This is a genomic window from Arthrobacter sp. zg-Y1171, assembly GCF_025244845.1.
In the GTDB taxonomy this organism is placed as follows: domain Bacteria; phylum Actinomycetota; class Actinomycetes; order Actinomycetales; family Micrococcaceae; genus Arthrobacter_B.
Genome location: NZ_CP104264.1, coordinates 2,504,715 through 2,732,981, shown reverse-complemented (window position 1 = coordinate 2,732,981; position 228,267 = coordinate 2,504,715). Strand labels below are relative to the sequence as shown.

The following is a 228,267-nucleotide window of genomic DNA, read 5'->3' as shown; positions in this document are numbered from 1 at the left end:
TGGTGGATGACCTGCTGGGGGTTTTCGGCACGGAGAGCGCCACGGGCAAGTCCAGTTTTTCGGACCTGCGCGAGGGAAAGCGGACGGTGCTGGTTTCCTATGTGGCACAGAAGCCGGAATGGGCCGAACTCTCGGGCCTGATCGGCAACCCCGAGCTGACCGCCCGTGATGCCGCCCGCGCCCGGGAACTGCTGGTTTCCTCCGGGGCCCGGGACCATGCGCAGCAGCTGGTGCGGGAATATGCAGACCGGGCCCGCCAGCACCTGGACTGCCCTGCGGTCACCCCCGGGCTGCGCGCCGCCCTGTCGACAGTGGTTGACGACGCCGTGAACCGGGGACGGTAGTCCGTGGCAGCTGAGCAGGGCCTGCCCCTTTATAACGCCGTTGCGCGCCGGACTTCGGCCGTGCTGATCCGGTCCTATTCGACGTCCTTCGGGCTGGCCTCCCGGCTGCTGCCGGCCCGGACGCGCCTGCAGATTGAAACCATCTACGCGCTGGTCCGGCTGGCGGACGAGATTGTCGACGGCGTGGCGGCGGCCGCACTGGTGCCCCGTACGGAGATCGGCGGGCTCCTCGATGAGCTGGAGGCGGACACGGAACGTGCCCTGCGCACCGGCTACAGCGTCAATCTGGTGGTCCATGCGTTCGCACTGACGGCGAGGGAAACCGGCATCGGAACGGACCTCACCCGCCCGTTCTTCGCCTCGATGCGCGCGGACCTGGACCAGGTGGAACACACCGAGGCCAGCTTCAACGAGTACGTCTACGGCTCCGCCGAGGTGATCGGGCTGATGTGCCTGCAGTGTTTCCTCGACGGTGTTCCGCTGCCCGATGACCAGGCCAAGCGGCTGCACGAGGGCGCCCAACGGCTGGGGGCAGCCTTCCAGAAGGTCAACTTCCTGCGGGATCTTGCGCAGGACTTCGAGACCCTGGGACGCAGCTATTTCCCGGGCGTCACCGTGGCCGCGTTCAGTGAGGCGGACAAGCACCGGATCCTGGCCGGCATCGATGCTGATCTGCTGGTTTCGGGCGCCGCGGTGGCGGAGCTGCCGGCAAACTGCAGGGCCGCCGTCGCGCTGGCCCAGGACCTGTTCGGTGAATTGGCCCGCAGGCTCCGGAACACTCCCGCCGAACAGCTGCGGACCACCAGGGTGCGCGTCCCGAACCCCGTGAAGGTCCGCATCGCAACGCGTGCGGTTCTGACCCGCCGGGTCGCCGGTCCTGTCGGGCTCCGGCACGACGGCGGAAACCAAGCTGTCCCGGGAAACGAAAGGCAACCATGAGAATGCGTCCGCGCACCGCCGTCGTAATCGGCGGCGGGATCACGGGACTGGCCACCGCGGCACTGCTGTCGCGGGAAGGCCTGGAGGTCACGGTGCTGGAGAAGCAGCCGGAGACCGGGGGACGGGCCGGCAGCTGGGAGACCGGAGGGTTCCGCTTTGACACGGGGCCGTCCTGGTACCTCATGCCCGAGGTCTTCGACCACTTCTTTCGGCTGCTGGGCACCACCGCTGCCGAACAGCTGGAGCTGGTCCGGCTGGATCCGGGGTACCGGGTGCTCTTCGAGGACACCGCAGAACCGGTGGACGTGGCCGCCACCCGGGACGGCAACATTGCGTTGTTCGAGTCGCTGGAACCCGGTGCCGGAGCCCGGCTCGAGGAATACCTGGAGTCCGCCGAAGAGGTCTATGCGATGGCCAAGAAGCGGTTCCTGTATACAACGTTTGCCTCGTTCCTGCCGCTGCTGCGCCCCGATGTCCTGCGCAGCGGCCCCCGGCTGGCCAGGCTGCTGCTGGAACCGCTGAGCACCTTCGTTGCCCGGCGTTTCACGGATCCGCGGATCCGGCAGATCCTGGGCTACCCGGCCGTTTTCCTGGGCTCCTCGCCGTTCACCACGCCCAGCATGTACCACCTGATGAGCCGGCTGGACCTGGCGGACGGGGTGCTTTATCCCATGGGCGGCTTCCACCGGATAGTCTCGGTCATTTCCGACCTGGCGCGTGCAGAGGGCAGCCGGGTCATCACCGGTGCCGAGGTCACCAGGATCCGTACGTCCGCGCAGGACAACCCCACGGGCGGCCGGGCCCGCTTCCCGCGCGGCAAGCCCCGCGCCGTGGGCGTGGAGTACCGGGATGCCGGCGGCTCGCTGGTGTCGCTGGATGCGGACCTGGTGGTTTCAGCAGCGGATCTGCACCACACCGAGACCACCCTCCTGCCCCCGGCACTGCAGACCTATCCGGAGGAATACTGGGAGCACCGGGTCCCCGGCCCCGGCGGGCTGCTGCTGCATCTCGGAGTGGAGGGGAAACTGCCACAGCTGGAACACCACACCCTGCTGTTCACCCGGGACTGGGAAGCCAACTTCGAGAAGATCTTCGGCCAGGAGACCTCCGTGCCGGATCCGGCCTCCCTGTACGTCTGCCGTCCGAGCGCGACAGACCCCGACGCCGCGCCGGAAGGACATGAAAACCTGTTTGTGCTGGTGCCGGTACCTTCGGATCCGTCGCTGGGAGCCGGCGGGATCGACGGCGCAGGGGATCCCCGGATCGAGAAGATGGCCGACGCCGTCATCGAGCAGCTTTCGTCCTGGGCCGGCATTCCCGATTTGGCCGAACGCATCATCATCCGCCGCACGGTGGGACCGCAGGACTTCGTTGCCGACCTCAATTCCTGGCGCGGAACCCTGCTGGGACCGGCGCACATCCTGAAGCAAAGCGCGTTCTTCCGCGGAACGAACGCCAGCCGGAAGGTGGAGGGGCTGCTTTACGCCGGCGGGTCCACCCTGCCGGGCATCGGCCTGCCCATGTGCCTGATCAGTGCGGAGCTCGTGCTCAAGCGGCTGCGCGGGGAAACGGGCACCGAGGCGCTGCCGGAGCCGGCTCCGTGGTCCGCGCAGGTGCCGTCCGGCCAGCTGCCCGAAGAACAGCTCGCGGCCCCGCAGCCGTCCGCTGAGGCGGGAGCGTAATGGGCGTCCTGTACCTGCTTTTCCTGCTGCTGTCCCTGGGCTGCATGGTGCTCCTCGACCACCGGTTCCGGCTGTTCTTCTTCGCCGACGCACGGCGGGCGGCCGCCGTGCTGGCCATCGGAGTGCTGTTCTTCACCGGCTGGGACCTGGCCGGCATCGGCTCCGACATCTTCTACCGCGGCGAGACCCCCTTTATGCTCGGCCTGACCTTGGCACCGCACCTGCCCGTGGAGGAGATATTTTTCCTGGCCTTCCTTTGCTACCTGACCATGGTGCTCTTCGGCCTGGTGCGCCTGGTCGCAGCCCGGGCCGCCGCACGAAACACCGACCGGGCCGGCGGACCCCCGGCCCGCAGGCCGAGCGAGAGGACCCGGCCGTGACCTACTGGACCCTCAATGCGTTCTTCCTCGTGCCGGCAGCCCTGATCTTCGCAGCCGCCCTGCTGGGCCGGAACCGCCCGCGGCACTTCGCAGCCGCGGCGGCCGTCACCGCCGTCGTCCTGTTGGCCCTGACCGCCGTCTTCGACAACCTCATGATCCGCGTGGGCCTGTTTTGGTACAACGAGGACCGCATATCCGGAGCCTTTGCCGGCGCTGCGCCGCTGGAGGATTTCGCCTACCCGCTGGCGGCCGTGCTGCTGCTGCCGGCGCTCTGGGCGCTGCTGCCAGGACGTGCCCCCGCGCCCGGAGGCGCCCAGCCGAACCCGAAGGAAACACCGTGAGCCCCGCCGCCACCTCGACCGCGGGAACCCTGCGGATGCTGCTGGTGTCTTCGCGGCCGCTCTCCTGGGTGAACACCGCGTATCCGTTTGCCGCCGCCTATCTGCTCACCACCGGGCAGATAGACCTGACCTGGGTCATCGGTACGCTGTACTTCCTGGTTCCCTACAACCTGGCGATGTACGGCATCAACGATGTTTTCGACTACGAGTCGGACCTGCATAATCCGCGCAAGGGGGGAGTGGAAGGCGCCGTCCTGGACCGCGGTTTCCACCGCATTACGTTGTGGGCAGCGGCCATCACCAACGTGCCGTTCCTCGGGGCCTTGATCCTGCTGGGAAGCCCGCTGTCCTGGCTGGTGCTGGCAGTCAGCGTCTTTGCAGTGATTGCGTACAGCGCGCCCGGACTGCGGTTCAAGGAACGCCCCTTCCTGGATTCCATGACCTCGAGCACCCACTTTGTCAGCCCTGCAGTGTACGGCCTGGTCCTTGCCGGCGCGGTCTTCACCCCGGGGCTCTGGGCAGTCCTGGGGGCGTTCTTCCTCTGGGGCATGGCCAGCCAGGCCTTCGGTGCGGTGCAGGACGTGGTGCCGGACCGGGAAGGGGGGATCGGATCCATTGCCACGGTGCTGGGGGCGCGGCCGGTGGTATGGCTTGCCGCCGCTGCCTATCTCGCCGCCGGCCTGCTGATGCTGCTGACTCCCTGGCCGGCGATGCTGGGCGGGCTGCTGGCCCTGCCCTACATCCTCAACCTGGTGCCGTTCCTGCGGATCACCGATGCCGGGTCCGGTGCGGCGAATGCCGGCTGGAAACGGTTCCTGAAGCTGAACTTCCTCACCGGTTTCCTGGTGACGCTGCTGATCATCTGGTACTGGCCTACCCGGTAGGAGGCAGGACAGACAGCAGCGGCCGGCCCCCGAAGGGACCGGCCGCTGCTGGTTTAGCGGGTGCTGGAATTACTCAGCAACGCCCACGAACTCGGCCTTTTCGTTGGCCGTGGTTTCGCCCTGTGCCAGGGAAAGGCGCAGCTTCTCGCCCAAGGTCGCGTCAACGTTGGTCCAGTACTGGATCGCAGCTTCGCGGATGTGCGGACGCTTCACGCCGGAGATGGCGCCGGTGATGGTTTCCAGGAAACGCTGCTTGGCGGCGTCGTCGTAAACCTCGCGGTACAGGGTACCGGCCTGGACGAAGTCGCTGTCCTCGGAGTGCAGGGTCGCGGCGGCACGCACCAGGGCGCCGTCGTTCTCCCAGCTGCCCGAACCGGCCAGCGCTGCATCGGCAGCGGGGCCGCCCAGCGTGTTCGGTGCGTAGACCGGAGTCTGCGGGGAGTTGTAGGAGAAGCGCATGGCGCCGTCCTGCGAGTAGTTGTTAACCGGAGCCTTGGGCGCATTGACCGGCAGCTGGTTGTAGTTGGCGCCGATGCGGTAACGCTGGGCGTCCGGGTAGGAGAAGATGCGGGCCATCAGCATCTTGTCCGGGCTGGCATCGATGCCGGGAACCAGGTTCGCGGGAGACAGGGCAACCTGTTCGATCTGCGCGAAGAAGTTTTCCGGGTTGCGGTTCAGGGTGTGGGTACCCACCTTGATCAGCGGGTAGTCCGCGTGCGGCCAGACCTTGGTCAGGTCGAACGGGTTGAACCGGTACGTCTTGGCATCTTCGTACGGCATAACCTGCACGTGCAGGTCCCAGGACGGGAAGTTGCCGGCCTCGATGGCCTCGTACAGGTCGCGGCGGTAGTAGTCGGCGTCGGCGCCGGCAATCTTCTCAGCCTCGGCACCGGTGATTTCATGGTTGCCCTGGTTGGACGTGAAGTGGTACTTCACCCAGAAGCGCTCGCCGGCGGCATTGATCCACTGGTAGGTGTGCGAGCCGAAGCCGGGCATTTCGCGCCACGACGTCGGAAGCCCGCGGTCGCCCATGAGGTACGTGACCTGGTGGGCGGACTCGGGGGAGTTGGTCCAGAAGTCCCACTGCATGTCCGCGTCGCGCAGGCCGGAACCCGGAAGGCGCTTCTGCGAGTGGATGAAGTCCGGGAACTTGATGCCGTCGCGGATGAAGAACACCGGAGTGTTGTTGCCGACGATGTCGTAGTTGCCCTCGCTGCTGTAGAAACGCAGGGCGAAGCCGCGCACGTCGCGCCAGGTGTCGGGCGAACCCATTTCACCGGCAACTGAGGAGAACCGCTGGACGGTTTCGGTGACGGTGCCCGGCTGGAACACAGCGGCACGCGTGTACTTGGAGACATCCTCGGTGACAACGAACTCACCGAATGCGCCGCCGCCCTTGGCGTGCACGATGCGCTCCGGAATACGCTCCCGGTTGAACTGTGCCAGCTTCTCGACCAGGTAACGGTCGTGAAGGGCAATGGCGCCGTCGGCGCCGGTGCTCAGCGAGTGGGCGTCGCTGGCAACCGGGGTGCCGGTCTGCGTGGTGGTGAAGTTGGACATACTTGTTCTTTCTCTGGTGCTGACAAAAGGGAGGAAAGGCTTGGGGCGGGCTACGAGGCTGCGGCGGCGCAGTCGGTGCAGATCCCGCGGTAGAGCACATCCGCAATCTGGATGGTCATACCGTGTGTGTTTCCGGGGGTGAGGCAGGGAGCGTGGCCGACGGCGCAGTCCACGTCCTCGATCCGTCCGCATTCAATGCAGATGGCGTGGTGGTGGTTGTCATTCACGCGGGTCTCGTACCGGGCCGGAGAATCGGGGGTTTCGATTTTCCGCAGCAGGCCTGTTTCGGTGAGGTCGGCCAGGATCACATAGACGGACTGCAGGGAAATATCCGGGAGTTCCCGGCGCACGCCGGCCGCGACGTCGTCCGCCACCGAGTGCGGTGCGGAGTCGACGGCACGGAGTACGGCGAGCCGCTGCTTGGTCACCCGACGGCCGTGGGCGCGCAGCTCATCGGACCACCTGGCGGTGGTTTCCTCTGCAGCTGCGTTTCCGTTCATGTCCAACATCCTATCCTTATTCTGAGTTATTCATAATAAGGATCGCCTAACCTGGTCCGGTCCCGGTACGCTGGCCATAAAGCGTCTCGACGGAACAGGAAGCAGAGGCACAGTGCCTGCAGCAGAAGCTCGAACGGGATTCCAGCGCGTGACGGTAGGGGACACACAGGTGGACATCCGCACCTACCGCCGCTTTGACGACGCCGGGACACCCGACTGGCAGGAGGCCCGCAGCGAGGTGGTCCTGGTGCACGGGATCGGTGCCTCGGAGCGGTACTACCGCCCGCTGATCTGGGAACTGGCGCGCACATCCATCGTCCATACGCTCGAGCTGCCCGGCTTCGGATCCACCCCGAAGCCGCGCAGGCAGCTGCAGATGGAAGACTTCGGGCGCATCGCCGCCGAGGCGCTCGATGCCGCCGGCATCCGGGGTGCCCAGTGGGTGGGCCATTCCATGGGCTGCCAGGTGGTGGTGGAAATGGCGCTCGCCGCCCCGGACGCGGCGTCCTCGGTGGTCCTGCTGGGGCCGACCATTAACGACGCCGAGCGCTTCGCCCCGCTGCAGGCCCTGCGGCTGATGCAGGACTGCCTGGTGGAACCCCCGGCCGTCAACTTCATTCTGGTCACCGACTACCTGCGTGCCGGGCCGCGCTGGTATCTCTCCACGCTGCCCGTGATGATCCACCACCGCCTCGAGGAGCGGATCCGCGAGGTAAAGCCTCCGGTCCTGCTGGTGCGCGGCGGGAAGGATCCCGTGGTGCGCGCCGACTGGCTGGCCCGGCTGGCCCTTGCCCGGCCGGGTGCCGTGACGGCGGAAATCCCCGGCCAGCCGCACGTGATGATGTACACCCGTCCGAAAGAAACCGCCGAGCTGATGCGCACGGCGGCCGCCGTACAGTGACATCCTTCCGCCCCGGGTTCCGTCCGCGCCGGCAGGGGCGGATCTTCCGGTGGGCGCGCCAGGCACGGGGCTGGGCCTCGGACTATGCCTACGTGGCCTACTGGCAGGTGCACGGTTTTATCTTCCGCCGGGACCCGTCGGCGTATCTGCATCCGGAGGGTGAGGTGCGGGCACCGGTAGTGCTGATTCCCGGTGTCTTTGAAAACTGGCAGTTTATGCGGCCGCTGGCGGACTACCTGTATGAGCGGGGACATCCCGTGCATACCGTGGCCCCGCTGGGCTACAACCGCGGAGCCATCGAGGACATGGCCGTACTGGTGGAACGCTATCTGGTGGAACGGAACCTGACGGGCGTGCTGGTACTGGCGCACAGCAAGGGCGGCCTGATCGGCAAGCACCTGATGACCCTGCCGGACGGCGGGTCCCGGGTGGAGCGGATGATCGCCGTCAACACACCTTTCTCGGGCTCCGTCTACGCCAATCTGTTTCCGCTGGCCTCGATCCGGGCCTTTGCCCCGCGGGACCCGTTCCTGCAGAAGCTCCTGCGCAGTGTGGACGTCAACGCACGGATCACTTCGGTGTACAGCAGCTTCGATCCGCACATCCCGGCCGGGAGCCACCTGGCGGGCGCGCGGAACATCCAGCTGGAAACCATGGGGCATTTCCGGCCCATCGGAGATTCCCGGCTGCTGGAGGTCCTGGAACAGGACCTGGCTGCAGCCGAGCGGTAAGGGGAGGCTAGGACGCGCCGCGGGCCAGGGCCTGCTCCACAGCCGCCGCCGAGCCGTCCCGCCACGGCTCTCCGTGCCCGGTGAGCAGCAGGGGAGCATTGGTCTCGGCCAGCAGTGAGAGGGAAGCGAGCGCCTGGGCGCTGTCCGCGGTGGCCGCTCCCGAAACGATCTGCGGTCCCTTCGCGCCGGTGTAGGGATCCAGGGTGACCAGCGAGTCCCCGCTGATCAGGGCGCCGCGGTCCGGATAATGCAGTGCCACGTGCCCGGAGGTATGCCCGGGCGTGTGCAGGATCCGGGGCTTGCCCGACAGGGCGTCGCCGGAATCCGCGGCCAGGCTGTGCACGTCGGTCACGCCGCGCACGTTCAGCGCTCCGGCGAGGGTCATCGCACCCAGGACGGGAACCGACTTGGGATAGCGCAGCGGATACAGGAACCGGTTGGTCTCGTGCCGGTAGCGGTAGGGATGTGCGGCAATGTACCGGTCGGCGTCGTGCACCAGGATCGGTGTGCGGTACTCCTGTCGAAGCCGTGCCGCAGTGCCCACGTGGTCGAAATGCGCATGCGTCAGCACCAGGGCCCGGACATCGCCGGCACCGTAGCCCAGTTCGTCGAGCGCGCCGGTCAGGTGCGGCCACATCCCCGGCAGGCCCGCGTCGATCACTGCGATGCCGTCGTCGTCCTCGACCAGGTAGACATTCACATGGGCATGCTCAATGCGGTGGATCCCATCGGCTACGTTGCGGGTAAACACGGTGGCTACTCCTTCGGCAGGGTGCGGGGCAAGCGGTTCCGTCCCATCCTAAGCATGCTTTCTATTACCGTGCGCGCGTGGTGCGCCGGAACCGGCCCGGCAGGACCCTAGACTGCTCTGGTGCCAAGACTGCTCGCTGACCTCACCCCGCTGCGTGAAAGCCCCGAATTCCGCCGGCTCTGGACCGGAACGGCGCTCTCCGCCGTCGGCACCCAGCTCACCCTCGTGGCGGTGAGCCTGGAGGTCTACGAACTGACGTCGTCGAGCTTCAACGTCGGTCTGCTCGGACTGGTGGGCCTGGTGCCCCTGGTCCTGGCCGGACTGTACGGCGGATCGGTGGTGGACGCGTATGACCGGCGCAAGGTCGCGCTGTTCTCGTCGGGACTCCTCTGGCTCAGCACCATCGGGATAGCCGCCCAGGCCTGGGCCGGAGTCGGCAACGTCTGGCTGCTGTACTTTCTCGTGGCCGTCAACGCAGGTGCCGGCGGGCTGAACCACCCGGCCCGCAGCGCCATCATTCCCCGCCTGGTCCGCCCCGAGCTGCTGCCTGCCGCCAATGCGCTGAGCATGATGACCTTCGGCCTGGCCATGACCGCGGGACCGCTGCTGGCGGGAGTGCTGGTGGCCCGGGTGGGCTACGGCTGGACCTACACCATCGACGTCGTTACCTTCACTGCCGCAATGTGGGCGCTGTACCGGCTGGCGCCCATGCCGCCGGTGGGCAAGGTGCAGAAGGCCGGGCTGGGCTCCGTGCTGGAGGGGTTCCGGTTCCTGGGCACCCGCCCCAATATCCGCATGACCTTCGTGGTGGACCTGTGCGCCATGGTCTTAGCCCAGCCCCGTGCACTGCTCCCGGCCATCGGAGCGCTGATGCTCGGCGGCGGCGCCGCCACCGTGGGGGTGTTGCTGGCAGCCACCGCCGTGGGTGCCTTCCTCGCCGGCCTGTTTTCCGGGCCGCTCGGGCTGGTGCGCCGGCAGGGCCTGGCGGTGCTCTGGTCCGTAGCGGCCTGGGGGCTGTCGGTGACGGCGTTCGGCGTGGTGGTGGTGCTGGCCGGACACAACGACGGCGCGGTCCCCTCCCGGTGGCTCATTCCCGCGGCGCTCGCGATGGCCTGCGCCGGAATAGCCGATTCCATCAGCGGTGTCTTCCGGTCCACCATCCTGCAGTCCGCCACCCCCGACGCCATGCGCGGCCGGCTGCAGGGTGTGTTCGTGGTGGTAGTGGCCGGCGGACCGCGGCTGGGGGACCTGGTGGCGGGAGTGGATGCCTCCCTGGTCGGGGAGGGCTGGGCGGCAGTGCTGGGCGGACTGATCTGCCTGGCCCTGGTGGCGGTGCTGGCCCGCACCCAGCCCCGGTTTGCCCGGTACGACGCACGGCATCCGGAGCCCTGAACCGCTCGTCGGAGCAGGAGCAGGAGCAGGAGCAGGAACAGGAACAGCCCGCCCCGGTTAAACGTTGAAGTATATGGATAAAACCGAGAGTGCGGGCCGAAACGGCCTGCGTGAAAGGACCATGTACCCGTGCACCGACATTTCAACGGCCTCAAGACGGCAGCCCTGTTCGGCGTGCTTTTCGCCGTGCTGCTGGGAATCGGGGCCCTGCTTTCAAGCGGAACCGGAAGCCCGACGTTCATCTGGGTCTTCCTCTTTATCGGCCTGGCCACCACTGCGTACAGCTACTGGAACAGTGACAAGCTCGCCATCCGGGCAATGCGTGCCGTGCCCGTCACCGAGGCGCAGGCTCCGGAAATGTACCGGATTGTCCGCGAGCTTTCGCTGCAGGCCGGGGAGCCCATGCCGCGGCTCTACATTTCGCCCACCATGGCACCCAACGCCTTCGCCACCGGCCGGAACCCGCAGCATGCTGCGGTGTGCTGCACACAGGGCATCCTGGCGCTGCTGAACGAGCGTGAACTGCGAGGCGTGCTCGGCCACGAGCTGATGCACGTCTACAACCGGGATATCCTCACCTCCTCAGTGGCGGCTGCCATTGCCGGCGTCATCACCTCGCTGGGACAGTTCCTGCTGTTCTTCGGGGGCGGGGACCGGCGCAATGCCAACCCGCTGGCCATGATTGCCATGGCTGTCCTCGCGCCGATGGCCGCGTCGCTGATCCAGATGGCTATCGGCAGGACCCGCGAGTACGACGCCGACGAAGACGGCGCGAAGCTCACCAACGATCCGCTGGCACTCGCCTCGGCCCTGCGCAAGCTGGAGAGCGGAACCCAGCGTGCACCGCTGCCGAGCAATGACCAGAAGCTGGTGAACACCTCGCACCTGATGATCGCCAACCCGTTCCGTGCCGGCGTGCGCGGCCTGCTGGCCACCCACCCGCCCATGGCGGACCGCATCCAGCGGCTGGAACGCATGGTCGGGCGCACCCTGGGCGCCTGACGCCGTGCTGATCCGTCTCCTGCTGACGAAGTAGGCTTCGAGCATGCGACTGATACTTGTCCGCCACGGTCAGACCCCCTCCAATGTGGAGCATTTCCTCGACACCGCAGTCCCCGGACCGGGACTGACGGAGCTGGGGAGGGAACAGGCGGCGGCGCTGCCCGAAGCCCTGGGTCACGAACCCATTGACGGGGTCTTTGCCTCCAACCTGGTCCGCACCCAGCTCACCGCCGCGCCCCTGGCCGCCGCCCTGGGCCTGCCGGTCCAGATCCGCGACGGGCTGCGGGAGGTCTTCGCCGGCGACTTGGAAATGCGCAATGACCGGGACGCGATTATTACCTACCTGAAGACCGTTTACCGCTGGGTCTCCGGTGACACAGCCGTCCGGATGCCCGGCGGCCCGGACGGAGCCGAGACGCTGGGCCGCTTTGACGCCGTGGTCGAGGAGCTGGCCGCCGAGGGGTTGAAGTCCCCGGTGATCTTCAGCCACGGGGCGATCATCCGGGCCTGGGCCACGGCCCGCGCCGAAAACGTGGGAGCGGACTTTATTGTCGCGAACGCCCTGAGCAACACCGGCATTGCCGTGCTCGAAGCGGGAGAGCTGCCCGACGGCAGCCTCGGTCCCTGGGAGCTGCTGACCTGGATGGGTGAACCCGTAGGCGGGGAAGAACTGGAAGACTACGGCGACGACGGCCCCGCTGCCGACGACGTCGCGCTCTAGGCGGCGTGCTGCTTAGAACCTTAAAACACCGACGGCGCCGTCCCCGCAGCGGGGACGGCGCCGTCGCAAGTGCTCCGGAGAGACCTAGCGGAAGTTGATGAACTGCAGGTCGACCTCGAGGTCTGCGCCCTTGAGCAGGGCCATGGTGGCCTGCAGGTCATCGCGGGACTTGGAGCTGACCCGCAGCTCGTCGCCCTGGATCTGGGACTTGACGCCCTTGGGGCCTTCGTCGCGGATCAGCTTGTTGATCTTCTTGGCCTGGTCCTGGGCGATGCCCTCCTTCATGGAGGCTTCAATCCGGTATTCCTTGCCGGAAGCGTACGGCTCGCCGGCATCCAGGGACTTCAGGGAGATGCCGCGCTTGACCAGCTTGGACTGCAGCACGTCGAGTACGGCCTTCACCCGGTCTTCCGAGTTGGCCTTCATCAGGATCTTCTCGCCGCTGAAGTCCACCTCGGCGCCGACGCCCTTGAAGTCGTAGCGCTGGACGATTTCCTTCTGCGCCTGGTTCAGCGCGTTGGCCACTTCCTGCTTATCGATCTTGCTGACGACGTCGAACGTGGACTCGCTGGCCATTTCGGGGCTCCTCTAAGTTGGTGACTTTTCCTGGTACTTAGCGTAGTAGGTCCGAGCCCTGATGGCGCCCCGCTCCCAGCCGGTACACAGCAAACACCCGGCGTCGTCCCATCGGGGCGGGGAAGGGTCAGGGGGTGGAAAACAATTCCGGTGCCGTCTCCCGTCCATCCTTCCGCCGTCCCGCAGCTGTCCGGATCCGCACCATGGCCGCCGGTTCCTTCCTGGCGGCAGCGTCCGCCGCGGGGCTTGGTGTCATTGGTGCCGCCCCGGCGAGGGCCGCACTGGTCCCGCCTCCGGTCTTGTCCGCTCTGGAATGCGCGGCGCAGGCAGAAGGCACCGAGTGCGGAAGCCAGGAACGTCTGGCAGGCATCCGCGCCGACCTGGGGAACGCCGTGGCCTGGGGATCGGTGACCCAGGCGCAGGCCGACCGGTTCTACGCGCAGCTCGAAGACCGGATCTCACGGGGGCTGTAGGGCGCCCGGCAGGGGCCGGAGAAGGTCCCGCGGCCCCTGCCGGCAGCGGCCGGAAACGGTCCGGCAGGACCCGGTTTGGAGCTCGATTCGTAACTTCGGAGAATCTTCGGTAAAGTTGTCTTGTCCGCAGCTGCTGCGGACAAGGTCTTCACTTGAAGACACTCGGCAGATTACCCGAGCGGCCAAAGGGGGCTGACTGTAAATCAGCTGGCAACGCCTTCACTGGTTCGAATCCAGTATCTGCCACAGACAAACCCGTCCTCACCATTGGTGAGGGCGGGTTTTTCCTTTGCCGGGGCCCTTGCGCCCAGAACTCCTAGATATTAGGCTCCCTAAATATGACTAGCGATCCCGCCCTGGACGACCTCGCCGAGGAGTTCCGTGAATCCCTCCGGCTGGCACTGTACATTGCCCGCAACATGGACGCGGATACGGACATCAGCGCCACGCAGGTCAGCATCATGAAGATGGCCGCCGGCGAGGGGATGCGGGTGAGCGAGATTGCACGGAACCTCGGAGTGAAGGTCCCCAGCGCCACGGAGCAGATCATCCGCCTCGAGGGTGCGGGCCTCTTGAAGCGCAGCCCCGATCCCCATGATTCCCGCGGTGTCCGGGTGACTCTCACTTCGCAGGGAGGCGAAGTGCTTCAGGAAGCCAACGGCAGCAGGACGGCGCTGATGGCGGCCCTGCTGGAACAGTTGAGCAGCGAGGAGCGGAGCGCCCTGTCGGCAGCGCTGCCCGTCATCCGCCGGCTGACGAAACTGCCCGGGGCCTAGAGGCCTTCACCGGACAGCGAACAGCTACAGACAATGCCACCGGCCCCGGTTAGCGTTGGACCATGGCTACTATCGACATCACCGAAGCAACGTTCCCCGAGACCATCGAGGAAAATGACATAGTCTTCGTGGACTTCTGGGCGGACTGGTGCGGTCCCTGCAAGCAGTTTGCACCCGTGTATGAATCCGTTTCGCAGCAGCACGACGACATTACCTTTGCCAAGGTGGACACCGAGGCTGAGCAGGGCCTGGCAGCTGCCGCCGGCATCACCTCCATCCCCACCCTCATGGCGTTCCGTGAAAAGGTACTGGTGTTCTCCCAGCCCGGAGCCCTGAATGCCAGCCAGTTCAGCGAACTGGTGGAAGCAGTCAAGGGCCTGGACATGGCGGCCGTGCACGAGCAGATCGCCGCGCAGGAGCGCGAGGCAGCAGCAGGCTCAAACGGCCAGGCCAAGCAGGCTTAGCCCCACCCGCTTTTCTTCAGGGAAGCATCCGCTCCAGGATGCTTCCCTGAGTGCGTTAAGGATGCCGTCCGGCCTACGCGGATTCGAAAACGCCACGTCTACCGTCGCCGCAGCGGCCGTTGTACTCTCGCTTCCATAAGGCGCACCGCCTGGGGAGCGCATGGGGGAGCGTACGGGGGAGCGAGCAGCGCGGACGTCAACGACGACGAGACGACAGCGAGGACAACATGAGTTCCAACCGAGGGATTGCCTATCTGGAACCGGGTGTGGTGGAAGTCCAGGACATCGACTACCCCACCTTCGAACTGAAGGACGGGCCGGGCGTTAACCCCGCCAACATCGGGCGCAAACTTCCACACGCCGCCATCCTGAAGGTGGTCACCACCAACATCTGCGGATCCGACCAGCACATGGTCCGCGGGAGGACGACGGCGCCGCCCAACCTGATCCTGGGCCATGAGATTACCGGGGAAGTGGTGGAAACCGGATCGGACGTGGAGTTCATCAAGGTGGGCGACCTGGTTTCGGTGCCGTTCAACATTTCCTGCGGCCGCTGCCGGAACTGCAAGGAACGCAAGACCGGCATCTGCCTGAACGTGAACCCCGACCGCCCCGGCAGCGCCTACGGATACGTCGATATGGGCGGCTGGGTGGGCGGCCAGGCCGAGTATGCCCTGGTGCCGTACGCGGACTGGAACCTGCTGCGGTTCCCGGACAAGGACCAGGCCATGGAGAAGATCCTTGACCTCACCATGCTCTCCGACATCTTCCCCACCGGCTATCACGGCGCAGTCACCGCCGGGGTGGGGGTCGGCTCCACCGTCTACATCGCCGGGGCAGGACCCGTCGGCCTGGCGGCAGCAGTCTCGGCACAGTTGCTGGGGGCCGCCGTGGTGATCGTCGGCGACCTGAATGAGGAGCGGCTGGCCCAGGCGCGCAGCTTCGGCTGCGAAACCGTGGATGTATCGCTGGGTGCTCCGCAGGACCAGATCGAAATGATCCTTGGGGTGCCGGAAGTGGACTGCGCCGTCGACGCCGTCGGGTTCGAGGCCCGCGGCCACGGTGCCGGGTCGAGCAGCGAGGCACCGGCCACTGTGCTGAACTCGCTGATGGACGTCACGGCTGCCGGCGGGGCACTGGGCATCCCGGGACTGTACGTGACCGGAGATCCGGGCGGCGTGGACGAGGCGGCGCAGAAGGGTTCGCTCAGCATCAACCTGGGTACCGGCTGGGCCAAGTCGCTGTCCTTCACCACCGGGCAGTGTCCGGTGATGAAGTACAACCGTGAACTGATGACGGCGATCCTGCATGACAAGGTGCAGATCGCCAAGGCCGTCAGCGCCACTCTGATCAGCCTGGACCAGGCACCGGAGGCCTACCGCGAGTTCGATTCGGGCGTGGCGAAGAAATACGTCATCGACCCGAACGGGATGGTGGGTTCGCACTAGTCAACCGGTCCGTCCGCTAAGCAGGAGGACGGACGAACAGCAGCACGGCCGGCAGGACCGAAACCAAATCGGTCCTGCCGGCCCGTCTTCGTGCCCGCACCCTTCTGATGCCTCCGGGCCCGGCGGTACGCTCAATTGGTCCGGGGTCCCGTCACAGCTTTTCGGGCCTCCGCCACTCGAACGCCCACGGCTTGATAAAAGCGGAGTTGGAAGCGGGGATCGTATGTGCGGCAGCAGCGGAACAATCGGCAAAGCAGGAACCGGAACACCTGACACCCCGGGGAGCCGGGCATGAACGGGGCGGACACCGCGTGGGTGCTGATCTGCGCCGGGCTGGTGCTGTTTATGACCCCGGGCCTGGCACTCTTCTACGGCGGGATGGTTCCCGTCCGCAACGTCCTGACCATGCTGATGCAGAACATCATCCCGCTCGGAATCATCTCGGTGACCTGGATCCTCGTCGGGTACACCCTGGCCTTCAGCAACGGGGGCAACTCCGTGCTCGGCGAATTCGACGCCTTTGCGCTTATCGACGTCGACACTCCGCAGTTCCACACCGTTGCGGCGGGCGTGACCATTCCGACGCTGGCCTTCGTGGCCTACCAGATGATGTTCGCGGTGATCACTCCCGCACTGCTCACCGGTGCGACAGCCGGCAGGCTCCGGTTCGCCGGCTGGGTGGTTTTCCTTGCCGCATTCTCCATCCTGGTTTATCCGCAGGTGGCGCGCTGGCTCTGGCATCCAAAGGGATGGCTGTTCCAGCTTGGCGCCCAGGACTGGGCCGGCGGCATGGTGGTGCACGCCTCCGCGGGTGCCGCCGCCGTGGCGGTGCTGCTGGTGGTGGGCCGGCGGCGCGGGTGGCCAAACCTGCGGACCTCGCCCAACAACCTTCCGCTGATGCTGGTGGGCGGCGGCATTCTCTGGTTCGGGTGGTTCGGATTCAACGCGGGTGACGGGCTGCAGGCCAACGACATTGCCGCGCAGGCACTGATCAATACCCACGTGGCAGGATCGGCCGCGATGCTCACATGGTTGCTCGTGGAGCGGATCACCAGAGGGCACTGCACTCTGGTAGGAGCAATTTCCGGTGCAGTTGCGGGCCTGGCCACCATCACGCCCTGCGCCGGTTATGTCGGCACCGGGGCGGCCCTGCTGATCGGACTGATCGCGGGCTGCGTGTGCGTGGTGGCGGTGCGGCTCAAGAGTGTCCTGCATTACGACGACGCCCTGGACGTCATTGCCGTCCATTTCGTGGGCGGCGTGCTGGGGTCCTTCCTGCTGGGTTTCTTCGGGGACAGCTCAGTGAACCCGGCCGGAGATGACGGCATCTTCTCCGGCGGCGGGGGAATGCTGCTGTGGCACCAGAGTGTTGCCCTCGTTTCCGTGGTGCTCTTCTCCTTCGTGCTCAGCTGGGTCATTGCCGCCGTCATTTCCCGGACCATAGGGCTAAAGGAGCCGGGTCCGGAGCAGGAGGACCTGGACCGCGTCCAGCAGGACTCGTCCGCGTATTCACTCAGCGGAATCAGTGCCCGGCCCACGGCCGCGGGCCGGGCGGCGGTGGACGGAAGCCCGGGCGGCGACGCCCGGCACTCCGCCGCCAGCCATGTCATCAGCGCCTTGGTCAACACCGAGCGCATAGACGGGCTGCGGGACGCGCTGCTGATGGCCGGCGCCCGCTCCCTGGAGCTCTCCGAAACCGCTGTCTACTCCGGGAAGATCCGGAGCGATACTTTCCGCAGCGAAAAGCGGCTGATCGATTTCGATGAGCGGTTCCGGGTGCAGGCAGCAGTGGACCCGGAACACGAGGAAGCGGTGGTCGCGGTGCTGAAACGGTTCGGGGCGGAACCCGAATCCATCTACCGGATGGCAATCGCCCCGAACTGACGCCGGGTTAGACCTGTTCCACCTTGAGCGGTTCGGCCAGCAGGGCACTGAGGGATTCCTGCAGGTCCTGGAGGGCGGCACCGCGGGCATGGCGCTCCAGGTCCGCACGGGAGGCCCACTGCTCCGCCAGCACAATTGCCGACTCCGAGTCCTCGATGATTTCGTAGCGCAGGCAGCCCGGTTCCGTCCGTACCTGCTCAATGGCGATGTCCAGGGCCAGCTTCACGCGCATGTGCTCGCCGGCGTTGGGGACCATGGTGGCGCGGAGATTGATGGGGGTATTGGTTTCCATTCCCCCACCATAGGACTGTCCACGGAAATTGCCGTGCAACCGACCCGGAACCCTGCCGATACCTCAGCGGCGGCGGTGGTCCATCGGGGCGAGCTTCGGTCCGTAGGTGGGTTTGCGGTAACCGCTGAGCATGATCATCCGCACCACCCGCTGGCGGTGTCCCCGCCAGGGTGCGAGCAGCTCCAGCATGCCGGCGTCGTCGGTCCGCTTCCCGGTGAGGGCCGCGCCCACGTAGGCGGCCAGGTGGTAGTCGCCAACGGAGACGGAATCCGGAGCACCGTGGGTCCGCTGGGTGATTTCCGCAGCGCTCCACACGCCGATTCCCGGAACGGAGCAAAGCTTGGCGGTCAGGTCCTCGCCGAGCGGATCCCCGGCCAGCCGCTCCAGCCCCGAGGCGAGCGCACAGGCCCGCAGGATGGTGGTGGAACGGGAAAGGTCCACCCGTGCCCGGTGCCAGTCCCAGCTGGGGATCTTCCGCCAGGTCTCCGGGGCAGGGGAGGCTTTCATGCCCGACGGCGCCGGGCCGGGTGCGTCAACGCCGTAGCGGGTCACCAGGTAGCGCCAGGCGTAGTAGGCCTCCAGCACGGTGACTTTCTGCTCCAGCACCACCGGGATCAGGCTGTCCATGATCCGGCCCGTGCTCGGCAGCCGCAGGGAGAGGTTCCGGCGCCGGGTCTCCGTGACCATCCGGGGCAGGGTCGCGAGGAACTGGTCGTCGTCAAAGCCGGACCAGTCGTCGTGTTCACCCAGCAGGGCGGGTACCGAGTCCAGCGCGCACCGGGCACCCGGCCCCCAGGCCTGGGCGCGGACCCGTGCGCCGGGGGCCGGGACGGGTTCCTCGCGAAGGTGCAGGGTGGCCGGACCTTCCGGGGTGAGGAAGGCCAGCCAGGCAACACCCGGGCCGAGGCGGATGGTCGGATCCTGCTTACCGCGGACCAGGATGCGCAGCGAGGTCTGCAGGCAGTACGGGGCGGGGGACTCCCAGCAGCGCACCAGACCGGAGGGAGCCTGCTGCAGCGCTGGACCAGCGGCAGTGAAGGACATGCAACTATCGTTGCACGTACCACCCCCGCTTCTGCCCGCACTGCCGGCTGCCCGGATGTGGCTTTTGCTACGCCGCGTTCCGCCCCCCATGCCACAGCGGGAAGGAAGAAGTACCGTGGGTCACATGAAGTATGCCAATACCGTCCTGGACCTGATCGGCAACACTCCCTTGGTGAAGCTCCACCACGTGACCGAAGGCATCAGTGCCACCGTCCTGGTGAAGCTGGAGTACCTGAATCCGGGCGGATCCGTAAAGGACCGCATTGCCGTGAAGATGATCGACACGGCCGAGCGTGAGGGGAAGCTGCTGCCCGGCGGCACGGTGGTTGAGCCCACCAGCGGCAACACCGGTGTCGGGCTCGCGTTGGTGGCCCAGCAGAAGGGCTACAAGTGCATCTTCGTTACCCCGGACAAGGTGGGGGTGGAGAAGCGGGACGTACTGCGTGCCTACGGTGCCGAAGTGGTGGTCACCCCGACGGCGGTCGCTCCGGACAGCCCCGACTCCTACTACGGAGTCTCCGACCGGCTGGTGCGCGAGATCGACGGCGCGTACAAGCCGGACCAGTTCTCCAACCCGTCGGCCCCGGCCAGCCACTTCGAATCCACGGGACCGGAAATCTGGGCGGATACAGACGGCCGGGTAACCCACTTCGTGGCAGGCGCCGGCACGGGCGGCACCATTACCGGCACTGGACGCTACCTGAAGGAAGTCTCCGCGGACCGTGCCTCCGGGCCGGTACGGGTGATTGCCGCGGACCCGGACGGCTCGGTGTATTCCGGCGGCACGGGCCGCCCCTATTTCGTGGAAGGCGTGGGGGAGGACATGTGGCCGGACAACTACGATCCGTCCGTGCCTGACGAGGTGATTGCCGTGAAGGATGCGGACTCCTTCGCCATGACCCGCCGCCTCGCCCGGGAGGAAGGCCTGCTGGTAGGCGGGTCCTCCGGCATGGCCGTCACCGCGGCACTTGAGGCTGCGCGCTCGCTGGGGCCCGACGACGTCGTCGTGGTCCTGCTGCCGGACAGCGGCCGCGGATACATGGGCAAGATTTTCAACGACGAGTGGATGCGCTCCTACGGTTTCCTGCAGGACGGCGGAGAGCAGGCCACCGTCCGCGACGTGCTGGCCACCAAGGACGGCTCGCTGCCGGAACTGGTCCACACCCATCCAAACGAAACCGTGCGGGACGTCATCGCCATCCTGAACGAGTACGGCGTCTCGTATCTGCCTGTCCTCTCGCAGGAACCGCCGGTGGTCCTGGGCGAAGTCCTCGGATCGGTGGATGAGCGCTCGCTGACGGAGAAGCTTTTCCGCGGCGAGGCCAAGCCGACGGATCGGATCAGCGAGCACATGGGGCCGCGTCCGGAGCTGGTGGGTACGGGGGACACCGTGGCCGCCGCGCGTTCCAAGCTGCAGGAGGACGACGCCGTCATGGTTACGTCCGATGGCGCAGCCGTTGGCATGCTGACCCGGCACGACCTACTTTCGTACCTGAGCCTGTAACCCCGGCACACCTTCGCAGGGGTGCTGCCTGCACCGATCTGCCGGTCCCGGCCGGCGCTAGGAGAACACCATGAGCAGCTTCAGTACGCGCGCCATCCATGCGGGACAGGAACCGGATCCCACCACGGGCGCAGTCATTCCGCCCCTGTACCAGAGCACCACCTACGCGCAGGACGGCATCGGCGGCCTGCGCAACGGCTATGAGTACGGCCGCGGAACCAACCCCACCCGGGATTCGCTGCAGCAGCAGCTTGCTGCACTGGAAGGCGGCAGGCATGCCTTCTCCTTCAGCTCCGGGCTGGCCGCGGAGGACGCCCTCATCCGGGGGCTGCTGGCTCCCGGGGACCACATCGTCCTGGGCAACGATGCCTACGGCGGAACCTACCGCCTGATCAACAAGGTGCTGGGCAAGTGGGGAATCACCAATGCTGCCGTGGATATGTCCGACGCCGCCGCGGTTGCGGCTGCCATCGCCGCCGGGAACACGAAGATTGTCTGGCTCGAAACACCGTCGAACCCGATGATGAAGATCAGCGACATCGCCGCAACGGCGCAGGCAGCGCACGACGCCGGTGCCCTCCTGGTGGTCGACAACACCTTTGCGTCCCCGTACCTGCAGCAGCCGCTGGCCCTGGGGGCCGACGTCGTCGTCCACTCGACCACCAAGTACATCGGCGGGCACTCCGACGCGGTAGGCGGTGCCGTCATCCTGAACGACGACGCCCTGGCGGAGGAGGTCGGATTCATCCAGTTCGCTGTCGGGGCTGTGTCCGCGCCGATGGAAGCCTGGCTGACCACCCGCGGCCTGAAGACCCTGGCGGTGCGGATGGACCGGCATTCCGCCAGCGCGATGGCCGTGGCGAAGTGGCTGAAGGAGCAGCCTGCAGTGGAGCACGTGCTGTATCCGGGACTGGAAGAGCACCCGGGGCATGACCTGGCCAAAGCGCAGATGAAGGACTTCGGCGGCATGGTTTCCGTGTCCTTCAAGGGCGGCGAGGCAGCGGCCCGGAAGGTGGCCGAATCCACCCGGCTGTTCCTGCTCGCCGAATCCCTGGGCGGGGTGGAGTCCCTGATGAACTACCCCTCGGAAATGACCCACGCCTCGGTCAAGGGCACCGAGCTGGCCGTGCCGGAGAACCTGCTGCGGCTTTCGGTGGGCCTGGAGGATGTCGAGGACCTCATTGCGGACCTCGACCAGGCGCTGGGCCAGCTCTAGGAAGCCGTACCCCTGCGCCCCTTGCGCTTCTTCGGGTCCCGGAGCTGGAAATACCTGCTGCTCTGCGGCAGCCAGAGCAGCGCCGTGCAGGCCAGCAGCACCAGGCCTACGGCCACTAACGCCGGGCCGCGGAAGAGCAGCGGGAACCCGGCAATCACCCCGATACTGCTCAGTGTTTCCCGGGCGCTGCGCTTACCCGACCGCAGGCGCAGCACGCTGTAGGCGCTCAGGGCAGCAAGCACCAAGGCTAGGATCCCCAGCAGGGTCAGCGCAGCGCTGTCCTGATGCTGGGTCCGGGCCGAAATGATGAACGAGACGCCCGCTGTGGCCACCAGCGCGGCTGCCGCGAGCCATGCGGCGGCCGCTGCCCGGATGATGCGGGGCGGGCGGGTGCGAGGCGGGGGAGTGCGCGGCGCGGGAGTGCCGGAACCCGGTCCCATCAGCGGGGCGCCACTATCTGTTCGCGGGCGTCAAGGTCGTAGCGGTAGACCTCCCGGCCGCCGATCCATACCTTCAGCGCCCGCTGCATCACGTCCAGCGGATTGCCGCTCCACAGGACCAGATCCGCGTCCTTGCCGGGTGCCAGGGAACCGAGCCGGTCCGCGAGGCCCAGGACCCGGGCGGGATTGATCGTCACGGCACGCAGTGCCTCCTCGGGGTCCAGTCCCTCCTTCACCGCGAGCGCGGCTTGGTAGATCAGGAAATTGATGGGGACCACCGGATGGTCGGTGATGATGGAGATCTCCACCCCGGCAGCAGCCAGCTTCCCCGGATTGGCCATACTGCGGCCGCGCAGCTCCACCTTCGAGCGGGTGGTGAAGAGCGGACCGATGAGCACCGGGACGCCGCGTTCGGCCAGGACATCGGCCAGCAGATGGGCCTCGGTGCCGTGGTCCAGCACCAGGTCGTAGCCGAACTCGTCCGCCAGCCGCAGGGCGGTGCCGATATCGTCCGCCCGGTGGGCATGCTGCCGCCAGGGGATTTCCCGCTTCAGCACCATGGCCAGGGCTTCAAGGTGCGGGTCGCGGGCGTTCGGGTCCGCCTTGCCCAGATAGTTCTGCGCATCCATAAAGGCCTGCCGGATCACCATCGCCGTACCCAGACGGGTGGAGGGGGTCTGCTTCTTGTCGCTGTAGATCCGCTTCGGGTTCTCTCCGAGAGCGGACTTCAGTCCGCTGGGCGCGCGCAGCACCATTTCCTCCAAGTAGCGCCCGTGCGTGTGCAGCGCCACTGCCTGCCCGCCGATCGGGTTGCCGGAACCGGGGTTGATGTTGGCCGTGGTCACTCCGCCGGCCAGCGCGTCGTCGAACCCTGTGTCAAAGGGGTTGACGGCGTCCAGGGCGCGGACGCCCGCCATCACCGGGTCCGTCATCTCGTTGGAATCGTTGCCGGCCCAGCCTTCACCCTCCTCATGCACGCCGAGGTGGGTGTGCGCATCCACCAGCCCGGGCAGCAGCCACTGGCCTCCGGCATCGAGCACCTGGGCGCCTTCGGGCACAACGACGTCGGGGCCCAGCTCCCGGATCCGCCCGTCCTCGACGAGGACGGTGCCGTCGAAGGGCCTGCCGGTGACCGGAACCACATGGGCATTGGTGATGGCTTGAAGCGCGGGGGACATGGGGACCTTTCGCTTACTGATCTGGTCCGGCCAGCCTATCGCCTGCCTCCGGACGGGGGAGGAGGAGCGGGCTGCCCGGTAGACTTGCGGGTGTCAAGATCGACGAAAAAACGCTATGTAGCGCCACGCGCGCGGCCGGCAGTCTTACAGGGAGAACAATGGGCCAGATCCACCGATCCGCTTTTGTGCGGACCGTTGCGACCCTGGGGGCGCTGGCATTAGCCGGGTTGCTCGTATGGACAGCTTTCGACTTGTCGCCGCGCCACGGCCTCGACTTCAGCGTCTATCTTTCCGGCGGGCAGAGCGTCATCGACGCCGCCGGTGAACTGTATACGAAGTCGGTCCAGTACGACGCCGACAGCAGCCTGCTCTTCACCTACCCGCCTTTTGCCGCGCTGGTCTTTGCCGTGCTGGCGCCGTTCGGCCAGAGCGTGGGGCTGAACATCTTCACCGGCATTTCCATCGCCATTGCCGCAGCCACCGCCGTCTGGGCAGTGCGCTATTTCTTCCGCCGCCGGGGCGCAATGGATGTACTCCGCCACCCCTGGCTCCGGCCGCTGGCGATCGCCGGCACCGGGCTGATCGTGCTGCTCGGCCCGTGGCGCGAAACGCAGGCCTTCGGGCAGATCAACATCCTGCTCTTTGGACTGATCATGGCCGACTTCGTGATCAAGAAGGAAAGCTGGCCCACAGGTCTGCTGACCGGGGTGGCGGCCGGACTGAAACTCACCCCGCTGGTTTTCGGTCTGTACTTCCTGGCGCGGGGCGACTGGCGCGGGCTGCGCAACATGACCTACGGCTTCCTCTCAACCTTCGCCCTGGGCTTCCTGATCCTTCCGCGGGAATCCCGCACGTACTGGCTGGACCTGCTGCCGGACACCTCGAGGATCGGCGGTGCCGGCTACGTGGACAACCTCTCGATCAAGGGCGCGATCCTGCACTTCGGCGGCCCGGATTTCCCCGTCGACCTTCCGTGGCTTCTCCTGTCACTGCTGGCTGTCGCCGCTGCCGCCGTCGTCATCCGCATTGCCGGCAACCGCGGGCAGACCTTCACCGCACTGGCAGTCACCGCGCTGCTGATGCTCTTGATTTCCCCCGTCTCCTGGTCGCACCACTGGGTCTGGGTGGCCCTCTTCATCCCTGTCCTGGCCCGGAACGTGATGGATGTGGAGCCGGAGCGCCGGAGACTGAAGATCACCGGGTTCCTCCTGCTGGCCTCCTCGCTGGTGATCTTCATATACTCGCCCAAGACCATCGGCGAACTGTTCAATGCGCCCAACCTGGACTCCCAGCTGCCCGAGCCGTGGCTGATGGCCTCCAGCGCCGGTGTCTTCTGGGGCATCGGGCTGCTGGCCTGGTGGTACGTCGACTATTGGGGCAGCCGCCCGCGCCAGTGGTGGCGAAACAATCCGCCCGGGTTGCAGCGGGCCACGGAGCCGCAGCCCTAGACTGCTGGCATGAGAACCGGTTCCCTGCTCGCCGTATGCCTGCTGCACGGCCTTCTGCCCACGAAGGACGCCACCGGCGTCACTGCCATCGACAAGCGTGCCGTGGCAGGACCGGTAAAGGTCCATCCCCTGGGGCTGACCGGAGACCTGCAGGCCAGCCGCAAGCATCACGGCGGCGAATCCAAGGCAATCTATGCCTATTCCCAGGACGACGCCGAGTACTGGGCCCGGGAACTGGGACGGGAGATCCCGCCCGGACTGTTCGGCGAAAACCTGCGGCTGGACGGTATTGACGCCACTGCCGCCCTGATCGGCGAGCGGTGGCGGATCGGTGCCGACGTCGAGCTGGAGGTGACCTGCCCCCGCACCCCGTGCCGCAACTTCCAGCGGCGGATGGAGGTGCCGAACTGGCAGCGCCGCTTCGCGGAGGCCGGCCGGGTGGGCACCTATCTGCGGGTCCGCCGCCGCGGCAGCATCGCTGCGGGGGACACGGTGGAAGTGGTGACCGCACCCAGCCATGGCGTGAGTGTCCGCGACGTCTTCCGTGGCCTCGACGCCGATCAGGCGGCGGCGCTGCAGGCGTCCCGGAGCGCCGGCGAGATCACGCTGTCACCGGAAATACTCAAGGTCCTGCGCACCATGTCGGCCAAAGCAGTGCGGTCCACGGCGGCAGTGCCGGCCGCGGGTTAGCCCTGTGCGCAGCCCTGCGCACAGCGCCTGTGCGCAAGCTCACCGGCTCCGACCACGCACCGGGCGCCGGGATGCCGTACACTGGAAAACATCCCCCACTCCGGTATTCCCTTATTTCCTACGGTTCAATCCGTACGGTTCGTTGTGTTGGGGCTCGCATCTAATGCGGGCAGATTCATCTTTCGGGGAGCGCCGGCAAAGAAATCGTCACACCGGTCGTAGGCACAATCCAGTGAAATCGGCCCACAGCTGTGACGGAAAGTCCTGCCTGGGATTGCAACAGCGCCGGACTTACGTCCTGCAGCCTATTGGTTGCCCGGTCCCGATTGAATGAGGATTACCTCTTGTCTGAAGCCACGCTGGAAAACACCAACGTCGAAAATGCCGCTCCCGAAACCGAAGAGAACACCGTGCTGTTCAGTGACTTCGGATTGGACGAGCGCGTCCTGGCAGCCCTGAAGGATGTCGGCTACGTAACGCCGTCTCCCATCCAGGCAGCTACCATCCCCCTGCTGCTCGAAGGCCGCGACGTCGTCGGCCTGGCCCAGACGGGTACCGGCAAGACCGCGGCATTCGCCGTTCCGGCCCTGTCCCTGCTCGCCGGCCGCCCGGCAACCAAGGACACCCAGGTGCTGGTGCTTGCACCCACCCGTGAACTGGCCCTGCAGTCTGCAGAAGCCTTCACTTCCTACGCCGTCCACATGGATGGCATCACCGTGCTTCCCGTCTACGGCGGTTCCGCCTACGGCCCCCAGCTCAACGGCCTTCGCCGCGGCGCCCAGGTTGTTGTGGGCACCCCCGGCCGTGTGATTGACCACATCGCCAAGGGTTCCCTGAACCTGTCCAACCTCGAGTACCTGGTGCTCGATGAGGCTGACGAAATGCTGCGCATGGGCTTCGCCGAAGACGTGGAGCAGATCCTTTCCTCCACTCCGGCGAGCAAGCAGGTTGCACTGTTCTCCGCCACCATGCCGCCGGCCATCCGCAAGATTGCCAAGAAGTACCTGAACAACGCTGCGGAAATCACGGTCAAGTCCAAGACCACCACCGGTGCGAATACCCGCCAGCGCTACGTGCAGGTCATGGGCCCGCACAAGCTGGATGCAATGACCCGCATCCTGGAAACCGAAGAGTTCGACGGCGTTATCGCGTTCGTCCGGACCAAGGCGGCCACCGAAGACCTGGCTGACAAGCTCAAGGACCGCGGCTACAGCGCCGCCGCCATCAACGGCGACATCCCGCAGCAGCAGCGTGAGCGCACGGTCGAGGCCCTCCGCGACGGCAAGATCGACATCCTGGTTGCCACGGATGTTGCCGCCCGCGGCCTCGACGTCGAGCGCATCAGCCACGTCGTCAACTACGACATCCCGCACGACACCGAGTCCTACGTCCACCGCATCGGCCGCACCGGCCGTGCAGGACGCACCGGCGACGCCATCCTGTTCATGACCCCGCGCGAGAAGTACCTGCTGCGGGCCATTGAAAAGGCAACACGCCAGCCGGTTGAGCACATGCAGCTTCCCAGCGTCGACATCGTCAACGAGAAGCGCCTGGCCAAGTTCTCCGAGAAGATCACGGAAACCCGTACTTCCGAAGACATCTCGGTATTCAAGGACCTGGTCACCAAGTACATCGCCGAGCACGACGTGCCCGCCGAAGAGGTTGCCGCAGCCCTTGCCGTCATGGCACAGGCCGGACGCCCGCTGCTGCTGCAGGAAGTCGCACAGGCTCCCGCCCGCCAGCGCGAGCGTTCCGAAGGCCGCAACGACGGCGTCGGCTCACGCGGCCCGACGCGCCCGCTGACCGAAGGCAATGCAACGTACCGCATCGCCGTCGGCCGCCGCCAGCGCGTGCTGCCCGGTTCGATTGTCGGCGCCATCGCCAACGAGGGCGGCCTGTCCTCCGCGCAGATCGGCGGCATCGACATCCGTGCAGACCACACCCTGGTGGAACTGCCTGCAGATCTGTCCAAGGACCAGCTGCGCGCCCTGTCCCGCACCCGGATCGGCGGCGAACTGATCCACCTCGAGCTGGACAAGGGACGCAAGCCGGCCCGCGAGCGTGAAGGCGGCGGCAGCTTCAACGACCGCGCCGACCGTGGCGGATTCAAGAAGGATTTCAAGAAGCGCGACGGCGAGCGTTCCTTCGGGGACCGCGGCAGCGACCGCCCGTTCAAGAAGCGTGAAGGCGGCTTCCGCGACAGCGCCGCTGCCGGTGCCCGCAAGCCCCGCTTCCGCGACTAGGAAGCCTGCGGCGCCGGAACCTAAGGCGCCGCAGCGCAACTCCGTATAACAAGAAGGACGCCTCCCGCTGCGGGAGGCGTCCTTCTTGTTATGCCCTGTGGCGCCGGGTTGCAGCTCCGGCTAGTGGACCGACCCGCCTGCGCGGCGGCTTTCGAGGCGCATTTCCAGGTCATTCATAACAATCGCGGCCAGGTCCGAGAGTGTTGCCGCATCCTCGGGGGAGAAAGTGCGCGTCTTCGTATCCAGGATGCAGAGCGTGCCCAGATTGAACCCGTCACTGGTCTGCAGCGGAACGCCGGCGTAGAACTGCAGGCCGAAGTCTCCGGCCACCAGCGGGTTGGCCAGCGTTCGCGGATCCTGCCGGGCGTCGTCGACCACATACACGCTGTCCTGCAGGATGGCGGAGGCGCACAGGCCGGGATCGCGGCCGATCTCGACGGCGTCGGTGCCGTGGTGGGACTTGAACCAGATCCGGTCGGTGTCCACCACGCTGACGATTGCCACGGGGACGTCGAAGAGGCGGGAGGCCAGGGCCGTGACCCGGTCGAAGGCACCGTCAGGGGGAGTGTCCAGCAGGTCATAGCGGCGGACCGCGTCCATCCGCTGGGCTTCGTCGGCGGGCAGGATCTCCGGGTCAACCCGGTGCCGGCCGCGCGCGGCGATGATCATGTCATACAGGACCTGGGAGACGTCGTGGGCGCTGGGACGCCCTGCAGCGTCCTGAGCGGTCATGGCGCGCAGCAGGGACACCCAGTCCGCTCCCAGCTCTGCGGGGATCTCAGGGTCCCGGAGAAGGCGCGCGAGGGCACTCTCCAGGGCGGGGCCGGGGAAGGCCGGCTCTCCCGTGAGGCACTGCAGCAGTACCAGGCCCAGCGAATACACATCGCTGGACGGTCCGGCCTGTTCGCCGCGGGCCTGCTCGGGGCTCATGAACGCCGCGGTGCCGGAGAAGGTGCCGTGCTGCGACTGCGGGTCGCCGGACACGAAGGCAACGCCGAAGTCGGTGAGCTTGGCCCGGAGCCGGGCATCGGCGCTGCGGTAGTCGAACAGCATGATGTTCGCGGGCTTGACGTCCCGGTGCACCACGCCGTTGTCGTGGATGTACTCCAGTCCGATGGCGAGGTCGTAGCCGAGCATCGCGGCCTGGCGGCGGGGCAGCCGGCCCTCTTTCAGCCGTTCGCGCAGATCGAGGCCCTGGACAAGTTCCATCACGAGGTAGATCAGCGGCGATTCCGGGTTGGACGTGTCCGATCCGGCATCCAGCAGGGTGACCAGGCTGTGGTGGTTCAGGCGCGCCAGGATCTTGGCCTCGGCGTCACTGCGCCGCAGGTCGATCTCACTGGTGGCTGACGGGCGGATGATCTTCACCGCTACGTCCCGGTCCAGGAACTCGTCCTTGGCCCGGTGGACGGTGCCCATGGCACCTGCCCCGATTTGATTCAGGAGCCGGTATCTTCCACCCAGGAAGAGACCTTCTGAAACATGGTTCGGCACTATGCTCACGTGCCCTCGCTTTCTCGTAGCATAAGCATACTGATAAACAGGGCAGGATTTGACCTTTTTTGCCGCACGGAACGGCGTGTCGGGCGGGCAGAAAGTGTCGCTGGTCACCTTGGGCCAAACGGTCCATCTCGATTTCATGTTCCTGAAAAGTGCTGGTAGAGTTTTATGTCGTTGCCCCGATAGCTCAGTGGTAGAGCGCCATCTTGGTAAGATGGAGGTCCCGGGATCGATTCCCGGTCGGGGCTCTCAATGGGAGGGCCCGCGTTGCTAAGGCTGTTTGTTTTTGCAGAGGCCTATGTAGGGCGGGCTTTACTCATTTTGGCGGTGTAGCTCAGTTGGTTAGAGCGCACGACTCATAATCGTGAGGTCGGGAGATCGAGCCTCCCCACCGCTACAAACAGGGCAGGTCCTGGAGATTTCAATCTTCCGGTACCTGCCCTTTTTGTTTGCCCCGGGCCGGTGGCCGCGCACCGCCGCGCCGCTCCGACAGTCCACTAAGGTTGCTTATCATTGCCGGTTCTCCATAGGGTGGGCGTAGCGGGAAACCGAAAGGTTTCCCGATCCAGGCACCACCACCGTAGAAGCATCGCTGCGGCCCGCAGGTTTTCCGGCCGCAGCTGAAACGAACGGAGTCACCATGGCAGAGCACGATATTTCCGGCAAGAAGGTCGCTTTCCTCCTCACCGACGGCGTGGAGCAGATTGAGTTGACCAGCCCCTGGGAAGCAGTCAAGAACGCCGGCGGCGAGCCGGTCCTCGTGTCCCCGAAGAAGGGCACCGTCCAGGGCTTCGATGGCATGGACAAGGGTGAAACCTTCACCGTCGACCTGGACGTGGCCGACGCCGACGCAAGCGACTTCGACGCACTCGTCCTGCCCGGCGGCGTCGTCAACGCAGACTTCCTCCGCGTGGACAAGAACGCCCAGCAGTTTGCCCGTGCCTTCTTCGAGGCGCACAAGCCCGTGGCTTCCATCTGCCACGGCCCGTGGCTGCTGATCGAGGCCGGCGTCGTCAAGGGCCGCGACCTGACGTCCTACCACACGCTGGCAACGGACCTGAAGAACGCCGGCGCGAACTGGACCGACGAGGAAGTGGTGGTGGACCAGGGGTTCGTCACCAGCCGCAACCCGGACGATCTGCCGGCTTTCAACGACAAGCTCGTTGAGGAAATCGCCGAAGGGGAACACGCGGGCCAGCACGCCTGACACCTCCCGAAACACCGCCGAAGGGTGGGGTAACGTGAAAAACGTTATCCCACCCTTTTGGCGTTATCCGGGAGGTCCACCATGCCTGCAGCCGGGGGCACCGCAGCATCCGCCGACGCCGGCAGGTTCCTGTGTTCGGGGACCTCCTGGGACACGTCCGGCCCGAACCTGGCACTGCACCTTCCCAACGGGCAGGCCGAAAAGCAGCCGCTCGCTCCGGGCACCGAACTACGGTTCCGTGTCCTGGCGGACGCCAACGGCAACGAAAAGTTCTGCCTCGGCTCCTGGCAGGTGAACGACGACGGCGTCCAGTCCCACACTCCCTGTCCTGGCCAGGCTCCTGCCGAGCGCGGTTATCAGTGCAGCAGCTGCTTCATCCGGGACGAGGTGCGCGGCATCCACAACAGCCATCGGGTGGACAGCATCCCCGACGCGCTCCGGCGCTACCTGGATCAGCCGCACTGGCTGTACGTGGCCACTTTCGCCGACGGATCCACCAAGGTCGGCACTGCAGCGGACGGGCGCAAGCAGCTCCGCCTGGTTGAGCAGGGGGCCGTCCGTGCCCGATATGTCGCCCGTGCCGGCGACGGACTGGTGGTGCGGGTGCTCGAAGACGCCGTGACGGCCGTGGTCGGCCTGCAGCAGGCAGTCCGGGCGGGAACCAAAACGGCGGCGCTGGCCCGGCCCCTGGCCGCCGCGGAACTGGACGCCCGCAACGCCGAGGCCGCGGAGTCGGTGCGTTCCATGCTGCCGGACGTGGCGGTTACCGGTTTCCGGACGGCCGACGAAGTCTGGGAACCACCGGCCCAGTTCGCCACCGTGCTGGAAACGCCGTGCGAACTGTATCCGTGCGACCCGGCATCCGGAGAGCACGGCATGGTCATCCAGGCCGTCCTGGGCGCAACGGCCCTGGTCCGGGTGGACGGCGAAGAAACCCTGTTTGCAGCGGACCTGTCCCGGCTGAAGGGCCGCCGGCTGCAGTACGGTTCCTTCCGCACAGCCGTCCCTGCACTGCAGGCCGCGCTGTTCTAGCGGGAACCGCGCGCGCACCGTTTCGGGCCCTTCCCGCCCGCCCCTGTATTCTGAAGACATGCTAAATACCCCTTGGGAAACCGGCTCGCCCCTCTACCGGAAACTTGTCGTGAGCGCCCTGGCGCTCAGCGGCCTCGGGGTGCTGCTGGTACTTCTGGGAGCTGTCCTGGACAACCAGGTCCTGATGTACATCGCCCTTCCCCTGATTGTGGTGGGCCTGAGCACGCACCTGAGCGGTATGGTGATCCGCGCCAGGGACACCCGGCGCCGCATCAAGGGCATGGAGGGCAAAAAATGAGCATCAACCCCCAACTACAGGGACGCACGTACCCGGCAGGGGCAGCGTACTCCGTGGGCCGCGAGAAGATCCGCGAATTCGCTGCGGCCGTCAAGGCCACCAACCCGGCCCACTTCGACGTCGCCCGCGCCCAGGACCTGGGCTACGCAGACCTCGTTGCCCCGCCCACCTTCGCCATCATCGTTGCCCAGCGTGCCGACGCGCTGCTGGTTGCCGATCCCGATGCAGGCATCGATTTCTCCCGGGTGGTCCATGCCGATCAGCGCTTCACCCACCACCGTCCCATCGTGGCCGGAGACGAGCTGGTGGCCGAGCTGCACGTGGACTCCGTGCGGGCTATGGGCGACGGCGCCCTGATCACCACCCGCGCGGAAATTTCCACAACCGAGGGCGAGCAGGTAGCCACCACCCTTTCATCCATCCTCGTCCGCGGAGAGGGGCAGTAACCGCTATGTCCATTGCACTGAGTGAACTGTCCAAGGGTGCCGAAATCGGTTCCGCGGCGCTGGAAATCTCCCGCGCCGACCTCGTCCGCTACGCCGGTGCCTCCGGCGACTTCAACCCCATCCATTGGAACGAGCGCTTCGCCCGCGAGGTGGAACTGCCCGGCGTCATAGCGCACGGCATGTTCACCATGGGCACCGCAGTCCAGCTGGTGAGCGACTGGATCGGAGATCCGGGAGCGGTGATCGACTACCAGACGCGGTTCACCCGTCCCGTCTTGGTGGAGGACATCGACGGCGCCCCCGGGGCGGTCGTGGAGGTTGCCGGTGTCATCGGCGCCATCGACGCGGACAACTCGACGGCACGCGTGGATCTCACCGTGACCTTCAACGGACAGAAGGTGCTGGTCAAGGCACAGGCAGTGGTGCGGGTCTGGTGACTGCTTTGACCCGGATGCCGCTGGCATCCCTGACCACCGCACGCGTAGGCGGACCGGCCCGCCGCTACCTGGAAGCAGAAACCGAAGACGAACTCATCATCGCCGTCCGCGCCGCGGATGAGGCCGGGGAGCCGCTGCTCATCATCGGCGGCGGTTCCAACCTGTTGATCTCCGACGAAGGCTTCGACGGCGCCGTCATCCACATTGCCAGCCGCGGGCTGGACATCCGGGAGGCCGGGGACGGAACTGCCGTCCTGCGCGCAGAGGCCGGGCACCCGTGGGACGAGCTGGTGGCGTACACCCTGTCGGAGGGCTACTCCGGCCTGGAGGCGCTTTCCGGTATTCCGGGGCTGGCCGGAGCGACGCCGGTGCAGAACGTGGGTGCCTACGGCGCCGACGTCTCGCAGGCCATCACTTCGGTGCGGGCCTGGGACCGCACCGAGCGCACGGTCGTGGAATTCGCCAACGCCGATCTCGAATTCGGCTACCGGGATTCGGTGCTCAAGCGCAGCACGAAAAACGGCTCTCCCCGCTACGTGGTGCTGACCGTGGAGTTCGCCCTCTCCAAGGGGTCCACCAGCGCTCCGGTCCGCTACGCCGAGCTCGCCCGGGCTCTGCGAGTGGAGATCGGCGAGCGTGCCGACGCCGTGGACGTGCGCCGCGAAGTCCTCCGGCTGCGGGCGGGGAAGGGCATGGTCCTGGACGCCTCGGACCCGGACACCTACAGCACCGGTTCCTTCTTCACCAACCCCATCGTTGATGAGGAAACCGCAGCCGCGCTGCCGGCAGACGCTCCCCGCTACCCGGTGGCGGAACCCGGCAAGGTGAAGCTCAGCGCCGCGTGGCTGATCAGCCACGCCGGTTTCCGCAAGGGTTTCGGGCTGGCCCCCGAGGACGGCACCGGCGGGCGGGCCTCGCTGTCCACCAAGCACACCCTGGCCGTCACCAACCGCGGCGACGCCGCTGCCGAGGACCTGCTGGTGGTGGCCCGTGCGGTTGCTGCCGGCGTGGAGAAGGCTTTTGGTATCCGGCTCCACCCCGAGCCCCTGCTGGTGAACTGCGCGCTGTAGCGGTCTGGGGCACGGGAGGACTCAGCCGCCGGGATTGTCGCCGAGCGCGGGTCCCGGCGGTCCAGGTCCTTCCTCCGCAAGCCCCTTCCGTGCAGGGCCTTTCCGTGCCTCGGCAGCCGCTGCCCGCGCACTCCGGATGGCCGGGCGGTCCCGGCCCGGATCCAGCAGGCAGCTGTTGCACAGCCACTGGATCAGCCGGGGCGTCAGGGCCACCTGGGTGCGCCGGTCCTGCAGATCAGGCAGCAGCCACTCCGGCTCCAGGAAACCGCTGAGGGCATAGGCGAGCTCGTGGGCGCCGAACAGCCGGGCGAAGGCCGCTTCCGGCTCAAGGCTCCGCTCAAGCGCCAGCAGCGCCTGGTCCTCGACGCAGAGGATGCGTGCGCCCTCGGCCTCGAGATACCGGCGCAGCTGGAGCGCCACGCGGAGATAGCGGGCGCGGGTGGGGGTCTGCTTGCCGGCACAGCTGAAGGCGAAGAAAGTGTTAAGGACGAGATCCACGCTTTGCTTCTCCATGCGGACAACATGCCACCCGGCACTGACATTTTTCAGGCACTCCGGTTTCAAGCCGCAAACCGGTCTTGGGAGCCAACGCCCCTTAACGCAGCGCGGGTCCGCTCCACGGGGGAGCGGACCCGGAACGGGAACCGGAAATCAGAGGTTGCCGGTGGCGATGCGCAGCATCCGGCGCAGCGGTTCGGCGGCGCCCCAGAGCAGCTGGTCGCCGATGGTGAAGGCACTGATGTACTCCGGACCCATTTCCAGCTTGCGGATGCGGCCCACCGGGATGTCCAGCGTGCCGGTGACCGCCACCGGAGTCAGCTCGGCCATGGTGGCTTCCTTGGTATTGGGCACCACCTTGGACCATTCATTGTCCGCGTCGATGATCTTCTCGATCTCGGCCACGGAAAGGTCCTCGGTCAGCTTCAGGGTCAGGGCCTGGGAATGGGAACGCATGGCGCCGATCCGAACGCACAGCCCGTCAAACGGTATCCGTCCGTCGGTCCCGCGGCCCAGGATCTTGTTGGTTTCCGCACCGCCCTTCCACTCTTCCTTGGACATGCCGTTACCGAGGTCCGCATCGATCCAGGGGATCACCGAACCGGCCAGCGGCACGCCGAACTGGGAGGAGTCCATGGACGGGTTTTTCTGCTGGGCCAGGACGGCGCGGTCAATCTCCAGGATGGCCGACGCCGGATCGGCGAGGTTGGGCGCCACCGCAGCGTTCAGCGCACCGAACTGGTTCAGCAGTTCACGCATGTGCCGGGCGCCGCCGCCGGAGGCTGCCTGGTAGGTCATGGACGTGCCCCACTCGACCAGGCCGTTGCGGAACAGTCCGCCGAGGCCCATCAGCATGCAGGACACGGTGCAGTTTCCACCCACGAAGTTCTTCACGCCGCGGGCCAGGCCCGCGTCAATCACGTCACGGTTGACCGGATCCAGCACGATGATCGCGTCGTCGTCCATGCGCAGCGTGGAAGCGGCGTCAATCCAGATGCCGTCCCAGCCGGCGGCGCGCAGCTTCGGGAAGATCTCCGCCGTATAGTCGCCGCCCTGGGCGGTGACGATGATCGGCAGCTTGGCCAGCGCGTCGACGTCGTACGCATCCTGCAGCGGTTCAGCTCCGGCCGCGAAGGACGGCGCGTTGCCGCCGGCGTTGGAGGTCGAGAAGAACACCGGGTTGACCAGCTCGAAGTCGCCCTCGTCCTGCATGCGCTGCATCAGGACGGAACCGACCATGCCGCGCCAGCCGACGAAACCTGCACTGGGAAAAGCGGGAATGGAGGAAGAAGTCATGGTTTCCACTCTAGGCCAGCGGGTCCGCCGCGTCTTGGTTGTGTCCGTCACGGTCGTCTTCCCCGCGGTCCCGTGTCCAGAGGGCAATCCGGTAGCGGGTGCCGTTGGAAGACGTGTACCAGTCGGCGGCAGGACTGACACCGCTGAAGGTCCAGTCCTGGCCCAGTGCCGGGGCGAACGTGTCGCCTTCGGTTTCCACGTCGATGACCGTCACCACCGCGGTATTGGCCACGGAAACGGCTGCTTCATACAGCTGTGCACCTCCGATGATCCAGATTTCCGTGCTCCCGGAACTGGTTCGGGCCAGGGTCAGGGCATCCTCGAGGGAGCCGACGACGACGGCGCCGGCCTCCGCGGCTTCGTCCCGCAGTGCGGCACTGGAGGACACGATGATGTTTGTCCGCCCGGGCAGCGGACGGTAGGCAGCAGGGAAGGACTCCCAGGTGCGGCGGCCCATGATGACCGGGTGTCCCGCCGTCGTCGCCTTGAAGTGCGCCATGTCCTCGGGCAGGTGCCACGGCATGCCGCCGTCGCGTCCGATGACGCCGTCAACGGTCTGGGCCCACACCATGCCAATGACGGGTTCACCCTCGGGTACCGTGCCGCGCTCCTGGAGGACCTGGCCCAGGTCCGCGCCCTCACCGGAGCCGCCGCCTACCGGGAAGTAGCGGGTGGGGCCGGCCGGGGCGGCAGTAGTTGTTACGGGAAGGGACTCGGTCATGGTTGTCCTCTCAAACGGCGATCGGAGCTTTGATACCGGGGTGGTGCCGGTAATCGAGGACCTCGAAGTCCTCAAGGGTGTAGTCGAAGATGCTCTCGGGAGTACGGCGGATCCGCAGCTTCGGGTACGGGAAGGGCTCCCGGCTGAGCTGTTCACGGACCTGGTCCACATGGTTGTCGTAAATGTGGACGTCGCCGCCGCTCCAGACAAATTCGCCGGGCTCCAGCCCGGTCTGCTGGGCCACCATCAACGTGAGGAGCGCGTAGGAGGCGATGTTGAACGGGACCCCGAGGAAGGTGTCCGCGGAGCGCTGGTACAGCTGGCAGGACAGCTTCCCGTCCGCCACGTAGAACTGGAACAGGGCGTGGCAGGGCGGCAGGGCCATGTTCTCCACTTCGGCCGGGTTCCAGGCCGTGACGATGTGGCGGCGGGAATCCGGGTTCTTCCGGATGCCTTCGACCAGTTTCGCAATCTGGTCGATATGCCCGCCGTCGGGTGTGGGCCAGGAGCGCCACTGGACGCCGTAGACCGGGCCGAGCTCGCCGTCCTCGTCCGCCCACTCATCCCAGATGCTGACACCTTGTTCCTGCAGCCAGCGCACATTGGAGTCGCCGCGCAGGAACCAGAGCAGCTCAAGGGCCACGGATTTGAAGTGCACCCGCTTGGTGGTGATCAGCGGAAAGGACTCGCTCAGGTCGAAGCGCATCTGGCGGCCGAACACGCTGCGCGTGCCGGTACCGGTGCGGTCCGATTTCTGCGTTCCGTTGGCCATGACGTCGCGCAGCAGGTCTTCATACGGGGTAGGAATGCTCACCCGGCCAGTCTAGTTCAGGTCGGCACGCGGGCAGGGGGAATGCGAGGCGTGCCACAACGGCCCCTGGTCAGCCGGTGCTAGTCGTCGAAGGCCCGGTATTTTTCCAGGGACACAATCCGTCCCTCATCCGCACTGCTCACCTGGCAGATCACGGACTCGCCGGGTGCCAGGTACGGGTCCTTGGCAGGCAGCCCGTCGGCCATGTCCACGGGCATGTGCCCCGCCAGCACGTCGAAGACCAGGGGCAGCACCGGCCGGTGGGTGCACACCGCCACGGGTTTGGCCTTGTCGAAGAGGCCTTCAATGGCGTTCCGGGCCTTGCCCGGCTTGCGCTTGGCACTGTGCTCGGTAAGCGCGTCAACCGTCTTGAACTTGGTGCCTTCCGCCTTCACATACGGGCGGACGGTCTGCACGCAGCGCACCCAGGGACTGGAAACCACGCGTTTGGGCCGCCAGGCCACCAGCAGCCGGGAGACCGCCATGGCCTGCCGCAGGCCCGTAGCTACCAGCGGACGTTCGCCTTCTGCCCGGGTCCACGCGGACCGGGGCTTGGCCTTGGCATGCCGGACAATGATCAGCGGCCAGGTCCTCAGGCGCTGCTCGTTCCAGGCCGCCGCCAGTTCCTTCAACGGCAGTCTGTCCGTGGGGTTGGTGAGTGCCTCGGCGGCTTCCTCCGGGGTGCACCAGCGTGTGCCGTCCACTTCCTTGCCGTCCGGGCGTGCCTTGTCCGAGTCCACGTGGGAAGCCCAGTAGTGCACCATCTTCATGCCCGAAGCCACCGGGTAGAGCGTGGAGGGCAGCGGAATGCCGAGGCTGATCCTCAGGCCCACTTCCTCACGGACCTCCCGCACGGCGCATTCCGGAGTGGTTTCGCCTTCATCGAGCTTGCCCTTGGGCCAGGACCAGTCGTCATACCGGGGACGGTGGATCATGAGGACCTGCAGCTTGCCCTCCCGTTCGCGCCAGCACAGGGCACCCGCAGCCACTACCTTGACAGGGGTGTCTTCCTGGACCGGAGCGGCGGCGGGGGACTGAATTGCTTCCATCAGCGACGAGCCACGGAGCGCTGGCGGGAACGGGACGCCAGCAGCCAGGACTGCACGTCCTGCAGCGGGTTGCCTTCCTCGTCCTTGTGGTGGCGGATCCAGGCGCCCTCCGGATCCAGATGCCAACTTGCCGTGCCGGGATCCATGTACCGGTCCATCAGGCCGATCAGGTCGGCGACGTCGTCGCGGGCCACCAGCTGGACCAGGGCCTCCACGCGGCGGTCCAGGTTGCGGTGCATCATGTCCGCCGATCCGATGAAGACCACCGGGTCACCGCCGTTGGCAAAGGCGAACACCCGGGAGTGCTCCAGGAAGCGGCCCAGCACCGAGCGGACGGTGATGTTCTCGCTCAGGCCGGGTACACCCGGACGGACCGAGCAGATTCCGCGGACAATGACGTCCACCCGGACGCCGGCCTGGGAAGCACGGTAGAGGGAGTCGATGATCGCCTCGTCCACCATGGAGTTGACCTTGATAATCACGCGTGCGCTGAGGCCGGCCTTCTTGTTCGCGATCTCGCGCTCAATCCGGTCAATCAGTCCGGACCGGACCGAGCGCGGAGCCACGAGCAGCCGCTTGAACGTGGACTTCGGCGCGTAGCCGGAGAGCTGGTTGAACAGCTTCGTCAGGTCTTCGCCCACCTGCTCATTGGCGGTCAGCAGGCCCAGGTCCTCGTAGTAGCGGGCGGTGCGCGGATGGTAGTTGCCCGTGCCGATATGGCAGTAGCGGCGCAGCCCGTCCACTTCCTGCCGGACCACCAGGGACAGCTTGCAGTGCGTCTTCAGGCCCACGATGCCGTAGACCACGTGCACACCGGCCTGCTCCAGCTTGCGTGCCCAGGAAATGTTGGCCTGTTCGTCGAACCGGGCCTTGATTTCCACCAGTGCCAGGACCTGCTTGCCGGCCTCGGCGGCGTCGATCAGGGCGTCAACGATGGGCGAATCGCCGGAGGTGCGGTACAGCGTCTGCTTGATGGCCTGCACCCGCGGATCGGCGGCCGCCTGCTCCAGGAATGCCTGGACGGAGGTCGAGAAGGAATCGTACGGATGGTGCAGGAGGATGTCCCGACGTCGCATGGCCGCGAACACGTTCGCCGGCTTCGAAGTCTCGGACTCCTTCAGGTGGCGGTTGGTGTGCGGCACCTGCTTCGGATAGTGCAGGTCCGGCCGGTCGATCCGACTGATCGGGGAAAGGCCGCGGAGGTCCAGCGGCGCGGGCAGGACATAGACCTCGTCCGCTTCCACGCCCAGCTCGCGTTCGAGCAGTTCCCGGATATTCGGGTTCATCTCCGGGGTAACTTCCAGGCGCACGGGCGGCCCGAAGCGGCGCCGCAGCAGTTCCTTTTCCAGGGCCTGCAGGAGGTTCTCGGCGTCGTCCTCTTCCACCTCGAGGTCTTCGTTGCGGGTCACGCGGAACGTGTAGTGCTCAATAACGTCCATGCCCGGGAAGAGCTGGTCCAGATGCTGGGCAATGATGTCTTCAAGCGCGATGAACCGGGCCGTGCGTCCGGCCACGTTGCCCGCGCGGGGCCCGTCCACGGAGATGAGGCGGGGGAGCTGGTCCGGAACCTTCACGCGTGCAAAGAATTCCTTGCCGCTGACCGGGTTGCGGACCACCACGGCCAGGTTCAGGGAGAGGCCGGAAATGTACGGGAAGGGGTGGGCCGGGTCCACGGCAAGGGGAGTCAGGATGGGGAAGACCTTCGAAGCGAACTGCTTGTGCAGGCTCGCCTTGGCGGCGTCGTCCAGTTCGTCCCAGCTGACCAGGTAGATCTGCTCTTCCGCCAGCGCCGGCCGGATCTGGCTGGCGAAGACGTCCGCATGGCGCTGCTGCAGCCGGTAGCCCGCCGCCACGATTTCCTCGAGCTGTTCAATCGGGCTCTGGCCTGCAGCGGAGGGAACCGCCAGTCCGGTGGCGATGCGGCGCTTAAGGCCGGCTACCCGGACCATGAAGAACTCGTCCAGGTTCGAGGCGAAGATGGACAGGAAGTTCACCCGTTCCAGCAGGTACAACTCAGGGTCTTCAGCGAGTTCCAGGACCCTGGCGTTAAAGTGCAGCCAGCTGATCTCCCGGTCCAGGAACCGTTCCGGCGTGATATCTCCGCTGGGAACAAGGGCAGGACCGAAGTCCGGGATGTCGATGCGGTCCTGGGTGGCCCGCGGTGCCGACATCGCCTCTGCGGACCCGAAGGTCGAGCGGGGCTCTGCGTCGGTATCGAAACTCATAGTGTCTCCCTGAGGTGCTGGCGGCGGATCAGGGCAGGCGTTACGGGCGGACCGCCTGGCCCTGCAAACAACATTACAAGCTGCGCACCCTATGCGGGTGCGTACATTACGTCCTGGTCCCAGCGGACGAAGCCGAGCCGGCGGTACAGGGCGACGGCGGCGGTGTTGTCGGCGTCGACGTACAGCATTACGGCGTCCAGTCCCGCAGCGTGCAGGTGCTGGATTCCGGCTACCGTCAGGGCTTTGCCGAGCCCCCGGCCCTGTGCCTCGGGGTTTACGCCGACCACATACACCTCGCCGATGGGCGGGTGGCCTCCGGTGCCGGGGTGGACCTTGGTCCAGTGGAATCCGAGGATCGTGCCTTCCTCGTCCACGGCCAGGAGGAATCCGGCCGGGTCAAACCAGTCCTCGTCCATGCGGGCCTGCAGATCGGCAAGGCTCATGGAGCCCTGCTCCGGGTGGTGGGCAAAGGCCGCGGCGTTGACGTCCAGCCAGGCCCGCTCATCATGGCCGGGTTCGAAGGGGCGCACCGATACCCCGGCGGGGAACTGCGTTTCGGGCAGCGAGGCGTTGGATCGGCTCAGTCGCATCTTCCACAGGTCACGGACGGGACGGTAGCCGAATCGGGCGGCCAGCTCCACGGCCGCCTCGTGGTTTCCGTGCGACCAGGCAGCGGGCCGGGGGTCGCCGTCGCCGGTGGACGGGCTGTTCCGCACCGCATCCTGGACCGCGGCGGCAAGGGCCGTGCCGACGCCCTGGTTACGGTAGTTCGGGTGTACCACCAGTTCCAGCACCCCCGGATCCTTCGGAGTTTCGGATACCAGGACGGCGACGCCGGCCAGCCATTGTCCGCTGCCGGTGTCGGAACCGGAGTCACTGGCATAGGTGGTGAAGACGGAGAGGGTGTCCGGATCGGCGTCGGGGGAGCGCAGGTCCACGAGCGTCTGCTCGGACAGCGGCGGGTTGCCGTCCGAGTCCTGCGCGGCGGACGCCAGTTGCAGGATGTCGGCGAGGGCGGCGGGCTCGGGCGTGCCGCGGGTCTCGACTACGGGCCAGGCTGTCTGCGGTTCTTCACTCATGACGAAAGCCTAGCGCGGCTGGTGCCCCTGCGCAGGGCACCAGCCGCGGGAGCAGGGCTCAGGCGTCCTGGCTGGCGGCTGCCGTGGTTTCGGCCCGCGAGCGGGTGAACCGGTAACCGACGTTGCGCACAGTGCCGATCAGCGTCTCATGGTCCGGTCCCAGCTTGGCCCGCAGCCGCCGTACATGGACGTCGACGGTCCGGGTGCCGCCGTAGTAGTCGTAGCCCCACACCTCGTGGAGCAGTTGGTCGCGGGTGAACACGCGGCCGGGATGCTGCGCCAGGTACTTAAGGAGTTCGAACTCCTTATAGGTCAGGTTCAGGGCCGTGCCGTTCACGCGGGCGGTGTAGCTTGCCTCGTCAATGACGACGCCGGAGGCGCGGATCTCGGTGGAGGGAGCCTCGGCTGTTCCGGCGCCCCGGGCCGCTGCCAGGCGCAGCCGCGCTTCCAGCTCTGCCGGGCCCGCGGAATCGAGGATGACGTCGTCAGCCAGCCAGTTGGGGGCTACGGCAGCCATCCCGCCCTCCGTGAGGATCAGGATGAGCGGGGTGCCCAGGCCCGTGGCTTTCAGCAGCTGGGTCAGGGACCGCGCGCCAACAAGATCCCTGCGGGCATCCACCAGGATGACGTCACTGGGATCGGTGTCCAGAAGGGCCGTAGGTTCCGCCGGCACCACGTGGACCTTGTGGTTCAGGAGTTCCAGCGCAGGCAGGACGTTAACCGAGGAACCCGAGCTGTTGGTAAGAAGCAAAATGTGCGACATAGGTCCTCCGAATGTTGGGCGCACACCATCGGGCAGTTTCCTTCGCCGATCCGCTTGGCTTGAAGTGATCGAAAGTATACCCATCGAGCTAACGGGCCTGTCGTTTTTCTTCTGGACGCCGTAATAAGGCAGGATAACTAGGGTGAAACTTTGGAGCTTAGCGGTGCCGGCGGCGCTTGCCATTATCGGTATCGTGAGCGCTTCCTACCTGTCCGTGCCCGCGGTGGCCGTGATCAGCGGTCTGGCCGCCGTCCTCACAGGTGTCTGCTGGCCGCACCTGATAGGGGTGCCTGCCCGCAAGACACAGGGCGCAACCCTGGGCCTGGTCGGCGCCGGAGCAGTGGCGGCAGCGTACTTCGCGCCCGCCGCGGCCATGCTGACCTGGTTGCCGGCCGCCGTCGCCGTAGGCGTCGGAGCGGTCTTCCTGATCCAGCTGCTCCGCGGCACCGGGCAGGCGCACCGGCTCGAATCCATCGTCGGCATCATCTCAGGCGTGCTGGTTACCGCAATGGGCTCCGGCTGGGTGGCCGCTGACCGTCTGGCCGGCACCGACGGGAATTCCGCGCTCCTGAGCATGGCCGGCAGCGCCGCACTGGCGGCCCTTGCCGTGACGCTTATTCCGCTCCCGGACCGGATGGCCGCCCCGCTGGGCCTGCTCGCCGGCGGACTGACCGCAGCCCTGGTGGCCCTGGCTGTGGCCGGCGTTTCCTGGCCGGCAGCAGCGTTCAGCGGCGTGGTGATCGCCGCCGTCGTGATGGCGTTCCGCCGGCTGGCACTTTCCCGCAACGATGCTTCCAACGCTGCAGGACGACTGGCGCTCGGCCTGGCCCCGGTGGTTACACTCGGATCCGTCGTCTACTTCCTCGGACGGCTCCTGGGCTTCTGACCAGCTGCATTCCCTGACCGGTTGCGCGGGGCGGCGGCGTTCGACCCCTCAACGGGGTTTGGCCCGCAGGTCCCTGTCATGATCGAATGGCGGGAAGGAAACTGTTCCTCCCGCGCGTTAGGATGTAGCCATGGTTGCTCTCGAAATTTTCTTTATTGCCCTGCTGGGCATCACCGGCCTCGCGATGGCCGGATTCGCTGCACTGGTTATCTCCCGCCTGTACAAGGGTCAGAAGTAAGCACCGGCCAGAAGTAAACACCGGCTTCGCCTGCCGGCACCAGCCACCCGTTACATCGAAGGACAGGTTCCACCATGCCAATGGAGATCCCCACCGATCTGACCCCGGAACTGGTACCGCTGTCCTGGCTCCTCGGCACCTGGGAGGGCTCCGGACGGCTGGGCGAAGGCGAGGCTGATTCGGAGCACTTCACACAGAAGGTCACGTTCACCCAGAACGGTCTGCCGTACCTGCAGTACACCGCGGAAAGCTGGCTCACCGATGAGCAGGGCACCCGCCTGCGGCCGCTGGCCGTCGAGACCGGATTCTGGGCCCTCGACCGCCCCCTGAACGACGCCGACGGCGGTCCCGGCCTGGTTCCGGCGGATATCGTGCCGGCCCTCCGCAGCGCTGACGAGGTCGAGGAGCTGCGCAATGACGCCGGTGGTTTCGATATCACCGCCACCATCGTGCACCCCGGAGGCATCGCCGAGCTGTACTACGGGCAGATCAAGGGACCGCAGATCCAGTTGAGCACCGATGTGGTGATGCGCGGCGTGAATTCCAAGGAATACTCGGCAGCCACCCGGATCTACGGGCTGGTCAACGGCGACCTTTATTGGCGCTGGGACGTTGCTTCCGAGGGTGAGGCCCTGAAGGCCCATGCCTCGGCCATCCTGAACAAGACCTCCTAAATAAAACCGGCAAAGCCGGCCGGAGGAATAGGCCCGAGCCGCTAGGACGTTGCACCTGATATGACGTATTCCAGCCCCCTGCTTTCCCGCCACGGCGCCGTTGAAGCCGGCGGACTCGACGCCGGTACGGCCTCGCACTACGGCGATCCGCTCCGCGAACAGCGCGACCTTGCCCGCGGCAGCGCCGTCGTCGACCTTTCCTTCCGCGGCGTGGTCACCGTCTCCGGCCCCGACCGCCTCAGCTGGTTGAACACGCTGTCCTCCCAGCAGGTGGCGGATCTTCAGCCGGGCGTGAGCTCGGAGCTGCTGCTGCTCAGCGTGCAGGGGCGGATTGACTATGACGCGCGGATCATCGACGACGGCGCCACGTCCTGGCTGCTGGTCGAATCCGCTGAAGCGCCGGGCCTGACCGAGTGGCTGCAGCGGATGAAGTTCATGCTCCGGGTCGACATCGCGGACGTCACTGACCAGTGGGCCGTGGCCGGTGCAACGGTTGAGGTGCCGCAGTGGGAGCAGTACCTGCGCTGGACCGATCCCTGGCCGCACATTGGTGCCGGCGGGTTTGCCTACACCGCCGTGCCGGAAGATGCCCACCCCGGGCTTGAGCGGCCCTGGTACGAATACCTGATTCCACGGGCCGGGTTTGATGCCGCCATGGACGCCTCCGGGCGCACCCTGGCCGGCTCCATGGCTTCCGAGGCCCTGCGCATTGCCGCCTGGCGTCCGCGGCTGGGCGCGGAGACGGACGAGAAGACCATCCCGCACGAGCTGGACCTGATCCGCACCGCCGTGCACCTGGCAAAGGGCTGCTACAAAGGCCAGGAAACCGTGGCGCGGGTACACAACCTGGGGCACCCGCCCCGCCGGCTGGTGTTCCTGCAGCTGGACGGATCGCAGCACACCCTTCCGGCCGCCGGCAGCCCCGTAATGCTGGGGGAGCGGCAGGTCGGCACCCTGACCTCGGTCGGCGCCCACTATGAAATGGGCCCCGTGGGCCTGGCAGTGGTGAAGCGGTCCGTGGATCCGTCCGTACAGCTGGTGGTGAACGACGACGGCGAGCTCTACGCCGCCGCGCAGGAACCCATCGTGGCTCCGGACGCGGGCGCCGTGGTGGGACGCGCCTCCGGCTTCCTGAAGGCACCGCGGCGCTGACCGCAAGCTTCCTTTTGCGCAAAAATGACAGCCAGAACATCAATACCCCCAGGAGCGCCATGAGCACCCCCGAATCCCGTCCCCCGATTGACGATGACGTTATCGAGCTCGCAGGCATGGTCTTTGATGCCGCGCGTGCCGGCGACACCGAAGGGATCCGCCGCTACCTTGACGCCGGCGTGCCCGTGAACCTGACGAACGGCTCGGGAGACAACCTGCTGATGCTGGCCTCCTACCACGGCCACGCGGACCTGACCGCGCTGTTGGTGGAACGGGGAGCGGATGTCAACACGCAGAATGACCGCGGCCAGACACCGCTTGCCGGTGCGGCGTTCAAGGGATACGTGGAGATCTTCCGGATCCTGGCGGAAGCGGGTGCGGATCCCGACGCCGGGTCGCCCACCGGGCGGGACACCGCCGGGTTCTTCAAGCGGCAGGAAATGCTGGACCTGCTCGGTTAGTGCGCGTGCGCGGTGCCTAGGCGTTCAGGGCCACGGAGGTGCGGCTTCCGGCGGGGATGAAACCGGATCCCACTGCGGTCCTGGCGGCGCCTACGTTGTCCATCCGGGCCCGCCACTGCGGGATCAAGCCGCCTGCCATGGCGTCCTCAAGGGCCACCGAACTGATGTAGCTGCCCAGCCCGCGCAGCCGGTGGCCCGGGGCGGTCAGCACGCTCATGTCCGCCAGGATTCCGTCGGTGATGCTGTATCCCGCACCTGCCACGGGGCGCGGCTCGTCCTGGGAATCGTCCACCAGGACAAAGACTTCTTCCTTCTCCGCCAGACCGGCCTCCGCCACGTCGTCCGGAGGGCACAGCCGTTCGAGAACGACGGCGAGAGCCGGTTCGTTGCTCACGGCAAGCTCGTCGAGCGGAATGACGCTCGGGAAAACGTCAGCGAAAAACAGCTGCTCGGCGCCCAGGACCCGTCCGCCGTGTTCCATGGACATCTGGATGAGCCCTGAATTGCGGGTCAGCTGCGCAGCGCTTTGGGTCCGGGCGCGGTCGGCAGCCCATTCGGGGCCGCTGAAAACCTCGGCACCGAAAAGGCGCAGGAAGCATGCTGTGTCGGCCTGGTCCTGGACGCTGTAGATGCGTTCGCCGGTGTCCGTCTCCGCCAGGGCATTATCCGCCAGGCCCAGATGGCGGGACCAGGCCAGCTGGATGATCGCGATGGTTCCCGAGTCCAGATTCATGGTTTTCAACCTACACCGCGGCATGCACACGCATGCAAACGCCCTGCCGGAGCATACGGAATCCTCAGCAAATGCACAGGATCGCTGACGGAATCCGTACGCCGGCGGCAGGGCGCGGCCGACGACGGGCCCGGCGAACCCGGCCCCCCGGCCTAGCCGAACAGGATGGCGGCCTCGTCGTAGCGGTGCTCGGGGACCGTCTTGAGATTGCCGAGGGCCTTTTCGAAGCCCACGTGCACAATGTCCGTACCGTGCAGCGACACCATGGTTCCCCACAGGCTGTCCACCACCGAATCCACTGCCGCCATGCCCAGGCGGGTGGCAAGGACCCGGTCGTAGGCGGTCGGTACACCGCCGCGCTGGATGTGGCCAAGAACCGTGGCACGGGTTTCGATGCCGGTCCGCGCTTCGATTTCCGGCGCCAGCAGTTCCCCGATGCCGCCCAGCCGCGGGCGGCCGAAACTGTCGAGGCCCCGTTCCGAGTGCGGCATTTCCATATCGGTGGTGACGAAACCTTCGGCAACAACCACCAGCGGGGCGCGTCCGCGGTCGCGGGCATCACTGACCCACTGGGCGATCTGCTCGATGCTGACCGGGTGCTCGGGAATCAGGATGGCGTGGGCACCGGCGGCCATGCCGGAGTGCAGGGCGATCCAGCCCACGTGCCGGCCCATGACTTCGGCCACCATGCAGCGGTGGTGGGATTCGCCCGTGGTCCGCAGGCGGTCGCAGGCCTCGGTGGCAATTTCCACTGCGGTATCGAAGCCGAAGGTGTAATCGGTGGCATCAAGATCGTTATCCACGGTCTTGGGCACGCCGACGATTTTCAGGCCGGCGTCCGTGAGCCGCTGGGCCGCCGCGAGGGTGCCCTCACCGCCGATGGCGATAACGGCGTCGATCCCGAGGCGTTCCAGCGTGGCCTTGATCTTCTCCGGTCCGCCGTTTGGGCCGTCAAACGGGTTGGTGCGGGACGTCCCGAGGATCGTTCCGCCCTGCTTTGAGATGCCGCGGACGCGGGAGCGGGGCAGGTCTATGATGTCGCCGTCGACCACGCCGCGCCAGCCGTCACGGAAACCGACGAACTCGATGTCCTCGTATTCCTTGATGCCTTTGAGGACGGCACCGCGGATCACGGCGTTCAGCCCGGGGCAGTCCCCTCCGCTGGTGAGGATACCGATCTTCATGTCATTACCCCTGGATCTGCTGGCGGTGGTTAGGTCCTGGCTTTGATTCTAGCCAGCAGACCGGTGGAGGACTAAGCGCGGGGGCTCACGAGGCGCTGGAGGATGATGGTTCCGTCCGTCTTCGGCAGCAGCAGCCATGCCACGACGTACGTGCCCAGGCCTACAAACGGCAGCAGGAAACTGAGGAGGACGCCGATCCGGACCAGGGAAACATCCCACCCGTAGGTTGCCGCGATGCCGGCGCAGACTCCGCCGACCCAGCCTCTCTGCCTTTTGATGGGGGAGGAGCGCACGATGCTGAAGAACTTTTCCATGTACTAAGCCTTATCTGATGGTGTTGAAATAGGGAAATAGGGGTACCGGTCCGCCGAGACGGTGACCGGGATAAGCCTTCAGCGGGAGCGGGTCCGCTGAAGGCCGGAAAGGAACCCGCCCACCAGGAGGGCCAGACCCGCACCAAGGGTGAGGCAGAGAACCAGCAGGACAGGATCCACCGAAAGGTTCACGGTGTTCACCAGCAGCAGGAGGACGGCCAGGACGGTCAGGACCAGGCCCCACACCACCGTGCCTACCTGCAGTGCGCGGGGCGGGACCGCAGCCGGGTTGTCGTCGGTCTCCACCGCCGCTGCAGCGGAGCCGCGGGGCTCCACCTGGTCCGTTTCGGGACTGCCGGGACCCGGGTCCGCGGCTGGTGCCGACGGCATCTCCCGGTTCGGGGCTTCGTAGCTTTCGGGTCCGTACTGGCGTCCCAGATAATCCCTCTCGTTGTCCTGTTCCATGGCTAGAGGTCGCTTTCTTCAGTCGTGACGAGTACGTTGCCCGCGAGTCCGCGGACATCAATGGTGATCCGGTCTCCGTCGGCGCCGTCGTTGAGCGTGCGCTCGTCGGACGGCTGCCACAGCCCGCTGTATTCCTGCCGGTCCGACCCGTCGTTGACCTCGACATTTCCCGCAGCCATGCCGAACCTGATGGTTACCGGCGCGTCGTCGGGCACGAGGATGGCGAGGTTCCCTGCGGCGACGCTGGCCGGGACCTCGAAGTTCCCCGAAGTCTCGGTCTCGCGCAGGTCAACGGTGCCGTTGGCGGCGATCACGGTGTAGCCGCCGCCCGCCTGGGCAGCGTCCCGGGGCACCCAGTCCGCATTGCTGGCCACCAGGAGGTTGGCGTTGACCATGCTGCCCTGGGTCAGGAGGGAAGCGACGAGTGCTGCTACTGCCACCGCGCCGATCCCGCCGGAGTGCCTGCCAACCACGCCCAGGATCACGATGCCGAAGCCCAGGACGGCGGCCGCCGCTGCCAGGGCAACGGATACCGGTGCGCCAAGGGAAAGGAGGTTGAGGTAGTCCAGGGCGAGGACGGTCCCGCCTGCGAGCAGGGCGGCACCGAACAGGGCCGCGGCGAAGGACCCCGGGGCTCCCGGGACGTGCTTTGCCTTACCGGCGGATTCGGCGTTCCGCTTCGATTCGGCCGCCGGGGGCGGCACCGGTCCGGACGGAACGGCAAACCCGCCGAGCGGTGCGGCGGCAAAGGGAGCCGTGCCGCCGGCGGGTGGAGAGCCAACAGGCTCGGTGCCGGCGGCGTCCATGCCGGGTTTCGCAAGCGATACGGGCTTCCCGGGACGGGCTTCCGGCGCGCTGGCCCCGGTACCGGCAGGAGGAGCGAAGGCGACGGTGCTGTCCGGGTCCGCGGACGCATCCGCAGCGGTCCTCTGCCCGGAAAGGTGGAACCGGCCCTTGCCTGTGGAGAACCAGTAAACGGCGGCCACGCCCGCACCGATCCAGAACAGTGTCCAGACGACGGCGCCGAACCAGCTGTCCGCGCCGAGGAAGGAAGCACCGGGCCCGCCCATGCCGAGGATGGTGAAAATGAGTGCTCCGGTCATGCCGGATGCCCAGTCGCCGCGGATCGCCTCTTCGAGATGGATCCTGCCGTCCGGTTCCGGGAGCAGTGCCCAGGCGACGCCGTAAACCAGCAGTCCGATGCCAAAAGCGCCGAGGACTACGAACAGTCCGCGGACAAGCACGGGGTCCAGCCCGGTGCGCGCAGCGATCCCGGTCGCGACGCCGCCGAACCAGCGGTCACCGCCGCGCGGAAGGCCAAGGGAGCGGACCCAGTTAAAGAAACCGCTGTGGAATCCGCCGGATGACTGTGCGCCGGGTCCTCCCGCGGGGGTCGAACCGGTGCTCGTGGAACCGTTGCCTGCCGCGTGGCTGCCTGCAGGGGCCGGACGATGCTCAGCGGAAGGACGCGCTGCGGGGCGTTGGGCCCCGGGATCAGGGGATGGGGAAGGGTTCATGCCTCCAGTCTTCTCCGGCCGCAGCCATACTGCATCAGGGACTACCCTGACCCGCCCCTGAACGGCCCCTGAAGAAAAGGAATTATTGCCGTCAGGGCCGGTGCCCGGCGGCTTCCCCGTGTTTGGATAGGTCCATGAGAGAACCCTTGGTGCGTCCCCGCGAACGGATCATTGCCGGCGTCTGCGCCGGGCTGGCCGCGCACTTGGGCTGGCCCGTGAAGCTGACCCGGATCGTCATGGCCGTGCTGGTGCTTGGCGCTGGAAGCGGGTTCATCCTCTACGGATGGCTGTGGATCATGGTTCCGACCCAGGAGGAGCAGGAGAAGAAGGAACAGGTATCCGCCAACCCGCGCAGCATCGCCGAGAACTATGCGAGGCAGCTTCGCGAAGGGACCGTTCCCGCCCGGCAGCCGGGTAAAACCGGGCAGCGGGAGGTCGCGGCGGGCATTGCCCTGCTCCTGGTGGCAGCTGCCTTTATTGCCCAGCGGTTGGGCGCCGACCTGAACTGGGGCTTGTTTGTTCCGGTCGCCGCCATCGCCGGCGGTGCGGTGTTGGCCTGGACGCAGCTGGACGAGAGCCGGCGGGCGGGGCTGATGAACAGCGCCGGAGCCGACCGGGCCTCGGGCATGATCCGCCTGGCGGCGGGCCTGCTGCTGGTGGTCGCCGGCGTGCTGGTGGTGGTCTCGGGCGCAGTGAGCTGGGATGTCCTGATGTCGGGGCTGTTGGCCTCCGCTGCCGTGCTGGCCGGCGTGGCACTGGTGTTCACACCGTGGGCGATAAAGCACTGGCGGGACCTGGAAGCCGAGCGGTCCGGACGGATTCGGCAGACCGAGCGGGCCGAAATTGCGGCCCACCTGCACGATTCGGTCCTGCAGACCCTGGCCCTGATCCAGAAGCGCGCCGGCTCGGAGCAGGACGTCATCCGCCTCGCCCGCGCCCAGGAACGGGAGCTGAGGCAGTGGTTGTATTCCGACCGTGCCCGGGCCGAAGACCACCTCGTGGAATGCATGCGCCGGATTGCAGCAGAAATCGAGGACGCCTACGGCCACCCGATTGAGCTGGTGGCAGTCTCGGATGCCGCACTGGATGAGCGGACCGAAGCCTTGGCCTCCGCTACGCGGGCTGCCATGCTGAACGCCGCCCAGCATGCCGGCGGCACGGTTTCGGTCTATGTTGAATGCAGGCCGGAGCAGCTTGAAGTCTTCGTGCGGGACCGCGGCGCCGGATTCGACCTGGACGCTGTGCCTGCTGACCGGATCGGCGTGCGGGGATCCATCATCGGACGGATGCAGCGTGCAGGGGGCAGCGCGGCCATCCGCAGCACTGCCGACGGCACCGAGGTTCGGCTGGTGCTGCCGCTGCCGAAAGGCACGGAAAACGGTGCCCGTGACGACGCACCCGGCGCGGCGAACAGCACGGGCAACGGCAGCACGGGCAACGGCAGCACGGCCCATGCCGGTGCAACACAGAAGATTCCCTCGACGGACAACCGCGTATCGAGCAACGGAGCACAACCCCAATGACGGTCCACCCCTCGCCGCCGATCGACGTCGTCGTGGTTGATGACCATGCCATCTTCCGCTCCGGCCTCCGAGCGGACCTCGACGCCCGCATCAACGTGGTGGCCGAAGCGGACAGCGTCGAAACCGCGGTTGCCGCGATCACGGCCCGTCGTCCCGCCGTCGTCCTCCTCGATGTCCACCTGCCCGGCGGCAACGGCGGCGGAGGTGCCGAAGTGCTGGCGGGGTGCGCCGGGCTGCTCGGGGTGACCCGTTTCCTAGCGCTGAGCGTCTCCGATGCCGCCGAAGACGTGGTCACGGTCATCCGGGCCGGTGCGCGCGGCTACGTCACCAAGACCATTTCGGGTCCGGAGATTTCCGACGCCGTCCTGCGGGTGGCCGGCGGCGACGCGGTGTTCTCGCCGCGCCTGGCGGGATTCGTGCTGGACGCCTTCGGCACGGCGAGCGTGGCCGCAGTGGATGACGAACTGGACCGCCTCTCGGCCCGTGAGCTCGAGGTCATGCGGCTGATCGCCCGCGGCTACAGCTACAAGGAGGTGGCCCGCGAGCTGTTCATTTCCGTGAAGACGGTGGAAACCCACGTCTCCTCGGTGCTGCGCAAGCTCCAGCTGTCCTCACGCCACGAGCTCACCCGCTGGGCCGCGGACCGCCGCCTGCTCTAGCAGCCCCTACCGGCCCTTGCCGAGGAAGTCCTGCAGGCGCTCCATCCCGGTGGCGAGGTCTTCGTCGCCCAGGGCGTAGGAGAGGCGGAGGTAGCCCGAGGGGCCGAACGCTTCACCGGGAACCACGGCAACTTCGACGGTGTCGAGGATCAGCGCCGCCAGCTCGGCGGACGTCTGCGGCCGGACCGGGCCTTCCTTGCCCGGGAACTCGCGCCCAAGCAGGCCGCGAACGTCTGCATAGGCGTAGAACGCGCCTTCGGGCATGGGGCATTCGACGCCGTCGATGGCGTTGAGGGCCGACACCATGGCGCGGCGGCGGCGGTCGAAGGCCTGCTTCATTTCATCCACGGCCGTCAGAGGTCCGGACACGGCGGCCAGGGCGGCCATCTGCGACACGTTGGACACGTTGGAGGACAGGTGGGACTGCAGGTTGGTGGCGGCCTTGATGACGTCAGCGGCCGCGATCATCCAGCCGACCCGCCAGCCGGTCATGGCGTAGGTCTTGGCTACGCCGTTCAGCACCACGACCTTGTCGCCCAGCTCCGGGGCCGCGGTGGCGATCGAGGTGAAGGGGACGCCGTCGTAGGTCAGGTGCTCGTAGATTTCATCCGTGATGACCCACAGTCCGTGTTCTGCCGCCCAGCGGCCGATTTCGGCGACCTGTTCCGGAGGATATACGGCGCCGGTGGGGTTGGACGGGGAAACGAAGAGCAGGACCTTGGTGGCCCCGGTGCGGGCTGCCTCAAGCTGCTCGACGCTCACCAGGTAGCCCTGCTCCGGGCCGGCGAACACCTCTACCGGGACACCGCCGGCGAGCCGGATGGCTTCCGGGTACGTGGTCCAGTACGGGGTGGGAACCAGGACTTCGTCGCCCGGGTTCAGCAGCGTAGCGAAGGATTCGTAGACGGCCTGCTTGCCGCCGTTGGTGACCAGGACCTGGGCGGGGTCAACGGCGTAGCCGGAGTCCCGCAGGGTCTTGGCAGCAATCGCCTTCTTGAGCTCAGGGAGCCCGCCGGCGGGGGAGTAGCGGTGGAAACGCGGCTGGCGGGCGGCGTCGACGGCGGCGTCGACGATGTAGCCCGGGGTGGGGAAGTCCGGTTCGCCCGCGCCGAAACCAATCACCGGGCGCCCGGCGGCCTTTAATGCCTTGGCCTTGGCATCCACTGCGAGGGTTGCGGACTCGGCAATGGAAGCGATGCGCTCTGAAATACGGCCGGTGGAAGACATGGGATTCCCGTCTGGTGTGTGGCGGCGGCTAACGTTTGCCGCGTCGGTCCTGCCGGACGACGGCGGCGTTCCCCAGTTTAGGCGCTTGGAATCCCGGCTGCAGGTCGGCACGGCACGGGGCGGACAGGCCCCGGTTCGACGGGACGGAAAAGTTTGCGTAGACTGGTTCTTCGGTGGTTGAGCACACCACGCTGCTTTGTGCCTTTCGGTCGGGGAAATAGTCTTCCGTTCGTTACGGCTACAATGGTGGCGGTAGGGTGAGTTTTCCTCCATAGGGTAGTGGCGCAATTGGTAGCGCAGCGGTCTCCAAAACCGCAGGTTGCAGGTTCGAGTCCTGTCTGCCCTGCGCAGAACTGTCATTTCCGGCAGCTCAGCAGTCCTTCATGGAATGAGCAGTCCCAGCGCTTGCTGCGATTGTGAACCGACACAGATGAGTGAGGCGAAGGTGACCGAGACAGCTGCCAGCAGCTCCAAGGGACACCCCTCCAGCGGGCCCAAGAAGCGCGGGTTCTTCGCCGGTATCGCTCTCTTCCTGCGCCAGGTGATTGACGAGCTGAAAAAGGTGGTCACCCCCACCCGCAAGGAACTGCTGAGGTACACGCTCGTTGTCCTCGCGTTCGTGATGGTGATGATGCTTATCGTTACGGCTCTCGACTTTGCCTTTGGCAGGGGCGCACTGTGGATCTTCGGCTCGGGCGGCGGCGAAAGCTAGCCAGAGACCTAAGGTTCCCCCCGTTGGGCGTGGAACCGGAGACCATGAGCTAGTGACAAACCCGATAGTGCTCTGAAGAAGAAAGCAGGAATCTACGTGTCCGAGCAAGAACTCGAATCACAGATCAATGACAACGCTGATCTGGATACCGAGGATCAGATGACCGCAGCCGACGTCGACGAGGCGCCCGCTGCTGTTGATGCTTCGGCAGACGAAGAAAACGCAGCCGAAGAGGCTGCCGATTCCGCAGAAGACGCTGAGCCCGAGGAAGATCCGGCTGTTGCCTTCAAGGCAAAGCTGCGCCGCCAGGAGGGTGACTGGTACGTCATCCACTCCTACGCCGGCTATGAAAACCGCGTGAAGTCCAACCTTGAGACCCGCATCCAGACGCTGGACATGGAAGAGGACATCTTCGAAATCCAGGTCCCGATGGAAGAAGTCGTCGAGATCAAGAACACCACGCGGAAGATCGTCAACCGCGTCCGCATTCCCGGTTACGTCCTGGTGCGCATGAACCTCACCGACGAGTCTTGGGGCGTTGTCCGGCACACCCCCGGCGTCACCGGCTTCGTGGGCAATGCCCACAACCCGACTCCTCTGAGCCTGTCCGAGGTGTACTCGATGCTCGAGCACACGATCGTTTCCCCGAAGACCGAGGCCGGCAAGCCTGCACAGCAGCAGTCCTCCAACATTGCCGTTGACTTCGAGGTCGGCGAGCCCGTAACGGTCAACGAAGGCCCGTTCGAGACGCTCCAGGCCACCATCTCGGAGATCAAGCCCGAGTCCCAGCAGCTGGTGGTCCTCGTGACCATCTTCGAGCGCGAGACACCTGTGACCCTCGGCTTCGGCCAGGTCACCAAGCTCCAGTAGCTTTCAGATTTCGCTGTCCGCAGGTCCGCTTTAACCTGCAGGCAGCGTCCGGCCGCCAAGCCATGGCGGCCACCGCCCCGGACGGACGCTCCTGTCCTTCGGGAACATAATTTAGAGAAGGACCCTTTCATGGCCCCCAAGAAAAAGGTCACCGGCCTCATCAAGCTGCAGATCAACGCAGGTGCCGCCAACCCGGCTCCTCCGATTGGTCCGGCACTTGGCCAGCACGGTGTCAACATCATGGAATTCTGCAAGGCGTACAACGCTGCAACGGAATCCCAGCGCGGCAACGTTATCCCGGTGGAAATCACCGTCTACGAAGACCGTTCCTTCACCTTCATCACGAAGACTCCTCCGGCTGCACAGCTGATCAAGAAGGCTGCCGGTGTCGCCAAGGGTTCCGCAACCCCGCACACCACCAAGGTTGCCAACCTGACCCAGGCACAGGTCGAAGAGATCGCCACCATGAAGATGGAAGACCTCAACGCCAACGATGTCCAGGCAGCTGCCAAGATCATCGCCGGCACCGCCCGTTCGATGGGCATCACGGTACAGGGCTAAGTCCCCGTACTCGTTTCACATTCACATAACTGCCGCCGCCCCTGACGGGCGACGGCGCGTGGCAGGGCCCGGCGCGGTCCGACAGACCACAACTGCACAAGGAGAAAAAGCAGATGGCAAAGCGCAGCAAAGCATATGAAGCAGCTGCAGCCAAGATCGATGCGGACAAGCTGTACGCACCGGTCGAGGCTGTAGAGCTGGCGAAGGACACCAATCCTTCCAATTTCGACGCAACCGTTGAGGTGGCTTTCCGCCTGGGCGTTGACCCCCGTAAGGCTGACCAGATGGTCCGCGGCACGGTCAACCTGCCCCACGGCACCGGCAAGACGGCCCGCGTCCTCGTTTTCGCGACCGGCGAGAAGGCTGAAGCAGCAATCGCTGCCGGCGCCGACTTCGTTGGTTCCGACGACATGATCGAAAAGGTTGCAGCAGGCTGGACCGACTTCGACGCCGCAGTGGCTACCCCGGACATGATGGGCAAGGTCGGCCGCCTGGGCCGCGTGCTCGGCCCGCGTAACCTCATGCCGAACCCGAAGACCGGTACGGTTACCCCGAACGTGGCCAAGGCCGTCACGGACATCAAGGGTGGCAAGATCGACTTCCGCGTCGACAAGCACTCCAACCTGCACTTCATCATCGGCAAGGTGTCCTTCGACGCCCAGAAGCTGGCTGAGAACTACGCAGCAGCTCTGGAAGAGGTCCTTCGCCTCAAGCCGTCGGCAGCCAAGGGCCGCTACATCTCCAAGGCGACCGTGTCCACCACGTTCGGCCCGAGCATCAGCGTTGACCCCAACGTCACCAAGGTTCTCGCCGACGCATAGTCAGCAGTAGTACCCGGGGATTTTCCCTAAAAGAGCGGCCGCAGCCTTTGCTGCGGCCGCTCTTTTGTGTCCGGCCGGTGTGCATCCCGATTCGGTTTTGGAGCCCGGGGCCGCGTGCGGCAGGATGTGTGCCATGACACAGCCGCCCGTTTCCATCGAACCGATTGCCGTCCCGCCCGCCCTGGACGCACCCGGCGCGGCGGACTTCATTACCGTTGCTGAACTGCTGAATGCCCAGCTTCGCGAGTTCTGGGGCAATGACGACTTTTACGGGCCGCCGCAGGCGCAGCTTGCCGGACGGCGCAGTACTCCCTCGCGCCGGCGGGAGATCCTGGCAGCCCGGGCCGGTGCCGACATCGTGGGTGCAGCCCTGGTCAACCTGCCGCTTACGGACAACCTCCACAGTGGAACGGTCAACGTTGTGGTGGCGCCTTCCGCCCGACGCCGCGGCGTCGGAACGCAGCTCTACGCCGCGGCGGAGCAACTGGCCGCGGCGGACAACCGGCGCATGCTCATGGCGGAGACGGACCATTTGCTCTCCGATGAGACGGGACCGATCGCCGGTACGGCGTCGCTGGTCCCGCAGGACGCCGCCGCCTTGTTCGCTTCCGCGTTGGGCTTCTCGCTGGAACTGGTGGACCGCGTCAGCCGGCTGGAGCTGGGAAGCCCTGCAGATGATGAAGCCGTGCTGGAACAGGCGCGGGCCGCAGCCGGAGCGGACTACGAACTCGTCTTCTGGAGCGGGGCGTGCCCCGCGGACCTGGTGGATGCCTACGCGCTCCTGCGGCAGAAAATGAGCATCGATGCGCCGATGGGGGGACTGGAGCTGGCGGAGGAAGCCTGGAACGAAGCACGGGTGCGGGAGTCCGAAGCGCAGGCCCGCGACATGGACGCGGAAGTCCTGGTCAGTGCCGCACGGAAGGTCGCGACGGGCGAGCTTGCCGGGCATACCGTTCTGGAAATCTTCCGCAACAACCCTGCCGTGGTTTACCAGGATGACACCCTGGTGCTGGAGGGCCACCGGGGGAACCGGCTGGGCATGCTGCTGAAAGCCGCGAACCTGGTCCGGCTCCGGGAGGCGGTGCCCGAAGCACGCCGGGTCTACACCTGGAACGCCGAGGAGAACCGGTACATGCTCTCCATTAATGAGCGGCTTGGCTTCCGGCCCATCGGCTACTCCGGGGAATGGCAAAAGGGGCTGTCCGCCGAGTGACACCCAGGTGCCGGCCGCGTGCGGCATCCGCCTGAAGCTGCCGCCGGCCCCGGGATTTGTTCCACGCCCCGATCTCCCGTACTCTGGAACTACCAAAGACCGTCGGTCGATGTGCATTCAATCCCACCGTAAGGCTGAACCTTCAGCCCGCCACTGTGGAACCCGGTTGGACAAACATCCGAAAGTCCCTTGATAGGGCGGCCTGCGCAGGTGAACGAACTGCACTCCGGAACAACGTGTCCGTAGAGTGAAGCCCCGTGCATCTGCCCGGGGCGTTTTTTATGTTCGGGACCCGATCCACCGGCACTATTTCCCCGGAAGGAGGGTTATGGCAACGCCAACAAAGGTGTCAGCAGTCGAGGAAATCACCACCGATTTCAAGGAATCGACCGCTGCTGTCCTAACCGAATACCGCGGGCTCACCGTTGCACAGCTCAAGGAGCTGCGTCGTTCGCTCGGCCAGGACACCAAGTACTCGGTCGTAAAGAACACCCTGACTGGCATTGCAGCCAAGGAAGCCGGCATCGACGCGTTCGAAGGCCAGCTTGCCGGACCTACTGCAATTGCCTTCATCAAGGGTGACGCAGTTGCAGCTGCAAAGAGCCTGACGGATTTTGCCAAGACCAACCCGCAGCTCATCATCAAGACCGGTGTCTTCGAGGGCAATGCCCTGGATGCCTCCGGTGTAGCCGCACTGGCTGCCCTTGAGTCCCGTGAGTTCCAGCTTGCACGCGTCGCCGGTGTCCTCAAGGCACCGATGTCCATGCTCGCCCGCACGGCTGATGCACTGCGCATGAAGCTTGAAGAGGAAAGCGGCGCCCCCGCTGCCTCCGCTGCAGAAGAGGCTCCGGCCGCTGCAGAAGAAGCTCCGGCAGCAGAAGCAGCCACCGAAGAGTAATTCCTCTTCTCCATCAATCTCCGGTGCCTGCGTGCACCAACTATAGGAAGGACGCCACACCATGGCGAAGCTCACCAACGAAGAGCTCATTGAAGCTTTCAAGGAACTGTCCATCATCGAGCTCTCCGATTTCGTGAAGCTCTTCGAGGAGACGTTCGACGTCACCGCTGCTGCTGTCGCAGTTGCCGGCCCCGCTGCCGGTGCCGCTGAAGCCGCTGAAGAGAAGACCGAATTCGACGTCATCCTCGAAGCTGCCGGCGACAAGAAGATCGCAGTGATCAAGGAAGTTCGCTCCCTGACCTCGCTGGGTCTGAAGGAAGCCAAGGACCTGGTTGACAGCGCTCCGAAGGCCGTCCTCGAAGGCGCCAACAAGGAAGCCGCTGACAAGGCCAAGGAAGCTCTCGAAGCTGCCGGCGCCACCGTCACCGTCAAGTAGTTTTTACTGCCTCACCGCGTAAAAACGCTTAGCAGAAGGCCCCGTTCCGAATGGAACGGGGCCTTCTGTGTTTATCTCGGGGCGGTCGCTCCGGGGCGGTCGCTCCGGGGCGGTTGCTCCGGGGCGGTTACGCCTCTTCGCGGTAAAGCAGCAGCGCCTCACCCTGCCCGCCGCCGCCGCAGAGCGCGACGCCGGCCCGGCCGGATCCGCGCCGGGCAAGCTCATGTGCTGCCGTGAGGGCCAGCCTGGCGCCCGAGGCCCCGATCGGATGCCCGAGCGCGATCGCTCCGCCGTGCAGGTTGCACTGTTCCAGGTCCATCCCCAGTTCGTTGAGGGACTGGACCGCCACGGCGCCGAAGGCCTCGTTGATCTCGATGAAGTCCAGGTCCGAGGTGCTCCAGCCGGCCCGGCCGAGCGCGGCGAAGAGGGCGTTGGAGGGCTGGGAATGCAGCGTGTTGTCCGGTCCCGCGACCTGGCCGGGAAGCCCGACGGCGGCGAGGACAGTCAATCCGTTGGCTTCGGCGTAGTCCCGGGTCGTGATGACCAGGGCTGCCGCGCCGTCGGACAGGGGAGAGGAGTTGCCTGCCGTGATGGTTCCTTCGGAATCGAACGCCGGACGAAGGCCGGCCAGCGTATCCACTGTGGTGTTGGGCCGCACGCCCTCGTCCGAGGTAAGGACCAGGGGCTCTCCGCGGCGCTGCGGCACCGTCACGGGAACGATTTCCGCGTCGAAGACCCCCGACGCCATGGCGGCTGCCGCGCGCTGGTGCGAGGCAGCTGCGACTTCGTCCTGCTCCAGGCGCTTGATGGCCAGCTTTGAATTGCCCCGCTCAGTGGAAATGCCCATGGAATCGTTGTCGAAGGCATCAGTGAGGCCGTCGTGGGCCACCGAATCCAGTGCGGAGATGTTGCCGTAGTTCCAGCCCTGCCGGGAACCGGGAAGCAGGTGCGGTCCGCGGGTCATGGATTCCTGGCCGCCGGCCACCACCACGGTGGCCTCGCCGCCGCGGATCAGCCGGGCGGCATCAATCACCGCAGCCAGGCCGGACAGGCAGACCTTGTTGACGGTGACTGCCGGGACGTCCCAGCCGATGCCGGCCTTGATGGAGGCCTGGCGGGCGGGGTTCTGCCCGCAGCCGGCCTGCACCACATGCCCCATGATGACCGAGTCGACATCCGCGGCATCGACGCCGGCTTTGTCCAGCGCGCCCTTGATGGCAAACGCGCCGAGCTCGACGGCCGTGAAGGCGGACAGCTGGCCGTTCAGGCGGCCCTGGGGCGTACGTGCGCCCCCGACAATAACCACTTCGGGAACGGCGGTGCCCTCGCGGGCTGCGGAGGTGCTTGTGGGTGCGTTAGTCACTCGTGCATCGCTTTCGTCGGTGTGTTCGTCATTGAAGACAGGGATAAGGCTACGCCACCCCGGCGCGCAGGGGGGAGAGCGCCGTCACAGGGGTCCGCGGCACTGCACACCATGCGGGCACGCATAAAACCGCCGTTGTGCGGTAAGGTATCTGTATCCGATGCGTGAACGGTGCGCCGGTGCAGCCTGTAGCTCCCCCTCGATTCCGGGATTAGACAGCCCGGAATTCGATCCCCGGAACATCCTTTCGGAGGGGTTGAGCGAAGCAGGGGTCAGATACCGGCTAGACTTGTCTGCCCATAATGCCCTATAGTGGATATTTGCTTCCTCCTGTTAACCTTCAGCCTTCATATAGCGGTGGGCTTCGTTCCGTGCCGGGCAGTATCCGCAACCTGTGGATAGGCCCCATGCCGGACAATGGGACGCACACGGACTCGGTCCGCATCGTGCAGGGGAGGAGGCGTGAAACACGCCTGAAGGTCTGTGGAAGGATCCCTCTTGGTCGCCTCGAGCACCTCTAATAACGAAACCGCTACTAATCCGGAGAACGCAGCTTCCCGGATTTCATTCGCAAAGATTCACGAACCGCTTGACGTTCCCAATCTTCTTGCCCTGCAGACGGACAGCTTTGACTGGCTCGTCGGCAACGAGCGCTGGAAGGCGCGCGTTGAAAAGGCGCGGGAGACCGGCGAACAGGGTATTGCCACCACTTCCGGCCTGGCTGACATCTTCGAGGAAATCTCCCCGATTGAAGACTTCCAGGGCACCATGTCCCTGAGCTTCTCGGAGCCGGAGTTTGCCGACCCGAAGTACACCATGGCGGAGTGCAAGGACCGGGACGCTACGTACTCGGCCCCGTTGTACGTTAAAGCCGAATTCATGAACAACAACACGGGTGAAATCAAGCAGCAGACCGTGTTCATGGGCGACTTCCCCCTCATGACCGACAAGGGAACGTTCGTCATCAACGGCACCGAGCGTGTTGTTGTTTCCCAGCTGGTCCGTTCCCCGGGCGCATACTTCGAGCGCACCGCGGACAAGACCAGCGACAAGGACATCTACACCGCGAAGATCATTCCTTCCCGCGGTGCGTGGTTTGAACTTGAGATCGACAAGCGTGACCAGGTGGGCGTCCGCCTGGACCGCAAGCGCAAGCAGTCCGTCACCGTGCTGCTGAAGGCACTCGGCTGGACCGAAGGCCAGATCCTCGAGACCTTCGGCGAGTACGACTCCATCCGGGCCACCCTGGAAAAGGACCCCACGGAAACCCGCGAAGATGCCCTGCTGGACATCTACCGCAAGCTCCGTCCGGGCGAGCCGCCCACGGTCGAGGCTGCCCAGACCCTGCTGGACAACCTGTACTTCAACCCGAAGCGCTACGATCTGGCCAAGGTTGGCCGCTACAAGATCAACCGCAAGCTGGGCATCGACAAGCCGCTGACGGATTCCGATGCTTCGGTTCTGAACAATGACGACATCGTCGCCATGATCAAGTTCCTCGTTGCACTGCACGCCGGCGAGAAGACGGTTCCGGGCAAGCGCAACGGCGAGGACGTCGACATCCGCGTTGAGGTCGACGACATCGACCACTTCGGCAACCGCCGCATCCGCGCCGTCGGCGAACTGATCGAAAACCAGATCCGCACGGGCCTGTCCCGTATGGAGCGCGTAGTACGCGAACGGATGACCACCCAGGACGTCGAGGCCATCACGCCGCAGACCCTGATCAACATCCGTCCCGTTGTTGCTGCGATCAAGGAGTTCTTCGGAACCTCCCAGCTCTCGCAGTTCATGGACCAGAACAACCCGCTGGCCGGCCTGACGCACAAGCGCCGCCTGTCCGCGCTGGGCCCGGGCGGTCTGTCCCGTGACCGCGCAGGCATGGAAGTCCGAGATGTGCACCCGTCCCACTACGGACGTATGTGCCCCATCGAAACCCCTGAAGGCCCGAACATCGGCCTGATCGGTTCGCTGGCTTCCTACGGCCGCATCAACGCCTTCGGCTTCATCGAAACCCCGTACCGCAAGGTCGAGGAAGGCGTAGTCACCGACAAGGTCGACTACCTGACCGCCGATGACGAAGTTGAGCGCACCATTGCCCAGGCAAACGCTCCGCTGCGCGCCGACCAGCACTTCGCCGAGGACCTCGTCCTCGTCCGTGCCCGCGGCGGCTCCGGCGAGCCCGTCCTCGTTGAGCCCAACGAGGTCGAGTACATGGACGTCTCCCCGCGCCAGATGGTGTCGGTGGCTACGGCCCTGATTCCGTTCCTCGAGCATGACGATGCCAACCGCGCCCTCATGGGTGCGAACATGCAGCGCCAGGCTGTGCCGCTGCTCCGTTCCGAGCGTCCCGTCGTGGGCACCGGCATGGAGAAGTACACCGCCGTTGACGCCGGCGACTCCGTGACCGCCAAGAAGCCCGGTGTTGTCACCGAGGTTTCCGCTGACCTCGTCACCGTCATGAACGACGACGGCACCGAGACCAGCTACCCGATCATGAAGTTCGAGCGCTCCAACCAGGGCAACGCCTACAACCAGCGCGTGCTGGTCTCCGAAGGCGCCCGGGTTGAGGTCAACAGCATCATCGCCGACGGTCCCGCAACGGACCAGGGTGAACTGGCCCTTGGTAAGAACCTGCTCGTGGCATTCATGTCATGGGAAGGCCACAACTACGAAGATGCCATCATCCTGTCCCAGCGCATGGTCTCCGACGATGTCCTGACCTCAATCCACATTGAGGAGCACGAGGTTGACGCCCGCGACACCAAGCTTGGTGCCGAGGAAATCACCCGCGACATCCCCAACGTCTCCGAAGAGGTGCTCTCGCAGCTCGACGAGCGCGGCATCATCCACATCGGTGCCGAGGTTGAAGCCGGCGACATCCTGGTTGGCCGCGTCACCCCGAAGGGCGAAACGGAACTGACCCCGGAGGAGCGCCTGCTGCGCGCCATCTTCGGCGAGAAGAGCCGCGAAGTCCGCGACACGTCCCTGAAGGTGCCCCACGGCGAGTCCGGCACCGTCATCGGCGTCCGCATCTTCGACCGTGACAACGACGACGAGCTGCCCCCGGGCGTCAACCAGCTGGTCCGCGTCTACGTGGCCCACAAGCGCAAGATCACCGACGGTGACAAGCTGGCCGGCCGCCACGGCAACAAGGGCGTCATCTCCAAGATCCTCCCGATCGAAGACATGCCGTTCATGGAAGACGGAACCCCCGTCGACATCATCCTGAACCCGCTGGGCGTTCCGGGCCGAATGAACGTCGGACAGGTCCTGGAAATCCACCTGGGCTGGGCTGCCAAGCAGGGCTGGAAGATCGAAGGCGAGCCGGACTGGGTCAAGGACCTGCCGAACCTGCCGCGCGAAACCGGCCCCACCACTGTCGCCACCCCGGTGTTCGACGGTGCCAGCGAGGACGAGATCATCAACCTGCTCGACTCCACCAACGTGACCCGTGACGGCAACCGCTTGATCGGTGCATCGGGCAAGGCCCGGATGTACGACGGCCGCTCCGGCCAGCCGTTCCCGGACCCGATCTCGGTCGGCTACATGTACATCCTGAAGCTGCACCACCTGGTGGACGACAAGATCCACGCACGCTCCACCGGTCCGTACTCCATGATCACGCAGCAGCCGCTGGGTGGTAAGGCACAGTTCGGCGGACAGCGCTTCGGTGAAATGGAAGTCTGGGCCCTGGAAGCGTACGGCGCCGCCTACACGCTGCAGGAACTGCTCACGATCAAGTCCGATGACATCCATGGCCGCGTGAAGGTCTACGAAGCCATCGTCAAGGGCGAGAACATCCCGGAGCCCGGTGTTCCGGAATCGTTCAAGGTCCTGATCAAGGAAATGCAGTCGCTCTGCCTGAATGTGGAAGTCCTCTCCACCGAAGGCAACACGATTGAAATGCGTGACTCGGATGAAGAAGTCTTCCGGGCCGCGGAGGAACTGGGTATCGATCTGTCCCGTGCAGAGCCCAGCTCCGTCGAAGAGGTTTAGCTGGTAGATCCGTCCTGGCCGGCGCCAGGACGGTCCGGAACGGCGGCAACGAAATTCCGCGGCTCGCAGAGCTCGCAGCGGAATATTAAAGCCGCCTAACCCGGACCGGCAGGCGCCGGCCCTGATGGTCACCTTCAATCTTTTCCGCACCCGAGACATTCAGATTTAGAGAACAAGAGAGAACAGGGACCCATGTCCAACGATTCCACGTTCGGCCTCATGCGAATCGGCCTTGCCACCGCGGATGAAATCCGCGGCTGGTCATACGGCGAAGTCAAGAAGCCGGAAACCATCAACTACCGAACCCTGAAGCCGGAGAAGGACGGTCTTTTCTGCGAAAAGATCTTCGGTCCTTCCCGCGACTGGGAATGCTACTGCGGTAAGTACAAGCGCGTCCGCTTCAAGGGCATCATCTGTGAGCGCTGCGGCGTCGAGGTCACCCGTGCCAAGGTGCGCCGCGAACGCATGGGCCACATTGAGCTCGCCGCTCCGGTCACCCACATCTGGTACTTCAAGGGTGTTCCGTCCCGCCTGGGCTACCTGCTGGACCTGGCACCGAAGGACCTTGAGAAGGTCATCTACTTCGCTGCCTACATGATCACCTCGGTGGACGAAGAGAACCGCCACGCGGAACTGCCGAACCTGCAGGCCGAGCACGACGTGGAGCGCAAGCACCTCGTCGACCAGCGCGACTCCGACATTGCCGCGATCGCCAAGGACCTGGAAGGCGAGCTTGCCCGCCTCGAGGGCGAAGGCGCCAAGGCTGCCGACAAGAAGAAGGCACGCGACTCCGCCGACCGCCAGATGGCCAAGGTCCGCCGCGACGCCGACAACAACATCGAGCGCCTCGAGCAGGTCTGGGACCGGTTCAAGAACCTCAAGGTCGGCGACCTGGAGGGCGACGAAGGCCTCTACCGCGAACTGCGTGACCGCTACGGTCTGTACTTCGAAGGCTCCATGGGTGCCGAAGCCATCAAGAAGCGTCTTGAAGACTTCGACATGCAGGCCGAGTCTGAGAACCTGCGTGACATCATCCAGAACGGCAAGGGCCAGCGCAAGACGCGTGCCCTGAAGCGCCTGAAGGTTGTCAACGCGTTCCTGACCACCACGAACAGCCCGCTGGGCATGGTCCTGGACGCCGTTCCGGTTATCCCGCCGGAACTGCGCCCGATGGTCCAGCTCGACGGCGGCCGTTTCGCGACGTCGGACCTTAACGACCTGTACCGCCGCGTGATCAACCGCAACAACCGCCTGAAGCGCCTGCTGGATCTCGGTGCCCCCGAGATCATCGTGAACAACGAAAAGCGGATGCTCCAGGAAGCTGTTGACTCCCTGTTCGACAACGGCCGCCGCGGCCGTCCGGTCACCGGACCGGGCAACCGTCCGCTGAAGTCGCTCTCCGACATGCTCAAGGGCAAGCAGGGCCGCTTCCGCCAGAACCTGCTGGGTAAGCGCGTTGACTACTCCGGCCGTTCCGTTATCGTCGTTGGCCCGCAGCTGAAGCTGCACCAGTGCGGCCTGCCGAAGCAGATGGCACTGGAGCTCTTCAAGCCGTTCGTGATGAAGCGCCTGGTTGACCTCAACCACGCCCAGAACATCAAGAGCGCCAAGCGCATGGTCGAGCGTTTCCGTCCGCAGGTCTGGGACGTACTGGAAGAGATCATCACCGAACACCCGGTGCTGCTCAACCGTGCACCCACCCTGCACCGCCTCGGCATCCAGGCCTTCGAGCCGCAGCTCGTTGAAGGTAAGGCCCTTCAGCTGCACCCGCTGGTCTGCGGCGCCTTCAACGCTGACTTCGACGGCGACCAGATGGCAGTCCACCTGCCGCTGAGCCCCGAAGCCCAGGCTGAAGCACGCATCCTGATGCTGTCCTCGAACAACATCCTGAAGCCGTCCGACGGCCGCCCGGTCACCCTGCCCTCGCAGGATATGATCATCGGCCTGCACCACCTCACCACCAAGCGGAACGGTGCTGCCGGTGAAGGCCGCGTGTTCGGTTCCATGGCCGAAGCCATCATGGCCTTCGACATGGGCGAGCTGCACCTGAACGCACTGGTGAAGATGCGCGTGGACGGCTTCGTCCCCAGCGCAGGCCAGCCGGCACCGGAAGGTTGGGAAGAGGGCACTCCGGCCCTCATCGAAACCTCCCTCGGCCAGGTCATCTTCAACCAGACGCTGCCCGCGGACTACCCGTGGGTGAAGGAAGTTGCCGATAAGGGCCAGCTCTCCGCGATCGTCAACGATCTGGCTGAGCGGTACCCGAAGGTCGTCACGGCTGCAACGCTGGACAACCTGAAGGACGCCGGTTTCTACTGGGCCACCCGCTCGGGCGTTACCGTTGCCATCTCCGATATCGCGGCTCCGATCGACAAGCCCGCCATTATGGAAGGCTACGAAGCGCAGGCTGCCAAGGTTGAAAGCCAGTACGGCAAGGGCCTGATCGCTGAAGACGAGCGCCGCCAGGAACTGATCGACATCTGGAACAAGGCCACCAACGAGGTTGCTGCTGCAATGCGGGCGAACATGCCCGAGTTCAACAACATCAACCGCATGGTGTCCTCCGGTGCCCGTGGTAACTGGCTGCAGGTCCGCCAGATTGCCGGTATCCGTGGCCTGGTGGCCAACCCTAAGGGCGAGATCATCCCGCGCCCGATCAAGTCCTCCTACCGCGAGGGCCTGTCGGTGCTGGAATACTTCATCGCCACCCACGGTGCCCGTAAGGGTCTCGCCGATACCGCTCTGCGTACCGCCAACTCGGGTTACCTGACCCGTCGTCTGGTGGACGTTTCCCAGGACGTCATCGTCCGCGAGGAAGACTGCGGCACCGAGCGCGGCCTGAACGTAACCATCGCGGTTCCGGACTCCAACGGCGAACTGCAGCTGCACGAAGAGGTCGAGAACTCGGCGTACGCCCGTACGCTGGCCACCGACGTCACCGATGCACAGGGCAACGTCCTGGCCAAGGGCGGCGACGATGTGGGCGACGTCCTCATCGCCAAGCTGTTCGAAGCCGGCGTCACCGACATCAAGGTCCGCTCCGTACTCACCTGTGAGTCCGCCGTCGGTACCTGTGCGCTTTGCTACGGCCGCTCCCTGGCCACGGGTAAGACCGTGGACATCGGCGAGGCCGTGGGCATCATTGCCGCACAGTCCATTGGTGAGCCGGGTACCCAGCTGACCATGCGTACCTTCCACACCGGTGGTGTTGCTTCCGCTGAGGACATCACCCAGGGTCTGCCCCGTATCCAGGAGCTCTTCGAAGCACGTACGCCTAAGGGTGTTGCTCCGATCTCCGAGACCGCGGGCCGGGTCACGCTGGAAGAGACCGACCGCCAGATGCGTCTGGTTGTCACTCCCGACGACGGCTCCGAGGAAATCGCCTACCCGGTCCTGCGCCGTGCCCGCCTCCTGGTTGCCGACGGCGACCACGTAGAGGTTGGCCAGCAGCTGGTCTTCGGTGCGGTGGATCCCAAGCAGATCCTCCGTATCCTCGGCCCGCGCAAGGCACAGGAATTCCTGGTGGACGAAGTCCAGCGCGTATACCGCAGCCAGGGTGTGGGCATCCACGACAAGCACGTCGAGGTTATTGTCCGCCAGATGCTGCGCCGCGTCACCGTGATCGAGTCCGGCGATTCCGATCTGCTCCCGGGTGAGCTGACTGAACGCCGCCGCTTCGAAAGCGAGAACCGCCGCGTCGTTTCGGAAGGCAAGAAGCCTGCTTCGGGCCGTCCGGAACTCATGGGTATCACCAAGGCCTCCCTGGCCACCGAGTCCTGGCTGTCCGCAGCTTCCTTCCAGGAGACAACCCGCGTCCTGACGCAGGCTGCCATGGAAGGCAAGAGCGATCCGCTGCTCGGCCTCAAGGAGAACGTCATCATCGGTAAGTTGATCCCGGCCGGAACGGGCCTGCCCCGTTACACCGAGGTCACTGTCGAGCCGACCGAAGAAGCAAAGGCCAATCTCTTCACCGGCCCGAGCGCCTTCAGCGACTTCGACTACGCCGGCGTTGACGGCGGCCTGAGCCCTGAGTTCCACGCCATCCCGCTGGATGACTACGACATGGGCAGCGACTTCCGCTAACCAAGGCAACAGGCGCCGCGTGTAGCGCGCAGCGTCAACGGCAGGTCCCGCACCCCAGGGTGCGGGACCTGCCGCGTTTAACGGGCGTGCCGGATAGCTGCTGTGGCAGATAACTGCTGTGCGAAACTTAGACATGGCCAATTCCCCGAGCGGCGAGTCAATGACCAGCCGGATCGTGCGGGTGATCAGTGCCTTCGACGAAACCCACCAGGCCATGCCCATCGCCATGCTGGCCCGCCGTGCCGGGCTGCCGCTGTCCACCGCGCACCGGATCGTGAACGAGCTGATGGGGCACGGCTTCCTGCAGCGGGAAGCCGACGGCGGCGTCCGCCTGGGCCTTCGCCTGTGGGAACTGGCCAACCGCAGCTCCGCCGCGCTCGGCCTCAAGCAGATTGCCATGCCGTTTATGGAAGACATCCAGGCTGTGGTCCGGCAGCACACCCAGCTGTCCGTGCTGCGCTCGGATGAGGTTCTGTTCATCGAACGCCTTTCCAGCCACGGATCGGTGCTGAACCACGCGAAGGTCGCCGGGCGGCTCCCTGTCCACGTGTCCTCATCGGGGATGGTGATGATGGCCCACTCGCCGCGGCACGTACAGGAGGAGTACCTGGCGCAGCAGAACCCGGCTGCCTCCGAAGAAAAGCGGCTGCGTTCGTCCTGGGCAAAGATGCGCCTTGAGGGCAGCGCAAGCCTGCCCGGCGCCGTCGTTCCGGACACCACCGGAATAGCCGTGCCCGTCTTCGGCCCGGGCGGCACGGCCGTGGCTGCCATCGGAGTGGTGGTGCCCACCGGCAGCGAACACATCTCTTCGACCATCCCGGCGCTGATGACTGCTGCCCGCGGAATCTCCCGCGGCCTGGGCGTCCGGGCGGACGCCGCCGGGCCGCACTACCAGCGCTGACCCACCGGCAAGCCGTGGCCGGATCCGGCCGTGCCGCGTGGCGCTGCCGGCCGGCGGCGGACTCCCGGGTAATAGTAGTGCCGGGCCGGCAGCACATCCTGCCGGGACCTTCTCCGGCAATTCCGTGCCGGCACCTAACGGCGCGGCACAACGGGGGACAGAGTGGCAAAATCAGGGGCGGGCGTCTGGTCGCTGCCTGCTTTCCGTGGCCTGTGGCTGGCCACCACTGCGGTGCACGCCGGTCGTGATGTCGCCGTGTTTGCCGTGTCGGTGGGAATGATCTCCGTGCTCGGCGCTACGCCGTTCGAGGCCGGGCTGGCCGCACCCCTGAGCAGTGCCGGGCCGCTGCTTTTCGGGCTGGTGGCGGGGGTGGCTGTTGACCGGTGGGGGCAGCGGCGGACCATGCTCGCCATGACCTGGGTCCGTGCGGGAGCCTATGCCTGGGCCGTTGCCTCGTTCTTCCTGGGCTGGCTGGAGGCATGGCAGCTGCTGCTCGTCATCCTGGTGGTCGGGATTGCCGACGTGTTCTTTATGGCCGCCCATACCTCGGTATTGCCGCGGCTGGTGGGACGGCACCGGATTGCCGATGCTGCGTCTTCGCTGATGGCCTCCGAGCAGGTGGTGTCCCTGGCCGGTCCGGCGGCCGGAGGGATCCTGGTGCGGCTTCTCCCGGCGCCGGCAGTGCTTGCCGTAAGCGCAGCCACACAGCTGGTCGCCGCCGCGGGACTGGCCCGGCTGCCCCCGGACCACCCGGCCCCGCCGAAGACGGACCGGCCGGGCATCCGGGAAGCCGTCGCGACGGGGGTCAGGTTCATCGCCGGCCACCGCGTTCTGCTGGCACTGATCATGACTACCACCACCAACAACTTTGCTGCCGGTCTCTACCAGGCTGCCGAGTCCTGGTTCATCCTTCACGATCTGGCAATGGACCCGGTGCTCTTCGGTGCCATCTGGTCCGTCAGCGCCGTTGGCGGCATCGTCGGCGCGGTGCTGGCCCCGCGTATCGGAAAGGCCATCGGCCCGCTCCGGGCAATGCTGCTGGCAGCGCTGATGATGCCGCTGAACTTCGCGCTCGTCCCGCTCACCGCACTCTGGCCGCATCTCGCAGTGCTGAGCATCGGGGTGTCGTTCACCCTTTTCGGCCTGGCTCTTGGCCTGATGATGGTGAACAGCTCGGCCCTGACCACTGCACTGATCCCGGATGAGCTGCTGGCCCGCGTTTCGTCCACCCGCCGAACCCTCACCCAGGGCTCCGTTGTGCTGGGCGGTGTCCTCGGAGCGGTGCTGCTGGGCTGGATCGGTGCTGTGCCGACCCTCTGGCTGGCAGTGGCAGTGGCACTGGGCCAGTGCGTGTTCCTGCTGCGCATAGGAGTGCCCCGGCGGGGTGCGCTGCTGGCTTCGGAGCTCCCCGCGGAGCCGGAACCATTACCCGCCGGGCCGTGACCAACCCGTGAACCGGACCATGAACCGGACCCGTGAACCGCCGCCCGGACTATCCACGACGCCGGATGCCGGCCGAATTCCCATTCAATGAGAATCACTTTGCTGCTCCCCGTGTGCCGGCAGTCACACTGGGAGGTAGTGTCCGCTACAAAGTTTTCAAGGGAGTAATAGATGGGCGCAGAGCGCACTATCCTCAAGACGCAGGTCGGCATTGTGGGCGGCGGCCCCGCCGGACTGATGCTTTCGCACCTGCTGTCGAAGTCCGGCATCGACAACATCGTTGTGGAGAAGCGGGACCGCGAGACCATCCGCACCACCCACCGGGCCGGCATCCTGGAGCACGGAAGTGTCCGCATGCTGACCGATTCCGGGGTAAGCAACCGGGTGCTTACGGAGGGGTACCGCCACGAGGGAATCGACCTGCGCTTCGGCGGCGAGAGCCACCGGATCGATTTTGAAGACCTGGTGGGGGAGTCCGTGTGGCTGTACCCGCAGAATGAGGTCTTCACGGACCTGGCCGCCGCCCGGGAACGGGACCACGGCGATGTCCGATACGGAGTCAGCGGAACATCCGTCACGGACCTGACGACGAGCACCCCTAAGATCCTGTTCACCGACAGCGACGGCCGGGACTTTGAAGTCCACTGTGAAATCCTGGTGGGCTCCGACGGTTCCGGGGGCATCTGCAAGCGCTCCATCCCCCAGGAAGCGCGCACGGATAACTTCATCGAATACCCCTTCGCCTGGTTCGGCATCCTCACCAAGGCTGCTCCCAGCGCCCCGGAACTGATCTACGCCAACTCCGACCGCGGCTTTGCCCTGATCAGCCAGCGCAATGACTCCGTCCAGCGGATGTACTTCCAGTGTGATCCGAACGAGGATGCGGAGGCGTGGAGCGAGGACCGCATCTGGAACGAACTCCAGGCACGGGTGGACGGCCCGGACGGCTTCGAGCTGACCCGGGGCCCCATCTTCGAAAAGACCGTCCTGAAGTTCCGCAGCTATGTGTGCGAACCCCTGCGCTACGGCAACCTGTTCCTGGCGGGCGACGCCGGGCACACGGTTCCGCCCACCGGCGCCAAGGGCCTCAACCTCGCCCTGGCGGACGTGAAAGTACTGTTCGAGGCCATTGACTCGTTCTACGCCACCAAGTCCACGGACCTGATGGACGGCTACAGCGACAAGGCACTGCAGCGGGTCTGGCGTGCGCAGAACTTCTCCTATTGGATGACGTCGATGCTGCACACCCGGGTGGACGCCAGCCCCTTCGAGCGCAAGCGTGCGCTGGGAGAGCTCAGCGGCGTCGTCTCCTCCCGGCACGGCAGCGCCTACCTGGCCGAGGCCTACACGGGCTGGCCGCACGACTAGCGTTCGCATAACGAACATCTGTACATCCATCGAACAGGCGGTGTAACGTGGTCTCGACCACGTGGATGCTTGGAAAGCCGGAGCGCGAGGGTGCGCTTCATTGAAAGGAAAACCCATGGAAATGGAAGAGAACCTTTTCTCGAACAGCCATGTCATCGAGAAGCTGGACGCGGCCGAGGCCTCGCAGGACCAGATCTCCGCTGAAATCGCCGCGGTCCACGCCGAGTACTCCAAGGGGGTGGACGACGGCGCCGCTGAGGAGACCCAGCCCCGCATCGATTTCTCGCCCTACCGCAGCTCCCTCCTGCGACACCCCACCAAGGATCCGCACCACGTGGACCCCGAAACCATCGAGCTGTGGTCCCCGGCATTCGGGCACCAGGACGTCCACGCGCTCGAGAGCGACCTGACCATCCAGCACAACGGCGAACCGATGGGGGAGCGGATCATCGTCCGCGGACGCATCCTCGACGGCGACGGGCACCCGGTCCGCAACCAGCTGGTGGAAATCTGGCAGGCCAACTCCGCCGGCCGCTACATCCACAAGCGCGACCAGCACCCGGCCCCGCTGGACCCGAACTTCACCGGCGTCGGCCGCTGCATCACCACCGACGACGGTTCCTACGAGTTCACCACCATCAAGCCCGGTCCGTACCCGTGGAAGAACCACTACAACGCCTGGCGCCCGGCGCACATCCACTTCTCGCTCTTCGGCACCGACTTCACCCAGCGCATGATCACCCAGATGTACTTCCCCGGTGATCCGCTTTTCGCGCTGGATCCGATCTACCAGTCGATTACGGACGCCAAGGCCCGCGACCGCCTCGTGGCCACGTACGACCACAACATCACCTCGCATGAGTGGGCCACCGGCTACAACTGGGACATCGTGCTCACCGGCAGCAACCGCACCTGGATGGAAGACGAGGACGCAGAGTAATGAACGAGCAGAAGCTAACCGCCACGCCCGGCCAGACCATCGGCCCGTTCTACGGCTACGCCCTCCCCTTCGAGAAAGACAACCAGCTGCTGCCTCCGGGGATGCCCGGCAGCGTCCGTCTCCAGGGCACCGTGACCGACGGCGCCGGAGAAACCATTCCGGATGCCCTGCTGGAAATCTGGCAGGCCGACGCCGACGGCAATATCCCCCAGCGGACCGGATCCCTGGTCCGTGACGGCTACACGTTCACCGGCTGGGGCCGCACCGCCGTCGACAATGCCGGCAATTACACCTTCACCACGGTCAACCCGGGCCCCACGGAAGAGGGATCGGCCCCCTTCATTTCCGTCGTCATCTTTGCCCGCGGCCTGCTCAACAAGCTGCACACCCGGATGTACCTGCCGGACGACGAAGAGGCCCTGGCCCGCGACGCCCTGCTGTCCTCGCTGCCCGAGGAACGCCGGCGCACCCTGATCGCCACCCGCGAAGCGGACGGCGGACTCCGCTGGAACATCTGCCTGCAGGGCGAAGACGAAACCGTCTTCCTCACCTACCCCGGGGCGTAACCGTGGGTGCAGCGGACAGTGCGGACTACGGACTGCTCTCCCCGGCCTGGGCGGGCACCCGGGTCGCGGAACTGACCGGGGACCGACAGCTGCTCCAGGCCCTCCTGGACGTGGAGCTCGAATGGGTGCGTGTGCTGGCCTCCGCCGGCCTGGCCGATCCGGAAGCTCCGGCCGCGGTGGCCGCCGTCAGCGATGCCTCCCGGTACGACGCCGCGTCCCTGGCCGAGCGGGCGCAGGGCGGCGGCAATCCCGTGATTCCGCTGCTGGCCGACCTCCGGACCCAGGCACGGGAATCTTCGCCGAAGGCCGCGGCCGCCATCCACCGCGGCGCCACCAGCCAGGACATTATGGACACCGCCCTGATGCTGCTGGCCCGCCGCGCCCTGGAAACCATCATCACGGATGCCGACCGGGCCGCCGCTGCCCTGGGAGCCACCGCCCGGCGCCACGCGGCGACCCTGTGCGTGGCACGGACCCTGACCCAGCACTCGCTGCCGTCCACGTTCGGCCTGCGCGCCGCCCAGTGGCTGCACGGGGTGGGCAGCGCGGCGCAGGGGCTGCGTACCGCCGCCGGCAACCTCCAGCTGCAGTGGGGCGGCGCCTCCGGAACCCTTGCCGCAGTTTCCCTGGCCGCCGGCTCCGCTGCCCCCGGGACGGAGCGCACCACCGCCTTCGACCTCACTGCCCGCCTGGCCCGCGGCCTCGGCCTGGCCGAGCCCCTGGCGCCGTGGCAGACCAACCGGCTGCCGGTGACCGCCCTCGGCGCTGCACTGCAGGACTTCACCGCCGCGGCCGGAAAGGTTGCCAACGACGTACTGCTGCTCAGCCGGCCGGAAATCGGCGAGGTCTGCGAACCCCGGGCCGCCGGACGCGGGGGATCCTCCGCCATGCCGCAGAAGCAGAACCCCGTCCTGTCCGTCCTGATCCGCAGTGCGGCCCTGGCGGCACCCGGCTACGGCCTGCAGCTGAACGCCGCTGCCGCGGCCGCGGACGATGAGCGGCCCAGCGGCTCCTGGCACGTGGAATGGCAGGCCCTGCGCTCCCTGCTGCGCCTCGCCGGGGGAGCAGCCGCCAAGCTGGCCGAACTGGCCGAGGGCCTTCAGGTCTCCACGGACGCGCTGGCCCGCAACCTGGAATCCGCCGGGCCGCTTGTGGTCAGCGAGAAAATCATGGCCGTGGCCGCCCCGCTGCTCGACGACGGCGTGCCCGGACGCGGTAAGGAAATCATCGCCGATACAGTGGCCCGCTCGCTGTCCTCCGGCGAGCCCTTCGAAGAGCTGCTGCGCGCAGCCGTCCCCACTGAGGTCCTTTCCGATACGGAACTCAAAAGCATCCTCGACCCCGCCGAATACCTAGGGGAGGCCACCGCCCTCATTGAGCGGATCACCGCGGCCTACCCCGGAAAGTCCCCTGTATGAGCATCCCCGCCATCAAGGCCTCGCGCCTGTCCAACGCCGGCCCCGCGGCCCCCGTCCTGATCGCCGGCCCGTCGCTGGGCACTGCGTCCATGCCGTTGTGGAGCCGGGCCGCTGCCGCCCTGGACACCTTCACCGTCATCGCCTGGGACCTGCCAGGCCACGGTGCCAGCCCCGCTGCAGGGGAGTCCTTCAGCATTGCGGACCTGGCCTCCGCCGTCGCGTCGATGGTCACCGCAGCCCGCAGCGCCGGAGACATTCCCGCAGATGTGCCGGTCTTCTACGCCGGGGTGTCGCTGGGCGGCGCGGTAGGGCTCCAGCTTGGACTGGACCACGGGTCGCTGTTCGACGGCGTGGCCGTCCTCTGCTCCGGTGCCAAGATCGGCGAAACCGGAGCCTGGGAGGAACGCGCGGAAACGGTGCGTGTCCAGGGCACACCCACCCAGGTGGTCGGCTCGGGCCAGCGCTGGTTCGCCCCGGGCTTTATGGACCGGGAACCCGCCGCCGCTGCCGCCCTGCTCCACTCGCTGCAGGACGCGGACCGCTTCTCCTACGCCCTCTGCTGCCGCGCACTGGCGACCTTCGATGTCCGGGGACGGCTGCCGGACATCACTGTCCCCGTGCTTGCCGTAGCCGGTGCCGACGACGTCGTCACCCCGCCGTCGTTCGCGCAGCTCATTGCCGACCGGGTGGCCAACGGAACCGCCGCCGTCGTCGACGACGCCGCGCACCTGGTTCCGGTGGAGCAGCCGGCCGTAACCGCAGAACTGCTGAAGGACTTCTTCGGCGCCCAGTACCTTGAAGGGAAATAACGCTGTGATCGCAGACGCCGACAAGAGCCGGCAGGACGTGTACAACGAGGGCATGGCGGTGCGCCGCGAAGTCCTCGGTGCCGAGCACGTGGACCGCGCCAACGCAGGCAAGGACGAGTTCACCACCGACTTCCAGGACCTGATCACCCAGTACGCCTGGGGCACCATCTGGACCCGTCCGGGCCTGCCGCGCACCATGCGCAGCGCCATCACCCTGACGGCACTGATAGCCCACGGCCACCTGGAGGAGTTCGCCATGCATGTCCGGGCAGCGCTGCGCAACGGCCTGGACCGCGACGAGATCAAGGAAATCGTGCTGCAGTCCGCCATCTACTGCGGCGTGCCCTCCGCCAATTCCGCCTTCAAGGTGGCCCAGGGCGTCTTCCGCGAGATTGACGCCGCGGCCTGAGCAGGGCCTTCGTCCCTTCCAGCACTTCCAGTTTTCGCTTTCCAGTTCAAGGAGCACCGGTGAACCAGGCCTATATCTACGACGCAGTCCGCACCCCCTTCGGCAAATTCGGCGGCGCCCTCGCCGGCGTCCGCCCGGACGACCTGGCCGCCCAGGTCCTGAAGGCCTCCGTGTCCCGGGCGCCCGGCCTTGACCCCGAGCGGATCGACGAAGTGGTCTTCGGCAACGCCAACGGTGCCGGCGAGGAAAACCGCAATGTCGCCCGGATGGCCACGCTGCTGGCAGGCCTGCCCACCTCGATCCCGGGCACCACGGTCAACCGCCTCTGCGGCTCGTCCCTCGACGCGGCACTGATCGCCTCACGGCAGATCAACACCGGTGAAGCGGACCTGATGCTCATTGGCGGTGTCGAGTCCATGAGCCGTGCCCCCTGGGTGCTGCCCAAGAACGAGAAGCCCTATCCGGCCGGAGACCAGAACCTGGCCTCGACCACGCTGGGCTGGCGGCTGGTCAACCCGGCCATGCCGAAGGAATGGACTGTCTCCCTGGGGGAGGCCACCGAGCAGCTGCGCGAGAAGTACGGCATCACCCGGGAACGCCAGGATGAGTTCGCCGCAGCCTCCCACGCCCTCGCCGCCAAGGCGTGGGACGAGGGCAGATACGCGAACCTGACCGTCGCCGTCGACGGCGTGGACCTGGACCGGGATGAAAGCATCCGCGCCGGCTCCACGGTCGAGAAGCTCGCCACGCTGCGCACCGTTTTCCGGCCTGCGTCCGAGGACGTCTCCGGCGGCACCGTCACCGCCGGCAACGCTTCCCCCTTGAACGACGGCGCCTCCGCGGCCTGGCTGGGCAGCGAAAACGCTGCCGGCATCCTCGGCCTGGACCCGCTGGCCCGGATCGCCGGCCGCGGCGCTGCAGCCAACGAGCCGCAGTACTTCGGTTACGCCCCGGTGGAAGCGGCCAACACGGCGCTGAAGCGTGCCGGCATCAGCTGGAGCGACGTCGGTGCCGTTGAACTCAACGAGGCCTTCGCAGCCCAGTCCCTGGCCTGCCTGGACGCCTGGGATGTGGACCCGGCCATCGTCAACGCCTGGGGCGGCGCCGTCGCCATCGGACACCCGCTCGGCGCGTCCGGCACCCGCATCCTCGGCACGCTGGCCCGCCGGCTGCAGGAATCTGGAGAGCGCTGGGGCGTGGCCGCGATCTGCATCGGCGTGGGCCAGGGCCTCGCCGTCGTGCTCGAAAACGCCAACTGAGAATCCAGTTACCGAAGACGTAAGGAAAAACCGTGCTCAACATTGTGCAGGACGTTGATGAGGCCGTTGCGCCCATCCACGACGGCGCCACCGTCATGATCGGCGGGTTCGGCCAGGCCGGACAGCCCGTGGAGCTCATCGAGGCGCTGCTGCGCCAGGGTGCCAGGGACCTGACCGTGGTCAACAACAACGCCGGCAACGGAGAACAGGGCCTGGCCGCCCTGATCGGCGCCGGCCGGGTGAAGAAAATCATCTGCTCCTTCCCCCGCCAGTCCGACTCGCAGATCTTCGACGCGAAGTACCGCGCCGGGGAGATTGAACTGGAACTGGTACCCCAGGGCAACCTCGCCGAACGCATCCGCGCCGCCGGCGCCGGCATCGGAGGGTTCTTTACTCCCACCGCCTACGGCACCCCGCTGGCCGAAGGCAAGGAAACCCGGATGATCGACGGCCGCGGCTACGTCTTCGAAACCCCGCTGCACGCCGACTTCGCACTGGTGAAGGCACTGCGCGCCGATAAGGCAGGGAACCTGGTCTACCGGAAGACCGCCCGGAACTTCGGACCGATCATGGCCGCCGCCGCGAAGACCGCAATCGTGCAGGTCCGCGAGATCGTGGACATAGGAGAAATGGACCCCGAAGTGGTGGTCACCCCGGGAATCTACGTCAACAGCCTGGTCCGCGTGGACCGGGAGAAAGCGCCGGCTGCAGCATGAGCAACCCGACCGAAAAACTGGGCAAGAACGACCTCGCTGCGCTGGTGGCGGCCGATATTGCCCCGGGGTCCTTCGTGAACCTGGGCATCGGCCAGCCCACCCTGGTCTCCAACTACCTGCAGCCGGAACAGCACATCACCCTGCATACCGAAAACGGGATGCTGGGCATGGGGCCCGAGGCCACCGGGGACGAGGTGGATCCGGACCTGATCAATGCCGGGAAGATTCCGGTGACCGAGCTGCCGGGCGCCGCCTACTTCCACCATGCCGATTCCTTCGCGATCATGCGCGGCGGGCACCTGGACGTCTGTGTCCTGGGTGCCTTCCAGGTCTCCGCCTCCGGGGACCTGGCCAACTGGCATACCGGCGCTCCCGACGCCATTCCCGCAGTGGGCGGCGCCATGGACCTGGCCACCGGCGCCAAGGACGTCTACGTCATGATGTCGCTGTTCACCAAGGACGGGCTCAGTAAGCTGGTGAAGGAATGCAGCTACCCGCTGACCGGCGTCGGATGCGTCACCCGCGTCTACACTAATGAAGCGGTCTTCCTGCTGAAGGAGGACGGCGTCCACGTCCGTGACACCTTCGGAACCACGTTCGAGGAACTGGCGGCAAAGATGGACATCCCGCTGATCCGCGCCGCGGCCGACAGCCAGCAGTAACCGACAACATAGGGGACACGTGAGCGAGACGGCATCGGCCAGTGACCAGTTCGTACAGTCGCTGGCCCGCGGCCTCACGGTAATCCGGGCCTTCGACGCCGACCACGTGCAGATGACCCTGAGCGAGGTTTCCCGCCGGACCGGACTGACCCGGGCCACCGCCCGCCGCTTCCTGCTTACCCTCGTGGAACTGGGCTACGTGCGCACCGACGGGCGGACTTTCGAACTGACCGCCCTGGTCCTGCAGCTGGGTTACTCCTACCTCTCCGGCCAGTCCCTTCCCCAGCTTGCGCAGCCGGTACTGGAGGACCTGTCCAGGGAAATCTCGGAGTCGACGTCGGCCTCGGTGCTGGACGGCGACGAGATCGTCTACATTGCCCGGATCCATACCCGGCGGCTGATGACCGTAGGCATCAGCGTGGGGACCCGGTTCCCGGCCTATGCCACCTCCATGGGCAGGGTCCTGCTGGCGGGGCTGCCGGAGGACCGGTTCGACGATTACCTGTCCAAAGCCAGCCTGAGTCCCCTGACGGAGCGCACCGTCACGGACCCGGCCCGCCTGCGCACCCTCGTGGCCCGGGCACGGGAACAGGGCTGGGCCATCGTGGACCAGGAGCTGGAACTCGGGCTGCGTTCCGTGGCCGTTCCCGTCCTGGACCCGCGGGGTAACGTGGTCGCCGCCCTGAACACGTCCATGCAGGCGACCATGGGGCTTACTCTGGAAGAGGCAGCCGCACGCGTGCTGCCGTACCTGCAGCAGGCTTCGGCCACGATTACCGCGGCCCTGAGTGCCCGCAGCTAGTGACGCTGCTCGCACTTTCCGCCGGGGCTCGTTAAGTCTGCTAGACTGAAAACCAATTGTTTGTGTGGCAGTGGATGAAGGCCGCTCGCGTGCCCTCCGTGGTGAGATACTCGGAGGAATGCATTCCGTAAGGAATGGGCGGGCCTGTTTCCGGGTTGCGGGGTCCTTGCGCAACGAATGCCACACTTTTGCACGCCTACGGTCGCTTTCGGCGAGAACATCGGAACTTCTCGGGGCATTGCGGCAACGACTTGAAGCGCGCCGCCCCTTTAGTTGGTTTCAGCCGGCAGCGGGGCGGGGCAACCAGAGAATTATCTCGAGAAAAAACGGAGAACACGAAAGTGCCTACGATTCAGCAGCTGGTCCGCAAGGGCCGCTCACCCAAGGTCTCCAAGACCAAGGCTCCTGCCCTCAAGGGCAGCCCGATGCGCCGTGGTGTCTGCACCCGCGTTTACACCACCACCCCGAAGAAGCCGAACTCGGCTCTGCGTAAGGTTGCACGTGTCCGCCTCAACGGCGGCATCGAAGTAACCGCTTACATCCCCGGTGTGGGTCACAACCTTCAGGAACACTCCATCGTGCTGGTGCGCGGCGGTCGTGTGAAGGACCTTCCCGGTGTCCGCTACAAGATTGTCCGCGGTGCCCTCGATACCCAGGGTGTCAAGAACCGCAAGCAGGCTCGCAGCCGCTACGGCGCGAAGATGGAGAAGAAGTAATATGCCCCGCAAGGGTCCGGCCCCCAAGCGGCCGCTCGTACTGGATCCCGTCTACGGCTCCCCGCTGGTCACTCAGCTGATCAACAAGGTTCTGGTAGACGGCAAGAAGTCCACCGCAGAGCGCATCGTTTACGGTGCACTTGCAGGCGCTCAGGAGAAGACCGGACAGGATCCGGTTGCAGCCCTGAAGAAGGCCATGGACAACATCAAGCCGAGCCTTGAGGTCAAGTCCCGCCGCGTTGGCGGCGCTACTTACCAGGTTCCGGTCGAGGTCAAGCCGGGTCGTGCAACTGCACTGGCCCTGCGCTGGCTGGTCGGCTACTCCAAGGCCCGCCGCGAAAAGACGATGACTGAGCGTCTGCGCAACGAAATCCTGGACGCTTCCAACGGTCTTGGTGCAGCTGTGAAGCGCCGCGAGGACACCCACAAGATGGCCGAGTCCAACAAGGCCTTCGCCCACTACCGCTGGTAATACGCCAAGCTGACGGCAGCCGCTGACGGCCCTGTGGCCCGCATTTGCGGGCCGCAGGGCTTCAGCCGGATAAGCGCCGTTGACGGAAGCAACCAAAAAAGGGAGAAACCGTGGCACTTGACGTGCTTACCGACCTGAATAAGGTCCGCAACATCGGCATCATGGCCCACATTGATGCCGGCAAGACTACTACCACTGAGCGCATCCTGTTCTACACGGGTGTCAACCACAAGATCGGCGAGACCCACGACGGTGCGTCCACGATGGACTGGATGGCACAGGAGCAGGAGCGGGGTATCACCATCACCTCCGCAGCTACCACGTGCTACTGGGACAACAACCAGATCAACATCATCGACACCCCGGGTCACGTTGACTTCACTGTCGAGGTTGAGCGGTCCCTGCGCGTCCTCGACGGCGCCGTTGCTGTCTTCGACGGCAAGGAAGGCGTTGAGCCGCAGTCCGAGACTGTCTGGCGCCAGGCCGACAAGTACGACGTTCCGCGTATCTGCTTCGTCAACAAGATGGACAAGCTGGGCGCTGACTTCTACTTCACCGTAGACACGATCATCAACCGCCTCGGCGCCAAGCCGCTGGTCCTCCAGCTGCCGATCGGCTCCGAAAGCGAATTCGAAGGCGTCGTTGACCTCCTCGAAATGCGTGCACTCACCTGGCGCGGCGACGCCAAGGGTGACGTGACCATGGGCGCCAAGTACGAAATCGAACCGATTCCCGCAGAACTGCAGGAAAAGGCCGAAGAGTACCGCGCACAGCTCGTTGAGACCGTTGCTGAAGCCAGCGACGAACTGATGAACAAGTACCTCGAAGGCGAAGAGATCAGCATTGCCGAGCTGAAGGCCGGCATTCGTAAGCTGACCATCAACTCCGAGGTCTACCCGGTTCTGTGCGGCTCTGCCTTCAAGAACCGCGGTGTGCAGCCGATGCTGGACGCCGTCGTCGACTACCTGCCCAGCCCGCTTGACGTCCCGAACATCAAGGGCCACGACATCCGCGACGAAGAGGTCATCCTCGAACGCGCCGCTGATGCCAACGCTCCGTTCTCGGCTCTGGCATTCAAGGTTGTGACGCACCCGTTCTTCGGCCGTCTGACCTACATCCGCGTGTACTCCGGTCACGCTGCTTCCGGCGCCCAGGTCATGAACGCGACCAAGCAGAAGAAGGAGCGCATCGGAAAGCTCTTCCAGATGCACGCCAACAAGGAAAACCCGGTCGAGGAAATCACGACGGGCCACATTTACGCCGCCATCGGCCTGAAGGACACCACCACGGGCGATACCCTGTGCGACCTTCAGGAACCGATCGTGCTGGAATCCATGAGCTTCCCGGAGCCCGTGATTTCCGTGGCCATCGAGCCGAAGACCAAGGGTGACCAGGAGAAGCTCTCCACGGCCATCCAGAAGCTCTCCGAAGAGGACCCGACCTTCCAGGTCTCCCTCGACGAAGACACCGGCCAGACCATCATCGCCGGCATGGGCGAGCTCCACCTGGACATCCTGGTGGACCGCATGCGCCGCGAGTTCCGCGTCGAGGCAAACGTGGGCAAGCCCCAGGTTGCCTACCGCGAAACGATCCGCCGTGCAGTCGCCAAGCACGACTACACGCACAAGAAGCAGACCGGTGGTTCGGGTCAGTTCGCTAAGATCCAGATCGCCATCGAGCCGCTGGATACGTCCGACGGCACGTTCTACGAATTCGAGAACAAGGTCACCGGTGGTCGCGTTCCGCGCGAATACATCCCCAGCGTTGACCAGGGTATCCAGAGCGCGCTTACTGACGGTGTGCTCGCCGGTTACCCGGTTGTCGGCATCAAGGCTACGCTGCTTGACGGCGCGTACCACGACGTCGACTCCTCGGAAATGGCGTTCAAGATTGCCGGACGGCAGGCTTTCAAGGAAGCCGCACGTATGGCAAGCCCTGTCCTGCTTGAACCGCTGATGGATGTTGAAGTCCGCACCCCTGAGGAATACATGGGTGAAGTTATCGGTGACATCAACTCCCGTCGCGGCCAGATGCAGTCCATGGAAGACGCAGCCGGCGTAAAGGTCATCCGGGCGCACGTCCCGCTGTCCGGCATGTTCGGCTACATCGGCGACCTGCGGTCGAAGACCCAGGGCCGCGCCGTGTACTCCATGTCCTTCAACAGCTACGCCGAGGTCCCGAAGGCAGTTGCCGACGAGATCATCCAGAAGACGCGCGGCGAGTAAAACTTGGAGGGTGGACCGGTTCACGCCGGGCCACCCACCGTGTGCGGCCGGTCCGGGCTTCGGCCCGGACCGGGCGCATAGCCAGACTGAGCGGCCTTGCGAGGCTGCTGCGGAAATCGGCAATTTCATCAAATAAACAGCCCCAAGTAGACTTACATCAGTTTCAGTTGCGAAAAGCGCGGCTGGAGATTGAGTCTTCTAACTCTCTAGGAGGAACCCGTGGCGAAGGCAAAGTTCGAGCGGACTAAGCCGCACGTCAACATCGGCACCATTGGTCACGTTGACCATGGAAAGACGACGTTGACCGCTGCCATTTCGAAGGTGCTTGCTGACAAGTACCCTGATCTGAATGAAAAGCGCGATTTCGCTGCTATCGACTCTGCACCTGAAGAGCGCCAGCGCGGCATCACCATCAACATCTCGCACATCGAGTACCAGACCGAGAAGCGCCACTACGCACACGTAGACGCCCCCGGCCACGCTGACTACATCAAGAACATGATCACTGGTGCAGCTCAGATGGACGGCGCAATCCTCGTGGTTGCCGCTACCGACGGTCCGATGGCACAGACCCGCGAGCACGTCCTGCTCGCCCGCCAGGTTGGTGTTCCCTACCTGCTGGTCGCACTGAACAAGTCCGACATGGTTGACGACGAAGAACTGCTCGACCTCGTGGAAATGGAAGTTCGCGAACTGCTGAGCTCCCAGGACTTCGACGGCGACAACGCTCCCGTCGTCCGCGTTTCCGGCCTGAAGGCTCTCGAAGGCGACCCCAAGTGGGTTGCAGCCGTCGAAGAGCTCATGGAAGCCGTTGACAACAACGTGCCGGACCCCGTTCGCGACAAGGACAAGCCGTTCCTGATGCCGATCGAGGACGTCTTCACGATCACCGGTCGTGGAACCGTTGTCACGGGCCGCGCCGAGCGCGGTACCCTCGCCATCAACTCCGAGGTCGAGATCGTCGGCATCCGTCCGGTCCAGAAGACCACGGTTACCGGTATCGAGATGTTCCACAAGCAGCTTGACGAAGCATGGGCCGGCGAGAACTGTGGCCTGCTGCTCCGCGGTATCAAGCGCGAAGACGTAGAGCGTGGCCAGGTTGTCGTGAAGCCGGGTTCCATTACCCCGCACACCGACTTCGAAGCCAACGTCTACATCCTGTCCAAGGATGAAGGCGGACGCCACAACCCGTTCTACTCGAACTACCGCCCGCAGTTCTACTTCCGTACCACGGACGTAACCGGCGTCATCACCCTCCCCGAGGGCACTGAAATGGTTATGCCCGGCGATAACACTGAGATGACCGTTGAGCTCATCCAGCCGATCGCTATGGAAGAGGGCCTCGGCTTCGCTATCCGCGAAGGCGGCCGCACCGTTGGATCAGGCCGCGTCACCAAGATCATCAAGTAATTTGATGGTTTAGCCTGAACCTCATCGGTTCTTAGCAGGGCCCCGTTGCTTATGGCAGCGGGGCCCTGCTGCTTTTAAGCCGGGGCCCGTCCTCCGGTTTCTGCCGGGCGAGATGGCGCGCCACGGCGGTGCCGGCCGCCAGCCCCTGTTCGAAGGCACGGACCGCGTTGAGGCCCGAGGCGTCCAGCGCGCCGCCGATCACCGTACCGGGCATGCCGCGGGCGTCGCGCTGGAACCGGAGCGGGTTGTACGGCACCTGTCCCGCAGCCAGGACGACGGCGTCAGCCGGCAGGAGCGCCGTCGTGCCGTCAAGGTTCCGGACCCGGAGCCCGAGGGGAGTCACGTCCAGCGGCGTGGTCCCGGCCAGGGTCCGGACGCCGGCAGCCCGGATGTCCTGCAGCACAGCCCACCGTGTGGACGGGCCGATGCCCTGCCCGATTCGGGCTCCCCGGCGCAGTATCGTCACGTCCCGGGGACCGCCCGCGACGCCGGGATCCGCCAGCAGGCGTGCAAGGTCCACGGCAATGCCGCCGGCACCGACAATGACCACACGGCGGCCCAGCGGGGCCGGGTCCGCGAAGGCCTGCCGGTAGTCCAGCACAGGGAGCAGGCCGGTGCCCGGCAGACGGACGGTCCGGGGCCGGACACCGGTGGCCAGCACCAGGTGTGAATAGCCGGCCAACTGCGCGGCTTCGGGGGCGGCGCCGGTCAGGACGCGGACGCCCAGCCGCGCCAGTTCATGGGTGAAGTAGCGGATTGTCTGCAGGAAGTCTGCCTTGCCCGGCACTTTGCCGGCCAGCCGGAACTGCCCGCCGATGTAGCTGTCCTGTTCATAGAGGTCCACGGGATGTCCGGCCAGCGCGAGGGTTGCCGCGGCCTGCATCCCCGCCGGGCCGGCACCCACCACGGCAACCCGTGCGGGGGTGCTCACGGGCCGCCGGGGCGGCTGCAGCGGGAGCGGAAACTCTGTTTCGCGGCCGGCCCGCGGGTTGACCAGGCAGGAGACAGGCTCGGTGCCCAGCGAACGGTCGATGCAGGCCTCGTTGCAGGCTATGCAGGTGTTGACGAGGTTCGACTCTCCGCGCCTGGTCTTGGCCACGATCTCCGGGTCGGCGAGGAAGGGACGGGCCATGGAAACCAGGTCCGCGTGCCCGCCGGCCAGTGCCCGCTCCGCATGCTCCAGCGAATTGATCCGGTTGCCGGCGATGACGGGCACGGGAACTCCCGCAGCCGCCAGGGCCGCACGGATCTCCCCTGCAATGGCCATCCAGCGGCCATGCGGAACCATGCCCTGCACGGACGGGACCCTGGACTCATGCCAGCCGATGCCGATGTTGACGGCATCGGCCCCCTCCCGCGCCAGTGCGACCGCCAGGGCCGCCGATTCCCCCCGGGAGCTCGACCCGGCGACGAAGTCGGCGCCCGACGTCCGGTAGATGACCGGGTAGCCGGGCCCTACGGCGTCCCGGACAGCCTGCAGCACCGCCAGCGGAAAAGCCTGTCTCCTTTGCGGATCCCCGCCCCAGCGGTCCTGTCGCAGGTTGGTCAGGGGCGAGGCGAACTGGTTGATCAGGTAACCCTCGGACCCCATGATTTCCACGGCATCGAAGCCCAGGGCGCGGGCGGCAGCGGCACCCGCGGCGAAGTCCGCAAGCGTGTCTTCGATCTGCTTCGGCGTGAGCGCTCGGGGCAGCGTCCGTGAAAAGCCTGAATACACCTCCGACGGCGCCGCCGGACGCAGCCCGTATGTGCCCTCCCGGGCGTAGCGTCCCGCGTGGAACAGCTGCAGGGCAAGCCTGCCGCCCGCATCGTGCACCGCGCTGAGCATCGGGGAAACCCGAGCGGCGGCTTCGGGCTCATTGATCAGCAGGTAGTTGGGCCCGCCGGCGCCGGCGCGGTTCACTGCCGCTCCGCCCGTGACGATCAGCCCGGCTCCGGCGGCCGCCCGTTCCGCATAGAACGCGGCCAGGGCGAGCGGTTCATCCTCCCGGTTAAGGTGCATTGAGCCCATGATGATCCGGTGGTCCAGATGCAGCGGCCCAAGGGAAACGGGGGAGAAGACCCGGTCCAGCATGCCGGCGTCAGGGACGGGCGGCAGGAGCCGCGGACGGATCGGGAGACGGACCGGGAGACGGACCGGGAACGGGCAGCGCGGCGTCGGCCGGTGTCTGGTCCCGGCGGAAGATACCGCGGGCGATCACGGTTTTCTGGATCTCATTCGTTCCCTCTTCGAAGCGCTGCGCCCGCGCGTCGCGGTACACCCGCTCGATGGGTGCGGACTTCCAGTAGCCGATGCCGCCGTGGACCTGCAGGGCCTTGTCGGTCACACGGGTGAGCATATCGACGGCGGTCAGCTTGGCCATGGAGGACAGCGAACCGGCGTCGGGAGCGCCGTCCTGCCAGGCCGAAGCTGCGTGCAGGGTCAAAGCGCGGGCAGCCTCGATATCAGCGGCGTTTTCCGCCAGCGCAAAGGCGATGGCCTGCCGTGCGGCGAGCGGCTTCCCGAAAGTGGTCCGCTCCAGGGCATGGGCAACTGCGAGCTGCTGGGCACGTTGGGCCAGCCCGACGCAGCTCATCGCCACGGAGATCCGGCTGGGGGTAAGGAAGCCGCCGAGGGCAACGGCGAGTCCGTCTCCCTCCGCTCCGAGTCGGTTGGCGACGGGGACCGGAGTATCCCTGAAAGCAAGGGAGGCATGGTCGGTGCCGCGGACCCCCATGGTCTGCGAGGTGTCTTCCACTTCGACGCCGGGCGCCTGCCGGTCCACCAACAGCGCCACCGTTCCGCCGCTGCCGGAGCTGCCCTCCAGCCGGGCAAAAAGCAGCCAGTAGTCGCAGCGCACACCGAACGTGATCAGATGCTTGCGGCCGGTCAGGTAGTAGGTGTCGCCGACCCGCCGGACACTCGAGGTGATATCCGCTCCCGTGCCGTTGCCCGGTTCCGTGAGCGTGAAGGCGACCAGCAGCTCTCCTGCCACGGAGGGAAGGACAAAGTTCCTTCGCTGCGCCTCGTCGGCATGCGGATTCATGGCCCGCCAGGTGCCGTTGACCACGTGCACGATCATGCGGACCGAAGCGTGTGAACGGGAGAAGACCTCCATCAGCCCCATCCACTGGACAAAGCTCAGCCCCCGGCCGCCCAGTTCCACAGGTGCCGCCAGGGAAAGGAAGCCGGCCTCGCGGAGTTCCTTCCACAGGGCATCGGGTGCGGTGCCGCTGGTTTCAATGCGGTCTGCCCATGACTCGCCGGGGCCCTCGACCCACGCGGTAACGGACGTGAGCAGCTCTCGGTATTCAGGGTCCGGGATACTGCTGCCCCGTCCGTCGGGTGCGATGGCTGCAGTGCTCACAGGCTGCTCCGATCCGGTGTGCCGGGCTTCGGCGGTCCGCCGCCGGCGGGGAAGCTGCGGGCCCTGTCCCGCAGCAGGAACTTCTGCACCTTGCCCACCGCATTGCGGGGGAGGGCATCAACCAGCTCGAGGCGTTCGGGCCAGTAATGCCTGGCGACGCGGTGCCGGTCGAGGAACCCGGTGAGATCACCCAGCTGCGGGCGCATCCCCGCCACGGGAACGACAAAGGCGCAGGCCCGCTCGCCCAGCCGGTCATCGGGCATGGCGGCCACGGCAACGTCCCGTACGGCAGGATGCCGGTAGAGCAGCTGCTCGATCTCGGCCACCGGGATTTTCTCCCCTCCGCGGTTGATGATGTCGCGAACCCGTCCGGTGATGCGCAGGTACCCGGCATCATCGAGGACGGCGGTGTCTCCCGTGCGGTACCAGCCGTCTTCGGTAAAGACTTCCTTGGTCAGGTCCGGACGGTCAAGGTACCCGTCAAAGACGGTGGGACTGAGAAGTTCGAAATTTCCTTCCACGCCGGGCGGCAGGAGGAGGCCGCCGTCGTCGACTATCCGGGCCCGCACACCCTCCAGGGCCCGCCCGTCGGTGCCCCACACTTTTACCGGTTCGTCCCCGGGAGACGCCAGGGTGGCCAGGCAGGTTTCAGTGGTTCCAAACGCACCGCAGATGCCCGCGCCCAGGACGCGTGTGGCGCGCTCGGCGAGGTGCCGGGGGACGGCGGCGCCTGTGGCAACGAAGATTCGCAGGCTGGGCGGAGCGGCGGTACCCGCGTCTACGGCGGCAACCAGGTCGGTGAGGAACGGGGTGGCTGCCTGGACGAAGGTGGCGCGCCACCCGCGCATGAGTTTCACGGCCCGTTCCGGATCCCAGACAGGCTGCAGGATCTGCGGGCAGCCGAGGACGAACGAGAGCCACATTCCGTACAGGAAGCCGGTCTGGTGGGCCAGGGGCGACGGGATGAAGACGGCGTCATCACTGGTGAGGCCCAGGTGCGCCGCTTCCATGGCCGCAGCGCGGCTAAGCGTTCCATGACGGTGCACCACACCCTTGGGTTCCCCGGAGGTGCCGGAGGTGAAAAGCAACTGTGCAGGATCCCCGGCGGTTGGCGCAGCACCGGGACGGAGGACAGCCGCAGGGTTCACGCGGCTCAGCACAGCGTCCCAGTCGTGGAACCGCGGGCCGCCGGCAACAGAGGGGAGGGGACGCCGCGGCGCGGCACTGGACAGCACGAGGACATCCGCCACCTTGGGGGCGGGCACCGCATCGGCTCGGTCCGTGCGCTGCAGGAGCCCGGCCAGTTCCTCCGCAGGCCGGCGTCCGCGGAACTCCTCGACGGCAACGAAGACGCGGGCGCCTGCCCGGTTCAGTGCCAGCGCCACCTCCCGTTCCCGGAAGATCGGCATCACGGGTGCGGCGACCGCGCCGAGGCGGAGGACAGCCACGGTGAGGACAACGAACTCGCTTCGGTTGGGGAGCTGGAAAGCCACCCGGTCGCCCGGCCGCACCCCCAGCTCCAGCAGTGCTGCGGCGACGCGGTCGGCCTGCGTGTCGAGTTCGGACCAGGTGAGGTGCCCGGATACCCGCGGGCCGCCGTCGACCACCGCTGTTTCGTTGGGGCGTTCCGCCGCCCAGCGCCGTACCCAGTCCGGACCGGTGACGGACGCTGCCGCCTCCACTGCGGCCGGTCCGGAAATGCTTCGGGAGCGGCTTCCGCGTGCGGTCCGGGCCGGCCGGCTGCGGCGGGGACGCTGGATCACGCCGTCCTCGACCTTCATGCGCAGCCCGAAAGCGGTCATGGCCGCCAGGTATTCGGGGTAGGAAATGCGGTAGGCGTTTGGGTATGTGAGGGTGCTGCGTCCTTCTGCGGCTGAGGCCGCCACGGCCAGGGACATGAGGACCCGGTGGTCATTAAAAGAGGAGAGATCGGCCCCGTCCAAGCTGCCGACTCCGCGGACCACCAAGGTAGAGCCCTCCACGGTGAGGTCCGCGCCCATGGAGTTCAGCTGCAGCATGGCGGCCACCCGATCGGACTCCTTCATCCGCACATGGTCGATGTTGCGGAAAACGCTCCGCCCCTTGGCGAGGCACGCCATCACGGACAGCACCGGAAGCATGTCCGGGACGCGGCGGCAGTCGACGTCTACGGGTTGCAGGTCCAGGCCCTGATGGCGGACCCTCACCGCGTCGGTTGCCTGGTCGTAGTCCATCGGCACTCCCATCTGTGCCGCCAGGTCAAGGAAGTCAGCCTCGGGATGGTCGGATCCGGTTGAGGAGGTGGCGCTGAGTCCGGTAAGGGAAATATCTGCCGGATGCAGGGCCGCCGCCGCGATTCCGAAGGCCGCCGACCCGATGTCCGGGGGGAGCCGCAGGTCCGCGGGGACGGCCTGCTGGTCCGCCGGAATCCGGAAGCGCCTGAGGTCCTCGGAGGCCTCCACCTGCAATCCGAACCGCGCCATCATGGCGAGGGTCAGTTCCACGTAGCTGGATTCATTCTGCTGGCCCTCCACCACCACGGTGGTTTCGGAGCGGGCAAACGGTGCCAGCAGCAGAAGTCCGGAAATCCACTGCGAGAGGGTCCCGGAGATATGGACTTCACCGCCGCGCGGCCGCCCGTGGGCAACCTGCAGGGGAGGGCAGTCGTCGCTCGAGGCGATGTCGACGCCCATCTCGCGCAGGGCGGCCAGCAATGCGCCGATGGGACGGCGCTGGAAGTATTTCTGCCCGGTGACGACGACGTCGCGTGTCCCCAGCGAGGCGAGTCCGGCCATGAAGTACAACGTGGTTCCGGAGCTGCCGGCGGAGACAACGGCACGCCGTGGACGGTACGGCCCGCCGTGGACGATAAAGGTGTCATCCTGCACCTCTATTCCGGTACCGAGCTGGCGGAGCGCAGCCACCGTGTACTGCACGTGGCGGGCATCGGTCAGGCCGGAAATGCGGCTGGTGCCCGGAGCCAGGGAAGCCAGGATCAGCGCCCGGTGGGCGTGGTATTTGGAGTTGGGAACCTGCACCGTTCCGGTGATGCCGGAGTGCGTTCCGAGGACCGAAAGATACATGGCCGCAAGGCCCTTTCCGTTCGTGTGGGCGCCTTCCCCCTGGCTCCTCGTGCGCCGACGCTACCAGTTCGTTATCCGGGCGGGAACAGCCCTTGGCCCAGATCGTCAGGCGGAGCGCATTTCGGCCGGGGGTCGCCGGGCCGCCTTCCGGGTCCGGACCGGGACCGGCCGGCTGCCCCTTGGCCGCGGGCACGCGGGGACTGTTCCTGCACAGGGCGCCCGGGTGCGCCACGCACGGAAAGATACGCACACCGGATCGAACAGTTGCCGGGATGTGAGGTGCAGCACCCTAGGATGGTCTCCAGTCGAACTCGAACCGGAAGGTAGCAGTTTCATGGGGGTCTTTCTCTTATTCCTGGCCGCAGCCGCAGCCAGTTTCGCCGTAGGGCGGTCGGCAGGCAAAAAAGCCGCCCGACCCCTCGACGGCCAGGGCAGGCCGCTGCCGCCGCCGGCCCAAATCTATGAGGACGGCTACCGGGCGGGATTCAGGGATGCAGCTGCGCGGTTCCGGCCACCGGCGACCATCCACGTTCCGGAGGGTTCGGCTGACTCGGATCCTGCCGCCGTCGCACCGGCTCCTGCTTCACCTGCCCACGGTGCACCTGCTGCTACACCGGCTCCGGCTGCCGCCGCGGCACCTGCCCCCGCTGCAGCCCCGGCACCCACTGCTTCGTATGTCTCTTCCTACACTGTTCCCTCGTCTCCGTTCCATGCTCCGTCAGCGGCTGTGCCCCCTGCCGGGGTGCCGGGCGGCCACCCGCCGACCGTCGCCCCCGTGCCTGCCGCACCGAACCGGAACGTTCCCGTCCAGCCCAGGCCGGTTCCCCCCAAGCCGGCTCCGCCGGTGAAGACGGAAGCCGAGCTGAAGGAAGAAAAACGCCGCCGGGACCTGCGCAACATCAACATCACGCTCTACTCCGCCAGCCTCCTGCTGGTGGCTGCCGCGGCACTGTTCATCGGGCTGGCCATCCCCGCAGAGGCGCGCTTCTTCGGAGTTGTCGCTGTCACGGCTTTGTTCTACGTTTCAGGACTGGTCATCCATGCCAGGAGCGCCCGCCTTCGGCCGGCAGCCGTAGCCTTTACGGGTACTGGCCTGGCCTTGATCCCCGTGGTCGGACTCGCCCTGTTCAATTTCGTGCTTCCGGACGGGCCTGCAGCCTGGCTTGTCACCTCGGTGGTTGGAACCGCGGCGTTCGCCTACGCCGCTGCAAAGATTGAAAGCCGGGTAGTCACCTATCTCGCCTTGACGTTCCTGCTGTCCTCGGGCCTGGCTTCCGGTGCGGCACTGCGCTGGGGAATTGTCTGGTACTTCCTCTTCACCGTCATCATCGCCACCCTGATCAGCCTCGCGGCGGTCCGGCGTCCGGGCTGGCTGAACAACCTCTATGTGGACGCATTTGTCCGCTCCCACCGCTATCTGGTTCCGGCTACGGCCATAGCCACCGTCCAGATCTCCGGCCAGCTGAGCGCGGCGCAGCTGGGAATCCTGTTCCTCACATTCGCCCTCTACTACGCAGTCATGCTTTGGCAGGGACCCGCCCGAAACCAGCTCGTCAACAGCTACGGACTGCGGGCAGCCGGCACCGTGGGACTTACGTCCCTGTTCTATTCCTTTACGGACAGCACCCAGCTGACGTTGCTCGCGTTCGCAGTGCAGGTCGCGGTCCAGACGGCAGGGGTCCTGGCACGCCGCCCCTTGTACGGGGCCGCAGCCCTGCTGCAGGTGGCTGCCAGGAGCACCGGGCTGCCTTTGGACGGGGAGATCGACGAGCGTTCCCGCCACGAGGCCGGTGCCGGATCAACAGGGGGGTCCGCTCCGCTGGCAACGGCGGCGGGACAGGGCGAAAAGCCCGCAGGTGTGTCGGCACCGCCGGCCCCGCCGGCCCCGTCATCTCCCGCCGCGTTCCCGCCGGCCCCGGCAGCCGAATCCGGGCCTGCAGCGGCGGCCATCAGCCTCAAAAAGAAACCGGCGGCTGCCCCCGAAGAGGCTGCACGCAGGTTCTTCCGCGTCGATGTGGCCGCCCTGCTGGTTCTGCAGGCGTGCACCGCACTGGCAGCCGGACTCTGGTACGTGGTTCGCGAATGGGAGTCTTCGGGAAGTTCCGCTGCCTTCACCGGAACCGCCGTCGTGGTCCTGATGACGTATCTGGCCGCTGCCTGGAAGCTGGGCGGACTGCTCGAGTATGCCGTCCTGGTGCCTGCCGCCCTGGCCTTCGTGCCCAACACATTGATGCCCGGTGACGCACTGTGGCCGGGCGTCCTGGCCACCGCAGTCCTCTCTGCCTACCTGGTGGTCCGTGCGGTGCGGGGCGGCGCGGAGGAACGCCTGGTATTCGTCCTCGCCGCACGTGCTGCGGCTGTCCTGCTGGTGGCCCTGACTGTCCTTGCATCCCTTGCCGGAGTACCCGGCGTGAATGCAGGAGCCTGGGGCCTCGTCACCGCGGTGCTCGCACTGACGGCCAACCAGGCGGTTTCCGTTGTCCGTACCCGGCGCGCGAAACCCGAACGCTTCCCGGGTGCCGCCATCACGGCTGCCGCTGCTGCCGCGGCGGTCCTGACCCTGCTGCTCCGCTTCCAGGAATCGCCGGGGCTGGCGTTGACCTTGCTGGGCCTGTGGACCGTTGTGGCCGGAAACGTTTTGACATCCGTGTTGCGGCCCTCCGGAAGGTATCTCCTTGCTGCACCGGCTGGCTTCGCGGCTGCTGCGCTTACGGGTGCAGGCGTCCTTGGCGTCAGGGGCTATGAACTGCTTGCAGCCGCTGCTCTTTGCTACTGTGCCGTCCTGGCCTGGAAGCTGGCACCCAAGACGCACCGAACCTATTACCTGGCGGCAGGACAGACCCAGCTGACTGCTCTGTCTGCCCTGATTGCCGCAGACCTCGGAGCAGGGGTGCACGGGATCTTCATTGCCATGGCGGTCTGCCTGGCTGCCCAGCATCTCCTGCGGGTCCTCCTGGACCGGAAACTCCGGGGGCTCGGACTCTCCCAGACACTCCTGTGGGCAACCGTCAGCGTGCTGGCGGCGCTGCCCCCGCTCTATTACCTCCTTACCTACACGGCGGCACGGTCGGAGACCGGAGTCGTCCTGCTGCTCATCGGTATCGGGTCCGCGGTCCTCACCCAAGGTGCCTACACACTTGGGGCGGCGGGACGGACGCACTTCGGTGAACGCGGCGAGGCCGGTACCGGTTTGCCGGCGCCCGCTGCCGCAGTCTCCCGCGGGACCGCCGGCGGCACCGGCAGTAGGAGTGTCCCCGGCACCAAGGCTTCGGTCGGAGCTGTCGCCGCAGCAGGACTGGTGCTGCTGATGGAGATCGGCGTACGGGCGGCGGAAGGCAACGGAGCAGTTGCCACCGTGGCCGTTCTCGCAACGGCGCTTGGTGTCAACGTGTTTACGGCGCTGCTGCTCCGCCGCAGCTGGCCGGCTCTGACTGCACCCGCCGGCTTCACCGCAGCCGCCGTCGTTGGAGCGGGCGTCCTGGGGGTCAGGGGGTACGAGATCCTCGTGCTGGCAGCCCTTGCCTACTGCACATACCTAGCCCTGGGACGCAGCAACCCCCTCCGTGGTGCCTACCTCCTGGCTGCCCACATCCTGGCGGTTGTCCTGGCCGGGCTGGCGGCGGCCGACCTGACCGGGGACGTGCACCGGGTCTTCGCTGCCGTGGCAGTCGGCATTGCCGTCGGACAGGTGCTGCGGGCCATCTTTGCCGGGATGCTGGAACCCCTGGGGCTTGCAGCATGGGCGCGGTGGGGCGGCCTGGCTGCATCAACAGGAGTTCCGCTGGCATATATCGGACTCCAGGGCCCGGCAGCGCAAAGCGGCATGCTGATGTTCCTTGTCGTCTGCGCCGCCGGCGTGGCAGTGTTCAGCCAATTGGCCGCCGTCGTCCGGGTGCGGAGGGGCAGGCCGCTGAAGTTTGCTGCCGAGTTCCTCGCCGCCGCCGCACTGGTGGCGCTGCTGGCTACTGCCGCATCCCGCGGGGTCGAGGGACACGGGACCGGCTGGACCTTGGCGTTGCTCTGGACCGCGCTGGCCGCAAACGCAGCCACATCGCTGTTGCTTCCCGACCGGTATGAAGCAGCGGCGCTGGCAGGATTCGCCGCTGCCGCGGCCGTAGGTGCCGGAGTACTGGGGCTGCGCGGCTACGAACTACTGGTTCTGGCAGCGCTGGCCTACTCGGCGCACCTCGCACTGAAGCGCTCGGAACCCAACCGCGGTCTATATCTCCTCGGCGTGCAGGGCCTGCTGGTGGTCCAGACGGTGCTCGTAGCCACCGACCTCGGCGTCGGCATGCACGGTCTGTACATTGCGGGGGCAATGGCTCTGGCGATACAGCAGTTGTTCCGCACCCTGCTGCATCGCCGGCTCGACGCCCATGGATACTCGGAAACGTCGCAGTGGCTGAGCATCGCATTGCTGGCCCTGCTTCCGATCACCTACGGATTCCTTGCCGGAACGGCAATCCAACGGGACGTCGTTGCGCTGCACCTGGTCCTGCTCCTCATCACCGCCGCGGCGGTGTTCACGCGGCGCCGCGCGGAAGGCCACCCGAGGTCAGCCTGGGTTGTTTATCCCGCCGCGTACGCTTTGGGTGTGCTGGGGCTGGTCCTCGCCGACCTGCTGGAGTTCAGCAGCCGGGGGCCAATTCCGGAACCGCTGCTCACCACCGGCGCGGCAGGATCGGTTCTGCTCGTCCTCGCAGCGGCGGCATTGTGCGAGGAAGCGGGCCGGTCCCTCGACGAGCCCACCCGTACGGCACTGCTGGTAACTGCCATCGGGTATACCTCTACCGTCCTTGCGATCAGCGCGGCCGCAGACAACCGCTTCCTGACGGCTGCTGCCTTCGTCCTGGGCGCAGTGATCTTCCTGGCGGTCTCCTATACGCGCAGCCTCACCTGGCTGGCCGTTGGGACGCCGGTCCTGCTCACCGTAGGAATGATGGTCCTGTTCCGGGGACTCTTCGACACGATCCTGGCCGGCAGCGGGGACACCGGCTTCGCTTCGCTGCTGCCGTTCTGGGGGACCGCGGCTGTTCTCCAAGCCATCCGCCTCCTTACCCCCGTCCGTCCGGTCGAAGAGTCCCGGACCGGTGGTGCGGCGGGCAGCATTTCGCCCTCGCAGCTCCGCCGGCGCATCCTGGGTTCGGCCTCGGCCCTTATCCCGGCTCTGGCCGCCATACCGGCAATGGCCCCGGATTCGTCCGCCGCAGCCGGTGCACTGACAGTGGTTGCTGCCTTGGCGCTGGCACTCCTGGAGGTTCCGGCCCGGTTCCGCGAGCCGGCAGTGCAGGCTGCCGTGCTGGTGACTGCACTCGCGGTGCAGCGGATGGGCTGGCTCGTCCTGGGCCACGTCAGCGGATTCTGGTCCCTGCAGTACTGGGCCACCGTCCTGGCCGGATTGGCGGCTTACGAGTTCCTTCGCAAACGTGACCGGCGGGGCACTGCGGTCCTGGTGGTTTCGGCCGTCATTCTTTCCGCCAGCGGTCTGTCCACTGTCATCTTCGGTGGAGGTGGAAAACAGCTCTGGGCGCTGGTGGCACATGCCGGGCTCCTGGCCTTCGGCCTCCTGGCCAGCAGACGGCTGTTCACCCTGTGGGGCGCGGCCGGTGTAGCGCTGGCGGTGCTTTGGTACCTGCGGGGCTACACGTTCCTGCTCCTGGCCCTGCTGGGTATCGGGCTGATCGCCCTGGCCGTCTGGCGGCTCACCCGCGTGCGGACCGATGACCCGGGGAATCCAACTGTTCAAACTACGCAGGGGACCCCACCGGCCATTCCGGTGCCGGTGCCCGGGTTCACTCAGCCGGGTTCGGCAACGGCGTTTGCTCCGCCGGCGCCACCGGCAGCGGTGTATCCGGCGCAGGGGAGTGCCTCGGCGGTCTTCGGACCCTCCACCACCGGCGGTGCCGATGGAGTCGGGCCTGCATCCGGGAGCAACGCCGGACCCGGAACGGACGCACACGGTCCGGGCCGTATGCAGGGACCCGAAGAGGACCGCACGCACTGACGGCCCGGCGGATCCTTGGCGCGTGCAGCGCAGGGGAGAGGCTGTTCTCCGGCACCGGCTCCGGCCAACCGGCCCGGGCATCAGCCATCCCGGCACCGGCTCCGGCCGACCTGGCCGGCTCCGGTGCCGGAGGGATCGGGCGAGGGACCAGCAGCGATCCCGTGCAAGGCGCAGACCGCCGCGCGCAGACTAAGGAGGAGCCCCGTGCCGCTGACGCCGGGCAACGGCTCCGCTAGGCTCGGAACATGGAATTCCTTATCCTTCTGGTGATCGTGGCCGCAGTGGCGGCAGGTATCGGGTGGTCCCGTAAGCGGTTCCGCCCCGAAATCGAGCGGGCCAAGCGCATCCGCCGGTCCAACCGGGACGGCAGCTCCTGACTTCCAAGGCGCCGCCGTCGGTGCGTTAGACTGGTGGAAGTTAACACGCCGCCCGTTGAGGGGTTTACCCCGGGAGCAGCGTGAACGGACTTGAGTAGCCCGGCGTCGGGACCCTGGAGGGAGACCTCCGGAGACAGATACCTGATTAGCCATCTGTGCCCGAGTCTGGCAGACTAGAGAAGTTGTTCAAGCGCTTTTGTGCCCACACGCGCCCACGTTCCTGCGAACAGCAGGGGCCAGGCAGTGGTGAGATTTCGTCCCGGTCAGGATAATGCCTGATGCAGGGTCGGATCCTTCAGGGAAAGAGCCCATATATAACCCGCCCCTATTCTTGCTCGGCGTCGTTGGTCTCAACACCGCGACACGCCCGAGCGCGGGGGTCGGAGCCTCGGCAGGGTGAGGAACCCGGAATTATCCGGATTCAGTCTGTTGGAGGGGCGCCAGGCCGTAAGGCAGTTCGGTGCAAAAACTGTACAGAGAGCATTACTCGAAGAAAGAGGCACGACGCCATGGCGGGACAAAAAATCCGCATCCGGCTGAAGTCGTATGACCACGAGGTCATCGACGTATCAGCACGGAAGATCGTTGAGACGGTCACGCGTGCAGGCGCAACGGTAGTAGGCCCCGTGCCGCTGCCCACGGAAAAGAACGTTTACGTTGTTATCCGTTCGCCGCACAAGTACAAGGACAGCCGCGAGCACTTTGAAATGCGCACGCACAAGCGCCTGATCGACATCATTGACCCCACGCCTAAGGCCGTTGACTCGCTCATGCGTCTCGACCTGCCTGCCGACGTGAACATCGAAATCAAGCTGTAGGGGGGGAGCGGATACTTATGTCTACTTCACTTACACGCCAGGTAAAGGGACTGCTGGGCACCAAGCTCGGCATGACCCAGGTTTGGGACGAGAACAACAAGCTCATCCCCGTAACCGTCGTCCAGGCTGACTCCAACGTCATCACGCAGCTGCGCAACGCGGAAAAGGACGGCTACACCGCCGTTCAGATCGGCTACGGCCAGATCGACCCGCGCAAGGTGACCAAGCCGCTGGCCGGCCACTTTGAAAAGGCCGGCGTTACGCCGCGCCGCCACGTAGTTGAACTGCGTACCGCCGATGCCGACACTTACGAGCTGGGCCAGGAACTCTCCGTTGAGATGTTCGCGGCCGGCCAGAAGGTCGACGTCACCGGAACCTCCAAGGGTAAGGGCTTTGCCGGTGTCATGAAGCGTCACGGCTTCCATGGCGTTGGTGCCTCCCACGGTGCACACAAGAACCACCGTAAGCCGGGTTCCATCGGTGGCGCATCCACCCCGGGCCGCGTCTTCAAGGGCGTTCGGATGGCGGGCCGCATGGGCGCCGTCCGTCACACCACCATGAACCTCACGGTTCACGGTGTGGACGCCGAGAAGTCGCTCCTGCTGATCAAGGGTGCCGTTCCCGGCGCCCGCGGCCAGGTCGTCCTCGTACGCTCTGCCGTGAAGGGAGCTTAGTCTCATGGCTAACGAAACCACTGTTGAATTCCCCGCAGAGATCTTCGACGTTCAGACGAACGTACCGCTGCTCCACCAGGTGGTAGTTGCTCAGCTTGCAGCCGCCCGCCAGGGTACGCACAAGACGAAGACGCGCGCCGAGGTAAGCGGCGCAGGCCGCAAGCCGTTCAAGCAGAAGGGCACCGGCCGGGCTCGTCAGGGCTCCATCCGTGCTCCTCACATGACCGGCGGCGGCGTTGTCCACGGACCGACGCCCCGCGATTACAGCCAGCGCACCCCCAAGAAGATGAAGGCTGCTGCACTGCGCGGCGCCCTGTCGGACCGGGCACGCAACGGCCGTATCCACGTCCTCGAATCCCTGGTTGAAGGCACCAAGCCTTCCACCAAGGATGCACTGAGCGCCCTGCGTTCGGTTTCCGACCGCAAGAACCTGCTCGTTGTTATCGAGCGCGCCAACGATGTTGCCGCACTTTCCGTGCGCAACGTTCCGGCTGTTCACGTGATCTACGTAGATCAGCTGAACACCTATGACGTGCTTGTTGCCGACGACGTGGTCTTCACCAAGGCTGCCTACGACGAGTTCGTCGGCAAGAACACAGTCAAGGAGGACGCCAAGTGAGCGCGACCACCGCTAAGGATCCGCGCGACGTAGTGCTTGCACCCGTCGTCTCGGAAAAGAGCTACGGCCTGATCGACGAAGGTAAGTACACCTTCCTGGTCGACCCCCGCTCCAACAAGACCGAGATCAAGCTGGCCGTGGAGAAAATCTTCTCCGTCAAGGTCGACTCGATCAACACCATCAACCGTGCCGGTAAGCGTAAGCGGACCAAGTTCGGATGGGGACAGCGCAAGAACACCAAGCGCGCCATTGTCACCCTCAAGGACGGCACAATCGACATCTTCGGCGGTCCGCTCAGCTAGGGCGGAGACCACTTTAACGAGGAATAAATAATGGGAATCCGTAAATACAAGCCGACTACCCCGGGCCGTCGCGGCTCGAGCGTAGCCGACTTCACCGAAATCACGCGGTCGACGCCGGAAAAGTCGTTGGTACGTCCGCTGCCCAAAAAGGGCGGCCGTAACAACACCGGTAAGATCACGACCAGGCACAAGGGTGGTGGACACAAGCGTCAGTACCGTCTGATCGACTTCCGCCGCCACGACAAGGACGGCGTCAACGCACGCGTTGCCGAGATCGAATACGATCCGAACCGTACCGCCCGCATTGCCCTGCTGCACTACGTTGATGGCACCAAGCGTTACATCATTGCTCCGAACAAGCTCAAGCAGGGCGACTTCGTAGAGGCCGGCGCCGGCGCTGACATCAAGCCCGGCAACAACCTGCCCCTGCGCAACATCCCCGTGGGTACCACCATCCACGCTGTTGAACTTCGTCCGGGCGGCGGCGCCAAGATGGCCCGCTCCGCCGGTGCATCCGTTCAGCTCGTTGCCAAGGAAGGCCGCTTCGCCCAGCTGCGTCTGCCCTCCGGTGAAATCCGCAACGTTGATGTGCGCTGCCGCGCCACGATCGGCGAGGTCGGCAATGCCGAGCAGTCGAACATCAACTGGGGCAAGGCCGGCCGTATGCGCTGGAAGGGCGTACGCCCGACCGTCCGTGGTGTCGCCATGAACCCGGTCGATCACCCGCACGGTGGTGGTGAAGGTAAGACCTCCGGTGGACGCCACCCGGTCAACCCGAACGGTAAGCGCGAAGGCCGTACCCGCCGTCCCAATAAAGAGAGCGACAACCTCATTGTGCGTCGCCGTCGTTCCGGCAAGAACAAGCGATAGGAGCCTGGAAACATGCCACGCAGCCTGAAGAAAGGCCCCTTCGTCGACCAGCACCTGTTTCTCAAGGTAGCGGCCGAAAACGAAAAGGGCACCAAGAACGTCATCAAGACGTGGTCCCGCCGTTCGATGATCATCCCCGACATGCTCGGGCACACGATCGCCGTACACGACGGACGTAAGCACATTCCGGTGTTTGTCACCGAGTCGATGGTCGGGCACAAGCTCGGCGAATTCGCTCTGACGCGGACATTCCGCGGCCATGTGAAGGACGACCGCAAGGGCAAGCGCCGCTAGGCGCTGCTCTTTCGGCAGAAGACGAGAGAAGGAAAGCAATGGAAGCCAAGGCAATTGCGCGTCATATCCGCGTAACGCCTATGAAGGCCCGGCGCGTCGTCAACCTTGTTCGTGGCAAGCAAGCGAATGAGGCTCTGGCAATTCTGAAGTTTGCCCCCCAGGCAGCTTCGGAGCCGGTACTTAAGGTAATTCAGTCGGCTATGGCCAATGCACGTGTCCTCGCGGACCGTGACGGCGTGGCCTTCGACGAGGGTGACCTCTTCGTCAGCGAAGCATTCGTTGACGAAGGACCCACCATGAAGCGGTTCCAGCCGCGGGCCCAGGGCCGCGCCTACCGCATCAACAAGCGGACCAGCCACGTCACCGTGGTAGTCGCAACCCCTACGATCGAGGAGGAACGCTAAGTGGGACAGAAGGTAAACCCGCACGGGTTCCGACTCGGCATCACCACTGACCACGTATCGCACTGGTTTGCTGACAGCAACAAGCCGGGCCAGCGTTACAAGGACTTCGTCCGCGAGGACATCAAGATCCGTCAGCTGATGTCCACCGGCATGGACCGCGCCGGCATCGCCAAGGTTGAGATCGAGCGCACCCGTGACCGTGTTCGTGTGGATATCCACACTGCACGTCCGGGCATCGTGATCGGCCGCCGCGGCGCCGAAGCGGACCGCATCCGCGGCGAGCTCGAAAAGCTCACCGGCAAGCAGGTCCAGCTGAACATCCTCGAGGTCAAGAACCCCGAGATGGAAGCACAGCTTGTTGCCCAGGGTGTTGCTGAGCAGCTCTCTTCCCGCGTGGCTTTCCGCCGTGCGATGAAGAAGGCCATCCAGTCCGCACAGCGTGCCGGCGCCAAGGGTATCCGTATCCAGTGCTCCGGTCGTCTGGGCGGCGCTGAAATGAGCCGTTCCGAGTTCTACCGCGAAGGCCGTGTGCCCCTGCACACCCTCCGCGCGCAGATCGACTACGGTTTCTTCGAAGCCAAGACCACCTTCGGCCGCATCGGCGTGAAGGTCTGGATCTACAAGGGCGACGTTACCGCTAAGGAACTGGCTGCACAGCAGGCTGCTGCACCGTCCCGCGGACGCTCCAACGATCGTCCGGGCCGCGGCCCGGCCGACCGCGGTGACCGTGGCGGCGACCGCCGTCGTCGTCCCGAGCGCGGCGACAAAGCCGCCGCGCCTGCTGCTGCAGAGGCTCCGGCCGCTGAGGCAGCTGCCCCCGCAGCAGAAGGAGGACAGGCTTAAATGCTTATCCCACGTCGAGTCAAATACCGTAAGCAGCACCACCCGGGTCGCTCCGGCGCTGCAACCGGCGGCACTGCCGTCAGCTTCGGCGAGTGGGGTATCCAGGCTCTGACGCCTGCATACGTCACCAACCGCCAGATTGAAGCTGCGCGTATTGCCATGACACGCCACATCAAGCGTGGCGGTAAGGTCTGGATCAACATCTACCCGGACCGTCCGCTGACGAAGAAGCCTGCTGAAACCCGTATGGGTTCCGGTAAGGGTTCTCCGGAGTGGTGGGTTGCAAACGTCAAGCCGGGCCGGGTTCTCTTCGAACTCTCCGGTGTTTCCGAAGAGGTAGCTCGTGAGGCCCTGCGCCTGGCGATCCATAAGCTGCCGTTGAAGGCACGCATTGTGCGTCGCGAGGGTGGTGAATAGAAATGGCAGTTGGATCAAAAGAGCTGACAACCGAGCAGCTGGACGGCTTCGATAAGGACCGTCTCGTAGAAGAACTGCGCAAGGCCAAGGAGGAGCTGTTCAACCTCCGCTTCCAGTCGGCTACCGGCCAGCTGGAAAACCACGGTCGTCTGCGTGCAGTGAAGCGCGATATCGCCCGCATCTACACGGTGCTGCGTGAGCGCGAGCTGGGCATTCGTCCCGAGGTTGTCGCTCCCGTTGAGGAAGCAGCACCCGAGGCACCGAAGAAGTCAAAGAAGAAGGCTACCAAGTCTGAAGCTGAAGCCAAGGTCGCTGAGGATGATGCCAAGTGAGCGAAAACAAGAATGAGGCAGTAGTGACAACTGACGCAAACGGCGCCGATGCCCGCGGGTACCGGAAGACCGCACGCGGCTACGTGGTCTCGGACAAGATGGATAAGACCATCGTTGTCCAGGTTGAAGACCGCGTGAAGCACGCCCTTTACGGCAAGGTTATTCGCCGGACCGAGAAGCGCAAGGCCCATGACGAGCAGAACGCTGCCGGCATTGGTGACCTCGTGCTGATCGCCGAGACCCGGCCGCTGTCCGCTACCAAGCGGTGGCGCCTGGTCGAGATCCTCGAAAAGGCCAAGTAACCTAGTAGTAAGAAGTACCGGCCGGCCCGCCGGTGTGTTCCCCGCGACAAGCGGAGAACACGCCGGCACCGTCCACAGCGTGAGGGCCCCGGCCGCGTTATCATCTTCGATTTCGCTTCCGGGGCCTTTTCGCGATAAACTTGAAATCTTGTCTGTGTGGTGCGGAAGTGTGTCCGGAATCCGGTCTCGAACCGGGGCTCCGGTACTGCCTCCTCACCGCCGAATGAGACAAAAGCCCGATAATCTTGTTCGACGCCGCGCAAGGCGGCTGCACTGGCGTGCGGCCGGTCCGCCCGGGGTTGAGTACCAGTATTACGGGGTCCACCCATATCCGTTCCGCAAGGCTCATTTCGAGAACCGGCGCGACGACAGGAGTAATAAGTGATTCAGCAGGAGTCGCGACTGAAGGTCGCCGACAACACGGGTGCCAAGGAAATCTTGACCATCCGCGTTCTCGGTGGATCCGGCCGTCGCTACGCAGGCATTGGCGACACCATTGTTGCCACCGTCAAGGATGCAATTCCCGGCGGCAACGTCAAAAAGGGCGACGTGGTCAAGGCCGTCATCGTCCGTACCAAGAAGGAACGCCGCCGCCAGGACGGTTCCTACATCAAGTTCGATGAGAACGCTGCAGTGATCTTGAAGAATGACGGCGACCCCCGCGGTACCCGTATCTTCGGGCCCGTTGGCCGCGAACTTCGCGACAAGAAGTTCATGAAGATCATTTCGCTGGCTCCGGAGGTGCTGTAGTCCATGGCAAAAATCAAGAAGGGTGACCTCGTTCAGGTCATCACCGGTGCTAAGGCTGAGCGCGGCGGAGACCGCGGCAAGCAGGGCAAGGTTCTGAAGGTCTTCCCCGAGAGCAACCGCATCCTCGTTGAAGGCATCAACCGCGTCACCAAGCACACCAAGGTTGGCCAGTCCTCCCGCGGTTCCAAGACCGGCGGCATCGAGGTTGTTGAAGCCCCGATCCACGTTTCCAACGTCGCCATTGTCGACCCGGAAACCAAGAAGCCGACCCGCGTTGGCTTCCGCACTGAAACCGTCGAAAAAGATGGCCGTGAGCGCACTGTGCGTATCCGCGTGGCCAAGGGCTCTGGGAAGGACCTCTAATGACTGAGACTGTCACCAAGATCGTTCCCCGTCTGAAGACCCGCTACGCAGCGGAGATCAAGCAGACCCTGCAGGACGAATTCAACTACTCGAACGTCAACCAGGTTCCCCGCCTCGTCAAGGTGGTTGTGAACATGGGTGTTGGAGATGCCGCCAAGGACTCCAAGCTCATTGACGGTGCGGTACGCGACCTCACCCAGATCACGGGCCAGAAGCCCCAGGTCACCAAGGCACGCAAGTCCATCGCTCAGTTCAAGCTGCGCGAAGGCATGCCGATCGGTGCGCACGTTACGCTGCGCGGCGACCGCATGTGGGAATTCGTGGACCGCCTGGTCACCCTGGCGCTGCCCCGTATCCGTGACTTCCGCGGCCTGAACGGCAAGCAGTTCGACGGCAACGGCAACTACACGTTCGGTCTGACCGAACAGTCGATGTTCCACGAAATCGATCAGGACAAGATCGACCGCGTACGCGGCATGGACATCACCGTGGTTACCACCGCAAAGACCGATGACGAGGGACGCGCGCTGCTGAAGGCGCTCGGCTTCCCGTTCAAATCCGAAGATTAATTACTACGTAACAGGTCCGACGGAGATCCGTGAGGCGACGCCGCACGGGGATCCTGCAGGAAACCGTTACGAGGGAGGGCAAGAGCCCAAATGACAATGACAGATCCTGTCGCAGATATGCTCACGCGTCTGCGCAATGCAAACTCGGCATACCACGATTCCGTGTCCATGCCTTACAGCAAGCTCAAGGCGCGCGTTGCTGACATCCTGAAGGCCGAGGGCTACATCGCCGGCTGGAAGGAAGAAGAGGCCGAGGTCGGCAAGAAGCTGACCCTGGACCTCAAGTTCGGTCCGAACCGCGAGCGTTCCATCGCCGGCGTTCGCCGCATCTCCAAGCCCGGTCTGCGCGTTTACGCGAAGTCCACCAACCTGCCGCACGTGCTGGGTGGTCTGGGTATCGCAATCCTGTCGACGTCGTCAGGTCTCCTGACCGACCGCCAGGCCGCCAAGAAGGGTGTAGGTGGGGAAGTCCTCGCCTACGTCTGGTAGCAGGGAAGGGAAAGAAAAATGTCACGTATTGGACGTCTGCCCATCCCGGTTCCTGCCGGAGTAGATATCGCCATCAACGGCAACGTTGTATCCGTCAAGGGCGCCAAGGGCGAGCTGAGCCACACTGTGCCCAGCCCGATCACGGCAACGCTTGAAGACGGCACCATCACGGTTACCCGCCCGAACGACGAGCGTGAATCCCGCGCCCTCCACGGCCTGACCCGCACGCTGATCGCCAACATGATCACCGGCGTGACCGAAGGCTACAAGAAGGATCTGGAAATCGTTGGTACCGGTTACCGCGTGGTAGCGAAGGGTTCGGACCTCGAGTTCGCCCTGGGCTACAGCCACCCGGTCCCCGTCGCGGCCCCCGAAGGCATCACGCTTACCGTGGTTGGCCCGACGAAGGTCACCGTGTCCGGTATCGACAAGCAGCAGGTGGGCGAGGTTTCCGCCAACATCCGCAAGCTGCGTAAGCCCGACCCCTACAAGGGCAAGGGTATTCGTTACGCCGGCGAGATTGTCCGCCGCAAGGTCGGAAAGGCTGGTAAGTAACCATGGCCATCAGCATTAATAAGAAGCGAAACAGCAAGAGCAAGTCTGCCCTGCGCAGCCGACGCCAGCTGCGTATCCGCAAGCGGATTTCCGGAACCGCGGTTCGTCCGCGCCTCGTGGTCAACCGCTCTGCCCGCCACATCTTCGTCCAGGTTGTCGATGACAGCCGCGGCGTAACCGTGGCTTCCGCCTCCACCATGGAAGCGGATCTGCGTGCACTGGACGGCGACAAGACCGCCAAGGCCAAGCGCGTCGGCGAACTCGTTGCTGAGCGGTCGAAGGCCGCCGGCATCGAAGCCGTTGTCTTTGACCGCGGTGGTAACCGCTACCACGGCCGTATTGCTGCAGTTGCAGACGGCGCACGTGAAGGTGGGCTGGCACTGTGACCGAGGTAAACAAGGAAAAGGAAAATCAGGTGACTGAAGCTACAGCTGCTGAGGCAACTGAGACCAAGGAAGCCGCAGCCACCGGTACCGACGACCGCCGCGGCGGACGTCGCGGCGAGCAGCGCGGCTCCGACCGTGGAGGCCGCGGCGAACGCGGTGGCCGCGGTGGCCGCGACGGCGGACGCAACGATGAGAAGGACAAGTTCATTGAACGCGTCGTGACCATCAACCGCGTTGCCAAGGTGGTCAAGGGTGGCCGTCGCTTCAGCTTCACCGCCCTCGTTGTTGTCGGTGACGGCAACGGCATGGTCGGCGTTGGCTACGGCAAGGCAAAGGAAGTTCCCTCCGCTATTGCAAAGGCTGTTGAAGAAGCCAAGAAGACCTTCTTCCGCGTCCCGCGCATCGGTGGAACCATCCCGCACCTCGTCCAGGGCGAAGCTGCTGCAGGCGTTGTCCTGCTGCGTCCGGCTTCCCCCGGTACCGGTGTTATCGCCGGTGGTCCGGTCCGCGCCATTCTGGAATGCGCCGGTATCCACGACGTCCTGTCCAAGTCGCTCGGGTCCTCCAACGCCATCAACATCGTGCACGCCACGGTTGATGCGCTGAAGCGCCTCGAAGAGCCCCAGGCAGTGGCAGCACGCCGCGGCCTTCCGCTCGACCAGGTCGTTCCCTACGCGATGCTCCGCAACATGCAGAAGGCAGGTGCCTGATGTCGACTCCGAAGAACGTCGTCGTTAGCACGGCTCGACTGGAAATCACTCAGATCAAGTCCACCATCGGTGGTAAGCAGAATCAGCGCGACACGCTGCGTTCACTGGGCCTGAAGCACATCGGCGACTCTGTCGTCCGTACTGCTGATGCAGTGACCGTTGGCATGATCAACACGGTTCCGCACCTCGTGAAGGTTGAGGAGGCGAAGTAACATGCCCGAAGAAAACAGAACTCTGAAGGTCCATCACCTGCGTCCGGCACCCGGTGCCAAGACGGCCAAGACCCGCGTAGGCCGCGGTGAAGGTTCCAAGGGTAAGACGGCAGGCCGCGGTACCAAGGGTACGGCTGCCCGCTACCAGGTCAAGGCAGGCTTCGCCGGCGGTCAGCTTCCGCTGCACATGCGTCTGCCGAAGCTGCGCGGCTTCAAGAACCCGTTCCGGGTCGAGTTCCAGGTTGTAAACCTGGACAAGATCTCGGAACTGTTCCCCGAAGGCGGCGCCGTGGATATCGAAGCACTGGTTGCCAAGGGCGCGGTTCGCAAGAACCAGCCCGTCAAGGTGCTCGGCTCCGGCGACATCACCGTCAAGGTTGATGTCTCGGCCAACGCCTTCTCCGCCAGCGCTGCAGAAAAGATCGCCGCAGCCGGCGGATCCACCACAACGGTCTAAGACCTCGTGGCGGGTCTGTTACCCTCCCCGTCCGGACACATTGCGTGTACCGGCAGGGGAGGGGCGCACGATCCAACGTTTCACCACTGAACTCCTGGCGGACCCTATCCGGTCCGCCGGGAGTTCAGTTCCGTTTAAGGCAACTACCGCGTCCAGTACGGCGTTAACGCAGTACGGGCCGCGAGCGGCTAGACTCTGTTTCTGTCACAAGTCCGGATCGGACTTTCCAAACTTCAGGAGGACGCTTGCTTAGCGCTATTGGCCGGGCTTTCCGGACACCAGACCTGCGACGCAAGCTGTTGTTTACGCTGGGAATCATCACTATCTTCCGCATGGGTGCTTTTATCCCGGCCCCGGGTGTTGACTACGGCAATGTGCAGCAGTGCTTGAATCTGGGTGCCACCTCCGGTGGTATTTACCAGTTCGTCAATCTCTTCAGCGGCGGTGCGCTGCTGCAGGTCTCCATCTTTGCCCTCGGCATCATGCCCTACATCACCGCCAGCATCATTGTTCAGCTGCTGCGCGTCGTGATCCCGCACTTCCAGGCCCTCTACGAAGAGGGTCAGCAGGGCCAGTCGAAGCTCACCCAGTACACGCGGTACCTCACCATCGCGCTGGGCCTGCTCAACGCGACGACTGTCGTCTCCCTGGCCCGCTCGGGTGCACTCTTCAACAACCAGTGCGCCCTGCCGATCATCCCGGACGACAACCTGGTCACCGTCCTGCTGCTCATCGTCACGCTGACCGCCGGTACCGGCGTCATCATGTGGATGGGCGAGCTCGTCACGGAAAAGGGTGTGGGCAACGGTATGTCGCTGCTCATCTTCACCTCGATCGCGGCGTCCTTCCCCAGCGCCCTTGGCGCCATCCTCAGCGCGCAGGGCTGGACCATCTTCCTGGCCGTCATCGCCGTCGGCGTCCTGACGGTGGCACTGGTCATCTTCGTGGAGCAGTCGCAGCGCCGCATTCCGGTGCAGTACGCCAAGCGCATGGTCGGCCGGCGGACCGTAGGGGGCACGAACACCTACATTCCGATCAAGGTGAACATGGCCGGCGTGATCCCCGTGATCTTCGCGTCCTCCATGCTCTACCTGCCCAGCCTGCTGGCGCAGTTCAATACTCCCTCGCAGGGCACGCCGCCGGGATGGGTGGTCTGGATCAACAACTACCTCGTCAGCGGCGACCACCCGCTGTACATGCTGGTGTACTTCCTGCTGATCGTCTTCTTCACCTACTTCTACGTCTCCATCACGTTCAACCCGGACGAGGTCTCGGAGAACATGAAGAAGTACGGCGGCTTCATTCCCGGCATCCGGGCCGGCCGCCCCACCGCCGAATACCTGCAGTACGTGCTCTCCCGGATCACGCTGCCCGGCGCCCTTTACCTGGGCTTTGTCGCCCTGATCCCGCTGATTGCTCTGGTGTTGGTTGGAGCTAACCAGAACTTCCCGTTCGGCGGAACGTCAATCCTCATCATGGTTGGTGTGGGACTGGAAACGGTTAAGCAAATTGACGCGCAGCTCCAGCAACGTCACTACGAAGGGTTATTGCGATGACAAGAATGCTGATTATCGGGCCTCCCGGCGCCGGTAAAGGAACTCAGGCCGCTCGGATCTCGGACCGGCTCGGTGTCACGGCAATATCAACCGGCGACATTTTCCGCTCGAACGTGAAAGAGGAAACGCCCCTGGGCGTGGAGGCGAAGAAGTACATCGACGCCGGCAACTTCGTTCCGGATACCGTCACCAACGCCATGGTCCGCAGCCGGCTGGCTGACGGCGACGTCGAATCGGGCTTCCTGCTGGACGGCTACCCGCGCACCGTGGCGCAGGTTGAAGAACTCGACGACATCCTGGCCGGCAACGGCCAGAAGCTTGACGCGGTACTCCTCCTGACCGCCGACGACGACGAACTCGTGGCCCGCCTGCTCCGGCGCGCGGAACTCGAGGGCCGCAGCGACGACACGGAAGATGTCATCCGGCACCGCCTTGACCTCTACAAGCAGCAGACGGCCGACGTCGTCGCCCGCTACGAGGACCGCGGAATCGTCACCCGGGTGGATGGCCTCGGCGGCATCGACGAAGTCACCGAGCGTGTCATGGAAGCACTGAAGGACCTGCGCTAAGAAAGTCCGGCGCAAAACGTTATCCGCTAGGAAGTTAGAAGACACATGTTCGGCCAGCCTCGAATCGAATACAAAACCAACGAGCAGATGCGCATCATGCGCGAAGCCGGCCTTGTATTGATCTCAGCGCTCGACGCGGCGGTCAAGGCCGCCGACGTCGGCGTCAGTACACGCGAAATCGATGCAGTATTTGCCCGGGTACTCAAGGAAGCGGGAGCCACCTCCAACTTCCTGGGCTACTACGACTACCCGGCCACGGTCTGCACGTCCGTGAATGAAGAAGTTGTCCACGGCATTCCGGGAGACCGGGTGCTGCAGGACGGCGACATCATTTCCATCGACGGCGGTGCAGTGGTGAACGGCTGGCACTCGGACTCGGCGCGAACCGTGATCGTGGGTACGCCGGATCCGGAGGACCAGCGGCTGTCGGATGTCACCGAGAACGCCATGTGGCACGGCATTGCCGCTGCTGCCAAAGGCAAGTTCGTGGGGGACATCGGCGACGCCGTGGACGACTACGTCAGCAGTGTCCCGGGCAAGAAGCTGGGAATCCTCGAGGACTATGTCGGCCACGGCATCGGCACCGAAATGCATCAGGCTCCGGATGTCCTGAACTACCGCACCGGACACCGCGGGCCGAAGCTGCGGCCGGGCCTGTGCCTGGCCATCGAGCCGATGCTGGTACGCGGCAAGATCCTCACCCGCACGCTCGATGACGATTGGACAGTTGTCACCGAAGACGGCAGCCGTTCCAGCCAGTGGGAGCACTCCGTAGCGATCCATGAAAAGGGGATCTGGGTGCTCACGGCGCCCGACGGCGGTGCCTCCCGGCTGGAACCGCTGGGGGTTACCCCGGTTCCGATTCCCTAGGGAATCCTCCGCATGCACGAAACCGGCAGGCCCCGTTCCTTCAAGGAACGGGGCCTGCCGGTTTTCCCGGGGCGGATGCGTAGACGCGACGGGCCGCCTCGGTGCGGGCATGCGCCCGGGGCCGGGGTCCCCGCCGGGGCCTGGATGAACTGCAGCTGATGTCACGGGGAATCCTTGGCGCACGGCCGGTGAAGAGTGGTGTTTTCCCGGCTTTCGAGCGGTCCGCGACCCTACCGTGAAGTCATGGCCTCGACGTACAGAGCAGCAGCCCCGGCGGCACGATCCCTGAGCAACCTGCCGGCAGTGATCGCCCACAGGGGAAACAGTTCGGCGGCACCGGAGAACACCCTTCCGGCATTTGCCGCGGCGGCAGCAGCCGGAGCTGCGATGATCGAAACGGATCTTCGCCTCACGGCCGACGGAACCGCGGTGCTCCTGCACGACGCGAAACTGGGCCGGACGACCAATCTGCGCGGGCGGGTGGGCCGCACCTCGGCCGCCCGCCTCGCCGTGGCGGATGCCGGTGCCTGGTTTTCCGAAAACCACAGGGGAGTGCCGGTGCCGACGCTCGGGGATCTCGTGACGTTCCTGTCCGACCGGCAGCAACTGGGGCTGGTACTCGAGTTCAAGGGAGAGTGGAGTCCCCGCGGGGTGGAGCCTGTGGCGGATGCCCTGTGGGCGGCGGGACTGGAAGACCGCATTCTCGTGCAGTCCTTTTCGCGGCGGACCGTAGCAGCCCTGGCCCTGGCCGCCCCGGAATTCCGGCGGGGACTGCTGGTCGGCAAAGCACCGTCGGGCAGGCATGGAGAGACGGCGCTGCAGCGGTTCCTCTTCCGGGTGGAGGCTGCAGCGTGCAATCCCGGCGGGCGGTTCCTGGCCGAGCGCCCGGACCTGACGGCGCGGCTGCGTGCCGACGGGATGTCCGTGTATCCGTGGACCCTGGACCGCCCGGCACAGTGGCTGGAAGCCTTCGATGCGGGGGTGGACGGGATCATCACCAACCGTCCGGCCGCGCTGGCGGCGTGGGGAAACACCCGGTGCGGGAACTGGACAGCCGGAGCGATTTAACTTATGGGGGGTCTTCCCGTAGAGTTATCTGTTGGTTGTCTCTACATTCGTGCCCGGATTGACCGCTTTCGATGCTTTGTGCGCCGATGCGGCTGGCTGGGCCGGTGGAACGGCCACATTCGAAAAACCGTTGCCGGCGTCAAGCCGGTGACACAGACGTTAGCGGAGGATATGGCCAAGAAAGACGGCGTCATTGAGATCGAGGGCTCGGTAAACGAAGCCCTGCCCAACGCGATGTTCCGCGTTGAGCTGGCCAACGGCCACATTGTGCTCGCACACATCTCGGGAAAGATGCGTCAACACTACATTCGCATCCTCCCTGGAGACCGCGTTGTGGTGGAACTTAGCCCGTACGACCTCACCCGGGGTCGCATCGTCTACCGCTACAAATAAACCGCTGCAAAGACGGACAGCGCACCGCTCAGCCGGTTCACTGACCGTTCAAGCTCAACCCTGCAACCACGCAAAGGAAAACCATGAAGGTCCAGCCGAGCGTCAAGCAGATCTGCGATAAGTGCAAGGTGATTCGCCGTAACGGTCGAGTCATGGTGATCTGCGAGAACCCGCGCCACAAGCAGCGCCAGGGCTAATCTGCTTCTCTAGCTCCGGAGCCCGAAAGGGCAACGGTAAGAGGGCCCCTGATTTCAGGGATCAGCCCACGCGTAGTTAATTGAATATGGCAGTGCAGCGTCTATACGCGTGACGCATACCCCCGGTACGGAGGCCGGGGACCTGGCAACAGGGACGCACTGCTTCAGACCTCCGGTAATAACCAAAGGAGAACCGCCGATATGGCACGTCTCGCTGGCGTTGACATTCCCCGCGAAAAGCGGGTAGTGATTGCGCTTACCTACATCTACGGCGTGGGCAAGACCCGTGCAGAGCAGACCCTTGTAGAGACCGGCATCAGCCCGGAAACTCGCGTCAAGGACCTCACCGACGCTGAACTCGTTCAGCTGCGTGACTACATCGAGGGCAACTTCAAGGTTGAGGGTGACCTCCGCCGTGAGGTGGCCGCCGACATCCGCCGCAAGGTTGAAATCGGCAGCTACCAGGGCATCCGGCACCGCCGCGGCATGCCCGTCCACGGTCAGCGCACGAAGACCAACGCTCGTACCCGCAAGGGCCCGAAGCGCACCGTTGCCGGTAAGAAGAAGGCCGGCCGCTAAATAAGCGGTCTTCGGCCACGGCCCGAATCCGGGCCACCTAAACCAAACTCTTTGTAGGAGAAGTAATGCCCCCCAAGACTCGTGGAGCGGTCCGCAAACCGCGTCGCAAGGATAAGAAGAATATCGCGCTCGGCCAGGCGCATATCAAGAGCACCTTCAACAACACCATCGTGTCCATCACGGACCCGTCCGGTGCTGTTATCTCATGGGCTTCCGCCGGTGAGGTTGGCTTCAAGGGCTCCCGTAAGTCCACCCCGTTCGCTGCTCAGATGGCTGCTGAAGCTGCCGCGAAGCGCGCACAGGAGCACGGCGTCCGCAAGGTCGACGTCTTCGTGAAGGGTCCGGGCTCCGGTCGCGAGACCGCCATCCGTTCACTGCAGGCCACCGGCCTGGAGGTTGGCTCCATTCAGGACGTCACCCCGAGCGCACACAACGGTTGCCGTCCCCCGAAGCGCCGCCGCGTATAAGCAGCACTGCGGTTCCGGTTTCCCCGGCGGGCAGCCCACTTTTCCAAGTGGGCTGCCCGCCGGAGGGCGCCGGTCCCGGGCTGGCTGTTAGCCGTCCAAGACGCCCGCGGAAGACCCGTCGTCGTCGTTTCCACCATTTGTGTTGCGTCATATAGCGGATGCTCGCTGAAAGGAAATGCAAGTGCTCATTGCACAGCGCCCCACCCTCACTGAAGAAGTCGTAGCCGACAACCGCTCACGGTTCATCATTGAACCCCTGGAGCCGGGTTTCGGTTACACCCTTGGTAACTCCCTCCGTCGTACCCTGCTGTCCTCCATTCCCGGTGCCGCTGTAACCAGCATCCGCATCGAGGGCGTGCTGCACGAGTTCACGACGGTTCCCGGCGTCAAGGAAGATGTCACTGAGATCATCCTGAACGTCAAGAACCTCTCGGTTTCCTCCGAGCACGACGAACCCGTTGTGGCTTACCTGCGCAAGCAGGGCCCCGGCGTGGTTACGGCCGCGGACATCGCTCCGCCGGCCGGCGTGGAGTTCCACAACCCCGACCTGCACATCGCCACGCTGAACTCGAAGGGCAAGTTCGAACTCGAACTGACCATCGAGCGCGGCCGCGGCTACGTGTCGGCCAGCCAGAACAAGTCCGGTGACCAGGAAATCGGCCGTATCCCGGTTGACTCCATTTACTCGCCGGTTCTGAAGGTGACCTTCCGCGTGGAAGCCACCCGTGTTGAGCAGCGCACCGACTTCGATCGCCTGATCGTTGACGTTGAAACCAAGGATGCCATTGCACCGCGCGACGCTGTCGCCTCTGCCGGTACCACCCTGGTTGAGCTGTTCGGCCTGGCACGTGAACTCAACACCGCCGCTGAAGGTATCGAAATCGGTCCGAGCCCCACGGATGCCGCACTGGCAGCCGACATGGCCCTGCCGATCGAAGACCTCGAGCTGACCGTGCGTTCGTACAACTGCCTCAAGCGCGAAGGCATCCACACCGTGGGTGAACTCGTAGCCCGCTCCGAGGCTGACCTGATGGACATCCGCAACTTCGGCGCGAAGTCCATCGACGAGGTGAAGGCAAAGCTGGTTGAACTGGGTCTGTCCCTGAAGGATTCCCCTCCCGGGTTTGACCTGGCCGCCCGTGCCGCAGCTATTGAAGAGGACGAGTCCGAGTACTCGGACGACGAGCTCTAACTGAAGCAAATTCTTGCCGTTCGGGCCATTGAGCACCGCACGGCACCGTTTGAGGAGAAAAAGTAATGCCTACACCCACCAAGGGTAAGCGCCTCGGAGGCAGCCCGGCACACCAGCGACTGATGCTGGCCAACCTTGCCGCGCAGCTGTTCGAGCACAAGCAGATCACCACCACGGTGACCAAGGCCAAGCGTCTGCGTCCCTACGCAGAGCGCCTGATCACGTTCGCAAAGCGCGGGGACCTGTCCTCCCGCCGTCGCGTCCTGGCCCTGATCTCCGACAAGGGCATCGTCCACGAGCTCTTCACCGACATTGCTCCGGCAGTCGAGAAGCGCGACGGCGGCTACACCCGTATCACCAAGATCGGCAACCGCAAGGGCGACAACGCTCCCATGGCTGTCATCGAACTGGTCCTGGAGCCGCTTTCTGCCAAGCAGTCGGTAGTGGCCGAAGCCAGCACCGCTGCCGCTGCAGCCGCTCCGGCGCCTGCCGTTGAGTCTGCAGATTCCGCTGAGTCGGCAGAATCTGCCGATTCCGCTGAGTCCGCCGATTCGGCTGAGTCTGCCGACTCCGCTGATGAGGCTGTCGAAGCGACCGAAGAGAAGAAGTAATTCTTCGCTGAAGTCCCGGTGCCCTTAATATGGGTGCTATGACTATTGAAAGGCCCGCCGTCCCCGAAATGGATGGCGGGCCTTTCCGCGTCCGGATGGACCTCGCCTACGACGGTGCTCCGTTCTCCGGCTGGGCCGCCCAGCCCGGCCTGCGGACCGTCCAGGGCCTGGTCGAAGACGGGCTGGCAGTCCTGCTGCGCCGCCCGGTCCGGACGACAGTGGCCGGGCGGACCGACGCCGGCGTCCACGCCCGCGGCCAGGTGGTGCACTTCGACCTCACTGCGTCCGAATGGCACGAGCTGGCCAGGGGGCGGGACATGGACCCGGGAGTCTCCCTGCGGCGCAGGCTGCACGGGGTGCTGAACAAGGAGCTGACCATGCCGGCGCGGGAAGCAGGCCTCCAGCGGCGCGCCGTGGATGCCCTGGGCGGAGCCGTGGAAGTGCTGTCGGCCGTCCCTGCCCCGGCAGGCTTCGACGCACGCTTTTCGGCCCTCTGGCGCCGCTACAGCTACCGCATCTGCGACCTGCCCGAAACCCGGGATCCGCTGTCCCGGCACACCACGCTGTGGTTCAAGGCACCCCTGGACATCGACCGGATGAACGAAGCCGCAGCCGGCGTGCTGGGCATCCGGGACTTCCTCTCCTTCTGCAAACCGCGGACCGGATCCACCACCACCCGTGAACTCCTGGAGTTCAGCTTCCACCGAGGCGGTGACGGAGTTATCAGCACCCACATCCAGGCTGATGCCTTCTGCCACAACATGGTCCGCTCGCTGGTGGGCGGCTCACTGCTGGTCGGCTCGGGGGAGCGGCGCCCCCAGTGGCTTGCCGAACGCATGTTCGCGCGGATCCGGGACTCGAAGTCACTCCTGGCCCCGCCGCACCCGCTGGTGCTGGAGGAGGTCCGCTATCCGGCCGACTCCGATCTGGCCAGGCGTGCCGAGCTGACCCGGGCGCAGCGCGAATAGCCGATCCGGGCGCTGCGGTCCTAAAATAGGGGCAAAACCGATATCCGGCGCTGGAGCCATAACGCGGGGACAGCTTTTGACCTGACTACTCAAGCAGGCTATTGTTTATAGTCGTTGTGCGTGTCCTACCTCGATAGGCCTATGCCCACGGGAGCGGCTCAGTTGCAGAGCCACCTGGCCCCGGGGAAATAGCCGAGATCTCAGGACCACTGGTTAATTCAGTCCTCACCTGACCATCCGGTAACGCATAGAGAAGCTGCACTGTCCATGGCATCCATGGGCGGCGCGCCACCTAAGAAGAAGAAACGAAGGCAAACACCGTGCGTACGTACACCCCGAAGCCCGGCGACATCAACCGCCAGTGGCACGTCATTGACGCCACCGACGTTGTCCTAGGCCGTCTTGCCAGCCAGACCGCAACACTGCTGCGCGGAAAGCACAAGCCGACCTTTGCTCCCCACATGGACATGGGCGATTTCGTCATCATCATCAACGCCGAGAAGGTTGCCCTCACCGGCGCCAAGCTCGAACAGAAGCGTGCCTACCGCCACTCGGGTTACCCGGGCGGTCTGTCCTCCGTCAACTACGCCGAACTGCTGGAGCAGAACCCGGTACGTGCAGTTGAGAAGGCCATCCGCGGCATGCTGCCCAAGAACTCCCTGGCTGCTGATCAGATCAGCAAGCTGAAGGTCTACCGCGGTGCCGAGCACCCGCACGCCGCTCAGCAGCCCAAGACCTACGAAATCAACCAGGTCGCCCAGTAGTTCTGGCCCGCCAACTAAGAAATTAATTCAAGGAGAATCGTGGCTCAGAACACTGAAGAGCTCAATGAAAACACCGAGGAGCTTTCGAGCTACACCTCGGAATCCTCTGACTCGGTCCAGGCCGACGTCAAGGAACGCCCCGCCCTGACCGTCCCCGGCTCCGCCGTCGGACGCCGCAAGCAGGCTATTGCCCGCGTGCGCCTCGTCCCGGGTACCGGCAAGTGGATCGTCAACGACCGCGAGCTCGAGGATTACTTCCCGAACAAGCTGCACCAGCAGGAAGTCAACGAGCCGTTCAAGCTTCTTGACCTCGAAGGCGCCTACGACGTCATTGCACGCATCCACGGCGGCGGCCCCTCCGGCCAGGCCGGCGCGCTGCGTCTGGGCGTTGCCCGCTCGCTGAACGAGATCGACCGCGAGAACAACCGCCCCGCCCTGAAGAAGGCAGGCTTCCTGACTCGTGACGCCCGCGTCATCGAGCGTAAGAAGGCCGGTCTCAAGAAGGCCCGTAAGGCACCTCAGTACTCCAAGCGCTAATTCAGCGCTTCCCTTCGTGCAGTCGCTGGAGCGACTGCACGAAGGGGCCCTCGCGCTGAATTGGCGCTTGGCTCCACAAGCGCCGGTTTCAGGGCTTGGGTTCATAAGCGCCGAAGAGCGTGGGGTTTCACCAAAAGGCAGTCGCTACGGCGGCTGCCTTTTGGCGTTAATGCGGCCGCCGGACGTCGGCTTGACCACACAGCCGAGCGGTATTTGCCTGACTGGCGCACACTTTCGCGTTTCCCGTTTCGGAGACATGGGTGCACCGGTGGCAGAATGGGCCAGTAAGTTGCCCGTGAGCGGCTCCCGCTGTGGCTACAACCTGCTTGAGGATACGTAATGACTAGATTGTTTGGAACGGACGGCGTCCGTGGGCTGGCGAACGGGCTGATCACCGCCGAAGTTGCCCTGGGCCTTGCACAGGCCGCAGCAGTGGTGCTGGGCCATCGCCGGGTGGAACAGGGCCGTCGTCCGGTCGCTGTGGTGGCCCGGGACCCGCGCATCAGCGGTGACTTTATCTCCGCCGCCATGGAGGCCGGACTGGCCAGCTCCGGTGTTGATGTCTACGACGCCGGCGTTCTGCCGACCCCCGCCGCGGCGTACCTGGTTGCTGACCTCGGCGCAGATTTCGGCGTGGTTATCTCCGCCTCCCACAACGCTGCCCCCGACAACGGCATCAAGTTCCTGGCCCGCGGCGGGCAGAAGCTGGATGACGCCGTCGAGGACGCCATCGAGGCCGAAATGGCACTGCCCAGCATGCGCCCCACCGGAAGCGAGGTGGGGCGGATCCACCGCTTCGCCGATGCCGAGGACCGGTACGTGGTCCACCTGCTGCAAACCCTCCCCAACCGCATCGAGGGCCTGAAGGTCGTCCTGGACTGCGCACACGGGGCAGCGAGCGGCTGCTCTCCCCAGGTCTTCGCCGACGCAGGTGCCGAAGTAGTGGTCATCGGCGCCGAGCCGGACGGCCTCAACATCAACGAGGGTTACGGTTCAACCCACCTGGAGCAGCTGCAGGCAGCCGTGGTGGCGCATGGAGCCGACCTGGGTATCGCCCATGACGGCGACGCCGACCGCTGCCTTGCCGTGGACCATGAAGGCACGGTGGTGGACGGCGACCAGATCATGGCGATCATGGCCATTGCCATGAAGGAAGCCGGCAAGCTCAAGGACAATGCGCTGGTGGCTACCGTCATGAGCAACCTCGGCCTGAAGCTCGCCCTCCGCGAGGCCGGCATCGAGCTCATCGAAACCGGCGTGGGGGACCGCTACGTGCTCGAAGGGATGCGCCGCGGCGGCTACAGCCTCGGCGGGGAACAGTCCGGGCACGTTATCTTCTCCGAATACGCGACCACCGGAGACGGCGTCCTCACCGGCCTGCAGCTGGCGGCACAGGTTGCGCGGACCGGCCGGACCCTGAAGCAGCTGGCCGGCGTGATGCAGAAGCTCCCGCAGGTGCTCATTAACGTCAAGGGCGTGGACAAGTCCGCCGTCGAGACCAACGAGCCGGTACGGCTGGCAGTCCAGCAGGCCGGGCAGGCACTGGGCGAAACGGGGCGCGTACTGCTCCGCCCCTCGGGCACCGAACCGGTGGTCCGGGTCATGGTGGAGGCCGCGGACATGGAGACAGCCGCCGAGACCGCACGGCGGCTGGCCGAAACGGTGGAAACCCATCTGGCCCTCAACGCAGGCGCCGGAGCAACGGTCTAGCAGCACTGCACCGGCGCGGGACCTAGTCCCGCGCCGGCCTACGTTTTGCGCAGGAGCATCCGCCGCACCGAGTGGTCCGCGTCCTTGGTCAGCACCAGCTGGGCGCGGCCCCTCGTGGGCAGCACGTTGGTGATGAGGTTCGGCTCGTTGATCCGCTTCCAGATGTCCAGGGCCGTGGCCCGGGCCTCTTCGTCCGTCAGATCCGCGTAGCGGTGGAAGTAGGATGCCGGGTCAGCGAAGGCCCCGGTGCGCAGCGACTGGAAACGCTGGACGTACCATTCCTCGATGTAGGAGGTGCGCGCGTCCACGTAAATCGAGAAATCGAAGAAATCGCTCAGTGCAAGGCCGGCACGCCCGTCGGCGCGCGTCCGGGCCGGGGCGAGGACATTCAGCCCCTCGACTATGAGCACGTCCGGCCGGCGGACTACTATCTCCTCGCCGGGGACAATGTCGTACGTCAGGTGCGAATACTTCGGCGCCCGAACCTCCTCGGCGCCGCTCTTCACCTCGCTGACAAAGCGCAGCAGCCGGCGTCGGTCATAGGATTCCGGGAAGCCCTTGCGCTGCATCAGCCCGCGGCGTTCCAGTTCTGCGTTGGGGTACAGGAAACCGTCCGTGGTGATCAGTTCCACGTTCGGAGTTTCCGGCCAGCGGCGCAGCATTTCACGCAGGACCCGGGCCGTAGTGGATTTGCCGACAGCCACGGATCCGGCCACGCCGATCACGAACGGGGTACGGGTGGTCTTCTCGCCGAGGAAGGTGGTGGTGGCACTGTGCAGGCGGCCTGCAGCCGCCACATACAGGTTCAACAGCCTGGAGAGCGGAAGGTAGACCTCCCTGATCTCATCCAGGTTCAGCTGGTCACCGACGCCGCGCAGCCGGAGGATGTCCTCCTGGTTGAGCGGGGAGCGTATCTCATGTGACAGCCGCGACCAGGTCCTGCGGTCCAGCTCGACGAAGGGAGTGAAACTGCTCTCGGGCGGCTGGGCCGCGGAGGACTTAACATGGCGTTCGGTCACCATAGGAATTCTGCCCTGAACAGCAGGCAAACCCAAACGGCCCGAAGCGCGCAATGATGCCGCAACAGGCGGAAGGACACCATGCTTTCGGCATCCGGTCCGCGGGCCGGTACGCTTAGTGCTATGTGTGGAATTATTGGATATGCAGGCCGCCCGGACGCCATTGCAGGTATTAGTGCAGGCGGGCACGGAGCTCTCGAAGTAGTAATGGAAGGCCTTCGGCGGCTGGAATACCGGGGCTATGACTCGGCCGGCGTCGCCGTACTCACTCCCTTGGGTATCGAATACCGCAAGAAGTCAGGCAAGCTGGCCAACCTGGTGGCCGAGCTGGAGGCGGCTCCGCTGACCCCCGCCACCACCGGCATCGGGCACACCCGCTGGGCCACGCACGGCGGCCCCACCGATGAAAACGCCCACCCCCATCTGGCGGACAACGGACGCCTGGCCGTGATCCACAACGGCATTATCGAGAACTTCGCCGAGCTGAAGGCCGAACTGCTGGCCGCCGGCGCAGAGTTTGTTTCCGAAACCGACACCGAGGTGGCCGCAGCGCTGCTGGCCTCCATCTACCGCGGCGAGGGCGACGCGGATCTGGCAAAGTCCATGCAGCTTGCCTGCCAGCAGCTCGAGGGTGCGTTCACCCTGCTGGCCGTCCACACCGATTCGCACGGCACCGTGGTTGCCGCCCGGCGCAACTCACCGCTCGTCGTCGGACTGGGCGAAGGCGAGAACTTCCTGGGCTCGGACGTTTCCGGCTTTATCGACTTCACCCGCCGCGCCGTCGAACTGGGCCAGGACCAGGTGGTAACCATCACTCCTGACTCGGTCCTGATCACCGACTTCTTCGGCGAGGTCGCCGAAGGCACTGAGTTCTACGTGAACTGGGATGCAGCCGCCGCCGAAAAGGGCGGTTACGACTCCTTCATGGAGAAGGAAATCAACGACCAGCCGCAGGCTGTGGGGGACACCCTCCTGGGCCGGTCGGACATCGACGGACGACTCACCCTCGATGAGCTGCGCGTCAGCCCCGAGGAGCTCAAGAACGTCAACAAGATCATGGTCCTGGCCTGCGGAACCTCCGCGTACGCCGGACAGGTGGCCAAGTACGCCATCGAGCACTGGTGCCGGCTGCCGGTCGAGGTGGAGCTCAGCCATGAGTTCCGCTACCGCGATCCCATTGTCGACTCGAACACGCTGGTCGTGGCCATTTCCCAGTCGGGCGAGACCATGGACACACTGATGGCAGTGCGCTACGCCAAGGAACAGGGCGCAAAGGTCCTGGCCATCTGCAACACCAACGGCTCCACCATCCCCCGCGAATCGGACGCAGTCCTCTACACGCACGCCGGACCGGAAATCGCCGTTGCCTCCACCAAGGCGTTCCTGGCACAGATCACCGCCGCTTATCTGCTCGGCCTGTACCTGGCTCAGATCCGCGGCAACAAGTTCCAGGGCGAGATCAAGGACATCCTTGCGGACCTCAGCAAGGTGCCGGACAAGATCCAGCAGGTGCTGGACAACTCCGGGCAGATCAAGGAACTGGCACAGCTGATGAAGGATGCCGGATCGGTGCTCTTCCTCGGCCGCCACGTCGGCTTCCCGGTGGCAATGGAAGGCGCCCTGAAGCTGAAGGAGCTGGCCTACATACACGCCGAAGGGTTCGCTGCCGGCGAGCTCAAGCACGGCCCGATTGCCCTGATCGAGGAAGGCCAGCCCGTGTTCGTGGTTGTCCCGTCGCCCCGCGGCCGGGATTCACTGCACGCCAAGGTGGTTTCCAACATCCAGGAGATCCGGGCCCGCGGCGCCAAGACGATCGTGATCGCCGAAGAAGGCGACGACGCCGTCAAGGCCTACGCCGAGCACATCTTCTATGTGCCGGAAACCCCGACGCTGCTGGCACCGCTGCTGACCACCGTGCCGCTGCAGATCTTCGCCTGCGAGCTGGCATCGGCTAAGGGCTTCGACGTGGACCAGCCGCGCAACCTGGCCAAGTCCGTCACGGTGGAATAAGGAGCGTCCCTCGGTGATTATCGGAATCGGCGTCGATGTAGTGGACGTGCCGCGGTTCGGCCGCCAGCTGGAGCGCACGCCCGGGCTCCGTGCCCGGCTGTTCGCACCGGCGGAACGGGAGTTGAACCTGCGTTCACTGGCTGCACGGTTCGCGGCGAAGGAAGCCGTGGCCAAGGCCCTGGGCGCCCCTGCCGGCATGAACTGGCAGCACTGCCAGGTCCTGCTGGATCCCGCCGGAGCGCCGCTGCTGCAGATTGACGGAACCGTGGCTGCCGTGGCCGAGGGCAAGGGCGTGCAGACCTGGCACCTTTCCCTGAGCCATGACGGCAACATGGCTACTGCAATGGTCATCGCCGAAGGCTAGGACAAAGCGCATGATCAGTGCGTACACCGGCACCGCGGTCCGCCGGGCCGAAGCCCCGCTGCTGGCCGAAGGCCGGGGCGGGGAACTGATGCAGCGCGCAGCCTACGGGCTGTACGCGGCGACGGCCGCCCGGCTGGCGGCCCGCCGCGGCCGCCTCTACGGGGCCGGTGTAACCGTCCTTGCCGGCAGCGGCAACAACGGGGGAGACGCACTTTATGCCGCCGCCCGGCTGGCCGGGCGCGGAGCAGCGACGACGGCGGTGCTTACCTCCGACGCAGCGCACCCCGAGGCACTGGCGGCGTTCAGGGCGCAGGGCGGAAAGGTCCTGGCACTCACCGAATCCAACGCCGCCGCCCTCGCCGATGCCGCCCTCGCGGCCGATGCCGTCATCGACGGCGTCCTGGGCACCGGCGGCAGCGGCGGTCTCCGCGGTCCCGTCCGCATAATCGCAGAGACACTGAACACGGCACGGCTGCAGGGTCAGGGCCCGCTGGTCGTAGCCTGCGACCTGCCCAGCGGCGTCAACGCCGACTCCGGCCGGGTGGACGGAACGTGCCTGCGGGCGGACCTCACCGTGACCTTCGGCGCCGTCAAAACCGGACTGCTCGCCGGCCCGGGCGCTGTAGCCGCCGGGGAAATCCGCTGCATCGACATCGGGCTCGGCCCGCACCTCGGAACCCCGGCCGCCTACCGCCTGTCCGGGGACGACCTGGCGTCCCTCTTGCCCTTCCCCACACCCGCAGACCACAAATACAGCCGCGGCGTGCTCGGCATTGCCGCCGGTTCGGAGACCTACCCCGGAGCCGCGCTGATGGCCACGGGCGCCGCTCTCGCCACCGGCGTCGGCATGGTCCGTTACCTGGGCCCCGACGCCGTAGCCCGGCTGATCAACCTGGCGCACCCCGAAGCGGTCTGCGGCTCAGGGACCGTAGGGGACACCCACGTCCAGGCCTGGGTGGCCGGACCCGGCGCAGGCAACGACGAGGACCAGCGCCGCCGGGCCGGCGACGCCATGGCCTCCGGGCTGCCCGCAGTGATCGACGCCGACGCGATCGCCGAGGTCCGCACCGGGCTGCACCCCGGCGTCGTGCTTACCCCGCACGCCGGCGAACTCACCGCGCTGCTGCGTTCCCTGGGCGAGGAGGCGTCACGGACCGAAATCGAAGCCGATCCCATCCGCTACGCCCGCCTCGCCGCCCAACGCACGGGCGCCACCGTCCTGCTCAAGGGCTGGGCCACGCTGGCGGCGGCTCCCACCGGCGAACTCTACAGCCAGGCCGAGGCAACGCCGTGGCTGGCGACCGCGGGAAGCGGAGACACACTCGCCGGCATCCTCGGCGGCCTCCTGGCGACGGACCGCACCCCGGACACAGAGCGGGAACCGGGACACTATGCACGGCTCGCCGCGGCTGCTGCCCATCTCCACGGCCGTGCCGGCGCGCTTGCCGCGGCTGACGGGCCGGTTCAGCCGTCCCTGCTGGCCCCGCAGATCCGGTCGCTGGTGGCGGAATCCACCCAACAGAGAAGCGGACGAATTCAAGTAAGCTCCAAGTCTGGGGTAAAAAAGTAAGTAGACATATCAATTACGTGTTGTCAGGGAACTAGTCAGGAGCACTACATGGAAGTTTGGCCGGGAGATGCCTATCCGCTGGGCGCAACCTACGACGGAAACGGCACCAACTTCGCTCTCTACAGCGAGGTGGCAGATTCCGTATTCCTGTGCCTGTTCGATGAGGACGGCACCGAGCACCAGATCCGCCTGACCGAGGTCGACGGGTATGTCTGGCACTGCTACCTGCCGCAGGTCATGCCGGGGCAGAAGTACGGTTACCGCGTGGACGGGCCGAACGATCCGGAGAACGGCAACCGGTGCAACCCGAACAAGCTGCTGCTGGACCCCTACGCCAAGGCCGTCGCCGGCGAAATCGACTGGGACCAGGCACTGTTCGGCTACAACTTCGGCGACGAACACTCGCGCAACGACGAGGATTCCGCCCCGCACATGATGATGGGCGTCGTCATCAACCCGTTCTTCGACTGGGACGGAGACCGGAAGCCCAAGGTCCCGTATCACCAGTCCGTGATCTACGAGGCCCACGTCAAGGGCCTGACCGAGCTGCACCCCGACGTTCCCGAGGAGCAGCGCGGCACCTACGCCGGCGTCGCCCACCCCTCCGTGATCGCACACCTGCAGAAACTCGGGGTTACCGCCATCGAGCTGATGCCGGTGCACCAGTTCGTCAACGACTCGACCCTGCAGGAAAAGGGGCTGTCGAACTACTGGGGCTACAACACCATCGGCTTCTTTGCGCCGCACAACACGTACAGCGCCACCGGCGACCAGGGCCAGCAGGTACAGGAATTCAAGGCCATGGTGCGCGCGCTGCACCTCGCCGGCATCGAAGTGATCCTGGACGTGGTCTACAACCACACGGCCGAGGGCAACCACATGGGCCCGACGCTGTCCTTCCGCGGCATCGACAACGCGTCCTACTACCGGCTGGTGGAAGACGACAAGAAGTACTACATGGACTACACCGGCACGGGCAACTCGCTCAATGTCGGCAATCCGCACTCCCTGCAGCTGCTGATGGACTCGCTGCGCTACTGGGTCACGGAAATGCACGTGGACGGTTTCCGCTTCGACCTGGCCTCGACGCTGGCCCGCGAGTTCTACGACGTGGACCGCCTCTCCGCGTTCTTCGAACTGGTGCAGCAGGACCCGGTAGTGTCCCAGGTCAAGCTGATCGCCGAGCCGTGGGACGTTGGACCCGGCGGCTACCAGGTGGGCAACTTCCCGCCCCAGTGGACCGAGTGGAACGGCAAGTACCGCGACACGGTCCGCGACTTCTGGCGCGGAGAGCCCTCCACGCTGGGCGAGTTCGCCTCCCGCATCACCGGCTCCGCCGACCTGTACGAGTCCTCGGCCCGCCGTCCGGTGGCGTCCATCAACTTCGTCACCGCCCACGACGGCTTCACGCTGCATGACCTGGTGTCCTACAACGAGAAGCACAACGACGCCAACGGCGAGGACAACAACGACGGCGAGTCCCACAACCGCTCCTGGAACTGCGGTGTTGAAGGCCCCACGGACGACCCCTCCGTCCTGTCCCTTCGTGCCCGCCAGCAGCGCAACTTCCTCGCCACCCTGCTCCTGTCCCAGGGCGTGCCGATGATCGCGCACGGCGACGAGCTGGGCCGCACCCAGCAGGGCAACAACAACACCTACGCGCAGGACTCCGAGCTGAGCTGGATCAACTGGGAGACCATGGATGCGCCGCTGATGGAATTCACCGCGGCGGTCAACACCCTGCGTGCCGAGCACCCCACGTTCCGCCGGCGCCGGTTCTTCGACGGCCGCCCCGTGCGGCGCGGCGAGGGCGAGGCACTGCCGGACATCGTCTGGCTGAACGAGGACGGCACCACCATGTCCCCGGATGACTGGGACACCCCGATCAGCCGTTCCCTGGGTGTCTTCCTCAACGGGCAGGGCATCTCGGGCAAGGATGCCCGCGGACAGCGGATCACCGACCTGAACTTCCTGCTGTACTTCAACGCGCATGACGAAGCCGTGAAGGTCACCCTTCCGGCGAAGGAATACGCACCCATGTGGGACACGGTGATCGACACCGCCGGCGAATACGCCGACTCGGAGCCGGTTGCCGCGGACAGCCAGCTGACCGTGGCTGCCAAGTCCATGGTGGTCCTGCGGGCACACGAAGAGGAAGAGGAGCACGACCACTCCGTGGCCGCGTCCCTCGCCGCCATGGCCGCCCAAAACACCGAGGCCGCCGAATGAGGACACCCCTCTCCACGTACCGCCTGCAGATCCGCCCGTCCTTCACCCTGTTCGACGCCGCGGAACTCGTGCCGTACCTGGCTGACCTTGGCGTGGACTGGGTCTACCTCTCACCGATCCTCACGGCGGAAGAAGGCTCGGACCACGGCTACGACGTCACTGATCCTTCAGCCGTCGACCCGACCCGCGGCGGAGCGGAGGGGCTGAAGGCCCTTTCCGACGCCGCCCGCGCGGCCGGTCTTGGCGTGCTCGTGGACATTGTGCCCAACCACATGGGCATCGCGACACCGCACCGGAACAAATGGTGGTGGTCCGTGTTGGCCGAAGGCCGCGGTTCCCGGTATGCCGAAGCCTTCGACATTGACTGGGACGCCGGGAACGGGAAGCTGCGGCTGCCCGTCCTGGGCGACGGCGACAATGAGCTCGAGCAGCTCAAGCTGGCGGGCAATGAACTGCACTACTACGACCACCGTTTCCCGGTGGCCGAAGGCACCGCAGCAGAAGGCGACAGTGCGCAGGACGTGCACGCCCGCCAGTCCTACGAACTGGTGAACTGGCGCCGCGCCGACAGCGAGCTGAACTACCGCCGGTTCTTCGGGGTCAACACCCTGGCCGGCATCCGCGTGGAAGAGCCCTGGGTCTTTGACGAGGCACACGCCGAAATTAAGCGCTGGTTCGACGAGGGCCTCGTGGACGGCCTGCGCATCGACCATCCGGACGGGCTCGCCGATCCCAAGGGCTACCTGGCCCGGCTGCGCGAGATCACCGGCGGAGCGTACATCCTGGTGGAAAAGATCCTGGAACCGGGCGAAAAGCTCGCCGCGGACTGGGAAACCGAAGGCACCACCGGCTACGACGCGCTGGCCGACATCGACCGGTTGTTCGTGGACCCGGCGGGCAGTGACACGCTGACCGCGCTGGTGCCCATGGAACCGTACGCACAGATGATCCACGGCACCAAGCGGGTCATCGCGGACGGCCTGCTGCACTCCGAGGTGCAGCGCCTCGTGCGCCTGCTCCCTGCGGACAGCGGACTGGAACCGGAGACGGCAGCAGATGCGCTCGCGGAACTGCTGGCCTGCTTCCCGGTCTACCGCAGCTACCTGCCCGAAGGTGCCGACCACCTGACCGAGGCCGTCATCGCGGCCAAGGTGCACCGGCCGGACCTGGCGGCGGCGCTGGACATCCTGCATCCGCTGTTGAACCCGCTGCTGGGTGAAGACTCCGCGGGAACAGTGTCGCTTTCGAGTCTGGGCGAGCTGGCGGTGCGTTTCCAGCAGACCTCCGGCATGGTCATGGCCAAGGGCGTCGAGGATACGGCGTTCTACCGTTACTCCCGGCTGACCTCCCTCAACGAGGTTGGCGCCGACCCGGCACACTTCGCCGTATCCCCGTTTGAAATGCACACCCGGATGCTCCGCCGGCAGCTGGAACAGCCGGCGGCCATGACGGCCCTGACTACGCACGACACCAAGCGCAGCGAAGACACCCGGGCCAGGATTTCCGTGCTCGCGGAAATCCCGGAGGAGTGGAGCGAAGCATTCACCCGCCTCGACGCCCTTGTTCCGATGCATGACGGGCCGATGGCGAACCTGCTCTGGCAGACCTTCGTCGGGGCCTGGCCGCTGAGCCGGGAACGTGCACATGCCTACGCAGAGAAGGCCGCCCGCGAAGCCTCCAGCAGCACCACCTGGACGGCTCCCAACGCCGAGTTCGAAGAGCGGATGCATGCAGCCATTGATGCGGCGTTCGACAATCCGGACGTCAACGCGGTAATCACTGCGCTGGTAGAACGCGTCCGGGAGGCGGGGTACAGCAATTCGCTCTCCGCCAAGCTCCTGCAGCTGACCATGCCCGGTGTGCCGGATGTCTACCAGGGCACCGAATTCTGGGACCGGTCACTGGTGGACCCGGACAACCGCCGCGAAGTGGACTTCGCCCGGCGGCGCGAGGTCGCGGCGTCGTTCGCCGACGCCGGTGCCCCCGCCCTGGACGAGGACGCGACAGCGAAGCTGCTCGTCACCACCCGCGCCCTGCAGCTCAAGCGCGGCCGGCCGGAGCTGTTCACGGGATACGTCCCCGTAGCGGTGGAAGGACCTGCGGCCGAACACCTCTTCGGGTTCGACCGCGGCGGAGCGGTAACGCTCGTGACCCGTCTGCCGCTGGGGCTGCAGCGCCAAGGTGGATGGCAGGACACCGCCGTCGTCCTGGCTCCGGGCACCTACCGTGACGTGATCACTGGAAAGACGCACGAAAGCGGCGGCCGGCTGGCAGCTGCGGATCTGTTCGGCACCTATCCGGTGGCGCTGCTTGTTCGGGAGGACGGCAAATGAGGACCGACTTCGATGTGTGGGCGCCCAAGGCCGGCACCGTGACGCTGCTGGCCGACGGCCGGCGCCTGTCGATGACCCGCGGAGAGAACGGCTGGTGGCACGCCCAGCACGCCGAACTCACCGAGGACATCGACTATGGCTACCTCATTGACGACGCCGAGACGCCGGTGCCGGATCCCCGGTCCCGGCGGCAGCCCGAGGGCGTGCACGCACTTTCGCGCACCTTCGATCCGGATCTGTACCAGTGGCATGACGCCGACTGGGTCTCCCCGGGACTCGACGGCGGGGCGATCTATGAGATGCACATCGGTACCTTCACTCCCGAAGGCACGCTGGATGCGGCGATCGGCCGGCTGGACTACCTGGTGGACCTGGGTGTGCGCTTTGTCGAACTGCTGCCCGTCAATGCCTTCAACGGAACCCACAACTGGGGTTACGACGGCGTGCTCTGGTACGCCGTGCAGGAAACCTACGGCGGGCCCGAGGCCTACCAGCGGTTCGTGGACGCGGCCCACCAGGCCGGACTGGGCGTTATCCAGGACGTCGTCTACAACCACCTTGGACCCAGCGGCAATTACCTGCCGATGTTCGGCCCCTACCTCACCGAGGGGAAGGCGAACACCTGGGGGGACTCGGTCAACCTGGACGGCCCGCTCTCCGACGTCGTCCGCGAGTACATTGTGGACAACGTCCTCATGTGGTTCCGCGACTACCACGTGGACGGACTGCGGCTGGATGCGGTGCACGCGCTGCATGACGAACGCGCCGTGCACATCCTCGAAGAGATGGCCGCCGCGACGGACAAATGCGCGGAAGCCCTGGGGAAACCGCTGTTCCTCATCGCGGAGTCGGATTTGAACAACCCCCGGCTCATCACCCCGCGGAACGTCAACGGCTACGGCCTTGCCGGCCAGTGGTCCGATGACTTCCACCATGCCGCCCACACCAACCTCACGGGTGAAAACGGCGGGTACTACGAGGATTTCGATTCACTCGGTGCACTGGCGAAGGTCCTGCAGGAAGGGTTCTTCCACAACGGAACGTACTCCTCCTTCCGGGAGCGCGGCCACGGACGTCCGTTGGACAAGGAGGCAGTGACCGCACGCCAGCTGGTCACCGCCATCCAGAACCACGACCAGATCGGCAACCGGGCGGCCGGCGACCGGCTGAGTGCGACGCTGGGGTACGAACAGCTCGCCCTCGGCGCGGTGCTGAGCCTGGCCTCGCCGTTCACGCCCATGCTCTTCATGGGTGAAGAATTCGGGGCCTCCACGCCCTGGCAGTTCTTCACCTCGCACCCCGAACCCGAGCTGGGAAAGGCCACGGCAGAGGGACGCCTGAAGGAATTCGAGCGGATGGGATGGGATCCGGACACGGTGCCGAATCCCCAGGATCCGTCCACCTTCACCAACTCGAAGCTGGACTGGTCCGAGGTGGAACAGGGGGACCACGGCCGGCTGCTGGACCTGTACCGCAGGCTCCTGGCGCTGCGCCGCGAGACCCCCGACCTGATGGACCCGGACCTGCGCAAGGTCCGGGTGGACTATGACGAAGTGGGCCGCTGGCTGGTTATGCAGCGCGGTTCCACGGCGGTGGCGCTGAACTTTGCCGACAGCCCGCGCGAGCTGCCGCTTCCGTTCGGCCGGCAGGCGGAGGTGCTGCTGGAAACCGCACCGGCGAAGCTCTACGGCGATGCCGTGCAGCTGCCGGCCTACGGCGCGGCCATCCTGGCCGGCTAACAACACCGGCATCCAGCTGCAGCCGGCACCCGCAGGTACTTTTCCTGCCGGGTGCCGGCTGCAGCGGGTTAAACCCAGGTCCCGACGCCGGACCAACGCCGCGCGGCGTGAGCCCGGTAACAGTGGCAGTATGGTGCCCATGACTTATGTTGCTGCGGACAACCGATATGAATCCATGCCCTACCGACGCGTCGGACAGAGCGGACTCCAGCTCCCGGCGGTCTCGCTGGGACTGTGGCACAACTTTGGCGATGACAAGCCCTTTGAAACCCAGCGGGCCATCCTGCGGCGCGCCTTCGACCTTGGCGTCACCCACTTTGACCTGGCGAATAACTACGGGCCGCCCTACGGCTCCGCCGAAACCAACTTCGGCCGGCACTTCCGGGACGATTTCCGCCCGTACCGCGACCAGCTGGTGATCTCCAGCAAGGCCGGCTATGACATGTGGCCGGGACCGTACGGCAACTGGGGATCCCGCAAGTACCTGCTCTCCTCCCTGGACCAGTCCCTGGAACGCATGGGCCTGGATTACGTGGACATTTTCTACAGCCACCGCCCTGACCCCGAAACGCCCCTGGAGGAAACCATGGGCGCCCTGGACACGGCAGTACGGTCCGGCCGGGCCCTCTACGCAGGCATCTCCTCCTACTCGCCGGAAAAGACCATCGAAGCCGCCCGGATCCTGCGTGAAATGGGCACCCCGCTGCTGATCCACCAGCCCTCCTATTCCATGCTCAACCGCTGGGTGGAGGACGGCGAACCCAACCTGTTCACGGCCCTGGACGAAGTAGGCGCAGGATCCATTGCCTTCTCGCCGCTGGCCCAGGGGCTGCTCACCAACAAATACCTCAACGGTGTGCCGGAGGACTCCCGCGCTGCTGCCGGTAAGTCCCTGGACCAGTCCCAGCTTTCGGAGGAAAACCTGGAACGCGTGCGGGGGCTCAACGGCATTGCCGAATCCCGCGGCCAGAGCCTGGCCCAGATGGCCATCGCCTGGGTGCTGCGCAGCCGGGCAGACAGCGCACCCATCACCTCCGCCCTTGTCGGCGCTTCCAGCGTGAAGCAGCTGGAAGACTCGCTGGCTGCGGTGAACAACCTGGACTTCTCCGCGGACGAGCTGCGCAGGATCGACGAATTTGCGGTCGATTCCAAGATCAATCTGTGGGCAGCAGCCCTCGACGCGTAAATGGATGCACTGACCATCCGGGAGGCCCGGCCCGGTGACTGGCCGGCCATCTGGAACCTGATGGAACCCATCGTGCGTGCCGGAGAAACCTACTGCTGGGACACCGGCACCACCGGGGAGCAGGCCCGGCTGTTGTGGCTGGAGCCTGCTCCCACGGTGGTGTTCGTAGCCCTGAAGGATGGAAAGGCGGCCGGGACCGCGCAGCTGCACCCCAACAAGTCCGGCAACGGCAGCCACGTCGCCAATGCCTCGTTCATGACCGCCTCGGAGTTCAGCGGCCAGGGGGTTGCACGGGCGCTCGGCAAGCATGTGCTGGCCGAGGCCGCCCGCCGCGGCTATCGCTCAATGCAGTTCAACGCCGTGGTGGAAACCAACACCCTGGCGGTGGCGCTGTGGCAGTCCCTCGGCTTCTCGATCCTCGCCACCGTGCCCGAAGCCTTCCGGCATCCCGCCAAGGGGCTGACCGGCCTGCACATCATGCACCGGACCCTGGACGTGGACGGGAGTGAAAGAATGGGTACGTGAACTACCCTGAATTCCGGCCTCCGTCCGAACGTGCTGCCATAATCGACCTCGCTGCCATCCGGCACAATGTCCGCCACCTCTCCCACATTGTCAGCCCCGCGCGGGTTATGGCCGTGGTGAAGGCGGACGCCTACGGCCACGGTGCGGTTGAGACTGCGCGTGCGGCAATCCAGGCCGGCGCGGCCTGGTTGGGCGTGGCGCACATCAGTGAAGCGCTGGCGCTCAGGGCCGCAGGCATCGCCGAACCGGTCCTTGCCTGGCTGCACACGCGGGACGCCGAATTCGGTGAAGCGATCCGGGCCAACGTGGATCTTGGGGTCTCCGGCTGGGATCTGGACGCCGTGGTCGGGGCTGCCCGGGAGTTGGAAATGCCGGCCCGGGTGCACTTGAAGATAGATACGGGGCTGGGCCGCAACGGCTGCCCGGAGGATCTCTGGGAAGCCTTCGTCGGCCGGGCCCTGGCCTATCAGGAAGAGGGCCTGCTGCGCGTGGTCGGGATCTTCTCCCACTTCGCCGTCGCTGACGAACCCCACCGTCCGGAAACCGATGAGCAGCTGCGGAAGTTCCGCGAGGCGGTCGCCGTGGCCGAAGACGCCGGAGTGGACCGCGAAGTGCGGCACATCGCCAATACCCCGGGTGCACTGTCCCGCCCGGATGCCCACTTCGACCTGGTCCGCATCGGACTGGGTATGTACGGGCTGTCGCCGTTCGCCGGGCAGACCTCGGCGGAGCTGGGGCTGCGCCCGGCGATGAGCCTGAAGACCACTGTCGCTGCGTGCAAGGAAGTCCCGGCCGGCCAGGGAGTCTCCTACGGGCTGCACTACCGCACCAAGGAGCCGACCACGCTGGCACTGGTGCCGTTGGGCTATGCCGACGGCATTCCGCGGGTTGCCACCGGCGGCCCCGTCCTGATAGACGGCCAGACGTACCCGGTGGTGGGACGAGTGGCCATGGACCAGATGGTGATTGACCTGCATCGGACCGGCATTGCCGGCACCCCGGATTCCTTCGAGGGCCGGGAAGCCGTCCTCTTCGGCGGCGAGGGCCAGCCGAGCGTCGATGAATGGGCGTCAGCGGCCGGGAGCATCAATTACGAGATCATTTCCCGGATCGGCGGCCGGGTTCCGCGCGTCTATGTGGACACCGCGGCGGACAAAGACGTACCCGCCCCGCCCATCGCCTTGGAAGCCGCGCCCGGAGCTCCGGCGGCAGAAGGCGAACAGGCACAGGCGGTACAGGCCAAGTGATGCAGGAACCTGCTTGGGAAGCTGAATTCCGGACCAACGGGGCCGAAGAGACCCAGGCGCTCGCCGAACGCCTCGGCCGCGTCCTGCGCCGCGGGGACCTGCTGCTGCTCACCGGTGAACTGGGTGCGGGGAAAACCACCTTCACCCAGGGGCTTGGCGCCGGGCTCGGGGTGCGGCCCGGCATCATTTCGCCCACCTTCGTTCTGGTCCGTGAACACCCGAGCCTGGGGGACGGACCGGACCTGGTCCATGTGGATGCGTACCGGCTGGGCTCTGAGGGAGAGGTGGACGACATCGACCTCGAAGCCTCAATGGACCGCTCGGTCACCGTGGTCGAGTGGGGCCGGGGGCTGGTGGAGCACCTGTCCGACAGCCGGCTGGAGATCACCCTGGTCCGCGCCGTCGGCGGTGACGCTCCGGGAGCCCCGGCCACGGACTACTCCGACGAGGACACCGACGAAGAGCGCACCATCCGGCTGGCGGGATTCGGCCCGCGCTGGCAGCAGGCGCCGGACCTGGGCTGAACGCCCGCGGCAACTGCCCGGAAACGGCCATACGTGCCGCGCCGTAGAATAGGAACCGTGCTGATTCTCTCCATTGATACCTCCGCCATCGCCAGTGCGGCACTGCTCAACGGGGAGGGAGAGATCCTGGCGTCCTTCGCCACCGAAGACACCCGCTCCCACGCCGAAGTCCTTGCCCCCGGAATCGCCGGCCTGCTGGCCGACGCAGGGATAACCGGGCAGGACCTGGATGCAGTGGTCGTAGGGGTGGGCCCAGGCCCCTTCACGGGCCTGCGTGCCGGAATCGCCACGGCCCGGACCCTCGCCTTCGCCTGGGACAAGCCGCTGCACGGGGTCATGAGCCTCGACGCCATTGCGGTGGACGCCGCCCTGGACGCCTGGCGCCTGGGCATTGACGAATTCGCCGTGGCCACCGACGCCCGGCGCAAAGAGGTCTACTGGGCGGCCTACCGCAGTACAGGCGGCACACCGGAACTGTTGGACGGCCCGCACGTCTCGGACCCCGGCGGGGTTCCCGCGCTGCCCGTGTACGGGGCAGGAGCCGGCCTGTACCCGGACACCCTGCACGCCGTGGAGGGTTTCGCCGACGCGCAGCCCACCGCCGCGGCCCTGGGACGCACCGCCGTCGTCCGCCTGGTCCGCGGACTGCCGCTGCTGCCCAGCACCCCGCTGTACCTGCGCGAATCCGACGCCAAGGTCCCCGGCCCGCGGAAGCGCGCCCTGTGACCGCCGCGGAAACCGTGCGGATCCGACGCATGGACGCCGACGACATACCCGCCGTCGATGCGCTGGAACGCCGGCTGTTTCCCGTTGACGCGTGGCCGCTGCAGATGTTCCACGACGAACTCGCCCAGACGTCCACACGGTCCTACTACGTGGCGGTGGACCGGGCCGGAACCGTCCTCGGTTATGCCGGCCTGATGTGCGTACTGCCGATCGCGGACGTCCAGACCATCGCCGTCGTACCCGAAAGCGAAGGAGCCGGCATCGGCTCCCGGCTGCTCACCACCCTGGTGGACGAAGCGAAGGAGCGCGGCGCCGAGGACGTGCTCCTGGAAGTGCGCGACGACAACCCGCGTGCACAGCGCCTGTACCGCTGGTTCGGCTTCGAACAGATCCACGTCCGGCCGCGCTATTACCGCGACGGCGCCTCCGCGCTGATCATGCGCCTGCCCCTGGCCGGCTGGTCCGGCGCCCCGGCGCCGGCCGGGACTGCAACAGAAACGAAGGACAGTAAATGAACCGCACCGACCCTTTGGTGCTTGGCATCGAATCCTCCTGCGACGAAACCGGAATCGGAATCGTTCGGGGGACCGACCTGCTGACCAACACGGTTTCCTCCTCGATGGAGGAACACGTGCGGTTCGGCGGCGTCATTCCCGAGATCGCCTCCCGGGCGCACCTGGACGCAATGGTCCCGGCGCTGCAGGCGGCCCTGGCCGAAGCGGGCGTGACGCTCGCCGACCTCGACGCCATTGCCGTCACCTCCGGCCCGGGCCTCTCGGGGGCATTGATGGTGGGGGTCAGCGCCGCGAAGGCACTGGCCCTGGCCACGGGCAAGCCGCTCTACGCCATCAACCACCTGGTGGCGCACGTGGGCGTGGGCGTGCTCGACGGCGGCGCCCTGCCGGAAAACCTCGGGGCGCTGCTGGTCTCCGGCGGGCATACCGAGATCCTGCGCGTAGCCGACCTCACGAGCGACGTGGAGCTGCTCGGCTCCACCATCGACGACGCCGCGGGTGAGGCCTACGACAAGGTGGCACGCATCCTCGGGCTGGGCTACCCCGGCGGACCGGCCATCGACCGGCTGGCGAGGGAAGGCAACCCGAAAGCCATCCGCTTCCCGCGCGGCCTGACCCAGCCCAAGTACATGGGCACCGCCGAAGTGCCGGGACCGCACCGCTACGACTGGTCCTTCTCCGGACTCAAGACGGCCGTGGCCCGCTGCGTGGAGCAGTATGAGGCAGCCGGCCAGGACCTTCCGGTGGCGGACATCGCTGCGTCCTTCCAGGAAGCCGTGGTGGACGTGATTACGGCCAAGGCGGTGCTGGCCTGCACGGAGCACGGTATTACCAACCTGCTCCTGGGCGGGGGAGTGGCAGCCAACTCGCGGCTGCGCGCCTTGACCGAGGAGCGCTGCGCCGCGGCGGGCATCAAACTGCGGGTCCCGCCGATCTCCCTGTGCACCGACAACGGCGCCATGGTGGCCGCGCTGGGCGCGCAGGTGGTTATGGCAGGCGGCGAACCCTCGGGGATCGGCTTCGGCACGGACCCGTCACTGCCGGTCACCAGCGTCCACGTGGCAGCGGCCCGGGCCTAGGACCGCACGGCTGCTGGCTCCGGCACAACGCAGAAGGGCCCCGGCGGAATACCGCCGGGGCCCTTCTCGTGCGTGCGGCTTAGGCTCCGCGCAGCCGGCGGATTCCGTCGAAGACGACGGCGCGCAGGTCGCCGTCGTTCTCCTCCGCCACCCGGCGCTGCTGCTGGTACCCGGCGCCGCGCTCAATGATGGTCCGGACGTCGGCCAGCTCGGCGCTGCAGCCCAGTTCGGCAGCGATCGGTGCCAGCCGGGGCAGGACATCCTCGAGCAGGTGGTCGGTGACCAGCTTTTCGTTGCCCTCGGCATCGAGGATCACGATGGCTTCCAGGCCGTAGCGGGCCGCACGCCACTTGTTTTCCTGGACGTGCCAGGGCGGCATGGTGGGGATGGTGCCGCCGGCGTCGATGATCGAGGAGAACTCGTGCACCAGGCACTGGGTGAGTGCGGCGATGGCACCCACGTCCTGGATATCCGCCAAGCCGTCGCAGACCCGCATTTCAATGGTGCCCAGACCCGGAACGGGCCGGATGTCCCACCGGATTTCACTGATCGAATCGATGACGCCGGTGGTGAACATGTCCTGTACATAGGATTCATACTCGGTCCAGGAACCGAACTGGAACGGCAGGCCGGCGGTGGGCAGCTGCTGGAACATCAGGGCGCGCTGGGAGGCGTAGCCGGTATCGTCCCCGGACCAGAACGGGGAGGACGCGGACAGGGCCTGGAAATGCGGGAAGTAGTTCACCAGTCCGTCCAGGACGGGCAGCACCTTGTCCCGGCTGTCCAGTCCCACATGGACGTGGACCCCGTAAATGAGCATCTGCTGGCCCCACCACTGGGTCCGGTCAATGAGTTTGGCGTAGCGTTCCTTGTCCGTGACCGGCTGTGAACGCGGTGTGCTGAACGGGTGGGACCCTGCGCAGAACAGTTCAACGCCCATGGGATCGGTTACCTGCCGGACCGCTGCGAGGGAACGGGCAAGATCGGCCTTGGCCTCGGCGACGGTGCTGCAGATTCCGGTCACCAGTTCAACGGTGTTTTCCAGCAGTTCCTGCTTGATGTGCGGGTGCTCGTCATCAACATGCAGTGCGGGGTCGTTGACGTTCACGCCGCGCAGCACCTCATCCGCCACGGAGACCAGATCTCCGGTGGTGCCGTCCACAAGGGCCAGTTCCCACTCGACTCCCAATGTTGACTGGGCCGACTTGGCGAACTCGATTTCCAAACTGTCTCCTGCTTTATGCGTTACCACTGAAGTACCCGGACCCGCATCATTGCGTTGAGAACCGTACCAATCCTATAGCCGCAGGCGCCTGCTTCGGGCCCAGGGCCCGAACACGCCGGGAAATCGAAGCCAGCGGCCGGCGCGGACATAATGGGGGGATGCCGATCCTGAACAAAGACATGACCCTGTGCATTTCCCTGGCCGCACGTCCCAGCAACATCGGTACGCGGTTCCACAACTACCTTTATGACCAGCTGGGCCTGAACTACGTGTACAAGGCGTTCGCCCCCGCTGACCTGGCACAGGCCATTGCCGGGGTGCGCGGGCTGCCCATCCGCGGCTGCGCCGTGTCCATGCCGTACAAGGAGGACGTGATTGCGCTCGTGGACCGGATGGACCCCTCCGCGAAGGCCATCGATTCCGTGAACACGATAGTCAACGACGACGGCGTGCTCACCGCCTACAACACCGACTACCTGGCCATCGCCAGGCTGCTGCGGGACCACCGCGTTCCGGCCACGCACTCGGTGCTGCTGCGCGGATCCGGCGGCATGGCCAAGGCAGTGGCCGCAGCGCTGCGGGACGCGGGGTTCTCCGACGTCACAGTGGTTGCCCGCAACGAAGCCGCCGGCCGTGCGCTGGCCGATCTTTACGACTTCGCCTGGCGGTCGGAGCCCGGCACGTCCACGGCGGACCTGCTCATCAACGTCACCCCGCTGGGCATGTCCGGGCAGGACGAGGACGTTCAGTCCTTCGACGATGACGCCGTGGCTGCCGCCCGGGTGGTGTTCGACGTCGTGGCGCTGCCCGCGGAAACCCCGCTGATCGCTGCCGCCCGAGCGGCCGGGAAACCGGTGATCACCGGGGCGGAGGTCATTGCCATCCAGGCGGAGGAGCAGTTCGTGCTGTACACCGGCGTCCGGCCGACACCGGAGCAGGTCCGTGAAGCCAGCGAGTTCTCCCGTTCCTGACGCGCTTTCCGGTGCGGCCGCCCGCACGCCTAGGCAGCCGGAACCGGTTCCACCACCAGGGCCACGCGGTCCTCGCCGATCCGGGTGAGGACCAGCGTGGCTTTGTTCGGACCTTTGCCGGAGCCCGTGAGCAGGGCCTTGCGGACCTCTTCCGGCGTCACGGACATGCCGCGCTTCTTGATGTCCAGGACACCGATGCGGTTTTCCCGGACCCAGGCCTTCAGCGCCCTGATGTTGTACGGGCGGACGTCTTGGATCCGGTAGGCGCGGGCGAAGGGAGTATCGCGCAGTTCCGGCGCGCAGATGTAGGCAATGTGCGGATCCAGGAGATGTCCGTCCAGGGTGGCAGCGACGTCGGCCACCAGCCCGGCACGGATTACGGCGCCGTCGGGTTCATACAGGTAGCCCTCGGCAGGCCCCATGGCCACGTCCTGGGCACCGGCGTCGTAGTCCACCGGGGAGGTCAGCTCCGCAGCGCCGCCGGAACCGATCACCAGGGCGGCACGCCGGACTCCCTCGCGGCGCAGCGCGTTGAACCACAGGGTGGCCTCGGTGACATCTCCGTCCACGGACACCCACTGTGCCTCGCAGTTGGCCGGCAGGGCCTCGTGCGGGATGCCCGGGCCCATCTTCACGCCGACGGGCAGGCCGGCATCCGCCAGGGACTCCACGAAGGACAGGGGAGGGGAGAAGGCCTCCGGGTCGAAGATGCGGGTGGTGCCCGACGTCGACGTGGTCCGGCGTGCCGGATCCAGCCACACGCCGTCGAACCCGGTCAGGTCGAAGTCCTCGGCACGGCCCTGGACCACCGTTGCTTCCGGCCAGGGCATGAGGTTGATGGTGGCTGCCGCAGCGGTGATCTCATCCAGTTCGACGGCGGTCACCTGCCGGTCCAGGGTGGCCAGGGCGAGGGAATCGGCGCCGATTCCGCAGCCGAGGTCCGCCACCTTCTCCAACCCCGCCTCCTGGTAGCGGCGGGCATGCAGGGCGGCCACGTTCAGCCGGGTGGCCTGCTCCAGGCCGGGGGCGGTGAAGACCATGTGCTCGGCGAACGGGCCGAACTTACCGCGGGCCTTCATCCGCAGTTTTGCCTGCGTCAGCACAGCGGCCACCAGCTCGGGGGAATGCCCGGCCTTGCGCAGGTCCGTGTTCAGCTTCAGGGACTCGGATTCGAGATAGGGGGGAAGCGAGTTCAGCAGCTGCCATCCCTCGGGGGTCAGAACATGGGCAAGGGAAGTATCGGGCATGCCCTCCAGCCTAGTTGTTCTGCCGGCGGGCACGTTAGCTGTAGGTTGGGCGGCATGACGAAGATCGCCGCCGAGCCGCTGGCCGCCCTGCGGGCCCGCACCAGCTACAAATGGCAGACCTATCCGGCGGACGTGCTGCCGCTGTTCGTGGCGGAAATGGACTATCCGCTGGCGGAACCGGTGCAGCAGGCCATCATCGACCGGGTGCTGGCCTCGGACACCGGGTATATCGCCGGGCCTCAGCCGGTGGCGCAGGCCTTCACGGGGTTTGCCGCGCGGACCTGGGCCTGGGCAGTGGACCCGGATGACGTGCGATGCACCACGGACGTGAGCGTGGCCATTGTGGAATGCCTGCGGCAGGCAGTACCCGTGGATGGGAGCGTGGTCATAACACCGCCGGTCTATCCGCCCTTCTACGAGCTGCCGCTGGAAGCGGACTCCACGGTGGTGGAGGTACCGCTCCTGTTCGACGGTGAGGGCTGGGAATTGGACCTGGCCGGCATTGAGCGGGCCTTTGCCCGCGGTGCTGACGCCTTGCTGCTGTGCAACCCGCATAATCCGCTGGGCCTGGTCCACTCTGCCGGCACCCTGCGGGCGCTCGCGGACCTGTCCGTGAAATACGGCGTGGCCGTGATCAGCGACGAGATCCACGCACCGCTGACGTACGAACCGGGGGACTTCACTCCCTACCTCACCGTCTCGGAGAACGCGCGGGAATACGGCCTCTGCGTGACCGCCGCCAGCAAGGCGTGGAATATCGCCGGTACCAAGTGCGCGGTGATGATCGGCCAAAGCGACCGGACCCGGCTGATGCTGGCGTCCATGCCCGAGGAAGTCTCCGCGCGCACCAGCATCCTCGGCCTGCATGCCACGGCGGCGGCCTATAACGACGGCGGTCCCTGGCTCGCCGGGGTGATGGAGTCTTTGGCTGCCAACCGGCGCCTGCTGGCTGAGCTCCTGGCGGAGCATCTGCCGGGCGCGGGGTACCGTCCACCCTCGGCCGGCTACCTCGCCTGGCTGGATTTCCGGGCCCTTGGCTGGGGCGACGATCCCGCGGCGGTGGCCCTGCAACGGGCGCGGGTGGCGCTGGAACCGGGGCCGCGGTTCGGCCAGCAGGGCGCCGGATTTGTCCGGTTGAACTTCGCCTGCTCCCCGGAGGTGCTGACCGAGGCCGTAGGGCGGCTCGCGGAAGCGGCTGGTCAGGCAGGACAGCGGAATACCTTAGGCTGACTCGCGTGCGTACTTGTGCCTCACTGCCGTTAAAACACATCGAGTGGGTGCCGAATATATGAGCGCCAATACTCTCGTGGCATTGATCCTGATTCCAATGGGCATCATTCTTATGGTTTGCGGTCTGCTCGTTTACAACGGCAGGTTCCGCCACTACCGGACCGGTCTCAACATTGTGATGTCCGGGGAACCGGCGCTTGCCACGACCTACCTTGGTGCGGCTTTTATCCTGATGCCGCTGACGCAGTTCGCCATGGACGGCGGCCTCAACGCGCTGGTGACCATGTTCTTGATCCTTCTGATGTTCATCGCTGGTTTTTTGGGGCTCCTGGGCAGCTTCTGGATGCCGCCCTTCCTGCAGCCGCAGTGGATCCGAGAGGAAAAGAGGGCCGCACGGCGTCGGCGCAGGGAAGAAGCTGCCCTGCGTGGCAGTGGAGGCGGTCGGTAACCGGCGGGGCTAGGCAGCGGGGGTGAGAATGCTTAACTGGCGCGGAGCAAACGTTTCCTGCACCGGCCCGCCGGTCAGCAGCGGCAGCGCACCCGTCTCCGAGCTGTGCGACAGTGCCGCCAGCGCTCCATCCGTTGCGGTCGCTTTCTGAAGGTCCAAAACCACGAACAGGCCGGGAAGGGCAGCGTTGGCACGTCTGGCCAGCACGTACAGGACCCTGCAGTTCTGCTCGGTGACCCGCCCATGCACCTCAAGGCACGCCTGACGCGCGTCCAGATCAAGCCGGACAGCTACGCGCAGTTTGGGCTCCATGGCAAGTCCTTCCCTAGAGACCGGTATGTGGGTCTCTCAACGTAGGAGAACCCTCCGGCAGGGCGCAACGGGGCCGAACCATATTGACTGCGTCCGCAACGCACTTCGGACCCGCTTTGTTTTCCGCCGGCCCCCGCCGTCCATGGGTAGTTCTCCCCATGGGCGCAATGTTCCATTTCTTGTACCTTAGGGTGCAGCAGTCTTAGGCATTACGGGATAACGGAATCCCGGCATGGACCCTGATGAACTGGACAAACGCGCGGACGCGATGGGTGCCGTAAAAGGCGGCACCAAGGTGGGAATCGACCTGGCCGCGGCAGGGACCGGCGCAATGATCGGGACAGCAATAGGCGGACCGGTGGGGACCGTAGCAGGCGCCGCTATCGGCATCGGCATCTCGGTTGTCACCTCGGTCGAATTCGATTTCCTGGGCGGCAAATCAGTTAAGGATGCTCTGGCAGACCTAGCCATGACCGGGGTGGATGATTTCATGGAGTCGGACCTCATGAAATCAGACGCAGGCAAGGCTGCACGCAAGGCAGCGGATAGTGTCGCGGAAGCTGCAGGGGATTGTTGGAATAAGCTTTTCGGCAAATAACCGGTAGTTTGTGATCGGCGCCACTCCGGCAAATCCGTGCGACCAGATCCACGTGGCAGGTTGCCGCGCCGCGAGTCAGGGGGAAGCAATGGAAACAGAAACGAATTACTGGGCGCTTTTTGCCATCGTTTTCCCATGGGGTCTTCTCCTTTTCATCGCGCTGCTGCCGGAAGTTCCCGGCTTCAACGGCTAGGCGAAATAGACGCCGATCCGGTTTCCGTCGATCTCCTCGATCCGGATATCGATTTCATAGATATCCCTCAACACGTCCGGCTGCATGATGGCCGACGGCGGTCCCTGGTGGATCAGCCGGCCGTCGCACATGGCAATGATGTCGTCCGAGTAGCAGGAGGCAAAGTTGATGTCGTGGATGACCAGTACCACGGTCTTCCCGAAGTCGTCCGTGAGCCGGCGCAGCAGCCGCATCATTTCCACGGAGTGTTTCATGTCCAGGTTGTTCAGCGGCTCATCCAGGAGCAGGTAGTCCGTGTCCTGCGCCAGCACCATGGCAATGAACGCCCGCTGCCGCTGCCCGCCGGAGAGCTCGTCCACAAACCGGTCCGCCAGCGCCGTCAGGTCCAGGTACGCCATTGCCTGCTCGATGTGGACCTTGTCTTCGGGTCCCGGCCGGCCGCCGTTGTGGGGGTAGCGGCCGAAGCCCACCAGGTCCCGAACGGTCAGGCGGACGGTGAGCTGGTTGTCCTGGCGCAGGATCGCCATTTTCCGGGCGAGGTCCCGGCCGGGGGTGGAAACGACGTCGAGCCCGTCCACGGCAACCGTGCCGGAATCCATGGGCAGCAGCCGGCTGATCATGGAGAGCAGCGTGGATTTGCCCGCACCGTTGGGCCCGATGATCGAGGTGATGCCGCCTTCCTTGATCTCGCAGCTCACCCCGTCCACGACGACGGTGGAGGAGTAGCGCTTGGTGACGCCGTTGACGGAGATCATGAACAGGGGCCTTTCGGGCGGTGCAGGGGGAGGAAGGTCATTTCACGTTTCCCCTCAGGAGCAGGATGAGGAACACGATGCCGCCCACGAACTCGATGACGATACTCAGCGCAGTGTCGAAGGCGAAGATCCGCTCCAGCACCAGCTGGCCGCCCACCAGGGCGATGATTCCCAGCAGAACGGCAATCGGCAGCACCGAGGCATGCCGGAACTTCGCGCAGAGCTGGTAGGCCAGGGACGCAATGAGGAGCCCGAAGAAGGTCACCGGCCCGACCAGGGCCGTGGACACCGCGACGAGCACCGAGCAGATGATCAGCGTGGCGGTGACCGCCCGCTTATGGTCCACCCCCAGGTTCACCGCGGTCTCGCGGCCCAGGGCCAGGACATCGAAGGAGTGGCGCATCCGCCAGGCGACGGCACTGACAAGCGCGACGGCGGCGGCGGAGTAGCCCAGCAGGGCGGCGTCGACATTGTTGAAACTGGCAAAGAACAGGTCCTGCAGGATGATGAATTCGCTCGGGTCGATCAGCCGCTGCAGCAGCGAGGAGAAGCCGCGGAACATGGTGCCGAAGACAATTCCGACCAGCAGCATCAAGTGCAGGGATTTCCCGCCGCCGGTGAAAAGCCACCGGTACAGCAGGAACGAGAACCCGACCATCAGCAGCACTTCGAGGCAGAAGCGGATCGGCGCGCCCAGGGACAGCAGGGCACCGCCGCCCAAGGCAAACACCAGGACCGTCTGGATCAGCACATAGAGGGCATCGAAGCCCATGATCGAAGGGGTGAGGATCCGGTTGGCGGTGACGGTCTGGAACAGGACGGTGGAAATCCCGACGGCGTAGGCCACCAGGATCATGGAGCCCACCTTGATCGCGCGGCGCGGCAGGGCGTAGCCCAGGTTTCCGCGCAGCTCAATGGTCATGAACACCGCAACCAGTGCCGCCGCGACCAGGCCCAGGGCGATGATCCAGAAGCGGGCGGGAACGGTCCGGACGGGACGCCGGCGGTGCTCGGTAAGCGCTGCGGGCAGTGCGCTGGTGGATGGATCAGGCATGGGAACCGCGCTTGCGTAGGAGGAGGTACAGGAAGATGACGCTGCCTACGGCGGAAACCACTACGCCCACCGGGATTTCATACGGGTAGCGGATGGTGCGTCCGATGATGTCGCAGAGCAGGACGAAGCCCGCTCCGAAGACGGCGACCCAGGGCACCGCGCGGCGGACGTTGTCACCGATCAGCAGGGACACCAGGTTGGGCACGATCAGGCCCAGGAACGGAATGGAGCCGACGCTGACCACCACCACGGCGCTGATGAGCGAGACGATCACCAGTCCGAGCGCCATGACCCGGTTGTAGTTCAGGCCGAGGTTGGTGGTGAAGTCCTGCCCCATGCCTGCAACGGTGAAACGGTCCGCGGCCAGGTAGCCGATCAGGGTCAGGGCGCCGACAATCCAGAGCAGTTCGTAGCGGCCGCGCAGGACGCCGGAGAAGTCGCCGATCATCCAGCTGTTCAGCGTCTGGAGGAGGTCGGTGCGGTAGGCGAAGAAAGTGGTGACGGCGGAAATCACGCCGCCGAGCATGATGCCCACCAGGGGCACGATCAGTGTGTTGCGCAGCGGGATCCGGCGCAGGATGAGCAGGAAGAGTGCGGTTCCTGCAGCGGCGAAGACCGAAGCCGTGGACATCTTCAGGAACATGGAGGCGCCCGGCAGCAGCACGGTCACCGCCAGGATCCCCAGTTGGGCCGACTCCACGGTGCCGACGGTGGAGGGTTCCACGAACTTGTTCCGGGCCATCAGCTGCATGATCAGTCCGGCCACGCTCAGGGCCATGCCCGCCAGGACAATACTCAGCGTGCGGGGGAGCTGGCTGACCCAGAACAGCATGTGCGTGGTGGGATCCCCGGACAGCAGCGAGGCGAGCGAAAGGTCACCGACGCCGACGAAAAGGCTTACGGCCGCCAGCAGAACCACAACGCAGACCCCCAGGACCAGTGCGGCGGTTGAACGCACGAAGCGCCGCCGTTCCGGGGGAGCGGCGGCGGACGCGGGGGCCGGTTTATTCGCCGGCACGGCGGGGGCAGTCATATATCGGTATCCAGTTCCTCCGTGGCCCGGCACGGCCGGTGCCGGGCCACGGAGCGCAGAGGGGCGGCTAGAGAGCGTCGTGGACGGTGTTAACCATGGTGTCCACGTTGTTCAGGCCGTATCCGACCAGGTACCAGCTGGCGGAATCCAGCATGGTGATGTTTCCGTTCCGGGCAGCCTTGGTGCTCTTGACCAGCTCATTGTCGAGCACGGCGGAGGCGGCTTCGCCGGAGGTGCCGACGGCTACGTCGCGGTCAATGACGAACAGGTGGTCAGGATCGGTATCCGCAATGTAGTTAAAGGAAACGGATTCGCCGTGCTTACCCTCGCCCTGAACCTCGGCGGCCGGTTCCAGGCCCAGGACGTCGTGGATGATGCCGAAGCGCGAGCCTGCGCCGTAGGCGGTCATTTCCCCGCCGCTGGTCATAACGATCAAGCCGTTGCCGGCGTCGGCGGCCAGTTCCTTGGTGTCTTCGACCTTGCCTTCCAGGGCGCCCAGCTTCTCTTCAACCAGGTCTTCCTTCTCGAAGATCGTGCCGAGGGTCCGGGTGTTTTCCTTGAAGGAGTTCCAGGAATCGGCGTTATCGACGCTGAGGTCGACGGTGGGGGCAATCTTGCTCAACTCTTCGTAAGAATCGGCAACCCGGCCGGAAATGATGATCAGGTCCGGAGCGCCGGCGTTGATCGCTTCGAAGTCGGGCTCTTTCATGCTGCCGATCTTGGTGATCTCTTCGGCGCCGTACTGGGAGAGGCTCTCCGGGAAGTTGGCGGCAGGCACGCCGTCGACGTCAATGTCGAGGGCATCCATCGTATCGAGGGCGCCGAGGTCGAAGGTGTACACGATCTCCGGGTTCACCGGAACTTCGGTGCTTCCCTGGGCGTGCTCGACCGTCACGGTTGAGCCCTGCGCGGACTCGACGTCCGCATCTGCTGCTTCAGTGGAGCAGGCGCTGAGCGCGAGGAGGGACACAAGGGCGGTTCCGGCCAACAGGCGGGACTTCGTGATCATGGGGGCTCCGGTGAGAGTCGATGTGCCTATCCGGGGATTAGGTCACAGAAATGTTTTCTAATGATGCGCAGATGAAAACTATCCCGGTTAGGACAACCTAAGCAAATCCCCTTCTTCATTTACCTGCCCGCCGGTACGGGGGAGAGGGGCGGACAGGCGGCGCGCGCTGGCACTCACCTTGACCGAGTGCTAACCGTTGCATAAAGTCTGAGTTAGCACTCCGAACGTGAGGGTGCTAACTCCCGAAGGGAAAGCGCGAACCGGCACCGCGACGACGGCCAGCGCCAGACCAACGGCCCCATTCCGTTAGAAACTACGCAAAGGAGAGCCCGAGTGTCGGTCTCTATTAAGCCCCTTGAGGATCGTATTGTTGTCCGCCCCCTCGAAGCCGAGCAGACCACTGCTTCCGGCCTCGTTATCCCGGACACTGCAAAGGAAAAGCCCCAGGAGGGTGAAGTAGTTGCAGTTGGACCCGGCCGCGTTGATGACAACGGCAACCGCATCCCGGTTGACGTTGCCGAAGGCGACGTAGTCATTTACTCCAAGTACGGCGGAACCGAAGTCAAGCACGGCGGCCAGGAATACCTGGTGCTGTCCGCCCGCGACGTGCTGGCCGTCGTCGTAAAGTAGTTCCCCTGGAAAACCCCGGCCACGATTCTGGCCGGGGTTTTCTGATGCAGATGTAGTTGTCGGAAAGGACACACACATGGCAAAGCAGTTGGAGTTCAATGACTCCGCCCGCCGCTCGCTCGAAGCAGGCGTCGATAAGCTCGCCAACACGGTCAAGGTGACCCTCGGCCCGCGCGGCCGCAACGTCGTCCTGGCCAAGACCTGGGGCGCTCCCACCATCACCAACGACGGCGTTACGATTGCCCGCGAAATTGAGCTGGACGACCCGTACGAGAACCTCGGTGCACAGCTGGCCAAGGAAGTAGCCACCAAGACCAACGATGTTGCCGGCGACGGCACCACCACGGCCACCGTGCTGGCACAGGCCCTGGTCAAGGAAGGCCTGCGCAACGTTGCCGCCGGTGCTGCCCCCGGGCAGCTCAAGCGCGGCATCGAGGTGTCCGTTGACGCGGTAGCCAAGCGCCTGCTGGAGAACGCCAAGGAAGTTGAAGGCAACCAGGTTGCCCACGTTGCGGCCATCTCCGCGCAGAGCACCGAGATCGGCGAGCTGCTGGCCCAGGCCTTCGACACTGTCGGCAAGGACGGCGTCATCACGATCGAGGAATCCTCCTCGACGCAGACCGAGCTGGCCATCACCGAGGGCATGCAGTTCGACAAGGGCTACCTCTCGCCGTACTTCGTGACCGACCCGGAGCGCCAGGAAGCCGTCCTCGAAGATGCGCTGATCCTGATCAACTCCGGCAAGATCTCCTCCGTCGCCGAGTTCCTGCCGCTGCTGGAAAAGGCGCTGCAGACCTCCAAGCCGCTGTTCATCATCGCCGAAGACGTAGACGGGGAAGCCCTGTCCACCCTGGTGGTCAACAAGATCCGCGGCACCCTGAACGTCGTCGCCGTCAAGGCTCCGGGCTTCGGTGACCGCCGCAAGGCAATGATGCAGGACATCGCGACCCTCACCGGCGCCCAGGTAGTCAGCCCCGACCTCGGCCTGAAGCTGGACCAGGTTGGCCTTGAGGTGTTGGGCTCCGCCCGCCGCATCACGGTTACCAAGGACAACACCACGATTGTTGACGGCACCGGCTCCGAAGCCGACGTCGCCGACCGCGTGGCACAGATCCGTGCCGAGATCGAGCGCACCGATTCGGACTGGGACCGCGAGAAGCTGCAGGAACGCCTCGCCAAGCTGTCCGGCGGCATCGGCGTCATCCGCGTCGGTGCAGCCACCGAGGTGGAGCTGAAGGAAAAGAAGCACCGCATCGAAGATGCCGTTTCCTCCACCCGTGCCGCACTCGAAGAGGGCATTGTGGCCGGCGGCGGTTCCGCACTGGTCCACGCTGCCCGCGCACTGGACACCGATCCGGAGGTGACGAAGCTGCAGGGCGACGCCGCCACCGCCGTCGGCCTGGTCCGCCGTGCACTGGCGCAGCCGCTGCGCTGGATCGCCGAGAACGCCGGTTCCGAAGGCATGGTCGTCGTTGCCAAGGTGGGCGAGCTGGAAATCAACAACGGCTTCAACGCCGCCACCGGTGAATACGAAGACCTGATTGCCGCCGGCATCATCGACCCGGTCAAGGTCACCCGCTCGGCCCTGCGCAACGCCGCCTCGATCGCTTCGCTGGTGCTCACCACCGAAGCCCTCGTGGTGGAGAAGCCTGCCGAAGAGGACAACGACCACGGTCACCAGCACTAATCAGCCCTGATCCGCGCCTTACGTGCGGAAATCGGCCCAGGCCCCGCCCCCGGAACACGTTTCCGGGGGCGGGGTCTCGCTGTTTTCCGTGGCATCCCTCACAGGCAGCAGATACGTTCGGGACGGAATAGGGGCGGGACCGCTTTCGTTTTACGATAGGTACAGGCTAAATCGGGCCTTTTCCTTCCTCTCATCCCCGAAAGAGGCGCAGCTTTGAGTCAGCAGTACCCAGAACACGATCCGTTCGGCTTCGTCGGCCTGACCTACGACGACGTCCTCCTGCTGCCCGGCCCGACGGATGTAATTCCCTCTGAAGCCGACACCAGCTCCCGGCTGTCCAAGCGGATCACCGTGCAGACTCCGCTGCTTTCCGCCGCGATGGACACGGTCACCGAATCCCGCATGGCCATCGCGATGGCCCGGCAGGGCGGCCTCGGCGTGATCCACCGGAACCTTTCCATTGCCGACCAGGCGGAACACGTCGACCGGGTCAAGCGCAGCGAATCCGGCATGATCACCAACCCGGTGACGATTTCCCCCGACGCCACCCTGCAGGAACTCGACGACCTCTGTGCGCATTTCCGTGTTTCGGGCCTGCCGGTGGTGGATACCGAAAACACCCTGCTGGGCATTGTCACCAACCGCGACACCCGCTTCATTCCGCGTGCCGACTATCCGAGCCGCAAGGTCGAAGAAGTCATGACGCGCATGCCGCTCATCACCGGCCGGGTGGGCATCAGCGCCGCAGAGACAATGGAGCTGCTGGGCAAGAACCGGATCGAGAAGCTGCCGCTGGTGGACGACGCCGGCAAGCTGCAGGGATTGATCACGGTCAAGGACTTCGACAAGGCCGAGCAGTACCCGCTGGCCACCAAGGATGACGAGGGCCGCCTGCGCGTCGGTGCTGCCATCGGCTTCTTCGGCGACGGCTACGAGCGTGCCATGTCCATGGTCGAGGCCGGCGTCGACATCCTCGTGGTGGACACCGCCAACGGCCACAGTGCAGGCGTGCTGGAAATGATTGCCCGCCTCAAGAAGGACCCGGCTGCCGCGCACGTGGACATCATCGGCGGCCAGGCAGCCACCCGTGAAGGCGCCCAGGCCCTGATCGACGCCGGTGCCGACGCCGTCAAGGTAGGCGTGGGGCCGGGTTCCATCTGCACCACCCGCGTAGTTGCCGGAGTGGGCGTCCCGCAGATCACCGCCATTTACGAAGCTTCCAAGGCCGCCATTCCGGCGGGCGTCCCGCTGATCGCCGACGGCGGCCTGCAGTACTCGGGCGACATCGGCAAGGCCATCGTGGCCGGCGCCGACACCGTAATGCTGGGCGGCCTGCTGGCCGGCTCCGCGGAAAGCCCGGGCGACCTGGTCTTCGTCAACGGCAAGCAGTTCAAGTCCTACCGCGGCATGGGTTCGCTCGGGGCCATGCAGTCCCGGGGCAAGAACACCTCCTACTCCAAGGACCGCTACTTCCAGGCCGACGTCCCCAGCGACGAAAAGCTGATTCCGGAAGGCATCGAAGGCCAGGTGCCCTACCGCGGACCGCTTTCCGCCGTGGCGCACCAGCTGGTCGGCGGCCTGCGCCAGACCATGTTCTACACGGGTGCACGCACCATTGAAGAGCTGAAGGCCAAGGGCAAGTTTGTCCGGATCACCCCGGCCGGGCTGAAGGAATCCCACCCGCACGACATCATGATGACGGCCGAGGCGCCGAACTACGGGCGCCGCTGACCCGTCCTCCCTGCCAAGGGCAGCCCCTGCGCACTGCGCTGGAGCTGCCCTTGGGCTTTAAGGGCTTGTTCTGCACTCACGGCGGCCCGTTGCCGGCAGCTTTCGGGCCGACGCCGCGCACTGGGATAACCTAGGGAGCGTGAGTAACGAGATAGAAATTGGCCGTGGCAAGCATGGGCGCAGAGCCTACTCCCTGGATGACGTGGCGATTGTGCCCTCGCGGCGCACCCGCGATCCCCAGGATGTTTCCATCAACTGGCAGATCGATGCCTACCAGTTCGAGATGCCGGTCATCGGCGCCCCGATGGACTCGGTGATGTCTCCGGCATCAGCCATTGCCCTCGGCAGGCTCGGCGGCCTCGGCGTGCTGAACCTTGAGGGCCTGTGGACCCGGTACGAGAATCCGGAACCGCTGCTGGACGAAATCGCCGCCCTCAGCAGCGACAACTTCAACCCCGCCGCCACCCGCCGCCTGCAGGAAATCTACAACGCACCGATCCAGGCCGAACTGATCAGCTCGCGCCTGGCCGAAATGCGCGACGCCGGCGTGACTGTTGCCGGCTCGCTCACCCCGCAGCGCACCCAGGAGTTCTACAAGACCGTCCTCGCCGCGGGCGTCGACGTCTTCGTCATCCGCGGCACCACCGTTTCCGCCGAGCACGTGTCCAAGACCGTGGAACCGCTGAACCTGAAGCAGTTCATCTACGAACTCGATGTTCCGGTGATCGTGGGCGGAGCCGCCGGCTACACCCCGGCCCTGCACCTGATGCGTACCGGCGCGGCCGGCGTCCTCGTCGGGTTCGGCGGCGGCGCGACCACCACCACCCGGCGTGCGCTGGGCATCCACGCGCCCATGGCCACGGCCATCTCCGATATAGCCGAGGCGCGCCGGGACTACATGGACGAGTCCGGCGGACGGTACGTGCACGTGATCGCCGACGGCGGCATGGGCACCAGCGGCGACATCATCAAGGCGTTCGCGATGGGCGCCGACGCCGTGATGCTCGGTTCCGCGCTGGCCCGTGCCGAAGAGGCACCGGGCCACGGCTGGCACTGGGGGCAGGAAGCACACCACAGCGAGCTGCCGCGCGGCGACAGGGTCCGCTTGGACACCGTGGGACCGCTCAAAGAGGTCCTTTGGGGGCCGTCCCACCACACCAACGGCACCTCCAACCTCATGGGTGCGCTGCGCCGGGCAATGGCCACCACCGGCTACTCGGACCTGAAAGCGTTCCAGCGCATCGAAGTGCTGGTGTCCCCCTACCAGTACAGCCTGTAAATCCCGGCGCCCAGCCCATAGAGTGGACGCAGCTACGGCAGGACCCTAGAGAGGAACCTGGACCATGACTGCAGACGCCCTGAGCCCCGAGTACCGGACAGAAGCCATGGACAAGCTCCGGGCAACCACCGCGCCGGGCAATGAGCTGGACATCCTGATCGTCGGCGGCGGCGTGGTGGGCGCCGGCGCCGCGCTGGACGCGGTGACGCGCGGGCTGAAGGTAGGCATGGTGGAGGCCCGGGACTGGGCGTCGGGAACGTCATCGCGTTCCTCCAAGCTCATCCACGGCGGCCTGCGCTACCTGGAGATGCTCGATTTTGCGTTGGTCCAGGAGGCGTTGAAGGAGCGGGGGCTGCTGCTGCAGCGGATCGCCCCGCACCTGGTGAAGCCCGTGGCGTTCCTGTACCCGTTGACGAAGCGGTTCATCGAGCGGCCGTACGTGGGCGCCGGCATCTTCCTGTACGACACCATGGGCATGACCTCGGGGAACTCCCGCGGCGTGCCCATGCAGAAGCACCTGACCCGGCGCCAGACACTGCGGATGGCGCCGAGCCTGAAGGATGATGCGATGGTGGGGGCCATCCGCTACTACGACGGCCAGGTGGATGACGCCCGGTACGTGGCCAACATGGTCCGCACCGCCGCGCATTACGGCGCCGCAGTGGTGAACCGGCTCGCCGTCGTCGACTTCCTGCGCGAGGGCGAACGCGTGGTCGGGGCCCGCGTCCGCGACCAGGAAACCGGCAACGAGTTCGACATCGCGGCAAGCCAGGTGGTCAATGCCACCGGCGTCTGGACGGATGAAACCCAGGCCATGGTGACCGACCGCGGGCAGCTGAAGGTGCGCGCCTCCAAGGGCGTCCACCTGGTGGTTCCCAAGGACCGGATCCAGTCCACCGTCGGCATGATCCTGCGGACGGAAAAATCCGTGCTCTTCGTCATCCCGTGGGGGCGGCACTGGATCATCGGCACCACCGACACGGACTGGAACCTGGACAAGGCCCACCCGGCGGCCACCTCGGCGGACATCGACTACATCCTCGAGCACGTGAACCTGGTGCTGAAGACACCGCTGACCCGGGAGGACGTGGAAGGGGTCTACGCGGGGCTTCGGCCGCTGCTCGCCGGGGAAAACGACTCCACTGCCAAACTCTCGCGTGAACACGTGGTGGCCCACCCGGTACCGGGACTCGTGGTGGTTGCCGGCGGTAAATGGACCACCTACCGGGTCATGGCCAAGGACGCCGTGGATGAGGCTGCCCGGGCCCTGGACGAAAAGGTTCCCGAGAGCTGCACGCAGACCATCCCCCTTCTGGGCGCGGTGGGTTACAAGGCGGCCTGGAACCGCCGGCACCGCACCGCCGACGAGTACGGGGTGCACGTGGTGCGGGTGGAGCATCTGCTCAACCGCTACGGCTCCATGAGCGACGACCTGCTCGAGCTCATCAAGGCGGACCCGACGCTCGCGGAACCGCTGCCCGGCGCCGACGACTACCTGCGCGCGGAAGCCGTGTATGCCACCACGCACGAAGGCGCCCGGCACGTCGAGGACGTCCTCGCCCGGCGGACCCGGATCTCCATCGAAACCTTTGACCGGGGCGTCTCGGCCGCACCGGTGGTAGCCGAACTGATGGCGCCGCTGCTGGGCTGGGACCTTGAACGCGTGGAAAGCGAAGTCGCCCACTACCTTGCACGGGTGGACGCGGAACGCCGCAGCCAGGAACAGCCCGATGACAAGAGCGCCGACACCGCCCGCCTGGCGGCCGAGGACATAGCACCGCGCATCTAGTGCGGCACACGGACTAAATGAAATGCAGAAAGCCCCTTGAACGAACACCCGTCCCCGAACGCTGAACACCCCTCGGAACCGTCCCGGAACGAAGAACTCACCCTGAACGAAGCCGGGGCGGTGCTGACCGAACCCGGGATCGTGATTCTCGGCATGGAGGCGGCAGACCGGTACGACGCCGCCGCCCAGTTGGCCGAGCGGTTGTACCGTGCCGGCCGGATCAGCAACCTGGAGGGGTTCCTCGAACAGGTCAGCGCCAGGGAACACCAAATGGCCACCGGTCTGCCGGGCGGAATCGGACTCCCGCATGCCCGCAGCGAATTCGTGCACAAAACCTCCATCGCAGTGGGCATCACCCGCTACGGGCACAGCGTGGATTTCGGAGCAGCAGACGGACCGGCGACCGTGATCCTGCTCATTGCCACGCCGGCGGCTTCCTTCTCCCAGCACCTGGAAGTCCTTGCCACCCTGGCCCGGTCCCTGTTCCGCCCGTCCTTCCGGGATTCCCTGCGCCGGGCCAATGACGCAGAGGTGATTGCCGAGCTGATCAATTCGTCCCTGGTCTTTTTCGACCACTGAAGCGGCCGTATACCGGCATTGGGTTTTCTACAGCTTGACGAAGTACCGTTAACGAGTGCTCAAAACTGCCCTGCAGCCGCGCTGGATCGCCGGCCTGCTCTTTGCCCTCGTCATCTCGACGGTCTTCGTGCTGTTGAGCCAATGGCAGTTTTCCAGTGCCGAATCGGAGGAGACCGGCGAGCCCCGCGCCACCGAAGACGTCCGGCCGCTGACCGAGGCTTTCACCCCGGGTAAGCCGATGTATGAAACCGAAGCGGACCAGATGGTTTCCCTCACCGGGTCCTTTGACCCGGATCGGTCCGTCCTCGTTCAGGAGCGGCTCCAGGACGGCGAGATGGGCTACTGGGCTGTCACCGCCTTCAACGTTGACGGCGCACCCTCGGGCGAATTCATCCCGGTGGTCCGCGGCTGGGTCTCCGACCCGGAAGACGTCACGAAGCCACCGGCCGGTGAGGCCGCCGTCGTCGGGCGCCTGCTGCCTTCCGAGGCCCCGCTGCCCGCGACGCCCGAGGACGGACGGGTTACCGCCCTCTCCACAGCCGAACTGATCAACCTCTGGGACGCCCCCGCCTACTCGGCGTTCGTCACGGCTTCGGAAATCACCGTCGACGGCGCGCCCGTGGACAACGGCGGCATGGAAACCGTGGAAGTGAGTGCCCAGCCCGAGGAAACCCCGGTCAACTGGCTCAACATCTTCTACGCCCTGGAATGGATCGTCTTCGCCGGCTTCTCCGTCTTCCTGTGGTGGCGCCTGGTCGCCGACGAGCACAACCGCAGCCTCGAGGACGACGAATATGAGGACGAGTACGACGACGACTACACCGACGCAACCGAACCCGACCACGATCATCCCAGCAGTGAGGTAACCAAGTGAACGAATCCGCAAGCACCGCCAAGGCACCGAGGAAAAAGAAGCGCCGGTTCGGCGGTACCCACGCCCAGATTCGTTCAGCACTGAAGTTCTACAAGGTCTTTTCCTACGTGACCGGCGTGCTGCTGCTCGCCCTCGTCGTGGAGATGATCGCCAAGTACGGCTTTGACACGGAGATCATCGTCGGCAGCGTCAATCTCTCCATCGGCGTGCTCATCCTGCACGGCTGGATGTACGTGGTGTACCTGCTGTCCGACTTCCGGCTATGGCAGCTGATGCGCTGGCCGTTCTCCAAGTTCATCCTGATTGCGCTCGGCGGCGTTGTGCCGTTCCTCTCCTTTGTGGTCGAAGGACGGATCCACAAACAGGTCCTGGCGGAGCTCGAAGCGCACCCTGAAGCGGCCAAGCGCTACTAGGGGAGAGGGTTCCGCCGGCCGCCCGCATCCGGCGGAACCGGCCCGGTGTGCATGGCCGGGGGCGGGCCGACTATCCTTGAAACGTGACTAATCCCGCGACAGATCCCATTGAAGAGCGGCCCGTCCTTGTAGTGGACTACGGAGCGCAGTACGCCCAGTTGATTGCCCGCCGGGTGCGCGAAGCAGATGTCTACTCCGAGGTGGTTCCCCACACCTACAGCACCGAGCAGCTGCTCGCGAAGAACCCAGCTGCCATTATTCTCTCCGGCGGCCCCTCCAGCGTGTACGCCGAAGGCGCCCCCAAGGTTGACGCAGACCTGTTCGAATCCGGTGTTCCGGTCTTCGGCATCTGCTACGGCTTCCAGGCAATGGCTGCCGCCATGGGCGGCAAGGTCGCCAAGACGGGACTGCGGGAGTACGGTTCCACCGACGCACGCGTCATCGGCGGCGCCCGGTCCATCCTGGAAGGCACCCCGGACGAGCAGAACACCTGGATGAGCCACGGCGACAGCGTGCAGGAAGCCCCCGAGGGCTTCGACGTCCTGGCCAGCACCGCCGGCGCACCCGTCGCTGCCTTCGCCAACGAGGCAAAAGGCCTTTACGGCGTGCAGTGGCACCCCGAGGTCAAGCACTCCGCGCACGGCCAGGCCGTCCTGGAAAACTTCCTGTTCAAGGGCGCCAAGCTCGAACGCAGCTGGACCACCGGCAACATCGTCGAAGAGCAGGTTGCACGCATCCGCGCACAGGTAGGCAACTCGCGGGTTATCTGCGGCCTGTCCGGCGGCGTCGACTCCGCCGTAGCCGCCGCCCTGGTGCAGCGCGCCGTCGGGGACCAGCTGACCTGTGTCTTCGTGGACCACGGGCTGCTCCGCGAAGGCGAAGCAGAGCAGGTGGAACGCGATTTCGTGGCAGCCACCGGCGTTAACCTCTACGTCGCCAACGAGCAGGAACGCTTCCTGAGCGCCCTGGCCGGGGTCTCCGATCCCGAGACCAAGCGCAAGATCATCGGCCGCGAATTCATCCGCGCCTTCGAAGAAGCCGAGCGGGCCATCATGGCCCAGGCCGAAGCAGAGGGCGAGCCGATCCGCTTCCTGGTGCAGGGCACCCTGTACCCGGACGTTGTCGAGTCCGGCGGCGGTGAAGGCGCAGCCAACATCAAGAGCCACCACAACGTGGGCGGCCTGCCGGAGGACATGAAGTTCGAACTGGTGGAACCCCTGCGGGCGCTCTTCAAGGACGAGGTCCGTGCGGTCGGCGCCGAACTCGGCCTGCCGGCCGAGATCGTGGGCCGCCAGCCCTTCCCGGGCCCCGGGCTGGGCATCCGGATTGTCGGCGAGGTCACGCACGAGCGGCTGGAACTGCTGCGCCGGGCAGACGCCATCGCCCGCGCCGAACTGACCAGTGCAGGCCTCGACGACGAAGTGTGGCAGATGCCGGTGGTGCTCCTGGCTGATGTCCGCAGTGTCGGCGTCCAGGGCGACGGCCGTACCTACGGGCACCCCATCGTGCTTCGTCCGGTCTCCAGCGAAGACGCGATGACCGCTGATTGGTCGCGGCTTCCGTACGATCTGCTGGCCCGCATTTCCAACCGCATCACCAACGAAGTGGACGGAATCAACCGCGTGGTGCTGGATGTAACCAGCAAGCCGCCGGGAACAATCGAGTGGGAATAGCGTAAAGGGGACCGAGGACGGCCGTTTCGGCCGTCCTCGGTTTTGTCCCCCGCGTTGCTATGTTCGGGAAACCCGCCCCGACGCGATAGTTTTGAAGGTATGCCAATTTGGTCGAGAACGCGCGGAAGTGCAGAAAAGAGGGCACTAGTGTCTGAGCAGAATACCGGGGAGAATCCCTCGGACTTCCTGCTGCCGTGGCTGGGACAATTGGGACAGCACGCCGGAACGGACACACTGCTCCATTTCACGCCGTCCGCCGCCAACAGCATCGACCTGACGCACGCGCATCCCTCCGGCCTGGCCCAGTTGCTCGCCGGCCGGCGTACCCGCCTGTCGACCCTGCTGCGTGACCCGGACCAGTACGGTGCCGCCATGAAGGCGGGCCGCCTGCTGCGCGCGAAGATCTACGAGCTGGGCACCGACCGCGGCATCGACGTCGGCTACATGGCTGCGGGAACCGCGTCCTGGCGCTATGCCTCGGATGAAGCACTGCGTCCCGAGTCCCTGACGGCCCCCGTGCTGCTCACGCCCGTGGCGCTGACGGTCCACGCCTCACAGGATGACTATGAGCTGCAGCTGACCGAAAAGGCGGCGCTGAACCCCGCCCTGGTCCGCCACCTGCAGCATGAGCAGGGCCTGGACATCGACGTCGACGCGCTCACCCGCCTCGCCTACGGCACCGCCCGCTTTGATCCCCACCCCGTGCTGGAAAAGCTCCGCGCCGTTACCGGCAGCGTCCGCGGAATCAACATTGAACACCGCCTGCTGGTTTCCACCTTCGCCGACCTGTCCGACCTCAGCGAGGATCCGGCGCTGGACCCGGCCCATCCGATCCTCCGCGCACTGATCGACGCCGCCCGGGACGGCTCCACCGGTCCGGCCATCCCCGAACCGCTGGACCTGCCGGCCCTGGACGAGCGGGATCCCGCGGATGAGCTGCTCATCCTCGACGCCGACCGCCAGCAGCAGGAAGTCCTGGACCTGATCAACGCAGGCCAGTCGCTGGTAGTCTCCGCGCCGGCCGGTACGGGCCAGACCCAGACCGCGCTGAACGCCGTGGCGGCGCTGGCCAATGCCGGCAAATCCGTCCTGGTAGTGGCGGAACGGCGCAGCACCCTGAACCAGTTCGTCTCCGAGCTGGACGCGATGCAGCTTGGCTCCCTGGTCCTGCAGGCCAACGCCGGCCTCACCCAGCAGCAGTTGAAGGACCAGCTGGTCCGGGCCATCGTGCGCAACGAAAAGGCGCAGGCCCCGGAACTGGACAGCCTGCACAAGGTCCTGCTCGAAAACCGCCACCAGCTCCGCGACCACGTGAAGTCGCTGCACAACGTCCGCCGCCGCTGGGGATGCTCGCCCTACCAGGCCATGCAGTCCCTGGCCGAGCTGACCTCCATGAACCCGGCGCCGGCCACCACCGTCCGGCTCAAGCGGAGCGTCCTGGACAGCATCACCGACCGCACCGAACTCTCCGGCCGCCTGCGCCGGGCCGCCGAACTCGGCAGCTTCAGCCGGGCAGCTACCACCAGCCCGTGGTACGGAGCCAAGCTGCTCAACCGCAAGGAAACGGAAGAAGCGTACGCGCTGACCCAGACCCTTGCGGCGGACCTGCCGGCGCTGCGCGCCAAGGTCCAGGACGTGGCCGAGCATTCGGAAATCCGCCTCGGCGAAACATTTGCCCAGTGGGGCGAACAGCTGGAACTGCTGGTTGCCGTGCGCGAAAGCCTGGACAAGTTCACCCCGGACATTTTCGACCGCCCGGTGACGGACCTGATCTCGGCAACCGCGTCTTCGTCCTGGCGGCGGGAACGCGGCATCGATATGAGCTCCATGACCCGCTCCCGCCTGCGGCGCGTGGCCAAGGAATACGTCCGGCCCGGTGTGCATATTTCCGACCTGCACGCCTCCCTGGCAGAAGTCCAGCAGCAGCGTGCCGTCTGGACCCGCTACGCCACCACCCAGCGCCACCCCTCGGTGCCCACCGGCCTGGCCGAGATCAACCGTTCCTACCTGCTGGTCAAGCGCCAGCTGGATACCCTGACCGGCATCCTGGCCGAGACGCCGCTCCATCCTGACCTGGCATCCCTGCCGCTCGATGAACTTGAGAAGCAGCTCAGCCAGCTCGCGGGGGACCGGGAAACCCTGGAAACGCTGCCCGAACGGACCCTGCTGCTCGACGAGATGCGTGCCCAGGGCCTGGGCGAACTGCTGGATGACCTGAGCGCACGCGAAGTCCAGCCCCGCCACGTGGGTTACGAGCTGGAACTGGCATGGTGGCAGTCCGCCCTCGAAGCCATGATCAGCGGCGACGATTACCTTGCCATGTCCGACGGCAACAGCCTGCGCCGCCTGGAAGCGGAGTACCGGCTGGCGGACAACGCCCACATTGCCTCGGGCGCAGCCCGGCTGCGCTGGAGCCTTGCGTCGCGCTGGCGCTCGGGCGTCCAGGCCGCGAAGGGTGCTGCCGAAGACCTGCGCGAGCTGCTCAAGGACGGCGAGCTGTCCCTGGACAGCCTGGGCCTGCAGTCCGAGGAACTCGTGTCCTCGCTGCTGCCGGTGTGGGCTGCCAGCCCCCTGGTGCTGCCGATGGTACTGCCCGAACACCGCCGCTTCGACACCGTGGTCCTCCTTGATGCCGAGTCCACCAGCCTGCAGTCTGCCGTCCCGGCACTGGCACGCGCTTCGCAGGTTATCGCCTTCGGTGACAGCTGCCTGGGCGGGCCGCGGCCCTTCACGATCGGTGTTGAGCCGGCCGGAACAGCACCGCAGCACGTTGAGCTGCTCAGCGCCTTCGAAGCGCTGGAACGCGTCCTGCCCACGCGCTGCCTCTCCACCGTTTACCGCGGCACCGATAAGGCACTGCTGCGCCAGCTCAGCGAGTCCTTCTACGGCGGACGCCTTTCCATGGTCCCGAGTGCAGACGAGGTCACCACCGGCCACCGCGCACTCTCCGTGGAATACCTGCCGGACGGCACCGGCATGCCCAGCGCTGACCATGAGGGCGTGGAGAGTGTCGCGGCCGAGGTCAACCGCGTAGTTGACCTGGTCTTCGAACACATCCGCCGCCGCCCGCACCAGTCCCTCGGCGTCATCACCGCCAGCCCGCGCCACGCCGTGCGGGTGGCCGAGGCAATCCGTGTCCAGATGGCCAACTTCCCCTGGGCCGCGGACTTCTTCACGGCGAAGTCCGAGTCCTTCCGGGTCGTGCCGGTGGACCGCGCCGTGGGCATGGTCCGGGACTGCGTGATCTTCTCCCTCGGCTTCGGGCGTACCCCGCACGGGCGTGCCCTGCACAACTTCGGCCCGTTGTCGGCACCTGACGGACGCAAGAAATTCGTCACGGCCATGACCCGGGCCCGTTACAAGCAGCATGTGCTGACCTGCTTCCAGCCGGCAGACCTGGACCGCACGCGGCTGGGCTACGGCGCCCTGGACTTCTACGAACTCATCAAGCGGGAGCTCGATCCGGAAACCGCCAGGGAGGAAATCCCTGCTGCCGGAGGCATCATGGAGGAGGATCCGCTGGTCGCGGATCTGGTCGGCCGCCTGCGGGAACGCGGCGCGAAGGTCTGGGACCACTACGACGGCGCCATCGACATTGTCGCAGCGGCTCCCCATTCGGCCGGTCCGACCGGTACGCCGGCGCCGCTGGCCATCGAGTCCGACGGCACCGAACGCTACCGGGCGATGTCCGTGCGCGAACGCAGCCGGCTCCGGCCGCAGCTGCTTGAACGGCGCGGCTGGCGGTACATGCCGCTGTGGACCATTGAGGTCTTCAGCGACCCGTCCGCCTGCGCCGACCTGGTGAGCCGCTACCTCGAGCTGCCGGATCCTCCGGTCGGGCAGCAGCCCGTGCCCCGCAGCACGGTTACTCCCGAGGCAGGCACGGATGAGGCTGCCCGCCCGGCAGCCCAGGTCACGGTGACTCCGCACGGAAGCAGCCGGATGCGTGAACGGAGGTCGGGATCCGTCCCGGACAACGCAGCAGGAGAATGAGCGATGACTAAGGAACCCACAGGGAAGGCCGCGGCGGAGGAAACCGCCGCGGCCTCGGGGACCGGCACAACGGCAGCAGCGGGCGAACGCCAGTCCACGGATGGCAGCACCAGCGGCAGCAGCGGAACCCGCAGCGGAACCCGCAGGCGCGGAAACCGCCGGGCGGTTTCGCCCGGGCCCGGCGGGCCGGCCGGGCTGCTGCCCGTCGTCGCCAAGGAAGATGATCCCCGGGCCTGGGGCGACAGCACGGAAGACAGCGAATCGTGGCTCCGGGAGCAGCGGCCTCCGCACTGGGGATAAGCGGCCGGCTCGCCCGGCCGCGGCTAGCCGCCCGTCAGGACAAGATAGATCCCTTCGTTCCCGGAAGCCGCTGTGAGCCGGGCAGCGTTCTCCCGGTCCGCGGCCACCACCACCAGGCCCTCGCCGCCGCCGTTGCCTGGCCAGCCCCCGCCCGCGGGCTCGCCGCCGGACACCCACAGCACCGGCACCGAGGCTGCCAGCACCACCGCGCTGCTGCCGTCCTCCGCATAGTGCCCCGACTCGGCACCCACCCACGCCGCTTCGCCACCCGCAACAACGTTGACGAGTTGTCCGGGACCCAGCAGATCGAGGACGGACGGGTCAGCCGGGCGCAGCGGCACTGCCACGGAACCGGGCGGGGCACCGGCCAAAAGTCCGGCACCGGCCAGGGAAATGTCCGTGACGGGGCTGCCGCGCAACAGCGGCGTGGCGAGGCGCCTGCCCACCAGCGCGTCCGGCTGTTCGTGGGCGCCCGGTGGGACGGCTTCAGCCGGTAGGCGGACAGTTTCCAGTGTCCCGGAGTCCAGCACCGTACCGGCCGGCAAATCCCGGGCCGCGCGCACAATCACGGTCCGTTCCGCAGCCGCCGGTACCAGCGCTTCGACCGCAGACCCCGCGGCGGCGCAGCAGGCCAGGGCAGCAAGGAGGCGGCGGTGGCGGACAATAAAGCGGCGCATCCCCGAGAGGGGACCGCCGGAAACGGACGGCTGTCCCGGGTAGGCGGCAGCGCCGGGGGACACCTTGGCAGAGCGGCGGCGAAAAGGCATGGCACGACGCTAGCGGCTTTACGCCCCGTAACAGGGGCGGCCCTGCGCAAGGCTCAACGCACACGGGAACGGCCCGGCCGGAAAGGCCGGTGTGGAGGCGCAGTGCACAGTGGATACACGGCAGGCGAACCGTACGGGCCGGTGCGGGACCGCAGTGCCTGGAGGCTGTGCTGCCGGGGAAGCAGGCCCGGCGGCAGGGCTTACGGCTGGGCGCTGCCGGAGCCTGCAGCGGCTGCAGGCGTGGACGTCCCGCTGCCGGAAGTTGTGGCCGGTGCCGGGGAGCTCTCGGTTTTGGAGGGGGCTGCAGGAACAGTGGAGGCAGCTTCGCGTGAATCGGTGCGGTAGAAACCGGAGCCCTTGAAGACAACTCCGACGCTGTTGAACTTCTTGCGCAGGCGGCCGCCGCACTCGGGGCAGACCGTCAGGGAGTCTTCACTGAAGGACTGCTGGATATCGAACGAATGGGAGCAATCCTTGCAGGCGTAGGCATACGTGGGCACTCTGGTAATCCTCCTTGGGGCACTCTCAAAGCTGGCACTCTCAAGCCTTGAGTGCTAAGTATACATGGGCTCCGACGGCACGGGCCGCCAGGCTTCGGGGGTGAGCACGGCGTCCACGGCCGCGTCCAGGGGAGTGGTTTCGAAGCTGCCGGCAGGAACGTATTCGTGCTCGAAAACCACTGCCACGGCAGCGGCAGGATTGCCGTCCGCCCGCAGCTTGGCCAGGAACCGGTCATAGTAGCCACCGCCCTTGCCCATCCGTCCGCCCGCGGCATCGGCGGCCAGCGCGGGAACAAGGACCAGGCCCAGCTCCGGCAGGTCGGAGGCGGCATAGCGTTGTCCAGCCGGTTCCAGCAGGGAAGCATGCAGTCCAGGCACCAACTCGGTCTCGGGGGTCCAATCGGCCCATGACAGCTGCCATTCGGGTTCGCACACGGGGACCACCACGCGGTACCCGGCCCTCACCAGTCCGGGGAGCAGCGCATCCATGCCCGGCTCGTTCCCCACGGAGAGGTAGCCGGCCACGGTTCCGCCCCTGGGTACCCGTTGCCGGACCCCCCGCAGCCCGATGCGGGCCAGTCCCTGGACCGCTTCGGCCCTGTCCTCCGCGGTCAACTCCCGCCGCAGCCGCAGGAAGTCCTTTCGGGCCTGGTCCTTCGCAAGCGCACACATACCCCCATTCTCTATAAGCGTGCTTATTTGGTGCAATCTAAGACCTCTTAGGTACGCTTACGACTATGACGACGTCACGCCCCTCCATAACCAAAGCCGTAATCCCCGCAGCAGGTCTGGGTACCCGCTTCCTCCCTGCCACCAAGGCGATGCCGAAGGAAATGCTCCCGGTGGTGGACAAGCCGGCGATTCAGTACGTGGTTGAAGAAGCCGTTAACGCGGGCATGCCGGACATCCTGATGATCACGGGGCGGAACAAGCGCTCCCTCGAGGATCACTTTGACCGCGTCCCCTTCATCGAGAAGACGCTGGAAGACAAGGGCGACCACGAAAAGCTTGCGATGGTGCGTGCGGCCTCCGAACTGGGCGAAATCCACTACCTCCGCCAGGGCGATCCCAAGGGCCTGGGCCACGCGGTGCTGCGGGCCAAGCTGCATATCGGCGACGAGCCCTTTGCCGTCCTGCTGGGCGATGACCTGATCGATGCCCGTGACGAACTGCTGGGAAAGATGGTCGAGGTCCAGGCAAAGACGGGCGGATCCGTCATTGCCCTGATCGAGGTTGATCCGGAACAGATCAGTGCCTACGGCTGCGCGGACATCTCCGTGGTCGAGGGCGAGGACTATGTCCGGGTCAACAAACTGGTAGAGAAGCCCGACGTCGACGACGCTCCCTCCAACCTGGCCGTGATCGGCCGTTATGTGCTGCACCCCTCGGTCTTCGGAGTCCTCGAAGAAACCGGCCCCGGCCGCGGCGGGGAAATCCAGCTTACGGACGCGCTGCAGACGCTGGCCGCCGCCGACGGCGAAGGGTCCGGAGTCTACGGTGTGGTCTTCCGCGGCCGCCGCTATGACACCGGTGACAAGCTGAGCTACCTCAAGGCAGTGGTGTCACTGGCTTCCGAACGTGAAGACCTCGGCCCGGCCCTTCGGGACTGGCTGAAGGATTTCACCAACACGCTCGAAGACTAATACCCCATGCGGGCGTCATGGCCGGTGACGCTGGAGAGTGACGATGTCATTCTCCGGCCGATCCGGCACCGGGACCGGCGGGAATGGACAGAGGTCCGTTCCCGGAACGCCCGCTGGGTAGGCCCGTGGGAGGCCAGCAATCCCGTCCCGGGCGGCGAACCGCCCACCTACGGTGACATGGTGCGCAGCCTCAACCGCCAGGCACGGCAGGACTCTGCCCTGCCGTTCCTCATCACGGAGCGGCAGGATCCCGCGCGGCAGCCGGCAATTGTCGGCCAGCTGACCGTGTCCACCATCGTGTGGGGGTCCGCGCGCATGGCAACCCTCGGATACTGGGTGGACCAGGGGCGGGCAGGGCTCGGAATTGTGCCCACTGCGGTGGCACTGGCCACCGACCACTGCTTCCAGGCCCTGGCCCTGCACCGGATGGAAATCAACATCCGGCCGGAGAACGGCCCGAGTCTCCGGGTGGTGGAAAAACTCGGATTCCGGGACGAGGGACTGCGCGAGCGGTACCTGCATATCGACGGCAAATGGGCCGACCACCGGAGCTTTGCGCTCACGGCGGAGGAGGTGCCGGAGGGGCTGTTGAACCGCTGGAAGTCCCGCCGGGCACAATAGGCAACAACTTTCACAGCAGACACGCCGACACACCGAACGTAATGCGCGTACCGGGCGCCCGGAGCTTCTACGGTCATAAGTGTGGACTTCCCTCTTAACAGCTCACTGCTCGGGTCACTCATCGGGTCACTGCTCGGGTCACTGAACAGCTCACTGGTGCTGGCGCTGGCCGTTGCACTCTGGCTGGTGTGGGTAGGTCCGTATTTCTTCCGCCGTCCAGCTGCTTCCGGGGCCGAGGCAACCGCCCGGCCCGCCACACAAACGGCAGCACAGACAGCTAATACCATCCGCCCGCCCGCCTCACCGGACAAGGGGTCCCAGGGGATCATCATGAACAACATCAGCACTACACCCAGCGGGGGCGGGGCAACACAGTTCCAGAGCCATGACCAGCCAGCCCTGCGCCCGGCGCAGCAGGCACCGGCTTTCCGGATCCGCACCGGCCGGACAGTCCTGGCGGCCACCGGCCTCCTTGGCGTCCTTGCCGTTGTGGTCGGGACACTGCTTGCAGCCTTCACCTCCGTGTCCTGGCTCGTTCCCGCCGCCGGCCTGGCCGCCGTGGCAGCGGTGGTTGCGATGCTCCGCACGATCGCCCTGCGGGACCGCCGACGCCGGATGGAAGACGCTTTCCGCGCCGCCATGGGTCCGGAGCCCCGCCGCACGCAGAACCGGGCCGCCGTCGAACCCGATGAGGTTCCGGCACCCGCAGTCCAGGCGCCGGAGAATGAACCGCAGCCCGAAACCGTGCTCTTTGACCGCGAGTCCGCCGCCGTACCTGGCGAAAGCCCAGCGGCGGCAGGAGTCCCTGCCCGCGTTACCGCCGAGGAACTGCGCACCGAGGCCCTGAAGGTGGCAGCAGCCGCCGTCCAGCCCCCGGCCCGGCCCAGCACCACGCCGTGGCAGCCCGTAGAGCTCCCCAAGCCCATTTATGTAGATGCACCCAAGGCAGAGCGTCCGGCACCCGAACCGATCGTCCTTCCTGAAACGCCCCGGTCCCTGACCAAGACTCCGTTGCGTCCCGCCACCGCTCCCGCCTCCGTGCAGGCGGAGCAGGCACGCCCGGAAACCGGCAAAATCAACCTCGACGACGTCCTGCAGCGTCGGCGGGCCTAGGCACACCGAGGCAAGGCCGCGGCGCCTGCCGTGCCGGTCGAGCCCAGGCCCCGCCTTGGACGGGCCGCGGAGGCTGTCGCCGTCCTGGCCGGCCCCGCGATGCGGGGACCCCTGCAGGACCTGCTTCGGTCCCGCGGGCTGAGGCTTCAGCGCTGGGAACACCTGAGAAGCCACCACCGGCCGGGAGGCGCTGTTTCGGCCCTTTACCGGGTCCAGTGCCGCCGGACCGGGCCTGGATCCGGTCCCGACGTTGCCCTGACCCTTCACCTCGGTGCCACGACAGGCGACGTTGCCGCGGATGCCGCATCCGCCGGTCCCGACGTTGCCCCGGCACGGATTGCCGGGCTGGACCTGCGCCTGTGGTTCCACCCCCATGACCCCGTTCTCCGGTCCCTGCCCTGGGCCACCGACGCCGACGCCGTGGCGAGGGACGTGTTTGGCGCAGGCGGACCGGCGAGGTTATCGCTCGTTGCCTACCGGCCGCTGCGCCGGGCAGTAATCCGGGCGCGGCACCTGGACGATGCGGCCTATCTGAAGCTCCTCCCGCGGGAGCAGCTGCCTGCCCTGCGCCGGCGCCACCGGCTCCTCGAGGACAGCGGCGTGCCTGCCCCGCGTCTCCTGCCCGGCGCTTCCGCAGCCGTCCCTGAAGCGGTCATCCTCAGCGCACTGCCCGGCACCTCCCTCTTCCGGCTGCTGGTTGAGGACGACGCAGCCCCGTTAAGGCCCGAAGTCCTGCTGGATCTGCTGGAGGCCATGCCGTCCGGTGCGCTGGACCTGCCGCTGCGCCGGTCCTGGGCCGATCGGGCCGAAGACTATGCCGCAGCTGCCGTCGCCGCCCTGCCCAGGGAACGGGACAGCATCTTCGAACTCGCGGGTGGTATCCGGGACGTGGTGGAATCGGCCCCCGCCGGCCCCCTGGTGCCGGTCCACGGCGACTTCCATGAAGGAAACCTGCTGCTCAGCGGAGGCAGGGTCACCGGGCTGCTCGACATTGACGGTCTGGGCCCCGGCCGCCGGGTCGACGACCTGGCCTGCCTGCTGGGGCACCTGGCCGTCCTTGCGGCAGCGAATCCATCCCGGCCGCAGCTGGGGCAGGCACTGGCCGATTTCCGCCGGGTCTTCGAGGACACCGCGGACCCGTCCGCGCTGAACGCGAGGGCGGCCGGCGTCGTACTGACCCTCGTGTCCGGTGCCCGCGCCGCCAACGGCAGGAGCCGGACGCAGAATGCCGGGATCCGGCTCGCAGCCGCGCAGCGACTGCTTCGCGCCGCTGATCGATAGGAGCAGCAGCCGGGCGGAGTCAGGGAGCCGGCGGAACCAGTTTTTCCAGCAGCGGTTCGGTGCGGTAGGGGATGTGCTCATGCAGGGCCAGGACCGTTTCCGTACGGATCACGCCCTTGATCCGCAGGACGGAGCGCAGGGCCTGCTGCAGCTGCTGGGTATCCGTGGCGGTCAGGCGGCACCACACGTCGCCGCGGCCGGAGATCTCGTGCACTTCCAGCACCTGGGGGAGGGTGCGCAGCCCGGAGATGACGCCGTCGAGTTCGCGGTGGTTCACCTCGATGGTGACGAATGCCTGAACGTCATAGCCCAGCTGGGTCAGATCGACGTCACGCCCCGACCTGCGGATGACCCCGGCCCGCAGCAGGTGCCGGACGTGGGCCTGGGCGGTGTTGCGGGCAACACCGAGCCGCTCGCTCAGTTCGCTGATCTGCGCCCGGGGATCGCGCACCAGTTCCAGCAGCAGCCGGCGGTCCAACGGGTCCAGATTGGCCATCTAGCGCATCTCCTGTCATTTGCCCGCAACGATATTGAGCGATTCGATCAAAAGAACACTCTAATGTGTCTGCCGTGCTGCGTGACACTTCATCCTATAGAGGCATTAGCTACAAATAGGATGGAAGTGCCCCTTGACAGTGCTCAGTGAGCTGCGCATGCAGCCCGCCGCCCGCACCAGGCGGAAGGAGTGGGACGCGGCCATCCGGCCCCGGCTGCTCCTGACGCTGGCCGTAATGAGCACGCTGCTGATCGGCGCCAACCTCGCGACCCCGCTGTATCCGCTGCTGGGCCAGTCCCTCGGCCTGTCCTACTTCGGCGTAACGCTGGCGTTCACCTCCTACGTGCTGGTCCTGGTTGCAGGCCTGCTGCTGGTGGGCCACTGGTCCGACTACATCGGCCGCCGCGCCGCACTGGTGCTGGCCGGCGTCGTTTCCCTGGCCGGCGGATTGATTTTCGGCACCGCCACCGGAGTCGGCACCCTGATGCTCGGACGGGCCCTCCAAGGCGCCTCCGTTGCCCTGGCCACCGGAGCCAGCTCGGCTGCGCTGCGGGAACTGCTGCCGCATCGACCGGAATGGGCCACCCGCTTTACCCTGCTGGTTTCGGCGGGCGGCGTGGCGGCCGGGCCGGTCATCGGCGGGCTCCTGTCCCTGCTCCCCGCACCCACCATGACGCCCTTCCTGATCCACTCGGCGGTCCTGGCAGCGCTTCTGATTCCGCTCTGCATGCTGAAGGCCCGCCCGGCCATTTCCCTGGCCGAAGGCCGGCCGCTGGCCATGCTGCGCCCCCGCAAGCCCGCAGTCTCCCACCGCGCGCGTACCCAGTTCTGGATTGCCTCCACCACCGGGTTCCTCAGCTTCGCGGCCTTCGGGTTCTGCCTGTCCCTGGCACCCACCTATTTTTCCTCCATCGCGGGCACCACGTGGCGGCCCGCCATCGGACTGCTGGCCGCACTTGCTCTCGGAGCGTCTGCGGTCAGCCAGCTCACCGGCATCCGCGGGCGGTACACGGCACCCGTGGGCCTTGCGGCCATGGGTACCGGCATCGCGTTGATCCCGGTGGCCGGAGCCACCGGAAGCCTGGTGCTCCTGACGGTTGCCTGCCTGATGGCCGGGTTCGGGCAGGGCATGGCGTTCCGCGTGGTGTTCAACGAGGTGGCCGCAGCCGTAGAGGCTGCTGAACACGCGCGGATCATCAGCACGGTCTATGTCATCACCTACCTCGGCAGCGCCATCCCGGTGCTGGGGCTCGGAGTGGCAGGCGGGATCTGGGGGCTGGACGTCTCCGTGGCCTGGTTCTCGGGACTGATCACGGCCGCCTGCCTGACCCTGGCTGTCCTGAGCCTGCGGCGGAACCGGCGCCGGAACGCCGCCGGCTAGGTTCGTCCGGCGGCCGCGGGAAAGTAGGGTGGACGAATGCAAGCATTCCCTCCTCCGGCCACCAACGACGTCGGCCACGACGTCGGCCACGACACCATCGGCCTCGATATCGGCGGTACCAAGACCCACGGCATCCGGCTGCACGGCGGCACCGTCACCGCCGAGACCGTTGCCGGCAGCGCCAACGTGCAGAACGTCCCGGTGCAGACGGCACGGGAGTGCCTCGCGGAAGTTTTCGCTGCGCTGGGGACCGACGGCGTGGGCCGGGTCATTGCCGGGTCCGGGGGAGTGGACACTGCACAGGATGAAGCCGCCCTGCGCGCACTCATCGCCGAGCACGTCCCCGGCGCCGTCGTGGAAGTCATCCATGACACCCGGCTGATCCTTGCGGCAGGGCAAGCCTCGGAGGGCATTGCCGTCATTGCCGGCACCGGCTCCGTGGCCTGGGGCATCAACGGCTCCGGGCGGCAGGCCCGTTCGGGGGGCTGGGGCTATCTCCTCGGCGACGAGGGCAGCGGCTACTGGGTTGGCCGCGAAGCCGCCCGCCACGCACTCCGCCGCAGCAACCTGGAACTCGCACCGGATTCCCTCAGCCTTGCCCTGCTGAAGGCCTGCGGCGTCGAGGACCCCGACTCGCTGATCGGCCTGTTCCACGGCGCCACCGACCGCCGCTACTGGGCCGGGAAGGCGGGACTGGTTTTCCAGGCAGCGCTGGAAGGGAACCAGCCGGCCATCGACATCGTCAACCAATCCGCGGACCACCTGGCCGGGCTCATCCTCGATGTGGCCCGCCTGCTGCGCATCGGCGGTCCCGTAGTGATCGGCGGCGGGCTGGGCATGCACCAGCCGCTGCTGCAGGACCTGCTGCGCAGCCGCCTGTCCGCAGCGGGGCTGACGGACATCCGCTTCCTCGCTGTAGATCCCGTTTTCGGGGTGGCTTACCTGCTGGGCGCCGGCAATGTCCGCTGACTTCGATGTCCGCGTCGGGGCCTACGCGGTGATCGTCCGTGAGGGGCAGCTGCTCCTGGCGCACTGGAACCAGCACGGCAACCAGCGCTGGACCCTTCCCGGCGGCGGATTGGAACTGGGCGAGGACGCCCCGGCCGCGGCCGTACGGGAGGTCCGGGAGGAAACCGGCTACGAGGCGCAGCTCGACGGGCTGCTGGGAGTGGACAGCATTTTCATTCCTGCGGAAAAGCGCATGCGCGGCGAACCCCGCATGCTGCATGCCCTGCGGATCATTTACCGGGCCACGCTCACCGGCGGCTCCCTGCGCCACGAACAAAGCGGCAGCACGGACCAGGCCGCCTGGATACCGTTGACCGAGGTCCCGGCCCTGGACCGGACCGAACTGGTGGACGCGGGACTGCGCCTGCTGGACGCCCGACCTGTTTGACGCTGGACTACCCCCGCACGTGTGAAATACCGTGATGCTTCACGGCACGTCGCGAGCTGCCCCTGCACACCGGAATCCCCACGGAAGGCATGCACCATGACTGAGCCGCGAGAACCCGCTACCGGCCGACGAACCGAACCCGACACGCGATCCAGCGCTGCCGGACAGCCGATGATCCGGTTCCGTGCGGTGACCAAGACCTACGGTGATGCTGCGCCGGCGGTCCGGAACCTTGACCTGGACATTGAGCGCGGTTCCATTACGGTCTTCGTCGGCCCGTCCGGATGCGGGAAAACCACCTCCCTGCGCATGATCAACCGGATGGTGGAGCCGACGTCGGGCACCATCGAAGTCGACGGCCAGGACATCTCCACGGTCAAGGCCGCGCAGCTGCGGCGGTCCATGGGGTACGTCATGCAGTCCTCCGGCCTGCTGCCGCACCGGACGGTGCTGGACAACGTGGCCACGGTGCCGCGCCTCAACGGCACTCCACGGCGCGATGCCCGCCGCCGGGCCGCGGAACTGCTCGACGTCGTCGGGCTGGCGTCCAGCCTCGGCAGCCGGTACCCCGCCCAGCTTTCCGGCGGCCAGCAGCAGCGCGTGGGGGTTGCCCGTGCCCTGGCTGCGGATCCGCCGGTGCTGCTGATGGACGAACCCTTCAGCGCCGTGGACCCGGTGGTCCGGGCCGAGCTGCAGGATGAGCTGCTGCGGCTGCAGCAGGAACTGTCCAAGACCATCGTGTTTGTCACCCACGACATTGACGAAGCCACCATCCTGGGGGACAAGGTGGCCGTCTTCGCCACCGGCGGCCGGCTCGCCCAGTATGCCGCCCCCGAGGAGATCCTCCGGGCACCGGTCGATGACTTCGTGGCGGGTTTCGTGGGGAGGGACCGCGGCTTCCGGCACCTGTCCTTCCAGGACGGAAACGCCGTGCCCCTGCACCCGGTGCAGGTGATTGCCGCCGACCGGCTCGCGGACCGGAGCGCAACGGTCGACGGCGGCTGGGCGCTGTGCGTGGATGCCGACGGCGCGCCGCTGGGCTGGGTGCCGCCGGGACGCCGCGACGCGGTCACCACTACCGCGGACCTGGTGCCGGGCGGCTCCCTCTACCCGGCGGGCACCAGCCTGCGCCGGGCACTGGACGCCGCCCTGTCCTCCCCGTCCGGGCTGGGCGTGGCCGTGGATGCGGACGGGCGCGTAACCGGCGTCGTACAGGCCACGGAAATCCTGGCGCTGATCGAGGCCGCCCGCCTGCAGCGGACCGGGAGCTGACATGGAATGGTTCCTCGCCCACACCGACGACGTCTTTCGGCTCGGCGGGCTGCACCTCTACCAGTCGGTACTGCCCCTGGTCATCGGCGTCCTGATTGCCCTTCCCCTCGCACAGCTGGTGCGGGGCCGGCGGAAGATCCGGGGCTTCGTCCTGTCCGCAGGCTCGCTGCTGTACACCATTCCGTCGCTGGCCCTGTTCGTCACGCTCCCGGCCATCCTGGGCACCCGCATCCTGGATATCGCCAACATCATCGTGGCCCTGACCATCTATGCCGTGGCCCTGATGCTGCGGGTGGGCATCGACGCGTTTGACTCCGTTGACGACGGCGTCCGCCAGGCCGCGGTGGCCATGGGCTACCGGCCGCTGCGCCGGTTCCTCACGGTGGACCTGCCGCTGTCCGTTCCGGTACTCATCGCCGGGCTGCGGGTGGTTTCGGTCAGCAACATCTCCATGGTCAGCGTGGGCGCCCTGATCGGCGTCGAAAACCTCGGGTTCTTCTTCACCGACGGCCTGCGCCGCTTCTTCCTCACCGAGATCGTAGTGGGGATCATCGCCACCCTGGTCCTCGCCTTCCTGATGGACCTGGTCCTGGTCCTGGCGCTGCGGCTGCTCACGCCCTGGACCCGCGCCGGCGTAACCGGCAGGGCGGGGCGACGCCGCGCCAACCGCAGCCGCGGCACGGACGGCGGGGGCCCGGCAGCCACCGCCCGGCCGGTGCCGGCGGCGGCCGCACCCGACGTCGCACTGAAGGGGGCGTAGGCATGGTTGGCATTCCGCGCACCGACTACGCCAGCACCAACCCCCTCGGGCAGGGCCTCGAATGGCTGATGGATCCGGCCAACTGGAGCGGCCCGGCGGGCATCCCGGTGCGGACCCTGGAGCACCTGCAGTACACCGGGCTCGCACTGCTGATCGCCGCACTCATCGCGGTGCCGCTGGGTCTGTTCATCGGGCACACCGGCCGCGGGCAGGTGGCGGTTGTGGCCGTCTCCGGGCTGCTGCGCGCACTGCCCACCCTGGGCATGCTCACCCTGTTCGTCCTGCTGGCCGGGCTGGGCCTGATGCCGCCCATCTGGTCGCTGGTCCTCCTTGCCGTCCCGCCCCTGCTGGCCGGCACCTACGCCGGAGTTGCCTCGGTGGACCGCACCGTCGTCGACGCCGCCCGCAGCCTGGGCATGAGCGAATTGCAGGTGCTGTTCCGGGTGGAGGTCCCCAACGGGATGCGGGTGATCCTGGGCGGACTGCGCGGAGCCACCCTGCAGGTGGTGGCGACGGCGGCCGTGGTGGCGACGATCAACCTGGGCGGGCTGGGCCGCTACCTGATCGACGGCCTGGCACTGGGGGACTACGGGCGGGTCTTCGGCGGAGCGGTCATCATCGCCCTGCTGGCGCTCGCCGTGGACGCCGTGATTGCGTTGGGATCACGCTTTCTGATCCCGTCAGGACTCGGCCGCCTCGAAGCGGCCGGTAAACCGACCGGCAGCGGAGTACCCGCCGTCGGCGCACAAGGAGGAAAACAATGATGCAGCACCCGCGCCCCAATGCACGGCGGAAGGCGCTGGCCGTCCTGGCCGGCGGAATGGCCCTGGCCCTGGCCGGCTGCAGCGGAGGAGGGGATCCGCTGGAGAACGAAACCACGGCGGAAGCTTCCGGCAGCAGCACCGGGCAGACGCTGGTGGTGGGCTCAGCAGACTTCCCGGAGAGCAGCACCATCGCCGAGATCTATGCCGGCGCCCTCAACGCGGCCGGCATCGAGGCCGAGACCCGGCTCGGCATCGGATCCCGCGAGGTCTACATCCCGGCCCTGGAAGACGGCTCGATCGACCTGATTCCCGAGTACACCGGAGCCCTGCTGGTCCACGCCGACCCGGAAACGGACCTGGTGGACGCCGGCGAGATCGTGGATTCCCTCGAGGAGAAGCTGCCGGAGAACCTGGTGGTCCTGGAGCCTTCGGACGCCGAGGACAAGGACGCCATGGTGGTCACCGCGGCCACCGCCGAGAAGTACCAGCTGGAGTCCATCGAGGACCTGGCAAAGGTCTGCGGTGAACTGACCCTCGGGGCACCTGCCGAGTTCGCGGAGCGCACCCAGGGCCTCGCCGGGCTGAAGGAGAAGTACGGCTGCGAGTTCAAGGAATTCACCGCCATCGGCGACAGCGGCGGTCCCTTGACCGTTGATGCCCTGCTGAACGACGACGTCCAGGTGGCCGACATCTACACCACCACTCCCGCCATCGAGGAAAACGGACTGGTGGTCCTGGAGGACCCGAAGCAGAACTGGCCGGCCCAGCAGGTTATCCCGCTGATCGCCGACGACCGCGTGAGTGACGAGGCCCGGGACGTACTGAATGAGGTCTCCGCGCAGCTGACCACGGAGGACCTGATTGCCCTGAACCAGGCGGTCAGCGGTGACCAGAAACTCGACCCGGCAGACGCAGCACAGGACTGGCTGGAGGAAAAGGGCCTGGCCTGACCTGCGGGCCGCCCCTGCGTTACGCAGGCTGCGTTCCGGGCAGTGACACATACCCTGCCCGGAACGCCGCCTGTGGCATCCTAAAGAAATGGCAGAATTCAAGCAGTCGCATAAACTCCACAACGTCCTGTATGACATCCGTGGACCGTTGCTCGAGCACGCGCAGCGGATGGAAGCAGCAGGCCACCGGATCCTCAAGCTGAACATCGGCAATCCCGCGCCGTTCGGCTTCGAAGCGCCGGAAGCGATCCTGGTCGACATGATGCGGCACCTGCCCAAGGCCCAGGGCTACAGCGATTCCCGCGGCATTTTCTCCGCCCGCACCGCAGTGGTGCAGTACTACCAGGGCCGCGGGATCAACAACATCGACGTCGACGACGTGTACCTGGGCAACGGGGTCAGCGAACTCATCACGCTCTCGATGCAGGCGCTGCTGAACAACGGCGACGAGATCCTTGTCCCCGCCCCGGACTATCCGCTGTGGACCGCTTCGGTCTCGCTGGCCGGCGGCACGGCCGTGCACTACCTGTGCGACGAATCCGAGCACTGGTGGCCGGACGTGGAGGACCTTGCCTCCAAGATCACCGACCGGACCAAGGGGATTGTCCTGATCAACCCCAACAACCCCACCGGCGCCGTGTACCCGGAGCATGTGGTGAAGTCGATTGTGGACCTGGCCCGCAAGCACGGCCTGATCATCTTCTCGGACGAAATCTACGAAAAGATCCTGTACGACGACGCCGTGCACGTTAACTCGGCCACGGTCACCGGCGACGACGTCCTCTGCCTGACGTTCAGCGGCCTGTCGAAGGCCTATCGGATAGCCGGCTACCGCAGCGGCTGGATGGCCATCTCCGGCCCGAAGCAGGACGCAGCGGACTACATCGAAGGCATCAACCTCCTGGCGAACATGCGCCTGTGCGCGAACGTGCCGGCACAGCACGCCATCCAGACCGCGCTCGGCGGGTACCAGAGCATCAACGACCTGATCCTGCCCGGCGGACGGCTGCGCGCCCAGCGCGACAAGGCGCACCAGATGCTCAACGACATCCCCGGCGTCACGTGCGAGCTGGCGCAGGGCGCCCTGTATCTGTTCCCGCGCCTGGACCCGGAGGTCTATCCGATCAAGGACGACGAACAGTTCGCCCTGGATCTGCTGAAGCAGCAGAAGATCCTGGTGTCCGTGGGTACGGCGTTCAACTGGGTGCGGCCGGACCATTTCCGGATGGTGACCCTGCCCAACGTCGAGGACATCGAAGACGCCATGACGCGGCTGGGTGAGTTCCTGAGCAGCTACAAGCCGTAGGGGCGCTAAGCAGCGGGGCAGGGGACAGCCCGCCGCCCCTTAGACACCTCGCTCGTTCCTCGCTCGGCGATGCGGGGCTCACGGGCTGTCCCAACCCCGTTGGTGCCTTACTCGCCGGTGGCTGAGCTGCGGGCAGCGTCCAGGCGCTGGCGGGCGCCCTCGAGCCAGGATTCGCAGCGGTTGGCCAGGTGCTCGCCGCGTTCCCACAGGGCCAGGGATTCCTCCAGGCTGGCGCCGCCGGTTTCGAGCCGTCCTACTACGGTCAGGAGTTCGTCGCGGGCCTGCTCGTAGCTCATGGCCTCGATGTCTGCGGGTACTGCGGGAACTGCCGGTGTTTCACTCATGTCTTGTCCTTTTCGGTCTTTGGTAAATGATCGGGGGAGCGGTGCAGGCTAGCGGGTGCCTTCGGTGGCGGTCAGCTCACCGACGGCAACGCGGATCCGCAGCTGTGCGGCGGCCGGCACCGTGCCGGCGTCGCGCACCACGGAGCCGTCCTGCAACTGGACCACCGCGTAACCGCGGTCCAGGGTGTTCTGCGGGGAAAGCGCGCGGACCTGGGCGCGCAGGTGCCCGATCCGGTCCGCGTCCCGGCGGACCTCCGCGGTGATAGCGGACATGGCCCGGGAGCGCAGCCGGGAGATCTCTTCCTGGCGCCGCTCCACCATGGACTGCGGCGCCGCCAGGGCGGGACGGGACCGGATGTGGTTCAGCCGGTCCGTTTCCCTGCCCACCAGGGTGTTGAGGACCCGGCGGAGCTGCTGACGGGACTGCCGGATCCGGGCCAGCTCCTCGCCGACATCCGGTACCACCCGCTTCGCGGCATCGGTGGGCGTGGAGGCGCGCAGGTCGGCGACGTCGTCGAGCAGGGGACGGTCTGCTTCGTGCCCGATGGCGCTGACCACCGGAGTCTGCGCTGCCGATACCGCGCGGACCAGGTCCTCATGGCTGAAGGCCAGCAGGTCCTCCAGCGAGCCGCCGCCGCGGGCAATGATGATGACATCCACTTCGGGCATGGCGTCGAGCTCGGCCAGCGCGCGGCTCACTTCGGCGACGGCGTTCACGCCCTGGACCGCCACCTCCCTGACCTCGAACTCGACGGCTGGCCAGCGCAGTGCGGCGTTGCGCATCACGTCCTTCATGGCATCGGAGTTCCGTCCGGTGATCAGGCCGATCCGGCCCGGCAGCAGCGGCAACGGCAGCTTGCGGTCCTCCCGGAAGAGGCCTTCCGCGGCCAGGGCATGGCGCAGCCGTTCAATCCGTGCCAGGAGGTCGCCCAGCCCCACCGGCCGGATGTCGCGGGTCTGCATGGACAGCCGTCCGGTCTTGACCCAGAAGTCCGGCTTCACCAGGGCCACCACCCGCGCACCGCGCTCCAGCGGCAGCTCCAGCCGGTTCATGACCGTGCTCCACGCGGTCAGGGAGAGCGACACCTCGGCGTCGACGTCGCGCAGGGTGATGTAGGAGGCGTTGGCCCGGCGGTTCAGCTCGATCACCTGGCCCTCCACCCAGGTGGCGGGGGCACGGTCGATGTAGCTCTTGAGGTTCTTCGAGAGCAGTGCCAGGGGCCAGGGGTTGTCCGGGGTCGTCTGCGCGGCAGTGGCGGGCAGCGTGGACTGCTCCGGGGTATTCTCGGGACTCAACGGTCCGCTGTCGTCTTGCATGAGGATGCTCCCGCGGTGGATTGGAACTGGCTCTCGGGCCGGCGGAGGAACCGGCCCAGGCTTAATGTCTATCAGGTGCTTCCCCCGGTCCGGTTCCGCCGGCCGTCCTCAACGCCCGCGGATCCCAACGGACAAGGAATTTCTTTATGCGCACATTCGTCTCAGCCGTCTTCGGCCTGCTCGCCGTCCTGCTGACTGCGGCGGCCTTCTGCGGGGCGTGGCTGAACACGAACGTGGTTTCGGAAAACGGCTTTGCCTCCCTCGGCGAACCGCTGGCCCGGGACGAGACCTTCCAGCGCGAACTCGCCACGGCTCTATCCGCAGAGGCCGTCGGCGCGGTGGACGTGCCTGCTCCGCTGGCCTCCGTGGTGGAGCCGCTGATCACCTCGGCCGTGGAACAGGTCCAGGAACTGCCCGAATATCCGGAGGTGTGGAGCGAAACGCTGCGCCGCTCGCATGCGCTCACCTTCGGGGACGCCGCGGAGGGGTCAGGAGCGGCGCTGACGCTCGACGTCGCACCCCTGGTCTCGCTTGTCACGGGCAGCGTGGGGAACGAACTGTCCGTGGACGTGCCGGCTGCGGAGCAGGTCCCCGTGGAAATCGGCGGAGCCGGGCACGCGGAGCTGATGCGCAACGTCGGGCGGGCGGGCGAGGCCTGGCCGGTGCTGGCGCTCGCTGCCGCCGTCGCCGGTCTCCTGGCACTGCTCGCCGCACGACGCCGGTCCACCACCTTTGCGCTGATCGGCCTGGGTGTGGCGCTGGCCGGGGGAGTGCTGTGGCTGGGTGCGGGGATGCTGCCGGGCCAGGTCTCCGCACAGCAGTTCAGCAGTCCCGTGGCGTCCGCGTTCGCCGAGGCCTTTGCCGGAGAGGCCGCGGCAAGCATGCGCACCTGGACCATCGGCCTGATGCTGGCCGGAGCCGCGGCGTTCGTGGCCGGGATGCTGGCACGGGTCCTGAGGGGCTCCCGGCGGTAGCTCCGCTGTGAGCGTACCCACGGTCTGCGGGGACGGGAACCCATGGCCCACCCGATAGCATGGGTGCATGACCAGCACAGTTATCTCCGTGCCTATGCCCACCGTGCCCCGGCGGCGCCGCACCCCCGAGGAAGTGGCAGCTGCGGCTCCCGTTTTCGGTCCGCGGCGTGTGCTGTTGGCTGCACCGCGGGGCTACTGCGCGGGAGTGGACCGGGCTGTCATTGCCGTCGAAAAGGCGCTGGAAGCCTACGGACCGCCCGTGTACGTCCGCAAGCAGATTGTCCATAACCTCCACGTGGTCACCACTTTGGAGGAAAAGGGTGCGATCTTCGTGGATGAAACCGACGAGGTTCCCGAGGGTGCACGGCTGATCTTCTCCGCGCACGGCGTCTCACCCGCCGTCGTCCAGTCCGCCAAGGACCGGAACCTGCAGACCATCGACGCCACCTGCCCGCTGGTCACCAAGGTGCACCGCGAAGCCGTCCGGTTTGCCCGCGACGACTTCGACATCCTGCTGATCGGTCACGAAGGCCACGAAGAGGTCGAAGGCACCTACGGCGAAGCGCCGGAACACATGCAGATCGTCAACGGCCCCGAAGACGTGGACAAGGTCACCGTCCGGAACCCGGACAAGGTCATCTGGCTCTCCCAGACCACGCTGAGCGTGGATGAAGCCATGCACACCGTCAACCTGCTGCGCGAACGCTTCCCCTCCCTGCAGGACCCGCCCAGCGACGACATTTGCTACGCAACCTCCAACCGCCAGGCAGCCATCAAGAAGATCGCTCCGGAAGCGGATCTGGTGCTGGTGGTGGGTTCGGCGAACTCCTCCAACTCCGTCCGGCTGGTGGAGGTGGCGCTGGAGTACGGCGCCAAGGCCTCCTACCGCGTGGACTTTGCCAACGAGGTGGACGAAAGCTGGTTCGAGGGCGTGGCCACGGTCGGTGTCACGTCCGGTGCCTCCGTTCCCGAAAACCTGGTCCAGGACGTGCTGCACCTGCTGTCCCAGTACGGTTACGGCGACGTCGAAGAGGTAGTGACGGCCGAAGAGGACATCATCTTCTCCCTGCCGAAGGAAATCCGCGCCACGCTGAAGGCCATGGGGGACTCCTCGCACGGCTTGGGCGGCCGCCGTCGTGCGGACGAGTCCTAGCGCCCGGTATCATTTACTAACGTGGCTCTTACTATTGGCATCGTCGGCCTGCCCAACGTCGGCAAATCAACCCTGTTCAATGCGCTGACCCGCAACAACGTGCTGGCGGCGAACTATCCGTTCGCCACCATCGAACCGAACGTCGGCGTCGTGTCCCTTCCCGATCCGCGGCTGGCCAAGCTGGCCGAAATCCACGGTTCGGCGCGCATCCTCCCTGCAACGGTGTCCTTCGTGGACATTGCCGGGATCGTCAAGGGCGCTTCCGAGGGTGAAGGCCTGGGCAACCAGTTCCTCGCCAACATCCGTGAAGCCGAAGCCATTGCCCAGGTTATCCGCGTGTTCGATGACCCCGACGTCATCCACGTGGACGGCAAGGTGGATCCGCGGTCGGACATGGAAACCATCAACACCGAGCTGATCCTGGCTGACCTGCAGACGCTGGAAAAGGCGATCCCGCGGGTGGAGAAGGAAGTCAAGATCAAGAAGCGCGACGCCGCGCAGCTGGCCGCCATGGAGGCCGCCCGCACCGTCCTGGAACGCGGCGACACGATCTTCTCTTCCGTGGCCAGCGACAAGCTGGACATGGAGCACCTGCGCGAGCTGAGCCTGCTCACCGCCAAGCCGTTCATCTACGTGTTCAACGTGGACGACGCCGTGCTGGGCAACCCGGAGCGCCAGGCCGAGCTGCGCGAGCTGGTGGCACCGGCGGACGCGATCTTCCTCGACGCCAAGCTCGAAGCCGACCTGGTGGAGCTGGACGAAGAAGAAGCCCGGGAAATGCTGGAAATGAACGGTCAGGAAGAATCCGGCCTGGACCAGCTGGCACGCGTCGGCTTCCACACCCTCGGCCTGCAGACCTACCTGACTGCCGGCCCCAAGGAAACCCGCGCCTGGACCATCCGCAAGGGCGACACTGCCCCGCAGGCTGCCGGCGTCATCCACTCCGACTTCCAGCGCGGCTTCATCAAGGCCGAAGTTGTCTCCTTCGACGATCTGGTCGACGCCGGCTCCATGGCCGAGGCCAAATCCCGCGGCAAGGTCCGCATCGAAGGCAAGGACTACGTTATGGCCGACGGCGATGTGGTGGAGTTTAGGTTTAATGTATAGATTCTTCGTCTGATTCAATAGAAATGCCGCCCTCACCGGAAACATTGAGGGCGGCATTTCTTGTTTACGGATCGAGGGTTGTATCGTCACCAGCCTTCGCGGATCTCGTGCGGTACCGCCCGCGAACCTTTGAAGAGGAATAGCCAACACGGGTCACGACTTAGTTCGCCTCCGGAGGCCCCGATCCCAGCGGACATTTCCGATCGGGGCCTGTAGCTTTGAGCGAACCATTTACTGAAGGCAGGTCGAATGCGATGCTTGGCACCAACGGCTGTTCTCCGTCCGGCCGACAAATCAAGGAGTCACTATGTGGGGAATGGGGCTTAGACGGCGGGCTGTTTGGCCAAAGGAAATGACCATCCGGATTGATGACCACGCGCAGAACCTGAAGATGCTTCTCTTTATCCGACAGGCATGGATGATCGCCCAGGACATCGAAATTCCGGAACTCAGCCCTGTGCCTGCGACGGGTGCATCGAAGATCCCGGCGTCAGCAAGCCGTGAGGTATGGGATGAACGCTGGAAGCAGCAATGGGACCGCAGCTGGGACTGGTTCAACGTAAGCACAGTTCAAAACGAACCGATCTCACAGGAAGAGATGCAAAAACTCTCGAGCCCTGGACAGGAACTCCACCCGATTGTGCCACCGTTCTGGCCCGTCGAATACGGCGAGGATGGGGTAGATCTGGTGGCCTTCAATACGTGGGATAAACAGACAACGCCGAACTTTCCTTCCCGGTCCGAACAAGATAGCCTTCCGGCGCTGGTTAAGGCATGGCAGGACGGGCTCACGACGATCATCGTACTGCCCTATTTGGGGTACTTTGCGCAGCGTCTCAACGGCAGTCATCTTGTCATCTCAGCTGAAACCAGGAACGACCCGAAACTCTACACTGAGGCACTCCAAACCAGTCGCTGATACCAAGAAGCGCCCAGGTGGCAAAGGACGGCGGCGCCGCTGGCAGGGTCCGGTGCCGCGCGCCGGCGGCAGGACCTCCGGCGCGGGAGCGGGGTTCCGTCAGCGGCCCATGCTGCCGCCGCCGGAGACATTCCTCAGATCAACCGGGACGTAACGCTCGGCTTCCCCTACCTCGAAGGTAATCTGACTGCGAATGTAAGAGGTTGATTGGCTACGGAACGTGGTGGAATTTAGGTTTAACGTATAGATTTCTCTTCTGAATCAATAGAAATGCCGTCCCCACCAGAAAACACTGGGGGCGGCATTTATTCTTAATAACCGGTATCCGTGCCGCCACTCAGCTCGGTTGCGACAAACCCCTGAGCATGGCGCCGAGGTTGGAGTGGAAGGCTCTCAGGCCATCGAGATTCATGTATAGGTTCGCGCTCTCCTGCGGGTCATCGCCCCCATCGTGGAACTGGAAGCGCAGGAGAGGCTGCGCGTCGTCTTCGTCCTGGGATGCGCTGAGGGCTACCCACGAGATTTCTGGTGGAAGTCCGCCTCCGCCTAGAGCCTCGAGTCGTTCCGCCATCGCGGGTGGAGTTGCCTCTTGCCTGCCGTCATCGTAGATAACGAAACGCGTGCAGCAGGAGTTATCCTCGGAATCGGTTTGGTGGTCGTCACACCAAGGCTTGCAATTCGGTGATGCGGTCATATCTTCCCCCAATAATTCGTTCTTTTGATCGAGGCTACGGGCAGTAGAGTCTCTGCCCTGCCAGGTTGCTGATTTGCTATCACTGACGTCCGTGAATGACGGTGATGCTGCGAGTGGGATCGTCAGTTTTTCATTCCTTCGCAGCCCTAGTCAGCATCCTGAGCTCGTTGTCCAGTGACTTCCGCAGTCGACGTTATCCGGTTAAGGAACGTGGTGGAGTTTAGGTTTGTGCTCTAACTTCTGAAGGCGCGGTGTGGGCGACCCCTACCTTGCGGTCAACCGTACCAGTGGTGACCAGATCTCGGGTTTTTGTTATCGACTTCAAGCAATCTTGTCTTCCTGTACGGAAAGGAGAACCAATGGACCTCGAAGATGCTCCCCACGGTGAATGCATTAGCTGTGGAGCCACTACTTTTTCTTGGTGCCAGAAAGTGGACAACTGGCACTGTACAAGTTGTGACATTAAGTGCTCGTAGGTGCCATCTGTGCAAAGCTAAGAGCCCAGAGAGCGTGATCGCTCTGGGATTCACTAAGAGGGGGGAATTCGAATGACGGACTCTAACTTGAACGCGGCCGTCCAGCGACTCGTCGAAGCCAAAAAGCAGGCCATGGTCCGCAAGTTGGAGATCGAGGTAGCTCGGGAGCACGCTGAAATTGAGTGGCGGGCGGAGTACGAGCCGGTCGTTCGGAAAGTCGCGCTCGGCGTCGCGTACGATGTCGTGCACGTTACGGTCGCCGAGGTTTCGAAGTGGCTGCTCACGGAAGATGAAGTGGGGGAGAGGCTGGCTGATGCGCTCCGTGAGCATCACTCAGTCGCCGATCCGCTCGTATCGGAAATCGTCGCAACTGTGCGATCGGTTCTGTCCGCGCTAGTGGCGGATATTGAAATCGTTGATGAATCCGGCGATGATTCGGACGCGCGCCCGCTAGTCCCCTAGGTGACGATCGTTTCTGGAACGTATTCCTTTTGCGTAGATGGCACCCACGGCCCATGAGTCTTCCTTCATGCTGATCCATCTGAATACGAGGAAGAAACCACCTACGCCGGCCTGACTGTGGCATTGGGGGGCGTCAGCACCGTAGCCTTGGCGAAAGTCCCGGAGTATACGGAGACGGCATTTCATGCCCTTCCCGAGGTGGCCAGCAGAAAGTCTCCGGTCGAGCACGTGATCAATGGGTACCAGCGATTGCCGCGTGACGGTCCCGGCGGCACCGAGGCTAAGATCGTTGAAATCTCGTCTTACTTGCGAGGGGGCCGCGACTAACAGGCGCATGGCATACTGGCTGTGTCTAGAAGTGCGGTTTGCTTGTCGTCAGCGGTTGGTCTCACAAACCAGAGGACCGCTTCGGCGGGCCGAATGGGGGTAGGTCTTTTGGGTTTATTTGATTTCCTTTCGAAGAAGGAAAAGAGCTGGGACGAGATCAATGTCTACGTGGGTGAAACGCCCCCATGTCCTAATTGTGGAACTCCCTTGGTGAAGAGATTTGTCTACTCCGAGATGTACTGCCTCGACTGCCGCTACGGCCTAGACGATGACGATGACGACAGCGAGACGCTAAATGTTTACGAAGCTGCTCAGATCTGGGCCTCAAACGGTAAGGATGAGGACTACATGTTCGGGTACTCCTGGACGGAACTCGAAGCGGCCCTCTAATGTCGCAGGTGGCTGAGGGTTCAGACGGTACAGCAATCAGGCGGGCCTTGGCACGGGAAAACAGCCGTAGTCCACAAGGCTCGCGATGAAGGTCTCACTCGGTGTTGGTGAACGCGGAATAGATAAGTTCGCGAACGGCTCGGTACAGGTTGCAGGATGTGACTTTTTCTACGGCCTTGAGCGTCTGCAGCCGCGGCATGCGGGGTTGTCCTGTGCTGCAGGCCCTGCAGCCACCATTAATGTTGCCGATGCCGCAGTAGAGATGCTTGCCGGGAGCTGGTCGGAAAACCTTGAGACGACGGGCCCGTTCAGCTCAGATGCCCATGTCGTCGTGGACACCGACGGTGGCGAACATGACCTTGCCGTCGGTGCCGCGCCAGAAGTGCAGCCGGCGGGCCGATGCGGTGGCGACCTGCAGGGCAACCCGCCAGGCGGTGCCGTACTCTGCGTCCTCGATGAAGCCGGTTCCAGCCTTGGGCCCACCGCGGAGCCGGTGCATGTCGCGGCCGGCGGATGTGTCGGCGATGCCGGTGAGAACCTCCACAACGACAGCGACAATCTTGGACCGGTCGACGCCCTGAATCCGGTCGACAGTCTGGAGGAATTTTTCCGTGAAGCCGTATTCCGCAAGAGGTGTTTCGGCCTTGGACGCGGCCGGGATCCGAGTCGCCCACTCTAGGTAGACATCGTGGCGGAACTGTTCGGCGGGGTCGGCGAACAGCGGTCCGGTGTCTGCGCCAGCAGAGATTTCCCGGGAGAGCTGACGGGCACGGGCAGCACGGGTCTGCTCCGTACGGACACTTTCCCGCAGGCGTTCGTTCTCATGGGCCAAGGCGGTGTTCTCAGCGGCTAGGGTGTCCGCATCACCGAGTGCCCGGGTGAGGTCCCCGACGAGTTCGATCCGCTCCCGTGTCAACAGGGCAACTTGCCGCTGGGCCTGGTCCAGGGCGGCGCCGCCGGGCCCGGGCGAGGGCACGGGGCCTGCCGACTTTTGATTTGAGGCCGTATGACGCAACGCGGTGGCCTCGGCTTCAAGGCGGCGGTTGGTTTCGTCGAGATCGTGAAGTGTCGTCCGGATCAATTCCAGGGCGGAGGTGACGTCGGTGTGCGCAGCAGCAGGGGGCGCCGACGAAGGCGGCGTCTCACCATCGTCGGCCGCGGCTGGCGCGTTGTCTTGAGTTGGGGCGTGTTCTTCCCCTTCTGGACCCGGTTTCGGTTCCGCGGGCTCATCGGACTCAGCGATCTCCACGGGCTGCGCGGCCCGAGGGCTCCAGACGATCCAGGGTTCGTCGCCGACGTAGAACGGCAGGGCCGGTGTGATTGACTCCGGTTCTGGGTCCTCCGCGGTGGAGAACTTCCAGCCCTTGCCATCGGCACGGCCGGAAAGCTCGACGCGGACGGCAATGACACTGCCCGGCTCTCGTGGGGAGGTGTGGCGGACGACCAGGCCGGGGAACAGGGCGATGCGCTTCTCGTTCAGGACCAAGGCCGGGTGGATGGTGCCGGCGGGGGCGTGGGCGACGGCTTCGGCGACGGTATGGATGCCGGAGGTGATGGTGAGCAGCCCGTTCTGGACGGTGCCGGTCAGCTTCTGGCCAGGCGTGAACAGGCGCTCCGGCTCGATTCCGGGCGCCAGGGTGGCGGTGTCGATGCGGGCCATGCCGTGAGCCAGTTTCACCAGCACCCCGTCCGGGGGCAGCAGCATGGAGACCTCGCACCCAACAACTTGGGGCACCGTCGAGCGGGCCGGTGTGCTTGAAGTGGTGACCGGAGGCGCGTACGGGTCCATCTTGTCGACGTCTTGGGCGAGGAGGTCGACAGCGTCGCGGGCTTCAGCGTCCGCGTAAGCCAGGCGGAGGACGGAAATCCTCTGGTTGCTGTGCCATGCATTCCCGGTCGGGTAGGAGCGGGCGGCGCCGCCGTAGACGGATGTCTCCTCAGGCATGGCCTCATCGAAGGGGTAAGCCACCGCAGGTGTGGCCAGGAGGTAGACCGTGGCCTTGTTTCCGAGACGCCCGGCGACGGCGGCCGGATCAATCCGTGGCCCGTCCTTGGTGGAGGAGATCACCACGACCGGGTGGTCCCGCTCCGGGTGGCAAAGGAATGCCGCCAGGTCGATGGCGTCACGGGGCGTATCGACCGTCGAGTAGGTGACGGCTGTCTCAGGTGCGGTGGTCAACGGGGCCTCCAACGGTGGGTATTCAGCCACCATGTGCGGACGACGGAGGCCACCTCCCCAAGGCGGGCATAGTACTGGGTGCAACGACAGCATAGCCGGAATGCGTAATCGAGCGTCGACCCGATCAATTGTGGGGTGGTGACGCACTTCGACCACCTAAGCCACTTGGGTTAGGCAACCGATACATGCTGCACACGTTCAAACAATCGGACTCACTGTAAGGAAATGCCGACGCGAAATTAATTGAAGTCGCTCTAGTGGGTGGCTCGTGCTAAGCCCTGTTCGAGTTCCAATACAATACCTGAACGAATGGCCCTAGATAAGGCTTGCGGATGCGCCGCTTGATGGTTCCGGGTCGTCGTGCCTCACCGCTATATAGCACGCCGGTATGGTTAAATGTGTCTTTGTTGACTTGCTGCTGAATTATGGTCAAGGGGAGTTGTAATGGCTTGTGCTGCGTGCGGATTTGAAGGCCACAACAGTCGCACCTGTGAGGGTCCCAACTGGCCCTGTCCGAACTGTGGCAAGCCGACCGCCAACATGACCGACTATTCCGAACGCCACGACAGTTCTTATTGTTCCCCATTCACTAGCCCGGTATGTTGGGACTGGCCAAAACCAGGCTCCGAAGGAGGACCGTCTTGACGCTCACCTGCACGTCATGTGACGAAAAAGTCGAAGACGAGACTGACTGGGACACGGAGTCCTAAATGTGCAACTCTTGCTTTGAGGTCACTGATGCATTGTTTTCTGCATGCAGGATCAATGCTTAGGGCGGATTCGTGCTCACGCCCAGTCGTGTGTGCAACCGGAATTACCGACATAAGGATAGAGTGACCGAGTGCCTGACCTCGATCAAGAAGACCCGTTCGACGGGGATCGGCCGCTCGAGCCATCATCACTTGGGCAGCCGAAGGACAAACCAGCAAAGTCTGAGTCCATTGGTGTGCGCAAGCATGAGGCGAAGACGGGCGAACAAGATATGAGCCAGATTCCGAGCCGGTGGGAGCGGATCAAGGAGCATAGAGCTTTCAAACCAGGCCTTGCTGTTGTCGGTCTTATGGCTGCTGTTGGGGTCACGCTCTTGATATCGAGGCCGGACGAAGGGACCGAGCAGCTTAGCTCCGCGGGCGCGGAGCGAGTCCCCGCGTCTACGTTGCCGGCTTCCGAGGGCATCGGCGAGGAGCCGAGCAGAAAGTCTCCCAACGAACATATGGTCAACGGGCACCAGCGTCTGCAGAAGTTCGGTCCTGACGGTACACAGACAAAGGTCGTTCAGGTCTCGCCCTACTCCCGTGGAGGCAGCGCCCAACAGTCGCGTAGCACGCTGGGCGAGTCAGAATTGCGATTGTAATTGTTGTAAGCGATTGGTTTCGTATCAGAGGATCGCTTCGGCGGGATGCATCAGGACGGTGAATTCTTGGGCTTCTTCCTTGCAAAGAAGGAGAAAGGCTGAAACGAGATCAATGTACACCACTTCGCCGGTGGACTGGTCTCGAAAATGCCTAATGGAAGGAAGAATTGCGTCATGTCTGTCGACGAAAAATCAACGATTGGTCCCGGTACGCTCGTTCGTCTTATCGCCCGTCCCGAGGTCAGTGGGGCGGTTTTAGGAACAGATCAGGTGGGTGGGGCGATTCGATACTCAGTCTTCCATGACGGAGCGACGCACCAATATTTTGCCCCTCAGATTGAAACGGTTTCTAAGAACGATTCAGTTGCATCGGTAACTGCGAGCGAGCTCCATGCGGCGCTGACTGCTTTACTGCTGCTTGATCCCAACAGCGACTACCTTCATTCCCGGAACGCAGGACGAGTCGACTTCGAGCCGTATCAGTACCGGCCGGTCCTTAAACTTGTCCAGTCAGACCGCCCTCGCATCCTGATCGCCGATGACGTGGGTGTCGGTAAGACGATCGAAGCGTGTTTGATCATTAAGGAGCTTCAAGCACGAAAGAGGGCTGAGTCCGTTCTCGTGATCTGTCCGCGTCCGCTCGTGGTCGACGATAAGTGGCGAGACGAGTTAAAGCGTTTTGACGAGGATTTTGTTCATCTGGATAGCAAGACGCTCCGCTGGTGCCTCGAGGAAACCCTCCGGGACGGGTCTTGGCCAGTTCGCTACCAAAAAGCGATTCTCCCCTTCTCCTTGCTCGATGAAACACTCCTGACTGGTACGCGGACTGGTTCTAAGACGAAGGTAGCAAGCCTCAATGACCTTGCCGGTGAGTTGGGCTTCGACCTCGTAATTGTCGATGAAGCACACCACATCCGAAACCGTGAGACGAAGGCTTATCAGTGCGTTCAACGCTTTGTCGACGCCGCCGAAGCCGTCGTGATGCTCTCCGCGACCCCTATCCAGACCCACAGCCAGGACCTCTTCACGATCGTCAATCTCCTGCGAGACGACCTCGTCCTCGACTGGAATGACTTCCGCGTCATGCTCGAGCCCAACGAGCACCTCTTCAACGCGTCCCGAGCAGCACGCACCGCAGAGAATGACTGGCAGGCTGACGTCAAAGGCCACCTGCAGAAAGCGCTGCAGACGGAATGGGGCCGAGATGTACTCGCGCTGGATCGTCGCGTGGACGAGGTGCGTGAGCTACTGAACGACGCGCCCTTCGATGATCGAGCTCGCATCAGGGTCATCCGCTCGGTTGAGGCACTTAACACCTTCTCTGAGATCGTCACCCGGACCCGGCGGCGTGACATTGGCGAATTCACAACTCGAAAGCCGTCATCCCCCACGGTCCATTTCACCGATGCTCAACAAGCTGTCTATGACGCTGTACTCGCGCTGGGTGAGAAGATCGCAACATTGCGGACACCAGGGATTTCGGTCAAGTTCTTGATGTCTACCCTTCACCGGCAGGCAGCAAGTTCCATAACGGGACTGGCGCCCCTGATCACGGACCTTTTCGAGAACCGCCTGACTGGTACGGACGTCGACGGCGAGGAGGAGGTCATTTCCTTCACTCCCGAGCAGATTGAGGGCTTTCGGGTAGAGGCGTCCTCGATACAAGAGATGGCCCAGCGGCTCGACGACGAGCTTGACCCGAAAGCCGAACTGCTCAAAGAGATCATCGACGGCAAGACGGCGGACGCCAACAACAAGGTCCTGATCTTCAGTACTTTCCGGCACACCATCAGGTACCTCGAAACCCGGTGTCGCATGTGGGGAGTGCGCGTTGCAGTCATGCACGGCGGAGTACCCGACGACGACCGCAGGGCTATTCGCCGCCGATTCAAGCTCGACCGCTCAGATCCACAGGCCATCGACGTCATGATCTGTTCCGAGGTAGGAACCGAAGGCCTCGATTACCAATTCTGCGACACCCTGGTTAATTACGACATCCCCTGGAACCCGATGCGTATCGAGCAGCGCATCGGGCGCATCGACCGCCGGGGCCAGCGAAGCGAAGCTGTGGCTATCATCAACATCCTGACGCACGGCACCATCGAAGCGGAGATCTACGATCGGTGCCTCTCCCGCATCGGCGTCTTTCACCATGCGATCGGAGGAAGCGAGCAGATCCTCGGCGACGTCACTGCCGCCATTGTCAACATCGCCACCAACCTTCAGATGGAGCCCCACGAACGACAGGCTGCGCTCCGACAACTCGCGGACAACGACATCGCACGCATTGAGGAAGAGCAACGGCTAGAAGATCAACAAGCGGACCTACTGGGATACACCGGCTCCTCATTTGAAGAGAACGTAGCGGAAGCATCCAGTGAATGGCTGAGCGCCCGCAAGATTTCCGCCGTTGTACGCAGATACTTCGAATCAGTACAGCCAGGCCGATCCATTGCACTCCGTCCAGGCCGCATCGCACGAGTACCACTCAACGCGGAGGCTGCTGCTCGAATAATCGACGAGCTCGACGCCCAGAACATCGATGCCCGTCACCTGAAGCGGCTGCTCCGCGGGGACCGGATCGTGCTGAGCATGACTACCGATCCGGAACTTACAGAAGAGGCGGGGAACGTCGAGCTCCTAAGTCCTAGCCACCCCCTTGTACTCCTGGCAGCTAGACGGTTTCACCTGTCTGATCCTGTTCATGTTTCCGCGGTCGTCACTTCGAAGGAGGTCGAACCCGGCGACTACCCTGTCGCTGTATACGCATGGACAAGGTTCGGCGTGCGAGATTCGTTGACATACCGATTCGTGGCCGAGGACGAGGCAATCGAAGAACGAGCAGCATCACTTCTCGCTGCTTGCACCGAAAGTGGAGGCAAACACATTGAAGAGGTGCAGAGCGCCCGACTAGATGAGCGACATGCAACGGTGTGGACGCAGGCGAGAGCAAAGCACCAGAGCCAACACATAGCAGCAGTCGAGCGTCGCACCGTTGCCCTTTCATCCCAGAAAGCTCGTCGGCTCAGCATTATCGAACGCCAACTCGAGTCCGCAACCCACCCCGACATAATCGTCATGAAAGCTGGCGAGCGGACAAGCGCCGAAGCATCATTCGACCGGCTCATTTCAGCTCAACGGCAAGCTGCTAGCCGAGCAGACCTCGCCTCGCGCCACGTCGCCAGCATCCTGCTGAGAGTAGTAGCCCCATGACAATGTTCGATACCCTTACCGCGAACCGCCGGGCCTACATAGACGCCGCACGAAGCAACGGGTTCGAAGAGGGTCTCCGTAAGCTCCTCGCCGATCTGTACCCAGACAACGCACATTTCATCTACGAACTCCTGCAGAACGCAGAGGATGCTCACGCCCGAGAAGTGAACTTCGAGTTGAGAAACGACGGTCTCCTCGTCGAACACGACGGCTCCCGGATCTTCAATCTGCAAGACATCGAATCAATCACCGGAATCGGTCAATCTACCAAGGCCGATGAAGCCACCAGCATTGGGAAGTTCGGGGTGGGGTTCAAAGCGGTTTTCGCTTACACGCAGACGCCCCAGGTCCAGTCCGGTGAGTACGCCTTCGCTATCCAGGACCTGTTTGTGCCCACCCGTACCGAACCGTTCGCACGCAATCCGGACCGGACGACGTTCTGGTTTCCCTTCGACCGGCCGGGAAAGAACGCAGCGCAAGCCATCGTTGAGGTAAGTAAAGCACTCACCGAAATCTCCCGGTCCACCCTGCTGTTCCTCGACAACATCCGTCTCATTGCCACCACCTTCCTCGATGGCAACGTCCGATTGCTCGAACGTCGAGATCTAGACGAACATATCATCGAGATCGACAGCCTGCATGGGGACTCAGGACCAAGCTACTGGTACCGGATTCAAGGAACTGCACCCGTCGACGGCACGACCTTTCCCATCGCGGCCGCATTCTCCTTGACCAAAGGAGACAAGATGGCCGACAAGGGCATCGGGGGGTCACGTTCGAGCACAACGCTCGATGCACGCAACTTCACCGTGGAACCCGTCGATGGACGCGTATTCATCTACTTCCCTGCAGTCAAAGAGACCTCCGGACTCAAGTTCCATATTCACGCGCCCTTCGCATCCACCGTCGCTCGAGACAGCGTCCGTGAAGGGGACGGCAACGACGAACTCCTCGAAGGGATTGCCGCTCTCGTGGCGAACGCTTTACCCCACATGCGGGACGCAGGGCTACTCGACGACGGACTGCTCAGCGCACTGCCCAACAAGAGCGATGACCTTCCGCGCCGATACGAACCCCTTCGAAAACACATCATTTGGGCCTTCGAGACAACCCCAATCACGCCAGTCCTGAGTGGCAGCAACTACGACAACTCGACCCGCCTCATCAGATCAGTAAGCCCGTTGCGTGCAGCTCTCGACTTGAAAGACGCCGACTTCCTCCGAAGCATTTCGGTCAATATAGAGGACAATCCTGCGACGGGGTGGCTTCCCGAACGGGAAGGCAGGCCTCGCGCGTTCTTCAACTCACTAAATGCGATCGATTTCGCGACGAGCGAGCTTGGCGACGCCTTCGAACGCATCAGCCAGATCAGCGAGCAAATCGAATCGTGGGGCGATGACGCCGGGGAGTATGAGGCCGAGGAATATGTCGAGGAGGAAGAGGAGGAGTATCGAGCCGAACTCCGGGCTTGGCACTCGTGGATCACCGATAAGAGTGACCCGTGGCTCAGGTCCTTCTACACGGCACTCGGACGGTTGGCTACGAGCGTTCGCAATCCCTATCGAAGCAGTGACCCGCGCTCCTATAGCTACGACGACACCTTCTCAGACAGTCTTCGCACCATACCTGTCCTTCGAGTGCAGGGTAGCGAAGGCATTGAACACGTAGCCAGCCCCAAAGCCTATCTACCGGCCGCCGCCGGTCTGCAAGCGTTTGGGCTTGTCCTGGACTCACTTGTCGCTTTTGACGAGGACGACGAGGGGGGGCAGAGACCGGAGGCCGCTGCCCTTCGCCAGTTCTACGCCTCGGCTGGAACTAAGAAATGGGATGCAGCCGCCCGGCTCAGCGCCCGCTTCCGCACCTACTCGAGTGTGCCGGCAGAGGTCACTCCTTTGCACGTGGAGGATCTCGTCAACCTCCAACAACTGATCAGCGAGCGAGCACTCGCTCCCACTTCCTACGCGAATGCGCCCATCCTTGTGGCAGAACGGGTGGATGGATCTCTTAGCTGGTCAGCGCCGTCCAACACTTTCATCGACAGCCCTTTCCGAGCATCCGGACTATCAGCGCTCTACAGATCAGACTCATTGGGCCGCACCCCCCCGCTGCAACTCGTCGCCGCCTACGATGAGCTCGAGATCGACGTTGCTGCACTGGCCGGGGAGATCGGCGCGATAACAGGAATCTCGATCAAGCGGACACCCATATGGCGTAACGCACAGTTCCAGAATTCTTGGCGCTTCCAGAACCGTGAGACCAGTAAAATTATCAATCAGGACTGGGTCATACCCGACTTCGCCGCCATCGTCGAAACCCATGATGCAAATCTTCTTCAGGGGCTCTGGGACGTCGTTGCACGCGCTGGGATGGACAAAGCAGGAGCGATCTATCGGGCCAATGCGTCCGCTGCCAGTCATCGAATTGAATCGCAGCTGATGCAGGCCCTGACTACGGTGCCTTGGATCCTGGACCGGGATGGCAACCTTCGATTACCCGCGGACACAACTGCTGAGGATCTCGCCGACGGGCTGGCCGTTCATCCTGATTCACCTCTTTTGGAAAGAGCACACTTCGGACGGCCCGCCCTCTTGCACGCGCAAAAGGAGCGAGGAGAGGAGGACGCAGCGAAGGTCCTTGGTTTCCCTTCTCCCGAGGCCGCTCTCCAGGCCAAGGAGATGCTCAAGGACTGGGACTTGTTCCAAGCATTCAAACAGCAGGAGAAGGGCCCTATTTTGCCCGAAGGACCCTCGCCAACGCCAGAGCGTCGCGCTCAGCGAGTCCGCGAGCAAGCAACCGACGCACCCTTGCGCCAGTACGCGGAGCGCATTCGACAAGTCCGCATTCAGGAGCCCGGGTTCCGGAGCACTGCAAAAAGCTATTTGACCGAGCTGTACTCGAACGAGGACGGAATCATGGTGTGCCAGGTCTGCAACACGGAAATGCCTTTTAAAGTGAGTGGACAGTACTACTTCGAGGCAGTGCAATTTGCCGGTGACGTAACACAGGACCTCACCGAGAACAGACTCGCACTCTGTCCGACCTGCGCCGCGAAGTACAGGCACGCCTGCTCAACTCCCGTTGAGGAGCTTCGGGAGGACCTGCTCACCCAGAAAGTAGGAGAGCGGGGAAGCGTGACCGTCTCCGTCACGCTTGCGGGAAAGGAACAGCAGCTGCGGTTCGTGGGAAAGCACGCAATAGACCTGCAAGCGGCGCTTGAAGCTCGGGAGATGTCAGGGGGCGCCGACCAGGACTGGGTTCTGCAAACCCATGAGGAGGAGTTTTTTCACTAGACCCTTCCCGTTTCGAAACGCGGCACTCGAGCACCGCCGCGGTTGATGCTGATAGAGACACCGGCCCCGACCAGCAGGGGCTGACCGAAGAGGGCCTTGACCCCGAAGCCGACAAACCCCGGTTAGCTCAGACGTTGCTTTGTTACGGAACGTGGTGGAGTTCCGCTTCAACGTCTAGTCGTGCTCCGAAAAAGCGCTTCCCGGATTTCGACCCGGGAAGCGCTTTTCGTTTATAGGCAGCCCTACGAAACGCGGGTCCACAGCAGGTACGCCTGCGCCAGCTGGGCCTGCACCTCCGGCGCCGCATCACGAATGGGAGAGATCTGCGGCCGCGTAATCGTCGCCACCGCAACGATCACCTCCAGCGCGGTGAGCTGTTGCCGTACCACCCCCTGGGTTTTCAGCGCAGACAGCACCTCGTCAAGGGCGTGAAGAGCAGGCTGTTGCACCTGCGCCAGGGGAGTGGCGTTCAAATCGCGGGCGGCACCTGCCTGCAGCGCGAGGCCATCGGTCAGCGCACCCAGCTCCATGGACATCAGCTGCGATAAGAGCCGTTCCCAGGATGCCGCAGCGTCCGTTTCCAGCCCGGCGCGGGCCTCATTTGCCGCTTCCAAGATGCCCTCGACAGTGTCCTGAACCACGGCTCGGATGAGGTCGTCGCGGGAGGGGAAATTGCGGTACAGGGTTGCGATGCCCACTCCGCTCGCCGCGGCTACCGTCTCCAGCGCAACATCGCCGCCCCGCTCGGCAAAAAGGTGCCTCGCATGGGCGACGATCGCTTCTCTTCGCCGCGCAGCGTCAGCTCTCATCCGGCCCCCTTCAAGTTGACCTTCAGTCTAAACCGGAGGAACATCATCCGTAGAAGTGGAGGAAGTTCCTCCACAAACGAAGGATCCATGACAGCTCAAACGCCGGCAACCGGCTCCCATCGAAAGCATGCAGCCATTTGGGCGGGCCTGACCGTCGGACTCTCGGTCATTCTGCTTGCCCTCCTGATGCTCTTCATCTCACCCTCACTCCTTTCCGGACCGCGGAACCTGGGTCTGGGTGTAGTTGGAGCGCAGGAGAAGGCCGAGACGGTCTCGGAAACCCTGGAGTCCCAGTCGCCGGGCGCCTTCGTGGTCCAGGCCTATGAAAGTGCCGACGACCTGGAGCAGGGAATCCGGGACCGGGACATCGTCGGCGGCTTCGACTTCTCAGATCCGGAAGACATGCAGGTCTACGTGGCGAGCGCCGGTTCAACAGCCGTATCCGGGACCGTCAGCAACGTCGGCGCCACGATGGCGGGCAGCACGGGGCAGACGGCCGAGATTGTGGACGTGGTTCCGCTTCCCGCCGGCGACCCGACGGGCGTGGGCATCGGTGGCCTGGCCTTCCCCCTGGTCTTCGGCGGTATCGTGCCCGCCGTGGCGTTCCGCTCCATGCTGTCCGGGAAACGCTGGTGGATCTTGGCCGGCCTTACCGGCTTTTCAATCGCCGGCGGGTTCGTGGTCGCTGCAGTTTTGAAGCACGTCTTCGGCAGCATTGAGGGTCCGCTGGTCCCGGTCGCGGCAAGCGTCGCCCTTGGCATCGCAGCGCTGGCACTGCCGCTCGCCGGCCTCTATGAGTGCTTTGGCACCAAAGGCTTCACCATTGCCGCCATGTCCATGATGTTTGTCGGCAACCCCTTCGCCGGCATCTCGACCAGTGCACAGTGGCTTCCCGCCGGAGTGGCTACGATCGGCCAGCTTCTGCCACCCGGCGCTGCCGGCACCTTGGTCCGCGCCGTGGCCTATTTCGACGGCGCCGGCGGAGGCGCTGCGGCCCTGACCCTGGGCGCGTGGGTCTTGGCGGGGATCGTGCTGTGGTTCAGCGGGCCGCGCATCGCGGCCGCCAAGGCTCAGAAAGCGGCAGCACTGGCGGCGGCCTGAGTCAGCTCAGGAACGCATGAGGACGGCAGCTTTGTAGAGCACGACGGCGACAGGTCGGTGCGTTCCTGCTCAGCATCCCGTGGTGTCGTCAACCAGCATCAGGCCGGGCCCGCAAGCCGGTGTGGCATCATCTGGGGATGGCCTCACCCCAGACCCTCAGCGATCCGAACCGGCGCACCATCGCGCGCTGGGCCGCAGCATGCGCTGAACGTGTCCTGCCGCTCTACAAAGCAGATGAAACGGCGGAAGAAACAGCCCGGGACGCACTCGCCCGCACCCGTGCATACAGCGCAGGATCAAGTACCGCCGCCGAAGAAATCAGCAAGCGGCTCATCGTCGTGAAGATCGCGAATGCCGCGACGACGCCGGCCGGCGCTGCGGCAGCCCGCGCCGTCGCCCAGGCAGCCGCGGTCGCCCACATGGGCGCTCACGCGTTGGGTGCGGCCGCCTACGCGGCAAAGGCAGTCTCGCTCTCAAGCGCGGATCATCCGGAAGCAGTCCATCAGGAGATTCGGTGGCAGCTGGCGAACCTGAGCGACGGCGAACGGGCCGTGCTGCGGCTGCTGCCACCCGTAGGTACGGACTCCGCCGGCCCACTGGGAGAAGGACTGCTGTTCCGCGGCATCCTGGGGGCAGTAATCCGTGAGATCCAGGCCGAAATTGCCTAGGCATGATCGGCAGGGTGGCGGTGTCGACTCCACGGCACAGGGAGAACACAGAGACACGTCCTGGACTGCGGCCCAGGACCACCCCGTGCCCGACGACGTCGCCCGCCTGCTCGCCACCGTGCCCGAATGGTTCGGGCAGCCGGACTCGAATGCCGAGTACATCGACGCTGCCCGAACCAAGGAAACCTGGACCGTGCGCGACGTCGGCGGTTCCGTCATCGGAGTGACCCTGGTCGATCGGCACTTTCCGCATGTGGCCGAGATCCACCTCACCGTGGTGGACCGCGCAGCTCACGGCTCCGGCGTCGGAACCACGATGCTGGCGGCCATCGAGGCCGACGCGATCAGCCGCGGCGTACACCTCCTTGAGGTGAAGACGCTGGGTCCGTCCCATCCGGACTCCGGCTACGCGCGAACCCGGCACTTCTATGAGAAGCGGGGATTCCTGCCCTTGGAGGAGACGGATCTCTGGGGAGAAGCCACGCCGTGCCTGATCATGGTGAAGCCGCTGGCTCCGGTGACCTAGCTGCTGACGCCAAGGGCCCTGCCGACGGCGGACTCGTCCGTCAGGAGGCTGAGCATGCAGGCGGCAAGGTCGGCCCGCGGAATGGAGCCCTTGAGTTTTCCGTTGTCCGTCGTCTCGAGCATCCGCCAGGTGCCGGACGGTTCCTTGTCCGTCAGGCCGGTGGGTCGGAGGATGGTCCAGTCCAGGCCGGAGCTTTGGACGGCGGACTCCTGGGCGTTGTGATCGGCCAAGGCTTTCGCAAGCACGATCCGGGTAATCAGTCCCAGCGGTCCGGGAAGCTGGGACGCCGAGTCCCCTGCGCCCAGCGAAGACTGCACCACAAGTCGTCGTACGCCTTCTGCCCGCATCGCGTCGATAACGGTCCGGGTAACGGCGCCGCGCTGATGATGGACGCCCTTTGCCCCTCCCACGGTGACGACGACGGCGTCGGCCCCGGACACCGCAGCGGAAACCGCTTCAGGATCCGTTGCGTCGCCGGTGAGGGCCAGGACGCCGGCCGGTGCACGACCGGACCGGGAGAGGACCGTGACCTCATGCCCTGCAGCCTGCGCGAGGGAAGCCAGCTGTGCGCCGGTGCCTTGGGACCCGCCGATAACCGTAATTTTCATGGAACCCTCTACTTCGCGTCGACATACGTTTGGTACCTCACGAGCATCCCACCAATATCTGCACCCGGACCCTACCCCTGCCCGGACGAGTGCCCGGACAAGTCACAAAAGCACCCAATATGACATGTCATTGCATGTAATACATCCCACGTATGCCAAATCGTTACCAGGCGGTATGGGCCGGTCTTTCCCCACGTCATCAGCGTCTTTGACGCAATGTGATCCACCACACGGTGTCCATACCGGCGCCACATGCCGGACTTGGTTACCTGACGGCAACAAAGTGGGCTTATGCTTTTGGCCTTGTGAGTCGGTTCACCATTTGGCAGAGCCGCAACGCCGGCGTCATCATCGCCGGCACCGAATAGAACTAGGAGGCGGAATGCGCGTCACACGCACTTCCAAAATGCTGAGCGTAGCGGCACTTGCCGCACTTACGCTGAGCGCCTGCGGTGGGGGATCCGACGAATCGGCCGAAGGCTCGGGTGATTCCGAAGGCAGCAACAACGCCGTGATCATCACCGCCAACGGCACCGAACCGCAGAACCCGCTGATGCCGGTCAACACCAACGAAGTTGGCGGCGGACGCATCATGGACCTGCTCTTCGAAGGCCTGGTCAGCTACGACGCTGACGGCAATACGGTCAACGAACTCGCCGAGTCCATCGAGACCGAAGATTCCCAGACCTACACCATCAAGGTGAAGGCGGACCAGAAGTTCACCAACGGCGAGGCCATCACGGCCAAGTCCTTCGTTGACGCCTGGAACTTTGGTGCAGCCGCCAAGAATGCCCAGCTGAACTCGTACTTCTTCGAGAGCATCGAAGGCTACGACGAAGTCAGTGCAGAAGGTGCCACAGCCGACACCATGAGCGGACTGGCCGTGGTGGATGACAGCACGTTCACCGTTAAGCTCAGCCAGCCGGAATCCGACTTCCCGCAGCGACTTGGCTACACCGCCTTCTTCCCGCTGCCCGCCGGTGCACTGGAAGATCCCGCCGCGTTCGGCGAGAATCCGGTCGGCAACGGACCGTACAAGCTGGCCGGCGACGACGCCTGGCAGCACGAAATCCAGATCGACCTGGTCGCCAACCCGGATTACACCGGAACCCGCGTACCGCAGAACGGCGGAGTAACCTTCAAGTTCTACTCCTCCTTCGACGCAGCCTACGCAGACCTGCAGTCGAACGAGCTGGACATCCTCGACACCATTCCCAACATGGCGTTGAAGACGTTCAAGACCGATCTGGGCGAGGGCCGCTTCTCCGAAAAGGCGTATGCAGGCAACCAGACCATCACGATCCCCGGCTACCTGCCGGAGTTCTCGGGTGAAGCCGGAGAACTGCGCCGCCAGGCCATCTCCATGGCCATCGACCGGGACGAAATCACCGACGTTGTCTTCTCGGGATCCCGTGAACCGGCCACCGAATTCACCGCTCCGGTCATCGAGGGCTACAGCGACAGCGTCCCCGGCAACGAGGTGCTCGAGTTCAACCCCGAGAAGGCCAAGGAACTCTGGGAAGAAGCCGAGAAGGTTTCACCCTGGCCCGCCGACCAGGCCTTCACCATCGGCTACAACGCCGACGCCAACCACAAGGAATGGGTTGACGCCGTAGCCAACGGCCTGAAGAACAACCTTGGTATCAAGGCCGAAGGCAAGCCCTACGCAACGTTCAAGGAACTGCGCGCAGACGCTACCGCCAAGACCTTGTCCGGTGCTATCCGCACCGGCTGGCAGGCTGACTACCCGTCCCTGAACAACTTCCTCGGCCCGCTGTACGGCACCGGGGCAGGTTCCAACGACGGCGAATACTCGAGTGAAGAGTTCGACAAGCTCCTGGGCGAAGGCCTTGCCGCTTCCACCCCGGAAGACGGAGCCGAAATCTTCAACCAGGCCCAGGAAGTCCTGCTGAAGGACCTCCCCGTCATCCCGCTGTGGTACCAGGTTGCACAGTCCGGCTGGAGTGAAAACGTGGACAACGTTGAAACCGGCTGGAACGGCGTCCCTGTGTACTACAACGTCACGGCCAAGTAGCAGTATCTAGACCGACCGATCCGGGGCCCGGCCAGAAGGCCGGGCCCCGGCTTGTATTTCGGGTTCTATCAAGAACAGGCATAGAAAAAAGATGCGAGACTCCAATCCCCCACAGCTGGCAGGAGGCCACCCCTAATGGCCGGCTACGTCATTCGACGCTTCCTCCAAATGATCCCCGTTTTCTTCGGGGCAACATTCCTCGTTTATTTCCTCGTGTTCTCCCTCCCGGGAGACCCCATTGCCGCACTCTTCGGCGATAAGCCGGTTAACGAGGCCGTCGCCGCGCAGCTGCGCAGCCAGTACAACCTGGACCAGCCCTTCATCGTCCAGTACCTGCTGTACCTGAAGAACCTGGTCACCTTTAACCTGGGGGTCGACTTCTCCGGCCGCGAGGTTTCGGCCGTCCTGGCCCAGGCCTTCCCGGTGACCATGCGCCTTGCCGTGCTGGCCCTGCTTTTCGAAGCGGTCTTCGGTATTGCGTTCGGCCTCATGGCCGGCCTGAAGAAGGGCAAGATCTTCGACAGCACCGTCCTGGTTGTCTCCCTGATCGTGATCGCGATTCCGGTGTTCGTACTCGGCTTCCTGCTGCAGTTCCTGGTGGGCGTCAAGCTCCAATGGACCAGCCCAACAGTCGGCGGCGACGCCAGCTGGGCGGACCTGATACTGCCGGCAGTGGTCCTGGGCCTGGCGTCCTTCGCCTACGTCCTGCGCCTGACGCGCACCTCGGTCATCGAGAACATGAACGCCGACTACGTCCGCACCGCCACCGCGAAGGGGCTTTCCCGGCCGCGCGTGGTCACCGTGCACATCCTGCGCAACTCCCTGATCCCCGTGGTGACCTTCCTCGGGGCGGACCTGGGGGCGCTGATGGGCGGCGCCATCGTCACCGAAGGCATCTTTAACGTCCCCGGAGTGGGACAGCGACTTTACCAGTCAGTCATCAGGGGAGAGGGGCCGACGATCGTGTCGATCGTGAGTGTCCTCGTCTTCGTCTACGTCATCGCCAACCTCCTGGTAGACCTCCTGTACGCCTGGCTTGATCCGAGGATCCGTTATGCATAAAGACACCACAAACATCGAGCACTACGTCGCTCCGCTGGAGGAAACCCCTCTGGCGGCGACCGACAGCGTCAAGGACGACGTCCAGCCGCTGAGCCTCTGGGGGGAGGCCTGGCGCAACCTGCGCACCCAGCCGCTGTTCGTCATTTCCGCACTGCTTATCCTGCTGATCCTCACGGTCGCGGCTTTCCCGGGCCTGTTCACGAATGCTTCACCGGATGAAAACTGCCTGCTGGCCAACTCCAACGGCGCACCCTCGGCGGGGCACCCGCTGGGATTCACCTTCCAGGGCTGCGACGTTTACGCCCGCGTCATCTACGGCACGCGCGCATCCCTGATGGTGGGAGTGCTGACCACACTGGCAGTCGTGATCATCGGCGGCATCGCGGGAGCACTGGCCGGCTACTACGGCGGATGGCTCGACGCCATCCTCGCCCGGGTCGGCGATATCTTCTTCGCCCTGCCGCTGATCCTCGGCGCCATCATCATCATGCAGCTGCCGACCTTCCGCGAGAACCGCACCGTCATGACGGTGGTCTTCACGCTGCTGATCTTCGGGTGGCCCCAGGTGGCCCGCATCACCCGCAGTGCCGTCATCTCGGTCCGCAACGCGGACTTCGTGGTGGCATCCCGCTCCCTCGGCGTTTCGCGGTTCTCGGCACTGGTGAAGCACGTTATTCCCAACTCCACCGCCCCCGTGATCGTGATCGCCACCATCTCGCTGGGCACGTTCATCGTTGCGGAAGCCACGCTGTCCTTCCTGGGCATCGGGCTCCCGCCGGGCATCATGTCCTGGGGCAATGACATCTCGGCCGCCCAGTCTTCGTTGCGGTCCAATCCCTCAACGCTGCTCTGGCCTGCGGCCGCCCTCTCCATCACCGTGCTGAGCTTCATCATGCTCGGCGACGCGGTCCGTGATGCTCTTGATCCGAAGGCGCGCAAACGATGACCATCAATACACAAAATGCGGCTGTGAAGCCCCTGCTGGAAGTCCGCGACCTGGCAATCACCTTTGCCACCGCAAACGGCGACGTGGAAGCAGTCCGTGACGCACACCTGACGATCATGCCCGGCGAAACCGTGGCCATCGTGGGCGAGTCCGGCTCGGGCAAGTCGACGACGGCGCTGGCGGCCATCGGCCTGCTGCCCGGCAACGGCAGGGTCAGCGCAGGCCAGATCCTCTTTGACGGCGAGGACATTTCCAATGCCAGCGCCAAGCGGATCCAGGAGCTGCGCGGCAACTCGATCGGCATGGTTCCGCAGGATCCGATGTCCAACCTGAACCCGGTGTGGAAGATCGGTTTCCAGGTCAAGGAAACCCTGCGCGCCAACGGGCTGCCCCACTCCTCGGCGGACATCGCCAAGGTCCTGGAGCAGGCCGGCCTGCCGGATGCGGCAAGCCGCGCCAAGCAGTACCCGCACGAGTTCTCCGGCGGCATGCGCCAGCGTGCACTGATTGCCATTGGCCTGTCCTGCCGGCCCCGACTGCTCATCGCCGATGAGCCGACGTCGGCGCTGGACGTCACCGTCCAGCGTCAGATCCTGGACCACCTGGGCACCCTCACGGAGGAACTGGGCACCGCGGTACTGCTGATCACGCACGACCTCGGCCTGGCCGCGGAACGTGCCCAGAAGGTCGTTGTGATGTACAAGGGACGCGTGGTGGAATCCGGGCCGGCCCTGGAAATCCTTACCAACCCCCGCCACCCCTACACGCGCAAGCTCGTCGAATCTGCGCCCTCGCTGGCCTCCAAGCGCATCGACTCTGCGAAGAGCCGCGGCCTGGAGAGCGCAGACCTGCTCACCTCCGAAGACGATGCCAAGCTGAAGGCTGCGGATAACGTCATTGAGGTGAAGGACCTGACGAAGGTCTTCAAGCTCCGCAGCGGGCTCGGCAAGTCGACGGATTTCACCGCCGTGGACAACGTCTCCTTCGACATCAAGCGCGGCACCACCACCGCCGTCGTGGGGGAGTCCGGCTCGGGCAAATCCACAGTCGCCCGCATGGTGCTGAACCTGGAGACGCCCACCAGCGGCTCCATCCTGTTCAACGGGGTGGATATGACCACGCTGAACAGCAAGCGGATGTTCGAGTTCCGCCGCCGGGTACAGCCGATCTTCCAGGATCCGTACGGTTCCCTGGACCCGATGTACAACATCTTCCGCACCATCGAAGAGCCGCTTCGGGTGCACAAGATCGGCACGTCCAAGAGCCGCGAGGCCAAGGTGCGCGAGCTCCTTGACCAGGTGGCCCTGCCGTCGTCGGTGATGCGCCGCTTCCCGAACGAGCTCTCCGGCGGCCAGCGCCAGCGCGTGGCCATTGCGCGGGCCCTGGCGCTGGATCCCGAGGTGGTCATCTGCGACGAAGCGGTTTCGGCGCTGGACGTCCTGGTGCAGGCCCAGATCCTGAACCTGCTGGCGGACCTGCAGTCGGAGCTGGGACTGAGCTACCTGTTCATTACCCATGACCTGGCGGTGGTCCGGCAGATCGCGGACTTCGTCTGCGTGATGGAAAAGGGCAAGCTCGTGGAGACCGGCACCACGGACGAGGTGTTCGACGCCCCTCAGCAGGCCTACACGCAGGCACTGCTGGCGGCCATCCCGGGCTCACGCCTGGAATTGCCGCCCGAAGTCGCCTAGCGGCCTCGCAGCGCCTGCGCTGAAGGCGGGGAACCGGACAGGTTCCCCGCCTTCAGTGTGTCCGGCACGGCCCCGGGTTTGCGCCTGTCCCGGGCCCTGTCCGCGCCCCGAAGCCACGCAGTCCGGTCCGCCCCTCAAAGGCACGCATTAGGGATCGTATGGTATTGCGACTAGAATGTTAGCGTGCCCGCTGACGGCGGGGCCTTCGGTGGATTCTGACTGGTGATTGAGCAAGCGATTGAATCAGCATTCGTACAGAACAGCCGGAAACGCCGGTACCAATCCGGCCGAAAAAGATACACCCCGAACTGATCTCCTATGAATTGAGTCCTCACGCATGTCAGAAACCAACACGGCTGTAAATACCGCAGTACGAAGCGATCTCCGCAACGTTGCGATTGTGGCCCACGTTGACCACGGTAAGACGACTCTCGTCGACGCCATGCTGAAGCAGACGAACTCGTTTGCCGCCCACGGAGACGTGGAAGACCGCGTGATGGACTCCGGTGACCTGGAGCGCGAAAAGGGCATCACCATCCTGGCCAAGAACACCACCGTGTTCTACAACGGTCCGGCCGCCAAGGGCGAAACCATCACCATCAACGTCATCGACACCCCCGGCCACGCCGACTTCGGCGGCGAGGTCGAGCGCGGCCTGTCCATGGTCGACGGCGTTGTGCTGCTTGTTGACGCTTCTGAAGGCCCGCTGCCCCAGACCCGCTTCGTGCTGCGCAAGGCGCTGGCCGCGAAGCTGCCGGTAGTCCTCCTGGTCAACAAGACCGACCGTCCCGATGCCCGGATCGACGAGGTTGTCAGCGAGTCCATGGACCTGCTGCTCGGCCTGGCCTCCGACCTTGCGGACGAAGTCCCGGACCTTGACCTTGACCTGGTCCTGAACGTCCCCGTTGTCTACGCCGCCGCCCGCGTCGGTGCAGCCTCCCTGGAGCAGCCGGCCGACGGCTCAGCCCCCGCGAATGACAACCTGGAACCGCTGTTCCAGACGATCATCGACCACATCCCGGCTCCCACGTACGACCCCGAGGGTGTCCTCCAGGCGCACGTCACCAACCTGGATGCCTCCCCGTTCCTGGGCCGCCTGGCCCTGCTGCGTATCTTCAACGGCACCCTGCGCAAGGGCCAGACCGTTGCCTGGGCCCGCCACGACGGCACCATGAAGACCGTCAAGATCACCGAACTGCTGGCGACCAAGGCACTGGACCGGGTTCCGACCGAATCCGCCGGACCGGGCGAGATCGTTGCTGTCGCCGGTATCGAGGACATCACCATTGGTGAGACCCTGACCGACGTCGACAACCCCAAGCCGCTGCCGCTGATCACCGTGGATGATCCCGCGATCTCCATGACCATCGGTATCAACACCTCGCCGCTGGCCGGCCGGGTCAAGGGCGCCAAGGTTACGGCCCGCCAGGTCAAGGACCGCCTCGACAAGGAACTGATCGGCAACGTGTCGCTGAAGGTCCTTCCGACCGAGCGTCCGGACGCCTGGGAAGTCCAGGGCCGCGGCGAGCTCGCGCTGGCCATCCTGGTGGAGCAGATGCGCCGCGAAGGCTTCGAGCTGACCGTCGGCAAGCCGCAGGTTGTCACCAAGATCGTTGACGGCAAGGTCAACGAGCCGATGGAGCACATGACCATCGACGTACCCGAGGAATACCTGGGCGCCGTCACGCAGCTGATGGCCGTCCGCAAGGGCCGGATGGTCAACATGGCCAACCACGGCACCGGCTGGGTCCGCATGGAATTCATCGTTCCCGCCCGTGGCCTGATCGGCTTCCGCACCAAGTTCCTCACGGAAACCCACGGTGCAGGCATCTCCTCGTCCATCGCCGAGGGCTACGAGCCCTGGGCCGGTCCGATCGAGTACCGTACCAACGGTTCGCTGATCTCCGACCGCTCCGGCGTCGTTACCCCGTTCGCAATGATCAAGCTGCAGGAACGCGGCTCCTTCTTCGTGGAGCCCACCTCCGAGGTTTACGAGGGCATGATCGTCGGCGAGAACTCCCGCGCCGATGACATGGATGTGAACATCACCAAGGAAAAGCAGCTCACCAACATGCGTGCCGCTTCCTCGGATACCTTCGAGAACCTGACCCCGCCGCGGAAGCTCACCCTGGAAGAGTCGCTCGAATTCGCCCGTGAGGACGAATGCGTAGAGGTCACTCCGGAGTCCATCCGCATCCGCAAGCTGGTCCTGAACGCGAACGACCGTGCCAAGGCCAACCGCGCCCGCGCCAAGGCCTAGTCATTTCCACCACGGCTGAAACCGGCAAGAGGTCCCCGCGCTGGCGGGGGCCTCTTGCGGCCGTTGCCGGCGGGATCCTGGCCGCCCTGCTGGGCACGTCCCTGCACGGCCACGTGGTGTATGCGGGCGACGACGGACTGCCCGTCGGTGCGTTGCTGGCCGTAGTGTTCAGCGGTGCCGTCGCCTTGCTGGTCGGCCTCTGGCAGCGCAGTGCACTGCTGAGTGCCGTCACCGGCGTGATCACCTACCTGGTGCTGGGGCTCTTTTCCCTGGACCTCGTCAGTGAGGTACCGCTGATCGTGACCGGTTCCTCCGCTCCGGAGCAGCCGCCGGTAGTGACCGCCGGACTGGTGTGGCTCTTCGGGCAGGCTTTGGCCACCGTCGCAGCTGTGCTGGTCTGCGCACGCGTGCTCGGCCGGGACCGGGCAGCCGGGACCGCCGCCTAAGGCATCCGCAGAACTTCAAGAGTGTGTAAAAAGGCCGCTGGAACATTGTGTTCCGGCGGCCTTTTTGCATGGGATTTTCATGGGGTTACAGCGGACGTGTACGCGCAGCTCGGCGCGGGGGAGCGGGCGGGACGGTTTTGGCCGCCGTAACCAGCGGATACGCGATGGGGACCTCGCCGCGCCGGGTGGAGACCGTACAGCCGTCTGCTCCGACGTCGCTGAGGGTGCCCAGCGCGTCCGTGAAGCCGCCGTCGATCCGGTAGCGGACCACCACACGGACGCCGGGCTGCAGGCCGCGCAGCAGCGCGGCAGGGTCTTCGGGCGTCATCCCTCCATCCTACGGCGGCACCGGCGTCACCGGGACGCTCCGGCTGGGAGATAATGGACAAGGCTACTAACGTGGAACCAACACCCAGCGATCCGCCGTCCCTTGAGGCCGACGGTCCGCAGATCAGGAAGGCAAGGGACGTGACGTACGTAATTGCGCAGCCGTGCGTGGATGTAAAAGACAAGGCATGTATCGAAGAATGCCCCGTGGACTGCATCTATGAAGGCGAACGCTCCCTCTACATCCACCCGGACGAATGTGTTGACTGCGGGGCCTGCGAACCTGTCTGCCCGGTGGAGGCCATCTACTACGAAGATGACACTCCCGAGGAATGGGCCGAGTACTACAAGGCCAATGTCGAGTTCTTCGACGTCCTGGGCTCGCCCGGCGGCGCCGCCAAGGTAGGCAACACGCACACGGACCACCCGATCATCGCGGCCCTGCCGCCGCAGAACCAGGCATGAGCGCCGCGGCGTCCCGGACCTTCGGGCTGGACCTGCCGGAATACCCCTGGGACGCCATGGCGCCCTACCAGCGCCGGGCAGCAGAGCACCCTGACGGAGCGGTGAACCTGTCCATCGGCACCCCCGTGGACCCGACGCCCGCCGTCGTCCGTGACGCGCTGGCAGCGGCTTCGGATGCCCCGGGCTATCCCACTACGCACGGCACCGCTGACCTGCGCGCCGCCGTCGTTGACTGGTTTGCCCGCCGCCGGAACGTGTCCGGGCTGGATCCGGCCGCCGTGCTGCCCACCGTGGGTTCGAAGGAACTCGTGGCCTGGCTCCCGCTGCTGCTCGGGCTGGGGGAGGGCGACGTCGTTGTCCGCCCCGTGGTCGCTTACCCCACCTACGATATGGGGGCGGTCTTCGCCGGCGCGACGGCGGTAGCGGCGGACCACCTCTCCGACCTGGACGAGCAGACGCGTTCCCGCGTACGGCTGGTCTGGGTGAACTCTCCGGGCAATCCCACCGGCATTGTGCGTTCCGCCCAGTCGCTGCGCACCCTCGTCGAAGAGGCCCGCGCCCTGGGCGCAGTGGTTGCCTCGGACGAATGCTATGCCGAACTGGGCTGGGGCCAGTGGGATCCGGCTGAAGGCGGCGAACCCGTCCCCAGCATCCTGGATCCGCGGATCAGCGGCGGAAGCACCGAGAACCTGCTCGCGGTGTACTCCCTGAGCAAGCAGTCCAACATGGCCGGTTACCGCGCCGCGTTCACAGCCGGAGATCCGGCGCTGATCGCCAACCTGGTCAACAGCCGGAAGCACGCCGGAATGATCGTCCCCGCGCCGGTGCAGGCCGCCATGGCCGCAGCGCTGCGCGACGACGCGCATGTGGCGGCGCAGAAGGACCGCTACCGCGCCCGCCGCAACCTGCTCGTCCCGGCGCTGGAGGCGTTCGGCCTGAAAATCGAGCACTCGGAAGCCGGGTTGTACCTCTGGGCGAGTGCCGGCGAGGACACCTGGACCACCGTGGCCCGTTTCGCGGAACTGGGAATAGTGGTGGGCCCCGGCGTTTTCTACGGCGACGCCGGTGCCGGCTTCGTCAGGATTGCCCTCACCGGCACGGACGAGGGCATCCGGGCAGCCGCCCAGCGCCTGCACGCGGGGTCCGCGCCGGGCGGCCTGCAGCGCGGATAGGCCCGGCGCCCGGACACCCCCCCCGGACGGCGGAGGTGCCGCGGAGGAATAGTATTGGGCACTGCACCGTAAATACTGCGCCCAGCGATGTTGCGCTTGTACAACAGTGCCCGCCTCGATTAGTGGTAAGGGCACTGAAACCGGTAGCGTTTTAGCGAAATAGTTTAGTGGAATGCACTATGTCCGCCGGAAGCGGATGTACATAGCGGCGGTTTCGAAAACTCCTAAAGGAGAATTAATGACTGAGCAACCAAGTGCCAAGCTCCAGTACGGGCCAAACCCGGAAGACGAGCTTGTACTGCCCCGCGTTGCCGCAGCTGAAGGAAACAACGGTTACGACGTTTCCAAGCTGCTGAAGCAGACCGGCACCGTCACTTTTGACCCCGGCTTCATGAACACGGCGGCCACCACCTCCGCGATCACCTACATCGACGGCGACCAGGGCATCCTGCGCTACCGCGGGTACCCCATTGAGCAGCTGGCAAAGCACTCGAGCTTCCTCGAGACCTCGTACCTGCTGATTTACGGGGAACTGCCGACGCCCACCGAGCTGGAGAACTTCGACCAGCGGATCCGTCGCCACACCATGCTCCATGAGGACCTCAAGGGCTTCTTCGGCGGATTCCCGCGCGACGCGCACCCGATGCCGGTCCTGTCCTCGGCGGTCAGTGCGTTGTCCACCTTCTACCAGGACTCCCTGGACCCGTTCGACGAAGAACAGGTGGAGCTCTCCACGGTCCGCCTGATGGCAAAGCTGCCCGTGATCGCGGCCTACGCGCACAAGAAGTCCATCGGCCAGCCGATGCTCTACCCGGACAACTCCATGAACCTCGTGGAGAACTTCATGCGGCTGTCCTTCGGCCTGCCGGCAGAGCCGTACGAAATCGATCCGGACCTGGTCAAGGCCCTGGACCTGCTGCTGATCCTGCACGCGGACCACGAGCAGAACTGCTCCACCTCCACGGTCCGTCTGGTGGGCAGCTCCAACGCCAACATGTTCGCTTCGGTTTCGGCCGGCATCAGCGCCCTCTTCGGGCCGCTGCACGGCGGGGCCAACGAGGCAGTGCTGAACATGCTGCGCGACATCCAGGCCACCGGCATGCAGCCGGAGACCTTCATGGAAAAGGTCAAGAACAAGGAAGACGGCGTGAAGCTCATGGGCTTCGGGCACCGCGTCTACAAGAACTACGACCCGCGTGCCAAGATCGTCAAGGCCACCGCCCACGACATCCTCGCGAAGCTCGGCGGCAACGACGAGCTGCTGGACATCGCCATGCGCCTGGAAGAGAAGGCACTGGCGGATGACTACTTCATCGAGCGCAAGCTCTACCCGAACGTGGACTTCTACACCGGCCTGATCTACAAGGCCATGGGCTTCCCGGAGAAGATGTTCACGGTCCTGTTCGCCATTGGCCGCCTGCCGGGCTGGATTGCCCAGTGGCGTGAAATGATGCAGGACCCGCAGACGAAGATCGGCCGCCCGCGCCAGCTCTACACGGGCGCCCCGGAGCGCAACTACCCGCAGCGCTGATCGGTTTGTAAGACACACGAAAAAGGGAAGGTCCCCGGAGAATTCCGGGGACCTTCCCTTTTTCGTGTTGAACGCTTATATCCGCAGCACGGTCTCCGGCGGTCAGGCCGGGCAGCCGCGCTCACGGGGGTGGAGGCACTACGGGGCGGTGTAGCCCTCGGGGTTGTTCTTCTGCCAGCGCCAGTGGTCCTCGCACATGCTTTCCAGCGTGCGTTCGGCCCGCCAGCCGAGGTCGGCGTGCGCTGCGGCAGGGTCGGCGTAGCTTACGGCGGCATCTCCCGGGCGGCGCTCGGCGAACTCGTACGGGATTTCCTTGCCTGCGGCGGCGGAGAAGGCGGAGAGGACTTCCAGGACGGAAGAGCCGTTGCCCGTGCCCAGGTTCCAGCGGTGCACGCCGGGGGCCTCACCGAGGTAGTTGAGCGCGGCGAGGTGGCCTGCGGCGAGGTCCACTACATGGATGTAGTCGCGGACGCCGGTGCCGTCCGGCGTGGGGTAGTCATTGCCGAAAACCATCACCTTTTCGCGGCGGCCGACGGCAACCTGCGCCACGAACGGCAGCAGGTTGTTCGGGACGCCGGTGGGATCCTCGCCGATCCGGCCGGACTCGTGGGCCCCGGCAGGGTTGAAGTACCTCAGCAGGGCGACGCTCCAGCGTTCATCGGCGGCACCGAGGTCGCTGAGGATGTCCTCGATCTGTTCCTTGGTGCGCCCGTAAGGGTTCACGGCATCCATGGGAGAGTCCTCGGTGAGGGGAACCTCTTCGGATGCGCCGTAGACGGTGGCGGACGAGCTGAAGACGATGGTCCGGACATTATGCCGGTCCATGGCATGGAGGAGGTTGATGGTGCCGACCACGTTGTTGGTGTAGTAGTACAGCGGCTTAGCCACCGATTCTCCCACTGCCTTCAACCCGGCGAAGTGGATGACCGCATCGATGGAGCGGCCGTTGAAGGCCGCTTCGAGCGCCGCTTCATCCAGCAGGTCGGCCTTGATGAATTCCGCCTTGCGGCCGGACAATTCCTGGACCCGCCGCAGCGATTCCTCGTTTGAATTCTGGAGGTTGTCCAGGACCACCACATCGTGGCCCGCTTCGAGGAGGGCGAGAGTGGTGTGGGATCCGATATAGCCGGTGCCACCGGTGACTAGAATGCGCATGGTTCTAAGCCTAAACGCTTCCTCGTCCGTATCCGCGGCGGTGGTGCCCCGGCGGGACCGTTTATTCGGCGGGGAGACTGAACGCGGTGACGGCCACCTGGCCGGGTACGGCGTCCGATTCCGCCCAGACGGCGGTACCCCGGTGCCAGGTCCGGCCGTCGTAGGCCACGGACTCGATCCCCAGCGTCTTGGCATTGGCGACGAACCACTGGGCCACGGACCAGCCGTAGGCACCCTCGACGTCGGCCAGATAGAGCGGGCCCAGCACGGACCCGTTCAGCGGTCCGTAGATTTCCTCGACGGCGGCAGCGCTCACCGCGGGATCGGCGGATTCGGCCGGCGCCCGCAGGGTGCAGGAGAGGGCGGTGGGGGTCTGCCCGGTCAGCGCCGAAGCGAAGGCACGGGCAGGGCCCTCATGCTTGGCGTACGCGTCCGGGAAGGCGCTGCGCTGGACCGCCTGGGCCGCTTCCGTGATCGGGAGCTCCAAGTACCCCGGGACCTGCTCCAGGCCGTTGTAGAAGGCGGTGGCGGCGTAGGCGGGGTCCATGACCTGCGCCTCGCTGCCCCAACCCTGCGACGGGCGCTGCTGGAAGAGCCCCCGGGAGTCCGGGCCGGCGTCGTCGCCGTAATCCACGTTGCGCAGCCCCGATTCCTGCAGGGCAGTGGCCAGGGCAATGGAGACGGCGCGCGGCGGCAGCCCGCGGGCCACCGCCACCCCGGAGATGATCGAGGCGTTCGCCGCCTGTTCCAGCGTCAGCCAGTATTCCGCGCCGCCCACGACGGCCACGCAGCGTTCAGTGATCACCGGTGCCTGCTTCTTTCCCGAGAGCGCGGAGACAGCGAACAAGGCGGCGAACGCCGCCACGCAAAGCACCAGCAGTAGGACCAGCACCCGGAAGGAACGGGTTTCATGCTGCTGGAGCAGTTGCATGGCGTCCGGCCGCTAGTTCGCGTGCAGCGCGGAGTTCAGTTCCACGGTGCGTCCGTTGCGGGGCAGTGCCTCCACCGCACCGGTGGCGGAATTGCGGCGGAACAGCAGGTTCGGCACGCCCGAGAGTTCAGCGGCCTTCACCAGGCGGGGCTCGCCGCCGTCGAGGACGCTGACCCGGGTGCCGGCCGTCACGTACAGCCCGGCCTCCACCACGCTGTCGTCACCGATGCTGATGCCGACGCCGGAGTTCGCGCCCAGGAGGACACGTTCGCCCAGGGTGATCTTTTCCTTGCCGCCGCCGGAGAGGGTGCCCATGATGGAGGCGCCGCCGCCGACGTCGGTCCCGTCGCCCACCACTACTCCGGCGGAGATGCGGCCTTCGACCATGGAGGTGCCGAGGGTGCCGGCGTTGAAGTTGACGAAGCCTTCGTGCATCACGGTGGTGCCTTCGGCGAGGTGGGCGCCGAGGCGGACCCGGCCGGCGTCGGCAATGCGGACGCCGGAGGGCAGCACGTAGTCGGCCATGCGGGGGAACTTGTCCACCCCGTAGACCGTCACGGTGCCGCGGCTGCGCAGCCGCAGGCGGACCGCCTCGAAGTCGGCCACCGCGCACGGTCCGTGGTTGGTCCAGACCACGTTGGGCAGGGCGGCGAAGATGCCGTCAAGGTTGATGGTGTTCGGCTGGACCAGGCGGGCCGAGAGCAGGTGCAGGCGGAGGTAGGCATCGGCGGTGTCGGCGGGGGCGGCGTCGAGGTCGATCCGGGTTTCCAGCACTTCGCCGTGGGTGCCGCGGATACCGTCGGCCATGGCAACGGCGGCGGCATCGAGATCCTCTTTCAGGGCCTCGTCGAAAGCGGCATCACCCAGCAGGGGCTGGGGGAACCAGACATCGAGCACGACGCCGTCGGAGGTTACGGTGGCCAGGCCGAGGCCTGAGGCGGTACGGGTGTCGGGCGTTTCAGCGGGTGTGGGGGCAGCGCTTACAGTCATGGTTCCCAGTCTACCGAGCGGTACTGTGGGAGGGTGACTGATGCATCTGTGCCCTCCTTGGATCTTTTCGGCGACGTCGCGGACCTGACCGCGGACCTGATGGACTTCGAGAGCGTTTCCGGAAACGAAACCGCCCTGGCGGATGCCGTCGAGACCGCTCTCCGTACCTGCCCCCACCTCGAAGTGTCCCGCGACGGGGACTCCGTGGTGGCCCGGACCCGGCTCGGCCGGGCGGAGCGGATCATCCTTGCCGGCCACCTGGACACCGTGCCGCTGCCGACGGTGCCGGGCTCGCGCGGAACCGTACCGTCGACGTGGGACGGGGACGTCCTCTACGGCCGCGGTGCCACCGACATGAAGGGCGGGGTGGCGGTCCAGCTGGCCCTGGCTGCCGCCCTCACCGAGCCCGCCAGGGATATCACCTACGTGTTTTACGACCACGAAGAAGTCGAGGCTTCCCTCAGCGGACTCGGCCGGTTGGAGCGCAGCCATCCGGACTGGCTGAAGGCGGACTTCGCCGTCCTCCTGGAGCCGACCAACGGGACCGTGGAGGGCGGCTGCAACGGCACCATGCGCTTCCATGCCACCACTGCGGGCCGTGCCGCGCATTCCGCACGGGCCTGGATGGGGGAGAACGCCATCCACGCCGCGGCGGACATCCTGGTGCGGCTGCGCGACCACAAACCGGCCACGGTGAACGTCGAGGGCCTGGATTTCCGTGAGTCCCTGAACGCCGTCCGGATCTGGGGCGGGACGGCGGGCAACGTGATTCCGGATGCGGCCACCGTCGAAATCAACTACCGCTTTGCCCCGGACAAGGGCATCGAGGAAGCCGAAGCCTACGTCCGGGAGCTGCTTTCGGGGTTCGACGTCGTGCGCACCGACGCGGCGGCCGGCGCCCGGCCGGGGCTGACCCTGCCGGCCGCTGCGTCCTTCGTGGCCGCGGTGGGCGCCGAGCCGAAACCGAAATACGGCTGGACCGACGTCGCCCGCTTCAGTGCGCTGGGGATTCCCGCCGTGAACTTCGGCCCCGGGGACGCGCTGCTGGCGCACACCGATAACGAACACGTGCACGCCGCCGCCGTGAGGGAGTGCCTGGCGGCACTTCGGTCCTGGCTGAGCTAGGCCGGCCGCGGGTTCCGCCCCGTCGATTGGGGGCTTAGGCAGCAAAAGAGGAGAGGACCGGCAGGTGCCGGTCCTCTCCTCTTTTCGTTGGCTGTGTGGTTCCGGGTGCGGTTACTTTCCGGCACCCTTCGCCGGTGCGGCAGCCGGAACCGGGGCTTCGATGCCCTCGGGCTCGATCGTGTCTTCGATCTTCAGCACCTTGCCGGCCCGTGCACCCAGGCGCCGGGAGAGGCGCTGGGCGGCAAACGTGAGCAGCCAGTTGAGGGCAATGAAGATCGCGGCGGTGACCAGCAGCGCGGGCAGGATGTTGCCTTCGCCCGCAGCCAGGCGGCGTGCGTAGTCCAGCAGCTCCGTGTAGCCGATGAAGGTACCCAGCGCGGAGTCCTTCAGGATGACCACGAACTGGCTCAGCAGCGCCGGCAGCATGGCCACCAGCGCCTGCGGCATCTCGATGCTGCGCAGCGACTGGCCCGGCGTCAGGCCGATGGCCAGTCCGGCCTCGCGCTGGCCCTTCGGGAGACCGAAGACGCCGGAGCGGACCAGTTCCGCGATCACCGAGCCGTTGTACAGGGTGAGGGCTATGACAACCGCGAAGAAGGGGACCTGCGCGGGCTCCACTGAAGTGGACTTGGAGAGGAACTGGTAGAAGAACACCATCATCAGCAGCACGGGAACCGCGCGGAAGAACTCCACCACGAGCCCGCAGGCCCAGCTGATCGGCTTGAAAGGCGAAAGGCGCCCGATGCCGAAGAGCAGGCCGAAGACAATCGACGTCACCACGGCCACGGCGGCAGCCTTCAGCGTGGAGAGCAGTCCCGGGAGCATGAAGTACTCCCAGGTCCGCCATTCCAGGAAGGGCGTCCATTTGGCGGCGTCGAACTGGCCCTTGTCCGCCAGCCCGGAGATCGCCACCCAGAGCAGCGCTGCGATCAGCAGCACGCCCAGGATGTTGCCGACCATGATGTTCCGGCGGGCCTTGGGCCCGGGGGCATCAAACAGGACATTCTGTGCGCTCATCGTGCGACCGCCAGTTTCTTCGAGGCCCAGGTGGTGAGCAGGCCGATGGGAATAACGATGATGACGTAGCCGATGGCAAAGGTCAGGAAGATCTGCGTCATCAGGTTCGGATTGAACTCGATCATGGTCTTCATCATGCTGGAGGTCTCCAGGGCGACGCCGGCCGTGGCGGCCACGGTGGTGTTCTTCACCAGGGCGATCAGCACGTTGCCCATCGGGGCGATGGCGCCGCGGAAGGCCTGCGGCATGATGACCAGCCGGGCTGCTTCCAGGAAGCCCAGGCCGATGGCCCGGGCGGCCTCAGCCTGTCCCAGCGGAACCGTGTTGACGCCGCTGCGGATGGCTTCGCAGAAGAACGCTGCGTGGTAGACAGTCAGCGACAGCACGGCAAGGCGGAAGAAGTTGGTGGTGAAGTCGCTGGACAGGCTGACATTCAGCTGCGACCACAGCGCCAGAGAGCCGAACACCATGATGATGGTCAGCGGGGTGTTGCGGAAAATGTTGACGTAGGCGGCACCGAACCACTGCAGGCTGGGGATCGGCGAGATCCGCATCAGTGCCAGGACGGTACCGAGTATCAGCGACCAGAGCGCCGCCCAGAAGGCAAGCTGGATATTAACCCAGAAAGCGCCGAGGACGTCGTACTGCTCGAAGAGGGCAGTAAAACCCTCCATGTTTCACCTCTTTACGGTGGAAGAAAACCCGCAGCGGGGAAGCCGGAGATTATCGCCGGCTTCCCCGCTGGGGTGGAACGTGCAGGAACTAGGCGCAGGCGTCAGGCGTCGGCGGGTTCAGGTCTTCGTTGAAGGTGTAGTCGGCGCCTTCGGTGTTCTTCTTGATGGCTTCCTCCCACGCACCGTCCTGGACCATCTTGGTGATGGCGGCGTTGATGTCCTCGCACTTGACGATGCCGCCTTCCTTCGGCAGGCCGACACCGTACTTCTCCTCGGAGAAGGTGTTGCCGACAACCTTGAACTGGCCCTTGTTGGCGTCAGTGGAGGCCAGGCCGGCAAGGATGATGTCGTCAGTGGTGACGGCGTCAATGGAGCCGCCCTGCATGGCGGTTACGCACTCGGCGTAGCTGGGCTGCTCCAGCAGGTTCACGCCGGCGGCGTAGTTGTCCTTGATCTTCTGTGCGGAGGTGGAGCCGGTGACGGAGCAGAGGTTCTTGCCGTCCAGGTCCTCGGGACCGCTGATGTCGCTGTCGACGGGAACCAGGAGGTCCTGGCCGGCCACGAAGTACGGTCCTGCGAAAGCAACCTTTTCCTTACGGGCATCGGTGATGGAGTAGGTTGCGAAGATCATGTCCAGCTGGTCATTTTCCAGCATGTTCTCGCGCTGGGCGGAGGGGCTGGAAATGAACTCGATCTGGTCCTCGGGGTAGCCCAGCTCGTTGGCGACGTATTTGGCGACGTCGACGTCGAAGCCGGCGTAGTTGCCGCCCTCGTCGAAGCCCAGGCCCGGCTGGTCGAACTTGATGCCGATACGGATCTGCTCGCCGGAGCCTTCGGTGGCGCCTTCGCTGCTGCCGGATTCCGAACCGGAATCGCCGCCGCAGGCGGACAGGGTCAGGGCTGCAACTGCGGCGATGGCCGCAGCGGCGTAACGGGTCTTGCGCATGTTTTCTCCTTGCATTGCGGTCCTCCGCGCAAAAGCGGAGGACCTAGCCTCATAAGGGGTTGCTGCCTGCTGGTGAAACCCCGGTACTGCTGGTGGAGCGTGTAGTGCTTGGAACGGTTCTAGTGGGAGAGGATCTTGCCCAGGAAGTCCTTGGCGCGGTCGCTCTTGGGGTTCGTGAAGAACTCCTGGGGAGTGGCTTCTTCGACAATCTGTCCGTCGGCCATGAAGATCACCCGGTCCGCGGCCTTGCGGGCGAAGCCCATCTCGTGGGTGACGACCACCATGGTCATGCCGTCCTTCGCCAGGCCCACCATGGTGTCCAGCACCTCGTTGATCATTTCCGGATCGAGGGCGGAGGTGGGCTCGTCGAAGAGCATGACCTTCGGCTTCATGGCCAGCGCGCGGGCAATGGCTACGCGCTGCTGCTGGCCGCCGGAGAGCTGCGCCGGAAGCTTGTTGGCCTGGTTCGCAACGCCCACACGCTCAAGCAGTTCCATGGCCAGTTTCTTGGCCTCGGCGGGCTTGGACTTGCGGACCTTGACCGGTCCGAGGGAGACGTTGTCCACGATGGACTTATGCGCGAAAAGGTTGAACGACTGGAAGACCATGCCGACGTCGGCGCGCAGCTTGGCAAGCGCCCTGCCCTCGGACGGCAGGACGGCGCCGTCAACGGTGATTTCGCCGTCGTCGATGGTTTCGAGGCGGTTGATGGCACGGCACAGCGTTGACTTGCCGGACCCGGAAGGCCCGATCACCACCACTACCTCGCCGCGGGCGATGTCGAGATTGATGTTCTGCAGGACATGGAGGTCCCCGAAATGCTTGTTCACGTTCTTCAGCGAAACGAGCGGTGCAGCGGATTCAGGCACGGATCTACCTGGGGATGTGTCACTGGTCATAAGGAAAATCTAACCATTGATTATTGCCGGCGTGTGTCACGGGCCACCCGGGCGCGTAATTGTGACGTAAGCGCAACCTGCCCGGAGCTAACCGTCGGCGATGGGCCCGGCCGCGTTGCCAGCGGCGCCATCACCGCTAGCCTAGAGGCATGCCTATCAGCGATGCCTCTAGTCCCATGTCCGAGCGTCCGCGCAAGCGGGGGCCGGTGGAGCTGCGCCGGGGCGCAGCCCTGACCCCTCAGTCGGACCGTTTCCTGCTGGACTCGGCGGGCACCACCCATTTCACGCATACCGACCCGTGGCGGGTGCTGCGGATCCAGAGTGAGTTCGTGGAAGGCTTCGGTACGCTGTCCGAGCTGGGTCCTGCCGTAAGCGTGTTCGGTTCTGCCCGCAGCGTTCCGGGATCGCGCTATTACAAGCTCGGGGAAGAGGTTGGCAGGCTGCTGGCTGAAGCGGGCCTCGCGGTGATCACCGGGGGAGGGCCCGGCTCCATGGAAGCCGCCAACAAGGGGGCCGTGGGGGCGGACGGCCTGTCCGTGGGCCTCGGGATAGAACTTCCCTTCGAGACCGGCCTGAACGAGTGGGTGGATCTGGGGGTCAATTTCCGGTACTTCTTCGTGCGCAAGACGATGTTCGTCAAGTACGCGCAGGGGTTCATTGTCCTGCCGGGCGGGTTCGGCACCCTGGATGAGCTTTTCGAGGCCATGACCCTGGTGCAGACGCAGAAGGTGACTTCCTTCCCGATCGTGCTGATCGGCACCGAGTTCTGGAATCCGCTGCTGGGCTGGATCCGCGAAACGCTGCTGGCGGAGGGCATGGTCGGAGAAGCGGACCTCGAGCTGCTGCACGTAGTGGATGACCCGGCGGACGCGGTGCGGCTGATGATCGCGGACAGCGCAGGACACGTTTCGCCCTAGCCGGACGGCCGCCGCCCGGGACCGGCCCCGTCTGGCACCATGGTCCTGTGACACTCCTCCTGGTCTTCCTTGCCATCGCCGTGCTGGGCCTGGCCACCGTATTCGGGATCGGCCGGCTGCGCCCGGGCTCCGCCGGCACCGTGCCGGCCACGGTACAGGGCCTGCCGGAGCCGGATCCCCGGCTCCCGCCCGTATTGCTGCCTGAGCACCCTGTTGCCGGCGACGTTTCCCGGCTGCGGTTCTCCGTGGCCCTGCGCGGCTACCGCATGGACCAGGTGGACACGGTTCTGGACCGGTTCGCCGCAGCACTCGAAGAACGCGACGCCCGGATCCGCGCGCTCGAAGCAGCGGGCCGGAGCAACCTTCCCGACGGAGAAGCGAATTGACTGCCGTGCCGGGTGCGGACGGGCGGCTGCGCTGCGGCTGGGCGCTGGCCAGCGAGGACTACCAGCATTATCACGACACGGAATGGGGGCGTGCCGTGGAGGGCGAAGCTGCCCTCTTCGAGCGCCTGAGCCTGGAAGCCTTCCAATCCGGCCTCAGCTGGATCACCATCCTGCGCAAGCGCGAGGCCTTCCGCGCCGCGTTCGCCGGTTTCGACCCGCAGGCCGTGGCGGCCTTTGACGACGCCGACCGGGCGCGGCTGCTGTCCGATGCGGGCATTGTGCGCAACGCCGCCAAAATCGATGCCGTGATCAACAACGCCCGTGCACTGATGGAGCTGCCGGAGCATGAAAGCCTCGGCAGCCTGCTGGAACGGTACCGTGCTCCGGCAGACCGGCCCGCGCCGCAGGCACTGGCCGACGTCCCGTCCGCCACGGCGGAATCCGCGGCGCTGGCCAAGGACCTGAAAAAACGGGGTTTCCGGTTCGTCGGGCCGATCACCGCCTACGCGATGATGCAGGCCACCGGTTACGTCAATGACCACCTCGGGACCTGCTGGGTGCGTCATGGAAACTGAATCAGCTGAAAGGTCCTCCGTGAACCTCCGGGCAAAGACGGTGCCGAGCCGTGCCGCTGCCGCCGTCCAGCGGTGGCCGTGGTACCTCCAGGTCCTTGCCTTGTGGCTGGGAGCCCGCCTGTTTTCCTATGCCGTGCTCGCCGCCACCGCCCGGTTCCAGCCGGCAGGCCCGTGGTGGGACGCATCGCCGTCGTACTGGGACTTCATCAACATCTGGGACGCCGAGTGGTATTTCCGGATCTTCTCCGATGGCTATCCCGACAGCGTGCCGCGGGATGCGGCGGGCAATGCCGTGGAAAACGAGTGGGCCTTCTACGCACTTTTCCCGCTGCTGGTGCGGGGGCTGGACGCCGTAACCGGCCTGGGCTGGAACGTCCTGGCTCCCGTAGCCGCCACGGTGGCGGGCTTTGCCGCAGCACTCGTCATTTACCGGCTCTTCCGGCTGCGGGCCGGGAAAGGCACCGCCATGTGGGGAGTGCTCTTCGTGGCGGTCTTCCCGGTGTCCCCGATCCTGCAGATTCCCTACGCCGAGTCGCTGAACCTGCTGCTTCTTTCCGGCGCCCTGTACCTCTTCCTGGCCGGGCGCTACCTCACCGCCATCCCGGTGGTGGCCCTGATGTGCCTCTCCCGGCCGGTGGGCGTTCCCTTCGCGCTCGCGGTCGGGTTGGTGCTGGTGGTGCGGTTCCTGCGACGCGGGCGGGTGCCGTTCCCTGCCGGTGAGGCGTGGCGGCTCACCGCCCTGGCTGCGGCAGCAGGCTTCTCCGCGCTGGCCTGGCCGGTCATCGCCTGGGTGTCCACCGGGGACATCCGCGCCTACACGGATACGGAAAGTGCCTGGCGCTTCGGGGACCTCGTTCCCTTCAAACCCTGGCTCACCATGTCCCAGCACCTTTTGGGGCCGCTGTTCGGCCCTGTGGCGCTGGTGGTACTGGTCGCAGGCGCCGCGCTCTACCTGATGTCCCCGCCCGTCCGGCGGCTCGGCCTGGAGCTGCAGCTGTGGTGTGCAAGCTATCTGCTTTACCTGCTGGTATTCCTGAACCCGCAGACCAGCACGTTCCGCCTTCTGCTGCCGCTCTTTCCGCTGGCGCTCGCGACAGCCTGGCTTAGCCGGTCCAGGGCCTACCGGGGGACCGTCGCGGTCGCCTTCGCGGTCCTGCAGATTGTCTGGGTGGTATGGCTGTGGCGGTGGACGCAATTACCCGGCGGCGGGGACTATCCACCCTGATTTGTGGCACGCAACACACGAAATTTCGTTTGCCCGGTACTTGTGCGGAATAATGACAGCAATTGCCGGGCGAATATTTTACTTCCATCGGCAGCGGATTACAGGTGGTCCGGGTAAACCGGGCGCTGTGAAAGGGGAATCTCGAAATGGCTGCGATGAAACCAAGGACGGGCGACGGGCCCATGGAGGTTACAAAGGAGGGGCGCAGCCTCATTTTGCGGGTGCCGATAGACGGCGGCGGGCGCCTGGTGGTTGAGCTGAATGTAGAAGAAGCAGGGAAGTTGAAAGACTGCCTTCTGGGCGTTACGGGCTAGCCTTTAATTCATGCAGCTGCCTCCGAAGCCAACAGACCGGACCGGATCCGTTCCGGCGTCGCCCTATGTCACCGCATCGCTGCCGGGAGTCACTGCCCTGGCTGCGTTGAATGCACGGACCGGGGAGGCGGAGTCCGGGACCGGACTGCATCCGGTCCCGGATGAAGGCGTGGACGTCCTGGCCGTGGCCATGACGCCGGCGCCGGACGGCTCCGGGCGGGAAGACGCCGACGAGGCAGCAAACCCGGTTCCCCAGCCGCGGCGCGGTGCCGTCGAAGCGGCGCTGCGGTACGGCGCCGACGTCGCTGACCGGGCCCGCCGCGCCAAAGTCACGGGCAGGGCGGGGGAGATCCTTGTGATCGAGCCGCCCCGCGGTGCTGCGGACCTGCCCGGAAAACTGATCTATGTTGGTGCCGGCGACGAGTCCGGGCCTGCGCTGCGGCGCGCCGGTGCCTCGCTGGCCCGTGCCACCATGGGCGCCAAGCGGGTACGCGGAAGCGTGGTGGACGGGCTGGAACCGTCCGCCCAGGAAGCTTTCCTTGAGGGCTTCCTGCTCGGAGGCTACCGGCCGCCGCGTGCGGGTATCACCGAACCGCCGGCACCGATTGCGGAACACCTGGAACTGACCGGGCTGGACGCAGCGGCAGCCGAACGTGCCACGGTTACCGCACGGGCCGTGTGGACGGCCCGCGACCTGACCAACACGCCTGCCGAGACGGCCACGCCGGACTGGATGGCGGCACAGGCACGGATGATTGCCGGCCGCAGCGGGCTTCAGGTACGGGTCCGCGACGAGAACGAGCTGCGCGCCGAAGGATTCGGCGGGCTGCTGGCCGTGGGCGGCGGATCCGAGCATCCGCCGCGTCTGGTCGAGGCCACTTACCAGCCCGAGGGCGGGGACCTGCCGCACGTTGTCCTCGTGGGCAAGGGCATTACCTTCGATTCCGGCGGCATTTCGCTTAAGCCGCGGGACGCCATGATGACCATGAAGACGGACATGGCAGGTGCGGCGGCAGTCCTGGCCGTGGCCGAGGCAGCAGCCGCGTTGAAGCTTCCCGTAAAGGTCACCGCGGTGCTGGCTTTGGCCGAGAACGCCATCGGCGCAGCTTCCTACCGGCCCGCCGACGTCGTGACCACCTACAACGGGACCACCGTCGAAGTGGGCAACACCGACGCCGAGGGCCGGATGGTCCTGGCGGACGCGATGGCCTATGCCGCCGCCGAGCTGGCCCCGGACGTGCTGGTGGACGTCGCCACCCTCACCGGTGCGGCGGCCCTGGGTCTTGGCGTGCACCACGCAGCACTGTTCGGCAATGCACCGGGGCTGCTCGCCCGGCTGGAGGCGGCGGGGAAGGCCTCCGGCGACGCCGTGTGGCAGCTGCCGCTGGTGGCGGAATACGGCTTTGTGCTGGACTCCGACATCGCCGACGTTTCCCACATAGCGCCGGTGCAGGCGAAATTCGGTGCCGGGGCGATTGTTGCCGCCCTGTTCCTGGAGAAATTCACCGGCGGCGTTCCGTGGGCACATATCGATATCGCCGGACCGGCACGTGCCAATAAGGACAGCCGGGAACTCACCAAGGGCGCGACAGGCTTCGGCGTGCGTCTTTTGCTGTCCTATCTTGCCGGCTTGGGCCGGACCGCCTGACAGGAGCGGTTTCGCCGTTGCTTTGGCCGTGCGCTACTTCGGCAGCGTGAGGATTTCGGCCCCGTCGTCGGTGATGGCGACCGTGTGCTCGCTGTGCGCCGTCCGGCAGCCTGTTGCGCTGCGCAGGGTCCAGCCGTCGGCGTCGGTCACCAATTCCGCGGTGTCCGCCATGACCCACGGTTCCAGGGCCAGCAGCAGTCCGGGGCGCAGCTTGTAGCCGCGGCCCGGCCGCCCGGAGTTCGTGATGTGCGGGTCCTGGTGCATCGTGGAACCGACGCCGTGCCCGCCGAACTCGGTATTCACCGGATATCCCGCATCAGTAAGGACAGTTCCAATGGCAAAGGAAATGTCCCCGATGCGGGCGCCGGGACGGGCCGCCGCTATTCCAGCGGCCAGTGCCCGTTCGGTCACGGCGATCATCGCGGCGCTCTCCGGGGAGGGGGCCTTGCCGACGATGAAACTGATGGCCGAGTCGGCAACGATTCCCTTGAGTGATACCGCAAGGTCCAGTGTCAGCAGATCGCCGTCGGCCAGGACGTAGTCGTGCGGAAGTCCGTGCAGCACGGCATCGTTGACGGACGTGCAGATGTAGTGGCCAAACGGCCCGCGTCCGAAGGACGGCGCGTAGTCGACGTAACAGGACTTGGCGCCGGCCTCGAGGATCATGGTCCTGGCCCACCGGTCGATGTCCAACAGGTTGGTTCCCACCGTGCTGCGGGCCTTGATCGACTGCAGGATGTCGGCGACCAGGGCGCCTGTCTTCCTTGCCCGGGACAACTCGTCGGGGTTGAGGATCTCGATCATGTGGCACCTTTCCTGGGGGCCCTGCGTGCGGGCCGCTTTGGTGAGGCTGGCTAAGCGGTTTTCACGGCCAGCAGGAGGCCGTCACCGGTGGGCAGCAGGGCGGAGGCGAGGTCTTCGTTCTCCCGGATGGCCTTGCCTACCTTGCGCATGGTGTTGGTGGTGGCTTCGCGGACAGCGGGATCCGCTACCTTGCCGTGGTCCAGCGCGTCATTGACCACCAGCAGGCCGCCGCGCTTGAGCAGCCGCACCGCCTGGTTCACGTAGAGCGGGAAAGAGGGCTTGTCTGCGTCGATGAACACCATGTCGTAGGCGGCGTCCGTGAGGCGGGGGAGCACCTCGGCCGCGCGGCCGGAGATGGTGCGGGTCCGGTTGCCCGGGATGCCGGCCTCCGCATAGGCCTCGCGCGCCGCCCGGAGGTGGTCGACGTCGGAATCTATGGTGGTCAGCACCGCGTTGCGGCCCAAGCCGCGCAGCAGGCAGACGCCCGAAACGCCGGCTCCGGTGCCGACTTCCACAACCGTGGTGGCCTTGCTCGCAGCGGACAGTACGGTTAACGCCGCACCTACGCCACTGGAAACAGCGCTGACGCCCAGCTCATAGGACCGTTCACGCGCACGGATCAGGACCTCATCCTCGGTAGGCAGTGCCTCCGTGTAGGACCAACTGGTCTGCTTGTCGGCGCGCATGGGTTTTTCACTTTCGGTCCGGAGGAATTCCTGCTCAGACAAGCTTAAGGCCAACGGGCGCAGAACCGGGTACGCACTGCCGCGCCTGCCTTGTCCCGGTACTAAAGGCGTGCTAACAGCCAACTCCCAGATTGATGCGTAAACATTGTTAATCAGTGATAAACGGCCCTCCAAGCGACCCTGGGCCCACCCGGATTCCTTGGACCCGACGGGAACTGCCCGGGCACACCGTGACGGCACACCGGGACTGCACTGGCGGCACGCAGGTTGGAAGGAAGGAGGAAGACTATGGCAACGACGCCGGACACAGCAGCCGCGGACATGGCTGCGGAGTGGGTACGACCCACTTGGGAGGAAGTGGTCCAGGCGCACTCGGCGAAGGTATACCGGCTGGCCTATCGGCTGACCGGAAACAAGCACGACGCCGAGGACCTGACCCAGGAAGTCTTCGTCCGGGTTTTCCGCTCGCTGGCCAACTTCCAGCCCGGCACCCTCGACGGCTGGCTGCACCGCATCACCACCAACCTCTTCCTTGACCAGGCCCGGCGGCGCAGCCGGATCCGTTTTGACGGCATGACCGAGGAAACCTCCAGCAGGCTGCCCAGCAACGGCCCGGGCCCGGAGCGAAGCTTCGAATTCAATAACCTTGACGTGGACATTGCCCGCGCCTTGGAGGAGCTGCCGCCCGACTTCCGCGCCGCCGTTGTCCTGTGTGATCTGGAGGGGCTTTCCTACGACGAAGTCGCCCGCGTATTGGACGTCAAACTGGGCACTGTCCGGTCCCGGATCCACCGCGGCCGGGCGATGCTGAAGGAAAAGCTTGCCCACCGGAACCCGCAGGTGCCGCCGGTTACCCGTCCGCTGCTCAACCTGCCCCGAGTCGCGGGAGCCAGCTGAATAGTGCGACACCCCAAACGGCATTTACGGAACTACATCGACGGCGAAACAACCCCGCAGCGCGAGCAGGCCATTGACGCACACCTCTCCCGCTGTGCCTCGTGCCGTGCCGTCGTCGCTGAGGAGCGCCGGCTGCGCAGCCGGCTGCGTTCCTTCCGGGTGCCCGATGCCGGTCCGGAACTTTCCGCCCGGATCGCAGGACGCGTGACGGCATTGCAGTCCGGCTGTCCGGAATCCGAAGCGGGCCAGCCCGGGGCGCCGGCCAAGGCGCTTGACCGGCGCAGCCACGCGGTGGCCGCAGTCGGGGCGGTAGCAGCTGCCGGGGCGGTGCTGCTTGGCGGCGCCTATTTTGCGGGCAGCATCCTCGAGGTTCCTGCCCAGGCCGGTGCACGTGCCGCCATGGCCGCCGGCTGGGAGGAAGTGGCCCAAAGCGGCAACCTCGAAGCCGAGCAGCTGCAGCTGCTCCGTGCACATGGCTGGACCTGCCCGGAACTGGCGGATCTGGGATTGAAACTGGAGTCCGCCCGGTCCCTCCGGGTCCAGGGGCGTCCCGCCGTGGAAATGACCTTCGCAGCAGACGGAGAGCAACTGCGGCTTGTGGAACAGCACCCGCTGCCGGGAGAGGATCGCCAGCCCGTAATCAACGCCATGACCGGCCGGCCTGTCTCCGAAGACGGGTTCTCGGTTGCGGGTTCGCAGGCCGGCCCGGCGGTCTTCGGATCGGCGGAGCATCCCGGACAGAAGGTCGTGGCAGCCGGCAGCGTCACCTATACCTTCGAGTCCAGCCAGCCGGAGAAATCGCTGCCCCGGGCGGTGGAGGAGCTTTCCCTGCTCGAATCCGCCCGCCTCGCCCGCACCGGCGACGATGCCGAGCCGATGGAGCGCATTGTGCGGGGCCTTTCCATGTTCACGCGTACGGGCTGGAGCCTCTAGGGGAGCAGCGAGTAGCTCCCCGCTCCCGGGAAAAGGTAGTCTTCAAGAGTGGTAGGAATCAACGGTTACGAGTTCATCCTTCTGGCAATAATCGCCGTGGTGATACTAGGTCCCGAACGCCTGCCCGAATACGCCTCGCAGCTGGCCCGGCTGGTGCGGGAAGTGCGGCGGATGGCATCCGGCGCCCGTGAACAGCTGCGTGAAGAAGTGGGCCCCGAGATCGACGAAGTGGACTGGCGGAAGCTGGATCCACGGCAGTACGACCCGCGGCGCATCATCAAGGAAGCGTTGCTGGATGATTTCGACGACGCCGCCAAAGCGGTAAGCGGACGGCCGTCCGCAGCGCCCGCACCGCCGGTTTCCGCCGCCCAGCCGGCGGCGGCTTCTGCCGTAGCCTCCCCGGCAGCCGCTGCCTCCCCGGCAGCCGCGAGCCGGCCGCCTGCGGTGAAACCGCTGGAACGCCTTGCCCCGGGCCAGCCTGCACCGTTCGACATCGAAGCAACGTAAGGCTGAGACCGGGCTGCCGCCCGCTGCCTAGACCGGGCTGACCCCGAGGCTGCGGCCGGCCAGGCCGCGCGGCCGGTGCGCCAGCTCCCGGGCAATCCGCCGCAGTTCGGCTGCGGCAGTCTCTCCGCCCGCCGGGGTGTTCCCCTCTGCATCGTCAGTGCCGTCAGCGGTTGCCGCACCGGCGTCGGCCAGTACTACCGGCAGGCCGCCGTCGCCGCCTTCGCGGAGGGCTACGTCGAGCGGGATGCTGCCCAGCAGCGGAACCGGATAGCCCAGGGTGTCGCCCAGCCGCCCGGACACCGCCGCGCCTCCGCCGGAGCCGAAGACCTCCAGGCGTTCGCCGCCGGGCAGCGCGAGCCAGGACATATTCTCGATCACGCCGGTGACCTTCTGCCCGGTCTGCCGGGCAACGCTGCCGGCGCGTTCAGCGACGTCCGCCGCGGCGCTCTGCGGTGTGGTGACCAGCAGGATCTCCGACCCCGGCAGGAGCTGTCCCACGGAAATGGCGATGTCCCCGGTGCCGGGAGGCAGGTCCAGGAAGAGGACGTCCAGGTCCCCGAAGTACACGTCGGTCAGGAACTGCTCCAGGGCACGGTGCAGCATGGGTCCGCGCCAGGCCACCGGCTGGTTGCCGTCCACGAACATGCCGATCGAGATGGTCTTGATGCCGTAGGCCACCGGGGGCAGGATCATCTCATCCACGCGGGTGGGCGGCCGGGTGATTCCGAGGAGGCCGGGAACGGAGAACCCGTGGACATCGGCGTCGACAATGCCCACGCGCAGCCCGAGCGAGGCCATGGCCGCCGCGAGGTTGACGGTGACGCTGGACTTGCCCACGCCGCCCTTGCCGCTGGCCACGGCGTACACGCGGGTCAGGGAATCGGGGCGGTTGAAGGGGATGGTCCGCACCGGATCGCCGCCGCGCAGCCGGTCCTTGAGCGCGTTGCGCTGCTCCGGAGTCATAACGTCCAGGAACACGTCCACAGTGTTCACTCCGGGAACCGCGGCAAGTGCGCGTTCGACGTCGGCCGTGATGGTGTCCCGCAACGGACAGCCGGCAATCGTGAGCAGGACGTCGACTGCCACTGAGCCCCCGGCGCCGAGCCGCACCTCCTTGAGCATCCCGAGTTCGGTGATGGGCCGGCGCAGTTCCGGGTCCTGGACGGTGTCCAGGGCGCGGAGTACCTGCGCTTCCAACGCGGAAGCTGGTTCGGATACTGGCACGGCCTTAGCGTTCCCTTCCGCCGGGATTCAGTTTCGGCATGCTGTCGGTGCCCTCCGGCCGGCGGCGGCGCCGCGTCCCGCCGTCCTCACGGTCGTCGTTGGCCTCGAGGAGTTCCTCAAGCAGTCCGCGGATTTCGGAGCGGACATAGTCACGGGTGGCCACCTCACGCAGGGCAATCCGAAGTTCGGCGATCTCCCGGGTGAGGTATTCGGTGTCCATAAGGTTGCGCTCGGCGCGTTCGCGGTCCTGCCGGACGGAGACGCGGTCCCGGTCATCCTGCCGGTTCTGTGCCAGCAGCAGCAGGGGAGCGGCGTAGGAGGCCTGCAGCGACAGCATGAGCGTCAGGACGGTAAAGCCCAGGGCTGCGCTGTCAAAGCGGGCGGATTCCGGTCCCCAGGTGTTCCAGGCCAGCCAGACGAGGCAAAAGACCGTCATGTAGACCAGGAACTGCGGGGTGCCCATGAACCGGGCGAAATTCTCCGTGGCATGGCCGAAGGCGTCGGGGTTCGGGGAGAGCCGCGGCAGCCATCGGGTCCGTGCAGAGCGGGGAGTGTCGAGGCCGGTGGTCGTTGACTTGATCTTTTCAGCCATTTGTCCTTCCCTGCTGCGTTATGGGGCCGGTTTCGTCGGAAATGCGCCAGTCGTCCGGCAGCAGGTGGTCCAGGACATCGTCCACCGTGACCGCACCCACCAGGCGTCCGGCGTCGTTGATTACCGGCAGTGAGTTCAAGTTATAGGTGGCCAGCATCCGCGATACTTCGCTGATGGTGGCGTAGTCGCGGACCGGTTCCAGGTCCGTATCCAGGATGTTGCCCAGCGCCTCGGGGGGTGCCGAGCGCAGCAGCTGCTGGATGTGCACAACGCCGAGGTACTTCCCGGTGGGTGTTTCCAGCGGCGGCCGGCAGACGTAGATGGAAGAGGCAAGGGCGGGGGTGAGCTCTTCGCGGCGCACGTGTGCCAGCGCCTCCGCCACGGTGGCCTCGGGCGGAAGGATGACCGGCACGGGGGTCATCAGCGACCCGGCGGTGTCTTCCTCGTAGTTCAGCAGGCGCCGGACGTCGCGGGCGTCCTCGGGCTCCATCAGGGCAAGGAGCTCTTCCTTCTGCTCTTCGGGCAGTTCGTTAAGGAGGTCCGCGGCGTCGTCGGGGTCCATTTCCTCCAGCACGTCTGCGGCGCGCTCCACGTCCAGGGACTGCAGGATCTGGACCTGGTCGTCGTCGGGAAGTTCCTGCAGGACGTCGGCGAGACGT

Annotated in this window: 222 protein-coding genes and 4 tRNA genes (2 of these 226 running past the window's edge); 169 read left to right on the top strand and 57 right to left on the bottom strand. The window is 65.6% G+C overall.

Annotated elements, in window-relative coordinates; all coding sequences use genetic code 11:
* The 6 genes in view from N2L00_RS12835 to N2L00_RS12810 are tightly spaced (at most 35 nt apart) and all read left to right on the top strand, a layout consistent with a single transcriptional unit that may run on beyond the window.
* A protein-coding gene (locus tag N2L00_RS12835) for a polyprenyl synthetase family protein (protein ID WP_255862610.1) crosses the window boundary here: on the top strand, positions 1-344 show its end. It extends 724 nt beyond the left edge of the window; the window shows 344 of its 1,068 coding nt (coding positions 725-1,068); the start codon falls outside the window, past its left edge; its stop codon occupies positions 342-344.
* A gap of 3 nt (positions 345-347) precedes the next feature.
* Positions 348-1,283: a squalene/phytoene synthase family protein gene (locus N2L00_RS12830; RefSeq protein ID WP_255862611.1), complete on the top strand. Its 936-nt coding sequence runs from the start codon at positions 348-350 to the stop codon at positions 1,281-1,283.
* 2 nt (positions 1,284-1,285) lie between these two features.
* The gene (gene crtI / locus N2L00_RS12825) at positions 1,286-2,965 is read left to right on the top strand and encodes a phytoene desaturase family protein (protein WP_255862814.1); all 1,680 of its coding nucleotides are present in this window, start codon (positions 1,286-1,288) and stop codon (positions 2,963-2,965) included.
* Positions 2,965-3,345: a lycopene cyclase domain-containing protein gene (locus N2L00_RS12820; RefSeq protein WP_255862612.1), complete on the top strand. Its 381-nt coding sequence runs from the start codon at positions 2,965-2,967 to the stop codon at positions 3,343-3,345. Before crtI ends, N2L00_RS12820 begins: the two co-directional genes overlap by 1 nt.
* Positions 3,342-3,686 carry a lycopene cyclase domain-containing protein gene (locus N2L00_RS12815; protein ID WP_255862613.1) on the top strand — a complete coding sequence of 115 codons (345 nt, stop codon included), beginning with the start codon at positions 3,342-3,344 and terminating at the stop codon, positions 3,684-3,686. Before N2L00_RS12820 ends, N2L00_RS12815 begins: the two co-directional genes overlap by 4 nt.
* A gap of 35 nt (positions 3,687-3,721) precedes the next feature.
* Positions 3,722-4,570: a prenyltransferase gene (locus tag N2L00_RS12810; RefSeq protein ID WP_255862815.1), complete on the top strand. Its 849-nt coding sequence runs from the start codon at positions 3,722-3,724 to the stop codon at positions 4,568-4,570.
* 69 nt (positions 4,571-4,639) lie between these two features.
* Here the strand turns inward: N2L00_RS12810 and N2L00_RS12805 are convergent, their stop codons facing one another.
* Both N2L00_RS12805 and N2L00_RS12800 read right to left on the bottom strand, forming a co-directional pair.
* Positions 4,640-6,130, bottom strand: a complete 1,491-nt coding sequence (locus tag N2L00_RS12805; protein ID WP_255764945.1) for a catalase — start codon at positions 6,128-6,130, stop codon at positions 4,640-4,642.
* 50 nt (positions 6,131-6,180) lie between these two features.
* A complete protein-coding gene (locus N2L00_RS12800; protein WP_255862614.1) occupies positions 6,181-6,630 on the bottom strand; it encodes a Fur family transcriptional regulator in 450 nt (149 codons plus the stop codon).
* Positions 6,631-6,742: 112 nt separating this feature from the next.
* Between N2L00_RS12800 and N2L00_RS12795 the strand changes: the two genes are divergently transcribed.
* Both N2L00_RS12795 and N2L00_RS12790 read left to right on the top strand, forming a co-directional pair.
* Positions 6,743-7,531 carry an alpha/beta fold hydrolase gene (locus N2L00_RS12795; protein ID WP_255862615.1) on the top strand — a complete coding sequence of 263 codons (789 nt, stop codon included), beginning with the start codon at positions 6,743-6,745 and terminating at the stop codon, positions 7,529-7,531.
* Positions 7,528-8,262 (top strand): triacylglycerol lipase, encoded by a 735-nt coding sequence (locus N2L00_RS12790; protein WP_255862616.1) that lies wholly within the window; start codon positions 7,528-7,530, stop codon positions 8,260-8,262. The genes N2L00_RS12795 and N2L00_RS12790 overlap by 4 nt, the downstream gene beginning before the upstream one ends.
* 7 nt (positions 8,263-8,269) lie before the next feature.
* Here N2L00_RS12790 and N2L00_RS12785 read toward each other — a convergent pair whose 3' ends face one another.
* Positions 8,270-9,013 (bottom strand): MBL fold metallo-hydrolase, encoded by a 744-nt coding sequence (locus N2L00_RS12785; RefSeq protein WP_255862617.1) that lies wholly within the window; start codon positions 9,011-9,013, stop codon positions 8,270-8,272.
* Positions 9,014-9,133: 120 nt separating this feature from the next.
* Between N2L00_RS12785 and N2L00_RS12780 the strand changes: the two genes are divergently transcribed.
* The 3 genes from N2L00_RS12780 to N2L00_RS12770 all read left to right on the top strand — a co-directional run bounded on the left by N2L00_RS12780 (position 9,134) and on the right by N2L00_RS12770 (position 12,128).
* Complete coding sequence (locus tag N2L00_RS12780; RefSeq protein WP_255764940.1) at positions 9,134-10,405, top strand: MFS transporter; 1,272 nt, start codon at positions 9,134-9,136, stop codon at positions 10,403-10,405.
* A 129-nt stretch (positions 10,406-10,534) separates the two neighbouring features.
* Positions 10,535-11,407 carry a zinc metalloprotease HtpX gene (htpX, locus tag N2L00_RS12775; protein WP_255862618.1) on the top strand — a complete coding sequence of 291 codons (873 nt, stop codon included), beginning with the start codon at positions 10,535-10,537 and terminating at the stop codon, positions 11,405-11,407.
* Positions 11,408-11,450: 43 nt separating this feature from the next.
* Positions 11,451-12,128, top strand: a complete 678-nt coding sequence (locus N2L00_RS12770) for a histidine phosphatase family protein (protein WP_255862619.1) — start codon at positions 11,451-11,453, stop codon at positions 12,126-12,128.
* A gap of 84 nt (positions 12,129-12,212) precedes the next feature.
* Here N2L00_RS12770 and N2L00_RS12765 read toward each other — a convergent pair whose 3' ends face one another.
* The gene (locus N2L00_RS12765) at positions 12,213-12,704 is read right to left on the bottom strand and encodes a YajQ family cyclic di-GMP-binding protein (protein WP_227933012.1); all 492 of its coding nucleotides are present in this window, start codon (positions 12,702-12,704) and stop codon (positions 12,213-12,215) included.
* A 134-nt stretch (positions 12,705-12,838) separates the two neighbouring features.
* Here N2L00_RS12765 and N2L00_RS12760 point away from each other — a divergent pair, with 134 nt between their 5' ends.
* The 6 genes from N2L00_RS12760 (at position 12,839) to N2L00_RS12735 (ending at position 17,749) form a co-directional block, all read left to right on the top strand.
* Entirely contained in the window at positions 12,839-13,177 is a 339-nt protein-coding gene (locus tag N2L00_RS12760) for a hypothetical protein (protein WP_255862620.1), read from the top strand.
* Positions 13,178-13,341: 164 nt separating this feature from the next.
* Positions 13,342-13,423, top strand: a tRNA-Tyr gene (locus N2L00_RS12755).
* A 92-nt stretch (positions 13,424-13,515) separates the two neighbouring features.
* Positions 13,516-13,953: a MarR family winged helix-turn-helix transcriptional regulator gene (locus N2L00_RS12750; RefSeq protein WP_255764935.1), complete on the top strand. Its 438-nt coding sequence runs from the start codon at positions 13,516-13,518 to the stop codon at positions 13,951-13,953.
* Positions 13,954-14,015: 62 nt separating this feature from the next.
* Complete coding sequence (gene trxA, locus N2L00_RS12745) at positions 14,016-14,417, top strand: thioredoxin (protein ID WP_227918870.1); 402 nt, start codon at positions 14,016-14,018, stop codon at positions 14,415-14,417.
* A gap of 227 nt (positions 14,418-14,644) precedes the next feature.
* Positions 14,645-15,865, top strand: coding sequence for a formaldehyde dehydrogenase, glutathione-independent (gene fdhA, locus N2L00_RS12740; RefSeq protein WP_255862621.1), 1,221 nt, complete (start codon positions 14,645-14,647; stop codon positions 15,863-15,865).
* 291 nt (positions 15,866-16,156) lie between these two features.
* A complete protein-coding gene (locus tag N2L00_RS12735; protein ID WP_255862622.1) occupies positions 16,157-17,749 on the top strand; it encodes an ammonium transporter in 1,593 nt (530 codons plus the stop codon).
* Between the two features lie 7 nt (positions 17,750-17,756).
* Here the strand turns inward: N2L00_RS12735 and N2L00_RS12730 are convergent, their stop codons facing one another.
* A complete protein-coding gene (locus N2L00_RS12730) occupies positions 17,757-18,041 on the bottom strand; it encodes a putative quinol monooxygenase (protein ID WP_255862623.1) in 285 nt (94 codons plus the stop codon).
* 63 nt (positions 18,042-18,104) lie between these two features.
* A complete protein-coding gene (locus N2L00_RS12725; protein ID WP_255862624.1) occupies positions 18,105-19,085 on the bottom strand; it encodes a DNA-3-methyladenine glycosylase in 981 nt (326 codons plus the stop codon).
* Between the two features lie 124 nt (positions 19,086-19,209).
* Between N2L00_RS12725 and N2L00_RS12720 the strand changes: the two genes are divergently transcribed.
* Together N2L00_RS12720 and N2L00_RS12715 are read left to right on the top strand one after the other, a co-directional pair.
* On the top strand, positions 19,210-20,589 hold the full coding sequence (locus N2L00_RS12720; protein WP_255862625.1) for a cystathionine beta-synthase: 1,380 nt from the start codon (positions 19,210-19,212) through the stop codon (positions 20,587-20,589).
* A 70-nt stretch (positions 20,590-20,659) separates the two neighbouring features.
* On the top strand, positions 20,660-21,805 hold the full coding sequence (locus tag N2L00_RS12715) for a cystathionine gamma-synthase (protein ID WP_255764928.1): 1,146 nt from the start codon (positions 20,660-20,662) through the stop codon (positions 21,803-21,805).
* On the opposite strand, the gene N2L00_RS12710 is transcribed toward N2L00_RS12715, so the two are convergent.
* Both N2L00_RS12710 and N2L00_RS12705 read right to left on the bottom strand, forming a co-directional pair.
* On the bottom strand, positions 21,802-22,245 hold the full coding sequence (locus N2L00_RS12710; RefSeq protein WP_255764927.1) for a hypothetical protein: 444 nt from the start codon (positions 22,243-22,245) through the stop codon (positions 21,802-21,804). The genes N2L00_RS12715 and N2L00_RS12710 overlap by 4 nt on opposite strands.
* A complete protein-coding gene (locus tag N2L00_RS12705; RefSeq protein WP_255862626.1) occupies positions 22,245-23,423 on the bottom strand; it encodes an amidohydrolase in 1,179 nt (392 codons plus the stop codon). The genes N2L00_RS12710 and N2L00_RS12705 overlap by 1 nt, the downstream gene beginning before the upstream one ends.
* A gap of 158 nt (positions 23,424-23,581) precedes the next feature.
* Between N2L00_RS12705 and N2L00_RS12700 the strand changes: the two genes are divergently transcribed.
* From N2L00_RS12700 to N2L00_RS12690, 3 genes are all read left to right on the top strand, one after another.
* A complete protein-coding gene (locus tag N2L00_RS12700) occupies positions 23,582-24,871 on the top strand; it encodes a glycosyltransferase 87 family protein (protein ID WP_255862627.1) in 1,290 nt (429 codons plus the stop codon).
* Positions 24,872-24,880: 9 nt separating this feature from the next.
* Positions 24,881-25,561, top strand: a complete 681-nt coding sequence (locus N2L00_RS12695; protein ID WP_255764924.1) for an MOSC domain-containing protein — start codon at positions 24,881-24,883, stop codon at positions 25,559-25,561.
* 344 nt (positions 25,562-25,905) lie between these two features.
* The gene (locus N2L00_RS12690) at positions 25,906-27,804 is read left to right on the top strand and encodes a DEAD/DEAH box helicase (protein WP_304659652.1); all 1,899 of its coding nucleotides are present in this window, start codon (positions 25,906-25,908) and stop codon (positions 27,802-27,804) included.
* Positions 27,805-27,924: 120 nt separating this feature from the next.
* On the opposite strand, the gene N2L00_RS12685 is transcribed toward N2L00_RS12690, so the two are convergent.
* Positions 27,925-29,298, bottom strand: a complete 1,374-nt coding sequence (locus N2L00_RS12685; RefSeq protein ID WP_255765703.1) for a protein kinase domain-containing protein — start codon at positions 29,296-29,298, stop codon at positions 27,925-27,927.
* Positions 29,299-29,480: 182 nt separating this feature from the next.
* Here N2L00_RS12685 and N2L00_RS12680 point away from each other — a divergent pair.
* From N2L00_RS12680 to N2L00_RS12645, 8 genes are all read left to right on the top strand, one after another.
* Positions 29,481-29,552, top strand: a tRNA-Thr gene (locus tag N2L00_RS12680).
* A gap of 75 nt (positions 29,553-29,627) precedes the next feature.
* Positions 29,628-29,701, top strand: a tRNA-Met gene (locus N2L00_RS12675).
* Positions 29,702-29,944: 243 nt separating this feature from the next.
* Positions 29,945-30,511, top strand: coding sequence for a type 1 glutamine amidotransferase domain-containing protein (locus tag N2L00_RS12670; RefSeq protein ID WP_255764923.1), 567 nt, complete (start codon positions 29,945-29,947; stop codon positions 30,509-30,511).
* A gap of 81 nt (positions 30,512-30,592) precedes the next feature.
* A complete protein-coding gene (locus tag N2L00_RS12665; protein ID WP_255764922.1) occupies positions 30,593-31,543 on the top strand; it encodes a DUF2797 domain-containing protein in 951 nt (316 codons plus the stop codon).
* 58 nt (positions 31,544-31,601) lie between these two features.
* Entirely contained in the window at positions 31,602-31,841 is a 240-nt protein-coding gene (locus N2L00_RS12660; protein WP_255764921.1) for a hypothetical protein, read from the top strand.
* Entirely contained in the window at positions 31,838-32,287 is a 450-nt protein-coding gene (locus N2L00_RS12655; protein WP_255764920.1) for a MaoC family dehydratase N-terminal domain-containing protein, read from the top strand. The genes N2L00_RS12660 and N2L00_RS12655 overlap by 4 nt, the downstream gene beginning before the upstream one ends.
* Before the next feature lie 5 nt (positions 32,288-32,292).
* Entirely contained in the window at positions 32,293-32,724 is a 432-nt protein-coding gene (locus N2L00_RS12650; protein WP_255764919.1) for a MaoC family dehydratase, read from the top strand.
* A 5-nt stretch (positions 32,725-32,729) separates the two neighbouring features.
* Complete coding sequence (locus N2L00_RS12645) at positions 32,730-33,794, top strand: UDP-N-acetylmuramate dehydrogenase (RefSeq protein WP_255765702.1); 1,065 nt, start codon at positions 32,730-32,732, stop codon at positions 33,792-33,794.
* Positions 33,795-33,815: 21 nt separating this feature from the next.
* Here the strand turns inward: N2L00_RS12645 and N2L00_RS12640 are convergent, their stop codons facing one another.
* The 8 genes from N2L00_RS12640 to N2L00_RS12605 form a co-directional block, all read right to left on the bottom strand.
* A complete protein-coding gene (locus N2L00_RS12640; protein WP_255764918.1) occupies positions 33,816-34,307 on the bottom strand; it encodes a hypothetical protein in 492 nt (163 codons plus the stop codon).
* Between the two features lie 138 nt (positions 34,308-34,445).
* Entirely contained in the window at positions 34,446-35,588 is a 1,143-nt protein-coding gene (asd, locus tag N2L00_RS12635) for an aspartate-semialdehyde dehydrogenase (protein WP_255764917.1), read from the bottom strand.
* Between the two features lie 10 nt (positions 35,589-35,598).
* Entirely contained in the window at positions 35,599-36,309 is a 711-nt protein-coding gene (locus N2L00_RS12630) for a dihydrofolate reductase (protein ID WP_255764916.1), read from the bottom strand.
* A gap of 10 nt (positions 36,310-36,319) precedes the next feature.
* Complete coding sequence (locus N2L00_RS12625; RefSeq protein WP_255764915.1) at positions 36,320-37,123, bottom strand: thymidylate synthase; 804 nt, start codon at positions 37,121-37,123, stop codon at positions 36,320-36,322.
* Positions 37,124-37,200: 77 nt separating this feature from the next.
* On the bottom strand, positions 37,201-38,169 hold the full coding sequence (locus tag N2L00_RS12620; protein WP_255764914.1) for an NUDIX hydrolase: 969 nt from the start codon (positions 38,167-38,169) through the stop codon (positions 37,201-37,203).
* Positions 38,169-40,394, bottom strand: a complete 2,226-nt coding sequence (locus tag N2L00_RS12615; RefSeq protein WP_255764913.1) for an RNA degradosome polyphosphate kinase — start codon at positions 40,392-40,394, stop codon at positions 38,169-38,171. The genes N2L00_RS12620 and N2L00_RS12615 overlap by 1 nt, the downstream gene beginning before the upstream one ends.
* 89 nt (positions 40,395-40,483) lie before the next feature.
* Positions 40,484-41,473: a mycothiol synthase gene (mshD, locus tag N2L00_RS12610; protein WP_255764912.1), complete on the bottom strand. Its 990-nt coding sequence runs from the start codon at positions 41,471-41,473 to the stop codon at positions 40,484-40,486.
* 58 nt (positions 41,474-41,531) lie between these two features.
* A complete protein-coding gene (locus tag N2L00_RS12605) occupies positions 41,532-42,236 on the bottom strand; it encodes a response regulator transcription factor (protein WP_255764911.1) in 705 nt (234 codons plus the stop codon).
* A 193-nt stretch (positions 42,237-42,429) separates the two neighbouring features.
* Here N2L00_RS12605 and N2L00_RS12600 point away from each other — a divergent pair, with 193 nt between their 5' ends.
* The 4 genes from N2L00_RS12600 to N2L00_RS12585 all read left to right on the top strand — a co-directional run bounded on the left by N2L00_RS12600 (position 42,430) and on the right by N2L00_RS12585 (position 45,647).
* Positions 42,430-43,122, top strand: a complete 693-nt coding sequence (locus N2L00_RS12600; RefSeq protein ID WP_255764909.1) for a hypothetical protein — start codon at positions 42,430-42,432, stop codon at positions 43,120-43,122.
* A gap of 312 nt (positions 43,123-43,434) precedes the next feature.
* Complete coding sequence (locus N2L00_RS12595; RefSeq protein ID WP_227918809.1) at positions 43,435-44,034, top strand: FABP family protein; 600 nt, start codon at positions 43,435-43,437, stop codon at positions 44,032-44,034.
* A 60-nt stretch (positions 44,035-44,094) separates the two neighbouring features.
* Positions 44,095-45,186 (top strand): folate-binding protein YgfZ, encoded by a 1,092-nt coding sequence (locus N2L00_RS12590; RefSeq protein ID WP_255764907.1) that lies wholly within the window; start codon positions 44,095-44,097, stop codon positions 45,184-45,186.
* A gap of 59 nt (positions 45,187-45,245) precedes the next feature.
* Positions 45,246-45,647: an ankyrin repeat domain-containing protein gene (locus N2L00_RS12585; protein WP_255764906.1), complete on the top strand. Its 402-nt coding sequence runs from the start codon at positions 45,246-45,248 to the stop codon at positions 45,645-45,647.
* Between the two features lie 16 nt (positions 45,648-45,663).
* Here the strand turns inward: N2L00_RS12585 and N2L00_RS12580 are convergent, their stop codons facing one another.
* The 5 genes from N2L00_RS12580 to N2L00_RS12560 form a co-directional block, all read right to left on the bottom strand.
* Positions 45,664-46,380 carry a GNAT family N-acetyltransferase gene (locus tag N2L00_RS12580; RefSeq protein WP_255764905.1) on the bottom strand — a complete coding sequence of 239 codons (717 nt, stop codon included), beginning with the start codon at positions 46,378-46,380 and terminating at the stop codon, positions 45,664-45,666.
* A 152-nt stretch (positions 46,381-46,532) separates the two neighbouring features.
* Positions 46,533-47,564, bottom strand: coding sequence for a 6-phosphofructokinase (locus tag N2L00_RS12575; RefSeq protein WP_255764904.1), 1,032 nt, complete (start codon positions 47,562-47,564; stop codon positions 46,533-46,535).
* Between the two features lie 71 nt (positions 47,565-47,635).
* Positions 47,636-47,878 (bottom strand): PspC domain-containing protein, encoded by a 243-nt coding sequence (locus tag N2L00_RS12570; protein WP_227918799.1) that lies wholly within the window; start codon positions 47,876-47,878, stop codon positions 47,636-47,638.
* A 78-nt stretch (positions 47,879-47,956) separates the two neighbouring features.
* The gene (locus N2L00_RS12565; RefSeq protein WP_255764903.1) at positions 47,957-48,343 is read right to left on the bottom strand and encodes a hypothetical protein; all 387 of its coding nucleotides are present in this window, start codon (positions 48,341-48,343) and stop codon (positions 47,957-47,959) included.
* A 2-nt stretch (positions 48,344-48,345) separates the two neighbouring features.
* Complete coding sequence (locus N2L00_RS12560) at positions 48,346-49,860, bottom strand: PspC domain-containing protein (protein WP_255764902.1); 1,515 nt, start codon at positions 49,858-49,860, stop codon at positions 48,346-48,348.
* 134 nt (positions 49,861-49,994) lie between these two features.
* On the opposite strand from N2L00_RS12560, the gene N2L00_RS12555 reads away from it, so the two are divergent.
* Together N2L00_RS12555 and N2L00_RS12550 are read left to right on the top strand one after the other, a co-directional pair.
* A complete protein-coding gene (locus N2L00_RS12555; RefSeq protein ID WP_255764901.1) occupies positions 49,995-51,383 on the top strand; it encodes an ATP-binding protein in 1,389 nt (462 codons plus the stop codon).
* Entirely contained in the window at positions 51,380-52,042 is a 663-nt protein-coding gene (locus N2L00_RS12550; RefSeq protein ID WP_255764900.1) for a response regulator transcription factor, read from the top strand. Before N2L00_RS12555 ends, N2L00_RS12550 begins: the two co-directional genes overlap by 4 nt.
* Before the next feature lie 6 nt (positions 52,043-52,048).
* On the opposite strand, the gene N2L00_RS12545 is transcribed toward N2L00_RS12550, so the two are convergent.
* Positions 52,049-53,269 carry a pyridoxal phosphate-dependent aminotransferase gene (locus N2L00_RS12545; protein ID WP_255764899.1) on the bottom strand — a complete coding sequence of 407 codons (1,221 nt, stop codon included), beginning with the start codon at positions 53,267-53,269 and terminating at the stop codon, positions 52,049-52,051.
* Positions 53,270-53,542: 273 nt separating this feature from the next.
* On the opposite strand from N2L00_RS12545, the gene N2L00_RS12540 reads away from it, so the two are divergent.
* The 8 genes from N2L00_RS12540 (at position 53,543) to rplL (ending at position 58,780) form a co-directional block, all read left to right on the top strand.
* Positions 53,543-53,615, top strand: a tRNA-Trp gene (locus N2L00_RS12540).
* Between the two features lie 84 nt (positions 53,616-53,699).
* Complete coding sequence (secE, locus tag N2L00_RS12535; RefSeq protein WP_255862629.1) at positions 53,700-53,981, top strand: preprotein translocase subunit SecE; 282 nt, start codon at positions 53,700-53,702, stop codon at positions 53,979-53,981.
* Between the two features lie 96 nt (positions 53,982-54,077).
* Entirely contained in the window at positions 54,078-54,851 is a 774-nt protein-coding gene (gene nusG, locus N2L00_RS12530; RefSeq protein ID WP_230021194.1) for a transcription termination/antitermination protein NusG, read from the top strand.
* A gap of 129 nt (positions 54,852-54,980) precedes the next feature.
* Positions 54,981-55,412, top strand: a complete 432-nt coding sequence (gene rplK, locus N2L00_RS12525) for a 50S ribosomal protein L11 (protein ID WP_227918781.1) — start codon at positions 54,981-54,983, stop codon at positions 55,410-55,412.
* 113 nt (positions 55,413-55,525) lie between these two features.
* Positions 55,526-56,233 (top strand): 50S ribosomal protein L1, encoded by a 708-nt coding sequence (rplA, locus tag N2L00_RS12520; RefSeq protein WP_255862630.1) that lies wholly within the window; start codon positions 55,526-55,528, stop codon positions 56,231-56,233.
* 133 nt (positions 56,234-56,366) lie between these two features.
* Positions 56,367-57,446 carry a GNAT family N-acetyltransferase gene (locus N2L00_RS12515; protein ID WP_255764898.1) on the top strand — a complete coding sequence of 360 codons (1,080 nt, stop codon included), beginning with the start codon at positions 56,367-56,369 and terminating at the stop codon, positions 57,444-57,446.
* A 328-nt stretch (positions 57,447-57,774) separates the two neighbouring features.
* Positions 57,775-58,344 carry a 50S ribosomal protein L10 gene (rplJ, locus tag N2L00_RS12510; RefSeq protein WP_227918774.1) on the top strand — a complete coding sequence of 190 codons (570 nt, stop codon included), beginning with the start codon at positions 57,775-57,777 and terminating at the stop codon, positions 58,342-58,344.
* Positions 58,345-58,405: 61 nt separating this feature from the next.
* Positions 58,406-58,780, top strand: coding sequence for a 50S ribosomal protein L7/L12 (gene rplL / locus N2L00_RS12505; protein ID WP_227918771.1), 375 nt, complete (start codon positions 58,406-58,408; stop codon positions 58,778-58,780).
* Between the two features lie 127 nt (positions 58,781-58,907).
* Here the strand turns inward: rplL and N2L00_RS12500 are convergent, their stop codons facing one another.
* Positions 58,908-60,143, bottom strand: coding sequence for an acetyl-CoA C-acetyltransferase (locus N2L00_RS12500; RefSeq protein WP_255764897.1), 1,236 nt, complete (start codon positions 60,141-60,143; stop codon positions 58,908-58,910).
* Positions 60,144-60,641: 498 nt separating this feature from the next.
* On the opposite strand from N2L00_RS12500, the gene rpoB reads away from it, so the two are divergent.
* The 18 genes from rpoB (at position 60,642) to tuf (ending at position 84,341) form a co-directional block, all read left to right on the top strand.
* On the top strand, positions 60,642-64,142 hold the full coding sequence (gene rpoB / locus N2L00_RS12495; protein ID WP_255764896.1) for a DNA-directed RNA polymerase subunit beta: 3,501 nt from the start codon (positions 60,642-60,644) through the stop codon (positions 64,140-64,142).
* Positions 64,143-64,334: 192 nt separating this feature from the next.
* Positions 64,335-68,225, top strand: a complete 3,891-nt coding sequence (locus N2L00_RS12490) for a DNA-directed RNA polymerase subunit beta' (RefSeq protein WP_227918767.1) — start codon at positions 64,335-64,337, stop codon at positions 68,223-68,225.
* 133 nt (positions 68,226-68,358) lie between these two features.
* Positions 68,359-69,126: an IclR family transcriptional regulator gene (locus tag N2L00_RS12485; protein ID WP_255764895.1), complete on the top strand. Its 768-nt coding sequence runs from the start codon at positions 68,359-68,361 to the stop codon at positions 69,124-69,126.
* Between the two features lie 162 nt (positions 69,127-69,288).
* Positions 69,289-70,569 carry an MFS transporter gene (locus tag N2L00_RS12480; RefSeq protein ID WP_255862631.1) on the top strand — a complete coding sequence of 427 codons (1,281 nt, stop codon included), beginning with the start codon at positions 69,289-69,291 and terminating at the stop codon, positions 70,567-70,569.
* Between the two features lie 171 nt (positions 70,570-70,740).
* Positions 70,741-71,937, top strand: a complete 1,197-nt coding sequence (locus N2L00_RS12475) for a 4-hydroxybenzoate 3-monooxygenase (protein WP_255862633.1) — start codon at positions 70,741-70,743, stop codon at positions 71,935-71,937.
* A 115-nt stretch (positions 71,938-72,052) separates the two neighbouring features.
* Positions 72,053-72,877, top strand: a complete 825-nt coding sequence (gene pcaH, locus N2L00_RS12470; protein ID WP_374676600.1) for a protocatechuate 3,4-dioxygenase subunit beta — start codon at positions 72,053-72,055, stop codon at positions 72,875-72,877.
* The gene (gene pcaG / locus N2L00_RS12465) at positions 72,877-73,443 is read left to right on the top strand and encodes a protocatechuate 3,4-dioxygenase subunit alpha (RefSeq protein WP_255764892.1); all 567 of its coding nucleotides are present in this window, start codon (positions 72,877-72,879) and stop codon (positions 73,441-73,443) included. The genes pcaH and pcaG overlap by 1 nt, the downstream gene beginning before the upstream one ends.
* Positions 73,444-73,445: 2 nt before the next feature.
* Positions 73,446-74,861 (top strand): lyase family protein, encoded by a 1,416-nt coding sequence (locus N2L00_RS12460; RefSeq protein ID WP_255862634.1) that lies wholly within the window; start codon positions 73,446-73,448, stop codon positions 74,859-74,861.
* Entirely contained in the window at positions 74,858-75,670 is an 813-nt protein-coding gene (locus tag N2L00_RS12455) for an alpha/beta fold hydrolase (RefSeq protein WP_255764890.1), read from the top strand. Before N2L00_RS12460 ends, N2L00_RS12455 begins: the two co-directional genes overlap by 4 nt.
* A gap of 52 nt (positions 75,671-75,722) precedes the next feature.
* Positions 75,723-76,079, top strand: coding sequence for a 4-carboxymuconolactone decarboxylase (gene pcaC, locus N2L00_RS12450; protein ID WP_146361690.1), 357 nt, complete (start codon positions 75,723-75,725; stop codon positions 76,077-76,079).
* Positions 76,080-76,138: 59 nt separating this feature from the next.
* Complete coding sequence (locus tag N2L00_RS12445; RefSeq protein WP_255764889.1) at positions 76,139-77,338, top strand: thiolase family protein; 1,200 nt, start codon at positions 76,139-76,141, stop codon at positions 77,336-77,338.
* Between the two features lie 32 nt (positions 77,339-77,370).
* Positions 77,371-78,054, top strand: a complete 684-nt coding sequence (locus N2L00_RS12440; protein ID WP_255764888.1) for a 3-oxoacid CoA-transferase subunit A — start codon at positions 77,371-77,373, stop codon at positions 78,052-78,054.
* Positions 78,051-78,716: a 3-oxoacid CoA-transferase subunit B gene (locus tag N2L00_RS12435; RefSeq protein ID WP_255764887.1), complete on the top strand. Its 666-nt coding sequence runs from the start codon at positions 78,051-78,053 to the stop codon at positions 78,714-78,716. The genes N2L00_RS12440 and N2L00_RS12435 overlap by 4 nt, the downstream gene beginning before the upstream one ends.
* Positions 78,717-78,735: 19 nt before the next feature.
* Positions 78,736-79,518, top strand: coding sequence for an IclR family transcriptional regulator C-terminal domain-containing protein (locus N2L00_RS12430; protein ID WP_255764886.1), 783 nt, complete (start codon positions 78,736-78,738; stop codon positions 79,516-79,518).
* Between the two features lie 341 nt (positions 79,519-79,859).
* Positions 79,860-80,234, top strand: a complete 375-nt coding sequence (gene rpsL, locus N2L00_RS12425; protein WP_146361060.1) for a 30S ribosomal protein S12 — start codon at positions 79,860-79,862, stop codon at positions 80,232-80,234.
* 1 nt (position 80,235) lies between these two features.
* Positions 80,236-80,706 (top strand): 30S ribosomal protein S7, encoded by a 471-nt coding sequence (gene rpsG / locus N2L00_RS12420; RefSeq protein ID WP_146361062.1) that lies wholly within the window; start codon positions 80,236-80,238, stop codon positions 80,704-80,706.
* Positions 80,707-80,816: 110 nt separating this feature from the next.
* On the top strand, positions 80,817-82,931 hold the full coding sequence (gene fusA, locus N2L00_RS12415; RefSeq protein ID WP_255764885.1) for an elongation factor G: 2,115 nt from the start codon (positions 80,817-80,819) through the stop codon (positions 82,929-82,931).
* A gap of 219 nt (positions 82,932-83,150) precedes the next feature.
* Positions 83,151-84,341 (top strand): elongation factor Tu, encoded by a 1,191-nt coding sequence (tuf, locus tag N2L00_RS12410; protein WP_227918747.1) that lies wholly within the window; start codon positions 83,151-83,153, stop codon positions 84,339-84,341.
* A 49-nt stretch (positions 84,342-84,390) separates the two neighbouring features.
* Here tuf and N2L00_RS12405 read toward each other — a convergent pair whose 3' ends face one another.
* Genes N2L00_RS12405 through aroA form a run of 3 tightly spaced genes read right to left on the bottom strand, consistent with a single transcriptional unit; the run spans position 84,391 to position 90,750 of the window.
* Positions 84,391-86,415 carry an FAD-dependent oxidoreductase gene (locus N2L00_RS12405; protein WP_255862636.1) on the bottom strand — a complete coding sequence of 675 codons (2,025 nt, stop codon included), beginning with the start codon at positions 86,413-86,415 and terminating at the stop codon, positions 84,391-84,393.
* 7 nt (positions 86,416-86,422) lie between these two features.
* Positions 86,423-87,688 carry an acyl-CoA dehydrogenase family protein gene (locus N2L00_RS12400; protein WP_255862637.1) on the bottom strand — a complete coding sequence of 422 codons (1,266 nt, stop codon included), beginning with the start codon at positions 87,686-87,688 and terminating at the stop codon, positions 86,423-86,425.
* On the bottom strand, positions 87,685-90,750 hold the full coding sequence (gene aroA / locus N2L00_RS12395; RefSeq protein WP_255862638.1) for a 3-phosphoshikimate 1-carboxyvinyltransferase: 3,066 nt from the start codon (positions 90,748-90,750) through the stop codon (positions 87,685-87,687). The genes N2L00_RS12400 and aroA overlap by 4 nt, the downstream gene beginning before the upstream one ends.
* Positions 90,751-91,594: 844 nt before the next feature.
* Here aroA and N2L00_RS12390 point away from each other — a divergent pair.
* From N2L00_RS12390 to glmM, 36 genes are all read left to right on the top strand, one after another.
* Positions 91,595-96,754, top strand: a complete 5,160-nt coding sequence (locus N2L00_RS12390; RefSeq protein ID WP_255862639.1) for a hypothetical protein — start codon at positions 91,595-91,597, stop codon at positions 96,752-96,754.
* Positions 96,755-96,999: 245 nt separating this feature from the next.
* A complete protein-coding gene (locus N2L00_RS12385) occupies positions 97,000-97,131 on the top strand; it encodes a hypothetical protein (protein ID WP_255862640.1) in 132 nt (43 codons plus the stop codon).
* Between the two features lie 509 nt (positions 97,132-97,640).
* A complete protein-coding gene (gene rpsJ, locus N2L00_RS12380; RefSeq protein WP_146361073.1) occupies positions 97,641-97,949 on the top strand; it encodes a 30S ribosomal protein S10 in 309 nt (102 codons plus the stop codon).
* Between the two features lie 17 nt (positions 97,950-97,966).
* A complete protein-coding gene (rplC, locus tag N2L00_RS12375; protein ID WP_255764879.1) occupies positions 97,967-98,623 on the top strand; it encodes a 50S ribosomal protein L3 in 657 nt (218 codons plus the stop codon).
* A 4-nt stretch (positions 98,624-98,627) separates the two neighbouring features.
* Positions 98,628-99,242, top strand: coding sequence for a 50S ribosomal protein L4 (gene rplD, locus N2L00_RS12370; protein WP_227918737.1), 615 nt, complete (start codon positions 98,628-98,630; stop codon positions 99,240-99,242).
* On the top strand, positions 99,239-99,544 hold the full coding sequence (rplW, locus tag N2L00_RS12365; protein ID WP_104052736.1) for a 50S ribosomal protein L23: 306 nt from the start codon (positions 99,239-99,241) through the stop codon (positions 99,542-99,544). The genes rplD and rplW overlap by 4 nt, the downstream gene beginning before the upstream one ends.
* A gap of 30 nt (positions 99,545-99,574) precedes the next feature.
* On the top strand, positions 99,575-100,414 hold the full coding sequence (gene rplB / locus N2L00_RS12360) for a 50S ribosomal protein L2 (protein ID WP_146361090.1): 840 nt from the start codon (positions 99,575-99,577) through the stop codon (positions 100,412-100,414).
* 12 nt (positions 100,415-100,426) lie between these two features.
* Positions 100,427-100,708: a 30S ribosomal protein S19 gene (gene rpsS, locus N2L00_RS12355; protein WP_104052734.1), complete on the top strand. Its 282-nt coding sequence runs from the start codon at positions 100,427-100,429 to the stop codon at positions 100,706-100,708.
* Between the two features lie 38 nt (positions 100,709-100,746).
* The gene (rplV, locus tag N2L00_RS12350; protein WP_227918735.1) at positions 100,747-101,112 is read left to right on the top strand and encodes a 50S ribosomal protein L22; all 366 of its coding nucleotides are present in this window, start codon (positions 100,747-100,749) and stop codon (positions 101,110-101,112) included.
* Positions 101,113-101,955, top strand: a complete 843-nt coding sequence (gene rpsC / locus N2L00_RS12345) for a 30S ribosomal protein S3 (RefSeq protein ID WP_227918732.1) — start codon at positions 101,113-101,115, stop codon at positions 101,953-101,955.
* Positions 101,956-102,372 (top strand): 50S ribosomal protein L16, encoded by a 417-nt coding sequence (gene rplP, locus N2L00_RS12340; protein ID WP_055239353.1) that lies wholly within the window; start codon positions 101,956-101,958, stop codon positions 102,370-102,372.
* Positions 102,373-102,374: 2 nt separating this feature from the next.
* Entirely contained in the window at positions 102,375-102,704 is a 330-nt protein-coding gene (gene rpmC, locus N2L00_RS16180; RefSeq protein ID WP_304658988.1) for a 50S ribosomal protein L29, read from the top strand.
* Positions 102,701-103,006, top strand: coding sequence for a 30S ribosomal protein S17 (gene rpsQ / locus N2L00_RS12330; protein ID WP_308219720.1), 306 nt, complete (start codon positions 102,701-102,703; stop codon positions 103,004-103,006). Before rpmC ends, rpsQ begins: the two co-directional genes overlap by 4 nt.
* Before the next feature lie 381 nt (positions 103,007-103,387).
* Positions 103,388-103,756: a 50S ribosomal protein L14 gene (gene rplN / locus N2L00_RS12325; protein WP_055239356.1), complete on the top strand. Its 369-nt coding sequence runs from the start codon at positions 103,388-103,390 to the stop codon at positions 103,754-103,756.
* Between the two features lie 3 nt (positions 103,757-103,759).
* Entirely contained in the window at positions 103,760-104,119 is a 360-nt protein-coding gene (rplX, locus tag N2L00_RS12320) for a 50S ribosomal protein L24 (protein ID WP_227918730.1), read from the top strand.
* The gene (gene rplE / locus N2L00_RS12315) at positions 104,119-104,688 is read left to right on the top strand and encodes a 50S ribosomal protein L5 (protein WP_227912807.1); all 570 of its coding nucleotides are present in this window, start codon (positions 104,119-104,121) and stop codon (positions 104,686-104,688) included. The genes rplX and rplE overlap by 1 nt, the downstream gene beginning before the upstream one ends.
* A 90-nt stretch (positions 104,689-104,778) precedes the next feature.
* Complete coding sequence (gene rpsH, locus N2L00_RS12310) at positions 104,779-105,177, top strand: 30S ribosomal protein S8 (protein ID WP_146361106.1); 399 nt, start codon at positions 104,779-104,781, stop codon at positions 105,175-105,177.
* An 18-nt stretch (positions 105,178-105,195) separates the two neighbouring features.
* Positions 105,196-105,732: a 50S ribosomal protein L6 gene (rplF, locus tag N2L00_RS12305; RefSeq protein ID WP_255764877.1), complete on the top strand. Its 537-nt coding sequence runs from the start codon at positions 105,196-105,198 to the stop codon at positions 105,730-105,732.
* A gap of 2 nt (positions 105,733-105,734) precedes the next feature.
* Complete coding sequence (gene rplR / locus N2L00_RS12300) at positions 105,735-106,118, top strand: 50S ribosomal protein L18 (protein WP_227918722.1); 384 nt, start codon at positions 105,735-105,737, stop codon at positions 106,116-106,118.
* A gap of 29 nt (positions 106,119-106,147) precedes the next feature.
* Complete coding sequence (gene rpsE, locus N2L00_RS12295; RefSeq protein ID WP_227918719.1) at positions 106,148-106,828, top strand: 30S ribosomal protein S5; 681 nt, start codon at positions 106,148-106,150, stop codon at positions 106,826-106,828.
* Positions 106,828-107,040 carry a 50S ribosomal protein L30 gene (gene rpmD / locus N2L00_RS12290; protein WP_227918717.1) on the top strand — a complete coding sequence of 71 codons (213 nt, stop codon included), beginning with the start codon at positions 106,828-106,830 and terminating at the stop codon, positions 107,038-107,040. The genes rpsE and rpmD overlap by 1 nt, the downstream gene beginning before the upstream one ends.
* Position 107,041: 1 nt before the next feature.
* Positions 107,042-107,497 carry a 50S ribosomal protein L15 gene (gene rplO, locus N2L00_RS12285; protein ID WP_227918714.1) on the top strand — a complete coding sequence of 152 codons (456 nt, stop codon included), beginning with the start codon at positions 107,042-107,044 and terminating at the stop codon, positions 107,495-107,497.
* A 245-nt stretch (positions 107,498-107,742) separates the two neighbouring features.
* Positions 107,743-109,053: a preprotein translocase subunit SecY gene (secY, locus tag N2L00_RS12280; RefSeq protein WP_255764875.1), complete on the top strand. Its 1,311-nt coding sequence runs from the start codon at positions 107,743-107,745 to the stop codon at positions 109,051-109,053.
* Complete coding sequence (locus tag N2L00_RS12275) at positions 109,050-109,622, top strand: adenylate kinase (protein ID WP_255764874.1); 573 nt, start codon at positions 109,050-109,052, stop codon at positions 109,620-109,622. The genes secY and N2L00_RS12275 overlap by 4 nt, the downstream gene beginning before the upstream one ends.
* Positions 109,623-109,667: 45 nt before the next feature.
* Positions 109,668-110,492 (top strand): type I methionyl aminopeptidase, encoded by an 825-nt coding sequence (gene map, locus N2L00_RS12270; protein WP_227918708.1) that lies wholly within the window; start codon positions 109,668-109,670, stop codon positions 110,490-110,492.
* A gap of 243 nt (positions 110,493-110,735) precedes the next feature.
* On the top strand, positions 110,736-111,560 hold the full coding sequence (locus tag N2L00_RS12265) for a glycerophosphodiester phosphodiesterase family protein (protein WP_255862641.1): 825 nt from the start codon (positions 110,736-110,738) through the stop codon (positions 111,558-111,560).
* A gap of 171 nt (positions 111,561-111,731) precedes the next feature.
* The gene (gene infA / locus N2L00_RS12260) at positions 111,732-111,953 is read left to right on the top strand and encodes a translation initiation factor IF-1 (RefSeq protein WP_055239372.1); all 222 of its coding nucleotides are present in this window, start codon (positions 111,732-111,734) and stop codon (positions 111,951-111,953) included.
* A gap of 83 nt (positions 111,954-112,036) precedes the next feature.
* Complete coding sequence (rpmJ, locus tag N2L00_RS12255) at positions 112,037-112,150, top strand: 50S ribosomal protein L36 (protein WP_012397712.1); 114 nt, start codon at positions 112,037-112,039, stop codon at positions 112,148-112,150.
* Between the two features lie 201 nt (positions 112,151-112,351).
* Positions 112,352-112,729, top strand: coding sequence for a 30S ribosomal protein S13 (gene rpsM / locus N2L00_RS12250; protein ID WP_227903828.1), 378 nt, complete (start codon positions 112,352-112,354; stop codon positions 112,727-112,729).
* A gap of 65 nt (positions 112,730-112,794) precedes the next feature.
* Positions 112,795-113,196, top strand: coding sequence for a 30S ribosomal protein S11 (gene rpsK, locus N2L00_RS12245; protein WP_049829160.1), 402 nt, complete (start codon positions 112,795-112,797; stop codon positions 113,194-113,196).
* 181 nt (positions 113,197-113,377) lie between these two features.
* The gene (locus N2L00_RS12240; RefSeq protein WP_146361126.1) at positions 113,378-114,388 is read left to right on the top strand and encodes a DNA-directed RNA polymerase subunit alpha; all 1,011 of its coding nucleotides are present in this window, start codon (positions 113,378-113,380) and stop codon (positions 114,386-114,388) included.
* A gap of 65 nt (positions 114,389-114,453) precedes the next feature.
* Positions 114,454-114,999, top strand: coding sequence for a 50S ribosomal protein L17 (gene rplQ / locus N2L00_RS12235; RefSeq protein WP_227918703.1), 546 nt, complete (start codon positions 114,454-114,456; stop codon positions 114,997-114,999).
* A 38-nt stretch (positions 115,000-115,037) separates the two neighbouring features.
* Positions 115,038-115,967 carry a tRNA pseudouridine(38-40) synthase TruA gene (locus tag N2L00_RS12230; protein ID WP_255862643.1) on the top strand — a complete coding sequence of 310 codons (930 nt, stop codon included), beginning with the start codon at positions 115,038-115,040 and terminating at the stop codon, positions 115,965-115,967.
* Between the two features lie 320 nt (positions 115,968-116,287).
* Entirely contained in the window at positions 116,288-116,731 is a 444-nt protein-coding gene (rplM, locus tag N2L00_RS12225) for a 50S ribosomal protein L13 (RefSeq protein ID WP_227918698.1), read from the top strand.
* A gap of 39 nt (positions 116,732-116,770) precedes the next feature.
* Positions 116,771-117,268 (top strand): 30S ribosomal protein S9, encoded by a 498-nt coding sequence (gene rpsI / locus N2L00_RS12220; RefSeq protein ID WP_227918696.1) that lies wholly within the window; start codon positions 116,771-116,773, stop codon positions 117,266-117,268.
* 339 nt (positions 117,269-117,607) lie between these two features.
* Positions 117,608-118,978: a phosphoglucosamine mutase gene (gene glmM, locus N2L00_RS12215; RefSeq protein WP_255764871.1), complete on the top strand. Its 1,371-nt coding sequence runs from the start codon at positions 117,608-117,610 to the stop codon at positions 118,976-118,978.
* A 38-nt stretch (positions 118,979-119,016) separates the two neighbouring features.
* Here the strand turns inward: glmM and coaA are convergent, their stop codons facing one another.
* A complete protein-coding gene (gene coaA, locus N2L00_RS12210) occupies positions 119,017-120,000 on the bottom strand; it encodes a type I pantothenate kinase (RefSeq protein ID WP_255764870.1) in 984 nt (327 codons plus the stop codon).
* Between the two features lie 120 nt (positions 120,001-120,120).
* Between coaA and glmS the strand changes: the two genes are divergently transcribed.
* The 13 genes from glmS to tsaD all read left to right on the top strand — a co-directional run bounded on the left by glmS (position 120,121) and on the right by tsaD (position 136,044).
* Positions 120,121-122,007 (top strand): glutamine--fructose-6-phosphate transaminase (isomerizing), encoded by a 1,887-nt coding sequence (gene glmS, locus N2L00_RS12205; protein ID WP_255862644.1) that lies wholly within the window; start codon positions 120,121-120,123, stop codon positions 122,005-122,007.
* 13 nt (positions 122,008-122,020) lie between these two features.
* Complete coding sequence (locus N2L00_RS12200; RefSeq protein ID WP_229949943.1) at positions 122,021-122,371, top strand: holo-ACP synthase; 351 nt, start codon at positions 122,021-122,023, stop codon at positions 122,369-122,371.
* 10 nt (positions 122,372-122,381) lie between these two features.
* Entirely contained in the window at positions 122,382-123,941 is a 1,560-nt protein-coding gene (locus tag N2L00_RS12195) for an NAD(P)H-hydrate dehydratase (protein ID WP_255862645.1), read from the top strand.
* A 48-nt stretch (positions 123,942-123,989) separates the two neighbouring features.
* Positions 123,990-126,170, top strand: a complete 2,181-nt coding sequence (gene glgX, locus N2L00_RS12190; protein ID WP_255764866.1) for a glycogen debranching protein GlgX — start codon at positions 123,990-123,992, stop codon at positions 126,168-126,170.
* On the top strand, positions 126,167-128,503 hold the full coding sequence (treY, locus tag N2L00_RS12185) for a malto-oligosyltrehalose synthase (protein WP_255862646.1): 2,337 nt from the start codon (positions 126,167-126,169) through the stop codon (positions 128,501-128,503). The genes glgX and treY overlap by 4 nt, the downstream gene beginning before the upstream one ends.
* A complete protein-coding gene (gene treZ, locus N2L00_RS12180) occupies positions 128,500-130,242 on the top strand; it encodes a malto-oligosyltrehalose trehalohydrolase (RefSeq protein WP_255764863.1) in 1,743 nt (580 codons plus the stop codon). Before treY ends, treZ begins: the two co-directional genes overlap by 4 nt.
* A 139-nt stretch (positions 130,243-130,381) precedes the next feature.
* Positions 130,382-131,428 (top strand): L-glyceraldehyde 3-phosphate reductase, encoded by a 1,047-nt coding sequence (gene mgrA, locus N2L00_RS12175; RefSeq protein ID WP_255765700.1) that lies wholly within the window; start codon positions 130,382-130,384, stop codon positions 131,426-131,428.
* Positions 131,429-131,953 (top strand): GNAT family N-acetyltransferase, encoded by a 525-nt coding sequence (locus N2L00_RS12170; protein WP_255862647.1) that lies wholly within the window; start codon positions 131,429-131,431, stop codon positions 131,951-131,953.
* Positions 131,950-133,200, top strand: a complete 1,251-nt coding sequence (gene alr, locus N2L00_RS12165) for an alanine racemase (protein WP_255764861.1) — start codon at positions 131,950-131,952, stop codon at positions 133,198-133,200. Before N2L00_RS12170 ends, alr begins: the two co-directional genes overlap by 4 nt.
* Positions 133,200-133,724 (top strand): tRNA (adenosine(37)-N6)-threonylcarbamoyltransferase complex ATPase subunit type 1 TsaE, encoded by a 525-nt coding sequence (tsaE, locus tag N2L00_RS12160; protein WP_255764860.1) that lies wholly within the window; start codon positions 133,200-133,202, stop codon positions 133,722-133,724. Before alr ends, tsaE begins: the two co-directional genes overlap by 1 nt.
* 57 nt (positions 133,725-133,781) lie before the next feature.
* Complete coding sequence (gene tsaB, locus N2L00_RS12155; protein WP_255764859.1) at positions 133,782-134,450, top strand: tRNA (adenosine(37)-N6)-threonylcarbamoyltransferase complex dimerization subunit type 1 TsaB; 669 nt, start codon at positions 133,782-133,784, stop codon at positions 134,448-134,450.
* 29 nt (positions 134,451-134,479) lie between these two features.
* Positions 134,480-134,965, top strand: a complete 486-nt coding sequence (rimI, locus tag N2L00_RS12150; RefSeq protein ID WP_255862818.1) for a ribosomal protein S18-alanine N-acetyltransferase — start codon at positions 134,480-134,482, stop codon at positions 134,963-134,965.
* Positions 134,962-136,044: a tRNA (adenosine(37)-N6)-threonylcarbamoyltransferase complex transferase subunit TsaD gene (tsaD, locus tag N2L00_RS12145; protein WP_255862648.1), complete on the top strand. Its 1,083-nt coding sequence runs from the start codon at positions 134,962-134,964 to the stop codon at positions 136,042-136,044. The genes rimI and tsaD overlap by 4 nt, the downstream gene beginning before the upstream one ends.
* Positions 136,045-136,123: 79 nt before the next feature.
* On the opposite strand, the gene N2L00_RS12140 is transcribed toward tsaD, so the two are convergent.
* Positions 136,124-137,269, bottom strand: a complete 1,146-nt coding sequence (locus N2L00_RS12140; RefSeq protein ID WP_255764854.1) for a glutamate--cysteine ligase — start codon at positions 137,267-137,269, stop codon at positions 136,124-136,126.
* Between the two features lie 158 nt (positions 137,270-137,427).
* On the opposite strand from N2L00_RS12140, the gene N2L00_RS12135 reads away from it, so the two are divergent.
* Complete coding sequence (locus tag N2L00_RS12135) at positions 137,428-138,240, top strand: shikimate 5-dehydrogenase (protein WP_255862649.1); 813 nt, start codon at positions 137,428-137,430, stop codon at positions 138,238-138,240.
* Between the two features lie 29 nt (positions 138,241-138,269).
* Here the strand turns inward: N2L00_RS12135 and N2L00_RS12130 are convergent, their stop codons facing one another.
* Complete coding sequence (locus N2L00_RS12130) at positions 138,270-139,487, bottom strand: THUMP-like domain-containing protein (RefSeq protein WP_255764851.1); 1,218 nt, start codon at positions 139,485-139,487, stop codon at positions 138,270-138,272.
* A gap of 54 nt (positions 139,488-139,541) precedes the next feature.
* Between N2L00_RS12130 and N2L00_RS12125 the strand changes: the two genes are divergently transcribed.
* On the top strand, positions 139,542-140,717 hold the full coding sequence (locus N2L00_RS12125; RefSeq protein ID WP_255862650.1) for a MalY/PatB family protein: 1,176 nt from the start codon (positions 139,542-139,544) through the stop codon (positions 140,715-140,717).
* A 43-nt stretch (positions 140,718-140,760) separates the two neighbouring features.
* On the top strand, positions 140,761-141,165 hold the full coding sequence (locus N2L00_RS12120) for a hypothetical protein (protein ID WP_255862651.1): 405 nt from the start codon (positions 140,761-140,763) through the stop codon (positions 141,163-141,165).
* 9 nt (positions 141,166-141,174) lie between these two features.
* On the opposite strand, the gene N2L00_RS12115 is transcribed toward N2L00_RS12120, so the two are convergent.
* Positions 141,175-141,477, bottom strand: a complete 303-nt coding sequence (locus N2L00_RS12115; protein ID WP_255862652.1) for a hypothetical protein — start codon at positions 141,475-141,477, stop codon at positions 141,175-141,177.
* 232 nt (positions 141,478-141,709) lie between these two features.
* On the opposite strand from N2L00_RS12115, the gene N2L00_RS12110 reads away from it, so the two are divergent.
* A complete protein-coding gene (locus N2L00_RS12110) occupies positions 141,710-142,075 on the top strand; it encodes a DUF3482 domain-containing protein (protein WP_255862653.1) in 366 nt (121 codons plus the stop codon).
* Positions 142,076-142,264: 189 nt separating this feature from the next.
* Here the strand turns inward: N2L00_RS12110 and N2L00_RS12105 are convergent, their stop codons facing one another.
* The 4 genes from N2L00_RS12105 to N2L00_RS12090 form a co-directional block, all read right to left on the bottom strand.
* Positions 142,265-143,023: an ABC transporter ATP-binding protein gene (locus N2L00_RS12105; protein WP_255862654.1), complete on the bottom strand. Its 759-nt coding sequence runs from the start codon at positions 143,021-143,023 to the stop codon at positions 142,265-142,267.
* Between the two features lie 37 nt (positions 143,024-143,060).
* Positions 143,061-144,077: an iron chelate uptake ABC transporter family permease subunit gene (locus tag N2L00_RS12100; RefSeq protein ID WP_255862655.1), complete on the bottom strand. Its 1,017-nt coding sequence runs from the start codon at positions 144,075-144,077 to the stop codon at positions 143,061-143,063.
* A complete protein-coding gene (locus tag N2L00_RS12095) occupies positions 144,070-145,110 on the bottom strand; it encodes an ABC transporter permease (protein ID WP_255764843.1) in 1,041 nt (346 codons plus the stop codon). Before N2L00_RS12095 ends, N2L00_RS12100 begins: the two co-directional genes overlap by 8 nt.
* 67 nt (positions 145,111-145,177) lie before the next feature.
* Positions 145,178-146,119 carry a siderophore ABC transporter substrate-binding protein gene (locus N2L00_RS12090; protein ID WP_255862656.1) on the bottom strand — a complete coding sequence of 314 codons (942 nt, stop codon included), beginning with the start codon at positions 146,117-146,119 and terminating at the stop codon, positions 145,178-145,180.
* Positions 146,120-146,452: 333 nt separating this feature from the next.
* Between N2L00_RS12090 and groES the strand changes: the two genes are divergently transcribed.
* The 11 genes from groES (at position 146,453) to N2L00_RS16175 (ending at position 161,067) form a co-directional block, all read left to right on the top strand.
* On the top strand, positions 146,453-146,749 hold the full coding sequence (gene groES, locus N2L00_RS12085; protein WP_146361179.1) for a co-chaperone GroES: 297 nt from the start codon (positions 146,453-146,455) through the stop codon (positions 146,747-146,749).
* 76 nt (positions 146,750-146,825) lie between these two features.
* A complete protein-coding gene (gene groL, locus N2L00_RS12080; RefSeq protein ID WP_255764841.1) occupies positions 146,826-148,436 on the top strand; it encodes a chaperonin GroEL in 1,611 nt (536 codons plus the stop codon).
* Positions 148,437-148,649: 213 nt separating this feature from the next.
* On the top strand, positions 148,650-150,167 hold the full coding sequence (gene guaB, locus N2L00_RS12075) for an IMP dehydrogenase (protein ID WP_227918618.1): 1,518 nt from the start codon (positions 148,650-148,652) through the stop codon (positions 150,165-150,167).
* Between the two features lie 139 nt (positions 150,168-150,306).
* On the top strand, positions 150,307-151,446 hold the full coding sequence (locus tag N2L00_RS12070) for a GuaB3 family IMP dehydrogenase-related protein (protein ID WP_255764840.1): 1,140 nt from the start codon (positions 150,307-150,309) through the stop codon (positions 151,444-151,446).
* 64 nt (positions 151,447-151,510) lie between these two features.
* Complete coding sequence (locus tag N2L00_RS12065; RefSeq protein ID WP_255764839.1) at positions 151,511-153,235, top strand: glycerol-3-phosphate dehydrogenase/oxidase; 1,725 nt, start codon at positions 151,511-151,513, stop codon at positions 153,233-153,235.
* Between the two features lie 102 nt (positions 153,236-153,337).
* The gene (locus tag N2L00_RS12060) at positions 153,338-153,814 is read left to right on the top strand and encodes a PTS sugar transporter subunit IIA (protein ID WP_255765699.1); all 477 of its coding nucleotides are present in this window, start codon (positions 153,338-153,340) and stop codon (positions 153,812-153,814) included.
* 55 nt (positions 153,815-153,869) lie between these two features.
* Positions 153,870-154,688: an SURF1 family protein gene (locus N2L00_RS12055; RefSeq protein ID WP_255862657.1), complete on the top strand. Its 819-nt coding sequence runs from the start codon at positions 153,870-153,872 to the stop codon at positions 154,686-154,688.
* Positions 154,685-155,101 (top strand): DUF3817 domain-containing protein, encoded by a 417-nt coding sequence (locus N2L00_RS12050; protein WP_255764837.1) that lies wholly within the window; start codon positions 154,685-154,687, stop codon positions 155,099-155,101. The genes N2L00_RS12055 and N2L00_RS12050 overlap by 4 nt, the downstream gene beginning before the upstream one ends.
* A gap of 83 nt (positions 155,102-155,184) precedes the next feature.
* A complete protein-coding gene (guaA, locus tag N2L00_RS12045; RefSeq protein WP_255764836.1) occupies positions 155,185-156,774 on the top strand; it encodes a glutamine-hydrolyzing GMP synthase in 1,590 nt (529 codons plus the stop codon).
* Positions 156,775-156,921: 147 nt separating this feature from the next.
* Positions 156,922-160,767 (top strand): DUF4011 domain-containing protein, encoded by a 3,846-nt coding sequence (locus N2L00_RS12040; RefSeq protein ID WP_308219721.1) that lies wholly within the window; start codon positions 156,922-156,924, stop codon positions 160,765-160,767.
* Between the two features lie 3 nt (positions 160,768-160,770).
* Positions 160,771-161,067: a hypothetical protein gene (locus N2L00_RS16175; protein WP_308219722.1), complete on the top strand. Its 297-nt coding sequence runs from the start codon at positions 160,771-160,773 to the stop codon at positions 161,065-161,067.
* Between the two features lie 23 nt (positions 161,068-161,090).
* On the opposite strand, the gene N2L00_RS12035 is transcribed toward N2L00_RS16175, so the two are convergent.
* The 3 genes from N2L00_RS12035 to N2L00_RS12025 all read right to left on the bottom strand — a co-directional run bounded on the left by N2L00_RS12035 (position 161,091) and on the right by N2L00_RS12025 (position 163,006).
* A complete protein-coding gene (locus N2L00_RS12035; RefSeq protein WP_255862658.1) occupies positions 161,091-161,834 on the bottom strand; it encodes an SAF domain-containing protein in 744 nt (247 codons plus the stop codon).
* Between the two features lie 200 nt (positions 161,835-162,034).
* The gene (locus tag N2L00_RS12030) at positions 162,035-162,334 is read right to left on the bottom strand and encodes an FmdB family zinc ribbon protein (protein WP_255862659.1); all 300 of its coding nucleotides are present in this window, start codon (positions 162,332-162,334) and stop codon (positions 162,035-162,037) included.
* 54 nt (positions 162,335-162,388) lie between these two features.
* Entirely contained in the window at positions 162,389-163,006 is a 618-nt protein-coding gene (locus N2L00_RS12025) for a 5-formyltetrahydrofolate cyclo-ligase (RefSeq protein WP_255862660.1), read from the bottom strand.
* Positions 163,007-163,071: 65 nt separating this feature from the next.
* Between N2L00_RS12025 and galU the strand changes: the two genes are divergently transcribed.
* From galU to N2L00_RS12005, 4 genes are all read left to right on the top strand, one after another.
* A complete protein-coding gene (gene galU / locus N2L00_RS12020; RefSeq protein WP_255764832.1) occupies positions 163,072-163,977 on the top strand; it encodes a UTP--glucose-1-phosphate uridylyltransferase GalU in 906 nt (301 codons plus the stop codon).
* Between the two features lie 6 nt (positions 163,978-163,983).
* Positions 163,984-164,598, top strand: coding sequence for a GNAT family N-acetyltransferase (locus N2L00_RS12015; RefSeq protein ID WP_255764831.1), 615 nt, complete (start codon positions 163,984-163,986; stop codon positions 164,596-164,598).
* A gap of 81 nt (positions 164,599-164,679) precedes the next feature.
* Positions 164,680-165,711, top strand: a complete 1,032-nt coding sequence (locus tag N2L00_RS12010) for a hypothetical protein (RefSeq protein ID WP_255862661.1) — start codon at positions 164,680-164,682, stop codon at positions 165,709-165,711.
* 30 nt (positions 165,712-165,741) lie between these two features.
* Positions 165,742-166,992, top strand: coding sequence for a phosphotransferase (locus N2L00_RS12005; RefSeq protein ID WP_255862662.1), 1,251 nt, complete (start codon positions 165,742-165,744; stop codon positions 166,990-166,992).
* 19 nt (positions 166,993-167,011) lie between these two features.
* On the opposite strand, the gene N2L00_RS12000 is transcribed toward N2L00_RS12005, so the two are convergent.
* Entirely contained in the window at positions 167,012-167,488 is a 477-nt protein-coding gene (locus N2L00_RS12000; protein ID WP_227918579.1) for an Lrp/AsnC family transcriptional regulator, read from the bottom strand.
* A 139-nt stretch (positions 167,489-167,627) separates the two neighbouring features.
* Here N2L00_RS12000 and N2L00_RS11995 point away from each other — a divergent pair, with 139 nt between their 5' ends.
* The 8 genes from N2L00_RS11995 to N2L00_RS11960 all read left to right on the top strand — a co-directional run bounded on the left by N2L00_RS11995 (position 167,628) and on the right by N2L00_RS11960 (position 175,317).
* Positions 167,628-168,869: an MFS transporter gene (locus N2L00_RS11995; protein ID WP_370646974.1), complete on the top strand. Its 1,242-nt coding sequence runs from the start codon at positions 167,628-167,630 to the stop codon at positions 168,867-168,869.
* A 36-nt stretch (positions 168,870-168,905) separates the two neighbouring features.
* The gene (locus N2L00_RS11990; protein WP_255862663.1) at positions 168,906-169,838 is read left to right on the top strand and encodes an N-acetylglucosamine kinase; all 933 of its coding nucleotides are present in this window, start codon (positions 168,906-168,908) and stop codon (positions 169,836-169,838) included.
* Positions 169,828-170,265: an NUDIX hydrolase gene (locus N2L00_RS11985; RefSeq protein WP_255862664.1), complete on the top strand. Its 438-nt coding sequence runs from the start codon at positions 169,828-169,830 to the stop codon at positions 170,263-170,265. Before N2L00_RS11990 ends, N2L00_RS11985 begins: the two co-directional genes overlap by 11 nt.
* Positions 170,266-170,436: 171 nt before the next feature.
* Positions 170,437-171,537, top strand: a complete 1,101-nt coding sequence (locus N2L00_RS11980; protein ID WP_255862819.1) for an ABC transporter ATP-binding protein — start codon at positions 170,437-170,439, stop codon at positions 171,535-171,537.
* 1 nt (position 171,538) lies between these two features.
* Entirely contained in the window at positions 171,539-172,297 is a 759-nt protein-coding gene (locus N2L00_RS11975; protein ID WP_255862665.1) for an ABC transporter permease, read from the top strand.
* Positions 172,298-172,299: 2 nt separating this feature from the next.
* Positions 172,300-173,061: an ABC transporter permease gene (locus tag N2L00_RS11970; protein ID WP_255862666.1), complete on the top strand. Its 762-nt coding sequence runs from the start codon at positions 172,300-172,302 to the stop codon at positions 173,059-173,061.
* A complete protein-coding gene (locus N2L00_RS11965) occupies positions 173,061-174,011 on the top strand; it encodes an ABC transporter substrate-binding protein (RefSeq protein WP_255862820.1) in 951 nt (316 codons plus the stop codon). Before N2L00_RS11970 ends, N2L00_RS11965 begins: the two co-directional genes overlap by 1 nt.
* 88 nt (positions 174,012-174,099) lie before the next feature.
* Positions 174,100-175,317 (top strand): pyridoxal phosphate-dependent aminotransferase, encoded by a 1,218-nt coding sequence (locus N2L00_RS11960; RefSeq protein WP_227918526.1) that lies wholly within the window; start codon positions 174,100-174,102, stop codon positions 175,315-175,317.
* Positions 175,318-175,424: 107 nt separating this feature from the next.
* Here N2L00_RS11960 and N2L00_RS11955 read toward each other — a convergent pair whose 3' ends face one another.
* Entirely contained in the window at positions 175,425-175,661 is a 237-nt protein-coding gene (locus N2L00_RS11955; RefSeq protein WP_229949868.1) for an exodeoxyribonuclease VII small subunit, read from the bottom strand.
* A 48-nt stretch (positions 175,662-175,709) separates the two neighbouring features.
* On the bottom strand, positions 175,710-176,978 hold the full coding sequence (xseA, locus tag N2L00_RS11950) for an exodeoxyribonuclease VII large subunit (RefSeq protein WP_255862667.1): 1,269 nt from the start codon (positions 176,976-176,978) through the stop codon (positions 175,710-175,712).
* Positions 176,979-177,124: 146 nt separating this feature from the next.
* Here xseA and N2L00_RS11945 point away from each other — a divergent pair, with 146 nt between their 5' ends.
* The 6 genes from N2L00_RS11945 to N2L00_RS11920 all read left to right on the top strand — a co-directional run bounded on the left by N2L00_RS11945 (position 177,125) and on the right by N2L00_RS11920 (position 183,480).
* On the top strand, positions 177,125-177,952 hold the full coding sequence (locus N2L00_RS11945) for a hypothetical protein (protein WP_255862668.1): 828 nt from the start codon (positions 177,125-177,127) through the stop codon (positions 177,950-177,952).
* Between the two features lie 67 nt (positions 177,953-178,019).
* The gene (locus N2L00_RS11940; protein WP_255862669.1) at positions 178,020-179,105 is read left to right on the top strand and encodes a 4-hydroxy-3-methylbut-2-enyl diphosphate reductase; all 1,086 of its coding nucleotides are present in this window, start codon (positions 178,020-178,022) and stop codon (positions 179,103-179,105) included.
* 21 nt (positions 179,106-179,126) lie between these two features.
* Positions 179,127-180,212, top strand: a complete 1,086-nt coding sequence (ychF, locus tag N2L00_RS11935) for a redox-regulated ATPase YchF (RefSeq protein WP_255764820.1) — start codon at positions 179,127-179,129, stop codon at positions 180,210-180,212.
* Between the two features lie 352 nt (positions 180,213-180,564).
* Entirely contained in the window at positions 180,565-181,131 is a 567-nt protein-coding gene (locus N2L00_RS11930) for a hypothetical protein (RefSeq protein ID WP_146361237.1), read from the top strand.
* 1,242 nt (positions 181,132-182,373) lie between these two features.
* Positions 182,374-182,763, top strand: coding sequence for a hypothetical protein (locus tag N2L00_RS11925; RefSeq protein ID WP_255764819.1), 390 nt, complete (start codon positions 182,374-182,376; stop codon positions 182,761-182,763).
* Between the two features lie 420 nt (positions 182,764-183,183).
* On the top strand, positions 183,184-183,480 hold the full coding sequence (locus tag N2L00_RS11920) for a hypothetical protein (RefSeq protein WP_255862670.1): 297 nt from the start codon (positions 183,184-183,186) through the stop codon (positions 183,478-183,480).
* A gap of 313 nt (positions 183,481-183,793) precedes the next feature.
* Here N2L00_RS11920 and N2L00_RS11915 read toward each other — a convergent pair whose 3' ends face one another.
* Complete coding sequence (locus N2L00_RS11915; protein WP_255764817.1) at positions 183,794-185,659, bottom strand: hypothetical protein; 1,866 nt, start codon at positions 185,657-185,659, stop codon at positions 183,794-183,796.
* A gap of 841 nt (positions 185,660-186,500) precedes the next feature.
* Here N2L00_RS11915 and N2L00_RS11910 point away from each other — a divergent pair.
* The 3 genes from N2L00_RS11910 (at position 186,501) to N2L00_RS11900 (ending at position 193,516) form a co-directional block, all read left to right on the top strand.
* Positions 186,501-187,013, top strand: coding sequence for a hypothetical protein (locus N2L00_RS11910; protein WP_255764816.1), 513 nt, complete (start codon positions 186,501-186,503; stop codon positions 187,011-187,013).
* A 174-nt stretch (positions 187,014-187,187) separates the two neighbouring features.
* Positions 187,188-190,226 (top strand): DEAD/DEAH box helicase, encoded by a 3,039-nt coding sequence (locus N2L00_RS11905; RefSeq protein ID WP_255862671.1) that lies wholly within the window; start codon positions 187,188-187,190, stop codon positions 190,224-190,226.
* A complete protein-coding gene (locus tag N2L00_RS11900; protein WP_255862673.1) occupies positions 190,223-193,516 on the top strand; it encodes a sacsin N-terminal ATP-binding-like domain-containing protein in 3,294 nt (1,097 codons plus the stop codon). Before N2L00_RS11905 ends, N2L00_RS11900 begins: the two co-directional genes overlap by 4 nt.
* Before the next feature lie 242 nt (positions 193,517-193,758).
* Here the strand turns inward: N2L00_RS11900 and N2L00_RS11895 are convergent, their stop codons facing one another.
* A complete protein-coding gene (locus N2L00_RS11895; protein ID WP_255862674.1) occupies positions 193,759-194,325 on the bottom strand; it encodes a TetR/AcrR family transcriptional regulator in 567 nt (188 codons plus the stop codon).
* An 87-nt stretch (positions 194,326-194,412) separates the two neighbouring features.
* Between N2L00_RS11895 and N2L00_RS11890 the strand changes: the two genes are divergently transcribed.
* From N2L00_RS11890 to N2L00_RS11880, 3 genes are all read left to right on the top strand, one after another.
* Entirely contained in the window at positions 194,413-195,426 is a 1,014-nt protein-coding gene (locus N2L00_RS11890) for a hypothetical protein (RefSeq protein WP_255862675.1), read from the top strand.
* Between the two features lie 137 nt (positions 195,427-195,563).
* On the top strand, positions 195,564-196,094 hold the full coding sequence (locus tag N2L00_RS11885) for a putative immunity protein (protein ID WP_255764811.1): 531 nt from the start codon (positions 195,564-195,566) through the stop codon (positions 196,092-196,094).
* 85 nt (positions 196,095-196,179) lie between these two features.
* Positions 196,180-196,620 (top strand): GNAT family N-acetyltransferase, encoded by a 441-nt coding sequence (locus N2L00_RS11880; RefSeq protein ID WP_255764810.1) that lies wholly within the window; start codon positions 196,180-196,182, stop codon positions 196,618-196,620.
* On the opposite strand, the gene N2L00_RS11875 is transcribed toward N2L00_RS11880, so the two are convergent.
* On the bottom strand, positions 196,617-197,228 hold the full coding sequence (locus tag N2L00_RS11875; protein ID WP_255764809.1) for an NAD(P)-dependent oxidoreductase: 612 nt from the start codon (positions 197,226-197,228) through the stop codon (positions 196,617-196,619). The two genes, N2L00_RS11880 and N2L00_RS11875, sit on opposite strands and share 4 nt — an antisense overlap.
* Positions 197,229-197,610: 382 nt before the next feature.
* Between N2L00_RS11875 and N2L00_RS11870 the strand changes: the two genes are divergently transcribed.
* The 6 genes from N2L00_RS11870 to N2L00_RS11845 all read left to right on the top strand — a co-directional run bounded on the left by N2L00_RS11870 (position 197,611) and on the right by N2L00_RS11845 (position 205,668).
* Positions 197,611-199,263 (top strand): ABC transporter substrate-binding protein, encoded by a 1,653-nt coding sequence (locus N2L00_RS11870; protein WP_255862676.1) that lies wholly within the window; start codon positions 197,611-197,613, stop codon positions 199,261-199,263.
* A gap of 135 nt (positions 199,264-199,398) precedes the next feature.
* A complete protein-coding gene (locus N2L00_RS11865; protein ID WP_227918490.1) occupies positions 199,399-200,325 on the top strand; it encodes an ABC transporter permease in 927 nt (308 codons plus the stop codon).
* The gene (locus N2L00_RS11860; protein ID WP_255764807.1) at positions 200,318-201,271 is read left to right on the top strand and encodes an ABC transporter permease; all 954 of its coding nucleotides are present in this window, start codon (positions 200,318-200,320) and stop codon (positions 201,269-201,271) included. Before N2L00_RS11865 ends, N2L00_RS11860 begins: the two co-directional genes overlap by 8 nt.
* Entirely contained in the window at positions 201,268-202,962 is a 1,695-nt protein-coding gene (locus N2L00_RS11855; RefSeq protein WP_255764806.1) for an ABC transporter ATP-binding protein, read from the top strand. The genes N2L00_RS11860 and N2L00_RS11855 overlap by 4 nt, the downstream gene beginning before the upstream one ends.
* 337 nt (positions 202,963-203,299) lie before the next feature.
* Complete coding sequence (typA, locus tag N2L00_RS11850; RefSeq protein WP_230020977.1) at positions 203,300-205,222, top strand: translational GTPase TypA; 1,923 nt, start codon at positions 203,300-203,302, stop codon at positions 205,220-205,222.
* 113 nt (positions 205,223-205,335) lie between these two features.
* Positions 205,336-205,668, top strand: a complete 333-nt coding sequence (locus N2L00_RS11845) for a hypothetical protein (RefSeq protein ID WP_255764804.1) — start codon at positions 205,336-205,338, stop codon at positions 205,666-205,668.
* Between the two features lie 85 nt (positions 205,669-205,753).
* On the opposite strand, the gene N2L00_RS11840 is transcribed toward N2L00_RS11845, so the two are convergent.
* Positions 205,754-205,996: a hypothetical protein gene (locus tag N2L00_RS11840; protein WP_255862677.1), complete on the bottom strand. Its 243-nt coding sequence runs from the start codon at positions 205,994-205,996 to the stop codon at positions 205,754-205,756.
* 140 nt (positions 205,997-206,136) lie between these two features.
* Here N2L00_RS11840 and fdxA point away from each other — a divergent pair, with 140 nt between their 5' ends.
* From fdxA to N2L00_RS11825, 3 genes are all read left to right on the top strand, one after another.
* Positions 206,137-206,460 carry a ferredoxin gene (gene fdxA / locus N2L00_RS11835; RefSeq protein ID WP_227918473.1) on the top strand — a complete coding sequence of 108 codons (324 nt, stop codon included), beginning with the start codon at positions 206,137-206,139 and terminating at the stop codon, positions 206,458-206,460.
* Entirely contained in the window at positions 206,457-207,632 is a 1,176-nt protein-coding gene (gene dapC, locus N2L00_RS11830) for a succinyldiaminopimelate transaminase (protein WP_255862678.1), read from the top strand. The genes fdxA and dapC overlap by 4 nt, the downstream gene beginning before the upstream one ends.
* A gap of 238 nt (positions 207,633-207,870) precedes the next feature.
* Entirely contained in the window at positions 207,871-209,163 is a 1,293-nt protein-coding gene (locus tag N2L00_RS11825) for a citrate synthase (RefSeq protein ID WP_255862679.1), read from the top strand.
* 138 nt (positions 209,164-209,301) lie between these two features.
* Here the strand turns inward: N2L00_RS11825 and galE are convergent, their stop codons facing one another.
* The 3 genes from galE to dapD all read right to left on the bottom strand — a co-directional run bounded on the left by galE (position 209,302) and on the right by dapD (position 212,239).
* On the bottom strand, positions 209,302-210,318 hold the full coding sequence (galE, locus tag N2L00_RS11820; protein WP_255862680.1) for a UDP-glucose 4-epimerase GalE: 1,017 nt from the start codon (positions 210,316-210,318) through the stop codon (positions 209,302-209,304).
* Between the two features lie 61 nt (positions 210,319-210,379).
* Positions 210,380-211,249 carry a hypothetical protein gene (locus N2L00_RS11815; protein ID WP_255764799.1) on the bottom strand — a complete coding sequence of 290 codons (870 nt, stop codon included), beginning with the start codon at positions 211,247-211,249 and terminating at the stop codon, positions 210,380-210,382.
* Positions 211,250-211,261: 12 nt separating this feature from the next.
* Positions 211,262-212,239, bottom strand: coding sequence for a 2,3,4,5-tetrahydropyridine-2,6-dicarboxylate N-succinyltransferase (dapD, locus tag N2L00_RS11810; RefSeq protein WP_255862681.1), 978 nt, complete (start codon positions 212,237-212,239; stop codon positions 211,262-211,264).
* Positions 212,240-212,272: 33 nt separating this feature from the next.
* On the opposite strand from dapD, the gene dapE reads away from it, so the two are divergent.
* Positions 212,273-213,364 (top strand): succinyl-diaminopimelate desuccinylase, encoded by a 1,092-nt coding sequence (gene dapE, locus N2L00_RS11805; RefSeq protein ID WP_255862682.1) that lies wholly within the window; start codon positions 212,273-212,275, stop codon positions 213,362-213,364.
* Between the two features lie 111 nt (positions 213,365-213,475).
* On the opposite strand, the gene N2L00_RS11800 is transcribed toward dapE, so the two are convergent.
* From N2L00_RS11800 to N2L00_RS11785, 4 genes are all read right to left on the bottom strand, one after another.
* Complete coding sequence (locus tag N2L00_RS11800) at positions 213,476-214,381, bottom strand: amino acid ABC transporter permease (protein ID WP_255764796.1); 906 nt, start codon at positions 214,379-214,381, stop codon at positions 213,476-213,478.
* The gene (locus tag N2L00_RS11795; protein ID WP_227918455.1) at positions 214,378-215,055 is read right to left on the bottom strand and encodes an amino acid ABC transporter permease; all 678 of its coding nucleotides are present in this window, start codon (positions 215,053-215,055) and stop codon (positions 214,378-214,380) included. Before N2L00_RS11795 ends, N2L00_RS11800 begins: the two co-directional genes overlap by 4 nt.
* A gap of 88 nt (positions 215,056-215,143) precedes the next feature.
* Positions 215,144-216,001 (bottom strand): glutamate ABC transporter substrate-binding protein, encoded by an 858-nt coding sequence (locus N2L00_RS11790; protein ID WP_255764795.1) that lies wholly within the window; start codon positions 215,999-216,001, stop codon positions 215,144-215,146.
* Between the two features lie 119 nt (positions 216,002-216,120).
* The gene (locus N2L00_RS11785; RefSeq protein WP_255866792.1) at positions 216,121-216,900 is read right to left on the bottom strand and encodes an amino acid ABC transporter ATP-binding protein; all 780 of its coding nucleotides are present in this window, start codon (positions 216,898-216,900) and stop codon (positions 216,121-216,123) included.
* A 149-nt stretch (positions 216,901-217,049) separates the two neighbouring features.
* Between N2L00_RS11785 and N2L00_RS11780 the strand changes: the two genes are divergently transcribed.
* The 6 genes from N2L00_RS11780 to N2L00_RS11755 all read left to right on the top strand — a co-directional run bounded on the left by N2L00_RS11780 (position 217,050) and on the right by N2L00_RS11755 (position 221,965).
* On the top strand, positions 217,050-217,817 hold the full coding sequence (locus N2L00_RS11780) for a TIGR00730 family Rossman fold protein (protein ID WP_255764793.1): 768 nt from the start codon (positions 217,050-217,052) through the stop codon (positions 217,815-217,817).
* Positions 217,818-217,864: 47 nt separating this feature from the next.
* The gene (locus N2L00_RS11775; RefSeq protein ID WP_255764792.1) at positions 217,865-218,203 is read left to right on the top strand and encodes a DivIVA domain-containing protein; all 339 of its coding nucleotides are present in this window, start codon (positions 217,865-217,867) and stop codon (positions 218,201-218,203) included.
* Positions 218,200-218,778, top strand: a complete 579-nt coding sequence (locus N2L00_RS11770; protein WP_257794792.1) for a DNA-3-methyladenine glycosylase I — start codon at positions 218,200-218,202, stop codon at positions 218,776-218,778. The genes N2L00_RS11775 and N2L00_RS11770 overlap by 4 nt, the downstream gene beginning before the upstream one ends.
* Positions 218,768-220,003 (top strand): hypothetical protein, encoded by a 1,236-nt coding sequence (locus N2L00_RS11765; protein ID WP_255862684.1) that lies wholly within the window; start codon positions 218,768-218,770, stop codon positions 220,001-220,003. Before N2L00_RS11770 ends, N2L00_RS11765 begins: the two co-directional genes overlap by 11 nt.
* Before the next feature lie 146 nt (positions 220,004-220,149).
* Positions 220,150-220,317 (top strand): DUF3117 domain-containing protein, encoded by a 168-nt coding sequence (locus tag N2L00_RS11760; RefSeq protein WP_146361313.1) that lies wholly within the window; start codon positions 220,150-220,152, stop codon positions 220,315-220,317.
* Between the two features lie 10 nt (positions 220,318-220,327).
* Positions 220,328-221,965 carry a M17 family metallopeptidase gene (locus N2L00_RS11755; RefSeq protein ID WP_255862685.1) on the top strand — a complete coding sequence of 546 codons (1,638 nt, stop codon included), beginning with the start codon at positions 220,328-220,330 and terminating at the stop codon, positions 221,963-221,965.
* 33 nt (positions 221,966-221,998) lie between these two features.
* On the opposite strand, the gene map (N2L00_RS11750) is transcribed toward N2L00_RS11755, so the two are convergent.
* Positions 221,999-222,769, bottom strand: coding sequence for a type I methionyl aminopeptidase (map, locus tag N2L00_RS11750; protein ID WP_255862686.1), 771 nt, complete (start codon positions 222,767-222,769; stop codon positions 221,999-222,001).
* A 50-nt stretch (positions 222,770-222,819) separates the two neighbouring features.
* The gene (locus N2L00_RS11745) at positions 222,820-223,455 is read right to left on the bottom strand and encodes an O-methyltransferase (protein WP_255862687.1); all 636 of its coding nucleotides are present in this window, start codon (positions 223,453-223,455) and stop codon (positions 222,820-222,822) included.
* A gap of 288 nt (positions 223,456-223,743) precedes the next feature.
* On the opposite strand from N2L00_RS11745, the gene sigE reads away from it, so the two are divergent.
* The 3 genes from sigE to N2L00_RS11730 are packed head-to-tail and all read left to right on the top strand — an operon-like array spanning position 223,744 to position 225,792.
* Positions 223,744-224,352, top strand: coding sequence for an RNA polymerase sigma factor SigE (gene sigE / locus N2L00_RS11740; protein WP_227918437.1), 609 nt, complete (start codon positions 223,744-223,746; stop codon positions 224,350-224,352).
* Positions 224,353-224,355: 3 nt separating this feature from the next.
* Positions 224,356-225,285 carry an anti-sigma factor gene (locus N2L00_RS11735; RefSeq protein ID WP_255764788.1) on the top strand — a complete coding sequence of 310 codons (930 nt, stop codon included), beginning with the start codon at positions 224,356-224,358 and terminating at the stop codon, positions 225,283-225,285.
* Positions 225,286-225,333: 48 nt separating this feature from the next.
* Positions 225,334-225,792: a Sec-independent protein translocase TatB gene (locus N2L00_RS11730; RefSeq protein WP_255862688.1), complete on the top strand. Its 459-nt coding sequence runs from the start codon at positions 225,334-225,336 to the stop codon at positions 225,790-225,792.
* A gap of 27 nt (positions 225,793-225,819) precedes the next feature.
* Here the strand turns inward: N2L00_RS11730 and N2L00_RS11725 are convergent, their stop codons facing one another.
* The 3 genes in view from N2L00_RS11725 to N2L00_RS11715 are tightly spaced (at most 4 nt apart) and all read right to left on the bottom strand, a layout consistent with a single transcriptional unit that may run on beyond the window.
* Positions 225,820-227,016: an Mrp/NBP35 family ATP-binding protein gene (locus tag N2L00_RS11725; RefSeq protein ID WP_255862689.1), complete on the bottom strand. Its 1,197-nt coding sequence runs from the start codon at positions 227,014-227,016 to the stop codon at positions 225,820-225,822.
* A gap of 4 nt (positions 227,017-227,020) precedes the next feature.
* Entirely contained in the window at positions 227,021-227,608 is a 588-nt protein-coding gene (locus N2L00_RS11720; protein WP_255764785.1) for a DUF1003 domain-containing protein, read from the bottom strand.
* On the bottom strand, positions 227,601-228,267 hold the 3' portion of the coding sequence (locus tag N2L00_RS11715; RefSeq protein WP_255764784.1) for a magnesium transporter. 620 nt of this gene lie beyond the right edge of the window; the window shows 667 of its 1,287 coding nt (coding positions 621-1,287); the start codon falls outside the window, past its right edge — the gene reads right to left on this strand; it ends in the stop codon at positions 227,601-227,603. The genes N2L00_RS11720 and N2L00_RS11715 overlap by 8 nt, the downstream gene beginning before the upstream one ends.

Bases quoted from the DNA above. Each gene is read 5' to 3' on its own strand.
- rplP (WP_055239353.1), top strand. From the start codon at position 101,956: ATGCTTATCCCACGTCGAGTCAAATACCGTAAGCAGCACCACCCGGGT.
- rpsG (WP_146361062.1), top strand. From the start codon at position 80,236: ATGCCCCGCAAGGGTCCGGCCCCCAAGCGGCCGCTCGTACTGGATCCC.
- N2L00_RS12035 (WP_255862658.1), bottom strand. From the start codon at position 161,834: ATGCCTTTTCGCCGCCGCTCTGCCAAGGTGTCCCCCGGCGCTGCCGCC.
- galE (WP_255862680.1), bottom strand. From the start codon at position 210,318: ATGCGCATTCTAGTCACCGGTGGCACCGGCTATATCGGATCCCACACC.
- rpsM (WP_227903828.1), top strand. From the start codon at position 112,352: ATGGCACGTCTCGCTGGCGTTGACATTCCCCGCGAAAAGCGGGTAGTG.
- N2L00_RS11755 (WP_255862685.1), top strand. From the start codon at position 220,328: ATGCAGCTGCCTCCGAAGCCAACAGACCGGACCGGATCCGTTCCGGCG.
- glmM (WP_255764871.1), top strand. From the start codon at position 117,608: ATGACTAGATTGTTTGGAACGGACGGCGTCCGTGGGCTGGCGAACGGG.
- rplK (WP_227918781.1), top strand. From the start codon at position 54,981: ATGGCCCCCAAGAAAAAGGTCACCGGCCTCATCAAGCTGCAGATCAAC.
- N2L00_RS11975 (WP_255862665.1), top strand. From the start codon at position 171,539: ATGGAATGGTTCCTCGCCCACACCGACGACGTCTTTCGGCTCGGCGGG.
- N2L00_RS11895 (WP_255862674.1), bottom strand. From the start codon at position 194,325: ATGAGAGCTGACGCTGCGCGGCGAAGAGAAGCGATCGTCGCCCATGCG.
- rimI (WP_255862818.1), top strand. From the start codon at position 134,480: ATGGACGCCGACGACATACCCGCCGTCGATGCGCTGGAACGCCGGCTG.
- N2L00_RS11790 (WP_255764795.1), bottom strand. From the start codon at position 216,001: ATGCGCAAGACCCGTTACGCCGCTGCGGCCATCGCCGCAGTTGCAGCC.
- mgrA (WP_255765700.1), top strand. From the start codon at position 130,382: ATGACTTATGTTGCTGCGGACAACCGATATGAATCCATGCCCTACCGA.
- N2L00_RS12515 (WP_255764898.1), top strand. From the start codon at position 56,367: ATGACACAGCCGCCCGTTTCCATCGAACCGATTGCCGTCCCGCCCGCC.
- N2L00_RS12750 (WP_255764935.1), top strand. From the start codon at position 13,516: ATGACTAGCGATCCCGCCCTGGACGACCTCGCCGAGGAGTTCCGTGAA.
- N2L00_RS11905 (WP_255862671.1), top strand. From the start codon at position 187,188: ATGTCTGTCGACGAAAAATCAACGATTGGTCCCGGTACGCTCGTTCGT.
- N2L00_RS11800 (WP_255764796.1), bottom strand. From the start codon at position 214,381: ATGAGCGCACAGAATGTCCTGTTTGATGCCCCCGGGCCCAAGGCCCGC.
- N2L00_RS12275 (WP_255764874.1), top strand. From the start codon at position 109,050: ATGACAAGAATGCTGATTATCGGGCCTCCCGGCGCCGGTAAAGGAACT.
- rpsK (WP_049829160.1), top strand. From the start codon at position 112,795: ATGCCCCCCAAGACTCGTGGAGCGGTCCGCAAACCGCGTCGCAAGGAT.
- N2L00_RS11760 (WP_146361313.1), top strand. From the start codon at position 220,150: ATGGCTGCGATGAAACCAAGGACGGGCGACGGGCCCATGGAGGTTACA.
- fdhA (WP_255862621.1), top strand. From the start codon at position 14,645: ATGAGTTCCAACCGAGGGATTGCCTATCTGGAACCGGGTGTGGTGGAA.
- N2L00_RS12605 (WP_255764911.1), bottom strand. From the start codon at position 42,236: ATGTCGCACATTTTGCTTCTTACCAACAGCTCGGGTTCCTCGGTTAAC.
- N2L00_RS12705 (WP_255862626.1), bottom strand. From the start codon at position 23,423: ATGTCCCCCGCGCTTCAAGCCATCACCAATGCCCATGTGGTTCCGGTC.
- rplQ (WP_227918703.1), top strand. From the start codon at position 114,454: ATGCCTACACCCACCAAGGGTAAGCGCCTCGGAGGCAGCCCGGCACAC.
- trxA (WP_227918870.1), top strand. From the start codon at position 14,016: ATGGCTACTATCGACATCACCGAAGCAACGTTCCCCGAGACCATCGAG.
- N2L00_RS11930 (WP_146361237.1), top strand. From the start codon at position 180,565: ATGACCATCCGGATTGATGACCACGCGCAGAACCTGAAGATGCTTCTC.
- N2L00_RS12595 (WP_227918809.1), top strand. From the start codon at position 43,435: ATGCCAATGGAGATCCCCACCGATCTGACCCCGGAACTGGTACCGCTG.
- rplC (WP_255764879.1), top strand. From the start codon at position 97,967: ATGTCTACTTCACTTACACGCCAGGTAAAGGGACTGCTGGGCACCAAG.
- dapC (WP_255862678.1), top strand. From the start codon at position 206,457: ATGAGCGCCGCGGCGTCCCGGACCTTCGGGCTGGACCTGCCGGAATAC.
- N2L00_RS12025 (WP_255862660.1), bottom strand. From the start codon at position 163,006: ATGTGTGCGCTTGCGAAGGACCAGGCCCGAAAGGACTTCCTGCGGCTG.
- N2L00_RS12135 (WP_255862649.1), top strand. From the start codon at position 137,428: ATGCCGATCCTGAACAAAGACATGACCCTGTGCATTTCCCTGGCCGCA.
- N2L00_RS11865 (WP_227918490.1), top strand. From the start codon at position 199,399: ATGGCCGGCTACGTCATTCGACGCTTCCTCCAAATGATCCCCGTTTTC.
- rplF (WP_255764877.1), top strand. From the start codon at position 105,196: ATGTCACGTATTGGACGTCTGCCCATCCCGGTTCCTGCCGGAGTAGAT.
- N2L00_RS11970 (WP_255862666.1), top strand. From the start codon at position 172,300: ATGGTTGGCATTCCGCGCACCGACTACGCCAGCACCAACCCCCTCGGG.
- glmS (WP_255862644.1), top strand. From the start codon at position 120,121: ATGTGTGGAATTATTGGATATGCAGGCCGCCCGGACGCCATTGCAGGT.
- N2L00_RS12000 (WP_227918579.1), bottom strand. From the start codon at position 167,488: ATGGCCAATCTGGACCCGTTGGACCGCCGGCTGCTGCTGGAACTGGTG.
- N2L00_RS12615 (WP_255764913.1), bottom strand. From the start codon at position 40,394: ATGAGTTTCGATACCGACGCAGAGCCCCGCTCGACCTTCGGGTCCGCA.
- N2L00_RS11870 (WP_255862676.1), top strand. From the start codon at position 197,611: ATGCGCGTCACACGCACTTCCAAAATGCTGAGCGTAGCGGCACTTGCC.
- N2L00_RS12130 (WP_255764851.1), bottom strand. From the start codon at position 139,487: ATGCCCGATACTTCCCTTGCCCATGTTCTGACCCCCGAGGGATGGCAG.
- N2L00_RS12800 (WP_255862614.1), bottom strand. From the start codon at position 6,630: ATGAACGGAAACGCAGCTGCAGAGGAAACCACCGCCAGGTGGTCCGAT.
- N2L00_RS12715 (WP_255764928.1), top strand. From the start codon at position 20,660: ATGAGCAGCTTCAGTACGCGCGCCATCCATGCGGGACAGGAACCGGAT.
- rpmD (WP_227918717.1), top strand. From the start codon at position 106,828: ATGTCGACTCCGAAGAACGTCGTCGTTAGCACGGCTCGACTGGAAATC.
- N2L00_RS12015 (WP_255764831.1), top strand. From the start codon at position 163,984: ATGCGGGCGTCATGGCCGGTGACGCTGGAGAGTGACGATGTCATTCTC.
- rplE (WP_227912807.1), top strand. From the start codon at position 104,119: ATGACTGAGACTGTCACCAAGATCGTTCCCCGTCTGAAGACCCGCTAC.
- N2L00_RS12110 (WP_255862653.1), top strand. From the start codon at position 141,710: ATGGACCCTGATGAACTGGACAAACGCGCGGACGCGATGGGTGCCGTA.
- asd (WP_255764917.1), bottom strand. From the start codon at position 35,588: ATGACTTCTTCCTCCATTCCCGCTTTTCCCAGTGCAGGTTTCGTCGGC.
- N2L00_RS11885 (WP_255764811.1), top strand. From the start codon at position 195,564: ATGGCCTCACCCCAGACCCTCAGCGATCCGAACCGGCGCACCATCGCG.
- rplR (WP_227918722.1), top strand. From the start codon at position 105,735: ATGGCCATCAGCATTAATAAGAAGCGAAACAGCAAGAGCAAGTCTGCC.
- N2L00_RS12620 (WP_255764914.1), bottom strand. From the start codon at position 38,169: ATGGAAGCAATTCAGTCCCCCGCCGCCGCTCCGGTCCAGGAAGACACC.
- sigE (WP_227918437.1), top strand. From the start codon at position 223,744: ATGGCAACGACGCCGGACACAGCAGCCGCGGACATGGCTGCGGAGTGG.
- N2L00_RS12195 (WP_255862645.1), top strand. From the start codon at position 122,382: ATGATCAGTGCGTACACCGGCACCGCGGTCCGCCGGGCCGAAGCCCCG.
- rpmJ (WP_012397712.1), top strand. From the start codon at position 112,037: ATGAAGGTCCAGCCGAGCGTCAAGCAGATCTGCGATAAGTGCAAGGTG.
- N2L00_RS12550 (WP_255764900.1), top strand. From the start codon at position 51,380: ATGACGGTCCACCCCTCGCCGCCGATCGACGTCGTCGTGGTTGATGAC.
- N2L00_RS12650 (WP_255764919.1), top strand. From the start codon at position 32,293: ATGTCCATTGCACTGAGTGAACTGTCCAAGGGTGCCGAAATCGGTTCC.
- N2L00_RS11890 (WP_255862675.1), top strand. From the start codon at position 194,413: ATGACAGCTCAAACGCCGGCAACCGGCTCCCATCGAAAGCATGCAGCC.
- map (WP_255862686.1), bottom strand. From the start codon at position 222,769: ATGATCGAGATCCTCAACCCCGACGAGTTGTCCCGGGCAAGGAAGACA.
- N2L00_RS12590 (WP_255764907.1), top strand. From the start codon at position 44,095: ATGACGTATTCCAGCCCCCTGCTTTCCCGCCACGGCGCCGTTGAAGCC.
- N2L00_RS12455 (WP_255764890.1), top strand. From the start codon at position 74,858: ATGAGCATCCCCGCCATCAAGGCCTCGCGCCTGTCCAACGCCGGCCCC.
- pcaG (WP_255764892.1), top strand. From the start codon at position 72,877: ATGAACGAGCAGAAGCTAACCGCCACGCCCGGCCAGACCATCGGCCCG.
- N2L00_RS11945 (WP_255862668.1), top strand. From the start codon at position 177,125: ATGCGCACATTCGTCTCAGCCGTCTTCGGCCTGCTCGCCGTCCTGCTG.
- rplA (WP_255862630.1), top strand. From the start codon at position 55,526: ATGGCAAAGCGCAGCAAAGCATATGAAGCAGCTGCAGCCAAGATCGAT.
- typA (WP_230020977.1), top strand. From the start codon at position 203,300: ATGTCAGAAACCAACACGGCTGTAAATACCGCAGTACGAAGCGATCTC.
- map (WP_227918708.1), top strand. From the start codon at position 109,668: ATGTTCGGCCAGCCTCGAATCGAATACAAAACCAACGAGCAGATGCGC.
- rpsS (WP_104052734.1), top strand. From the start codon at position 100,427: ATGCCACGCAGCCTGAAGAAAGGCCCCTTCGTCGACCAGCACCTGTTT.
- N2L00_RS12585 (WP_255764906.1), top strand. From the start codon at position 45,246: ATGAGCACCCCCGAATCCCGTCCCCCGATTGACGATGACGTTATCGAG.
- N2L00_RS12065 (WP_255764839.1), top strand. From the start codon at position 151,511: ATGACTGCAGACGCCCTGAGCCCCGAGTACCGGACAGAAGCCATGGAC.
- coaA (WP_255764870.1), bottom strand. From the start codon at position 120,000: ATGGTGACCGAACGCCATGTTAAGTCCTCCGCGGCCCAGCCGCCCGAG.
- N2L00_RS12105 (WP_255862654.1), bottom strand. From the start codon at position 143,023: ATGATCTCCGTCAACGGCGTCACCAAGCGCTACTCCTCCACCGTCGTC.
- aroA (WP_255862638.1), bottom strand. From the start codon at position 90,750: ATGTATCTTTCGGTCCTCGGAACGCACTCCGGCATCACCGGAACGGTG.
- infA (WP_055239372.1), top strand. From the start codon at position 111,732: ATGGCCAAGAAAGACGGCGTCATTGAGATCGAGGGCTCGGTAAACGAA.
- N2L00_RS12230 (WP_255862643.1), top strand. From the start codon at position 115,038: ATGACTATTGAAAGGCCCGCCGTCCCCGAAATGGATGGCGGGCCTTTC.
- rpmC (WP_304658988.1), top strand. From the start codon at position 102,375: ATGGCAGTTGGATCAAAAGAGCTGACAACCGAGCAGCTGGACGGCTTC.
- N2L00_RS12770 (WP_255862619.1), top strand. From the start codon at position 11,451: ATGCGACTGATACTTGTCCGCCACGGTCAGACCCCCTCCAATGTGGAG.
- N2L00_RS11840 (WP_255862677.1), bottom strand. From the start codon at position 205,996: ATGACGCCCGAAGACCCTGCCGCGCTGCTGCGCGGCCTGCAGCCCGGC.
- tsaE (WP_255764860.1), top strand. From the start codon at position 133,200: ATGCAGGAACCTGCTTGGGAAGCTGAATTCCGGACCAACGGGGCCGAA.
- N2L00_RS12265 (WP_255862641.1), top strand. From the start codon at position 110,736: ATGGCCTCGACGTACAGAGCAGCAGCCCCGGCGGCACGATCCCTGAGC.
- N2L00_RS12490 (WP_227918767.1), top strand. From the start codon at position 64,335: ATGTCCAACGATTCCACGTTCGGCCTCATGCGAATCGGCCTTGCCACC.
- rplJ (WP_227918774.1), top strand. From the start codon at position 57,775: ATGGCAACGCCAACAAAGGTGTCAGCAGTCGAGGAAATCACCACCGAT.
- N2L00_RS12555 (WP_255764901.1), top strand. From the start codon at position 49,995: ATGAGAGAACCCTTGGTGCGTCCCCGCGAACGGATCATTGCCGGCGTC.
- N2L00_RS12170 (WP_255862647.1), top strand. From the start codon at position 131,429: ATGGATGCACTGACCATCCGGGAGGCCCGGCCCGGTGACTGGCCGGCC.
- N2L00_RS12090 (WP_255862656.1), bottom strand. From the start codon at position 146,119: ATGATCACGAAGTCCCGCCTGTTGGCCGGAACCGCCCTTGTGTCCCTC.
- N2L00_RS12660 (WP_255764921.1), top strand. From the start codon at position 31,602: ATGCTAAATACCCCTTGGGAAACCGGCTCGCCCCTCTACCGGAAACTT.
- N2L00_RS11955 (WP_229949868.1), bottom strand. From the start codon at position 175,661: ATGAGTGAAACACCGGCAGTTCCCGCAGTACCCGCAGACATCGAGGCC.
- secE (WP_255862629.1), top strand. From the start codon at position 53,700: ATGAGTGAGGCGAAGGTGACCGAGACAGCTGCCAGCAGCTCCAAGGGA.
- N2L00_RS11960 (WP_227918526.1), top strand. From the start codon at position 174,100: ATGGCAGAATTCAAGCAGTCGCATAAACTCCACAACGTCCTGTATGAC.
- rplV (WP_227918735.1), top strand. From the start codon at position 100,747: ATGGAAGCCAAGGCAATTGCGCGTCATATCCGCGTAACGCCTATGAAG.
- N2L00_RS12810 (WP_255862815.1), top strand. From the start codon at position 3,722: ATGCTGCTGGTGTCTTCGCGGCCGCTCTCCTGGGTGAACACCGCGTAT.
- N2L00_RS12700 (WP_255862627.1), top strand. From the start codon at position 23,582: ATGGGCCAGATCCACCGATCCGCTTTTGTGCGGACCGTTGCGACCCTG.
- N2L00_RS11875 (WP_255764809.1), bottom strand. From the start codon at position 197,228: ATGAAAATTACGGTTATCGGCGGGTCCCAAGGCACCGGCGCACAGCTG.
- N2L00_RS12640 (WP_255764918.1), bottom strand. From the start codon at position 34,307: ATGGAGAAGCAAAGCGTGGATCTCGTCCTTAACACTTTCTTCGCCTTC.
- N2L00_RS11860 (WP_255764807.1), top strand. From the start codon at position 200,318: ATGCATAAAGACACCACAAACATCGAGCACTACGTCGCTCCGCTGGAG.
- tsaD (WP_255862648.1), top strand. From the start codon at position 134,962: ATGAACCGCACCGACCCTTTGGTGCTTGGCATCGAATCCTCCTGCGAC.
- rplB (WP_146361090.1), top strand. From the start codon at position 99,575: ATGGGAATCCGTAAATACAAGCCGACTACCCCGGGCCGTCGCGGCTCG.
- N2L00_RS11920 (WP_255862670.1), top strand. From the start codon at position 183,184: ATGGGGGTAGGTCTTTTGGGTTTATTTGATTTCCTTTCGAAGAAGGAA.
- N2L00_RS12385 (WP_255862640.1), top strand. From the start codon at position 97,000: ATGGAATTCCTTATCCTTCTGGTGATCGTGGCCGCAGTGGCGGCAGGT.
- N2L00_RS12725 (WP_255862624.1), bottom strand. From the start codon at position 19,085: ATGTCCTTCACTGCCGCTGGTCCAGCGCTGCAGCAGGCTCCCTCCGGT.
- N2L00_RS12560 (WP_255764902.1), bottom strand. From the start codon at position 49,860: ATGAACCCTTCCCCATCCCCTGATCCCGGGGCCCAACGCCCCGCAGCG.
- N2L00_RS11980 (WP_255862819.1), top strand. From the start codon at position 170,437: ATGATCCGGTTCCGTGCGGTGACCAAGACCTACGGTGATGCTGCGCCG.
- N2L00_RS12570 (WP_227918799.1), bottom strand. From the start codon at position 47,878: ATGGAAAAGTTCTTCAGCATCGTGCGCTCCTCCCCCATCAAAAGGCAG.
- N2L00_RS12730 (WP_255862623.1), bottom strand. From the start codon at position 18,041: ATGGAAACCAATACCCCCATCAATCTCCGCGCCACCATGGTCCCCAAC.
- N2L00_RS12735 (WP_255862622.1), top strand. From the start codon at position 16,157: ATGAACGGGGCGGACACCGCGTGGGTGCTGATCTGCGCCGGGCTGGTG.
- N2L00_RS12805 (WP_255764945.1), bottom strand. From the start codon at position 6,130: ATGTCCAACTTCACCACCACGCAGACCGGCACCCCGGTTGCCAGCGAC.
- rpsJ (WP_146361073.1), top strand. From the start codon at position 97,641: ATGGCGGGACAAAAAATCCGCATCCGGCTGAAGTCGTATGACCACGAG.
- N2L00_RS11765 (WP_255862684.1), top strand. From the start codon at position 218,768: ATGGAAACTGAATCAGCTGAAAGGTCCTCCGTGAACCTCCGGGCAAAG.
- N2L00_RS12820 (WP_255862612.1), top strand. From the start codon at position 2,965: ATGGGCGTCCTGTACCTGCTTTTCCTGCTGCTGTCCCTGGGCTGCATG.
- N2L00_RS12565 (WP_255764903.1), bottom strand. From the start codon at position 48,343: ATGGAACAGGACAACGAGAGGGATTATCTGGGACGCCAGTACGGACCC.
- pcaC (WP_146361690.1), top strand. From the start codon at position 75,723: ATGGCGGTGCGCCGCGAAGTCCTCGGTGCCGAGCACGTGGACCGCGCC.
- N2L00_RS11925 (WP_255764819.1), top strand. From the start codon at position 182,374: ATGACGGACTCTAACTTGAACGCGGCCGTCCAGCGACTCGTCGAAGCC.
- N2L00_RS11745 (WP_255862687.1), bottom strand. From the start codon at position 223,455: ATGCGCGCCGACAAGCAGACCAGTTGGTCCTACACGGAGGCACTGCCT.
- N2L00_RS12580 (WP_255764905.1), bottom strand. From the start codon at position 46,380: ATGAATCTGGACTCGGGAACCATCGCGATCATCCAGCTGGCCTGGTCC.
- N2L00_RS12095 (WP_255764843.1), bottom strand. From the start codon at position 145,110: ATGACTGCCCCCGCCGTGCCGGCGAATAAACCGGCCCCCGCGTCCGCC.
- N2L00_RS11720 (WP_255764785.1), bottom strand. From the start codon at position 227,608: ATGGCTGAAAAGATCAAGTCAACGACCACCGGCCTCGACACTCCCCGC.
- rplO (WP_227918714.1), top strand. From the start codon at position 107,042: ATGCCCGAAGAAAACAGAACTCTGAAGGTCCATCACCTGCGTCCGGCA.
- N2L00_RS11940 (WP_255862669.1), top strand. From the start codon at position 178,020: ATGACCAGCACAGTTATCTCCGTGCCTATGCCCACCGTGCCCCGGCGG.
- glgX (WP_255764866.1), top strand. From the start codon at position 123,990: ATGGAAGTTTGGCCGGGAGATGCCTATCCGCTGGGCGCAACCTACGAC.
- N2L00_RS11815 (WP_255764799.1), bottom strand. From the start codon at position 211,249: ATGCAACTGCTCCAGCAGCATGAAACCCGTTCCTTCCGGGTGCTGGTC.
- mshD (WP_255764912.1), bottom strand. From the start codon at position 41,473: ATGAGTGAAGAACCGCAGACAGCCTGGCCCGTAGTCGAGACCCGCGGC.
- treY (WP_255862646.1), top strand. From the start codon at position 126,167: ATGAGGACACCCCTCTCCACGTACCGCCTGCAGATCCGCCCGTCCTTC.
- rplX (WP_227918730.1), top strand. From the start codon at position 103,760: ATGGCAAAAATCAAGAAGGGTGACCTCGTTCAGGTCATCACCGGTGCT.
- dapD (WP_255862681.1), bottom strand. From the start codon at position 212,239: ATGACTGTAAGCGCTGCCCCCACACCCGCTGAAACGCCCGACACCCGT.
- N2L00_RS12475 (WP_255862633.1), top strand. From the start codon at position 70,741: ATGGGCGCAGAGCGCACTATCCTCAAGACGCAGGTCGGCATTGTGGGC.
- rpsH (WP_146361106.1), top strand. From the start codon at position 104,779: ATGACAATGACAGATCCTGTCGCAGATATGCTCACGCGTCTGCGCAAT.
- treZ (WP_255764863.1), top strand. From the start codon at position 128,500: ATGAGGACCGACTTCGATGTGTGGGCGCCCAAGGCCGGCACCGTGACG.
- N2L00_RS12115 (WP_255862652.1), bottom strand. From the start codon at position 141,477: ATGGAGCCCAAACTGCGCGTAGCTGTCCGGCTTGATCTGGACGCGCGT.
- N2L00_RS11985 (WP_255862664.1), top strand. From the start codon at position 169,828: ATGTCCGCTGACTTCGATGTCCGCGTCGGGGCCTACGCGGTGATCGTC.
- pcaH (WP_374676600.1), top strand. From the start codon at position 72,053: ATGGAAATGGAAGAGAACCTTTTCTCGAACAGCCATGTCATCGAGAAG.
- N2L00_RS11825 (WP_255862679.1), top strand. From the start codon at position 207,871: ATGACTGAGCAACCAAGTGCCAAGCTCCAGTACGGGCCAAACCCGGAA.
- rplL (WP_227918771.1), top strand. From the start codon at position 58,406: ATGGCGAAGCTCACCAACGAAGAGCTCATTGAAGCTTTCAAGGAACTG.
- N2L00_RS11965 (WP_255862820.1), top strand. From the start codon at position 173,061: ATGCAGCACCCGCGCCCCAATGCACGGCGGAAGGCGCTGGCCGTCCTG.
- N2L00_RS12655 (WP_255764920.1), top strand. From the start codon at position 31,838: ATGAGCATCAACCCCCAACTACAGGGACGCACGTACCCGGCAGGGGCA.
- N2L00_RS12100 (WP_255862655.1), bottom strand. From the start codon at position 144,077: ATGCCTGATCCATCCACCAGCGCACTGCCCGCAGCGCTTACCGAGCAC.
- N2L00_RS12405 (WP_255862636.1), bottom strand. From the start codon at position 86,415: ATGCTGGACCGGGTCTTCTCCCCCGTTTCCCTTGGGCCGCTGCATCTG.
- N2L00_RS12665 (WP_255764922.1), top strand. From the start codon at position 30,593: ATGCCTGCAGCCGGGGGCACCGCAGCATCCGCCGACGCCGGCAGGTTC.
- groL (WP_255764841.1), top strand. From the start codon at position 146,826: ATGGCAAAGCAGTTGGAGTTCAATGACTCCGCCCGCCGCTCGCTCGAA.
- N2L00_RS12485 (WP_255764895.1), top strand. From the start codon at position 68,359: ATGGCCAATTCCCCGAGCGGCGAGTCAATGACCAGCCGGATCGTGCGG.
- N2L00_RS12125 (WP_255862650.1), top strand. From the start codon at position 139,542: ATGACGAAGATCGCCGCCGAGCCGCTGGCCGCCCTGCGGGCCCGCACC.
- rplD (WP_227918737.1), top strand. From the start codon at position 98,628: ATGGCTAACGAAACCACTGTTGAATTCCCCGCAGAGATCTTCGACGTT.
- N2L00_RS12710 (WP_255764927.1), bottom strand. From the start codon at position 22,245: ATGGGACCGGGTTCCGGCACTCCCGCGCCGCGCACTCCCCCGCCTCGC.
- galU (WP_255764832.1), top strand. From the start codon at position 163,072: ATGACGACGTCACGCCCCTCCATAACCAAAGCCGTAATCCCCGCAGCA.
- N2L00_RS11900 (WP_255862673.1), top strand. From the start codon at position 190,223: ATGACAATGTTCGATACCCTTACCGCGAACCGCCGGGCCTACATAGAC.
- N2L00_RS12695 (WP_255764924.1), top strand. From the start codon at position 24,881: ATGAGAACCGGTTCCCTGCTCGCCGTATGCCTGCTGCACGGCCTTCTG.
- N2L00_RS12435 (WP_255764887.1), top strand. From the start codon at position 78,051: ATGAGCAACCCGACCGAAAAACTGGGCAAGAACGACCTCGCTGCGCTG.
- xseA (WP_255862667.1), bottom strand. From the start codon at position 176,978: ATGCAAGACGACAGCGGACCGTTGAGTCCCGAGAATACCCCGGAGCAG.
- N2L00_RS12575 (WP_255764904.1), bottom strand. From the start codon at position 47,564: ATGAAGATCGGTATCCTCACCAGCGGAGGGGACTGCCCCGGGCTGAAC.
- N2L00_RS11855 (WP_255764806.1), top strand. From the start codon at position 201,268: ATGACCATCAATACACAAAATGCGGCTGTGAAGCCCCTGCTGGAAGTC.
- N2L00_RS12765 (WP_227933012.1), bottom strand. From the start codon at position 12,704: ATGGCCAGCGAGTCCACGTTCGACGTCGTCAGCAAGATCGATAAGCAG.
- N2L00_RS11990 (WP_255862663.1), top strand. From the start codon at position 168,906: ATGCAAGCATTCCCTCCTCCGGCCACCAACGACGTCGGCCACGACGTC.
- crtI (WP_255862814.1), top strand. From the start codon at position 1,286: ATGCGTCCGCGCACCGCCGTCGTAATCGGCGGCGGGATCACGGGACTG.
- N2L00_RS12720 (WP_255862625.1), top strand. From the start codon at position 19,210: ATGAAGTATGCCAATACCGTCCTGGACCTGATCGGCAACACTCCCTTG.
- N2L00_RS16175 (WP_308219722.1), top strand. From the start codon at position 160,771: ATGACTAAGGAACCCACAGGGAAGGCCGCGGCGGAGGAAACCGCCGCG.
- N2L00_RS12630 (WP_255764916.1), bottom strand. From the start codon at position 36,309: ATGACCGAGTCCCTTCCCGTAACAACTACTGCCGCCCCGGCCGGCCCC.
- N2L00_RS11780 (WP_255764793.1), top strand. From the start codon at position 217,050: ATGCCTATCAGCGATGCCTCTAGTCCCATGTCCGAGCGTCCGCGCAAG.
- N2L00_RS12670 (WP_255764923.1), top strand. From the start codon at position 29,945: ATGGCAGAGCACGATATTTCCGGCAAGAAGGTCGCTTTCCTCCTCACC.
- N2L00_RS12545 (WP_255764899.1), bottom strand. From the start codon at position 53,269: ATGTCTTCCACCGGCCGTATTTCAGAGCGCATCGCTTCCATTGCCGAG.
- N2L00_RS11795 (WP_227918455.1), bottom strand. From the start codon at position 215,055: ATGGAGGGTTTTACTGCCCTCTTCGAGCAGTACGACGTCCTCGGCGCT.
- N2L00_RS11785 (WP_255866792.1), bottom strand. From the start codon at position 216,900: ATGACCAGTGACACATCCCCAGGTAGATCCGTGCCTGAATCCGCTGCA.